Genomic DNA, 230686 nt, shown 5'->3' with positions numbered 1-230686 from the left:
AGCTAGGCGGCGACACTATATAGGGAAGCTCGTTCGGCTGATACCATGATTTAACAAAAAAATCCGTGTATTTTTAGAATATCCAGAATCGTTCACAAAATACTTTTTCAGATATTATTCAGAACTCGGACTATACATTGAGTGCACTGGGTTTGGAGAGATTGAAGTCTTGCTATTTGCCTTTGAAAATTGCAGGGCAATTTCTGAGATGGCGAGAAAGCGTAGGGTTTAGGGGATAGCTATCAGTATCTCTAAAGAGAAATGATTCGTATTTCTGCTAGTCGGTTGGTGGAGTAATATTTACTCGAACGATAAATGACTCCATAACTATCTGAATGTGGTTAAATTTTTAGGTAGGACCTTTAGGTTTTAGGAAGCTTTTAATCTTATTGTTATATCTGGTTAACTTTTATATTAGTCTACGTATTCTAAATAGAGGCGTTTCGCTACCTATCAAGCTACCGGGCTTAATAAGAGTCTCCTCGATTATTCCACTGCAAGGGCTGGGCAGCTAAATTGTGTAAGTTCCAAAATCGGCAACGAGTATCGTTTGTCCACCGTAAATTGGATAATCAACACCAACCATGACTTCTACTACCTCACCAAGTTCTTTTGGGCGGACTGAGCCGGACAAAGGTTCTTGTTTGTGCGGAATCGAATCAAAAGAGGGTGCGCGTACGATTCCATCGGATGGAAAGCGTTCTTCCTCTAGGGGTATTCTCTCACCACTTTCAATGGAACTTATACCAAGAGCACCATTTATAAAATCAAGTATGAATTTCCACATATATTTCTAGGCTGTTTAGTGTAATTGCCTATAAATTAACAGGTTATTTTAAATTATTCCCTTATCCAATGATTCAGGGCTGTTGACGGGATAAAGATCCCCGGTGGCTATAGTATTAGGATCATCATCGCGTCTCCAAGTAATATCTTTATCCAAAACGATATCTTAAGCTATTAAACTATATCTACCGTTTAATAGCTTAATTTTCAAGATTTATAGTTTTATACATGTAAATTGATCTGTAGTAGAAATTTAATCCTATTTATCTTTAAACCAAAATTCGATCTCATCGGTTTCGACATCAAATGTCGCAGAGTGTTCTACATGTGCTGGTACATGGTACCACTGTCCAATACCAATCCGTTGGGTGGCACCATTCATGGTGAGTATTAGTTCCCCCTTTGTGATAACGCCATGATTATCTGTGTCATGAGTATGGGGTGGAATGAACGTTCCAGCTGGATATGATGCGAAAAGAACATCACTGTTTTCTGCCTTAAGCTTGTAAGCATCAAAGCGACCATCATAGAGAGGTAATTCCTTAAATTTACTTGGATAACTGCCTGGCATCTCTGCTTCCTTTTTGAGTGCGTATAAATAGCTTTGGGCTAAAGTTCCTGTAGGTAGAGTAAATCACCGCCCTTATAGTTCCAAAACTGTTTTATTATTTTTGGAGTTGCATTTTTGATTTGTTCCTAGGGATCCTCTGATCAACGAAGCATTTTTCCAGAATTAAGCTGAGCTGCTTGAAAAATTCACTTTATTACGCACAAACGCGTAATTTTCGCGTAATAGTCCCCTAATTTTTCATCTGAAACCCTCAATAGGTGGGTTTCAGGCGAACCACCCCTAGGCAGCCAAGTATTTTCTCCCTATTAATAAGTTGGTAAAGCCTGCCAGTAAGCACAGCCTCTCAGTATTTTTTACCAGTCCCCGATAGCGGACCTTGTCATAACCAAATACCCGTTTGATGTAGCGGAAGGGGTGCTCGACCTTCGCTCTTATCTGCGCCTTGATCTTTTCCGCTTTACGGAGTGCATCACGCCCTGGAAGAGTTTTTAGCTTGCTCGGCTTCATTGCTATATACCAATCCGCCTCCCGCTCTTTCAACTCTTCACGTTTCTCCGCACCAATGTACCCAGAGTCTCCCCAGATTCTTTTCTCCTCCCCGTGGAGAACTCGCTCTGTGGTTGTGACATCATGCGAATTCGCTGCTGTTGTATCTATGCTATGTATTACTCCGAGCACATCATCAACCCCGATATGCATTTTCATCCCAAAATGCCACTGATTGCCTTTCTTTGTTTGATGCATTTCCGGGTCACGTTCTTTCTTTTCATTCTTAGTTGAAGTTGGCGCAGAGATAATAGTGGCATCTACAATCGTGCCTTCACGCAGTACCATCCCATTCTCAGCAAGGTGTTTGTTGATTTCATCAAAAAGAGCTGCACCTAGCTGATTGAGCTCCAGTAAGTGGCGAAAGTTAAGAATCGTTGTTTCATCGGGAATTGGGCTACTCAAAGTCAATCCAGCAAAACTACGCATGGATTCAATTTCATACAGTGCATCTTCCATAGCGGGATCACTGAGATTGTAAAATAGCTGCATGCAATGAATACGAAGCATGACACTCAATGGATATGGCTGTCGGCCACGTTTACCTTGTGGGTAACAAGGAGTGATCTGAGCTTCTAGTCGCTGCCATGGGACGAGGGTTTCCATTTGAGAAAGAAACTTCTCTCGGCGAGTTATACGACGCTTTAGCTTATATTCTGCTTCGGCAAAGGTGACTTGGTGCATGATTCATCGTAGTCTTGATGGGTAGGTGAATATTACCAAATTGACTCAGAATTATTCAGAGGTTCCCTAGATTCCCATAACAACCGACACACTTGGCAATAGCGAGGGAGGCCAGCTGGCTGTAGGCTAGTAAGCTTCCACACAAACAAGCCATGAACCTCATGGGAACCCGTACCAACCAGCTGAGCTTAAAAGAACGATACCAGAATGAGGCTCTTAACGGGCAGAGCTATTCAGCTCGAACCATTGCACAACACCTCCATAGATCCAATAAGACCATCTCTCGCGAGCTTGGTCGTTACAGCCCCTACTGTGCCGAGAGTACCTATCGTCAGGCACTGCAATGGTGGCACGGAGCTCTTAAGCACACCAAGCTCGACTTTGCCATGCAGGTACAAATCGACTTCCAGCTAAAAAAATGCAAGCCCTGAACAAATCGCTGGGCGAATGCGGCTTGAACGGTGTACTAAAGCGGTTAGCTGTTCAACAATTTACCGCTGGACCCGTCGACTTAACTGGAGGTCACGTCTGCCAAGGAAAACCAAATCCTATTGTAAACGGGCAAGTTCTGAGGCAGGCGTAAAGCTTTTTCCAGAGCGCATAGATATTTCTGATTCGCGCTGCTGACTTTAATTAATTATCAAGTATATATCCCAGTAGCCGTTGGATTGTGGACATGTCAAGACAAGTCCGCTTTTTAGGTTCACTCAAATGGTTTTAGGCGCTCCATAAGAAGATTGCGGATATCTTCCATTGATTTTTTTGCAGCATCATCAGCAGAGTTCATTGCGATTAGAAAAATTATGTTGTGCTTCGGCATGATATGTGCCTCGGTGAGCCAATAGAGGTTACTACCGGTGTGTGTAAGCAGCAATAACTCTGGATCGTAAAATGCCCCCCAGCCCAGTGCGTAATTACCATTTACGGGTGAGTGTAGTTTGCGATAAGTTTCGGACTTCAATAATTTACCGCGGCCATGTACGCCATTGAGTTGGTCTTCTGCGAAGAGTGTCCAATCTTTAAGAGAAATATTGATTGTGCCGGCAGGGCCGAGCGCTTGAGGATTATCACTTTGTATGTCAGCGGGATCGAGTGGTACGAGCTTGCCCCACCAGGTTTTTTTATGACCGCGCGGTTGGTCCAACTTGCTAGAGGATCCGGGCGCAGCAAATCCAGCATTTTTTATGCCGAGCGGAGTAAAGACCTGTTCCTTGATGAGATCCTCCCAAGTCTTGCCTGTTCGTGCCTCGGCGATGGCACCCGCTATAATGTAACCGAGATTGGAGTATTTAAATGAACCAGTTGCGGATGTAGGTTGCATTGCAAGGTAACTGCGTGCAACAGCAATACGTTGCGCCCGAATACTGGGTACTGACTCAATTAAGTCTTCAAATTGAGGAAATTCACTATCGTCGGTCAGAGATGGTAAGCCTGCGGTATGACTGAGCAATTGCGTGATCGTAATATTGCGGTAAGCGGGATCCATATTTTTTGCGAAAGCGGGAAAAGAATCAGCGAGTGTATCCTCAAATCGCATGACACCTTGCTCAACTAAGCGTGCGATCATTGTTGCCGTTAGCGCCTTGGTATTCGATCCAATATGCCAACGATCATCGATAGTGGCTGGTTCCATATGACCATGTGCACGAAAACCGTCTGCAGCTATAGCAGCGGTCTTGCCATCGATTTGAATCAGCGCGGCGACGGCTGGAAGATCGTTTTTGTTACGTGCTGTGGTAAGTGTCTGCTCGAGAAATGTCTGCAGCGCTTCGTCTGCACGTACAGCAACGGTTACTGCTAAGAGTGCGATTGTAAGAAAAATCTTTGAAATAATTTTTGTGTGCCGACTATGCATCATGATAAGCCTGTATTAAAAGTAACTTGAAAACTGAGTCAGATCTTAGTTGCCGCTAAAAGTAGTACGAAATTTCGAGGTTATTGGCGTACTACTTCGATTTCTGACTGGATCGTTTTGTTTAAGTTCCTAAAAAGTATGTAATTGTGAGGGGGAAATTCTATCCGGAAAACTATTAGGGGTAATTTATACTGTAATCATGATATTTATAACCTTCTAATACCAAGAAGCTGTTTGTACAAAGCTTGTAAAAGAAGTTGAGGGTATGAATAGGATAAAAAGCATTTGATAGAGTGTCTTTTAAAAAAATATCAAATAATTCATTTAAGTCATGCATTTATAAGATTATTGGAAATAGTAAATTGTTGATGGTCTGCTATATCTAAACCAGATAAGCCGCAGTAGTAAATACCTGCATACAACCCTAAGGGTCTTCTAGAACTTTTCATATTGATAGATTTTAAGAGTGGGGAAGCCAGCTGCCCGAAGGCAGCACTAAAAAGTAATTGCTCAGTCTAAGCCCAGTTCTTGCTCAATTTGGGCTTTGCGCCAAACGGATAGTCAGAAGGTAGTTTTGGTTCTTTGGTGTTATCAGCAATGATGGCACGTTTCATACTGGGTCAGGCTAAAACGGCCAAAATTTTCGGAGCGATCACCTGAAAGACCTTGGGCGGGCCTATCAGAATTACTTATACTGCTCTAAGGTAGTTTTCGATGAGGTTTAAACAAAATGACCTTACGATGGAGGTATTTTATCTCTCTTATTTTTAAATTTAATAAGTGGAATTAGCTTGAAGTCTTCATTCAGAGCCTGAATTTTCCTAATCCTGTCACAGCGAAATACCCGAATATCCTCACGGAGCTTGTCCCAGGCTAGGATGTACCATACGGGATAACTAAGAAAGAGGTAATGGGGTTCAATAGTTCGTAGTGTTTCTTTTCCGCTTTCGTCACAGTAGGTGATCTTTATGCGTTGAAGCATTAAGAAAGCTTGGTGGAGCTTCTCGACAGTTTTACGCTTTGGAGTTAAGAAATTTGAGAGCACAACCTCGGAAGCCGAGTTTCCGATGATGATACGTGCCTTTATACCATTCACTTTACTTTTCATGGACGATGAAAAGGAAGCCATTACCTTGTGGCGGATGCTACTTAGGTGTGCCATAAAGAGGGGGGACTTCATCTGTTCAGCAATAGCCAAACTGATCATCAGGTCAACAGCCTCTGTATAGTTTAAGTTGACACGACCAACGCCCCAGCGCTGGTCCAAACGGATTCCACCACCGCGTCCCACATCCGTTTCAATCGGCAAGCCTCGGCTTCTCAACACCTCTATATCTCGATTCAGCGTCCGAATGCTAACGCCCACTTCCTTGGCAATTTCACCAATCGTGATGGGTTCGTCCGACTTTAATCGGGCGGTGATAACTTCAAGTCTATCTATTCGTGAGAGGGTAGATGTGCGCATAGTTATCAAAATATGCCATATAGTGTCATATTTATCCATAACCTACACCTCGTTCGGTGATATTGAATGATTACAAATTGATTGGAGGTTTTGGGTATATGGCGAAGGCAACTATTGGACGGTGTATTTTAGGTATCTTAGCCCTGTTTTTTATGGGGACTGGATTGGTGCTTATGATTAGTCCATCTGTCATGCTGGCCCACACATTTATCGGGCCTATTGATTCTGTGAGTGGGCTATCGAGTATTCGCTCTCTTTGGGGTGGGACAACAATCGCAATTTGGGCAATGGTTCTTCTTGGAGCGATAAGATATAACGTGGACTATATTATGGTTGGATTTATTGCATTGATGTTGGTTCTAGTTGGCCGATTAGTAGGCTATTTTATTGATGGATCTTATCCAGAACTTATCCCTACAGTGGTCCCAACAATTGTAGCTACTGTCATTATGATAATTGCTTGCAAGCTCATGGCACATACTACGGATGCTTAAATGTCGTTATAAGTGCAATCTAACCAAATTAAAGATAACAAGTTCTAGTTTGCTTAATTTGCAATCTATTTTGGATAGGGGTACTTAAAAAACAAATTTTCATATTGAAGTGATTTGCATTGTAGGAAATACTGAGATGCGCAGGCAGAATATCTTAATAGGTATTCTGCCTGAGCCTATTTTTTACCTAACATAATCGATATAGATATTGAGGAATAGGATAGTGTAGAATAAGTTGTATTTTACATCTATATTGAAAACAAAACGGTTAACTAGGAAGTGATTGGTTAATTTAAAGAATAAATTATCTGGTTAGTACTTTATTTTTGACGCTGAAGGAATAGTAATGTCAAAAGATCCAAAGCTCATTGCTGAGCAGCTTAGAAAACCATCTGGTACATTGGCTTCAGAAACCGCGCAGCAAATGAACAAAGCGAATGAAGCAACGAATCTTACCGCTTTAACAGCCCTCAATGTGGTAGATGGTGATTCTGTTCTAGAAATTGGTCCGGGCAATGGCAAATTTGCAGTCGACGTAATTCGTAAGGGATCTTGTGTCCGCTATACCGGTATTGATTGGTCGAGCGATATGGTTGCAACCGCAAAGGGTCTAAATTTTGAATATATAGAGTCGGGGCAAATGGATTTTTTAGTTGGTAGCTCAGAAAGTCTGCCGTTTGCCGATAAACAGTTCGATAAGGTTCTAGCCGTACACACAATATACTTTTGGGACACCCTCAAAACTCATCTAGCAGAGATCTCCAGAGTACTAGCGACTAAAGGAAAGTTATGCCTGGCTTTTGGCGATAAATCTTTTATGCAAAATCTACCGTTCACTCAATATGGATTCAGGCTGTTTGATGAAAGTGATATTTGTGCCCAATTATCTGACGCTGGATTTAAAGTTGTATCCCGCGGGAAGCATAGTGAGTATGGAGAAAGTAATACAGGGCAGCTTGTGGAGAAGAAAATTAATATAATTGTGTGTGAGCTGAATCCATAAGCAATTGCCAATCTTTGAAAATTGTGTCTTTCCGAAGAACACTTTTTATTTTGACTGATTAAATAGAAGTTCTGGATTGAATTAACTCCCTATCTTCTAGTGATTACTCCCCTATCGATCGTATGTAGCTGCATATACTCAGTCATTTGTCAGAGATTACAAAACTGCGGAAGTAAACGGTTCAGGTAGCTCTAGCGTATGTTAGAGCTACTAAGAGTCCGGGGGTATAGCCTTGGCGCTTACATAGTCCTGCAACTACAACGGTGCTTCAGCCGAGGAAGCTAGGGAGCCTCTGAATAACTCCGTAATGCCTCTGCGGGCCTTGAAGGCTGCAGATGTTAGGCGCAGCTCGCCGGGAATGGCCGTAGCCCTTTGCAAGAGCTGCAACGCAGCAGCTGTGGCCTTCAAGGACCGCCCTTTGGGGCTTGCAGAGCGATTCACACTCCGCGTTGCGACTTCTTGAAAGGTCTAGACATTCCTGCGAAGCCGCGCCTTGATTGTGAACCGCTCTGCATGCCAGAGGTGTCACGGAGTTATTCAGAGGCTCCCTAGAGCTACAATGATCAAGATCTAGTTACATCAATACTAGAAAGCTCCAGCTCACTCACCGGGTACCCCTTTATGCCTATGAATCTCGCGCAGAAACTTATCCAAAGCCACCTTGTGAGTGGATCAATGGAGCCTGGCAGCCCAATAGAGATAAAGATAGATCAGACGCTAGCTCAGGATGGGACGGGAACACTTATCATGTTGGAGCTTGAGGCACTTGGTTTGTCTCAAATCAAGACCGAGCTTTCAGCACAATATGTAGACCATAACCTGTTACAGACGGACTTTAAAAACGCCGACGATCATATATTCCTGCAAAGTGCCTGTCGTAAATTTGGAATTTGGTTCTCGCGGCCCGGTAATGGTGTCAGCCATCCAGTACAGATGGCTTGTTTCGATGTGCCTGGTAAGACATTACTTGGCGCCGATAGCCATACTTGTGCAGCGGGTTCTATGGGGATGCTGGCGATTGGAGCCGGTGGCCTACAGGTAGCAATGGCTATCGCAGGCGTCCCCTTTGCACTGAAAATGCCCAAAATACTCGGTGTGAAGCTCGAAGGTGAGCTGCCGCCATGGATTAGCGCTAAGAACATCATTCTGGAAATGTTGCGTCGGCAGACCGTCAAGGGCTGTGTCAACAAGATTGTTGAGTATCACGGCCCAGGTCTAGCCCATTTGACTGCGATGGATCGCCATGTGATCGCCAACATGGGGCAGGAGATGGGTACCACTACCAGCGTCTTTCCTGCGGATGAGGCTGTGAGAGCTTTCCTTAGACAGCAGCATCGTGAAAGTGACTTTGTCGAGATGAAGGCTGATGAAGGCGCGAGTTACGACGAAGAAGATACTATTGATTTATCAACTCTCGAGCCGCTAATTGCTTGCCCATCAAGCCCAGACAAAGTTGTGACGGTCCGAGAAGTGGCGGGCCGTTCGATCTACCAGAGCTATATAGGCTCTTCTGCCAACCCTGGATTGAGAGATTTTGCGATACCGGCACGTATGGTTTCAGGTCGCCGAATAGCCGATGACGTTTCCTTTGACATTAACCCGACCTCACGTCAGTTGCTCGAAGAACTCAGTCGGAGCGGCGATCTAACAAAATTGCTTCAAGCTGGAGCTCGTTTGCATCAGACAGGATGCGGCGGCTGTATTGGCATGGGGCAGGCTCCCGCCAGTGGTGGTATCAGCCTACGTACAGTCCCTCGCAACTTCCCCGGCCGCTCCGGCACCGCAGATGACCAAGTCTATTTATGCAGCCCCGAAGTAGCCACTGCCAGTGCGTTGAGAGGGGTGATCACCGACCCTCGTGACCTGGATATGGACTACCCCAGCTTCCATGAGCCGGAATATCTACCTGATATACGTCCGTTATTACAGCCACCTCAAGAAATCCCAGTAGCAGTGGAGTTAATTAAAGGGCCAAATATCAAGCCCCTTCCTGATTTCGAAAAGCTACCGAAAATTTTAACTGGCCCATTATTGCTGAAAGCAGGGGACAATGTTTCCACAGATGAAATATTACCTGCTGGAGCAGAAATCTTACCGCTACGCTCAAATATCCCCGCCATCAGCCGCTATACATTTTCACGAATCGATGAATCATTTTACGATCGGGCAGTGAAGCTCAATGGAGACTGTTTTGTTGTCGGTGGTGAGAATTATGGACAAGGCTCCAGCCGTGAGCATGCGGCGGTATCTTCACGTTTTCTTGGGGTGAGGTGCATAATTGCAAAAAGTATGGCCCGTATACACCGGCGTAATCTTATTAACTTCGGTGTGCTGCCATTGCTATTTGAAGATTTTGATGATTACGATCGGCTTGAGCAGGGTGTAGCTCTGGAAATTGACAGCCCAATTGCACAGATAAAGTTAAGCAATTCAATTAAGTTGATTATTAAATCATCTGGAGATTGTATTAACTTACGGAGTGATCTGGCTAAGGACGAAATTGAAGTACTTGAAGCCGGAGGTATGATTAACCAGGTTCGAGAAAAATACCTAAGCTCTGATAAGTAGTATGACTTTCTGTGCCTGTAATTTGATAAAGCCAGCGCTGGTCCCGATCAGTAGCATTACTGATACCTATGGCTTCCTTGGTTGTTGACTAATATAGTAGCTATTTCTTCCAGCTCTTTATCAAAATACTCTGCATTCCTCTCTCCCGCTTTTTTTAACATCTTCAGGTTTTCTGGTGTCGCATTGTCCATGGCTGAGTCAGCAGCGTAAAGCTTTGGTTGTATCCGGTAGTAATTTGAATTCTCTACGGTAGAAGAAATTTGCTTCATATAGTAATGAACCATTTGCGAGCTTCCATTTACGGCGATATCAATGGCGGGCCTTGCCCAATTGAGTATTCCCCAATCTTTAACCTCCTTGTATTTGTATCCTGAAAGTTGCCTGCCAGTACCCAGAGATACAATAACCATATCCTTCATCCCAGAGACCCCGCTGAATTTGATGGCTTCGGAGTAGGCGCATAAAGCAGGATCACTGGCTACCATGCCGCCATCAATTAAGACATATTTATTGTTGGATGGGGGGAGTGAAAAGATGCGTGCTGGCTCAAAATAGGTTGGTACCGCGGTGCTTCCCAGTAGAAGGTCTTTAACCAGAAAGTCTTCACTCTTTACTATAGCACAATGTTGCCTAAAAATGACTTGCTCCCGCTTTTTGATATCATAGGAAACAAAGCAGCAGGGCTTTAATAGATTACTAAGTTTCATTTTCCCAAAGAATTGCGATAAAACCCTATCCAACTCCATGGAACAGTACTTTTCCTCCTTCAATATCTTTAACTTTTCTAGAAAAGGCCATGAACCTGAGCCAAATACCTTCTCGCCTTCCTTAAGGTAGAGGCTGACAGCATCCTGGGCAGAAAATTTTGGTTTTCCTTGCTTGTTAGGGCAGATGTAGGCGGCACCTAATATTGCTCCGGTACTTGTTCCGGCCATCAGGTCGAAGTACTCGCCTATCCTGGCGTCAGGATTGCCTGATTTCACCTTTAACTTGTGCTCAAGGGACACTAGTATCTGGCCTGGCAAGATCCCCCGGATTCCTCCACCATCGATAGAAAGGATTCTGATAGCCATTGCTGATGCCCTCTGGCTCCGTAGATTGTACGCGACCCTAGAAACATAGCATTTGGTAATAGGGGTAATCCTTCATATACCCTGAATACCATTAAAAAATCTCATAATATCAATAAGTTAGGCGCATCTATCACCATGCTGAGTTTATTAATATGGTTAAGGTAAAGAAACTCATATAAGGATTGACAGGCATGGGAATTAGCGGGTCTCTGAGCTGACGCCTAAAGTTCAATGGCTAGAGTGTCGTGGAGTTAATCGGAATACAAAAGTAGCTTTTTACGTAACGCTGATTACTTTTCACGGGTGCAGCCGTTTGAAGTCTCTATGGTATATTGGGCTACTCTCAAGCTATTTTTGTAAGTGATGCTTGCAATACAAACCGTATCACCTGGGTGTAGGTTCATATCGCTGCCCACATCAATCACCTTGCGATTCTTCAGCTCTACCGGATATTGGTATTTTGGTATGTGAGCGGCATTGGAACCACCAATGTAAAATTTTGATTTGATTGTACCATTTGCTTTACAACCTTCTCGGTGTTACTGGCAAGATTAATAACATGAAGTAACACCAGTAATAGAAGGAGAACTATTAGGCTAAATCCTTTCCACTCCCTAAAGTGAAATAATAGAATCTTAAGTGTTCTCATTGAGAATATATAAATTAGTCCTTAATTTTCAGAGTCAATTATATTTAGGAGAAAATTTGCAGTTCTACTAAAGTCCCTTTCCACATAGGGAGCAACACTTAGTCCATTCCAGCGCTGAACGGTCCTTTTTTGGCCTCCATAGGCAGCCTCAATATAAACGGTCTCCCCATCGAGCCCCAAAGGGCATTTATTAGGTTCGGAGGAATCTATTTTCGTTGATAATTTTGGAGGCTTGGCACAGTACAAATCAATTAATCTATCATAACTTTCTAATTTAAAGAGGTTGAGATCCTTAAATTGGGAAACCATGTCCTTGTACTGGGATAACGATAGAGGATATTTACCATTTACATCTAGTGTCCCGTCATGGCGTTGGTAAACCGTTGTTATCTTGGCTTGTCCGAATGATGGAGCAAAAACAATACGAAATCCTGCAACATACTCAGGACTTAGGCCGCATAGTAGCTGAGCATTGAATTTTTTGAGCTGATTTTTATAGCGATCTGAGTCTCCGTCGCTAGTACAATTTATACCTCCTGCAAAAACTGCTGCGGGGATAAGTGTAATCAAGAGTACCAATATACGCATAAAATCTCTAAACGGTACCATTTAGTTTTTCTAGTTTTTGACTATGGGGATTGTGAGGGAATCTTATAGATCACATACTGACGCCCACGATAGTCGATACCTTCTGAAAGGTAAAGCCATCTTGATACGGCGACTTTAACGGGGATATCCCATGCTTTATCAGATGAACCTTCGATCTTTATTTCCCCAGGAACAAGACCTCCTCCTTCAGACGTCGTTTTCTCCACTAGTCTAAAGGACACGACTACGCATACGGGTAAGTTCCTGTTAGTGCCTAGTGGACGCAGTGGTGCGACCTTTATTACTGGGTTGGCTTTAGATTCAGGAATGTTGAGATTTAATTTAGGGCAATTATTTACATCCGCTCTTGCTATAGAAGCCATAGAGAATAGGGTCAAAATTATAACTAATGAGTTCTTCATTTGTTGACGCCTTGAGCCTTACTAAGGTGTTATTAGATAGTATAAAAGCCAATAATAGACTTGTCTGTTGACTAATAGCATAGGTATTTGTTCTAAAATCACATAAGTGACTAGATGGTTATTTTGAGCGAAATTTTTTTAAGGCCACTGAACACCAGTTAGTAGCCTTGGTAGTTATTGCAGTAATAACCTATCTTCAATTGGAGTGAATTTGCTCGCCGCATTAATTAATGCTCCAGCCGTCAATTCCGGAACACCATATACTTCAACTTTCTTGCCTCTATCTAACCTGAGCTTATGGGCGAGAATGTCAAAGTCGCCATCTCCTGACACTAAAATCACTGTATCTACCGAGCTTGAATATTCCATAGCATCAATAGTTATGCCCACATCCCAGTCGCCCTTGGCTGAGCCGTCGGATCTCTGGGTGAAGGGCTTTAACTTCACTTCGAAACCAATCGACCTTAAGATGTTTTGAAATTCATACTGTTTTCTATCACCACGGTCGATTGCGTAAGCTATGGCTTTAACAACTTTTTTACCCCCTGTCACCTCCCGCCAAAACTTGTTGTAATCAAAGTTTCGTTTATAGATTTGTCGACATGTGTAATAAACATTTTGCACATCAACAAATATGGCAACCTTTTCCATTTGGGAATCCAGTTATTATAAAATTCTGAAATTGACAGTGAAGTTATGATCTGCCTGCACCAGGGTGGATGCATTAAGCCACTAGTTTTACATACTTAAGCGATGATTGTCAGCCAAATTTAGAGGTGAGGAACATCTCGGCAACAAAGCCAATTTATCAGTAGCTGATGAGTTGTATCGAGATATATAGTGTTGGGCAGTGGCCTTATGAAGTAGCATGTCTCGCTTATATGCACATGCTATCCCCAGATGGCCACTTTACAGTGGGTATCCTACCGTGAACGCCTTCTTTGCGGGATTCTGTGTGGATAATCAGAAAGGGAATTTTCTAGAGAAATGGATACTAAGTAGCGGATTGTTGTTCCAGCCAGTTTAAAATCACTTGATTGGTTTCTTCCGGTCTTTCCTGTTGAATCCAATGGCCGCAATTAAGGTTCACCTCATCTACATTGGGAACGAAATCTTTGATATCTGGAGACCTAGGTATCAAATCATGATCGCCGTAAATCATAAGGGTCGGCTTTTGGATAACTAGGTCTACATCTGCCAAGATGTGCCAATTGCGATCCAGGTTTCTATACCAATTTATGCTACTTGTAAAACCCGTTTTTTCAAATGCGGAAACGAATACAGCCAGTTCACTATCATTCAGCAAGGGGGCACCAAGCGGTGATACTGCTCTTGCGAGATTGATCATTACCATACCAGGCTCCGGCGGTGTAGGAGGTACGTTTTTACGGAGCAAATTGCGAAGGAACTGGGCAGCGTTCTTGTCTAACACTGCGTCCGCAACACCTGGCTGCCTATTGAAGTGCACAAAATAATAATCGCTCCCAAGGAGTTCCTCCATAATCTCGATCCAAGGTTTTTCTGTTCGGGCTTGATAGGGCAGTGCGAGGTTTATAATTTTATTAACACGGCTTGGATGTAATAGCGCTATTCCCCAAACGACCATTGCACCCCAATCATGACCGATGAAGGTTGCATCTTGGTATCCGTAGTGATCCAGAAGTGCAGCTAGATCGCCGGTTAATTGTTCGATGTCATAGCTGGTTACTTCCGTTGGGCAGGATGAGTTGCCATAGCCTCGCTGATTGGGAACGATAACGTGGTAGCCCGCTGCGGCGAGAGCGGGTATTTGGTGGCGCCAGGAAAAGGCATGTTCCGGCCATCCGTGACAAAGCACAACGGGGTTTCCTGTGTTCTGTTGGCCCGCTTCAAAGACCTCCAGCTCTATGCCATTCACTGAGATAAGAGTAGGTGTGGGGAAATCGGGTATTCTAGACAATTTACTTCCTCTTTTTTGGGGAGGCCTTGAGAGCTGCTGTTTACCAGCAGGCTCCGCTCTCTATCCTTAAGGGTTGTTCCAACTTCAACATCCCTTTGCTGGATCGTGAGTGCATAGGCTAGAATCTAATGGTGCCAAAAACTGTCACCATTTATTAATGTCTGTGTAAAATGAATGTACGTCTCCGACAAGACGCCATAGTGCGAAGCCTTCGGCGAAAGGGCACTTTGACGATTGCCGATTTAGCCGCTGAAGTTGGCGCATCCAGGCGCACCGTGCTGCGTGATATCAGCTCGTTGCGGGATGAGGGCTTTGTTATCCGTTCTGAACCTGGCCCTGGGGGCGGCCTGCAACTTGATCCGCAATCGGTTCAAACCACAGCTCGGCTCTCGGTCGCTGAGATTTTTGCGTTGCTTATCAGCGTTGCATCCGTGCGTGCAGCAGGGAGTTTGCCCTTTTCGGATCTTGCGGATGCCGGGCTGGCAAAAATAGAGAAGGCTTTACCCGTTGATAAGGTGCGTGATTTACGCAGGTTTATGGATTGCCTGTACATCGGTAAGCTTTCGCCGGAGGTAGACGTATCTAATGTCGGAGAGATGTCGCCCTTACTACTGCCTACATTTGAAACGGCTTTTCTTCAGCGACTATACCTGAGCTTCCAATATCGTGATGCAAAAGGGGCAGTAACTAGCCGTGTTGTTGAACCGCAAGCTATGTTGATCTTGCCACCCTTATGGTATCTGGTAGCTTGGGACCCTGCTCGCAATGACTTTCGCCATTTTCGAATGGATCGAATTAGCCAGCCGGAATACCTTCAGGATAAGAAGTTTCGAAGACGACATATAGTCTTCGAAGATGGCGTATCTCCAATTCGTGATAATCCCAAAGTTTCAAAATGATTGGGTTCTTGACGGTAAGTATGATTGCTCCCGCGAAAGGCCAATAATTGGTGGCAGTGTAACCCATTAGCTTACTCGACTCTGCCCCCAATAATTGGTCCAGATTTTCCGCTCACAGATTTTACTTGCCTATCTTCTGTTCCCCCTGGATACGGTTATAAATTTCTTCGCGGTGAACCGCTAAAGATTTGGGGGCTTTTATTCCTACTTGTACTTGATTGCCTTTAACGTTCAATACAGTGATTGAGACATTAGCCCCAATTCTGAGGTTTTGGCCAATTCGGCGAGTCAAAATCAACATATGTTATTCCCTAATGATACTCAAACCATGGGTAGCCTTTCCGCAATGGGAAAGCTGTGAAAGAAAGTTGAAGAGTGAATGCGGGGTGGGGCACGGGAACGGTAGGCATAAAAGTAGAAAAGACGGACACAACGCTGCCAGAACCTGAGTGATTGCCTCAAGTTACTGAATGTGCTCCACTTTATTGAAGACGAGCGGGTTTCTAGCGTATCATCCATACAGCCATCTTGATAGGTTGCTTATCAATTTGGTTAGCTGGCCCCTGGTGTTGGTAGCACCTTGGGTCAGCGACTTTTACTTACTTTTATGTCACGCTACCGTTCTCCTTTGAGGGAATAGGCTATTTATAAAGCTCTTCAATATTTTGCATTCGACTTGCTCACAAATAACGCTGCTTAGCAGCGATCAAAATATCGAGAAATATTCAGTTACCTTACGCAGTTTTGTTACTGAAAACAATCTGAATAAATTCCAATAAGGTCATTTCTGCGCCTATCTTTTTAGCTGTATTTGCAATTTTAAAATATGTTAGCTGCTGTTGGAGCTTGATATTGTTGGGCCATAGTCGGTCGAGATTGAATTGATCAAAACAACTTAAATCAATAGTCTAAATCATAAATGTTGCTTTTTATTCTTGTTAACACGTAGGTGTCTTAGTTCAAGGATGGTTTTTATTTTTCTGTTTTATTTGTAGGGTTTCTTATCGCAATAAATATGGTTGTGAATTAAGATTAACGAAATTTTACAAATTGAAGTGATCTAGCTCTGCGTTAGGTTACAGTGCTGCAGGATGTGGAGTAGGTGCTTCAGCTGTTGAGTTAAAAGTTATAATCTAGACAGTATTGAAACTTATAAACATTTAAAATATAGACGGTATGAGTACACAAGATATAGAAAGCCGGCTTCTGGGCATCAAACAACAACTTAAACGGCTGAGTGGTTTGGATCAGGATTGTTCTCTCTTTGGTGCAGAGCGCTGGAAATATAACTTCCGTCGGTTTTCGGAGGAAGAAGTTAACGGTATCGAGAAACAGTACAACATTTCTTTACCGCAGGAGTTTCGAGCCTTTCTTCTTGAGATTGGTTTTGGGGCTGCGGATTCTTATGGTGCTAACGTAGAGGGTCTTCCGCACTACTACCAGGATGATGAAGATGAATATCCGATGTCAGCAGGCACCATTGATATTGCAGAAATAGGCTGTGGTATTGAATTTATGTTAGTTATTAACGGTGCTCATAGGGGAGAGGTATGGGTTACTCAGAGTTACCGTGAGCCACAGTTTTGGTCTAGTAGCTATCTTAACTGGTATGAAGACTGGCTGGCTAAAAGCCTAGAGAGCTTCGAGGTACCGCAAAACCCTCCTAAAGGCTGACTACCCAAGCATTCCCCAAATACTCCTGGTAGCTAGCAGGATACACATTGTTCTACGACAACCCCTCTGCTTCTCCCTTGCATTGAGTTGAGCGGTGTAGCCTATGTACTACTCACCGGTGTTCCCTCACCTTAAGCCTTGTTAATCATTTTTTGATCAAAAAAATAGATCGCTGATCGTTTCTTATACAGTCTATGGCTTGTCCCAGCACTTTATACGACTGGGTTGCCAATACACAGGAAGTGTATATCTGCGGCTATGGCGTAAACGGTGATTACCCTCGTACCAAACTCCTTGATAACACTGGTAATTTCGCGTGCAGAAGGGCGATATGGGCGGAGTGGGCTCTGGCCTGGCGGCAATAGTGACTTGACAGTTCCTGAACCTTTTACCGTATACTGTATGCATGTACAGTATCTTGAGTGGAGGTAGCAATGGGAGCCAGAAGTATCACTATTGACGGGGAGCCGATCCGGATCTGCCGTTACCGATCGGGTTATAACAACCGGCCAATGTACGCTATCTGTATCCTTAACTATACAAAATACGTACGCAGCTTTTCGGTATCAGTAGAGATGAATCTACGCGAGGAGTTAGAGCTGACCCTGGCGCAAATGCGAGGAGTTGAGCGAAGTATAAATTGGATGGAAGTATCAGCTTAGGAATGTAAGGACTTAAGCTGTTTTTATGGATAAGGAGCAAATTATGGGAAGAAAAATCAATCGGTTCGCAATTTTTGCAGAGCGGGTTCATTTAATGAATGGTGGTGCAAAAAGCTTTAGGGATTCTGCACCCACAGAGGAATCCGCAAAGGAACTGGCAGAAGAAATTGCTAAATCTGAAAAAGCGCTGTTTTATTCCTGGCTACAAATTCTCGATATAATGACCGGAAGTTATACAGAATACTCAATCAAGAGGGGTGGGGTATTGGAAGAAAGGGAGTGCCCTGAATAATAGGAGCCTGGTAACTAAGGTAGACTTAATGAAGGAAGACAGAGGGTAGAAAAAGTAAGTAATAGTTACATGTATAGCGTGAGTAATTTAAAGTTAAGGTTAAGGCAGGTTGTGGTTTGATAATCTACCGAGTGACCAGAGCTATTTACAGGGGTAAAGTTGAATGGCTCTGGCTACGGCACAGTTAGAAAAACTCCAATCTGAAATTGATTAAAATCAATTTCTGAAAAATATCATTAAAATAAAGCCCCTTTGTACATAATCAGGCTCAGTAGTGGTAGAGTCTAGTTCTAACAGAAATAGAACGCTGGCGGTCAGTACCTAACTTATCCATCTACTCAATTTACGAATGAACCGATGGTTATTAGTAACTAACTGGATGGTAAGCACACATAGTTAACTTCACTCTCGACTTTCTTAGCCCAGGAAGTTTCAATCCAATAGTTTTCTTAAGCAGAAAAGGCATGACAGCGATAAAGTTGTGCCATTGGCAGTATTTATAGGGAGCCTCAAAATGGCAAATCGTTCTTATCTTTATAGCCTTAGTAATCAACCTAAATCCTATTCAGACCGCCCCGAGACTATCTCAGGCTTATCTGAATGGCCATATAGTATTCCCTTCACTTACCGTGTACTAATGTCCGGGAATCCCAAACTGTGCGCGTCACTAGTCTCGGATGGCTTTGAGGACGATGCACCTGATGATAAAACTCAACTTTATGCTATTAGTAGTGACTTTGAGGCAGGATTTGCGCGGTTAAAGAAATTTGTTGAAGTTCTGCGAATTATTAGCAAAGACATTACGGATCTGCCGGATTCAATGCTAAATGAAACGTTAGAATTCCTTCAAGAGCATAAGGATAGGCATCTACTGCTTGAGACTATCGAGCTGGACTGTATGGATGACTCTGAAGAGTCAGTCCTGCGTGGCTACGTTGAATCCGAAATTATCGCTTGCCGTGAAGCTGGAGCAGCTATTGATGCACTTCCTGAAGACCCAGAGGTATCGGCTGATATTGTAAAGAGTGCAGCAGAAAACAATTCAGAATCTGCTTTAAGTCCATTTTATGGGCTCCAGTTCAATGATAAATTTGACAACGTTGAGAGTGAGCCTCCGATGGGTTTGTATTGGAGTGATGTTCTTTATTACGAATTAGAGAGCAAAAAGGAATTTGAAGAGTCTCTTGAATAATTGAATATCGAAACTCTTATTTCCACTTAAAGAAATGCTGGGCTAGTTTTAGAGGCTTCTGTGTCTTCCCCAATGTATTGAATTAGTTCAGCACTTTATTTTTTTCGATATGATTTATGATGTTGGGATGATTACTTGATAGTGCTTATGAGGTGGTATCAAGAACGTACTTGCCAGTATTCCATATTAAACTCAGCCCGATTTTCATTTATGGTGTAAGTACGGTCTAATCGTGTAAGAATAAAGAAACAAATAGCGATTTCTAGCTTCCCTGCTCGAATATCATTTTCAATCTATCGGCTCCGGATCGGCTAGATATTAAAGTGGTTTTCTGTTCATCATCAATAATCACTGCCAATTTTCCGTTTAAGTAACGCTGAATTTCCGAGACTCTGTCCAGGTTAATCAGGTAGCTGCGGTGTAGGCGTAGAAATTGATCTGGGTTAAGCTTTTGCTCCAGTTGATCTAGGCCCATTTGTAAGGGTTTGATGCCTTTCACTGTATGAGCAATAATTGAACCTTGTTCAGACTTAATATAAGAAATATCGTTCAGATCAATAAAGGTCATGCGATCATCGCACTTACTTACGAGGCGCTTTAGTGCTATCGAATCACCCCCTACCCGAGTACTGTTATGAATAAGTTTGATTCGCTTCTCCGCTTTTTCGATGGCAGCTTTTAAGCGTTGCAATGGGAAGGGTTTAAGCAAGTAATCGATTGTATCGTGGTTAAAAGCATCAATAGCAAACTTAGAATACGCTGTTGTGAAAATAATATAGGGTTGGTAAGTTAGGGCATCTAGTACATCCAATCCACTAAGATGAGGCATTTCAATGTCCATCAGTAGTAGTTGTGGTTGATGCTCCTCAATCAATGTTAATGCTTCCAGTCCAGATTTTGCTTCTGCAACCAATTCAATAGAGTTAATAGTTGCCAGCTGAGCTTTTAATTTATTCCTTGCCGGTGCTTCATCTTCGGCAATAATGACCCTTAAATTCATACAGACATCTCAACTTTAACGTGGGCACCGCTTTGATTGCTTAGAGTAAGTTTTCCATTTGGTCGTAGCTCAACGCGCTGGCGCAAATTATGAATTCCAGTTCCCTGTGAGTGGATAAAACTAAGAACGCTTTCCTGAAATCCATATCCGTTATCTGCGACTTCAATAATTACCTTGTCATTCTTTAAGTAGATACGACATTGAATATGTAAGTTTTCTATTGTACGACAATGTTTGAAACAATTCTCAAAAATTGGCTGTAATAATAGGGGCGGGATAGAGATATCACTGGCTCTTGGGTCTACCGTAATCTCTACTTTCAAATTATCACCAAAACGTACTTTTTCTATTTCTAAATACTTATTAATCAGTTCAATTTCTTCTTTGATTGTAGTTTCTTCTAGCTCGCCAGTGTCGAGAGAATGTCTCAAAATATCTGCTAGTTTATGTAAAACTTCATCAGCAAGGTTTGGATCGCTATGAATATAGGAGGAGATAGCATTAAGACTGTTAAACATAAAGTGTGGATTTAGCTGATAACGTAATGTTTGTAATTTTGCTTTCTGCATGGCGAGCTTTTGCTCAGAGACTTTATGGCGGTATTCCAGCATGGCGTAAGAACAGTATAAACAGGTAGCCCACATTAGCCCATTAAAGATAATGCCCATTCCCATATTCAAGCCGCCTTCGACATTAAAGGCGTACTCTATAAACCAGCTAACGCACTGATTGCCGATAGTCATATGGACTACCAGGATCATCCACTCGATTAACAATGAATGATACCCTCTGCGTCTAAGGCGCAATACAATGAGAGCTGTGGACCAGGTGGGTAGCCAATAAAAGAAAACAAACCATATCGGAGCACCAGTGAGAGCATTGCTGACCGAGCTTATATCTCCTGATTCAAAAAAAACAAATACGCAAGCTATATCTAGTAATAGAACGACGACAAATGATTTCGCAAAGAAAGGATGCTTAAGATCTTTTAGTATTGACATAAAATATTGATGAGCAATAGCTATCATAGCTTATTCTGTATTGGTCAATTATATTGGGATTAAATAAGATAAGATAGTTTTAATTCAAGCCCGCTTGATATGTTTGCTTATTAGCTAAAGGTGAGTATCAGCACCCATAAATTACAATTTAAATGGGTGCTGACACTATGAAGTTCTTTTATATTCTATGGCCTTTCGTCTCCGATGAAGATTCACAACTAGAACCAATGGGGGGAGTGGCGTAACTCTTCTCGATAAGCTGTTTTCTCTCTACCGCCACACCTGCAAGATAGATCTTTTCTGGGTTTGTAATTGCTTGTATGTTCTCAATAGGATTTTTGTTTAGCAGAATAAAATCAGCTCGTTTTCCCTGGGATATTGACCCTATATCGTCACTTGCATTCAAAGCTTTTGCTGCAACCTGTGTTGTGGCGAGTAAGATTTGCTGGTTGGATAGGCCCGCTTTTTGCAAGGCTAATATCTCGCTTATTAAGCCCAGTCCGTGTGGCGAGTAGGGGTTGCCGGAGTCAGAGCCAGCGCCAATTTTTATTCCGGCTTTAGCTAGCTTGATCACGTTATTATATGCGATAGATCTTTTCTCCCAGGCTAGTTTTCTACTGGCCGTTGGTGCCTGGACTTCATTGAACAGGCAGTCCTTCATTTTTGGGTGTATAGGTGCCAAGTCTAACTGAGTGATAGATTGATTTTCATGTTCATCAGCCTGATTATGAAGCACTGATAGAGTGGGTATATAGGTAACCTCGTTTTGTAGCATGAGCTTTATAAATTCATTGTCCACTGGTTCAAAATTAATACCGTGGGCTAAAGCAGTAGCCCCGGCCTTGATTGCTCGTTTCCCATCTTCCAGGGTGGAGACATGAACAAAAAACGGTAAGTCGGCGCTTTGGGAGCGTTTTCCAATCTCTTTGAGTACATCATCTGAGAGTGGGGCGACAGTACCATCAAAAGTTTCTATGATGGCTTTGGTCAACTTTGGCTGGTAACTTAAATGTGCATCCCAGCTCGCACTGATTTGCTCGATACTGTCAATCTCATGAACTTTCACTCCGAATTGGGTACCGTGACCTCTGGGGTTGGTGAAGGCGGGTCCGGAGGCAAATACTTGTGGAGCCGAATCGTTCAACTGGGATATAGATTGCATCATCTCGCTCGACATCAGAAGGTCTGTGACAGCGGTAACGCCATAATAGAGTTGATTGTTTAAGTTGGTTTCTAGCGGCAGATGCTGATAATTCTTATAAGTTGACCCTGATGCACTCAAGTGCACATGTAAATCGATTAGGCCCGGTATCGCATATTTGCCCTGTGCGTCGTGGGTATTCTCGGCAGGTAGGGCTGTCCTGGTCATTGGAGTGATTCTGGCTATGCGGTCATCTTGAATGTAAATACGGCTTTTCTCGCTAAAGCCTTCCGCATCGCTGGTTAATATTTGTACATTGTCGATTCTCAAATCGTAGTCATTCTTTTTGGTTTCGAGGGCGAAGCTATTACTTGAGGCTAATAGTAAACAGGAGGCAATGGCTGTAACTTTCATAAGAGTTTCTTTTCCTATTGAGTTTTGACCTAGCTTATAGCGACAGTAATCTCGGTGTTTAAAAAAGTGACGAATCGACATATTCGTAGACGAACGAACAGTTTAAGCCTGTGAGTGGTGTGGCATTGAAGTGAGTTGTGGTGTCTGCTCCTGGCTTGTCAAGGCTAGCCTTGACTATGGAGGACAGTTCAAAGCGGTCTTTTTATTGATATAAAGGACGGCAGGCTTGTAATTGCTTGTTGTGGTATAAGTTGCCGCATCTTGGGAAATCTGCCAGCTGGCTTTTGCCGTCCCAATTGAGACGATGTCCATATCTTTTGCCCGGCCCCATATCTTTACCATCTTTATGTACACAAGCAAGTGCAGTGGCCGCTCATGAGATTTTCGCGCTGCGTGGAATAGGCTTGGTTACCCCCTATTTGGCTGGCCATTTATGCAGAGTTTGATTCAGCGTTTTACGCGGTATTAATATGGATTGTATTTTAAGCTACTACTTTTGAGGGTGCCCAGAATTGTTGGGGTGAAGGTTTGAGATGGTAGTAGTACTAGTCAGCTCAACGCTAAACTGGTTTGTAGAGCTTCCATTTTCAATTCTTGAATAATGAGTATTGGTACTATTAAGCCTGTTTACTCACTTTACACCATATATCGTAGAAGCCTACTGATTGCATATAACCTGATATTTCATATTCGAGATCAGGTAACATTTCAAGATTGCCTGCGCTGCTCATTATCTCTATTTCGTTTTCCTGGTCATCATGAATAGAATCAACAACCCGCCAAATAAAGAGAGAAAACTCTTCTGCTTCACTAGTGCTATTTACCCCTTCCTTTAGTATTTTAAGTATTGAGTCATCTTTGTATGATTTTGCATAGCAAAGCATTAAGGAGCCTCTGAATAACTCCGTGATACCTCTGGCTTTCAGAGCGGTTCACAATCAAGACGCGGCTTCGCAGGAATGTCTAGACCTTTCAAGAAGTCGCAACGCGGAGTGTGAATCGCTCTGCAAGCCCCGAAGGGCGGGCCTTGAAGGCCGCACCTGCTGCGTTGCAGCTCTTGCAAAGGGCTACGGCCATTCGCGGCGAGCTGTGCCTAACATCTGCAGCCTTCAAGACTCGCAGAGGCATTACGGAGTTATTCAGAGGCTCCTTAAGTCTTCAATGTGAGTATATCTTTTAAATTCAATCATAAATAACTGGCATTTTTTTGGTTTTAATAAAAGTATTATTAAAAAATAGACTTATGCATTTGCTCCCCCATTTGTCTGACGGATAATATGCTCATTCTAGACGCGCGCAAGATAGCTAAGATCTATTGGTGATCATTACCAATGAGCAATGATTCCACATTTTGTGAACTTGCTTCAAGAATTTTTTTGGTTGACAAAGAATCCCCTCAGAATGCTATTTTTTTCACATTTGTTAAGTACCTAGCAACGTGAACGCTACCTTATTTACTCTAAATACGTGAACTATATATGATCAGGTGCAAGATCTGCCTGCATAGGTTTTTGTAGGCTAAAAGCAGTATTCATTGAGGTAATAATTATGTTTAAACGGAGGAAGTCTTACAGCTTTCTACTGGTTATAGCTTTTATGAGCTACTTTGTTTCTCCTCCTGCGTGGTCTCATGTACGCTGGTTTGTACAAAACGATGGTAATGCAGTTGAGTTCGAGTGGAATTGGATATATGCGTTAGTTCTTTTGGGGGGCTTTCTATACTGTATGGTGAACAGATCCTTACAGTCGCTTGAAACAGTAGCTGTTCACAGAGCATCTAATAAATTTCCCTACCTCTGGTCCGACATTGGTCGTCACAAAATTTGGCATATCACGTCTGCATTGATTGGGTTAACCTTTGTTTTTAATTATTTTTCGGGTGTATTACTGGCCCCTAACCTGGAATTCTCTGCCACGCAAAGTCTTGTTAATGAGTTTCAGCTGGTAATTGGTATTGTGTTAATTTTAGATGTCAGCCTAAGAAGCTCCGGGTATCTAATCTTCGCGCTTTTGCTCTCAATAATGGCTACTTACCCATTCTCAATCTGGATTGATTACGGCTTTGAATTTTTAGGGCTTTCACTAGCATTTATATTGTACCAAAAGCCAGATCTTGGACTGCTTGCTTTACGCTGCGGGCTAGGCCTTCAGCTAATGACTCTGGCAGTTCACAATAAGTGGCTCAACCCTCATCTGGGCCTTGAGTTTCTACAGCACTATCATTGGAACTTCATGTCTAATCTGGGGTGGCATTCTTTCTCCGATTTGACCTTCGTTTTTTCTGCGGGAATGGCTGAGTTCTGCTTTGGGTTGGTTATCTTGTTGGGCTGGTCAACGCGGTTAGCAACTCTTACGGTATTAAGTTTCTTTCTATTAACTGCATCGATTCTTGGTATTCATGAGTTGATAGGGCATTTGCCAATACTTGGGGCCGGAATTCTGCTGGTTGTATTTGGTGGGGGAGATTTTGAGTTAAAATATACTAGAGTAGCGTAAAACCGGGTGCATTTAACACTAAGAAATATTCAGTGCTTGTTATTTACAAGGGGGTTTTATCCCTTTATGTGGGCGTAATTGATCTGCTAATAGAGATCTAAAGCCTCCATAGAATTGCTGGGCATCTCATCTATGAACTGGATGTTTTTCAACTGAAATTTTAAAGGTTTCTTTTTATAGATTAGTGGGGTAAGTGGAGGCTGCAGAGCGGAGCTAATTCTCCGCTCAATAAATACTGGGTACATGGTGTTCGATATTTCCTATAATCCGCGCCTGGCTGATCTACTCCTTTCGGTAGTTTGAATCTCGCTCTTTTATTCAGGATATGAATATAAATTCAGAGCATTTACTTGTAAATCAAATAGAATGAGTTACCAGATGGGGAGCTAGTTCCCTAAGTTGGATCATACTCCAAATTATGGGGTCATAAATTGTTCCTGGTAATCCAATTTATATACTAGCTGTAAATAATTTACTAACTAGATCGATCAGGCTTTATATTTTATGTCGATATAGTTAAAACTCTAATTTTGCCACATGCATATTGGTTCTAATATTGGCGCCCTTACTACCAAGGTTGTTTCCTGACTTATACTTCATATTTCTAGGGTCTGTAACAACTGAAGAGGCTCCTCCATCTTTCATTGCTTGATGTAAATCTTTCTGAGGAATTTTTGGGTTTATATTGGAGCTATATACATGGAGATTTACTTCACTATTTATACCAAAGTGCCTGCAGGCCTCCATGATAGCCTCAGTTGTTGCTCTATATAAATCTTTATTCAGCTGGACCAAGAAGTTGAGTTCAAGACCGGCTTCTCCTTCGGCATTCAGATTTTTCACATATATATTACTAAGAATATCCCTAGGCTCAATCATATAGAATTGGGAGGCTACTGTTACTGCGTCAATTATATGGTTTGAATTAGTGCCATCTATACCAAAAACCCAGATTTCATTGTCAATTAAAGCTGCCTCTTTAATGCTGGTCTTTAGGCGGGGATAGAATGGCGATACACTGACTGCATATTTGGTTTTCCAAACTGACAGTGAATCAAAAGCAGTACGAAGAACATATTGATGTTCTTGTACTCCGTTTAAAATAAGTGTTGCATCGGTTTTAAATTTTTTGTCCTGACTTCCTTCGGCTATTGTCATGGCTCCCTTTGTCACAATTAATCCTCCATTGATAGCTCTGACGAAAAACAGCCGAATGCGATCTCTCCCGTTTGGAGGGCTTCCTTATAAGATTCCTTGGTCTCAAAGTCTTCATCGGCTTCGGTTTCCCACTGCTGACTATCATATGTAGTCACGTTGGAAACCTCCTCAACTAGCATGAAGTCCTCTTCAAGTGCGGCGGTTAATCTAGCTACAGCACTTTCTTTAGATTCGTCTGGAACTATAGATCTTCCAAAGTAGAAGGTACTACCATCTTGAGGTAGCGAGCTTTGTGGTAAAACTCTTACTTTAGTATCAACCACCCAGAAAATAGACATATACATCCCTCTTGATGTTACTGGTTTGGAATTAAAAAACCAAATGGTGCTGGAATTATCTAGTGATGTTATAAATAATTCAATAACATTCACTTTCATATGAATTTCTGGAAATCAATATTTTTCTAATATGATAATGTTTCAACTATCCGGGTAGAATCTTAGAGGTTCATTAGGTAAACCAGTCCGATAACAAATGGACTTAGGTGTCTGCAGTTTAATGAGTAGTCACTACCATATAGCGCTTTATGTGAACACCAAATCTGCAAATAGGCAATCTCCTTCAGGGGTAATTACTCCTGGTAAAATCTATTTAAAGCTTCCAGTTTTTCCCAGTGTTAGCCTCGAGGCAATACCCTTGATCACTGTGAAGTAAAAGTGCTACAAGAAGTCATCTCCCTATGGCGGGAGCGTCTAATGGATATCAGCTGGTTTATGAGCTGTTCAAACGAATCTATCACTCGCCAAGCCAATGCTTAAGACTACTGTGCTGGCGTTTTGGAGGGGGGGCGTTTTAAGCCCTAAGCTTTACTTGATGTGCTTGTATGGCTTATGCAGATTTCAGCTCAATCTGTGGCAGTATCGTCAAGATGCATGAGGAGCCTGTCCACACTTCGATTCAGTCCGGTAGTCTTAGGTAATAATCCCAAAATCTGTTCCATTTGACGGTGGTGAGTATTTGAACATACCGAAAGGGGTGCTTTTCCAGCTGAATCACTATTTGGAACTGGTGGGCTGGAGCAGGCAGTATTTAAGCCCCTGAAAACGAGGCTGCATTACCGAAAACATGCCCCTATCTCTCTGGCTCAAAAAATATCCTATTTGTAGTCATTGACTAGTTGCCCATCAGATGACTCCTTGAATTGAGGGTGTTCGTCATCAATTTCGTAGAAATCAGATTTTTCGCCAGTGAAAATATGCCCCATAGTTTTCAACCCGGTTGGGCCATCCAGTGATCCTGCAATAATTCCAGTTGCATCGAGATTAAATGGTTCCCAGAATAGGCTTGAACCACATTGCTGGCAGAAGCCTCTGCGGGCTACTTCTGATGTTTTATACCACGCCAGCCCGTCATCTTTTGTTATTTTAATGTTGACCTTGCGAGCTTTGGTATGCGGGCCGAAACTTCCATGTAGTTTTTGACACATACTACAATGACAGTTAACTACGTTGCGTAGTGGCCCTTTAACCTCATATCGCACAGCTCCACACAAGCAGCCACCGGAAGTGATTTTATTCTTGCTATTCATATATTGAGCCTGTAGATGCAAAACTTTATTTAAAATAAGGATCTAAATTAAGTATGCCTTTTACCATCTATAAGATTATTTGTTTAAGTTGTAAATGCTAGTCTAATTAAGTGATGTAAACATAAATATTGACAGATTGGCTAGTTATTTATCCGTTCTTTGTCGATATAAGTTGCGAGACGGTAGTGGTTTGTTACTTAATCACTTGCCATTTTCCATACTGTTACCGTTGCACTATGTAGGCAATGGCGGATAAGCCATTTATTCGAACGGTGTTATCGCACGGGGTTGGAGTTCCAGCGCTCGACCGTGAGGATTTAGCATGGCAGCAAAGCGACTCAGTACGGCAGAGAGTGGACGCACAAGCAGAGTGGAGCCGAGAAACTCATGGGGATATTAATGAAAGTTCACTACGCAGAATTATTCAGGCTGCGGAATTGCAAAGCAGCTGTGACAACGAGTACCGGCAAGTTAAAGAGCATTCGATAGAGGAAATTGCTGGCGTAAAAATTATTGAAGCACTTGGAGCTTTACGTTTCTTATCTGCTGGTAGTCTGAACTTATCAGCGCTGGATAATCTAAATATTACAACCGCTAGTGATATTAATAATTCAGCGGGCCGCGACTTAAAGGAACAAATCGGAAATATTCGCGAATCAGTGGCCAAGGTTAGCCAAACCATCAAAGTAAAAGATGGTGGCAAGGTTTGGTTAGGTAGTGAATCTTTAAATGTGCTGAAAGTGCTAGAGGATTTAATAGGCGTAGTGTCTGCACTGGCCGCCACCCTGGCGACTCACTCACACCCAGGGAGTGGACAAAAGCCAACCCAAGAGGCGGTAATTAATGGGCACAAGAGCAGTTCAGATAGTTTGAGATCTCAGCTTAGCGCGGTGCGGGCTTAGGCTGGTAATACACTTAAAAGGAGAGAAGTTATGAATAATAGAGTAAACAGGTACGCCATTTTCGCGGAGCGGGTTCACTTGATGAATGGCGGAGCAAAAAGCTTTAGGGGTTCCGCACCTACAGAAGAGGCGGCAATGGAGCTGGCAGAAGAGGTCGCGAAATCTAAGAAAGCCGAGTTTTATTCCTGGCTGCAAATTCTTGATATTATGACCGGAACCTATACCGAGTACTCGATAAAGTGGGGTGGGATATTGGAGAGAAGAAAATCCTTGTCCTGCTAAAGTCTGGTTTCGTACTATCGCTTCCAGCTCCCATCTTTTCTTGGTTGTAAATCTTTGATAGAAAAATTGGAAAATTTATCGATTGCTCAATAAATATAGGAGGGGTATTAGAGAAAAGGGCATCTCTACTTTGGAAGCTATAGTGCCAGCATTGCTGGCGTTTTGCAGTTGATTATCAAATGAATAAAGAGGGGGTTGGCACATGTGACGATTATTGATGGACATAAGAGACGCTAGGAAAAGAATGAAAAATATCATCTGGTTAATACTTCTTTATTTCATTTTCAGCAGAACATAAAGCTCCGATATTTTCTGCTAGCCAAGAGGGTATCTTTCTACCAGATTTTTCGTGCAGCAACCTAATCATACTGATGGTATTCTTTGGTACCAAAAGGGAGTTTCTGCGAAGTAGCTTTAATGCTAGATTCCCTCTCTTGACTTTGTGGTCGCTGACTTTCGGGGTGTTCTTTAAATGGATTATGGAATTTCTCTCTGAGATAAGTTCAACAAATCTTTTTCTTGCAGTAATATGTGGCTGGATGGGGTTAATTCCAAAAATCGCTGGAATAATATTAAAAAGCTTTTCTCCTGTTGATAAGTCTTCTTCTATTCGATTTGCTGACCATCGTACTTCACCTCCCTTTTGTCTATGAAAAGTCAAAAAACCATTAATTTCAGTCTGAATTGTTTTGTTGACCCAGGATTCAACGCTATTAATTGAGGAGCTCATGCAAGACATTGCTAGCTGCATTACACGGAATGAATTTTCAGTATTGCTTCCGGAGTCTGATAATTCTTTAACTTTATCAAAGACGCCGTTTTCGTATTCAAGCCCCCTCCTTAAAATCTCAGCTTTCATTCCATCTCGTATGGCGGAGTCAAGAAGAATGCCATGGAATTCCGGAGCCCAGATCCGACATTTGAACCCTTCAAAGTTAGCTACAGACTTTACTCTAATTTCGGCGCCGTCCTTAACGGAAGATCCGAAAATTTCATGATCTCCTTTTACTTTCTGATCGTTATATTCTTTTAGGTTTTCCATCTCTATTTCGCTCTACATTATGGGTGGTTAAAGAAGTTTCTCTTCCCTAGTGTCGGATAGTTTGAAGTTTGAGCCAAAGTTTTTGATTGCTTATGGTTGCTATAAGATATGCTGGTTGGTATTTCTTTAGCTAGATCATCAAAAAGATGCTCCAAATTGCTGTTAATTTTTATAAATGTCCTGAGTGAATGTTCAGATTGTTCTTGGGGTGTTGGGGTGTCAGATAGAGGGGTAGCATGGTAGAAGTGTTTAAGGTGGTTAGGATCATGCTGTCTCCTCGCGGCCCGCAGGGTCAGGGCGAACCGTATTAAATTGTTGATTTATTTTTTGGAGACATTTTTGGGGTAGCGTGAAATAAGTTGATCGAGTGAGTCTTTCTCAATTTTATTCATTTCATCTTGTGTGGGGAGGTCAATTTTGTTGGCATTTTTATTTAAGACATTTTCTAGGATTAGTTGCGTTCTGATCACTTGATGGCGAAGTTCAATGATCTCTTTAACAATTTCAATGTCACCAATTTTCATGGGGTTTTTACTCCGTTGCGATTTGCAGCAATTAATTCTTCATTTTCTTTTGTTAAAGAGTGTATATTATTTCTCAGTTCGAAAATTTCTTTTGATAAGCTGTATTTTTCTTTTTCTAGGCGTTCTTTATCTGATTCAAGATCTTTAATCTCATCTTTAAGCATGTCTATGTGGTCATATTGAATTTCCTGCTTTCCGGCGATTTCGTAAATTTTTCCATTTAAATCCCAAACCGTTGAGATTATATATGCAAAAATTACAGATATAAGAAACCAAGCCCCTAATATGACAATAGACTTAATTTTCTGTTCAATCGACCTGTCGATGTGAGTCTGTACTCCATCGTCCAAGTTTGACTTTGGTTGAAAAATAGAAATAGCCATGAATATTTTCTCAAATCATTCCTATATGTCCCAATGGTTGGGCTGGCGTAACCTTTCAGGTTGTATTTGGCCTTTAATTTTGCGTGCTTAAATTTTAGTTGTTCCTTAACCGCTGACAGCACATGTGATGAACTTTCATCCACTAGGAGTGGATGTGGCGGAAATGCTATATTTAGTTTCTATTTAAACTCTATTCTAGGTTGAGGACACAAACTCACTCTAGGTCATAAACAAAAACCTCAATTCCTCTCGATGTAAATGAGCTCATAATTATTGGCTCCATCTCCTTCCACTGTCCGCCCGCAAGTCCACATCCAATTCTAGGCATGTGAACAGATGCCGATTTTTCAAGTGCAAAGTCTGCGACTAGTGAGAGCCCCTTCCGAATTGCATCGTAGCGAACTGGTGCGGGAGCTGTTTTGTTTCTGGGCGAGCGAACACCATGTTGGCCGATGATGTTTGCGACAGTTAGAGTTTCAGTTACTGCAACGAACTGAACATCACCAAGTTGTGGTTTTGTATTTCCATTAAACCAAGCTTTGTATTGGTGTTCAGGTCCTTTCCACCTTTTGCTAATCGCCAATACAAATCCACGCCCCCATTTCCCCAAGTCATTGCATACATGGGTAATGATAGCGTGCCCCTCAGTGCAAGGGGCGGTGGCATCACCTTTTAGATAATTTATGCTCACTTTTCTGTGGCTTCCTTCCATTTGGCTTCAAATTGCTGAGGTGTGATGGTTTTTATCTCAAACTCGGCTTGATTGGCAATTTCAGTTAAAGGGGGTACAGCTGCAATACCGAGTTTTGTTGTTTTTGATGAAGCTTTTTGGGAGGCGAAGCCTAGTGATCCATCTTTGAATATTTCTACTTTTCGAGTCTCAAAGCGATCAGTGTTGAGCTCACTGTAGAATTCTACTGGGTAGTTTTCTGGGCTGTTATGCCACTTTGAATAAATATAAGAAGACATGAGTTACCTCGATTTAATTTTTTCCATGGCCGGTCAGCCTTTCGGTAATGTCCAAAGGTTGTGAGTTTGGTATCAAGTGGACATGCTTTCGCCCATAAATAACGCCCAGCCCTTTCACATTAATATTGATGTGATGAGTGAAGCGGTGCCCAGCCCATGGGATATTAAAAAATATCATAGATAGTTGTCCTGGCCTTTTGGTGCCAGGAGTTATATCGCTTAGATATTGGCCATCACCGAAGCGGGCATCTTTTGGGTTGTTTGCCTTAAGTGAGGGGCGTATGGATTTACTTTCAAGGATTCCAGAATAACCGGCTTCATTTGTGTAGTGATAAAGGATTCTATCCATAGAAAAGACCTTAGCGTTCGTTGTAATTACTTTTGGTACGAAAGTGCCGCTACGCACGTTGAGCCGTGTTCTGGCTCAGACTCAGATATTGTGATGCTTTTTGGGAGGCTTGCGAAGCCCTTAATGGCTGAGAGTTGCTAGTTCAGGGGAGGGGGTATGTGGGGGGCAGTTTTTTTCATTTTCGTTCATTCCTGATTGGCGGAGGCGGGGAGAGCTGGGATAGCAGAATCCCATTAGAAATGGTGGATTTTCTTGTGGTATCAGCTCGCTCTGATTGTTTTTTGATCACTCAAAACGACCGCCGGTCACTCCTCCCCACGCCTGCCGATTTTGGGCGTTGTTTTGGTTGATGAAATGAGACTACCGGCCCTGGCCTGAGCTGGTGCGGGGTTTGGGTAAGAATTGGATTTCACACTTTGAAGAGTTGCGAAGAGAAGTGAAAGGATATTGCACAGCCGGATGGCTTGTGGGGTAGCAAACTGTCAACGTGATTTTGCGTTGACACTTTGGCGTTAAAGCCAACAAAGGAGTCGTTTACAAAGTTGCCTGTGCAGAAATAAAAAACCCGCGAAAGCCTACGCTATCGCGGGTTTGAGATATGGTACCAGAGGCCGGACTCGAACCGGCACGCTTTTAAGGGCGGGGGATTTTGAATCCCCTGTGTCTACCAATTTCACCACTCTGGCACTTTCGCTGCTCGACCTTGGGGTCGGTGCGAAGAGGGCGTGATTATAGCAATGCTTTCGCTTGGGTCAACCAGTGATTTCAATAACTTAGCGCATTTTCTGTCGTCCCAGTTAACAGCTCCTAAAATTTCCTATAACCTTCGCGACCTCTCCATAGTTTCTAGATTTCCAGGATTCCATGCAGCGTCAGGACTTTGACTTTCATCTGCCCGATGAGCTGATCGCCCGCGCGCCCACCGAGGAGCGCCGTGGCAGCCGTCTTTTGTGTCTGGATGGGCCCAGCGGGGCCATTGCACATCGGCAGTTCCCAGATATTCTCGATCAGGTCCAAGCTGGTGACCTGATAGTCTTTAACGATACCCGGGTGATCCCGGCGCGTTTGTTCGCGCAGAAGGAGACCGGCGGTAAGTTGGAAATCCTGGTGGAGCGGGTGCTCAACGAGACGGATATCTGGGCCCATGTGCGCTCCAGTAAGTCGCCTAAGCCCGGTTCCACCATCGTCCTTGAAGACGGCACCCGTATAGAAGTGACCGGCCGCAAGGATGCGCTGTTTGAATTGTCCTTCCCCAAAGAAGAAGGTGTGCTGGCGATTCTGGATCGCCTGGGCCATATGCCGCTGCCTCCTTATATTGATCGTGAAGACGATGCCAGCGATCGCGAGCGCTACCAAACCGTATACGGCCGCAATGCCGGTGCTGTGGCGGCGCCGACGGCGGGGCTGCACTTTGATGATGAGATGATCGGTGCATTGCGGGATAAAGGTGTCGAGGTTGTCTTTGTTACCCTGCATGTGGGCGCCGGTACTTTCCAGCCGGTGCGCGTGGACAATATTTATGAGCACCAGATGCACAGCGAAGTGCTGGATGTCTCCCAGGATGTGGTGGATGCGGTAGCCGCTTGCCGCGCTCGCAATGGCAGCGTGATTGCGGTGGGTACCACCAGCGTGCGCGCGCTGGAAAGTGCGGCGCGCAGTGGCCAGTTACAGGCCACGGTGGGGGAGACAGATATCTTCATTTATCCCGGTTATGAATTCCAGGTTGTGGATAAGTTGATCACCAACTTCCATCTGCCGGAATCCACCTTATTGATGCTGGTGAGTGCCTTCGCGGGGTACCAGCATACGATGACCGCTTATAAGGCCGCAGTTGAGGAGCGCTATCGCTTCTTTAGTTACGGCGACGCCATGTTTATTACCCGCGATCCCAATGCCAAAAAAGAAGAAGTAGCACCAGCGAAAGGAGATACCCAGTGAGCCGCGAATGTTTTATGCAGTTTGAAGTGGATACCACTGATGGCAAGGCCCGTCGCGGTCGCTTGCGTTTCCCTCGCGGTGTAGTGGAAACCCCGGCGTTTATGCCGGTGGGCACTTACGGCACCGTGAAAGGTATGTTGCCGAGGGATATCGAAGGGATCGGTGCACAGATTATTCTGGGCAACACCTTCCACCTGATGCTGCGCCCGGGTACCGAAGTGGTTAAAGCCCACGGCGATCTGCACGACTTTACTCAATGGTCCGGCCCGATTCTCACCGATTCCGGCGGTTTCCAGGTGTTTAGCCTGGGTGAGCTGCGCAAGATTACGGAAGAGGGGGTTTCTTTCCGTTCGCCTATCGATGGCAGCCCGGTATTCCTGGACCCGGAAGAATCCATGCGGGTTCAGCGGGACCTGGGTTCCGATATCGTCATGATCTTCGATGAGTGCACCCCTTATCCGGCCACCACTGACGAAGCGCGCAAATCTATGGAGTTGTCCCTGCGTTGGGCGGAGCGCTCCAAGAAGGCTCACGGCGATAGCCCGTCGGCGCTGTTCGGTATTGTGCAGGGCGGTATGTTCCCGGAGTTGCGCGATGTGTCCCTGCGCGGCCTGACTGAGATTGGTTTCGATGGCTATGCCATTGGCGGCCTGTCTGTGGGTGAGCCTAAAGATGAGATGATCAAGGTCTTGGATCACCTGGCTCACAAGATGCCGGAAGATAAGCCGCGCTACCTGATGGGCGTGGGCAAGCCGGAGGATATTGTCGAGGCGGTGCGCCGCGGTGTGGATATGTTCGACTGCGTCATGCCCACTCGCAATGCGCGCAACGGCCACCTGTTTACCTTCGAAGGTGTGGTGAAAATCCGCAACGCCAGGCACCGTCACGATACGGGGCCCTTGGAGGAAGAGTGCGATTGTTACACCTGTGAGAATTTCTCTCGCGCTTACCTGCATCACCTGGATCGCTGTGGTGAAATTCTCGGTGCGCAGCTGAATACGATTCACAATTTGCGCCACTACCAGCGCCTGATGCAAAAGCTGCGCGATGCCATTGCCGCCAATGAGTTGGAGGCTTATGTCGCGGAGTTCTACCGTGGTCTGGGCCGCGAAGTTCCAGCGCTGGAGGCCTGATCAGGCGTCGCTTTTACCCTGCCTGGGGTGCTGCCCGTCTCATTGCGGCACCCCTGTAATTTGTCCGTTCCCACGATCCCCGTATAATCAGCCCCCACTTTTATTGGGGGCGGTGTACCTTGCATTCTGCGTATACTGCCCGCATATCCAGGCAAATTGCTTAGGCAGATTGCCAAGATTTACCGGCCCTCGGGGTCACACTAGAACAATGAGAACAGCATGAATCGCTACCCGATCTGGAAGTACTTTCTGATTCTCGCGGTTGTGGCCTTTGGCCTGATGTACGCCGCGCCCAATCTCTACAAGCCGGACCCTGCCGTGCAGATTTCCGGGCAATCCAGTGCACTCACCATCGGCCCCGATGTCCTTGCGAATGCACAAAAAGCCCTGGATGAAGCGGGTATTGCTCACTTTGGCGGTGAAGTTGGGGACAAGTCAGTACTGATCCGCTTGAACTCTATAGAGGAGCAGTTGCCGGCAAAAGAGGCGATTCAAAGAGCTCTCGGTACCACCAACTATGTTGTCGCCCTGAACCTGGCTTCCACCACACCCCAGTGGATGAAAGATATCGGCGCTAGCCCGATGAAGCTCGGTCTGGATCTGGCGGGTGGTGTGCACTTCCTGATGGAAGTCGACACCGACACCATTATCAAGAACAACATGGAAAGCTACGAGCAGGAAGTGAAGAGCAAACTGCGCGAAGTTAAAGCCCGTTACCGCAATGTGGAGCTGGTGGATGATCGCGAGATTATTGCCCGCTTCCGCAACGATGAGCTGCGCGGCCTTGCGATGTCCACCCTGCGCAAGGAATTCCCGCAGCTTCAGTTGCGCGAGTCCGGCAGCGGCGAAAACCTGGAGATCCGCGCAACCCTGACTGAGCAAGAAACTAAGCAGTTGGAAGATGATGCAGTAACCCAGAACCTCTCGACTCTGCGCAACCGGGTGAACGAGCTGGGTGTTGCTGAGCCGATCGTACAGCGCCAGGGCCGCAACCGTATTGTTGTGGAGCTGCCCGGTGTACAGGACACCGCAGAGGCCAAGCGTATTATCGGTAAGACCGCCAACCTCGAATACCGTATGGAAGCTCGCCCGGATGAGCTGGTTTCCAACAAGGAATACTTCGAGTACCGCGATGAGCGTCAGGCGCAGATGTACGGTGGCGCCTGGTTGGAGCGCCAGATCATTATCAAGGGTGACAGCGTTACCAATGCCCGCGTCGGTTACGACGAGAGCGGCTTCCCGCAGGTAAATATCACCCTCGACGCCCGTGGCGGCGAGATGATGCACCGCGCTACCTGGAAGAATGTCGGTCGCCGCATGGGCACCCTGTTCATCGAGACTCGCTTTGAGCCGGTAACCGAGATCGACGAAAACGGTAACGAAGTTACCGTGCAGAAGCGCACTGAAGAGAAGAAGATTATTAATCTGGCCACGGTACAGAGTGCCCTTGGCAAGCAGTTCCGCACCACCGGCCTGGACAGCCCGGCTGAAGCCCAGGAACTGGCCCTGCTGCTGCGTGCCGGTGCCCTGGCAGCGCCCATGTACTTTGTGGAAGAGCGTGTGATCGGCCCATCTTTGGGTGCGGATAACATCAAGGTGGGTATTCAGTCGGTGGAGTACGGCTTGTTCGCGGTACTTATCTGTATGCTGATTTCCTATCGCGTATTTGGTTTGGCTGCGAACATTGCCCTGGCAGTAAACCTGATCCTGCTGGTGGCGGTCATGTCGCTGCTGGGCGCAACCCTCACGCTGCCCGGTATCGCCGGTATCGTATTGACCGTGGGTATGGCGGTGGATGCCAACGTGCTTATCTTCTCGCGAATACGGGAGGAGCTCAGGAATGGGATGCCTCCCCAGACAGCGATCAGCGCCGGTTTTGACAATGCTTACAGCACCATTGTCGATGCGAACATCACCACCCTGATTGTGGCGGTGATTCTGTATGCCATCGGCTCCGGCCCGGTACAGGGCTTCGCGGTAACCCTGTCTATCGGTATTCTCACCTCCATGTTCAGTGCCATCATGGGTACGCGAGCAATTGTTAACTTGTTCTACGGCGGTCGCCGTGTGCAGAAGCTCAGGATTTAAGGGAGACGGTCATGAGTGAGACCAAAGTGGATAACGGCAAAATTACCGAGTACATGGGCAAGCGCGTCTACGACTTTATGCGCTGGCGCAAGATCGCCGGAATTGTCTCGGTGGTGCTGGTACTTTCCTCCATCGCCGCACTGGCAATGAACGGCCTGAAGTTTGGCCTGGACTTTACCGGTGGTACCCAGGTTGAGGTGGGCTACGAGGTAACGCCTTTTATTAGCGACGTGCGCGATCAGTTGGATGCTGCAGGCTACGATGGCGCTACAGTAGTGAATTTTGGTTCTGAAAAGGATCTGCTGATCAAGTTGCCCCCTGAGGTGACCGAGGAGGAAACCCAGATCAGCGCTACCGACCAGGAAACAACGACACCGATCGGTGACAAGGTTGTCGCTCTCCTGAGAGAGGGCAGTGAGGGCGATGTTGAACTGCGCCGTGTTGAGATGGTGGGACCACAGGTAGGTGCTGAGCTGCGCGACGACGGCGGCCTGGGCATGATGCTGGCCCTGTTTATGGTGATGATCTACGTTGCCCTGCGCTTCCAGTACAAGTTCTCTTTCGGCGCGGTAGCGGCTCTGGGCCACGATGTGATTATCGTGCTGGGCTTCTTTGCGGTGATGGGATTGGACTTCGATTTAACCGTGCTGGCGGCGGTGCTGGCGGTGATCGGTTACTCCCTGAACGATACCATCGTGGTATCGGACCGTATCCGCGAGAACTTCCGCAAGGTGCGCAAGGCTGAGTCTGAGGAGATTATCAATATCTCTATCAGCCAGACCCTGGGCCGTACCTTTATGACGTCCTTCACCACCTTGCTGGTGCTGTGGGCGCTGCAGTTCTTCGGTGGCGAATTGATCCACAACTTCTCCCTGGCCTTGATCGTGGGTGTGGTTGTGGGTACTTACTCCTCTGTTTACGTTGCTGCCAACGTGCTGATGGCTTTGAATATCAACAAAGAAGATCTGATGCCGCCGGTGAAAGAGGGTGCGGAACTGGAAGAAATGCCCTGATGTGAATGAGAAGTGGCTGCGTTGACGCAGCCATATTCGAGCGGCCCCGGCCGCGCTTTGCTGCTGGTCAGCGGAGCGCCGTCGGGGTTTTTTATTGTGCGGAGTTTAGGCTCTGGGCTTTTTGCCGAGGGTGATGTGCTTGGGGCCGGAAGTGTTGGTCTGGCCGCTTACCCCTTTGGGCACCTGCTCGATCTCACCGCCACCGGCGAGGAACGCCTTTACCTGCTCCTCGATACTTTCGCTGGTCTCGAGGGGAGCGGCTTGTTTGCGATTGGAGGAAGAGGAAGGTTTCTTGGCCACGGCGCTATCCGGTTTTTATGTGTAAGCGGGCCATATTAGCACGGCTTGCACAAAAAATCACCCAAGTGGCCAGAGTCTGCACATAGCGGGTGTTTTGTCGACAGCTTTCGAATAATTCTGTCGTTTTTGGATAAATCGGGCTGCTGCGAGGCAGCCCGGAAGATAGTGCGTTATTCAGCTTCTTCTGTGGTCTCTTCGGTTTCCAGCGGCCAACCGCCCATCTCTTTCCACTTGTTCACGATGCCGCAAAACAGGGTTGCGGTTTTTTCTGCGTCGTACTCGGCGGAGTGGGCGCAGTTGTTATCAAATTCGATTCCAGCAACCTGGCAAGCTTTGGCCAGTACGGTCTGGCCGTAGGCGAGGCCAGCGAGACTGGCGGTATCGAAGCAGGAGAACGGGTGGAATGGGTTGCGCTTGATGCCGGTCCGCTCGACGGCTGCATTGACGAAGCCCAGGTCGAAGTGGGCATTGTGGGCAACCACGATGGCGCGGGTGCAGCTGTGCTTTTTCACGGCGCTGCGAATCTTGCGGAACAGCTCGGGGATGGCGATTTCTTCCGGCCAGGCGTCGCGGTCCGGGGATTCCAGGTCGATGCCAATAAAGTCGAGAGCGGATTGCTCAACATTGGCGCCCTCAAAAGGCTCCAGGTGGAAACTGTGGGTCTCCAGCGGGAAGAGGTTGCCGGAGTCATCCATGTCGAGGATAACCGCAGAAATTTCCAGCAGTGCATCGGTGCGGGCGTTAAAGCCGCCGGTTTCAAGGTCGATGACCACGGGCAGAAAGCCTCGGAATCGCTGGGCGAGAGAGCTTTTTGGTCCTGTGGGTTCTTCGGCGGGTGTCACGGTGGTTCCTTGTAAATCTTGTCTTCAGGCCAGCAGCATTTGGCGCTGGTGGGGCAGGGTATTGTATTCGAATTGCGGCGCCTGCCGGGAGTGTTCTCCCCGCAGGCGCTGTAATCAGGCCATTCGCCGATTACGCAAGTTGCCAGTTTAAGGTTTCACCGGCTGCGAGGGGAATCAGATTTTCACCACCCATATCCAGTTTTTCCGGCAGGGTCCAGGGGCTCTTGACCAGGGTGATGGTGCCCTCGTTGCGCGGCAACTCGTAGAAGTCTGGGCCGAACTCACTGGCAAAGCCTTCCAGCTTGTCCAGTTTGCCCGCGCGCTCAAATACTTCTGCGTAGAGCTCAATAGCGGAGTAGGCGGTATAGCAGCCGGCGCAACCACAGGAGTGTTCCTTCTTGTGGTGGGCGTGGGGGGCTGAATCGGTACCGAGGAAGAACTTCGGGTTACCGCTGGTGGCCGCTTCGATCAGTGCATTTTGATGGTAGCCGCGCTTGAGAATCGGCAAGCAGTAAAAATGCGGCTGGATACCACCAACCAGCATATGGTTGCGGTTGTACAGCAGGTGGTGCGCGGTAATGGTTGCAGCAACGCCTTCGCGGGCGCCTTGTACAAACTCTACTGCTTGGGCGGTGGTGATATGTTCAAACACCACTTTCAGCGTGGGGAAATCATCTACCAGGCGGGACAGGGTTTTCTCGATAAAAGCCTGCTCGCGGTCGAAGATATCGATATCGCTGGTGGTCACTTCACCGTGTACCAACAGCTTCATACCGCAGGCCTGCATCTCTTCCAGGGCCGGGTAGATGTTGGCGATATCGGTAACGCCGGAATCGGAGTTGGTGGTCGCGCCCGCTGGGTACAGTTTGGCGGCGATAACACCGGCTTCATGAGCCTTGCGAATAACGGCAGCGTCGGTCTTGTCGGTGAGGTAGATCACCATCAAGGGTTCGAAGTTGGTGTCGGCGGGAACATTGGCGTTGATACGTTCCTTATATGCCACTGCACTTTCGGCATCGGTCACAGGGGGTACCAGGTTGGGCATTACAATCACGCGGCGGAATTGTTTTGCAGCATCGGGCACGGTGCGCCCGAGAGCGGCGCCGTCGCGCAGGTGAATGTGCCAGTCGTCGGGGGCGCGCAGGGTAATTTGCTCCGTCATGGTACTCCGTAAAGCTTCTTAGCGTAGTGAGTCGTTGTGCGGCGCGAATGCTACCCGAAGCTGTACAAAATTGCGATGCACGAAAAGGTTAAAAATCAATCAATTGTGCTTACTCGCGCCTTGGCGCTAGTCGATCGCGAGCTTAGGCGCTACAATCGCGCCCCGACAAAGAGTGTGGGTATTGTTGTGCCCGCAATTTACCGATCCTGGGCATATCTCCAAGAATAACTCCCCCAGACCGACACTAGTTTCGCGTAGTGGCATTCCCCGTCTCCGCGTTTTTGTCGCGGCGGCGTATTTCCGGCAGCAGAGGACAGCAATGAGCAAAATCGAAAAGGTGGTACTGGCATACTCCGGTGGATTGGATACGTCAGTAATCGTGCGATGGTTGCAGGAGACTTACGGTTGTGAAGTGGTGACTTTCACCGCTGATATCGGCCAGGGTGAAGAGGTGGAACCGGCCCGTGCCAAGGCCGAGGCCCTCGGGGTTAAAGAGATTTATATCGACGATCTGCGCGAAGAATATGTGCGCGATTTCGTTTTCCCGATGTTCCGCGCCAATGCGATTTATGAAGGGGAGTACCTGCTGGGTACCTCTATTGCGCGCCCGCTGATCGCCAAGCGCCTGATTGAGATTGCCAACGAGACTGGCGCCGATGCCATTTCCCACGGTGCTACCGGTAAAGGTAATGACCAGGTGCGCTTCGAACTGGGCGCCTACGCGCTGAAGCCGGGCATCCAGGTTATTGCCCCCTGGCGCGAGTGGGACCTGAACTCCCGCGAAAAGCTGATGCAGTACTGCGAGCAGCACAATATTCCGGTGGACTTCTCTTCCAGCAAGAAGAAGTCCCCTTACTCCATGGATGCCAACCTGCTGCACATCTCTTACGAGGGCGGCAACCTCGAAGATCCCTGGGCGGAAGCCGAAGAGGATATGTGGCGCTGGAGTGTGAGCCCCGAGGCGGCTCCGGAAGAACCGACCTACATTACTTTGGGTTTTGAGAAGGGCGATCCCGTTTCTATCGACGGTGAGCGCTTAAGCCCTGCTACTTTGCTTGAGAAGCTGAATAAGTTGGGCGGAGCCAACGGTATCGGTCGTCTGGATATCGTGGAAAACCGCTACGTGGGAATGAAGTCCCGCGGCTGCTACGAAACACCGGGCGGCACCATTTTGATGAAGGCGCACCGCGCCATTGAGTCCATTACCCTGGATCGCGAAGTTGCGCACATGAAGGATTCCCTGATGCCGCGCTACGCCGAGCTGGTTTACAACGGTTACTGGTGGTCCCCGGAGCGCAGCATGCTGCAGGCTGCGATCGATGAGTCCCAAGATGTGGTTAACGGCGAAGTTCGCCTGAAACTGTACAAAGGCAGCGTGAGTGCTGTGGGCCGTCGCTCTGCGGACAGCCTCTTCGATGAGCGTATCGCTACCTTCGAAGACGATGCTGGCGCTTACGACCAGAAGGATGCGGAGGGCTTTATCAAGCTCAACGCCCTGCGTCTGCGCATTGCCGCAGGTAAAGGAAGAAAATTGATTTAGTTGATTTAGATCAGCAATCACCGGGCAAGGATGCGCTTAAATCCTTATCCGGCCAATAGTAACCACAGTGCCTCACACATTGTGGTTACACACCTTCTGTGGTGGGCCAGTCCCGCACAGTGGAACCGAATCTTAAAAGCAACGGAAGTAAAAACATGACGACAACGGTGGCAAAGACCGGCCCTGTGCCGGACTATGACTACAATATCGTGCGCCAGTTCACCATCATGTCCGTGGTCTGGGGCATTTTTGGTATGGGCATGGGCGTATTGATCGCAGCCCAGCTAGCCTGGCCTGAACTCAACGACTTTTGGCAGCCCTTCTCGCACTTCGGGCGCTTGAGGCCCCTGCACACCAACGCGGTAATTTTCGCCTTTGGTGGTAGTGTTCTCTTTGCCACTTCTTACTATGTGGTACAGCGTACCTGTCAGGTCCGCCTTTGGGGTGGCTGGCTGATCCCCTTCACCTTCTGGGGATGGCAGGCCGTTATCGTCGCCGCGGCAATTACTCTGCCGATGGGCTTCACTTCCACCAAGGAATACGCTGAGCTCGAGTGGCCTATCGATATCCTGATTGCCCTGGTTTGGGTTGCTTACGCGCTGGTGTTCTTCGGCACCATCATGAAGCGTAAGACTTCTCACATCTACGTGGCGAACTGGTTCTTCGGTGCTTACATCGTAACTATTGCTGTTCTCCATATCGTTAATAACCTGGAGATTCCTGTTGGCCCGTTCAAGTCCTACTCTATCTATTCGGGCACTAAGGACGCAATGATCCAGTGGTGGTATGGCCACAACGCAGTAGGGTTCTTCCTGACTGCAGCCTTCCTCGGCATCATGTACTACTTCGTACCTAAGCAAGCTGGTCGTCCGGTTTATTCTTACCAGCTGTCTATCGTTCACTTCTGGGCACTGATCTCCCTGTACGTATGGGCTGGTGGTCACCACCTGCACTACTCAGCGCTGCCCGACTGGGCTCAGAGCCTGGCGATGGTTATGTCCCTGATTCTGCTGGCACCTTCCTGGGGCGGTATGATCAACGGCATCATGACCCTGTCCGGCGCATGGCATAAGCTGCGCACTGATCCGACCCTGCGCTTCCTGGTGGTATCCCTGTCCTTCTACGGTATGTCTACCTTCGAAGGTCCGATGATGTCCATCAAGACTGTAAACGCCCTGTCTCACAACACTGACTGGACCGTTGGCCACGTACACTCCGGCGCTTTGGGCTGGGTTGCCATGATCTCTATCGGTGCTCTGTATCACCTAGTTCCGGTTCTGTGGAAACGCCGCGAAATGTACAGCTCCAAGCTGATCAACGCGCACTTCTGGCTGGCCACTGTGGGTACTGTTCTGTACATCGCCGCTATGTGGGTTAACGGTATTACCCAGGGCCTGATGTGGCGTGCATTTAACGCCGACGGCACCCTGACTTACAGCTTCGTAGAGAGTGTTGTAGCCAGCCACCCGGGCTATGTAGTTCGCTGGATCGGCGGCGCCATGTTCCTGGTAGGTATGCTGCTGATGGCTTACAACGTTTACCGCACGATTACCGAGAAGGTAAACGATGCCGAAGCCGATAACACCGTTCGAGCAGTGCCTGCGGCATAGGAGTTTAGATCGTGAAGAATCATGACCTCGTAGAAAAAAACATCGGCTGGATGATCTTTTTCACCATTATCGCCATCAGTTTCGGCGCCCTGGTTGAGATCGTTCCGCAGTTCTTTACCAAGGATAACTACACGCCGCTGCCGGGGCAGAAGCCGCTGACAGCAATGGAGCTGGAAGGTCGCGATATCTACATTCGCGAAGGCTGCCACGTTTGTCACACCCAGATGATTCGTCCTCTGCGTGCGGAAGTTGAGCGTTACGGCCACTACTCCATGGCTCAGGAATCCATTTACGAGCACCCCTTCCTGTGGGGCTCCAAGCGTACCGGTCCAGACCTGGCGCGCGTAGGTGGACGCTACTCTGATGAATGGCAGCGCGCGCACTTGTACAACCCGCGCAGCGTTGTGCCTGAGTCAATCATGCCTGCTTACCCCTGGTTGTTCGACAATGTGGTAACTGGCGAATACACCGCACGTAAGATGGAAGCGCTGCGCTTCGTCGGTGTGCCCTACACCGATGACGACATCGCCAACGCCGCTGAGCCTTTCAAAGGTGGCAAGGTCAAGGAAATTGACGCGCTGGTCGCTTACTTGCAACAGCTGGGTACCCTGGTTACCCAAAAACGCTAATAGCGAGGAAGGAAACTCGTGACTATTGAAACTTTGCGGGAAATCGGTCTGGTTCTGGGCTCTGTGGCTTTTCTGGCTATCTGCTGGTGGGCCTTCTCTCCGAAGCGCAAGAAGCGCTTCGAAGAAGATGCCAATTTGCCATTTGCCGATGAAGAGCGACAAGCCGACAAGGACAAGTCGGCCGCTCAGCAGGACGAATCCAATTCCGGGGATAAACCCGGAGCCAATCGAAAACAGGGGCAGGATAAGTAATGAGTACATTCTGGAGTGTGTGGGTAATTGTGCTCACCCTCGCCAATCTGGCGTTGATTACCTGGGTGCTGTTCGCCAACCGAAAGGTGGCGGTGGATGACCAGGCTGAACCGGAAAACAAAACCACGGGCCACGTTTACGACGGCATCGAGGAATACGACAACCCGCTGCCCAAATGGTGGTTCATGTTGTTCATTGCCACCCTGGTGTTCTCTGCGGGATATCTGGTGGTTTACCCGGGTCTGGGTAACTTCAAAGGTGTCGGCAACTGGACTTCTGTCGGTGCATTGGAAGCTTCCCAGGCCAAGGCTCAGGAGAGATTCCACGAGACCTTCGGTAAGTACGAAAATATGCCGATCGAGCAGATTGCGGAGAGCCCCGAAGCTCTCAAGATGGGTTCCCGGATCTTCGCTAACAACTGTGCGGTATGTCACGGTGCAGATGCTGGCGGTAACTTTGGCTTCCCGAACCTGACCGATAACGCCTGGCTGTACGGCGGCACCCCGGAGAAAATCCTGGAAACCCTGTACAACGGTCGTCAGGGCATGATGCCTCCTCAGGGTCCGGTGATCGGTGAAGAAGGTGTTAGAAATGCGACAGAGTATGTTCTCTCCCTGAACGGCCTGGAGCACGACACCGCCATGGCCGCCGAAGGTCAGAAGGTATTCAACACCGTGTGTATGGCTTGTCACGGTATGGATGCCAAAGGCAACCAAATGCTGGGTGCGCCGAACCTGACCGACGACATCTGGCTGTACGGTAGCAATCGCGAACAGATCCAACACACTATTCGCGGTGGTCGTACAAATATGATGCCCGCGCAAAAAGATAAACTGCGTGAAGACAAAATCCGCCTCGTAGCGGCCTATGTCTACAGCCTGTCCCAACAGGAAGAAGAAAAGCAGTAATTAACTATTGAGGCCCGGCATTTGCTGGGCCTTGTTTTTTCAAGGGACTCCGGGCGCTGCAGGGACGGAGAAAAAAGCCTCAACATAAGGGGCTACCTGGCCCACGTACAAGATGTGCCCGTGCGAGAGTGAGGTTTGTGTGAGTGATTTAATTCCAACCCGTGAGGAACAGGAAGGTGATGGCGAAGTTCGCTATCGCATGCTGTATGAGTCGGAAGACAAAGTCTACATCCGGCATATCAAGGGTGTTTTCACCCGCGTTCGCAAATATACCGGCCTGCCTTTGCTGCTGGCTTTCTTCTTCCTACCCTGGATCAATATCGACGGGCGCCAGTCGGTCTTCTTTGATCTCCCCACCCGCCAATTCCATATTTTCTGGACTACTTTCGGCCCCCAGGACGGCTTCCTTCTAGGTTGGCTGCTGATCATTGCCGCCTTCGCGCTGTTTGCGGTCACCACGTTGCTGGGCAGGGTGTGGTGTGGCTTCACCTGCCCGCAGACCGTCTGGACCATGATGTTTATCTGGGCAGAAAGGGTTTGTGAAGGCGATCGCAACAAGCGAATGAAGCTCGACAAGGCCCCCTGGAACCTGGAAAAGGTTCTGCGCAAGGGTGGCACACATACCATCTGGCTGTTGATCTCGCTGGCAACTGCACTGGCATTTGTGGGTTATTTCTACGGTGTGCGCGAGCTGGTCGTGGATCTGGCGACGTTTAACGCGCACCCGCAGGGTGTTTTCTGGGTCGCTTTCTTCACTTTTGCCACCTATATGAACGCCGGCTTCCTGCGTGAGCAGGTGTGTAAATACATGTGCCCCTATGCCCGTTTCCAGTCGGTGATGTACGACGAGGATACGCTGGCGGTTTACTACGATGCCAAGCGGGGTGAGACCCGTGGTCCGCGCAAAAAGAACGTGGACTACAAGGCGGAAGGTATGGGCGACTGTATCGACTGCTACTGGTGTGTTCAGGTGTGTCCGGTGGATATCGATATCCGCGACGGCATGCAGTATGAATGTATCAACTGTGGCCTCTGTGTCGATGCGTGTAACAGCGTGATGGACAAGATGGGCTATGAGCAGGGCTTGATTCGCTTCACCTCTGAGGACGAATTGCAGGGTGGAAAGACCCGCTTCCTGCGCCCGCGCCTATTTGGCTACGCGTTGATACTGGTTGCGATGACCGGCCTGTTTGCACAGCAAGTGATGACTCGAAGCCCTATCGAGGCAGAAATCACTCGCGACCGCGGTGCTCGTATGTTCCGTGAGTCCCAGGGACAGGTGCAAAACGTCTACACGGTAAAAATCAACAATATGGATCAGGCTCCCCACGAATTCACCATCAAGGTGGAAGGTAAGCCTGAATACGATTACTCCATTCGCAAGCCGAAGACGATTTACCTGGTGCCTGGAGAGATGTTCTCCGTCCCCATTCGGGTAAGCGTTCCCAGAGACCAGCTGAAAGATACCAAGCACGATATCGAGATTGTTGTCCAAGCAGTCGACAATCCTGAGCTGGTTGATAAGCACCGAACGGTGTTTATTGGTCCAAAGCAGTAGACGGGACGCCAATCCCGTTGCAAAGTACGGGCCCGCCCAGGCGGGCTCGACTTTTGTGCACAAACGGTAACTTTTTGGTAACGCGATGAATGAATCAACCCCAAAACCCTGGTACCGGGAACCTTGGGCGTGGATGGTACTGGCCCCACTGATTACAGTGGTGGTTGTCTCCACAATTACAGTCTCGATAGCGGTGCGCTTCGCTGACGATAAAGTCAGTGATACTTACTACAAAGACAGCCGCATGTATCACTTCAGCGCCGAGCAGGACTTGCGCGCGAAAGAGCTGGGTCTGGCCGCTTTGGTCCAGTTTCAGCCCTCTGAAAAATCGGTTGTCGTGGAGCTGAATGGCGACCTCGACTACCCCAAGGCCTTACTGCTCACATTGAGCCACCCGGTGGAGTCTGACCTCGACAAGCATATCGAGCTCTCCCAGCTCTCCGTGGGCCGCTACCAGGGCACCTTGCCTGAAGGCGTTGGGAATCGCTGGTATCTGCGCTTGATGCCGGAGCTTGATCCCGATGCGCATCAGGACGCCAACTGGCGCCTGAAAGGTGAAATCAACTTCGATCTCGGCAATGCCGCGCCACTGAACGCAGTAACTCAATGACTTCGTCTTCCTCCTCCTGTTATCACTGCGGACTCCCAGTCCCTCCCGGCAGCAACCACTCGGTGGTGATCGACGGGGCCGCCCGGGATATGTGTTGTCCAGGTTGTGAGGCGGTAGCCAGCGCTATCGTTTCCGGTGGTCTGGATGGCTTTTATCGCTTCCGGGAGAAGGAGAGCGACAGGCCGGAGGAAGCTCAACCCCAGGACCGCTGGGCGGCATACGATTTGCCGGAAGTGCAGCAGCAGTTTGTCCACGATTGGGATAACGGCAACAAGATTGCCTCGCTGTTGATTAGCGGTATTACCTGTGCGGCCTGTGTGTGGTTGATAGAAAAGCACCTGGGGCAGTTGGGCGGGATTGAGAAGGTCTCTGTCAACGCCAGTACCCAGCGTGCCCAGATCGGTTTTAATCCCGACAAGATCAAACCCAGTGAGCTGTTTGGCGAACTGGAACGGATTGGCTACCGGCCGGCCCCGGCTACTGCGGCCAACCAGGAAAGTGTGATCCAGAGCGAACACCGCGCCGCCCTGCGCCGCCTGGGTGTCGCCGGACTCGGCACCATGCAGGTGATGATGTTTGCCATCGCTCTGTATTTTGGTGCTGCAGCGGAAGAGGGTGTCGGTGAGTTTGAGCGCTACTTCCGCTGGGTTTCCCTGCTGGTGGCGACGCCAGTGGTTTTCTATGCGGCGCGCCCATTTTTCAGTGCCGCTTTGCGCAGTCTGCGCGCCCGACACCTGAGTATGGATGTGCCAGTGTCCCTGGCGATTGGTATGGCCTATGTCGCCAGCTTTTACGCCACGGTATTCGGCACCGGCGAGGTGTACTTTGAATCTATCTCCATGTTCACCTTCTTCCTGCTGTTGGGACGAACGGTGGAGATGCGCGCCCGCCACCGGGCGGGCTTAGCCAGCGGTGGTTTGGCTCAGTTGCTGCCGATGACGGCGGCCAAATATCAAGGGGACGATATTGTCCATGTACCGGTGGCCGCATTGGTCGCTGGGGATAAAGTTTTGTTGCGCCCGGGAGACACTGTCCCCGCCGATGGGGAGGTGCTGGAGGGCGTTAGTGGTGTGGATGAATCCCTGCTCAGCGGTGAATCGGCACTGCAACAGAAGTCTGCTGGCAGCCCGGTTTATGCCGGTAGTGTCAACGGCGATTCCACCCTGACTATTCGAATCACGGCAGCGGGGCAGTCGACTCGCTTGTCCGCTATTGAGCGCCTGGTAGAACGGGCGCAATTAGATAAACCCAACCAAGTGGCCCTGGCAGATCGGGTTGCGGGTATTTTTGTCGGTGTCGTTTTATTCGCGGCACTGGCGGCGTTTGTTGTCTGGTGGCAAATCGACCCCAGTCGCGCTTTTTGGGTATCCCTGTCTGTGCTGGTGGTGACTTGCCCCTGTGCACTGTCGCTGGCAACCCCTGCTGCCCTGGCCTCTGCCACCCTGCGTTTACAGCAGTTGGGACTTCTTGTGGCTGGAGGCAGCCTACTGGAAACGCTGCCGCGTATCGGCCGGGTGCTGTTCGACAAGACCGGTACCCTGACGCGCGGTGAGCCGAGAATCCTGCATATTGATTTGCTGCGGGCCAACTGGAGCGAGCAGCGGGTTAAGGATGTTGCCGCTGCCCTGGAATCCCAGACTAATCACCCCCTGGCCAGGGCCTTCCGTGCCTGGCGTGGCAATCTCATCGCCACTGATCTGAAAGTTCATACCGGGGCTGGTCTGGAAGGGCAGATCGAGGGGGACAGTTACCGACTGGGTAAGGCGAGCTTTGTCTCCAGTGAGGATGTTTCTACACCCGAAGGGGAGGGGCAGTGGCTGCTGCTCGGCGACTCCCTGGGTCCTATTGCCTGGATTGCGTTGGGGGATAAGTTACGGGACTCGGCAACCACCGCTGTTGAGGGTTTGACTGAGCAAGGTCTTTCAGTGGAACTGCTCAGTGGTGACCAGTCTGCGGAAGTTGAGCGGCTGGCGGGGCGAGCAGGTATCAGCAACTACCGCGCCGGAGCCTCGCCAGAGGACAAGCTCAGCCATATGAAGCAGCTGCAAAGCGATGGTGAGAAGGTGTTAATGGTGGGGGATGGCATCAATGATGTGCCAGTCCTCTCTGGTGCCGATGCCTCTGTGGCGATGATGTCTGCGGCAGATCTGGCCCAGTCCCGCGCCGATGCCATTTTGCTGAACGGAGATCTCGAAGTGCTGCCCAAAGCTATAGAGCTGGCGCACAAGTGCCGCCGAATTGTGCGGCAAAATCTGGCATGGGCTCTGGGCTACAACGTGATTGCCCTGCCACTGGCATTTTGCGGTCTGGTGCCGCCCTGGGCTGCGGCAATCGGTATGTCCCTGAGTTCTCTGATCGTAGTGCTAAATGCGTTGCGCCTGTCCCGTGGACAGGAAGTCGACGAAAACCCTGTGAGCGCCGCGGCTTAATCCCGTGCTCACAGAAAGAGAGGAGGTGTAACTGATGGAAAGTCTGTATTTCCTGATTCCCATTGCGGTGATTTTGGTTGGCTTTGCGGTGAAGCTCTTTTTCTGGGCCGTGAATAACGGACAGTACGATGACCTGGAAACGGAAGGTCGTCGCATTTTGTTTGATGACGATGATGTTCAGCAGGACAAATCTGACGCGGAAAGGAAGCAGGAGAAGTAAGTGGGGGACTGGGGTTTTTTAGCGGCGGCACTAGCTATCGGTTTTTTGGGTAGCAGTCACTGCATCGGTATGTGTGGGGGAATCTCCGGAGCGCTGGGTATGGCGGTACCGGGGAAAAAGACTGCTTGGGTGCAGCTGGGCTCTTACCAATTGGGTCGCCTGGGTAGCTATGCGCTGATGGGAGCGCTCGCTGGTGCCCTCGGTGCGGCGATACTGCCGGCACTAACTCCGCTGCGATTTGCTGCCGGGATCATGTTGATCCTGATGGCGCTGTATATCGGCGGTATCTGGCAGGGATTGGCTTGGATTGAAAAAGGGGGCCGCTACCTTTGGCGCTATGTGCAGCCACTATCGGCCAAATTATTACCGGTGCGCTCTGCGGGGCAGGCATTGGCATTGGGATCCCTGTGGGGCTGGTTGCCCTGTGGTTTGGTTTATAGCGCGCTGACGTTCGCCCTGGCCCAGGGCAGTGCCGAGCGGTCTGCCCTGGCGATGTTTGCTTTTGGTTTGGGCACTGTGCCCGCCATGCTGGCTACTGGTGCTGCGGCGGCACAGGTGCGTGGCATAGTGCAAAAGCCGGGGGTTCGCTATGGTTTCGCCGCAGCGATTTTGCTGTTTGGTATCTGGACCATTTGGGGGGCTATGGGCCACGGTGGACACGAAGACCACGCCAACCACGGGCAGATGAGCGGGATGGAAGCTCCCGCCGAAGACACGGAAGAGCAGGGACACCATCATCACCATCACTAAGTACAGTGATGATGGGTCTTGTGGGCGCTAGAGATCGATCCGCAGGGATAGGTCGATAGCGCGCAGGTGCTTGGTCAGGCTACCAGAAGAGATATAGTCCACTTCCAGTTCGGCTAACTGAGCGATGCGATCCCGGTCGACACTGCCGGAAAGCTCAATTTTGGCTTTGCCTTTGGCCAGTTTCAGGGCCGTTCTAGTGTCTTCATCATTGAATTCGTCGAGCATAATCACGTCCACACCGACGGCGAGCGCCTGCTCCAGCTCTTCAATATTTTCCACTTCGACTTCAATCAGGGCTTCCGGCTTGATCACTCGCGCTTGGGCGACGGCGTGTTCAATGCCTCCGGCGGCGAAGATATGGTTCTCTTTGATCAGGAAGGCGTCGTAAAGACCGATGCGGTGATTGTGGCAGCCACCGCAAAGTACGGCGTACTTCTGTGCGCTGCGCAGACCGGGAATGGTCTTGCGGGTGTCGAGAATCTTCACCTCAGTGCCTTCAGCTCGCGCGGCGAACTCCGCAGCGGTTGTGGCAGTACCGGATAAGGTTTGCAGGAAATTCAGTGCAGCGCGCTCGCCGGTGAGGATAGCGCGGGCATTGCCTTCCAGTTCAAAAATAACGGCGTTGGCGCTGATGCGGTCGCCATCCTCGAAGTGCCAGGTGAGGACGAGCTCCGGGTCCAGGGCGTGGAATACAGCCTCTACCCAGGCGCGACCACTCAGAGTGCAATCTTCGCGGGTGATTACCCGGGCCCGCGCATTGCGGTCCTCTGGGATCAGCTGGGCGGTGATATCGCCACTACCAATATCTTCTTCCAGGGCCACCTGAACTGAGCGTTGCAGGTCGGTAGTGATATTGGGAATAGCCGTGTCTTGTGGTCGCATTGGGAAACCTCGAAATTAACGCCGGCGCAGTTTACCAAAACACTCGGGGTTTTGACTGCTGAACTCAGTCACTGGCAAGTAGCAGTTGGCTCTACGAATAGCTGTGACAAGTGTCTCAAATATGTCGCAGAACTGTGTAAAACAGTCCTATAACGCGAGTAGAATGACCGAAGAGTTAGGCTTGATCGCAGCCTGAATTGTTTCAGAGCAGGGCCGGTAAACGCTGTTCTCTCGCGGTCAAAACTTGAGTGAAATCAAGAACTTCGGCAGATTTTTCGCGCATGATCGCGGCGGGATTTCAACAGTTTGGGAATGTGGTTAACGGGGAACAGAAAGCTCCCGTTTCTGCTAGGGAGACCACTTTTCCATTCACTAATTTTTGCTTTTGGCCTCAGCGCTACAAGTCAGACGGCATTCGAAGGACCTCTTGGAAATGAGTGAATCCAGAAAGGTAGTTTCCCTCTCAGAGAAAAGTGGAGCGCGAAATATTTCTGCATCAGGTAAGCCCCCTGTTCTGCCCGCCGCAGTAACAATGCTGAAGGACAAAGCGACGGCACAGCTGCTGGAGCGGATTAAAGCGCTGTTTGGCAAGGTGGATGATTCCCTGTTTGCAATGGCTGAGCGAGCTCATGGCCAGGAGGAGCAGGATGGGCTTTTCCAGGCACTGCGCCTGCTGCGCGTTGAGCGCCGCAATATTGCCGAGCACTTTATCCAGAACGTCTCCCGCGCTTTTCAGGTCCGCCAGGAAGAAAAGACGGAAAGCAGTTTCGCATCAGATAACCTGTCGCTGGTTCACAACGATGACCTGGAGCAGTTGGTCGCTGCCGACACCATGGTGGCCAATGCCAAGCGCGATTTCGCCGAGCCCCTTACCGAGCTGTGCATGAGGCTCGATACGCTCTACTCCGTCAAGGTGTACGACAAGAACAACCCTCTGGGGCCGGACGTAATCTGTGACGCCTTTGTAGAGGCGATTCAGGATCTGGACCTATTTATCCGCGCTCGCCTCACGCTGCTGAAAAAGTTCGAGCAGGTGGTCATGCTGCAGCTGCGGGATTTTTATGAATTTTGTAACCAATTACTTGTAGAACAGGGCGTACTGCCATCTCTGCGTGAGCAGCAGCGAGTAGCCAGGCAGCGCTCGGCCTACAACGGTGCTCCCCACGCCGCCAGTGCCCCCACTGGTAGTGCCGGCGATGTAGAGGCTGGCAGCCAGCCAGTACAAGGTGGAGTCGCAGCTACGGGGCACTTCCCTCCAGGATTGGTGCCCGCAGCCGCAGGTGTTACTCCAATGCCTGCAGGGGATCTGCTTTCCCACTTGGGCGCGCTGCAAAGTGGCAGCCACTATCAAGGTGGAAGTGCGGTACAGCTTTTGAATGTGGGTGAATTGCTACAGCAGCGCTTGGTGGATTCCAACCAGGCCGCTTCGCTGGCAAAAGTCGATAGCGATGTGATCAAGCTGGTAGAGATGTTGTTTTCCTTTATCCTGGAGGACCGCAGCCTTGCCACCCAAATCAAATCACTTCTGGGCCGCCTGCAACTGCCGCTGTTGAAAGTAGCCATTGCAGACAAGTCATTTTTCAGTAAAGGCGGCCATCCTGCGCGCAAATTGCTGAACGAGTTGGCCGATGCCGCTACCGGATGGCAGGCAGGGGATAACTACGAATCCGATCCCCTGTACAAAGAGATATCCGAAATTGTTGAGCGCGTGCTTAATGAGTTTGATCGGGATATCAATATCTTTGCCGTTTTGCTGGAATCCCTGCGTGAATTTATCGTCCGCGAGCGCAAGCGCGCCGAGATGTTGGAGCGCCGCGTTGTCGATGAGGCGGATGGCCGGGCTAAAACCCAAGCCGCCCGCGCACGGGTTGCCGCAGTAATGGATGCCTTGGTTGCAGAGCGAGATCTGCCACAGGTGGTGCAGGATTGGTTGAACAAAGTTTGGAACAACGTGCTGTTCCTGACCTGTGTCAAAGAGGGGACAGAGAGCGACGCCTGGAACCGCGACGTGCGCACAGCGAGAGATCTCGTGTGGAGTGTGCAGGCCCCAATGCCGGATTCCCGCAAACAGTTATTGAGCTTACTGCCTGTTTTGCAGGAGAGATTGCGCGAGGGAATTGAGGCGCTTTCCTATAACGCTTTCGAAGCGCGTACCCTTTTCACCGGCCTCAAAGAAGTTTATCGCGAGCGCTTTGCCCTGGCCCAGCAATTGGCGGAGCAGCGTGAACGTGAAGTGGCAGAGCAGGTTGCCCGCGAAGTGCGCGCAGCGAAATCTGCTGAGCCTGCGCCTGTTGTTGCTGATAATGTTGCTGACAAGCCTGTTGCCCCTGTCGTGGAGCAGGAAACTGCTGCTGATGCCGGACCCGCTGATGTTACTGAAGCTACGGTTGATGAAATTGCAGTGACTGAAGCGGTTATTGCAGAAACCGTGGTTACCCAGGAAGTGATTTCAGACACTGCCGAAGATCAACTTCCAGATGAGCCAGGTGAAGTTACTGTTGAAGCTGTCCAAGCCGAACCCCAGGAAGTGGCCGTGCCGCAGATGGAAGAGCTTGAGCAGGCAGTTGCTGAAGCAGAGGTGGCTGCACCGGAGCAGGATGGACTGGCCCCCCTTGACGAAGATGATCCCCACTGGCAGATGACCTTCCGCCTGGCACAGGGCAGTTGGTTCGAGCTGAAGCGCTCTGAGGACGAGCAGTTCCGTTGTCGTCTGGCGGCGGTAATTCGCGATATCGACCAATTTATCTTCGTTAATCGCAATGGCGCCAAAGTCGCTGAATTCGCCCGACTAGAGCTGGCCCATGCGCTGCGTTCGGCACAACTGCTGCCGCTAGATGACGGCATGTTGTTTGAGCGGGCGCTGCAGTCCGTAATTGGCAATGTGCGCAAGAAGCGCAGTGAGCAGCGCTAATTTTCAGGAATGTAACGAGCGGACGTTGAGTATTTAGCAGGGATACTCAGTGGCCAGTGGTTTTCCGCAAGTTATGTCGCGATACTGCTCCGATCAGATTGGCATATCGATCAACGCTTCCATAGAATGGTAACTGCTGAAGCCTCGGGCGATACCGGGGCTATCAATAGGTTGCAGCGGAGATCGCAGATTGAAATATCAAGTGGAGTCTGGCTGGTTGGCGGGCGCGCGCCGGGTTCCGAGTCCTCATTGCAATAGCCGCCCGGAAGACTGTGCGGTGGATCTATTGGTGATTCACAGTATCAGCTTGCCGCCCGGACAGTATGGCGGCCCCTACATTGATGCCTTTTTCCTGGGGCAGTTGGATATCGACGCGCACCCCTATTTTGCCGATATTGCTGCGTTACAGGTGTCTGCGCATATTTTGATCGACCGCGATGGCCTGGTAACTCAATACGTGCCCCTTGATCGTCGTGCCTGGCACGCGGGCAAGTCCGAATTTAAAGGTCGCACTAACTGCAATGATTTTTCCATTGGTATTGAGCTGGAAGGTTTGGATACCGATATTTACACCGACTCTCAATATCACGCACTTGCCGAGGTGAGTGCTGCGATTATGCAAGCTTATCCCGCTATTGATATCGATAGAATTGCCAGTCATTCGGATATTGCTCCCGGAAGGAAATTGGACCCGGGTCCGGGGTTTGACTGGGAGCGCTACCTCAACAAGCTGAAAGAAATCGTCTGATACCCAGTAGCGGACCATAAAAGTGGGAAGGGTTTCTGTAACAGGAGCCGCAGCACGATTTTGATAACTGAAACAGTCTCGGATTATTTATGACTCTGTTAATTGTTCTGATCACCGTTGCCCTGGTGCAAATCTGGGGCTCAGGGGCTCCGTTACATCGCGATGGTTGGTTCAGTCGCTGGAGTCAGTACTTACAGGCATTGCCCAGTATTAATGGCAATAGCGGTCTGCTGCTTGGTGTCACTATCCTGGTTCCAGTATTGATCTCTGCAATTGCGATGACGCTGGCAGAGGGCGCTGCGGGCGGTCTGGGCTACTTGCTGTTGGGGGTGCCACTGCTGCTCTATTGTCTCGGTCGCGGCAACTTCAACGATATCGTCGCAAATTACCTGCGTCACTGGTATAGCGGAGACCTGGAAGGTGCCACCAAAGCGGCGGCGCCCATTTTGCGCGAGTTACACGAAGCGCCCTCCGATGACACTTGTCTGCATGAACAGGTATTTCGCGGCGCTGCCTACTGCGCCTTTGAGAGACTCTTCGCTGTGCTGTTCTGGTTTATTTTGTTGGGTATTCCCGGGGCAGTTCTCTTCCGCTTGAGTGCTTTGTACGCAGAAAATACCCGGGGCTCCTCCGAAGAAGCGACGGCGGCGCGTTGGTTGTGGTTGTTAGAGTGGCTGCCGGTCCGTGTTATGGGGCTGAGCTTTGCCATTGTGGGTAACTTTGCAGGCTGTTACCGCGCCTGGCGCCGGGTGTTGATGTGTCGTGAGAGCCATACCGATCAGGTTCTCGAGGCCTACCTGGAAGGAGCTCTCGGCGGTATTGACGCCAGTGAGTGCAGTGGTGGCTCCGATCTGTCTCAGATGCAGCGCCAAAGTGGTGCGGAGATTGAGGGGCTTCAAGCGCTGCTATCCAGAACCTTGCTTCTGTGGATCACTGGTTTGGCCCTTCTGGTTCTGTTTATTTAAGGAGCCTCTGAATAACTCCGTAATGCCTGTACCATCGCCCCAGAGCTACTTTTGTCTTCTGGGGCGATTGTTGAATTTGTCGCCATTTTCAAAATTTTCTTTCCTTCCTATCTTGACTTATCCCCCCCTTCCTACGAAATTGCGCGCCCCAGCGGCCGGACTTCGGTGCTTTGCCATATCAATAAAGCGAAGCTAGTCATTGCCTGCGACGGCTTATACTCATTGGAGGAAGTAGGGTTTGGAATTTTCGGTATTGGAACCGCAAATGTTGTCAGATCTGGCTAGGGCAAATGATTGGAACGCAGCCACATTAGTGGCGGGCTTGCGAACCTATTTTCGCAGCGGCAGCACCACTGAATTGAGTTGGCGGCGCAAGCAACTGTCTCAGCTGCGCAAGATGATCTCCGAGAACGAGGCACATTTTGTCCAAGCCCTTCGCGATGATTTGCGCAAAGCTCCCCAGGAAAGCTACCTCACTGAAATTTCATTTCTCTACAACGATATCGATCACACCCTGAAGTCCCTGAAGAAATGGGTGCGCCCGCGCAAGGTCCAATCGCCGATGATGACCCAGCCGGCCAAGAGCTATGTGCAACCGGAGCCGCTGGGTGTTGTGCTGATTATCGGTGCCTGGAATTATCCGCTGCAATTATTGTTATCGCCGTTGGTACCGGCGATTGCCGCTGGCAATTGCGCGGTGGTAAAGCCCTCTGAATTATCGCCCGCAACCTCCCGGTTAATCGCAGAATTATTACCGCGTTATCTCGACAATGATGCCTTTGCGTGTGTCGAAGGTGGTGTGGCAGAAACCACGGCGCTGCTGGAGCAGCGCTGGGATCATATTATGTACACCGGCGGTGGCCGGGTCGGCAAAATCATAATGAGTGCGGCGGCTAAATACCTGACTCCGGTAACCCTGGAACTCGGCGGAAAGAGCCCTTGTATTGTTGCCGATGATGCCAACTTGGAAGTGGCTGCACGGCGAATTGCCTGGGGTAAATTTACCAATGCGGGGCAGACTTGTATCGCCCCGGATTATGTTCTCTGTAGTCGGCGGACAGCCGATCGGCTCACCCCCATGTTGCAGCGGGTGCTCTGGGAAATGTATGGGGAGCATCCGCGAGAATCTGCCGACTATGGGCGCATTATTAACAGCCAGCACACCCTTCGCCTGTCGGATTACCTGGGGGATGGAGAGGTGGTATTTGGCGGTGAAGTCGATGTGGATGACTGCTATATGGCGCCCACCATAATGCGCAACGTCAATCTCTCTGCGGGAGTTATGCAGGAGGAGATCTTTGGCCCGATACTCCCCATTATTGAACTGGATGATTTCTCCAAAGCGGAGGAGTTTGTCAATGAGCGAGAGAAGCCCCTGGCCCTGTATGTATTTACCCAGGATGAAGCATTGGCGGATCGGCTTCTATCCCGTTGCAGCTCCGGCAACGCCTGCGTGAATGACTGCATGATGTTTATGCTGGCCCAGGACCTGCCTTTTGGAGGCGTCGGTGCCAGCGGTATGGGGTCCTACCATGGAGAGCATGGCTTCCGCACTTTCAGTCATTACAAGGCCGTAATGCGGCGCAGAAATATCCTCGATATCGATATACGATATGCACCCTTCAACGACAGGAAAATGAAATTCCTGCGTATGCTCAGCAAATAATTCCTTATCGACAGGCGCGGTTTTCCCCTGTGCCTGCTCCGTAGAACACTGGATGTTATCGGCGGTGGATAAGCTGGATTATTCCCATGTAGTCGAAAAGGATACACAGTGTTATGCCCCTGGATTGCAACGAGATACCTGCCAGTGAGGATGTATTTAGTGCCGCACAAAATATTGCAGGCATGGTACACGAGACCCCTCTGCTCAGCTCTCGGCAGCTGAACGAGCTGACGGGCGCCAATTTGTGGTTTAAGTGTGAGCACTTGCAGAAAGTGGGTGCCTTTAAAGCGCGGGGCGCGGCTAATGCGCTTTCGCTGCTCCCGGACGGGGTCGAGGAAGTTGCCACCCATTCGTCCGGTAATCACGGTGCGGCGCTCGCCTGGGCAGCAGCCCAGCGGGGATTGGCCTGTACGGTGGTGATGCCCGAAACGGCTCCCAAGACAAAGCGCATGGCGGTTGAGGGGTACGGTGCCAAAGTGGTGACTTCGGGCCCCAGCCTGGCTGATCGCGAATCCACTTTGGCAAAGGTACTTAAGGAAACCGGTGCGCACGAAGTCCCGCCCTATGACGATAAGCGCATTATTGCTGGGCAGGGCACTGTAGCCATGGAAGTGCTCAAGCAGAGCCGCGAACAGGGCTTTGCTCCAGACGTTATTGTGGCGCCAGTGGGAGGCGGTGGACTTTTGTCTGGCGTGGGATTGGCAATGGCTGCGCTTGCCCCCGATATTCTGGTGATTGGTGCGGAACCCGCCGGAGCGGATGATGCCCAGCGTTCACTGCGCGGTGGAGTTCATATCACCACACAACAACCCGATACGATCGCCGATGGTCTGCGCACAACATTGGGCGGCAAAAATTACGCCGTTATTGAGCGCACGGTGCGGGATATTGTGACAGTCAGCGAAGCTGGTATCGTCAATGCGATGCGGCTATTGTGGACGCGAACCAAACAGCTGGTAGAACCGTCGGCTGCGGTGGGTCTCGCTGCGATCATTGAGCACAGCGCGCGCTTTCGCAATAAGAATGTCGTGGTTGTTCTGACCGGCGGAAATATGGATCTGGACAAAGTGGGCCCACTGCTGTCCAGTGAAGAAAACTAAAAGGGGAACTGGGATATGAGCCATTTATTGAAAAAGGGCGGCCGGGGTTTGGCCGGGTTGCTTTGTGCTGCTGCGCTGTCACTGACTGGAACCAACGCGATTGCTGAGAAGCTGACACTGTCATCCAGCTCCCTGCAAGCTGGAAAGAAAATGCCCATGGCTCATGTTTATGGCAGCTGCGGCGGTGAGAACCTGTCTCCCCAATTGAGCTGGAGTGGGGCACCGGAGGGCACAAAGAGTTTTGCTATTACCGCTTACGATCCCGACGCGCCTACCGGCAGCGGTTGGTGGCACTGGGTGGTATTTAATATCCCAGTGGATACTACCAATCTTCCGGAAGGGGCCGGTGACCTGAAAAACGGCCTGATTCCAGAAGCAGTGCAAGGGCGCAATGATTATGGTAATTCCGGTTACGGTGGTGCCTGCCCGCCCAAGGGGCACGGGGATCATCGCTATCGTTTTCGTGTCTATGCCTTGAAAGTGGAATCCCTGCCGCTGGATGAAAACACTTCTCCTGCTAAAGTTGGCTTCAATATCAATGCCAATAAGTTGGCCGAAGCGGAGCTGGAAGTTTTGTGGGGCCACTGAGTAAATAAATTAATCTAATCCCGCTGCACGGTGATCGCTGTTGCGGCGGCTCAGGCTCTGGAGGCCCGCGCTTGACCAACTCACAAAAACAAATGACATGGGGGCAAGCGCTGGCCGCTTATTTGAAGCCCCGTGTACTCACCATGTTTTTCCTCGGCTTTTCCGCCGGCCTCCCATTTCTGCTGGTCTTCGCTACCTTGACTGCCTGGCTGCGGGATTACGGTGTCAGCCGTACTGCCATCGGGTTTTTTGCCTGGGTGGGGATTACCTTTTCGATCAAAGTTCTCTGGGCCCCTATTGTCGATCAGCTGCGTCTGCCTTTTTTCACGGACAAATTGGGCAAGCGTCGGGGCTGGATGCTGGCATCCCAAATCGGGATAGCGATTGGCCTGATAGGTATGGCCAGTGTAAATCCCCAGCTCTCCCTGATGCAGGTAGCCTTGCTGGCCCTGTGGGTCGCTTTCTGTTCGGCCTCTCAAGATGTGGCGATTGATGCCTATCGAATTGAGGCCATGGATGACGACTATCAGGGCGCTATGGCTACCAATTATGTATTTGGCTATCGGGTGGCAATGCTGGTTGCGGGAGCGGGCGCCCTGTTTATTGCGGATATCTTTAGCTGGTCTGGTGCTTATTTTGCGATGGCTGGATTGATGGGCGTGGGCCTGATTACCACTCTGATTATTGCCGAGCCCGATCACAGCAAGGTAAACAAGGAAGCCGATGAACTGCAAAGCGAGTGGGCCCAGCGTCTGTTGGGCAAGGGGGAACACGGTCGCTTGAAGCAGTGGTTTATTCGCGCCGTGGCCTGCCCCTTTATCGAGTTTTTTCAGCGCAATGGCCGCTTCGCAATCATTCTGCTGTTATTTATCAGTATCTTCCGTTTAAGTGATCTCGCGATGAGTATGATGGCCAATCCCTTCTATTTGGATCTGGGCTTTACCAAAACGGAAATCGCTGAAATCAGTAAACTGTTTGGCTTCTTCTGTACTATTTTTGGTTCCTTTCTAGGCGGGCTGTTAGTGGTGCGATACGGTGTTGTGCGCCCGTTGATACTGGGTTCGGTTATGGTTGCCTGTACCAACCTGTTATTTGCCCAGCTCGCTGTGATCGGTCCCGATAAAGCTTGGCTAGCGCTGGTAATTAGTGCGGACAATATCAGTGGAGGAATTGCCAATGCGATACTGATCGCGTTTCTCTCCAGTCTTGCGAATAAAGCTTATACCGCCACTCAATATGCTTTGTTCAGCTCCCTGATGACCTTGCCGGGGAAATTTATCAGTGGTTTTTCCGGCATAGTGGTGGATGCTCAGGGTTATGCCTACTTCTTTATTTATGCGGCGCTTATGGGAATACCAGCCATTCTGCTGTCCATTTATTTTTGGCGCCGCGAGCAGCGCGACTGGCCGGGAGAAGAAGTTCAGCCTGGAGCGGGCACTACCTAAGGTTTACAGGGATGCTATTTCCTCTCTAAGAGTACACCCCGAATTCAGCTCTTTTCTGAATCCCTATGTCATATCAAAACTCTTCGCCGGGCATTCTGCCCGGCTTGTGTCTATGGTGGTTGTAAAGGTGAAACCCACCCCTCCATAGACTCGCCCTTATGTTCGATTGTGTGTCTGTTGCCTGTTGGGTCGGGTATCACTGGTAGATGATGCTCAGCGAATAAAAGCGACAAACTATGGCCCACGAAACCATCCGGGAGGCGGTGTTTAATCGGCGCATGCTGATTTGTATTGGCACCGGTTTCTCTTCGGGGATGCCTCTTTTTGTATTGATACAGTTGGTGCCCGCTTGGCTGCGTACCGAAGGCGTGGATCTGGCCACTATCGGTATTTTTGCATTGCTCGGATTGCCCTATACGTGGAAATTTATCTGGTCTCCATTGATGGAGCGCTACGCATTCCCGATGCTAGGCCGCCGGCGGGGCTGGATGCTGGTAATGCAGCTGTTACTGATTGTTTCCATTGGCGTCCTGGGGATGTTCAGTCCCCAGTTTGATATTTGGTCAATTGCCGCAATTTGCTTTGCCGTGGCTTTTTTTAGCGCCAGCCAGGATATAGTCCTGGATGCTTTCCGACGCGAGATTCTGCCAGACCAGGAGTTGGGCCTGGGCAATTCCTTTCACGCCAACGCCTATCGTATTTCCGGCTTGATTCCGGGATCCCTCAGCTTGATCCTGTCGGACCACCTGGCCTGGGACCAGGTGTTTATGATTACTGCGGCCTTTATGTTGATTGCCGTCTTTATGACCTTGATGGTCGCTGAGCCAGACCATCCAGCAGGTCGTCCTAAATCTTTGCGCGAGGCCATTGTTTTACCCTTCGTCGAATTCTTTAATCGCAATGGCGTAAAACAGGCGGTGCTCGTACTGGCCTTTATGTTTTTGTACAAGCTCGGCGATAGCATGGCTACGGCACTGGCGACGCCTTATTACCTGGATATGGGATATTCCAATACGGATATCGGCATAGTGGCAAAGAATGCCGGTCTGTGGCCTGCGGTAATTGGCGGTTTCTTTGGCGGCTTATTAATTGTGAAGATCGGGATTAATAAGTGCCTATGGATTTTCGGGGTGGTACAGCTGGTTTCAATTTTCGGATTTATGATTTTGTCTGAAGTGAATGGCGAGCTGGTGGGCACTCCAGATTTCAATCCGAGCCTCTGGCTATTGGCGATAGTAATTGCCTTTGAGTATCTTGGGGTGGGGTTGGGGACAGCGGTGTTTATTGCATTTATCGCCCGAACTACCAGCAAGTTGCACACCGCGACTCAATTTGCCTTGTTTACTGCCTTGACCTCGCTCCCGCGCACCTTCGCCAATGCCTCCACTGGCTATTTGGTGGAGGGAATGGGGTGGACACATTTCTTTCTCCTGTGTGCCGTTCTGGCGGTGCCTGGAATGATCCTGTTATTTTGGGTCGCGCCCTGGGGGGCTGATGAGGTAGCGTAGTTTTCTGTCTGCGATTGGGGCTAAGGTTTCCAGCGGTATTTGCCCATATCCACTCGCCCTTTCAGCAGTATGACCCCCTCTCTTTCCAGTTTTTCACGCTGGCGGCTGGCGCCGGGTTCCGGCAGGGAGATGCGCCCCTGGGCGTTAATCACCCGGTGCCAGGGTAGCTTGGTACCCCGGGGTAATTTACGCAGAGTCTGACCTGCAAGTCTCGCAGCGCGTGGGTAGCCGGCCATCTCAGCCAAGTCCCCGTAGGTGACAACCCGCCCTTTGGGGATTGCCGCCAAGGCTTGGCATATTCTTTCCAGGGAGTTCTGTTTTTCCATAAAAAGCTCTAAATATCGGCGAATCACGCCAATTGGGCGCAATTTTTTACTTTGTAATCTCCAGAAAATGAGATTTTTATTCGCCATTTATGGATACTTTACCAGCTCGCAAGGTCACAGTCCCCAGGGCGCGAAAGCCTCTGCTGTGACGGCGTGCCACATGATTCTAGTTGTGGCATCATGGTGCGATTGTTGAAGCTGTTTGCACCGTTCATACTCCTAAAAAGTCCAAGGTTTCTTAGTGGTTTTATCGACACGACTCCCCAGGTTCTTTGCTCGAACTCTCTTATTTCTTGTGCCCTTCCAGGCCTATGCCGGTGTGCTGACCCTGGAAAATGGCGATCGTATTCAGGGCGAGTTGGTGCTGGTAGAGAAGGATCAGGTCACTTGGAAGTCAGAGACTTTTGGTGAGGTTAAAGTCGACAAATCCAAAGTGGTGTCGATGGACATCGATACCGATATCAAAATTGCAGGCAGGGATGAACCCTGTACCTTAGCCGGCCACCGCCAGGAGCGTTGGGAAGTGTACTGCGCTGAAGGGCGCGGTTGGTTGATCGATTTCCCCGGTATTGAGCGGGCAGAACCCTACAGTACATTTACCACCAGTCCGGTGTTATTCAGCGGTGATGTTACCGCCGGAGGCGTATTCGAGAGCGGTAACCGTGAGCGTGAAGACCTCGATGCCAATATTAACTTGGATATCCGCCATGGAGATTTTAACCACTTGATGGGGGCGGTTTACCAGAACCAGGAAAGTGAAGAAGACGGTGACCTGGAAAAATACCAGCTCAATTATGATCTCCGCTGGATATTTGCTGAGAAGTGGTTTGCCGCGGCTAACAGTGAGTTGGAAAGGGAAGAGGCTCAGAACTTAGACCTGGGAACTACGCTCGGTCTCGGTATGGGTTATCTGTTTTACGATACCAGTAAAACCACTTTTTCCCTCGAAGGTGGTGTGAGTAGCCTGCATGAGAGTTTTATCGACGAAGAGTTGAGTGAAGGCCAGGATGAGCGCTATGTCGCCGGTCGAATTGCACTTAACTACCGCTACAAGTTTTCCCTTGGGCCGGAAATTTATTTCGACCAGGAAACCTTACAATCCTTTGATCACAGTAACGACTACGAAGCTAATGCCAAGCTGGGGGTGCGCACACCGCTGGTTGAAGGCGTGCTGATGGAGATCGGTTACGAGTGGCAGTACGACAATACGCCCTCCCTGGAAAGTGAAAAAGAAGATACCAAAGTGACCGTTGGTGTCGGTTACGAATGGTAATTCCCCCTCGAACCTGCATAGGGCAGGTTCGAAGGCAGTCATAAACGATAAATCTAAAAAACGAGCGACGACGAGGAGTTCAATATGCAAATCGCTGACAGTATTGTTGCGATTACCGGTGCGGGCCAGGGGTTGGGCCGAGCCATGGCCGAGTATCTGGCTGCGCGAGGCGCCCGCCTGGCCCTGATCGATGTTAATGAGGAAGGCCTGAAAGACAGCGTTGCAGCTTGTGAAAAGCTCGGTGCAGAGGCTCGCAGCTACTTGATCAATGTTGCCGATGAGGAAGCGGTGGACTCCGGCTTTGCGAAAATCGCAGCAGACTTTGGCGGACTCCAGGTTCTGGTTAATAACGCCGGCATTATGCGCGATGGCATGTTGCTCAAGTGTAAAGACGGCAAAGTGACAGATCGTATGTCCCTGGCACAGTGGCAGTCTGTGATCGATGTGAACCTTACCGGTGTATTCCTTTGTGGCCGTGCTGCAGCGGGCATTATGGCGGAAAGCGGCAAGGGTGGGGTGATGGTCAATATCTCCAGTTTGTCCCGTGCGGGCAATATGGGGCAGACCAACTACTCCGCCAGTAAAGCGGGTGTTGCAGCGATGACGGTATCCTGGGCACGCGAACTGGCGCGCTACGGCGTGCGTGTTGCCGGGATTGCTCCGGGTTTTATCGGCACCGATATGGTTGCGCAAATGCGCCCTGAGATTCTTGAGAGTCTGGTAAAACAAGTGCCCCTGCGCAGGTTGGGTGAGCAGGATGAGATCGCTTCGACAGTAGCGTTTATTCTGGAGAACGACTATGTCACCGGTCGAGTGATAGATATTGATGGCGGAGCGCGCTTGTAAACTTCCCTCTTTCCCAGCATAAAAAGGGTGAACTGAGTTCACCCTTTTTTGATTCTGTAATTAGTTTCTGGATCTACAGCGAATAGTGCTTTAACTCAAACGCGTAACACCATCGGCGCGGAACTTCGAATACATTAGCTGCCATAGCTGAAGTGTGCGCCCCCGGAATGCACCGGCGTAAGATAGTAGATAGTAGCGCCACATCCTGTAGAAGCGCTGGCCGTAGCGATCGGCAAAGCGCGGCCAGTTTTTCTCAAAGTTCTCATGCCAGGCCATCAGGGTTTTATCGTAGTAGTATCCAAAGTTGTGCAGGTCTTCGCACACTAGCAAGCGATCGGTCGCGTCGCCCAGCTGTCCTACGGAAGGTAGCTCACCACCTGGGAATATATATTTTTCTGTCCACAAGTCCGTAGATGCGGTGCGCTGGTTGTTACCGATCGTATGTAACATCATCAACCCATCTTTGTTCAGACAGCGCGCTGCTGTTTCCATAAATGTTCGGTAGTTCTTGCGGCCGACATGCTCAAACATCCCTACGCTGGCAATGCGGTCAAAAGGTTCTTTGAGTTCTCGATAGTCCTGAAGGCGGACAGTAATTGGCAGTTCACCATAGCGCTCTGTCACATAGGCTTTTTGCTCTCGGGAAATCGTAATTCCAACACACTCCACTTGATACTTTTGCGCGGCATAGCTAACCAGACTGCCCCAGCCACAGCCAATATCCAGCAAGCGCATCCCGGGTTTCAATTCCAGCTTGCGGCAAATCAGGTCCAGCTTGGCTTCCTGGGCTTGGTCGAGGGTTTCAGCCTCTTTCCAATAGCCGCAGCTGTACGTAAGCCGATTGTCGAGCATGGCACTATAGAATTCGTTGCCCAGGTCGTAGTGTTGCTCTCCCACATTAAACGAGCGGTTTTTGCTTTGTAGATTCACCAGATAGCTGCGTGTGGCGCGCCAAAAGTAGCGCCAGTTCTTGATACTGTGATGAATCTCAGCACTGAGTAGCCGGTGGAAGAACTGATCCAGGTCTTGGACATCCCAATCGCCGCGCATATAGGTCTCACCCAGGCCTAAGCTGTGACGGGCGATGACCTCATCAAGGGCTGCTTCCCGGTGGAGTTGCAGGTCCCAGGGTCTTTCCCCGTTAATTTGAATGTCCGCTTTCGCCAATATATCGTCCACTAAGTGGCGACTGCGTCCGATGGCTGGCACTTCTATAGCATCCTGTTGCTCGCTTGCCATTCAATCCTTCCTCTCTCCAGTTACTTTGGGGTGGAATAAGGCGCCCTTGAATAATTTGCCTCCCCACTCCATTTACTACAGCATATTGAAAAAACCGTGATCGTCCCGGCTCTCTGCGAAGCTGGTTAACTAGGAATTTCCGCAATGCGCCCATTATTACTTCTATTTATAGCCCTACCTGTACTTGAAATGTGGGTGTTGATTGCCGTAGGCAGTGAAATTGGCGCCTTGCCAACGATCGGCCTGGTCATTTTGACCGCAGTGGTAGGAGTGACACTGCTTCGCCGCCAGGGAATCTCTACCCTGATGCGGGCCCAGGAGAAGATGCAAGCTGGAAATATTCCCGCCAAAGAGATGGTTGAAGGGATATTCCTCGCGGTGGGTGGTGTGCTGTTGCTCACCCCGGGCTTTATTACTGACTTCTTTGGCTTTATCTGCCTGATTCCAGGGCTCAGGAACCTGTTGCTCGGTTTTATCCTTCGCCACGTCAAAGTGGTTCCTCCGCAGCACTTCAATCAGTCGCCAAATCACAAGCGTAGCGACGACATTATTGAGGGGGAGTATTCGAAAGATGAGAAGCGCCCCGGAGAGAGTCAACACTCCGTTGAAGATAAGCGCCCCAAGCCCTAATTGGGTTAAAAAATATACAAAATGTCAGTGATGAGAATTTGCTTTGCAGTTTTTTCACCTGATGGTGTTGAAATCCTTATTCCCGCCCATAGATAGGGTTCAACTGAGAATTAAGCCCCGCCTCTGGGGATCAGAGAGGGGTGAGGTTACCGGCCCAAAGGGCCAGTGCCGCCCATGTTGGAAACCATTAAAACGACTCAATGGAGAACTTATCCATGAAAATTCGTCCTTTACACGACCGCGTCGTAGTACGCCGTAAGGAAGAAGAAGCGATGTCAGCTGGCGGTATCGTGCTGCCAGGCGCTGCCAAAGAAAAGCCGAACCAAGGTGAAGTGGTAGCCGTGGGTGAGGGCAAGCAGCTGGACAATGGCGACGTTCGCGCACTGTCTGTGAAGGTAGGTGACACTGTTGTTTTCGGTCGCTATGCCGACAGCAATACCCTCAAGGTGGAAGGCGAAGAGCTGATCATCATGAGCGAAGGTGACATCTACGGCGTGTTGGAAGGCTAAGGCCAGCCTTTAACTTTACTCGCAAAAAGAATTTGAGGAATAAGAATCATGGCAGCTAAAGACGTAATTTTTGGTGACGACGCTCGTCAGAAAATGCTGAAAGGCGTAAACATCCTGGCAGACGCTGTAAAAACTACCCTGGGTCCTAAAGGCCGCAACGTAGTTCTGGACAAGTCCTTCGGCGCTCCTACCGTAACCAAAGACGGTGTTTCCGTAGCGAAAGAAATCGAGCTGAGCGACAAGTTCGAAAACATGGGCGCACAGATGGTTAAAGAAGTTGCTTCCAAAGCTTCTGACACCGCTGGTGACGGCACCACCACCGCTACCGTTCTGGCCCAGGCTATCGTAACTGAAGGTCTGAAATCCGTAGCCGCTGGCTTCAACCCAATGGACCTGAAGCGCGGTATCGACAAAGCGGTAACCGCAGCTGTTGACCACATTGCTGGCCTGTCCACTCCTTGTGCTGATACCAAGTCTATCGCTCAGGTAGGTACTATCTCCGCTAACAGCGACGAGAGCGTTGGTACCATCATCGCTGAAGCCATGGAAAAAGTTGGCAAAGAAGGCGTTATCACTGTTGAAGAAGGTTCCGGCCTGGAAAACGAGCTGGACGTAGTAGAAGGCATGCAGTTCGACCGCGGCTACCTGTCTCCTTACTTCATCACCAACCAAGAGAACATGACTGCCGAGCTGGACAGCCCGTTCATCCTGCTGGTAGACAAGAAAATCTCCAACATCCGCGACCTGCTGCCCCTGCTGGAGCAAGTAGCTAAAGCTTCCAAGCCGCTGCTGATTATCGCTGAAGACGTAGAAGGCGAAGCGCTGGCAACTCTGGTTGTAAACAGCATGCGCGGCATCGTTAAAGTTGCTGCTGTTAAAGCACCTGGTTTCGGCGACCGTCGTAAAGCCATGCTGCAGGACATCGCTATCCTGACTGGCGGCACCGTGATTTCTGAAGAAGTTGGCCTGGAGCTGGAAGGTACCACTCTGGAGCACCTGGGTACTGCTAAGCGCGTAACCCTGTCCAAAGAAAACACTGTAATCGTTGACGGCGCTGGCAATGTTAAAGACATCGAAGCTCGCGTTAGCCAGATCCGTGCACAGATCGAAGAGTCCTCTTCCGACTACGACAAAGAGAAGCTGCAAGAGCGCGTAGCCAAGCTGGCTGGCGGTGTTGCGGTAATCAAAGTAGGCGCCGCTACTGAAGTGGAAATGAAAGAGAAGAAAGCCCGCGTTGAAGACGCGCTGCACGCTACCCGCGCCGCAGTAGAGGAAGGCGTAGTGCCTGGCGGTGGTACCGCTCTGGTTCGCGCTACCCAGGTTATCTCTGTAACTGGCGACAACGAAGACCAGAACCACGGCATCGCTGCAGCCCTGCGCGCTATGGAAATGCCTCTGCGTCAAATCGTTTCCAACGCTGGTGACGAAGCTTCCGTAGTTGTTGACAAGATCAAGCAAGGCGAAGGCAACTTCGGTTACAACGCTGCTACTGGTGAGTACGGCGATATGCTGGAAATGGGTATCCTGGACCCAGCTAAAGTAACCCGCTCTGCTCTGCAAGCGGCAGCTTCTATCGCTGGCCTGATGATCACCACCGAAGCCATGGTTGCAGAAATTCCGGAAGACAAGCCGGCTGCTCCTGACATGAGCGGTATGGGTGGCATGGGCGGTATGGGCGGCATGATGTAAGTCGGCCTTAAGCCTATCTAAAAAGCCCCGCAATTGCGGGGCTTTTTTTTGCCTTGTGGAAAGTGGTTTACTAGGATCTGCTTTTAGTTATCAATTTTATCTTCAGGGTGTAGGCGAGTGACTGGTAGCGATAGGTTCTCTAGTATCAAGACGCTCTCAGGGATAAGTGAGTTGATTGAATACCACCGCCAATTTTCTCATGGTGAATATAAGCAATTACAGCAGGGGTTGACTGCGAGAAGTATGGATGAGAAATGGAACGGCTATTTTCATGATGGGCGTTTTTATCTTTGTCGAAGTTGGACGGGTGTTTGTATTTATGAACTTGACTTGGTGGAGACTGAAAGTGGTTGCTCTGCAGAAAATACGCGGGTTAACAGGGATCCGAGTCAATATCGAGAGACTGATAATCGCTATGATGTATTGTTGTTGGACTTCTTGATTTCAAATCTGATTCTGGGAGAGCCAAAGCCCTTCCCTAGGCGCTCAACCGATGATGTTTCTGGTGAAGTTGAACAATACTCGGTTTGAGGAGCGATAGTGGGACGTCCTGTTCATATCAGCAAGCAACGTGCTGGGGTAGCCGAAGGCTAGACATCTTTGGCTACCCGAATATACCTTCCTACGGTTTAGCCGGAGGTTTGCCAGTATTGGGTTGAGGTGGTTTTGGAGGAGTTGGTTTCTGTCCTTTGGTTGGCTGATACCCTTTTTTGATCGGTTGATATCCGTCTTGTGTGCTTATGACACCATTTCCCCAGCCTTTATCACTCATGTTAAATCTCCATATTTATTCATGTTCAAAAAACTCGATCGTTGATATTTCATCTGATATGACGAGAATTCCTGATGTATTATTTCTACTTCTCTTGAATCCTCCATTTTTATTTAAAACCCACGCTTCCTCAAGATAGATTTGCTCTTTTGCAGGCGTGCTACTTGTAAAGGAGTTCTCTGCATACTTTCCTGCAATCTTTTCTCCACTTTTCAACGTAACTATCACCCAATACCTACTGCGCTTTGAAAACACAAAATCCCATGGCTTTGAAATTGGGTGAGGCGCATTCTTTTGGAATAGTTCCACATTACGTATCATTTTCCAGAGAAAAACTAATAAAACTGGAAATATCAGCAGTACGAATACATAGAAAAGCTTGTATAAGTTTGGGTGATTAGCAGAAAAGTCGTTTGACTCGACTAGCAAAATTGGGAATAAAAGGATGGAATAGTTGATACAACTATAGGTGACTGCATCAACTAACTGCTTGGATGAGTCCTTCATTTCTGAAGGATAAAGCAACTCATAGACCTTGATTGAAATGAATCCAGGTATCACGAATGCGATAAATATTAAAATCTTATCATCTTCCCAAATGTTCACTTTTCCCCCTTGGTGGAACAACTAATTCAAAAAATACCTTTCTATATCACTGTCTGTTGTTTATCCAGTAAGATTGGGTCCTAAACGAGTTCATCACGTAAAGTTCCTCCAGCGCAGTGCTGAACTGTCCCTTTTAAGCCCCCCCCAAAAAAGAGACACCCAAACCTGAGCCACAAAAACAGCTTGCGACCACTCAAAAGAGACAGCATATAATGGGACAACCCAAACGGGACCATTAGGGATAATTATGTTTATTCGCGCCTACCTGCGAGCCTCCACCGAAGAGCAAAACGCCAACCGCGCCCGCGATAGCCTCGACGCCTTTGTCGAACCCTACGGCCAGCGCATAGCCTCTTACTATGTCGAGAATCAAAGCGGCGCCACTCTGCAGAGGCCCGAACTAAACCGCCTACTTTCAGACTGCCAACCTAATGACGTGCTGTTAGTAGAACAGATCGACCGCCTAACCCGTTTAAGCAATGACGACTGGAATGAATTGAAAAGCCAGATACAGGCAAAGAAGCTGCGCATAGTGAGCTTGGATGTGCCCACCTCCTACCTGGCGTTGGATCGCGGCCGGGCCTCCAATGGTGACCAAGTAATCGAAGCCATACTGGAAGCCATTAATAATATGCTGATTGATTTAATGGCCGCCATGGCGCGCAAGGATTATGAATCGCGACAGCACCGACAGCGTCAGGGTATTGAGGCAGCAAAGAAAGCGGGGAAGTATCAAGGCAGGCCTGCGGATAGAGAGCGGCACGAACTGGTGAAGTATTTCCGCGAGGAGAAAGGACTCAGTATTGCGGAGACGGTCAGGGCCACCGGTTACAGTAAATCACAAGTGTGCCGTATACAGGCCGAATACAGAAAGGAGGAGGCCGCCGAAAGCTAGGCGGCACTTTTACTCCCTGCGATTTACGCGTGTGAGTGAGCTTTAGGAGTGATTTCCTGGGGGTTGATAGGCTTACCTTCCTGATTAAACTCTACAGCGGTTACCTGATAACCTTGGTTGGCAATATCTGAAGCAATAGACCAAAAATAGTCCTCATTTACATCAACCTTACAGAGCCGAAGCATCTCCATACCAAGCTGAGTTATAGAGTAACTGCTAATGTGCAAGTGCTTATTGGCATCTGCATGTTTAATTAGTAAGCCCCTGTTCTCTGACTTTAATCCTGTCCTGAAACTTCCTGGAACTGTAGAAGCGTAGCGCGATGTAAGGCTTGAGGATTCCACTCCTGCCAGAATGCCAATCTCTTGTAGGTAAAGTAATTGGCCGAAATCTAGCCCAGCTTTCGCTAAGTACCCGCTCTTCTCTCTATGAATTTTTTCACCGATAACAAATGTTGCAGCACTGGAAATCAGCTCAGCTTCTTTTTTAGATAATCCTTTTAGAAACTCTAAAGTCCTCATTGAGAAAGAGCCGGGCTGCTTAACTTCCCCAGCCAAAACCCGACCCCAAAGCTCTTGCAGCTGCTCAGCAGAAACTCTGCCCGCACAATCCCTCCAGCTGTGCAACCAATCTCCATCAATATTGTTATCGGAGGGCTCCTGGGTATCCCGGCTTAAGATATCCTCGGCGACAAGAACGGCTTTAGTGGCATTGACTTCTCTGCGAATGGAGTCTGCAAGCTCAGCCGAGGCAACAGAGGCGGCCATTTTTTCAAGGTCTAACGCCGGCTCTCTCCGGGTAGGCCGGCCCTTTTCTTCGCTGGTGAGTTCTAGGCGTGCAGTGTCAGAGGTAACCTGGACAGTAACATCCCCTGCCTTTATGGCTGCTGCGTCTTTTTCAGCTTGGGCGAGAATCCGCATTTTGTCGGCCTCGGCCTCAGCCGTGCGCCTCGTTTGCCAGGGTCCCAGAAGTGCTGGGACTCCATTGTCTGCCAAACTCTCATACAACTTTAAAACCAGTTTTTCACCGGGCCAATTAAATTCCATGTTAGTCCCTTATCGACAGTATCTAAACCAGCCCCCAAATATTCTATTTGGAAACTATTAGCTAGTAGGCTCCGTTAATGGCTCAAGGTGAGACGGTTGTTCCTTTTTATTTTTGAACCAGTTAAACCACCGCCTGGGAGGGTCCATCGCAATTCCTTTGAATAACGTTTCGTGATCGCCCTTAATTTTCTCTGCAGCCTTCCACTTTTTAATTTTTTCCAGGCTAAACCCCCCCTCCTCTGATAGCTGAATGATCCGCAAAGTATCTCGAGTCAGGTCTTGGCCGAAGCCATTTGCTAAACCCAGGTTTTCTAGCACCTCCGGGCTTAACTTGTCTTCGTGCTGCTTTTTGTAAAGCTTGATAGCGTTTTGAAGCTGACCGTTTGTATTGCTAGCTCTTGCGTATAAATTCCAAGCCTCAGATCGCGAAAACTCCCTTATGCTGCGAATCTTACGACCTGTATAAACAGCATATGTAAGGCTCACGACGGTAAATACAAAGCCCGCAAGGGTTATAGAATCCTGCCAAGTCCACGATCCATCAAACATAAAGTAATTGCTTCTTGCTTCGCTATAAAACCGGCAGATTTTTCTAGGCTCTTCTGCCGAACTGGTAAACGGGCAGACCCCTGCCTTTGCTCAACGCAAAATTGTACCCGGTTGCGAGCCCTCACGGCCATATATAACGGCAATTTTTGTGGCCAATATGCAACTTTTGAGGTTGTAGAGGCAGGTAGCCGAGGAAGAGGTGTGTATTAATCCGCCAGTCCAGAGAAAGGCGTGTGGTAAGGGGACCTGGTGGAATCGCCCACAGCTTTGTCCCCAACTTCTGTGGATAATAGAAGGCGCAGGCAGAAAGGCTCCAGGTGCTCCGCTGGAATTGCTAATCCATGACACCCAATATATTCTCCGTCTTAATCGATAAGGATTTTCGATAGCTTTCAAGGAAGATAGCCATGACCGGGCACCCGCAGCTTAATCAAATCAAGTCAAAAACCGACGTTGTAACCTATGGCGGCACATTCTTTAACGTCGAAGTGAGCTACCACATTGTCTTTGGCGTGGACGGCTATGTCGTTGGCCTCAAATTCTCTGATAGAAACAACAGCACCGACGCAGCCAAAGCGGCAAAAGTGAACCCGTTCGGCCTGGGGCGGCTTGTTGCCCAGTCGGCCATCAAGATGATCTTGCCCGATCTCGACAAAATATCCATCTTTGGATTTTATTTGCTCACGGATGACCTCGACACAAGGCGGCGGCGTGGCGCAGAGTTTAAAAAGCGTGTATACACTGCTAAGGCCATCGATATACACAAGCACGTAAAACACCGCCTCAAACATATCTCGCGTATTGAAGTGGATGGCGGCATGGGGTGGGCCATGAGTACAAAAGATTTTCCCAGTTACTCACAATTTAAAGTCTTTGAAAGAGAGCTAGCCAAACAGCTGGAGGTAATACCATGCTGATTCGAATTGGAACCGGGGAACTGATAGAGATTCCCGAAGAGCTGGGCGCGCTGGTGCTTATTGACCCATTTTCTAGCAGCAGTGACCAACCGGAATTCAGTGCAGAAGAAGTAAACGCCCTGGTTCACTCCATACTCGGCACCTACTTTGACCCAGAATTAAGCCACCAGGAGAATATTAACAAGGTAAAAGAAATCTACGCTCAGTTTGAACCACCCAGCGCCGAGGCTTTAAGCATCGCCCGAAAATCTATTGAGGCTTACGTTAAGGAAATCGAACCGGCACAGGTAGGAATGGTTGATGGCGAGCTGGTCGACCTTATGTTCATAGATAACACCAAGCAGCGCCTGGGATAAGCCAGCAAAGAGGAAGCTCCGTGCCAGTTCTGGAAACTAATTTGATAGCAGAAGCCCGGCGAGGGCTTAAATATATTCAAGAAGTCCTGGCCGGTGAATATGATGAGCTTGCGGAAAGGTACGCCGAGACTGAACAAGTACCCCTCCAGCAAGCGCGCCGCTTTTTAGTGACCGCCCGCCTGAATGCCTTTTTACCTCTCGACAACCTAGCGGGGGACCCCGATTCTGGGTTGAGTGTCAACGCTCGCAAGCAAATGCAAGAGTATTCGCGCAAGGCTTACGCTTTAGCAGCGCCCTAAGGCCAATCCTTTTCAGGTGGTTGTGCCGCACCCCCTAGGTTTCTTATATCTATACGCGTTGGTGGATGCTAATGGGGGGAGGTCTTTAGCTTGCAATTTTTTTGAATTCTTTACTGAACTACAAACCTAGCTTTCTAGTTTTTTAAAAAGCAGGACTTACGGATGTCGGCTATGGATGGGCTTCGAAAAAAGATTTTGTGGGGCTGCATGGGTTTTCTTGTGACTACAGGTATTGCTCTTGGTGGTTCTCCATTTTTCTTATCCTTGTTTCCAAACTCAGTAGCAGATAGGGAATATTTTTTATATATAGACCTGGATGATATTAGAGAAGATACCATCATCTCCCTAGATTGGTCGTGGTATCGTTTAATTATTGTTAAGCCAAGAGATGAAGTTCTACAGCAACTTGATGTTTTAGTTGAACCTAAAAAACATGGAAAGCAGCCACCTAAAGCTCAGGACCGACTAGATCATGAAATAAAAGTGTTTATGCTTCAAGTGAACTCTGAGGATGGTGTACCTAGGCTAGCCGAGCGTGATTACTATCGCTCGATAATCCCATGTTCTGAATTTACGTATTTGTCAGAGGGTGTTTCTATTGAGGGGCAGGACTTAGCTGGGGCGCTACAGTGTGTTGAGAGTGAGTGGGAGAGTTGGGAGAAGTATATGATCTTTGACCTCAATGGTAGGAGTCAATCCTGGTACATTGCTGACCTAGATGTTCCCAGCTACTCCGTCGAGGACAATACCTTAATTATTGGTAAGAGGAAGTAGGGGTAAAACCTTTTTCTTTTAAATAATTTGACTCTAAGACCGACACTCTACTAATCAATGATGTCACGATTGGATAGTCACTTGGCATCATCGGATTCTTAGTTGGCGCTTTCTGATCATATACTGATTTCAAGATTAACGCTTGGGAGACAGATAGATGGAAACGGCACTTATTACTGGGGCCTCTGGTGGCATCGGCCTTGAACTGGCCAGGATACATGCATCTAAGGGTGGCAACTTGGTTCTGGTTGCCCGGTCTGAAGGGAAGCTTTCAGCACTCAAACAGCAGCTAGAGAAGGAGTTTGGTATCCAGGCAATGGTTATTGCCGAGGACCTTTCTGACCCCATGTCCGCGCAGAGAATTTTTGAGCGAACCCAAAGTGAGGGTGTGGAGATTGGCACTCTAATTAACAATGCGGGTTTTGGTGGTCATGGTCTTTTCCATCAGAGGGATTTGGAAGCTGAGCAGGGTATGATGCAGGTGAATATGGTTTCCCTTACCAATCTCACCCACCTGTATTTAAAGGGGATGGTTGGCCGCAATAGTGGACATATTCTTAATGTTTCATCTACAGCCTCTTTTATTCCCGGCCCTTTACAGGCGGTTTACTACGCAACTAAAGCCTATGTAACTTCATTTAGCCAGGCACTGGCGGAAGAGTTGAAAGGCACAGGTGTAACAGTAACGGCTTTGTGCCCCGGTGCTGTTGCAACAGGGTTTGTGGCCGCTGGTGATCTTCAGGGTGTCGATATTTGGAAAAATGCCCGTTCGGCTGAGTCTGTTGCCAGATGTGGCTATCAGGCAATGGAGCGGGGAGATCTGGTTGCTTTTAATGAGACACGGCTCAAGTTGTTTCTGAATTGGATAATGCCTTTACTGCCCCGTAAAATGGTACTGAAGTTTTCCCGTCAGACGATGGAAAAGTCTTAATTACAGGCAGGTCCGGTAATGATCAAACGTGCAGCGAAATTCCTGGTACCTCCCAGCTGGAAGTTGATATTACACGATATGAATATCGATACAGCGCTGGCTCTTGCCTATGCCGGGTTACCTGCGGATCTGTTACAGCGGGAGGCTGTGACACTCTCTCCGGTGGAATATTTCCGTTTTTGGTGTGGTATTGATCGGGCCTCTAAGGATCGGCCATTACCACTTTTACTGGCGGAGCACCTTTCGGCTGAGTCGTTTGACCCTCCCATATTTGCGAGCCTGTGCAGTGCAAATCTGAATCAAGCTCTACTGCGGATACAGCAATACAAACCACTGATCGGTCCCATGGAATTGCACTTGGATATTACTGATGAGTACACCAAGCTCAATTTAGAGTGCTATGGAAGTGATGGAAATATCCCTGAAGCTTTGGGCCTGAGCGAATTAATTTTCTATATCCGCCTTGCTCGGTTGGGAACCCGGGAGGAAATTCAACCATTGGAATTGGCACTACCGCAGCTGCCTGAAGATCAAACGCCTTATCGGGAGTTTTTTGGTTGTTCAATTAAGCAGTCAGACCGGGTGAGAATTTGTTTCTCAGCGCAAGATGCACAAAAGCCATTTCTGACTGCCAATGCCCCTATGTGGGATTTCTTTGAAGGTAAATTGAGTCAACAGCTCAAGGATCTGGATAGCGAAGCCACAATGGGAGAGCGGGTAGGTTCAGTATTGATGGAGTTACTACCGGCCGGTGAGAGTTCTGTCGAAGCGGTGTCTGAACGCTTGGCTATCAGTAAAAGGACTTTGCAGCGGAAACTGGGGGAGGAAAATCAATCCTTCCAGACAGTATTGCAGGGAGTTAGATCAAGTTTGGCTGATCACTACCTCGCCAAGTCCAGCCTTCATTTGGGTGAGATTTCTTTTATGCTGGGATTTAAAGAACCCAATTCATTTATTCGGGCCTACCGGGGCTGGAAAGGAATGACACCATTGCAATACCGGGACTCTATTCACTGAATAGATCCGTTAGTAAAAAGCCAATGTTTGCATATCACTGTAAATTTATGTGACCAATTTGACCCAGGAAGTTTGGTTTTAACACGTAAACAGCGATTAATTGGCTGGTCGGTCAGCAATAATTATTCCGTTGTCTGGATTCACTTCCAGAGCCCTCAATTCTCCTCCGTAGACCGCCTGGATTTTCCATCTTCCGCCCACAAATTCGATATGCGTGATGGGGTTGAACCCTAGACCATACAGTTTCGCTTTAATAGTGGATAAGTCCAAGGCAATGACCGAAGGTTCTGCTCCGTAAAGGTCGGGGCTGTCGTAGATGGGGGCGGGTTTATTGGGATCGAGGCCGGGGGGGATTGGGTTAGTGAGATTGCCAACTAAAGCTATGGCGGTAAGAAAAATCATCTACGGCTCCATACTGCTAACAAGCCATAGTATTAGTTTGGACTAGGGATTATCGCAGTGCCAGCGGGCTGTAGTGATTTCGGTCTTACCTGAGTGCGATTATAGCAGTGAATGGCCCGGCAACAGATATTGCCGGACCTAGGGAGCCTAGCGTGTAAGCTTTAGCATAAAATCGATAACACGAGTTGAGAGTTTGCCATAGGGAGGCCGCAGTAATTTTAATAGGTCGATTGGGCCCTGATAGAAGATGGGACGAAGTTTAGAGAAGGTCAGAAATCCCTCGTAGCCATGGTAGTGACCCATACCGCTTTCACCAACGCCGCCAAATGGAATATCGTGCTGGCCAACGTGCAGTACACAATTGTTTACCGACACGCCTCCAGACATTACCTTGTTGATATATAAATCTTGTAAGGTTTTGTCGTGAGTGTAAGGGTAAATCGCCAGGGGTCTGGGGCGAGCATTAATATAATCAATAACTTCCTCTGGCTTGGAATAAGTGATAATCGGCAATAGCGGGCCAAAAATCTCACGCTGCATTGCCAGCATCTCGCCGTCTACGTTGGTCAGGATATGCGGAGGGAATTTTCGCAGTTTATTGTCCCTATCCAATTTGCCAGCACTTAAATCTATGGCATTAGCACCCTTAGCCTTGGCGTCATCCAGGGTTGCCCAGATTCGCTGGTAAGATGTGTCGTCGATAATAGAAGTGTAATCCTGGCCATCTAAGTTGGGGTAGCGCTTCTGAACATAATGTTTTGCGTGCTCGATAAACTCTTCGAGATGCTCCTCCGGCAAGAAAAGATAATCCACGTTGACACAGATCTGCCCGGCGTTTACCAGCTTCCAGTAAATTAGTTGCTCGGCGGCTTTCTTAACCGGGTAATCCGAGCCAACAATTGCCGGTGATTTACCTCCAAGCTCCAATGTGACTGGAGTTAGGTTTTCTGCGGCGGAGCGCATTACTGCACGACCGGTATTACTGGAGCCAGTAAAGATTAAGTGATCGAATTTAAGGCTGGAAAATACCGGGCCTATTTCATCGGCATCGGGAATAAAAACCAGCTTTTCTTCCGGGAAGTATTGTTCACAGACTTTACTGAGTAATTCTGCAAGGTGCTTGGAATTGGTGGACATCTTGACCATCGCCTGATTGCCTGCGGCGAAAATATTGGTCAGTGGTGAAAAGCTTAAGTTTATTGGGAAGTTCCACGGCACTATGACGCCAATTACCCCCAGAGGTTGTGGGACCACACGATTTTTAGAGAGGGGATAGGATTTAAAATCTGTATGGCGCCCCCTGGGTTTCATCCACTTCTTTAGGCGCTTGATAGTCTCTTTAATGCCGGAGAGCGCTGGGTAGATATCGTAGAGCAGTATCTCTTCCCTGGCTCGATTGCCGTAGTCGTTACTAATTGCCTGGATAATGGATTCCTGCTGTTCACGCAGGAGCTGGGCAAGGGTTCTAAGATCCTGCACACGTTGCTGATAGCTGGGAGCCGGGTTGGCCAGGTAGGCACTGCGCTGTTTGTCCAGATAGTTTTGCAGTACCGCTTTGTCTGCATCCTGCCGGGTCAGGGTTTGTGTTGTCATTTTATTATCCTGTGGCGTTGATCTCAGAAAGACTAAACGAAATTGAATCGGAGTGATTGACCAATCCGGTAAATTCCTTTGATGATCGGAGAACAAATTTTATCCGGGGAATGGCCAAGTTTGTTTTGCCATCGCAATTTATGGCGCGGATTACATCACTATGTTCAAGCAGAATAGGTTAGGGCCGGCTTTGGCAGCCGGCCCTGTCAGGATAGCTCGGAATGAGGACAGTAATCCTTAATCGTTGTCCGGTTTTTCCGACAAAACTTCCGCAGAGTTGGGGTCTACGTGCAAGTCGTACTTTTGGTCACCCTTATAGGCTTCAATCTTCCACTTACCCTTGTCCAGATCGACCTCAACAATTGGGGTGTAGCCCTGCTGTTCCAATTTGGTCAATACGGTGGAAAGGGCCATAGCTCCGGGTGGGGGCTTTTCTTTGGCGAGTGCATAGGGTAGTGCTGTTGCGGCGATAAAGGCCAGCAACAACTTGCTGATAGGTTGCATGGTGCTATTACCTCGCTGTCTATTTGCTAAATCGCAGTATCCTATGAATCAAATCTTCCCTTAACCGAGCGATCGGTATTTCCAAACTGTAAAATAAAAACTGATACGTTTGCGTTTGGTCTCCAGGCACTTACAACGGGTTTTGTGGGCTGCCCTGGGTAAGGTGCTTCTGGATTGCCTCGCACCACTCCATTCCTCCGGGTTTGAGACCGTTGGTATTGGCTCTGCTGAGCCGGGTGATGGCTGTGAACCATTCCTCACTACCGGTAGTCGGCATACCGGACGGGTATAGTTTCGCCATATCGCCATTTTGCTGGGCAAGCACTTGCTGTTGAACCCAGGCAAACCATTCCGGGGTGCATATAGCTGCAGCTTTCTTTTCCGCTTCCGCTCCATTGCCCGGTGGGGCAATGGGCTCCTTCATGGCGCTGGTAGCCGACTCATCTGCAGGAGGGGTTGCAGGTGACTTGGAGTCCTTCGGGCCCCCACAGCTGCAGAGGACAAAGATCAGTGCTATTAAAGGGCCAAAGCGGTACATAGGACCTCTATGGGTGGCGGTATCAAGCCTAAGCATAGGAGGAAATTGACGACTTTGCCTTATCGCCTTAGGTCATATGTATTTTTATTGACATTGCCATTAAATCAAATGAGAATGTTTCTCGTTTAATCCAAGGGTGATCTACGATAATGTCTACCAGAGCTCTATTTCAAAAAGTGCTGGCTGTAGCCGGCTTGTTGGGTGCTGTGGGTGCCAGTGCGGCCGAGCAGGTAAATATCTACTCCTACCGACAGCCTTTCCTTATAGAGCCGATCTTAAAGGAGTTCACCGAGAAAACCGGTATTGAGGCCAAAGTGGTCTACGCCAGCAAAGGCTTGAACGAGCGTTTGCAAAGGGAAGGGCGCAACAGCCCCGCTGACCTGGTCCTGACTTCCAATACCAGCAGCCTGATGGATCTGCTTAATAAGCAGCTGACCCAACCGGTAAGCAGTGAAATCCTGGAAGACAATATCCCATCACAATTTCGCGATAAGGCTGGCAACTGGTTCGGCCTGACCACCCGGGCGCGTTTGATCTACTCCTCCAAAGACCGCGTTAAGCCCGGTGAAATTACTCGCTACGAAGAGTTGGTAGACCCTAAGTGGAAGGGCCGAATCTGTACTCGTAGCGGCAAGCACCCCTATACCCTGTCCCTGATCGCCTCCATGATCGCCCATCACGGTGAAGCAGAAACCAAAGAGTGGCTGCAAGGTGTGAAAGCGAATCTGGCGCGTAAGCCCCAGGGTAATGACCGCGCTCAGGTTAAAGCTATTAGCGAAGGTGTCTGCGACCTTTCCCTGGGTAACAGCTACTACTTCGGTAAAATGATTACCAATAAGGAGCAGCCGGAGCAGGTGGATTGGGCCAAGTCTGTAAACCTGGTCTTCCCTAACCAGAAAGATCGCGGTACCCATATGTTTATTTCCGGTGCGGCGCTGACTAAGCATGCCCCCAACCGTGAAAATGCCGTTAAGCTGCTGGAATTCCTCAGCGGCGCCGATGCTCAATACTCTTACGCTGAGAAAAACTTTGAGTTCCCGGTACGCCCTGGCACTGCCCGCTCTGAATTGATTAAGGAGTATATGGGTGAGTTTAAAGAAGACGATCTGAGTCTCACGGAGATCGGTTCCTACGTTCCAGCGGCTTCCCGTATGGTTGATGAAGTACGCTTTGACTTTTAGAATGGTTAACTGAATGGGAATTGCTGCCGAGTAAATTGGCAGCACTATCTCAGCCTTATTCGAACGGCCCTGTCGAGAGACCAGGGCCGTTCTTTTATAATGAGCTTTTGATTCCTTAATCCATGCTAAACCGAGCCAACTTATCAGCTTCCCGCTGGCTGCTACTGGTAGCTACTATTTCCCTACTGGTAGCTCTGCCAGTGCTATCCATTTTTTGGTTGGCATTTTTCCCTGAAGAAAATATCTGGCCGCACTTGGTGGACACGGTGTTGTTTCACTATGTGTCCTCCACTTTGATTCTGGCTGGCGGTGTCGGTTTGGTAACGCTGATAACAGGCGTGGGCAGTGCTTGGCTGGTGAGCATGTGCCAGTTCCCCGGGCGTCGTTTGTTTGAGTGGGGGCTGTTATTGCCGTTTGCTGTTCCCGCCTATGTGATTGCCTACGTTTACACGGACTTGCTGGAATATGCGGGCCCTGTGCAAAAGTCCCTGCGCACCTGGTTTGGTTGGCAGACATCCAGGGATTATTGGTTCCCAGAGATCCGTAGCATGGGTGGGGCGATAGCCATGCTGTCACTGGTGCTCTTCCCCTATGTCTATATGCTCGCGCGAGCAGCCTTTATCGAGCAGTGCGGCAGTATACGTGCCGCGAGCCGGTCATTGGGCTGTACGCCTTGGCAGAGCTTCTTGCGCGTATCCCTGCCAATGGCACGCCCAGCAATTGCGGTGGGTTTATCACTGGTATTGATGGAAACCCTGAATGATTTCGGCACAGTGGACTTCTTTGCCGTACGCACCTTGAGTGTCGGAATTTACGATACCTGGTTGAGCCACGGCAATTTAGGAGGCGCGGCGCAAATTGCCTGTAGCACTCTGATTTTTGTTGTTCTGTTAATTACGCTGGAGCGAATGGGGCGGGCGAGACAGAAGCACTTTGTACAATCGCCAAATTCCCAGCGTGAACGCTATGTATTGCGCGGCTGGCGATCCGGTGTAGCCCTATTGTTCTGCGGGTTACTGTTGGTGGCCGGTTTTATTATTCCCCTGCTGGTTCTGGGAGGTTACGCACTCAGCAACTTCTCCAGTTATTGGAGCGAAGATTTTATACAGATCGCCAGCAATAGCTTGTTACTGTCAATCGCAGCGGCACTGGTCTCTGTACTGCTGGGCCTGCTGTTGGCTTACGGTAAGCGACTGCAACCCAAAAGATCCGTACGGGTCTTGGTCGGCTTTTCCAAGCTGGGTTATGCAATGCCCGGGGCAGTACTGGCGATTGGTGTCCTGATTCCCCTGGCCGCTTTTGATAATGCGGTGGATGGTTTTTTACGTGAACACTTTGATATCTCCATAGGGCTGCTGTTAAGCGGCAGTATTTTCGCCATTATTTTTGCCTACACGGTGCGCTTCCTGGCAGTGTCCACAGGGGCCATAGAATCCAGCCTGGAGAAAGTAACCCCTTCAATGGATCGCGCTGCCCGCTCCCTGGGACGCAATAGCTGGCAAACCCTGTGGGCTGTACATCTACCTTTGGTGCGTACAGGTCTACTAACGGGTGGCTTGGTGGTCTTTGTGGATTGTATGAAAGAACTGCCGGCGACTTTGTTACTGCGCCCCTTTGGCTTTGACACCCTGGCGACTTATGTTTACCAGTTCGCTTCCGACGAGATGCTGGAACGCTCGGCCCTGGGGGCTTTATTGATTGTCCTGGTGGGATTGATACCGGTGATTTTACTAAGCCGTTCCATTGGTTGGCGCAGAGGTGAGGAGCGCACAGCCGTGGCGGACTCAGAAGCGCCCGCCCTGTCCTGATAGCTTTTATCGGGCTTGGTCAAACACCAGAGCAGAGGAAAGGTGCAGGGGAAGCTTATCACCGGGAGCCGCTTGAATATCTGCATTCAAAGCGGCCTCGACAGTTTCCCCTGCGGCTAGCTGAAAGCGATAGTTCACCTGGTTGCCGAGAAAATTCTTTTCCACAACCTGAGCCATCACAGCACTGGGATGTTCGCCTGCGGCAATATCCTCACTGCGCACAAACAGTTCGAGCTGATCTCCACTTTCGTATGCAGCTGTTGGCACCTTCACTTCCCCCAGAGGGGTACTGATCAGGCCATTGCCCACAACAGTACCGGAAATGATATTCCCTTCACTAACAATCCTTGCAACTGCCAAGTTTCTAGGTGTTTGATAAGTGTCTTGAGGGCTGTCCCACTGCTGTAATTGGCCTTGGCTGAGTACTCCCAGCTTATCTCCGGCAATAAAAGCCTCATGGCGGTCGTGGGTAACAATAATTGCAGGGATCTTCTCTTCGCGCAGTATATGGCGGACTTCGGCGGCGAGACTGCGGCGCAACTCGGTATCCAGGTTGGAGAAGGGTTCATCCAGGAGTAACAGCTTGGGGCGCGGTGCCAGTGCCCGAGCCAGAGCGACACGCTGCTGCTGACCGCCAGAGAGCTGATGTGGGTACTGTTGCCCGAAGCCTTCCAGACGCACTAACTTTAGCAAAGACTGGGTGCGGGATTGCCGCTTCGGCATTGACTGGATACCGAAGGCAATATTCTGTTCAACGGTAAGGTGTGGGAAGAGGGCGTAGTCCTGAAATACCACCCCAATATTCCGTTGCTCTGCGGGAATCTGTTTCTCACGGGAGGAAATCACTTCCCCGGATAGCTGGATACTCCCCGCTGCGACCGGCTGAAAACCAGCGATGGCGTGCAGTAGCGTTGTCTTACCACAACCGCTGGGGCCCAACAAACAGGCAATTTCTCCCGCTTGTAAAGCAAAGGAAACCGATTCGATAACTACCTGCTCACCGTAGCGGCATTGCAGGTTTTCTATAGAGAGTATAGGGAGCACGGGTCTTCCGGTAGTTTGGCCTGTAAACGATTAGGGCAGCTTTCGGGTTCATAGTTATCACTACACTAACCGGTAGCCAGTCCAGAGTGAAGTATACTTTTAGCTGTGCAGTAGTGTTGGATGTTTTTTAGACGAGTGAATTATCTAAACACTCGCCATCAACCTCGTATACTAAGGTATCCATTCTCGTGGATATTGAAATCTCGCCTGTTCCAGATTCACAGTACTCAGCTGAATAGTAACGATATTTGATTTTAAGATAAGCCGGCCCAACTCCGATTATACCATCAGCCCCCGCATTTGGTGCATGTATCGGACTATGAGTGATCTCGAGAGAAGATAACAATACATTTCTTACATTGAATTTTTCAGGGAGGGATATCTTCACGGGTCGTTCATCAATACTGAGGTCGATATAACTAACGGAATTATCATCTGGTGTGAGGGAAATTTGCAGCGAAAATTCTTTGAAGGGGCTAATTAAACTTCCGCTTACTCTTGTGTTTAGAATCTCGGCATAGAGATCTTGAGCTGTATGCGCTATAGCAGGTGAAATAGCAAAAATTAATACAGGTAGGTACTTTATCAAGTGAACTACCTAGCGCTTGCTGACAACGATATGTACTAGTGCGTTGCTTTATTGCCAAGCATTTTTGTCACTCTTGGAACTTCCTCCCAGCAATCGCCGAAAAAGCCCGGAGAAAATATCTGCAACGATATCCTCTTTGTTGATAATGTCTTTTTCTCTTAGGTTCTCGGCCTTTCTGGCTAGTTGTGTAGCCATAGAATAGTTATTGCGGGCCCTAGCTTCCTCTGCTTGAGCTTCAAGTTTGTTAGCTTTCGCGTTTCTTTCATATATGTTTGGGGTTGAGGCACACCCGGAAATAAATAAAACGGACAGTATAAAAAATAAACTCTTCATGTTCGGTAAAATAAATTCGAGTTTCATAAAATTATTACTGGTAGGTGTTGGCCTGTATAGGATTACCAGCAATATATCATAGTAGCGAGCTAAATGCTGGGCTTCTGATAATCAAAGCCCAGTGTAGTTGGCACGCGGACCGCATTTAAAATCCGTGTGCTAGCTATAATGCGACCCTATGGATTTTCTATTAGCATGGACCTTTACGCATTCTCATTGTACTTCCGCGAACCATTTCAACTTTGCTTGGGGTAACTGATAAAATTTTATGTGTCCCAACATTTGACATTATCAGCTTGTCGTCTTCAACAGACCAAGTGCCATCCTGCTTCCAAAAACTATCGACCCACTTATAGGAGCCATCTTTCTTGAAAGTAATTGTGACATTTTCAGCGGCGACATTTCCTGCTGCTTCCTGTTCGTAAAAGCACCAAGCACCATTAAGTTCATTTGCCTCGTAGGCATTGGTAACTTGTGAAGTTGAAGCAATAATAATTGCTAGTACAATTTTCTTCATTTTATATTCCTTTTAGTTTAAGGTTTCCAGTTTTCAGGTTTGATTTATATGGCCTTGAGGTAGGTTCCCCGCCTAATTATATACAGCAATAAAATTGACTAAATATTTAATGCGAAGTGACTAGGTGCTGCAATATAGCTTTCTATTATATTTTCCTTTGTCCTATCTCAAGTACATGCTCATGAGAATAGAATAAAATTTTGTTTGAATTATTGTGCAGAACTATTGCATCATCTCTGGCAGGCATAAATATATCCTGCCAAGCACCAAGGAAGATGCTGGTTGCTAGAATAAAAACTTGATTCTCGCTAAATACCACCTGAACTGTTCCCTCAGTGTTGAAATTACTCTTTAGCCAAGCGTCTGTAATGGTATTACTCTCAATCTTAAGTCTAAAAATTGATTCAACGACTTCACTATTTAGCCCATAGAAGTCGGTCGCACAGTATTTGGCTGAAAAATCGTAAGCATTTTTGGCATTCTTAGAATTAAGCCATCGAACACTTAAGTTGAGTCTTTCTATTTCAGCTTTTCGATATTTCATTTCGATGCACAAAATAGTACGAGTGCACTAATACGAGGACGTACTAACGTACAGGGCGGCAAGGAAGTGAATTGGTTGGGCATAACCCGCCTCATCAGGTATTTGATTTTGCTTTTAGAGTAAGAAAGTACCCTGCTATGAACGAAGGTACCAAAACTATATTCGATGCTATTTCATACCAAATGGGGTACTCTTTATCTAGATTCGATGGAGATTGGCCAATATAGTACATAAAACTACCATACATGGCTGCGACTAATATCGCATTTACTATATTTGGACTTCCCGATATTTGAGCCGATAAGTAAATACCAATAACAATACCAACAAATATTGTGAACAATGAATATACCAAAGGCTCAACTGAGGTCATCAGTATATCCATTGGGGCCTTATCAACAATAAGGTAAGAGAATATAAAAATACTAAAGAATGAGAGAACCATTATTGTAACTAGCGCAACAATAAATCCAACGAATATACCAACTAAACTTTTAAATGCTACTTTCAATTTATCTATCCTAGCTAAGAACATATCCATATTTGTAGCAGTAGGAGTATTCTGCTACAAAGTGGTGAAAATTATAGCCTATTTTATCTTCAAAATTCACAAACCAAATGTGACATACTCCAAAAATAAAGAGATGCCTCTTAATTTCAGATGTTTTTGCTCTCACTCAGGAGTGATTGCGTACATGAAATGTTATCGGATCACAAGGGAGAAAAAATATCTTCTTTCTGTGATAAGAAAATAAAATATTTCAAGTTCTCAGGTTGCTGAGCGGATAGATTGTCATTAGTCAATGATTTATCTCGGAACAAAGAGAAAACTAAGTTTTTGTACTCGCTACTACCAACCTTTGGGTCTCACAGAGTGTCACAAGAGTGCGATCATTGATCTCGAAGGGGCTAATTTATCTCCGATAAAAAGATTGTCCTTACGATACCACCATTATCTTAATTGCTACCTCAGGAGTAATCGCTCTGCTAAACAAAAACATTGTTTTAAAGTAATAGAGATGAATCTATCTAGCTCGGTTGTAAAGAATATAATAACTATCAGTTTGGCTGCTATCCCATTCTATATATCAAACTGTAACTCTTTCACCTTCAGATTATTTTCCCATATTCCTACGCGGACCTCTGAATAACGGCAGGGGTGACTATAGATTAATTAGCATCTGCAATCCCTGTGGAGCTATTGAAGATCTAGAGGTTAAGTATGCCAAAAGAGGATAGGGATTTGGCAGGCAGTTTGAAAATAGATAGTTGATGTTTGTCCGTTGGAATTAGTGCTAGTTTAGAGTTTGGGTGGATTACTCTCTGAGAAGAAAACTAAAATTGGTTCTTAAGTTTTCATTTATAGATATTCAACATGAATATATTCAATAATAACTGCTAACTATGGAAAAATTATATATCTCCTAATGTCGTGACTAATATTGGCTTTGTAGTGGTAATCATGAGGCTTGTTTTGTTATGTTTGCTTTATGATTATTTCGCAATAGAAAATATATCCATAAAGTTGATATTGCAGCAAAGAAACACCAGGTTGATACCCATGTTTCACGCTGGGTAAAGTAGACGATAACACCGAGTGCCATGACAAGTGCCCAAAACTTCCTAAAAATTCTATTGCTCGATAATAAAAATAAAAATCCAAGTAAAGAGTAAATAATATGTCCAGTTGTAATGGCGAATAAGCTGTAATCGGATGTGATATAGCATAAGCTATGGCCGCACAAGCTCGTTTTTATTAAGTGTCTTGGTCCTGTTTCTAATAGGATGGGTATCCAAAGATATAAGCCAAAAATAAAACCTATGATTATTAATATAATAAAGAAAGTTCTTTTCCATTTTTTTGTCTCAAGACTAAAGGCAACGGTTGGTATCCAGACAAGCCAAAAAAATAGAGCAAAAAATAAGTAAAAAATAGAAGACGCTGCAGTCAGTGACACTAAATTTTGGTTGTATCCAATCCATACTACCCCTTCACTTGCTTGCTGTAACGCAAAAAGGAGGGGGGTAACTGCGAGTAATAAATAGGTTTTATCATTTTTCATAGCATGTGTTGTACACAAGGCACCACCGACAATAAGCAGAGCCGCTGATCCGAACGATGCCGTGGCTGAAAAACACATAATGATTTTCTCTATATGTAAGATATTCTAACTTAAGCCAAAGCCATATAATTTGATATGCAACATAACAATATCCTTAGCGTAGAAAATCAGTTGATTTTGCTATTTTGTACTAAGCTTATGAATTAGTCTGTGATGACTAGGTCTACTTTAACGTTTTCAATTCACCTTATGAGTTAAGTCTATAAAATTCGCAAAGATACATTTAGTTTGCCTTTGGATATTGATGCTTACAGAAGTAAAGCCTATTTCGATAGGGCGTAACAAGCCCAGTATAATACTAATTGGATAGTTGCTGTTCTTTATTCCAATTATCAAAATTGGTCACCTATATAAGCCTTGGGTTAAGGGTTACTGGTTGAATGCTAGAGTGATGATGCTTCCACTAAATTGGGGTATTTATTCTAGTCGGTACTCTCCGGTCATTCATGTTGAACTAACTAAACGGGGATCTCCAATGACTAGGACGTAATAGAATTGCTGGACGTGTCACGACTACAATCCGATTTTTGCATGTTTATTTGAGTATTAAATACCCCCAATTCTATTAGTAGCGCTAATGCTTCTTCGACCGGAAATTATTTGTTGTCTGTTTTTACGAATTTTCTATAGCTCATCTTTAGAGTGCCAATCTATACATACTAATATACTGCGATCATGAAGCTTGTTTTTTCATCTTTGCTTTAAAATCATTTATTAATAGGAAATAAATCCATAACGTTGATATCGCAGCAAAGAAACACCAGGTTGATACCCATGTTTCACGCTGAGTAAAGTAAGTGATAACACCGAGTAGCATGACAAGTGCCCAAAATTTTCTAAATAGATGATTGCTCGATAACAAGAATAAAACACCTAGTAAAGCATAAATGCTTTCTCGAACTGTGACGGGTAGTAAACCACCTTCGGATAACTCATAACATAAACTATGTCCACATACACTTGTTTTTATTATGTGTCTTGGTCCTGTCTCAAATAGAATAGGCACCCAGAGATATAAGCCAAAAATAAATCCTATAATTATTAATATGATATAAAAATTTCTTTTCCATTTTTTTGTTTCAAGCATATAGGCTACAAGAGGTATCCAAATAAGCCAGAAAAAGAAAGCAAAAAACAGATACAAAATAGAAGCTTTTGTCGTTAGTGAAATCAAATTTTCGTGGTACCCAATCCAAACCATCCCTTCACTCACTTGCTGTAACGCAAACAAGAGAGGGGTAACTGCGAGTAATAAATAGGTTTTATCATTTTTCATAGCATGTGTTGTACACAAAGCACCACCGACAATAAGCAGAGCTGCTGATCCGAACGATGCCGTGGCTGAAAAACACATAATGATTTTCTCTATATATAAAATATTCTAATTAAAACCAAGGTCTTATAACTTGATGTACAACATAACAATACCCTTAACCAAGAAAATCAGTTGACTTCGCTAATTTGTACTAAGCTACTTAATTTATCTGCGAAGACTATATCTACTTCAATGCTTTCAATTCACCTTATGAGTTAAGCTGAAAAGACTAATAAAGCTATATTGAGCTTGCCTATATAACTCGATACCTATATAAGTAGAATCTATGCCGAAAGGGTTAAACAAGTCAGTGTAATAATACTGTGGTGGTTGCATTATCTATTCAGTTAATCAAAGTGGGTCTCAGTTTTGTCTCTTGGCTGTGGGGTTGGCTTTAACGCTTAACAGTCTTAATACGTCCGTTAAATTAAATACATTGGGGGGTATTAATCCTAGCGATACTCACCGGTCATTTACGATGAACACATTTATCATAGAGCACTATTAAATCGTTGATACCAGAGTAATTGCCTTTTACTCAAGACATCTTAGATTTCAGATGTGCGTGTCACGAATAAGCCTATCTACCGTAAACGAGAACTGACAGTCATAGGTTTTCAATTCCATAGCCCTCGGTATCCTTGCCATACTTTACGACTCACTTTGGACATTGCGGTTAGGGCTGGCAATCACGTCCATTCAACCCCCTATTTTTCCAGATGATTGGCATATAAGAATGATTAGGGTGTTTAAAATGGCGCTGTCTTGTTCGCGGTGATTGTAAATGAGGCAACCAAGGTTTAATCCAGCAGCTAGGGTGAATGGATATACCTTATTTTTTTTAATCTAAAACTCATATTCAAATCAATAGGCTTTTAACAAAGAGTATGGGTGGGGGTATTGGCGCCATGTTCAACATTAAAGGGGCAATATTTTATGATCTCTATTTGTCAAGCTTTTGAAAGTGGCCGCAGTCTTTGCACTTAACTCCATGTTGATAGAAAAATAGAGGCATACCCAAAAGTAGGAAAACCAAAAATGCAGGCTTTTTCCCCTTGGTAAACGGCTCGACATTTCGTGATGAGCAGGACTCGCATACTCTTTCTTCATCATGCCCTAATTCTTGGTCTACAAGAATGGAACGGTCTTGATTTAGTATTTTATTGGCTTCATCAAGGTCTCTTTCCGACACTTGAAGCCTGACTCCACCCATAGCATTAGAATATAGCCACTGCATATTGACTGTGTGCTCATCTGCAATGAAAGCGTGTATTCCTTCAGACTCAAGTCGTGCTTTTGCAATCTGCGCTTCATATGGAAATGAGAATCTAGCAACGGTTACTAGCAAGTGATCACCTTAGCGCTTAACGTCTTGAGCTGAGGGACGAAGTGTCTGAAAACTTAGACGTGTTATGTTTTTATAGCCCACTAAGGAAACCCCACAACTTACCCCAGCGTTCTAGCTTTTGATCAGCGCTCAATAGCCTCGGCTGAACTTGAATAGGGTTGCCAAGTTGATCTACACCTTTCAATAAGTTGAGATTTACTGCTCCACGAAGCTGGTTATTTATATTGCAGCCTACGGCTAGCAGTTGATTACAACCTTTGCAATGGTAGAAAACTGCTAGCTGATCTCCACTTTGATTAGTTGAAATTCCATCGCCAATGAAAACCGTAGACATAGTTGGGTCACTTATAATTGGGTAAGGATTGGCTTGGCAATAACTGCAATCGCAAATGCGCGGATTCAAAGCTTCGAGCGGCTTTGCTAACTGAACTTCAATATGCCAACGGTGACATTTACACGATCCCTTAAAGAGCATAAAAATTAGTTCCAATTATGATGAAGCATAATGTCTATATAATGGGCAAGTGCAGCGGCTCCAGAGCTTTATCGCACCTGCCACCGTAAGGACCGTAGCAACGAATGCCTGGTTCATTTGATTGTAATGCCGCTCAGCTTGAACAGGACACATCGTTTGCCCCCCCAACAACAATTACGAAGTTGGTGAAAAACTCACTCGCAGTGAAGTAACCATATTCCCCAGACAAATCCACACCAGAGTTCAAAGCAATTGTGTATTTGTAGCTTCCATTATTTTGCTCAATGACCGGTAAATTGTCCGGGACTCATCTGGTGCTACAGCACCAAACCTAAGTCTATTGCTTGGAAGCTGAACAACTGCCGAGTCTACCTATATTCCACTTTGGTTCTTGATCATCACATTCGGCATCACCCCAAAGAAGCCTATCTAACACCAATAATCAGCAATACAGCGGTAACTAGTAAGCAATATCTTCTCTTCAAAATCGGATACTCCACAGAACGGAATAATACCCGCCAGCAGTGGCCGCAGAGAAGTGGAATTTCCTCTGGCTGAGCTTGGATTACTGGAATGAAAGCCCCTATAGCAAGATCGCCGTTTATGGCTTCCATTAAATGCCAACTACTAACGAATGGCAACTACAAGACAGCGAGATTCTGAGGGAAATACACCCTGGAAAAGTTACGAGCTGACGAACAGAAAACGATATAAGGCTTGACCTGTAGGTGAGGTCGTCAGGGACACCAAAACTATATGATCGTGAATGCGGAGGTTGTATTATGAAATTTCATATTCTTATATAGCGAGCTACTATAAAGCTATCAGTGTGGCCGCTGACTCATAAGAGAGTAGTGTTGGAGCCGGTAGTTTGAAACTATCGGCTACCCGATTTAGGCTGGCTGTATCTTTGTATTGCGCGGATTAGAATTTGGGTCTGTGTTTTTCGATGATTTGGGCATCTACCCAATAGATATCGCCCTCAGGATCGACACCGTCTTCTCTCTTAATGGGGTTGTGATTGAAGAACAGATACTTACCGTCTGGTGACACATACGCGCTGGCCTCATTACCGGCGGTGTTTATGGTATCTCCTAGGTTTATTGCCTTACCCCAGGAACCATCTTGTTGGCGGAAACTGATGTAGAGATCTTTGTCACCGTAACCGTCGTCTTTTTCGCTGTCCCAGATGAGGTAAGAGCCATCGGCGGCAATGAAGGGGTGGGCTGTCCACTTACCAGAGTTGATATGCGGCCCCAATAATACAGGTGGCTGCCGCTTGCCGTTGCTAACGGTTGAAATACGTAGCACGTCATCGCTTTTGTAGTCGTCAAATACTATGGTGCCATCAGCTGAAGACGTCAGACGCATGATGCCCCAATCTTTGCGGTCGAACATCGTCCCCATACTGTTAATATCTGACCAGCCTGATTCGGTACGCACCATGTACTTGTTCCCCAAGTGCATGGTTTTGCCATCTGGGGCAAGTAGAGGGCGGCCGACCCTTGGGCCAACAACGGATTCGTGCCACTGGTTACCTATCTGCTTGAAACGAATGAGCAACCACTTTTCAGTGTCGACATCCATTCGGCTAAAGTAAAACTCGGTCATATCTGGTGTGAAAGAGCCGCTATAGTCACGATGCCGGGTTGCGACATAGCCCGGCGCGAATATTTTGGGTGTTAGTCCCGGTGGTGTTTGCCCAAGGTAGGGGCCTTCCAGCAGGGGAAGTGCTTCTTGGCTACAACCGTGGCTACTCACCGCAAGAAGAGAGATCAGGAGTATGATAGAACTACAAAAATGCTTCACAGCTTGTCCTTGTTTTTACATCAACGAATAAATGAACTGCGGGCAATTTAATCAGTTCGACATAAAAACACCTGAAGTACTTATGATTTTTAAATGATTTTGAGCTGACGGCGCCAAACTTTTAAACCTAAAGTGCACAAAAACCAACACACTTGGCAAAAGTAAAGACCGGCAGCTGGGCACTGTAGACTGGTCAGCTTTCAAATATCTAGGGCAGGAAGATCATGGGAATCCGTACCAATCAGCTGTCCTTGAAAGAAGGATACTAGATGGAAGCGCTTACTGGACTGAAATCTTTAGCCTGGAGCATCGCATAGTGCCTCCATCAAGGGTATAAGGTCGCCTCTCGCTGCTGTGCCGAGAGTACCCACTAAGGATTTTGCAGCGTCAGCACGAAGCTTTAAACATACCAAGCTCAACTCTGCCATATCGGTGTAAATTGACCACCATTTAAGAAATTCAGGTCTTGAGAAATCGCTAGGCGAATATGGCTTGGAGGTGTGCGAAAACGGTTAGTTGTTTAACGATTCATTACCGGGTGGCCGATATGAAGTTAGAATTTGCTGCGGCTGGAGTGTGACGTAAGCTGTCTGATCGCGATAGCAACGAACGACATTCGCTAGTTAGGCACTTGCCTTCTAAATTGGCTCATATGATGAAATTCCAATATATGAGTCATATTCCTGTTTTTCTTTTTCCGAACCAAGCTGCTCTCTTGTTATCCGCAAGGTGTAAGCACCTTTTACATGCCCGTTTTCAATCACCATCCAATCAAATACATCTTCTGGACCGAAACCAAGTCGCTCACCTACTTGATGCCACTTTGTAAGCTCTTCTGGGACTTCGAAGAATACTCCTGAAAGGAAGTTTTCTTCGATATGGAAATATACATTTGACAGCCAGAGGTATAGAAACCTGTCTTCTCCAAGCTTTTCAGATAAATCCGGATCTCTAAACCTTAGCTTTGCTGCGTAAATGGCTTTAGGACCGTATTTCACAAGATCGATGAAATCAGCAATAGTGTTCGATGCTTGAGCGAATGCTTCAAGCATTTCTTGATCTTGATTATGCGTGTTACTGAATAACGGTTCGATCATTATAGATTTTTCCTTACCTGCTAGCGCCCAGTATATCAGCGACCAAAGCAGGGCGAAGTAGTACGTAGGCAGTCCAACTCAGTGTTTCTACAGAGTGTACGAGCTATTGTTTGTTATATATTCTGTACATATTAAAACTGTCTGGCAGCAAATAAGCCCGCTATAACTATTGCAACAAGGCCGGTGGCACTACACCAAAAACCGTGACTATTGCCGTTATAACTATCTAGATAGACAGTTTGTTTTGGTGAAGGGTAGCGGCCGAGAGTGATTAGTTTACAGATGGGCCAGCCAATCCAGTAGCAGATGGTGCCGAAGAATATTTCCGCTAAGATATATCCTATACCTCGGAGAAATCCCCTGCCTATCTCCCCAATTAAATCATCCATAACTATCTTCCTTGTTGATATGTAAAATGCATTGCTAAGCGGCTCATTGGGCGGCAGCGTAGTTTTGGCTACGCTAGAAATTCCCGCCCAAAATATAGTGGACTCAAAGCATCCACTGGATTCATTTACTATAATTTCTTACTAGTACTCTCTGTATTTAACATTTGCTTTAAATGCTTCGGCTTCAATAGGGGAATCCTCATACCCATGCTCTAACACACCTAACAAATGACCAGAAAGGACGTCCTTAAAGCTAGCTCGCTCTACTTGCAAAACATGAACAAGCTCATGTGCCAACTTCGGAGTATCCATCTGGAATCCCTTTCTTATGTATATAGAATAACCAAATACCTGAGCATTATTCACAATTCCATCGCCAATAAGTCCGGTTGTCTCGCCAATAAACTTTAGAAGTGAATTCTCACGTGGAAATGGTACTTCATCCACATAAACCAGTCTTATTTTTTCAGGGTTCTTAATGCCTATCTCTTTCGCAATATCAAGGTGCTTCTGATCTAGAGGGTGACCAACTTGAAGGCCTTCAGTATCAATTTTTTCAGCCCACTCTGCATATGGGTTTACAAAGGTAAATTCAATTATTTCCTGATGAAAAACAAAAGGCAAAGCTAAAATAGCTAAACCACAAAGCAAAAATTTACTTTTCATATTTTACTACCGCTTTATAATACTCAAGGGCCAATCTACCATAAAAGCACTCATAAACCATTATAAATCATAGGGTTATGACTATCTTGTAACGATGGTGTTAGGTATGAGTGCCACCACTTTGCCTACTATCTTTTGTATATTGATTTTCCTCAAGTTCTTGGTAATACAAAATCTATTTCATACTTTTAAACCCATAAGCAAAATAACGCTTATATAGATTGGGCTAATAACTCCTTTCTGGATTTATGGTTTACTTAGCTGAGAGATCTATTGTCTACCAGGATATAACTATCTTCAGAAAAAATATTACGGATATGAGATTGCTCATTATGGCCCCAAAAGATAAACATTGGGTTGGCCGGTAGCTAGAAACTACCGGCTACCCTATTTAGAGTTCATTTTTTAATGACAATGCGACCTTTTTAATGCCATGAAGTGGGGTCCATCGTTTAAACTCTAAAAAACCGTGCTTATTATATAAGTTAATTGCAGGATCATTTACAGCAGCTGTTTCTACAATTGCTTCTGTAAATTCAAATTCATCTAGAGTGTAGCTTAGCAATTTACCTGCTATTCCTTTCCTAAAATAATCTGGGTCAACAGTTAAACTATTAATTTCTAACCGTTTATCTACTATAGCAATCTCGATAGTTGCGGCTAGACACTTATTGTCAATAAATCCATAAAACTGCGATTTAGAGTTCTTTATATCTTGCGGACTTCGCGATAGTGGAGGAAAGTCAACAATACCTATCAATTGGGCTTCGACCTTATAGGAACGTTGAAATATTGTGAAAATCTGATCTGCTATTTTTTCGTTTAAATTATCTAATTTTATTATCATGCTAAACCTAGTCTAAAAATTTGTGAGCTCTCTAACTCTTACCACAACAGCATCTAGGGAGAAGGCTGTCTTGTATTATTGGCGGAACGAACACAAAACAAGCGCTGGGATGAATGTCGGATAGCTGGTACTTGGTACACCCAGTATGAATATTACCTGAATGGGGTAAAAGCCCTCTTTAGGACGATCACCCTTCAATCGGCTCCATTAAATGCTAAGTACTGGCGAATGGCAACTAGGATTCTAACTGGATAAACTTGAGTTGGCGTGCTGCCATGATAATTAATTCAAATGAAGAGCTACTCAACACTATCGTTGGGTAGAAATTTATTAGAAATAGGGAGCCGTCTATTGCGGTTTCCTATGATGGGCGCTTTGGCGCAGTTCGCTAGAAACTACTGTCTACCCGATTTGGCGACCAGACTTTCTCCATAGAGATATATAATCTGCAATACTATAGTTTTCTAGCTCAGAGTCTTCGAGCCTGTCTGCTAGGTAAGCAAACATAACCATTAACATACCACCATTTTGTGCAAGGTCGACTTTGAAATCGTCATAACACCTTGAGTGATAATCAACCATGCAGTCACGAGAAACTATCTCATTCAATGAGCTACTGTTGTGCGAGCTTGTATTGCCAGTTATTCCTAGGTTTAATGAATTGTGTCGAATTATCGTATTATCAGTAACATTAGAATAAACACCTCTATTTAGGCAGAATATATATGAAAAAGGTGAATCACAAAGGTGGATATAAAAATTATCGTTAAAATCCGAATCTTTTATGTCATAGCAAAAAACTGAGAAAAAAGGCTCATCATAGGCAAAGTCTGGTTTTAATGGCTTTCCTAAGTGTATGTGTTCTTCTTCATCTACCCATCGATTTTTATGGATTTCAAGGACGCTTTCTTGTTTTTCTTGGCAGTTCTTATATTGCTTTTTGTCTAAAATTGATTTGACTTCAATTACACCATACACATCTTCAATTGGGATTAGATAAAGTTCGTTTGTAGGGGATATTTTGAATAGCGGACTGCTTTCTCGGAAAAGGATAATGTCACATTCTTTTGAGCAGCCCCCGCTCAAATTAATCACATAGCCTTTTGCGATACCAATATTCTTTGGTAAGAACTCTTTTAAGAAATTTAAGACAACTTCTTCTCTGGGGAAGCCTTTCTCATCTGGCCTTCCAACTAGTCGTTTGGTTCGCTCAAAATAGGATTGCATTCGGTCTGAGAGTAGTCCGAATACATCCTCGAGAGATGGTTTCCACTGGGACATATCTTGCTCTCTAACACATGTCGCACAGGCGAAGTGCATAGTGCTGGGTAGTAACCAAAGATTGCGATTGTATCACTGTTTGGTACGCCCGGTAGGGGCGTGGACTAATAGGGTGAAAGTCCCCTGTAGGGAGATCACCATTTAATGGGTTCCATTAAATGCTAACTACTGGCGAATGGCAACTGCAACACCGAGAGGTCTTGTGGAGAAGAAGCCGCCAGTAAAAAACTGTGAACTGAAGAGCAGAAACTCCTTACAACGCTTAGCTTGGAGGTGAGATGGCTAGGGGGCATCTCCAATGGGTAGATATTCATTACGGATAGGGAGCTGCCTATTGCTGACCTGCCCACCCGATGGATGATATGGGGCTGGTATCTAGAAACTATCGACCTGATTTATGAGATTCCCTCTGGATTAAAAACAAGACGAATTTTGCTAATACGACCCACTTTATAATGGAATGTTTGAGCCATTAATGTATTTCTACAATTTTTAGTGAATTTATATATGTAACATGTTGAATTCGGGTTGTGAAACTCTTCTACCATCTCATACGATACATCAACTGGAGGCGAAGCTTTCAGGGATTCTATATATTCTTTGGCCGATTTACATTTAAACAATGGCCCTTCAAAATCCAGCTTTTCATCTAGTATTAGGTCTAATGAATCAAAGTCCTTTGATTCATAGAATATGTCCATATATTTTCGAGCAAGCTCTATTTTGTTCATGTTGATTTCACATAACGAGGGTGTAGAAAAACTCAGCCCTCTTTTCGTATTGTGCTTCTACGTGAAAAATAGCCTACTCATCAGTGAAAGCTAGATCAGAATTCACGTAGAATCACGATTTATGGTTAATATTTGATCACATCTAAGGAAGCAAAGACATAAATTAGTTTTTCTACAGCCTGAACGTTTTGCTCAGCCGCCACAGAAATGGGGCCGGTTTATGTTTTCTTAGAAGGCCTTTTCTTGATATCTATCAAAGGTAGAGCTTAAGGCTTCACAACCATTGACACAATACGAAAATCAACAGTTAACCCATACCCCATCACCCAGTCTTGCCGCTCACAGATCTTTCTTGATACGACTCCAAACTATCACTGAGTCTCCCGCTGTGTAAGCAGAGTATTCCTTTATGGAGGTGGGGGAGGGATTATGAGCACCGACGCCAGTGGATTGAGATTGAAATGCAAAGGCTGGCTGTTATCTTTGCGCGGGATATCGCTGCTTATGCTGTAATGAGCAATCACTATCATGTGGTGTTCTATATTGATGCTATAAAGGCCAATACTTGGTCTGATACCGAGGTCATTCCCCGCTGGCAGGAACCATTTAAAGCTTCTAACTTGGCTCAGCGCTTCATTCATGGTGCCTCGCTGGACCGTTTTGAAGAGAGCAAACTTAAAGAGTTGATTGAGCTATGGCGAAAGCGATTAATGGATATCAGCTGGTTTATGCGCTACCTAAACGAATTAATGCCCACCAAACCAACATAGAAGATCACTAGACAGACTTCTCCTGGCAGGACCATTTCAAGTCTCAGGCGTTATTGGATGAAAGAGCCTTGGCCGCCTGTATGGTCTATGTCGATCTCAATCCTATCCGAGCTGACATTGAAAAAACTCGCTGGACTCTGATCACACTTCCATTCAGCAGCGTATTCGTGCTGCCACCTCAGGTGAGCAATCCAAAGGTCTATTTGGCCAAAGTTACGTAATTTTCAAACCTAAAGTACAATTTTTCAGCACTCTACCTTGCCCTACACCAGGCTAGGAGAAATAGTCGTTAAGACAGAAGCGCTGTACTATTTCCGCTGTCATCTTTCAATAAATGGGTGTCCCAGTGTGTAGCCTGCTCAAATGGTAGGTGTCTACTCAATGGAGGAAGGCTTCCCACCGGAAGTATTGTTACGTAGTATCCAGTAGCTTGTCCTGTTATGGTTTTAACTGCCTTGAAAAGGATAGCTAATTTTCCGTGCCGGTTTCAGCTAGCTCTGTTACGTAAACAAAAGTATTCTCTAATCCAGCTTCTTTATGTTCTAAAGCCTCCTGTGCGGCAGGGTTTAAGAAAGCATTTAAAAAGGCATCACGACTGGCGTAGCGCACAATCATAATCTTTTCCCAGTCGATAGTATCTTCAGTCAAAACAATATCAACATCCATTGAATAGGTAGGGCCGCTGTTGTAAGAAAAGAGTATTAGCCCAATAGTTTCACCATAGATGCTATTAGCTTCTTCGCCGGTTAATTCGGTTTCTCGCCCGTCAGAATATTGTGCTGTTTCATAAAAGTCGATGAGGTTCATCATAAAAAATGGGGAGGGTGAGTCGCTGACAATCATATCGATCATGACATCGATATTTGTGTAAAGCGATACCGCTTCGCCGCTATCATCCAATACGCCTGTATTGAGAAGTAGTTTAATGGCTTCGTCTTCATCAAGATTATCCAGGCTTGGGTCAGAGAAGGAACCGGAAGGTTCAAACGGAAGATTCCCAGGTATTCCTAATATCCAAGTTTGATCAGTTGAAGCTCCATACAGCGTATTTATAGCGGTTGTAAAATCTTCTGAATTAATAGCTTCTAGTAGTGCATCAATGTTTGGAAATTCGGCGATACGAATCGCACTAAATTCCCGTTCAGCGAACATAGTTGCCGCTACTGTACTCGCAAAAACAGTGCCTCCACCTACGCTAGACCATACTGATTCAATCGAGCTCTCATAGTTGCTAAATCCATAGGTATCACTCACGGCGATAAGCTGCACAAGAGCCAATGTGTTCGACGTATCCTCATATTCTAATAGCGCCTGCATTGTTCCTTTGCTAAAGCGGCCCTGAGCATCGCCAAATTGTGCCAGCAACGATTCACTTGCTGTTGTGGTATCCTTGGGTGTGTCATTGCTGTCAGAACCACTATTATCGCAGCCTAGAGCCAAACACATACACGTGAGAATGAAGCACTTTATAAGTGCCTTATTAGCTGTGTTTAAAAAACTATTTTTATAGCCCCTTTCCATAAATTAACCACCCCATGAAGTATATTATGTAGTTTTACTTAATCAAGCAATTAAGATCCTTACTAAGCTTGCTAATGAAAATAGCAAGGGCTCATAACCTAAGGCAGACTGAAGGGTATCAATGGTGTTTTTTTGCGTATGGAAGGTGATGAAGAACGTTATGCGATATCGAATAATAATTGCTTTAAGGTAATAGTGGGTAGATTCCCATTTAAATCAATCAAGCTTGCACTTAATAATTTAAGATTTATTAAAATACTTAAATTTAAAAAATTTTTTATTAATAACTAGAATAGAGATTTTTTGCGTTTTGATTGATGGCCACTGAGGCAGAGCAACCAAATATTACCTGTCCCTTTTTTTACGAAACTGAGACCACAGGGAGCCACATAAACATGCATAATATTGGGTATCCTTCGGAGACCTGTATTTGTTATACATCTAAAGTTGATCGAACCCAGAAAAAATTGCACAACGCCTCCCTCTAGGATAAAGCCATCCATGAGGGGAAGGGCCGCTAGCAAAGCTACAATCTGACGAACAGAAGCATAATATAAGACACTGTTGGCAACATCCCCCAGTCTTTGGTTGCCCCATTGTGGGCTGGTATATGTCGATTATCGTGTGAATTTAGAGCAGAGGAAATATCATTTCGCCCCTCCGCCATCTTATTCTTTATTGTATTTCTCGAAAATAAATCGTTTAAAAACTTCGATCTGCTTAGCTTTGTATTGAGATTGACGATATACAAGGCTGAGTTTCTTAGGTGGTAACTTGTTGTTTTGGAAAAGAGGTATTACCAGTCCCGATTCAATTAGCTTAATAATACTCTGATGCAACTGGAACCCAATACAGATATTCTTTAGTGCCATGGTTTGAATGGCGTGAACATCATTTATTCTATGGTGAGCATACGTCTGATTATTAAACTTGTTGTTCTTTAACCACTTTCTTACTTCTGGTGAAAGGTCCTCGAGAGGTGGCATGGCAACGCGATGGGAAGTAAGTTCAGAGATTTGAGTAGGTGTACCATGGGTCGCGAGATATTCTGTCGTTGCAAAAAATGTGGGTCGAACCTCACATAGCTCGCGGGAGATTAAACGTGTACTGTCCGCAATCTCACCAATTCTAAAAGCAAAATCAAGATCAGAATCACTAAAGTTAATAATGGATTCGGAATACTCCAGCCGATATCTAACATTTGGATAACGCTCAGAAAACTCACTTAACCAAGAAGACAAGCTTGAGTCAACTAAAGACCGGGATAACGTTATTTTGAGGTCCCCTTCGACGCGCTCGTTATCATACTGAATGCGCCTTTCTGATTCGCTGATTTGCCTTAGTATTGCAGCACTGCTTTTGTAAAAGCTTGCGCCATGCTCTGTAAGTACCATTTGCTTATTGGAGCGATCAAATAGCTGCACGCCAAGATCATACTCCAGGTTTGTAATCTGCTTACTAAGCGCTGATGGCGTCTTGTTTAGACTGTCAGCGGCAAGCCGAATACTGCCAGAATCAACAACAGCCACGAAAGACTCATACTGGGTAAACTTCGACATATCACTTTCCAAAATGGAAACTCCGATCGCATTATAGGTCACTTTTTGTCATTCAAAAAGAACAATATAGTGGGCTCGTAAATAACGAACCCGGAGTAAATAATGATTTTATTAGCGGAAGTCGCGATCACGGTTAAACGTCCGATTAACACGTTCTTTGAGTACGTCACCAACATGGAAAATTACGGAGAATGGTTCCCAGGGGTAACCTCTATTGCCTCTCACAACGAACTTCCCCATGGCATGACCGGAAAAATATATCAAGAAGTGATCGTCATGCCTGAAGGAGAAGCAACCCTTGTTATAGAAGTTAAGAAAAGCCGATTGAATCAAGATTTCTACACTGAGGGTGATCTTCTCCCTCTATTACCCGCCATGCTAATGGAGTTTAATGCTGAAACGCCGAAGTCAACCAGGTTCAACCTGAAGTACTTTTCTCGAAGTGACATTCTCGATTCTAACTCTGATGTAATAAAAGAGATGAAATTAAATTTGGGTGGGCGAATTTCAATTGCAGTCGATAATTTACAGCGGCGCTTTAGTTAGTCTGACTTGATCCAATAATTGTTCCTTAACTAAGTGGCGCCGATGCGAAGTGATGAAATAAAGAAATCCTCTCTCTATGGCGGGAGCGCCTAACGGATATCAGCTGGTTTATGCGATATTTAAATGAATCTGTCGCTCGCCAAGCTAATGCTGAAGACACTTGTACAGGTTGATTTCGGGAAGGCCGTTTCAGTCCCAAGCCTTACTGGATGAAAGAGCCCAGGCTGCTTCTATGGCTTATGTAGACCTCCTCGATCCGTGCCAATATCGCCAAGACACCTGAGAATCTGATTACACTTCAATTCAACAGCGTATCCGTGCGGCAGCCTCAAATGAGCGGCCCCAAAATCTACTCCTGGTTGTCGGCACTGAACATTTGAATATGCCGAACGGGCTACCTTTTCAGCTGGATCACTACTTGGAGCTAGTGGACTGGAGTAGCCGACATTTAGACATCGGAAAACGAGGTTATATTGCCTAAAAAATGCCTTCCGTTCTGAAGCGGCTCGGCATTTTGCCCAAACACTGGCTCTATCTCAATCGGGACCTTGAAAGTAGCTTTAAAGGCCTGGTGGGATCAGCAGAGGCTGTACGGCAGGGCTGTATTCAGCTCAATAAACACTGGGTACATGGCATAGGTGACTTCCAATGTTTCCTTTTGGTGACACACCACTATTTCCTCCCGGCTTTTCGATGCTATTCCTTTCGAGTTGGCTAATTCACGCAATTTTCCAACCTAAAGTATCTTTTTTCAGCATTTCACTTCGTCCGATCCAGACCAGGTGAAATGGCCATTAAGGAGGAAAGCCTGTACTATTTCCGGTGTCATCTTACAATCTGTGGGTGTCCTGGTGTGAACCCTCAATCAGAAACGATTCTTCGTTTTTTTCAACCTTCTGGTCTGTGTTTCGATGGTTACGGCTGACGTTAATCGGTGTTCTCGGGTTTTAATAGGACTATTTGTCTGCCTTGGGGTCGGAAGGGTAATCGCTTAGCCGCAAGTTCTGGCTATAGTATCCAATTTGGGGGAGCGCTAATCTTTTGTCCAGCCATCGACAATCATTAATAATCTCCCCGGTCTCGACTGATTTATAAAGAGCATGTTATGTCCAGAAAAATATTATCCTTAAAGGTAAAGAGAAATACGGAGCCTAAGAAGGCTGATAAAAAGCAAGAGGATACTTCTGATCCAAAGAAACGCTTCTTAAATGGAGTAGCTATTAATCCATCTGAGCCTATTCGCCTTGAGTCTGGTTCTCAGCAACTTACGGTAAGGGCGATGGATTTGATTACGCCAATTGGTAAGGGGCAGCGAGGCTTGATTGTGGCTCCACCGGGCTGTGGCAAAACCACTATCCTGAAACATATCTGCCAAGCAGTGGGGGAGGCTTACCCCGAAATAAAGCTGTACGCTTTGCTAATTGATGAAAGGCCAGAGGAGGTTACTGACTTTAAGCGAAGTGTACCGGCCGAAGTTTATGCGTCCTCTTCTGATCATAGCTATGAAGAGCATGTGAGAGTAGCTAATGAACTCCATGATAGGGCCTGTAAGGAAGCCGGTGAGGGCCAGGATGTGATGATCGTGGTTGACTCGTTGACAAGGCTTTCACGGGTACACAATGCGCAGCGGAGTGGTAGGGGACGTACGATGTCTGGCGGGATCGATGCCAGGGCTATGGAGGTACCCAGAAAGCTGTTTGGTGCTGCGAGGAAGATAGAAGGTGGTGGTTCACTTACAATTCTGGCAACGATCCTCGTGGATACCGGAAGTCGAATGGACCAGGTGATATTTGAGGAGTTTAAGGGGACGGGAAATATGGAGGTAGTATTGTCAAAGGAAGTTGCGAGACAGCGAATTTTCCCTGCCTTGGATATTGCTAAAAGCAGTACTCGCCGTGAAGAAATCCTGTTCAACTCGAAAGATATTGCAACGATAAGAGCTTTACGAAGAACGCTTGCTAGCCTAAAGCCTGTAGATGGCACTAAAAAGCTTATTGAACTCCTTGAAAAGTACCCGACTAATGCGGAGTTACTTGACCATTAATTTTTAGTTAAGTTTACGGGTAGTATTTAGCCGCTTAGCATTTTTGGAGTTAGTTACTTAGCGACTGAGTCCTTACTAGGACAGCCGTTATTTAGTCGAGGGCTTTACACTTCAATTTTCTGGTGTGTTTTAACAAGAGATTGCTCAATGAGGAGCTTAGTGGAAAATGTGGCCTTAATATACCGAAAGGGGTGCCCTTTCAGCTGGATCACTATTTGGCGTTAGTAGACTGGAGTGGCCGGCATTTAGCCCCCAAAAGCGCTCCTTATCCTTGAGCGGCTGGGCATCTCAGTAAAACACTGGCTTTATCTCAGTTAGAACTTTGAAGGCCGCTTTAAAGGTTTGGTGGGGTCAGTGGAGACGGTAAAGCAAGCTTGCATCCAACTCGATAAACGCTGGATACACCGAATAGGGATTGCCGGCGTTTCCTCTCAGCCACACCCTGCTAATCTACTTCTACCCCAAATACTCTATAACACGATTACCACTCTTTTATCCAAAATAGCATTTCCAAAAATCTGCATATCAATTCCCAGAACTTAATCTCTCTTACCTGTAAATCAAAAGGTAGGAGCCCCCAGAAAGAGAGCTTGCTCTGCAGTTCACAGTATCCTCCAGCCTTTGGATGTTCTAATGTGTGTGTGCACTAATTTGTGCAATAGGGTAATAAACAATACCCGCTGCAACCAATAAGTTTACTAAACCGGGTGCTTTCATCTAAATTTATGCATCTTCTGAAGATTCACGTATGCGCTCTTTCCGTTCCAGTTCCTCTTGCATCACCGCTTTGATTTCTTCTAGCACGGCATCGACATCGGCGCTGTCATCGTCATCATCAAACTTGCCGCTGAGTGTTGAGCTAGTCGTTAAGTTACCCTCTTCAAACAGTGCCCACATTTCCTTGGCGTATTGAGTCTGTAATAAAGAGGGGGCAAATCTGCCATAATAACGACGCATATTGTCGACGTCGCGAGTGAACATTTCTTGTGCACTGTTATTGGCAGCGGCATTAACAGCTTGGGGTAAATCGATAATCACAGGGCCGGAATCATCTACTAGCACGTTAAATTCGGATAAATCACCATGTACAATTCCCTCGTGAAGCATGAGCATGATGTAATGAATCATTAATGCATGATCTTGAATTGCTTGCTCTTCTGACATTGTCACATCGCCAAGCCGCGGTGCGACATTGCCTGCTTCGTCAGTGATTAACTCCATCAATAATACACCGTCAACACAACCAAAAGTCTTGGGAACTCGTACATGAGCGCGTGCTAAACGGGATAAAGCATCAACTTCGGCATTTTGCCAAATCTCTTCCTGCTGTTGGCGGCCATAATTCGACCGTTTTTGCATGGCACGTGCTTGACGACCACTGCGAACTTTACGCCCTTCTTGGTATTGTGCGGCCTTTTTAAAATTGCGCTTAGTTGCGTCTTTATAGACTTTGGCGCAACGAATTTCGTCACGACAACGGACAATAAATATATCGGCTTCTTTGCCGCTCATTAGGCGGCTGATAACTTCATCGATTAAGCCATCATCGATGAGAGGCTGTAGACGTTTGGGAGTTTTCACTAGATACCAGCTTCGAGTGTTCGGCAATTAATCATATATGCTATTGACATATTTCCATGTGTATTTGAGGCAAGAAATCTAATCCTGCTTATGGATAAAGAGCGATTATGGGGCCCTATAATGCTCGCGTAAAGGATGGGGGCAATAAGAATCGCACTTGACATGTTATGAACAATGCGGTGAAAGCCCCCAGTAGGAAGATCACCGTTTAATGACCTCTAACTACCAGCGAATAGCAATTGCAATACTATAAGGTTTTGTGGGGAGGAAGCCGCGAGCCAAACTATGAGTTGGCGAACAGAAACATCCTATAAGGCGTAGTCAGGAGGCCAGGGGCGCCGGAGCCACGTGATCTAATGGATAGGGTTAATGATGCAGCTGATTTGTGAACTTTTATACTCTTATCTTGGGGAATATGTGTAATTTGTTTCAGTGATTCCGCCAGCGTGGCTACTGGCTGGTAAGTGGGTCCAACCGGTTAGCATTCATGACCCGCATGATGGGTGGTGTGGGGCCGGTAGCTAAAAACTACCGGCTACTCGATTTAGCTATTTGCTTCGTGTCCACCCTTTGTTTTTAAAGCACTCAGTCGACTCTTTTTCTAGTGCTTGATATTCACTCCAATACTCTGGCTCTGCTTGACTTCCGCTTCTTATTCGCGCTAATGAATCTTCTACCACCTTGGAAATAACTTTACTTCGATCAGTATATAAGGTCCCATCCATTGTAATTCCTTTACTATATGCCTTAACTCCACAGGAATCTCTATCCGACGAGACAATCGGACTGTTCCCATCAAGCTTTCCGTATTCAGGATGTTCCCAATATGTTTTTTGGGTCGCGCATGAGATTAAAGTTAAGCTAGATATTATTGCAAAGAAATATTTCATCTCGTTGATTTCTTGTCCTTGTTGATAACTAATGCAAAGCTTTACGGACGCCGAAGCAACCCGTAGGTTTTCCGTAAGAACTTTTTGTTATTATTCTACTTTGATTAATTAACATACTCCAACCATTCATTACAAAATATACTTTCAACGGCCATTTCTAACTGAAATATCTGAGGGTCAATCAGGTCGCCTCTAAATGTTGCACCTTTATCAATCCATGCTGAGTACTCAATATATGGATAGTGGCCTATACAGTACAAGGCGTACGACAACTCTTTGCTCAAACTGCTTGAACTTTTTAGGTTTTGAAATAGTGAATGCAAATCAGACAGCAGTTGTTCTATATATTCCTTTCCTGGATCTTCACCCATTCTGGCCAATACCGGCAACCCTTTTTCACCTAATCCCGCGTTTATAATTCTTTCTTTAATCTTTTTCATATTTGGAAGTCATAACGCCCTAAGCAATACACAGGAGGTCCAGTGCATTGCATTGTCAGTTTTTTGAATCGCAGAATGATAGCTTGTTGCGTAAAACCAAATCAATAATCCCATTAGGATCTGAAGAAAGCTCGACGACTGATTGTTTGTTATCGCCGATTGGCATTCGATGACACGGATTAGACTGGATTTGATCGTTTTTCCGATAAAGAAAATACAGTTGAACTGAACCCAACTCAACAGGTATCCATGAGTCATTAAATGTAAATCGATCCCCTATTTCAAAAGAACCTTTGATTGAATTCAATACCAAAAAAGTTGAGTCGATACCTCGATTCAGATCTTGTAATCTCTCCCACGCTGGAGAGTCACGCCACTCAATAGGCTTTGAGTTATATGAGCTAATTTCATGTGTCAGATCTGCGTACGCGATGCGACCTGAGATTTTCTTGGCAATAACAATGTCAGTGGCATTATTCAAATCAAAGCTTAAATCCTTATGATCATATTCAAACGAAATGGCTCGCTGAGAATAAAGGATGATTAATAAGGTTAGATATATAACTTTCATTGATCGAAGCCTGATGGAAACTAACGTCTTTGGAACGGGCCGGAGTAAGATGGCTCTGTTTTTTTGCGACAGCTTACGGAGGTCCAGCCCAACAGCCCTACCGTTGAGTGGTCGTTGGTAAACTTGTTAACTGACATTGCATTGAGCTTCAAATTCATCTTTGTTACTACAAACAAGATTTAAGCTTGAAAGAGTATTGAATACCATAATACCCGCTCCACCCAAGAACCAAGGAGTTAATGCAGGGTGATTGAATGCTTGCAATATTACACCCCATGATTCTTGAATAAGAAGTAATATATCAGTATTTTTAATATCTGGCATATTCCCATTTGATACTATTGTGTATGCTGAAAAAGCGAAAAAAGCATACAGAAAAATAATATTGAATATTACAATAGGAATACTAGTTACTGAAAGTCCAGGCCACGACCAATTGTATTTAGCTTTATATATGATTGATGCCACAATTAAGGCTATGCCTAATGCCATTGCAAACATAGCTTGATTTAACGGGCTTTCTATAGGTCTCCCACCAAATAAAATCATCATAGCTATGTGATAAATAAAGAACAACTTAAAATCGAATGACATATTTCCAGGAGAATGTTTCTCATTCTTTGCTTTAAATTTATTTAGTAATGATTCTAACATACATCAATCTCTTGAGGGTGTTAACGAGGGTGTAGAAAAACTCACCCCTCTTTTCGTATTGTGCTTCTACGTGAAAAATAGCCTACTTATCTGTGAAAGTTAGATCAGAATTCACTTAGAATTACCATTTATGGTTAATATTCAATCACACCCAAGAAAGCAAAGACATAAATTAGTTTTTCTACAGCCTGAACGCCAAGCTCAACCGGCGCGTTAGCGATCAGTTGTAGTGCCTTGTTAACTGTTTCATTCTAAATTCGTCTGCATCCAGGCTAAAAGCTCTTCGGCTCGCCCAATTTTTTCCAGCTTTAACCAACGCGATTGCAGCGAAGGATTAGCGAGTTCTGCTACTACAGCCACAGGCTCTTCATCAGTACCGGACCGAATAACCAACTCACCAGCTCTGCAAATTTGAAACAAGGCCTTAGCAAGCGATATATCTAAATCATCGTACTCGAATGCAATACCCACCAGAGATTCATTTTCTAGAAAGTTGAGTACCCCTAATCTTAGCGTCGCGTTACTTTCTAGTGGCACATAAACATAAGTATCTTCTTCTTCAGAAGTTGCACCTAATTCTAACAAGAGCTGCTTTAGGTTACTTTTTGCCGAAGCGCTAATAGGATCATCTACAGACGCATAGGAAACCTCTTCAGTAAAGGGATTTACCATCTTGCGTGTGTTGGTTGTCAAATTGATCGTATATAGGTCCATAGAAAATTCATTTAACGCCAAGCGAATGGGCTGGCGTTATGAAGCAGTGACAGTCCAAGCCAAGGTTTCCTTGGCCGAGCATTGCGTGCTTGGTTATGTGTTGAGTTTAGCCAGTGCTGTTTGAAAAGCTTGAATACTAGCTGTACGTATTGTTTCATTTCTTTCTTCGGCTGATATCCAGCCGCCAACGTTATTGAGACAAAATTGATTGTCTGAATCTTGAGCCACTTCGCGAACTGCTTGAAAAACGCGGTGTTGGATTTCGTTGCAGTCTCTCAGTAGTCTCGGATCGGTAACACCCAACCCTTGAAATTCATAGCCACCACGAGCATGAATTGTTAACTGATGGCCGTAATTACACAACAGCTGAATCTTCTTATCATCAGAAAGCTCGTCTATTACTTTTTGTATTTGGTGTTCTTTCATTTTTTACACATAACGCCTTGCAGTAGAAGTCGGGACGTAGCGGCGGTCCTGCTGGCTGCGACTGTTATATTTCGTTTTTCTTGAGCTGGTTTTCAAGGCTCTTTAAATCACCCAGCACCCATGCATTAGAGATTCGATTACCTTCAAAGGTAAACAAGGCGCACCCATTCCAAGTTACGCGTTTATGTGATGGTAAAAAGCCCATAAACTCATCTCTATGAAATCCGGTAAAGGACATCTTCGCAAAAACCTTGTCTGCTTCTTCTACGAGATCTTCAATAATGCATTTGTAATCACCCAGCGCTTTGTGAACCATATCGACATATTCAGCGAAAGCTTTGTGACCTCGCTTTTCCTGTCCCAATGATCCTCTAAAGGAGAAGCTCTCATGCAGGATCGATGGCATTGCTTTCTTATCGTGGGCGTCCCAAAGAACCTCATAAAATCTTCGAACTTGATCTTTATGCACTAGTCATCCTCAGAAACATAACGAAGCAGAGTGTAAGCTGTCGGGCGCCAGAGGCGCGTAGTTAATTGACTTGGTATGCCCAGCATGGGCGTGAACTAATGGGGTGAAAGTCCCCTGCAGGAGGATCACCATTTAATGGGTCCATTAAATGCTAACTACTAGCGAATGGCAACTGCAACACTGTGAGGTCTTGTGGGGAGGAAGCCGCTAGTAAAACTGCGAGCAGACAAACAGAAACATCATATAAGGCTTAGCCTGGAGGCGAGGTGGCCAAGGATACCGCAGCTATGTGGCTAATGGGCTGAGCTAATGATGTAGCCGTGTATTGAAAGTTCACATTCTTATCTGGACAGATCTGTTTAGCTTGCTGCCGTCTGCGTGGCCGCTAAGTCATAATTAGGCCCAACCTGCTAGCCTCGATTCAGGAGGCCTACTTTATAGCCTATGTAGATCTCAAGCCGATCGGTACCATTTCTCAAAACGCGCCCCCTATCCTTGAGCGTCTGGGCACCTCAGTAAAACACTGGCTATCGGAACTTTGAAAGCCGCTTTAAAGGCCTGGTGGGATCAGCAGAGGCCGTACGGCAAGCCTGTATTCGGCTCAATAAATGTTGGGTACATGGTATAGGCGACTGCCAACGTTTCCTTTCTGCAACGCCCCACTAATTCCTTCCCAACCTTTCGATACTATTCCTTCCGGTTTGGCCAAAAACACGAAATTTTCAAACCTCAAGCATAATTTTTCAGTATTTCACCTTGCCCTACATCAGGCTAGGATAAATGGCCGTCAAGGTGGAAGGCCTATACTATTTCCAATGTTATCTTTCAATCTATGGGTGTCCTAGTGTTGCTCCGTGGTTTGGGGCCGGAGTGGAGCACCAGCGGAACGAAGGTCCCAGTCGAAGGCGACAACACCACCTTGTTAGGCTTATTTTTGAATACTGAATGTAACTGTTTCAACAATACCCGTGGCCCCGCCAGAATATTGGTAATTTTTTATAGCATCAATTGCCGCTTGATCAAATACACCCGCAGGACTAGAGGCATAAACCTTGTGATTAATAGTGCAACCTTTTGGGTCTGTATCAAATTTTACTTTAGCAAACCCCTCAATTCCTTTCTTTAGTGCATCCAAAGGATATATTGGCGTTTTTTTGAAGTGATAACACATTCCATTGTCTTGGCAATGATCGGGATTTAAGGCTTTTCCCGCACAGAAATCACTTTCTCTTGTAATTAAATATACGACCTCTTCAGCCCCAACCAGTTGACTGAAAAATACTGTTAATAAAAGTAGCGCTTGCTTCATGGGTACAGCCTAACTCCCGTAGCTGCGGACGCCTTGTAGCGTCGAAGGAGCGGAAATGCGTTCCGACAGCCTGCGATTGTTATAAGATTCACTGCTCAACAAAAGTAAAATCCTTAGGCGAATCAATCGGAACTGTGAGTGTATTTTTATGTGGAAAGCTGTTTGCGTAAGCGATAACGACATCTTTCTCAATTTCCACTTCACTAAAAACCTCACTGCTTTCAAGGTGTATTATCCACTGAAGATTAGTCCCTTTTTTCAAAGCGACAAAACCTTCACCTTCATATGAGCCTCCTCCTACAATAGCGACGAACTCTCCTTTCCTAACCTCTTCTTGAGCTATTGTTGTGAACCACCAATCTTCACCATTCTCAGTTACCAGCGAAGATAAGGCCTCCAAATTCCCTGGGTAGTAGCCACGCTTTGAATCAAAGTAAATTCGGTGAAATTGATCAGTAGTAAAAAATATACCTGATTCAATTCTAAAAAGCCCTTCATTGTACTTTTGTTCAATTTTGCTCACGATCTGCTCTTATAACGCTGAGCGCATGGGCCGTAATGTAGGCACGAAGTGCCGAAATGGAGGTCCAGCCGCAGGTGTTCATGGCGCGTTTTGTTATGCATTTCTTGTACTCTCTCGTACATGATTTAGACCCGAGATTACAATGCCAGATAAGGTTTCTACTTTACTTTGGTTTATGGCAGAGTACACCTTCTTTTTGAGCGATAAATCTACAATAGAACCATTGGATATTTTGATTACATTAGGGAATCCAACTTCATTTAACTGATATAGCATAAATGAAATGTAGTTTTCATTAAGGTTTGTACAAACCTTTTTACCTTCCAGTTTAACGATGTGGGTGCCCTTGGGTAGTTGCGGCAGCACAAATTCTCCGATCAGGTTTACCGAGTTACCGCGATTCGTATAACAAAATATCTCACTGCCTTCGTGTGCTAACAAGAATTTTTTATATTCCTCTTCTAGCGCCTTCTCTTGTCTTCTTGCAGATATTAGAAAAAATGGAGTGGCCAAGAGTACTATTGGCAATAGTGCAATGAGAACTAAAAAAACCAAGAATACCGAGATATCTGGAAATCTGACTCTAATTTTTTTGAACATAACTTTCCGAAAATGCATAACGAGGCTGTAGAAAAACTCAGCCCTCTTTTCGTACTGTGCTTCTACGTGAAAAATAGCCTACTCATCAGTGAAAGCTAAATCAGAATTCACATAAAATCACCATTTATGGTTAATATTTGATCACATCTAAGGAGGCAAAGACATATATTAGTTTTTCTACAGCCTGAACGCTGCCAGTAGGAGCGCAGCTTGTCTGCGACTCACTGGCTGGACTCGGTACGCCCAGCATGGGCGTGAACTAATGGGGTGAAAGTCTCCTGTAGAGAGATCACCATTTAATGAGTTCCATTAAATGCTAACTACTAGCGAATGGCAACTGCAACACTGTGAGGTCTTGTGGGGAGGAAGCCGCTAGCAAAACTACGAGCTGACGGACAGAAACATCATATAAGGCTTAGCCTGGAGGCGAGGTGGCCAAGCACACCGAAGCCATGTGATCTAACGGGTAGAGTAAATGATGCAGTTGTGTAGTGAAAGTTCACGTTCTTATCTGGGGAGATCTGTTTAGCTTGCTGCTATGAAGCTGTCAGCGTGGCCGCTGACTCATAAGTAGGTCGCCACCATCGTGGGGTAGACAAAAATGGTGGAACACAGCAGCGCTCTGCTCAGTAATGAGTAGGGTGATTAAACAGAAGTCAGCAGACGGCATAGTAGCCAACTGCCAAGATTAATATCTTGGACAGGGTGAAGGCCTGAACCCAGAATCCACGAGTTAAAAGACAGGGCTAACCTAACGATATGTTGCCAGTAGGATATAAAATTGACGTAGCGCACTGCCATGACACTCAGCTCAAATGAAGGGTTGCCCGACTCTATCGTTGGGTAGAGATTCAATATGGATAGGGAGCCGCCCATTGCGGACCCGCACGATGGATGGTGCGGGGGCCGGCAATTAGAAACTACCGGCTACCCGATTTAAATGAGTGGTTCAGATTGCTCGTAGATCTTCATTGAATTCTAACCCTGAATGGCCATTAATTAGATCTATAAAACCCTTTTGGCAATAAATTCCCATGAACCCATCATAGCTTGTTTTGAAGATAAGATCGTCAGGAGATGGATTAAAAGAAATCTCTTTCACATATGAAGATTCTTTTCCATCGATTATTTCTTTTGAACTTTTTGTTAAATCAGCTTCAATACTGTGGGTTATATTGAAAATAAACCACGTTTCTCCAGAAAGATCTATTGGCAGAAACTCACCATATCTGTCAAGATTCAAATGAAGAGCATTATATGCTTTTAAGTTAAAGCATATATTTCTTTGCCATTCTCCTAAGTCAGTTGCAATTTCTTCATTGTTAAAGAGCGACGCTGTGAATTTTTTCCAAATTTCCTCTCGAGGAGTGCCGTCAAAGACAAACTTGAAACCACCAAGTGTCTTCATCATTGTTGGCACATCTATGTTTATTCGTGGAGCTTTTTCCTGAAAGGTTACTTTGTAGACTGACACTTTTATATCCTACCAACACTTTTCCAAGGTGTACCATCCCAGAAGGGCTCTTGATACTCTGCAAGGCTAGCCCTTTTATCTCCTTTTACAAGCATTACCTTTTTAGGGAAATTAGCTGTCAGCAGCATATTTTCAATCACATTTAGTGTAGTAATAAATGTGCTTAAATCCCGTATATGCAAAAGAGATTCATTGAGCCAGTCATAGTAATTTTGACGATGTATTCTACTATGAGGAACTGCTCTTGGGTAGGGATTTTGACCTGTATCAGCCGTTCTGCGCGGAAGCCAAACACCATTATTAGGGTCGTCTATTCGTAGTTTTAACAAAGCAATTATTCCGCGTAATGCGGCAGCTTCATTATGAGATCCACTGACTATGTGATGCGCATCCCACCTATAATTTGGTTTTGGCTTTCCAGATGCTCTCATGTTTTTACCAAGTTTTGCAGAGCTTGCTTCTTCGTTCATTAATTCTTCTGCATCGAGACTTGATGCTTCAGATTGATATTTGTCCAATTGTGTTTGAAGCTTTACGATTGATTTTATATGTGATATTTCATGCCTAATATACGCATCCTTTTCAGCTTCATTCTTCCATGGCCTTTTGCCATACCCTTGAATGGCAGAATCGATAGTCCTTTGAAGTATATTTCTTGTTTTGAACACCTTGCTTTCCTTGAACTCTGATGTTGATATTTTGGGAGCATTTAACGCCTAAAGGCGGCGCGCAGCTTTAGCTGTCCGCTGCCTTTACTTGGTATGCCCAGCATGAGCGTGAACTAATGGGGTGAAAGTCTCCTCTAGAGAGATCACCATTTAATGGACTCCATTAAATGCTAACTACTAGTGAATGGCAACTGCAACACCGCGAGGTCTTGTGGGGAGGAAGTCGTTAGCAAAACTACGAGCTGACGAACAGAAACATCCTGTAAGGCTTAGCCTGGAGGCGAGGTGCCCAAGGATACCGAAGCCATGTGATCTAACTGGTGGAGAAAATTATGCAGTTGTGTAGTGAAAGTTAGCGTTCTTATCAGGGGAGATCTGTTTAGCTTGCTGCTATGAAGCTGTCAGCGTGGCCGCTGACTCATAAGTAGATCCAACCCACTAGCCACCATCGTGGGGTAGACAAAAATGGTAGGACACAGCGGCGCCTTGGTCAGTAATGATCAAGGTAATTAAAAAGACGTCAGTCGACGGCATAGTAGCCAAGTGCCAAGATTAATACCTTGGACAGGGTGAAGGCCTGAACCCAAAATCCGCGAGTTAAAAGACAGGGCTAGCCTACCGATTTGTTTCCAGTCGGATAAGTTGAGGTAGCGTGCTGCCATGACACTCAACTCAAATGAAGATCTGCTCGACGCCAAGGTTGGGTAGAGCTTCGTTACGGATAGGGAACCGCCCATTGCGGACCCGCACGATGGGTGGTGTGGGGGCCGGTAGTTAAAAGCTACCGGCTACCTGATTTAGCCATTCAATAATGGAACAACTGTGTTATTAAGGAACTTTGTTCCTTTTTCAGTATGAAGCCAAATTAAGCCACCTAAATTCAAAATGACAGTTACCCAATAAACACTTTTAAATTCTTTTTTACTCGACTTGTGACGTAACTTGTTTTGAGCAAAGTAAGCACCAGGCCAACCACCAAATGTTGAAAAAAAATGTAATGTGCTTTCTTTTGTTCTCCAACGCCCATTTTGAGCAGCGGACTTATCAATTGCGTAAGCGATAAATGTTATTAAACTCATTGCAACATACAAGCCAGCAACGATTAACGGTAATTTACCGACAACGATCGATGTCGAAAGGCCAACACAAAAAACTATTATAAAAGCTACACCAAAGTTGCCACCACCTTTAGATTTGCTTCGATTACTTGAAGCTTCAGTATCTCGAGCAAATTTGATATTTATAGCTTTAAACCGATTACTATTTTCTCTGACTAGTTCGTAGATGATGACTTCACCATTAACAGGCCTACGTGAACGAGGCTTAAAAGCTTTAATGTGAACAAAAGCACGATCGCCTCCACCATTAGGCTCAACAAAACCGAAGCCTTTATCATCATTCCAATTTACTACTTTACCTTGAAGCTTCATGCTCCCTCTCGAATCTGATGGCTAACGCCCGTAGCACGGGAAAATTTGGAGCGCAGCGGAAAATTTTTCCCGTGCCTACGCTTAGTACGCCCAGCATGGGCGTGAACTAATGGGGTGAAAGTCCCCTGTAGGAAGATCATAATGGCCTCCATTAAATGCTAACTACTAGTGAATGGCAACTACAACACCACGAGGTCTTTCAGAGAGAAGCCGCTGGCAAAACTACGAGCTGACGAACAGAAACATCATATAAGGCTTAGCCTGGAGGCGAGGTGGCCAATGACACCGAAGCCGGGTGATCTAACGGGTAAAGTAAATGATGCAGTTGTGTAGTGAAAGTTCTCGTTCTTATCTGTGGAGATCTGTTTAGCTTGCTGCTGTGAAGTTGTCAGGTGGCCGCTGATTCATAAATAGGTCCAACCCGCTAGCCACTATCGTGGGTTAAAAAATGTGGTTGAACACAGTAGTGATCATTGAGTAGAAATTCATTACAGATAGGGAGCTGCCCATTGTGGGCCTGCACGATGGGTGCTGTGGGGGCCGGTAGCTAGATACTACCGGCTACCCATTCAGAGCCTTACTCTTAATCCCACTCTTCTTCATAGCCATTACTCACTAAGTAGCCATTCAGAGAGTGAAAAATATACTCCATCCACTGCTCGATTCCTTCTTTCTCCAGCAGAGGGAATCCAGAACCTTGATCATCAGCAGCAACGTCTATCATTCCCCAATAGAATTGAGAAAGAGCTAATGCCTGCTCTCGATTAGAAACTACGCCTTTCTTAAGAATATCTAGTGCAGTTTCATTCTCCATCTTTTCAGCGTAGTGAATAAGGATCTCGCGTTCTTCTGGGTATTTATATTCAATCATAGTGCGTCTTGAGCCTCTTTAATTACTGACATCCGATCAGCAACCCAAGTTAACTTACTTACCAAGTCTTCAACCCTCATTCTCTTGGTGGCTACAATCAGGTAGAGCCTCTTATCCGGTAAGGCCTGTTTAACTTGCTGCTATGAAATTGTGTGTGGCCGCTGACTTGCAAGTAGGCCCAACCCGCTTTTCACTATCGTGGGGATAGAAGAAGTGGTGGAACACAGCAGCGCTTCTGTCAGTAATGACCAAAGTGATTAAACGGAAGTCAGCCGACGGTATAGTAGCCTAGCGCCAAGATTATTACCTTGGACATGGTGAAAGCCTGGAGCCAAACTCCATGAGTTAAAAGACAGGGCTAGCCTACCAATATGTTTCCAGTCGGGTAAAGTTGCGGTAGCGTACTGCCATAACACTCAGTTCAACTGAAGATCTGCTCAAGACTATCATTGAATAGAAAATCAGTACGGATAGGGAACCGTCCATTACGGGCCTACACGATGGGTGGTGTAGGGGCCGGTAGCTAGAAATTACCGGCTATCCGATTTAGAGTTCAATTCTCCAATTGGAGTGAAGAAACTAAATCCTCATAACTAGGATAGTTACAGTTATCGCTCCACTTATGCTTATACAATTCCGCAAGTGCTGTCGATAGAGATAATAGTTGCATGGAATGCTCTCCACTGGCATCCACTTCCTCTTCTGTTGAAGAGGGATTATCTATTATCAATTTCATTCGATATATTTCTGACTCAGTTAGCTCGATCATGAGAGACAAATGTGAAAGGCTTAGTTCCATAATTAATTCTCGAATACGATTTCTTTAGTAAGTTCATCTAAGAGTATACAAAACTTAGTGACTGGCATATCCCAATGAGGGCGGATTGAGTAATGTGTAGCCTCATAACTTCGATTATATGAATCTTTCGTTATAACTAGGCCATGAGGGATTGCAATGTTTGGTGATAGCCTATAATAATCCCAACGAGAAACCGGTACCCCCAGCACATCAAATAATGAAACACCCCCTGAAGTACAGTCTACCCACCACTCACCATTGCTCCAGTATGTGTCTATATCAGGATTTCTAATTTTTCCGTTAGAAAGCCTAAAAGACTTTAGTATAGGATACAAAACAGGCGATCCTCGATCAGCTTTACGCTGCCCTCTCCACAAATTTACGTCTAAATTAAATTCGGAGTCAAAAAGTTCACCAAGTTCCCTCTTTTTAATAAAGAACTCTTCTTCCTTCTTGCTTTTTTTCATAAATTCACTCCATTGAATATTTGAAATTGGTTTTATTTTAACGCCTTAAGTATGGATACGCAGCGTGGGCACAAAGTGCCGAGACGGAGAACCAGCCGAAGCTGAACATGCCTTAACTTGGTACGCCTAGCATGAGTGTGAACTCATGTGGTTAAAGTCTCCTACAGGAAGATCACCATTTAATGGACCCTATTAAATGTTAACTATTAGCGAATGACAATTCAAACACCATGAGGTTTTGTGGAGGGCGGTAGCTAGGAACTACCTGCTATCCGATTTAGCTATACTTCTTCAAACTCCGACTCTCCGCCAGGTGTCGGTTTGAAGTCTATATTCACGTTGTCCGCAAAAGGCCATTTAATTGAAATTTGTTGTATAAAACTGCCGATGTCACAAAAAGCGATTACACTTCCCTCAATACTCTTTTCCCAAGACACGCCGTTCCAGTTTGCGAAATCATAACATCCCGCTGCTGGTCCCATTTTAACCGCTACAAAATATAAACCTTCTAGTGAAGGATTTCCGTCCTTCCATTCGATTTCTTGCATAAAACCCTACTAAAATCTTGATCTATTCTTCCACTAATAATTTGACTCAGCGCTTCATTTAGGTCTAACTATACCGCAGTGAAAAGAACAAGCTTAAAGAGTTGATTGAGCTGTGGCGAGAGCGATTAATGGATATCAGTTGGTTTATGCGCTGCCTAAACGAATCTATTGCTCGCCAAGCCAACGCAGAAGACTGCTGTACTGGCCGCTTCTGGGAGGGCCGTCTCAATCCTATCCGTGCCGATATTGCAAAAACCCCGGAGGACTCCGATCACACGTCCATTCAGCAGCGTGTTCGCGCTGTGATCTCAGGTGAGCAGCCTAAAGAGCTACTACCGTTTGTGGGCGGCGAGCGCCTTAATATGCCGAAGGGGTTGCCCTTTCAATTGGATCACTATTTGGCGTTAGTAGACTGGAGTGGCCGGCATTTAGACCCGAAAAAACGCAGTGTCATTTCTCAAAATACTCCCCCTATCCTTGAGCGGCTGGGCATCTCAGCAAAACACTGGCTCTATCTCAATCGGAACTTCGAAAGCCGCTTTAAAGGCCTGGTGGGATCAGCAGAGGCTGTACGGCAAGCCTGTATTCAGCTCAATAAACGTTAGGTACATGGCATAGGCGACTGCCAACGTTTCCTTTCTGCAACGCCCCAATAATTCCCTCCTAACCTTTCGATACTATCCCTTCCGGATTGGCCAAAATTACGCAATTTTCAAACCTAAAGCATAATTTTTAGTATTTCACCTTATCCTACACCAGACCAGAAGAAATGGTCGTCAAGGTGGGGGCTTATACTATTTCCAAAGTCATCTTTCAGTCTGTGGGTGTCCTAGTGTTGTTCCCTTAATATGCCGAAAGGGTTGCCCTTTCAATTGGATCATTATTTGGCGTTAGTAGACTGGAGTGGCCGGCATTTAGACCCCAAAAAGCGCGGCGCCACTTCTCAAAAGACGCCCCCTATCCTTGAGCGGCTGGGCATCTCAACAAAACACTGGCTCTATCTTAATCGGAACTTTGAAAGCCGCTTTAAAGGCCTGTTGGGATCAGCAGAGGCCGTACGGCAAGCCTGTATTCAGCTCAATAAACGCTGGGTACATGGTATAGGCGACTGTCAACGTTTTCTTTTGGCAAGCCCTTCCTAATTCCCACCCCGCCTTTCGATATTATTCCTTCCGGCTTGGCCAAAATCACGCAATTTTCAAACCTCAAGCATAATTTTTCTGCATTTCTCCTTGCTCTTCACCAGACCAAGAGAAATGGCCTTCAAGGTGGAAGGCCTGTACTTTTTCCTGCGTCATATTTCAATCTGTGGGTGTCCTAGTGTTGTCCTATGGGTGGTGTGGGGCCCGTAGTTAGAAACTACCGGCTACCTGATCTAGGCAAGTTATTGGCAGTGAGCCTGGCCAAGTTTTACCCATTTGTTATTTCTAGTTAATTTTACAATGTCGATTATTTGAACCCAGACCTTCCTGCCCTTAAAACCATAATCATAGAGAACTTGGCATACATATGAGGCGTATCCATCTCGACTAGATCCATCATTGATAACGCCCACTTTAAAGATGTCTCGGGCCGTCCATACCGCATCTTTGGCGGTCTTCTCTTCGTTGCTCTGGAATAACAATTTCACCTTATCATGACTGGCAGAGTATGTTTCCGCTTTCACGGACATTACCCCAAAGCTGGCAGTTAAAATTAGTAAAATTGTGGTGAACTTAGTTTTCATCACTTTCTCCATTTTGGTTGCCTAACGCCACACTCAAGAACGACTTATTTTGATTGTATTTTTTACAAAAATAGGAGTGAAGCGACTCGTGCAAAAGGAGCACAGAGTAAGCCGTTTCTTGAAGCGTTTTGTTATGCTGCTGCAAGGTACAGTAGGTCGCCGTATCCCCATACAATTGTACCCATTACAGCCAAAACCACACATGCCTTTGAAATCCATCCAAAATATCTAGAGTATGGATTGCTTAAGTTGCCCCCTTCATATACAAACTCAGAAATTGTTTTTAGCTGGTATTGTGCTATGTACTCTAGGTAAACAGCGATAAATACAGCTACTGAGCCACTCCTCTGAAACCAAGTATCAGGTTCGTCGATTGACGGCAATAAGACACCCTGCGAACTGCAAATCATTATTGCCACTGCAAGACCTATCAATAGTACAGATCCAGCGGCCTTATTTCGCAACTTTAAGGCTATATCAGTTTGGGCATTCTGAATTGAATTTACAGCTTCCATGATTTATCTATTTCCTTTTGCATAGTGAGGGTGTAGAAAAACTCGCCTCATTTTTCATCTTATGCTTCTACGTGAAAAATAGCCTATTCACCGATGAAAACCAATTCAGAATTCACGCAGAACCACCATTCTAGGTTAATATTTGATCACATATTAACAATCATAGATACACATTAGTTTTTCTACAGCCTGAACGCCGGCCGTAGTGGCCGACAAATGTGGCACGTAATTGCGTAAGTAATTTGAGTAACACTTTTGATGGCCTGTTGCTAGCCCTTGGTACGCCCAGCTTAGGCGTGAAATAATGGGGTGAAAGCCCCTGTAGGGTGGTCGCCATTTAACGGGTTTTATTAAATCCTAACTACTAACGAATAGCAACTGCCACACCATGAGGTTTGTGGGGAGGAAGTCGCCAGCTAAACTACGAACTGACGAATAGAAATATCCTATAAAGCTTAGCCTGGAGTTGAATGGCCAAGGATGCCGAAGCCATTTGCCCTAATAGGTAGAGTAAATGACGCAGTTGTGTAACAAAAGTTCACGTTTTATTTGGGGATATCCATCTAACCTTTTCAGTTATGCTTTCAGTGTGGCCGTTCGATTTCATTACGTAATCGTTGGGTAGTGATTCATTACGAATAGAAAGTCACTCAATGGATTGTGTGGGGGCCGGTAGCTAGAAACTACCGGCTAACCGATTTAGGCGTCATCGCTCTCAAGCTCAGCAAACTTTGCCGCCATTGTTGGATTCTTTTTTGTCAATTTTTTAACTGTTAGATCGTCTGCCTTTTTGTTCGCGAGACGAAGGTTATTCTCAGAGCCAAGCAGTGCATCCTTGGTTTTCTGAAGATGAGTGATGGTCTTGTCAATTTCATCAATAGCTGTTTTAAATTTCCTGGATGCCAGATCGTAGTTCCTTGCGAAGCCTGACTTAAATGCATCAAGCTCATCTTCGAAGTTGGTGATGTCAATATTCTGAGCTCTTACTACAGCCAGCTCAGCTTTATATTTCAGTGAGTTCTGAGCAGCATTTCTCAAAAGAGTGATTATGGGAATGAAAAATTGGGGGCGGATAACATACATCTTAGGGAAACGGTGGGAGACATCGACGATACCGGAATTATAAAGCTCGCTATCTGCTTCTAACAGCGATACCAGAACTGCGTACTCGCAGCCTTTTTCATTGCGGTCTTTGTCGAGTTCTTTAAGGAAATCTTCATTCTTCTTTTTTGTTGCCGTTTCATCACGTTCATTTTTCATTTCAAACATGATGGATACTGATTCAGTGCCAGAATCATCTAAGTCTCGAAAAATGTAATCCCCTTTACTTCCTCCTTTCGCATCGTTGTCTTTTTCAAAATACGCCTTCGGAAAAGCAGTTGCTCTTATTCGGTTAAATTCAGTCTCACAATGTTGTTCAAGGGTTTCACCAATCATTTTAGTGGATAGACGGGCTTTCATATCTTTAAGGCGCTCGATTGCATCGTCCCGATCCTTAATCTGAGTCTCATACTTCTCTTTTAGAGATGTCTCCGACAGCTGTTTCTCAAGCCTCGCTTTTTCAAGTTCACTCTTGAGTTCTTCGCGTTCCTTCTCTGTTGCATGTACGGCCTCTGTAACTGCTTGCTTCTGGATTGCTTGTTGGGCACTTAAGTTTGATTCAAGCTCCTTTATTTTAAAATCTTTTCTCGCAGAAGTTTCTTTGAGTTGGGATATATGTTCAGCCTTTGCCAACTCGGAAGAGGACTCATAGTTTTTCTTGGCTTGTTGTAACTCGGAGACAAGTGAGTCTCGTTCCCTCTCAACATTTTTAAGGGCCTCTGTTACAGCTAGCTTCTGAGAGACCTCGGCAGCTTCAACCCTGGCCTTCAATTCTAGTATCTCAGTATCTTTTATTGCGGAGGCCTTCAGCATTTCATTTGTTACTTTTTCCTTCACAAGCTCTAAGGCAGCTCTCTTTTCTTTCTCCGCAAGCTCAAGCCTCTCATGCAACTCCTGATCAAATTCATTATCCCGAACTTGTTTCATTATGTCGGCATATCCGGCTTCATCAATTTTGAAAGCTTTTTGACAATGAGGGCATTTGATTTCATTCATAATTCTTTATCCTTTAGTTTTGTCACTTGTTCTCAATGATAGTACGGCCTTGCTAAACGGCTGCAGGACGCAGTGTAGGTTGTCCACTGGACGGTGCGATCTTCGCGCCCGAAATAAATTAAAGAAATTTGGTGCGCCCAGTATGGGTGTGGGCTAATGGGGTAAAGTTCCCTATGGGAATACCACCACTTAATGGTTTCTATTAAATGCTAACTACTAACGAATGGCAACTGTAATACCGTGAGATTTTGCGGGGAGGAGACCGCTAGTAAAACTATGAGCTGATAATCAGAAACATCCTATAAGGATTATCCTGGAAGCGCCGTAGTTATGGACATAGAAGCTAGCTGATCTAATGGGTAAAGTTATTAATGTAGTTGTGTAGTGAAGGTTTACGTCTTTATCTAGGGAGATCTGTTTAATTTTCTGCTATGAAACTGTCAGTTTGTCCACTGGATCATAAGTGGGTCTAACACGCTAGTGGCCATCGCGGGAATCGAATAAACGGTGGCACATAGCAATATCTTGGTTAGTAATGACTAAGGTGATAAAGCAGAAGTTAGCCGATAGCATAGTGGCTGAATGTAAAGGTTGATAGCTTCGACAAGGTGAAGACCTGTACTCAAACGCCATAAGTTAGAATACAGGGCTAGCCTACAGATAGGTTATCGAGTTGAATAAAGTTGAGGTGGCGCACTGTATGACTTCTCAACTTTATTGAAGAGTTGTTCGACACTATCGTTGGGTAGAGGTTCATTATGGAAAGAGAACGGTCTATTGCGGCTTCGCACGATGGGTGGTATGGGGCCGGTGGTTAGAAACTACCGGCTACCCGATTCACGTCATTACTTTGTAAAAGCAAACTCTACTATTTCTTTTAGAGTAGCTTCACAAGCAGGAGTTAAAGTCACACTTCCATCTATATAGTCACGGACTCTTTTCCATGAATTAAAAGGTTTATCTGATGCTTTAGCGTTCTCATTTTTACCCTGATCCCATAGGATATGCTCAAAGGTATCTTCAACCTTAAAAACCTTTTCTTCTGTTGCAACAGCTGAAATTTTTGCATTTGCCTTATATGGATGGATGTGGCTCTTCGCTTCTAATTCCTTATCTGTTAAACCCTTCCTGTCAGTATCGTGAATAATCCTGTAGTCAATTGCTAAGGCATTTAGAACCTTGGCAATAGCAGTGATGGTCCATTTTCCACCCGCAGAAACTACTGTTACGTCTTTATCTAGGCTGCCCGCAATGCTTAACTTTTCAGCAAGTTCTCCAACCATTCTAAAAACTGCGACTTCAGTATCACCTTCAACAATTACAACGCGCTTTGCAAATAGGCTTTCGCAAACCGTTGGGTGGAAATCTAGCGTAGCTCTAAGTAATAATCTTTCATCATAATCGCCATTTTTTTCAAAAACACTACTAGAAACTTGGTGTACAACTCTACGGTTACCTGCGTCTCTTTTGATTAATTTAAGTGACTCTGGTTTTTCAGCTAAATTTATTAAAAACGGAGAGTGTGTTGAGCAAATTACTTGCCACTTGGGTGATTGTGATCTTGTTTGAAGTGTATTCTTTAGGCGTCTCATTAGATGTGGGTGTATATACAGCTCTGGTTCTTCGTATAAAACTATTACAGTTCTCTGCTCTCCTGCCACCTCTGACTCTACCTCGGCATTAGCCTCCAGCATAGCAAATGCTAGGGCTCTTTGGACTCCACTCCCTTGGTATTGAAGGCTAGTCTCAATTTCTTCATCTATTAAGAATGTCGCGGCTTTCATAAATAAGGGTTCAATATCTATGTCACCAACAGCAAGTCTTACTTTGGAGTCAAAATCTAGTATTTGGTTTAATGTTCCTGAGACTTGACCTAGTGCATCATCTAAACCTTCAATTTTGCTCCCGTCTTCAGCTTGACCTTTTAACTTGCTCTGTAATTCATTTGCTCTTGCAATGTAATTTTCATATGTTGCGTCGTCTTTTATTTTAGGAAAAAGCTTATTAGTAAATAAGAAGGAGAAGGGGCTATTGTTAGTTGCTTTAAGTTCATCTTCTATTTTAAAGCTTGCAGGAACATACATTACATGAGGTACTGCTTGTTGAAGTGAGTTGGCAAATTTTTTAACATGCCAATCTTCAGAGCTTGAAACATGTTCAGAGTAATGGGTTTCGGCATACTCTTCCATTTCTTTAGCTCTATCTTTGTATTCACTTGCTTTAGTGATATCTAGGGCTTTAAAGATTGCTTTACATATTTCATTTTTTTTGGCGTTGGTGAAGCTTTCGTTAGTCCAAGGGAATGTTGTTTCGAGGTTAAAAACTGAATATTCATATGAATAATCGGTTTTGTCTGAATTCCATGCCGCCGACATTCGAATTTTGAGATTTTCACCATGCAGTAAAGTTGAAATGGCGGGTTTATTTTTTTCCCATTCCTCTAAATTGCCAAACTCACAAATAATCTCCATAACCTTGTCTGAGTGAGTTTGTTCTGGCCAATCTTCAATTTTTGGCTTTTTGTTGTCTAGAACAAGGTGGATGGCATTTAATATCGTTGACTTTCCGATGTTGTTAGGCCCAACTAAAGTGGTAAAGTTTTCGATATCTATTTCGGCAAAACCAATACCCCTAAAGTTGCTAATTTTTAATTTGAAGAGTTTCATTTATCTAGCTCCCTGATGATGAATGTTGCGAATCATGTGACGCTCTATACGGTGTAATTTTTGAGCGGATTTTCTATTGGCATAGCGGGCAGCACGAAAGGCAGAGAAGCAAGTTGTCCGATGCTGCCACCTGTTATACTAATAATCGTTTTGTTGTCCATAAATATTGCATAACCCAATCAAATAACACATGAATACTGCCTGCTAATTGATAAAGTTAAAATAAGTCCTGTGCCAGTGAGTTCAATTGTATTCTGTATTATATCTAGCTATTTGGTTCCTTTTAATCACAGGCGTAATCCTCAAAAATCAATAAATTAACCTTCATCTAATAATGAATACGTGTAGCCGCTCTTGATCTTGGGTGTTGGCAATCTAAGAAAACAATAAAAATGTATACAACAGTAAAAGTTGGTGTTACATGCGATTTTTACCCAAACCCATCTACTAAATCAAAGCGTATTATGGATGCTCTGAATCAGCACTCTCTTAAATTGGTGCTCGGGTATGGGGTATCTCGTGTCTTATAAAGGCAGTATTTCACCGAAAATATGTGATCACTAAAATCGCACATTAATAACTTTAAAGTTACAAGTTGTCCAGCTTCTTGAGAGTCCTTTTGTATTGATACAAGGAAGGAGTTTCTGGTAGCTGGATAGATGATCTATCGCTTTTGAACTCTACCGTGAAAATCGGAGAAGAATTTGATCTTAATCAGTCCTTTCTATGGTTAACTGAGATTCTTCTAGGCGATAATAAAAAAATATAGGCACAAAAATAATCTTATCAGATTTTATTAGGATTGTTTTAGTGTCAAAGCCACGTAAAATCGATAGATATTTATTGGTATTTTGGCCGCGCATAAGAAGCCATCTAAAGGCAACAATCAAAGCAGCTCGGTTCGAAGGGCCGAGAGAATCAAGAACCCAAGAATCCTCTAAAAACCAATCCCTCAAAGGAGAACTGTAGCGTGAAGTAAGAATAAGTAAAAGGCGCTGACCCAAGGTGCTGGAACACCTGGGGCCAGCTAACCAAATTGATAGAGAAAGTATCAAGATGGCTATATGCATAGTACGCTAGAAGCCCGCTCGTCTTCAATAAAGTGGAGCACAATCAGCGGCTTGGAGAGATCACCCAAGCCCTGGGGGCGTTGCGTCTGCCTTTTCTTTTTCTATGCCTACCGTTCTCGCGCACCACCTCGCAGTTACTCAAAACATTTCTATTCGAACTTCCGATTGTGGAAGGTCTACCTATGGTTTGAGTATCAGTAGGAAATAAATATGTTGATCTTAAAGCGCCGTACAGGCGAAAACTTATGGATTGGAGCGAATGTCTCAATCACAGTATTAGAAGTTAAGGGCAATCAGGTAAAGATAGGAATAATTGCTCCAAAATCCCTGCCAGTACACCGCGAGGAGATTTATGTGCGGATCAGACAGGAAGGAAATCTGGTCAGTGGGAATCGTTGAGAAGTTGATCGAGATTGTGGCGGGGTGGTGTTGCTATGAAAGCGCTAACTGCTGACAGTTAGCGCTTTCAGTCGAGTCTTTCGCTGCGGATAGAGACAGGTTAAGCTCGGAAGTGATCTGGATTAGTGATGTTTATGCTTGAATCCAGCCTCAAACTTTTCTGCTAATTTAAAGTAGTGATTCAGATCCTTGCGGGTTTTTTCTGGGCGGTTGTTTTCGGAGTTAATGTGGATGTTCTCCACAACAACGGCGATGTCTTTTGCAAGCTTCTGTCTTTCACCTTTCAGGTTCTCAGCGAAATACTCAACACTTTTTTCGAGGGTGTAGGTGATGACATGAATCTGGTGAAGTTCAGCAGGATTCAGCTTTTGCTTGCTTTTAATTTCTGCTGTTTTCTCAATGAAAATCTTCTTGGCATCCTTCATAGAAGTAACGTCCGCTACTTTGAGATGTTGGATGGGCTTTTCGTCTGATGCGGGGCTAGCTTGAGCAGTGGTAGCAAAAGTAACAGCAAAAAGTAACGCAATTAAAGTTCTCATTTTTCCTCTCTAACGCCCAAACGCTAAGGGTTGGTAAGGCATTGATCGGGCGAGGTGAATGCCTAACATTTATCGGTGATCATTTTGACCACTTTGATCGCTATCGTAAATGAGGATAACTATCATTAACATTCATGATACAGGAATTTTTAGGTGCTCAAAACACTTCGCGTAAAAATTGCTATCAAGCTGATCGAAATTTGTAAGGAATAAGAAAATTGAATCTGGAAAGGATGCGCATGGGAGGGGCAACGGAGGTTTTTAGCCGGGAAGAGGCGCCCCCGTGTTATGGAATTTGATCTGTTAACCCTCTCTTCGCGGTAGCAAAGAGAAGGTTAGTTATAGGATGAGTCGGTTAGTTCGGGTTTATTGAGACCGGCTTCACAAATTAATTGGTACGGAGGCTAGGAAATCTCTCCCAGTACATCAACCATCGCCGAAGTTAATTGGCTGAGGTCTTCTTCCGAAATCACATAGGGCGGCATGGCGTAGACCAGTTTGCCGAAGGGGCGCAGCCAAACTCCGCGTTCGATTAGGGCTTCCTGCACTTTGGCCGTATTTACCGGCTCGCGCATTTCCACCACGCCAATTGCTCCTAGGGCTCGAACATCGGTGACACCCGGTGCGGATTTTAATGGGGCTAGCTGTTCGGTCAGCTGCTGTTCGATCGCAGTTACTCGCTCCTGCCAGGGGCTGTTGAGTAACAATTGGATGCTGGCGTTAGCGACGGAACAAGCCAGGGGGTTACCCATAAAAGTGGGGCCGTGCATAAACACACCGGCTTCTCCCTGGCAAATACCTTCGGCCACTTTATCGGTACAGAGGGCGGCGGCGAGGGTCATGGTGCCGCCGGTGAGGGCTTTGCCCAGGGTGAGGATATCGGGGGTGATATCGGCGTGCTCACAGGCGAACATTTTGCCGCTGCGGCCAAAACCGGTGGCGATTTCATCGGCGATAAGCAGTACGTTATTCTCGTCGCAGAGTTCGCGCACCCGGCGCAAATAATCGGCAGAATAAAAACGCATGCCGCCAGCGCCCTGGACGATGGGCTCTAAAATAATCGCGGCCAGCTGATCGCGATTCTCTTCCACTTGCTGGCGCAGCTCGGCGATATCACTGTCACTACAGGTACTGCCAAATGGTGTTTGCGGAGCGGGTGCAAACTGGTGCTGGTTCAGATGCTCAGCAAACAAATGATGCATTCCGGTGACTGGATCACAGGTGGCCATGGCCCCGAAAGTATCACCGTGGTAACCGTTGCGCAGGGCCAGCAGGCGGTTCTTTTCGGGCTTGCCATGGGAGTGCCAGTATTGGACGGCCATCTTGATAGCCACTTCCACAGACACTGAACCGGAGTCAGCAAGAAATACCCGGTTGAGGCCGGCTGGAGTGATTTCCACTAATTTCTTGCACAGCTCGATCGCCGGTTCGTGAGTTAAACCCCCGAACATGACATGGGACATTTTGTCCATCTGATCGCGCATGGCCTGGTTTAGCTCGGGCACATTGTAGCCGTGCAGGGCGCTCCACCAGGAGGACATACCGTCGATCAGGCCGCGCCCGTCTTCCAGGTAAATACGTACCCCTTCGGCCCGCGTCACCGGGTATACCGGTGGTGGGTCGATCAGGGAGGAGTAGGGGTGCCAAATATGTTTGCGATCGAAATCCAGGTCCATAAAAACTACATCTTTATTCTCAAGAGCCGACAATCATCAATTAGGCCAGTTCGCGCAGTACTCTGAGCGGGGGCTGGCTGATCGAGCTGTAACAGGCCAGGGTACCGGCGGTGCCAACCAGTATTGCACCGGTGAGTGGTCCGGTTAGCCAAAGGACTGGGTGCAATATCACTGGCAGTTCAAAGACCCAATAAGACAGCACGGCCAAAGTGGCTTCAGCACCGATAGCCGCGAGCAAGCCGGCGGCAAAACCCAGTAGGCCAAATTCCAGTATCAGGCTTCTCAGTAACAAGCGCCTGCGGCCTCCCAGTGTGCGGATAATTGCCGCTTCCTGCAATCGCTCGGCGATACTGGCGCGCACCCCGGCAATTAATACCAGGACTCCGGCAACCAGCATCAGGGCCATGACTGATTCGATAGCAAAGGACACCTGGTTAATGGTGTCGCGGATACGCTGGATGATCTTATCCAGCTCTATCACGCTGACACTGGGGAAGGCGCGAACCAGGTCGTTAACCAGCAACTTGTCCTCCGGTGGGAGGTAAAAACTGGTGATATAGGTAGCCGGGAAATCATCGATAGTGCCCGGTGCAAATATCATATAGAAGTTGGGCCGCATGCTGTTCCAGTCCAGCGAGCGGAAGCTGGCTACCGGGGCTTCTACTTCCAGTCCGCCAATAGAGAAACGCAATTGATCTCCCAGTGACAGTTCCAGCTGGGCTGCCAGCTCCACTTCTACGGAAACACCTTCGCTGGCCTTGTCCCACCACTCGCCTTCCAAAATACGGTTATCCGGCGCCAGGGTATCGGTGTAGCTCAGGTTCAACTCCCGGCGAACGCCACCGGGACGATCTTTTTTCTCTTTAATCGAGACGCCGTTAATCGCTACCAAGCGGCCGCGCACCATGGGGTAAAACTCGGTGCTGCTTACCTCGCCCTCTGCCAGCATATTTTCCATGGTTGGAACATCGTGAGGGGCGATATTCAGGAGGAAGTGATTGGGGGCTTTTTCCGGTAATTGCATTCGCCATTCGTCCACCAGGGCGGTGCGGGCAAAGACCATGGCCAGCATGGCCAATAATCCGGTGCCAAAAGCGGCAATCAATAAGGTGTTGAATGCGGCGCGGCGTTGCAGGCTGCCCAGGGCTATTCGCCAAGCGCCTCCGAGGGAAGCCAGCTTGCCGCGCACCAGGAGTCGGTTAACCAAGGCGCTGCCCGCCACCAATAGGAGCATGCCGACAAACAGGGCGAGCGTCATGAGCAGGCTGCCGGAAAGCCACCAGATCAGAAGCAACATGGCGCTGGGGCCGAGAATCAGGCCGAGCCACTCGCGTCTGTCCGGATTGCTCCAGTCGTGCCTCAGGGTTTGCATCGGGTCTGTGCGGGCGAGGCGGAAAAGTGGCGGCAGGGCAAAGCCCAGGGCGCAGGCGAGGCCGGTAGCGAGCCCGATCAGCAATGGGCTCCAGCTGGTGGCCGGGGGCTGAACCGGGAAGAACCCTTCCATCAGGTTGACCGCCTGGCTCTGGATAAAGGTGCCCAGTGCCAGCCCGATAGCGGTGGCAATCAGGGTGAGGGCGGCCAGCTGTCCCAGGTAGATACCGAGAATTTTGTTGCGCCCGGCGCCGAGGCTTTTCATTACGGCTACGTAGGCGCCATGGCGCAGTCCGTAGCGTCTGGCTGCCAGGCCGACGGCGACGCTGGCGAGCAGTACGGCCAGGCTGGCGGCGAGGAATAAGAAGGACTCGGCTCTATCCAGGGCTGAGGCCACCCGGGGCTGGCCTTCACGCAGGTCCAAGATCCGCTGGTGTTCAGTCAGTTGAGGTTTGAGCCAGTCGAAGTAATCCTTTAGGACTTGGTCGTCGCCGGCAAACAAGTAGCGGTAGCGCACTCGGCTGCCGGGCTGGATCACACCTGCGGCGGGCAGGTCGGCGGTATTGGCTAATACTCGCGCACCCATATCAAACAGGCTGGTACCCCGGTCGGGTTCCCGCTCCAATATGGCTGTCACTTTCAATTGGGTGTCGCCGAGGGCGATAGGATCGCCGAGCTGGATTCCCATCAAAGGTAAAAGACGGGACTCCACCCAGGCTTCTCCCGGGGGAGGCCCTTGTGGAGCCACTTCACTAGGGCCTCCCTGGGACTTGCTGATTTCCAGTTGTCCCACCAATGGATAGCCTTTGTCGACAGCTTTGACCGAGACAAACTGGAACTGGTCGTTGGCGGAGATCATGGATGAAAACTGGACTATCTGGCCCTGTTCCAATCCCTTTTTGTCGGCTTCCTCCAGCCATGCGCTATCCACAGGCTTGCTGCTGCGCAGCACCCGCTCTGCGGCCAGGAAGGTGAGGGATTGCTGCTCCATGGCGCGGGTAAGGCGGTCAGTAAAATGGGCGATCGCCGTGACACAGGTAACAGCCAAAACCAGGGCCGAGGCAATTAGCGCCAACTCGCCACCGCGCCAGTCCCTGAACAGCAGTCTGAGTGGCAGCATCAGGCGGACACCTCCGACAGGTTGTCTCCGTCGATAAGCGGAGCGTAGGTATCTACGGCGCCTGCCGACATATGCAGGTGGGAGGCACAGCGCTCTGCCAGTCGCTGTTCGTGAGTCACCAGCACCAGGGTGGTGTCAGACTCTTCGTTGAGTTTAAACAGCAGGTCGATAATTTTGGCACCGTTGCCGGCGTCGAGGCTGCCGGTGGGTTCGTCGGCAAAGAGGATGGCATCTTTGCTGCTAAAGCTGGCAAAGGCCCGGGCAATGGCCACCCGCTGTTGCTCACCGCCGGATAACTGGCGCGGGTAGTGGCGCAGTCGCTGTTCCAGGCCCACCCGGGCGAGAAACTCTTCCGCCCGCTTGGCGGCGCCCCGCTCACCGCGCAATTCGCTCGGCAGCATCACATTTTCCAGGGCGGTAAGGCCGGGTAGCAGTTGGAAAGTCTGGAATACAAAGCCCACGCAGCGGGCGCGCACCGCTGCGCGTTGCTCTTCGTCCATGGCGGTGATCTCGTCGCCTGCCAGCCAGATCTTGCCCTCGGTGGGTTTGTCCAATCCCGCCAGCAGGCCGAGCAGGGTGGACTTGCCGGAACCTGAGGCCCCTGTCACAGCGAGGCTCTCGCCACGGGCGACTTTCAGGGAGATATTGTTTAATAGGGTCAGTGGCCCTTCGCTGGTGGAGACCCTGTGATAGAGGTTTTCTGCCGTGAGAATGGCGGACATACTGTATTCCCTTTGCGGATACGCGAGATTTTTGGAGAGTATGACATGACAACAGCCTTTTTTCGGCAGTTACTGACTCGGTTCGGCTTGGTGCTGATGCTGTCGGTCCCCAATCTGGCACTGAGTGCCAACAAGCCCGGCACTCTGCTCGTATTAGGGGATAGCATAAGTGCGGCCTACGGTATCGATGAGGAGCTGGGCTGGGTCAACCTGTTGCAAGAGCGCTTGCAGGAGAAGGGGCGCCCAGTGAAGGTGGTCAATGCCAGCATCAGTGGGGAGACCTCCGCAGGCGGTCTGACACGGCTACCGCGCCTGATGGAAGAGCACAATCCCCGGTGGTTGATTGTTGAATTGGGCGGCAACGATGGTTTGCGGGGCTACCCACCCCAGAGCTTGCAGAAGAACCTACAGCAGATGGTAAAACTGGCTAAAGACTCCGGGGCAGAAGTGCTGCTGTTGGGGATGCGTATCCCGCCCAACTACGGCCGCGCCTATACTGAGGCTTTTGCCGCTGTATTCCCCAAAGTGGCCAAGGCCGAAGAAGTCGCCCTGGTGCCTTTCTTGTTGGAAACCGTGGCCCTGGTGCAGGGCGCTATGCAATCCGACGGTATCCACCCCACCGCCAAGGCGCAGCCGGCCCTGCTGGATCATGTCTGGCCCTGCGTGAAGTCCCTGTTGGGGGAGAAGGCGGCTGGTGAGTCGTGTACTCCGTGATCGAAATGCGTACAATCGCGCCCCCAGGAACAGGAAAGCCTGGCTCTGGTCCCAAAGTTTAAGGTTTTGTGCCGGTACTTTGGGCCCGGTCACTGGTCGCGAATGAGTTAGAGAGACACCATGCCCGAATTGGAAAACCGCCGCGAGCGGCTCGAGTTTAATAAGCTGCAAAAGCGCCTGCGCCGCCATGTGGGCCGCGCCATCGCCGACTTCAACATGATTGAAGAGGGCGACAAGATTATGGTCTGTTTGTCCGGCGGTAAGGATTCCTATGCCATGCTGGACGTGCTGCTGAATTTGCAGAGGACAGCGCCGGTTAACTTTGAACTGGTGGCGGTCAATATGGACCAGAAGCAGCCGGGTTTCCCTGAGCATATCCTGCCGGAATACCTGCAGTCCCTGGGTGTTCCCCACCATATTGTCGAGAAGGATACCTACTCGGTCGTGAAGGAAGTGGTGCCCGAGGGCAAAACCACTTGCGGGCTCTGTTCCCGTCTGCGCCGTGGCACCCTGTATGGCTTTGCTGAAGAAATTGGCGCCACTAAGGTGGCACTGGGCCATCACAAAGACGATATCGTCGAGACCCTTTTCCTGAATATGTTTTACGGTGGTCGCCTCAAGGCGATGCCGCCCAAACTGCGCGCCGACGATGGCCGCAATATCGTGATTCGTCCGCTCGCCTATTGCCGCGAAGAGGACATCGCCCAGTACGCCGAGTACAAGCAGTTTCCGATTATTCCGTGCAACCTGTGTGGCAGCCAGGAGAATCTTCAGCGCCAGGCGATCAAGCAGATGGTGCGGGAGTGGGATAAGAAATTCCCAGGCCGCAGCGAGAATATTTTCGCCGCGATTACCCGGGTGTCCCCGTCACAATTGGCGGACAGGGACCTCTACGATTTTGAGAGTCTGGAACTGGATCGCTCTACGCCGTCGGCTGTCGAGCGTCCTGACCATTCAATCCAGCGCCAGGTGAATTCTTGGGAGCCTGAGGATGCTCAGGAAGTGGAGCCCCAGTATATCGAGGCGCTGAATCTGTAGGATCTGCACCGCTGACCAGTTGCGCGTAACTGCATTCAAAGTCCCGGGGGCTGGCACTGGGTCCATGGTGAAAATGCTGATGCCAGAGGCGCGCCATATTGGCCACGTCTGAGGTTTCCTCCTCCTGGATCTTGTGGACTTCGGCCGACCGGTAAATCAGCCAGGCAATGGCTGTGGCATAGCGCAGGTTGGTGGTCAGTTCGCTGTGGGGGTGATCGAGAAAATCCCGCTGGCTCGCCAGCCCCCGCACTTTTGAGGCGAGGCTTGGGTGATCGATCAGGTATTGATCCCAGATTTCCCGGTGGGTGTGGGGCTGGATTTGGTAAATACCCAGCCCGTGGCGCCGTCCCTGTTTGAGGTGGAAGCCCAATTGCGACTCCTGGGCAGCGGTTCCCAGAAGGAGATTCTCCATGCCCTGGCTCCAGGCTCTCAAGTGCTTGAGGGTTGGACGGATAACCTGGAGTCGGAGCTCGTCCAGACAAATGCCCATAGTGTTGTCTTTTTTTCTGTAGTTGTATCCAACATATATGTAGTTTGCTGATTGAGTCGGCGCCACCTTATGGGTAGATTTACGCGCAATAAACATAACAATTTTTATGTGGTGCTCCTTCCATAGCTCAATGCGCTGAAAAATTGAGCAGGAAAACGCAGACTATTCCCGCGCCAAGTACCACCCCACTTTGATCAGAAGGAATCCCTTATGGCCGCCGAGTGGCTGATCGCCCTTACTTTTGTCGCCTATTTGGCGTTGATTGTTGTTATCGGTATTTACGCCTACATGCGTACGAAAAATGCCAGCGACTATTTCCTCGGTGGCCGTTCCCTGCCGCCGGCTGTGGCGGCCCTGTCTGCCGGAGCCTCGGATATGAGTGGCTGGCTGCTTCTGGGTTTGCCTGGTGCGGCCTACGCAGCGGGGCTCTCTGCCGGTTGGATCGCAATTGGCCTTTTCTCCGGCATCGTTCTGAGCTGGGTGACAATGGGCCGGCGCCTGCGCATCTACACCTATGAGCTGGACGACTCCCTGACAGTGCCAGCTTATCTGGATCGTCGGTTTAAGATGGGGCACCCCTATCTGCGCACCGTCTGCGCGATATTCATTCTGTTATTTTTCCTTTTCTATGTAGCTTCGGGCCTGATTGCCGGCGGCAAATTGTTTGAAACGGTGTTTGGCTGGGATTATCGCTGGGCGGTGATTATCGGTGCGGTTGCCGTTATTTCTTACACCCTGTTTGGCGGGTTTTTGGCGGTGTCCTGGACCGATGTGTTCCAGGGGCTGCTGATGAGTGCGGCGCTGATTGCGGTGCCTCTCGTTGTTATTTCTGACCAGGGCGGTTTTTCCGCCAGCTGGACTCGCCTGCAAACGGAGATGCCACAGCTGACCCACTGGATGACTGATAACACCGGGCAAACATTAAGCCTGGTGGCGATACTCAGCTCTCTTGCCTGGGGATTGGGCTACTTCGGCCAGCCGCATATCTTGGCGCGATTTATGGCGGTGCGCAGCCCTAACGATATTCCGGTTGCGGCGACAGTAGCGGCGGTTTGGTCCCTGGCCGGTTTCTTGGGTGCAATGGCGGTAGGCCTGTTTGCCCACCTGGAAATCCAGCAGAGCCTGCCGGATGGCGAGACTGTGTTTATGGAAATGGTGCAGGTGCTGTTCCACCCGCTAGTTGCCGGTGTTCTTTTGGCGGCGATTCTATCTGCCATTATGAGTACGGCAGATTCCCAGCTGTTGGTGTCCTCGGCTGCACTGGCGGAGGATATTTACCACGTTTGGTTTGGGCGTGAGACCACCCCGGAAGCCATGGTGAAAGTGGGGCGCTGGGCTGTGGTTGCTTTATCACTGGTCGCTGTGTGGATTGCGATGGACCCGAATTCCAAGGTTCTGGATGTGGTGAGTTACGCCTGGGCTGGTCTGGGCGCTGCTTTTGGCCCGGCGTTGTTGATCAGTCTCTACTGGTCCCGTATGACCGGTAGTGGTGCTATTGCCGGTGTTATCGTTGGCGGCCTCACCGTTGTGGTGTGGGAGCAACTCTCCGGTGGCATTTTTGATGTTTATGAGCTGTTGCCGGGTTTTGTTTTCTCTTCAGCTGCTATCGTGTTAGTGAGCGCGCTGACGAAGTGCCCGGAAGCCGTTGCCTCACAGCACCGCAAGTTGCTTGGTTGAGGGGGCAGGGCAGGACTTGAGCCCGAGCGACTCGCTCGGGCCGAGACAGACCAGCCGCGCTAGGGACGCATCTCTGGCAAAGGTGCGACTGTTGTGAAGTGAAATGGATTTCCATCCGCAGCAATTATTCAAATAGCGGTTGGAGATGCTGAGTGATCAAAGTTCATCTCGGTGATATCACTCGATTGCACGTCGATGTAATCGTCAATGCTGCCAACAGCCGTCTCTTGGGAGGCGGTGGTGTCGATGGGGCCATACACCGCGCAGCGGGGCCCAATCTACTGGAGGCCTGCCGCAGTCTGGGCGGTTGTCCTGTTGGTGAAGTGCGCGCCACTGGCGCTTATTCCATTCCCGTAAAACGTATCTACCACACAGTTGGGCCGGTTTGGCGCGGCGGCAGTTTGGGTGAGCCCGAGCTGCTCTCCAGCTGTTATCGACACTGCCTGGCATTGGCTCGGCGCGAAAACATGCGCTCAATCGCTTTTCCTGCGATCAGTTGCGGTATCTACGATTATCCCCCGGAGCTGGCCGTAGAGGTGGCTGTAGAGCAGGTACAGCAATTCCAGGAGAAGGAGGGGGCACCGCAGCAGGTTGTATTCTGTTGTTTCGAAAAATCGATGGCGGATCTCTATCTATCCCAGTTGGATGCCTACGTTAGGCGCTAAAAGCCACGCTTTGTAGGCCTCGTGGTATTTTCGGCCATTGATTGATATCCATGGGTTGGGGATTATTATTGCTCTGACAATAACAATATAAGAATGAGGAGATTGTCATGCGCAGTGCCCAGCAGTGGTTTTCCGAGTATGGTGAGAGTCATCAGAATCCGATCAACAAATCCATTCATTGGATTGCTGTTCCCGTAATTTATGCAACTGTGGCCGGACTTTTGTGGGCAGTTCCGCAGCCGGACTTTATGGCGACAATTCCCTGGCTGAACTGGGCTGTCGTGGTGACAATCCCGATTCTTCTGTTTTATTTCGCGATGTCGTTTCCCATTGCCCTGGGAATGACGGGATTAACTGTTCTGTGTTTGTGGGCTTGGTCGGTATTGGAGCGGCTGGGGGTGCCTATCTGGCAGACGGCACTGGCCCTATTTGTGATCATGTGGGTGTTCCAATTTATTGGCCACCATATCGAAGGCAAGAAACCCTCTTTCTTTAAGGACTTACAATTCCTGTTGATCGGCCCCGCCTGGGTGATTGGTTTTATTTACCGGAAACTGGGCATTCAATACTGATTGCCGGTTTATGCAGATGAGTGGCTGCGGCCACTCATCGATCAATCCCGCTACCGGTTGTAGTGGACCGGTACTTCCAGTGTCTCTTTAACTTCTTCCATCACCACATAGCTGGTGCACTCCTGCACTTCCGGCAGTGTCAAAAGCGTTTCGCCGTAGAACTTGCGGTAGGCACTCATATCCGCCACCCGGGCTTTGATCAAGTAATCGAAATTCCCGGATACCAGGTAACACTCCTGCACTTCAGGCAGGGCGGCCACGGCGTTGCGAAATTCCTCAAAGGCATCCTGTGCGGATCGATTCAGTCTGATCTGCACAAAAACGACCAGGGCAGCATCGAGGTACTCCGGGTTGATCAGGGCGGTGTAGCCCTGAATGACGTTGTCACTTTCTAGGCGTTTGACCCGTTCGACGCAGGGGGTCGCGGTCAGACCTACCTGCCGGGCCAGCTCTGCATAGCTGGTTCGTCCATTCTTTTGTAGAACACGCAATATGTTCCGGTCGATAGTGCTTAGCTCTCCCGCACGTTTGCGCATAACTGCTGACTCCGAATTGGTCGACATGGTCAAAAAGTAGACTTGCCGACTGGTTGTGTAGTGGATTCCACTAGTTTTATCAAAAATCTACTAAATATCCACTTCTTATCTGTTCTTATACTGGGGAAAACATAGAAATTAGGTACTCCTATTTGATTAAGGCAGTACCGAGCGCACAGAGCGAGGAGAAGGAAAATGTTGATTGGCGTCCCTAAAGAGATTAAGAACCACGAGTATCGTATTGGCCTGACGCCGTCGAGTGTTCGCGAACTGGTTGGCCACGGCCACGAAGTGATTGTACAGAAGGATGGTGGTGCCGCTATTGGTTTCCCCGACGAGATGTACGTTCAAGCCGGCGCCAAGATTATCGATACTCCGGAAGAGATTTTTGCCACTGCCGATATGATCGTCAAGGTAAAAGAGCCCCAGCCCCACGAGTGCGAAATGCTGCGCCCTGGGCAGGTTCTGTACACCTATCTGCACCTGGCTCCAGACCCCAAACAAACTGAGCTGCTGGTGAAATCTGGCGCTACCTGCATCGCTTATGAAACTGTAACCGACCGCTTCGGTGGCCTGCCCCTGCTGGCGCCTATGTCTGAAGTTGCCGGTCGTATGTCTGTACAGTGTGGTGCCCACCACCTGGAAAAAGCCCAGGGTGGTCTCGGCGTACTGCTCGGCGGTGTTCCCGGTGTAGCTCCCGCTAAAGTCCTGATTATCGGTGGCGGTGTTGTTGGTACTAACGCAGCGAAGATGGCCCTGGGTATGGGTGCTGACGTTACTATCCTCGACCGTTCCCTGCCGCGTCTGCGTCAGTTGGACGATATTTTCGGTGGTGCGGTTCGCACTGAGTACTCCACCAACGATGCTATTGAAAAGCACGCACTGGAAGCTGACCTGGTTGTTGGTGCGGTTCTGATTCCTGGCGCGGCAGCCCCCAAACTGCTGACTCGCGACATTATCAGCCGTATGAAGAAAGGCGCAGTTGTAGCTGACGTTGCTATTGACCAGGGCGGTTGTTTCGAGACTTCCAAGGCGACTACTCACCAAGAGCCTACTTACGTAGTTGATGGTGTGGTTCACTACTGTGTTGCCAATATGCCCGGCGGTGTAGCTCGCACCTCTACTATGGCCCTGAACAATGCCACCCTGCCTTACGCGGTAGCCCTGGCAAACAAAGGCGCCAAGCAGGCATTGTTGGACGATTCCAACCTGCTGGAAGGCTTGAATGTTCACGCTGGCATGGTGACCTACCAAGCCGTAGCCGACGTACTGGGTTACGAGTTTGTAGATCCCAAATTGGCTCTGCAAAAACAAGCCGTAGCGGAAGACGCTGTAGCTTAATTGCCCCCGGTGGCCGCCTGCGGGCGGCCGCATTGTAAATAAGCGGTAACGCGCTTGTTGTTGGGAAGTTTCCCCCGGAGCGCTCTTTGCGTTCCTCTCTGTGAGACCTGGTGGCATAGCCACTAATTGATAGCCGCGTATTTACGCGGCTTTTTTATGCGCGTTATTTATGCTTTAGAAAAAGCTGGATGTGTTGTTTAAGGAAAAACTGGGGAAGCGGAGAAGGAAAAACAGAAAGGGTGCTGAGGGACTTCCTTGTCGCCTCACGAGGGAGAGGGGTTTGGGGCTAGGGTTAAATAACCCAGATTTCTACCCGGCGATTTTTTATCTTTGAGCTGGAGCTGTTGGAGGCTACCGGCAGATAGGCACCAAAGCCCTGAACCGGTGCTGTATTAATCTGGTGATCCCTTAGAGCAGAGCGAACGGTAACTGCGCGTAGTTTTGATAAAACGATTGAACGCCCCTCACTGACTTTCTCATCGCCAAACCCGATCAATAGCAGTCGCTTGTGGCTGTTCTCAGGCTTTTGCATAAAGCGGACAAGTCGCTGTATATCCTGTTTTGCCTTGTTATCTAAAGAGGCGCTGCCTTCAGAGAAACGGAAGTTAATGCTCAGGCGCTCTGCATTTTCCGTTAATTTCAGGTATTCGCTGGGCCCATCCCGGTTGGCTTCAGGTTTTACACCGATTGGCGTCTGCGCGACAAATCCAGTGGCCTTTACCAGCTCCTGCCCCTGCTCGCTCTGCACAAAGTGCAGGAACTCTTCGGCGACGGGTTTTAAACCGTAAGCAGCGGTATAGAGAAAAAGGCGGCGGGAGAGGGGGTAATCCTCGGTTGCGATTGTCAGATGCTCTGGAGCTTGCGGTTGGGTGTTCTGGTCAGATACCGATACGGCCTTGGCTCGTCGAATAGACGCCAAGCCGACAAATCCAATACTGTTGGGATTCGCCGAAACACGGTCTGACAATTGATCATTCGATTCGAAGCGTTTTGCATTAGTAATAAGGGAGTGCTTTTTCCCGAGCACCAAGCTTTTAAACGTATCCCAGGTGCCGGACTGATTATCTCTCGCCAGAACTTTGATACGACCTTTCCGCCCGCCCACTTCAGACCAGTCGGTAATTTTCCCGGAAAATATTGCTGCTATTTGTTGCAGGGTTAATTGAGTAATGGGGTTTTTAGGGTGAACAATAATGGCGAGTCCATCGATAGCAATAACATGTTCTGCACCTTGATCGCGCATATCTCCAAAGCGACTCAGGGCTGCGTGCTCAGCATCTTTTATTGGTCGCGAAGCCATGGCGATATTGGCCTGGGACCGTTCAAGGCCTTTAAATCCAGTGCTTGAACCGTGTGCCGCAATATCGACATAAATTTTATTGCCACCGAGATCCCCCTGTACTCGAACCTCATTTTCTTTCTCTAGAGGAATAACCTCCAGATTACTGCCACCTCGGGATTCCAGGTAATCACTCACCAGGTTGGGCGCCAGCTTTGCACCGACAGTATTGGAGCCGTGTAGAGTAAAAAGCAGGCCTGTTGTATCGGGAGGGAAATGGGTTTGGGCTGTAGAAGTTGCAGCAGCCAAGGACACCCCAAGAAGAAGGAAGGTAAGGGTTTGCTTTAGCCGGCTTAAGAATACGCTCATAGTAATTCGACCGTAAGGTGGTAAAACGAGGGCGCAAAATATGACTTAATTGTGACAAATTGATGAAATATTGATTGCTGAATTGTGCAAATGTCTCATCGCAAGACATAGGTAACTTTACTGGGGGTTATTTGAACAATTGAAGTATGGGTAGTTAAGCTTTCGTAAAAGCTTGCTCCACGTTTAAAAAGCAATAAGTCAGGTAAGTACTCAGAGGCTACTGTGGATATGCATCAGAGCCTCGTAAAGCCCGATAATTTAAAACGCGGGAAATAACCGGCTAATTAGCACTGGGAGTGCAGTTTCTACCCGTAAAATACGTGGCCCCAGGTGAACGGATTGAAAACCTGCTTCCTGGAGTTTCTCGACTTCATAACTGATAAAGCCGCCTTCAGGGCCAATGGCTAAAGTGGTCGGTTGCTTTATGTCCACAGGGCAAGCCGTTCCCCCTACTGGATGAGCCACCAGTTTACGGGAGTCACTGGAAAGGGAAGGGAGTTCGTCTTCGACAAACGGTTTAAAGCGTTTGCGCAACAGAATTTCCGGCATTTGCGTATCGACAGCCTGCTCTAGTCCGAGCAAACATTGCTCAAAGAGTTTGTCTTCCTGCAACCAGGGAGTTTGCCAGTAAGATTTTTCGACCCGGTAACTATTAATTAAAACCAGTTTTTTGACCCCGAGTGCTGTTAGGTGCTGGATAACCCTCTTGAGCATTTTGGGGCGAGGCAGGGCCAAAATAAGTGTGAGAGGTAATGGCTGGGGCGGATCAATTGCGAATGCCACTTCAAGCTCAACGCACTTCTCGTCGAGTTTAACAATCTCGCCACTACCTATTTGCCCGTCGAGCATTCCGACACGAAGTTGTTGTCCCGGTGCTGCTCTGTGAACCTTGGTGATATGCTCCAGCTGGCGTCCACTAAGGCGGACGCGATTGGGACTAATAAAGTCGTGCTTTTGTAAAACAATCAGGTTCAAAGTCGGGCGCCTTGGTACTTCAATTTATAATGGTGTCGATGCTATGGGGCTGGGCTAGCTGGTTTGAGCTGAAGCAATCGCGCCTTTGCCAATTCCTTCGTAGGCTCTTACGGTAATCGCTTTCCCCGGTTCTTTTGCCGCCAGGGTGTTGGCGATATATTGGGCCAACTGCTCCACCGTGGTATCACAGTCAAGAATTTCACAAACTTTGGCAGGGATGGACAGGGTGAAGTTTCCCTGTTGTGCACTGTAAGCAAAGTTATGCATTTCCTCACCGCGATCATCGGCAGTTGTTGAAACCAGATCCTCGCGAGTGCCCAGGTAGATATCTTCCCAGCGCTCAGCCCAGTACTTTTCCAGCTCTGTATCGCGTTGGCCACCCGTCATGACCTGAATACGTGAACGGTGTCCATGGGCGATACGCTGGCAGTTGCCAAGGTGTTTTTTCAGGCCATGGCTGTAGTGGTAGAAAGCATCTTCAATGACTTCACAGTGGAAGCTGAGCTTGAGCTTCTCCACGCTATCGGGGAAGTGGCTGGCCAGCTGCTGGACACACCAGACGGCGACGCTCTCAGGAGTAATTACCTCGGCGTCCACTAAGGCAAAAGCTTGTTCCGGACCTGACACTTTAATAGAGGCCCCGTTTTCCAGTAGCCAGGTCAGGTTAACCTGGTCTCCACTGTGCTCCAGGGTCAGTTGGGGTGAGCGGGTAGGTACCAGGAGGCGGTGGTCGACTTGATCATCCAGCCAATGCCTCAGGGTCTTTTTCACTATTCCAAAGTCGCAAACCATCCCCTGTTCATCCAAGGCGCCATCAAGGGCTGCGTTTGCCAGCCAGGTCTCGCCTACGATGCCTCGTTTTGAGTCGAGGTAGCTGAAGTCAACGTTGGTTAAATTATCGACAAACAAGTGCATGAGTAACTCTTTGCAGGGGGTGAGATAGTAGTCGTTCATTATAACCTGTTAATAGGGCTGGATCTTATTCGTTTATGCCTCTATAATCGCGCCCTCTTCGGATGCACTGACACCGAAGATCGTTGTGGCGGCCCTCCCGGTCCCCTCGCAATGAGCAGCTGTGAACTCCGCCAGGCCCGGAAGGGAGCAACGGTAGCAGTGGTATCATGTGCCGAGGGTGTTGCTGGTTGGGCTGCCTCCAATCTCTCCCTTCTTTGTTTCAAAAATCATCCCCTGAAATTCCCCGTTGAGAGTGTTTTGCTCGACCGTATCCTGGGTTTTTGCTCTTTTCCTCACCAAATTTTTTCCCGCAAAGACGATATAAAAGGGGATTTTGTGTCGATCTGGCTCGATCTTCGGCCTCGTCGTCGCTGATTGTGTGGGGCTTATGCTATAAACGGCGTCAACTATAAGCAGATCTAAAAATGATTCTTGAGGAGAAAATGAAAAAAGTTGCTCTCTCGATAGCGGTTGCCGTTGCACTGTCTGCCTGTGACAGTGGGCAGCAAGCGGTAAAACCGGTTGGTGTAGCCCAGGCGACTGCGGAAAGCCCAGCTGATAATTCCCAGCTGACAGTCAAAGATGCGCAAGCTTTCTTAAAAGATGCCCAGGCTCGCATGGAAAAAATGGGACAAGAGGCAAGCCATGCCGCTTGGCTTGCTTCTACCTATATCAATATTGATTCCCAATACGTAGAAGCTTTGGCTTCAGAGCGATACACCACCCTGGCCGTGGAGCTGGCTTCAGAGGCCGCCAAATTTAACGACTTGGACCTGGACCCTGATACCCGTCGCCAGTTGACCATGTTGAAGCAGGGTTTGGTTTTTCCCGCGCCGAAAGATCCGGCATTAACTTCTGAGCTGGCGCAAATTGGCTCAAAAATGCAGGGCATGTACGGTGCCGGTAAATACTGCCGCGAAGATGCTGGTGAAGAAAAGTGCTATACCCTGACCGAGATGGGGCAGGTGATGGCGACTAATCGCGATCCTGAATTGCTTAAGGATTTGTGGGTTGGTTGGCGTAAAGTTTCTCCTCCCATGAAGCCTCTATATGAGCGCCAGGTGGAGATTGGTAATGCCGGCACCAAAGAATTGGGTTATGACAACCTGAGTGTTTTCTGGCGCTCCAAATACGATATGGCTCCGGATGCCTTTGCTGCGGATATGGATACCCAGTGGGGTAAAGTGAAGCCGTTGTACGAAGCTTTGCACTGCCATGTTCGCGCCAAGTTGAATGAGCATTACGGCGATGACGTAGTGCCGGCTCAGGGTAAAATCCCTGCGCACTTGCTGGGTAATATGTGGGCCCAGGAGTGGGGTAACGTCTATGACATAGTCAAAGACGATGACATGCAGGCGCCCTATGATCTGACTCAGCTGGTGGTTGATTCCGGCATGAGTGAAAAAGACATGGTTAAAGTGGGGGAGAAGTTCTTCACCTCCCTGGGCTTTAAGCCTCTACCGGAAACTTTCTGGGAGCGCTCCCAGTTCACCCAGCCACGCGATCGCGATGTAGTTTGTCATGCCAGCGCCTGGAATATGGACGGGCAGGACGATCTCCGCATCAAGATGTGTATCAATAAAACGGGTGAAGACCTGGTTACCATCCACCACGAGTTGGGCCACAACTTCTACCAGCGCATCTATAAAGATCAACCTTTCCTCTATAAAAATGGCGCTAACGACGGTTTCCACGAAGCTGTTGGCGACACCATCGCGCTTTCCATCACGCCGAAGTACCTCAAGGAAATCGGTTTGATGAATGAGGTGCCGGATGAGAGTAAAGATATCGGTTACCTGATGCAGCAGGCACTGGATAAGATTGCCTTCCTGCCATTTGGTCTGCTCGTTGATAAATGGCGTTGGCAGGTATTTAACGGTGAGGTGAAGCCGGAAGACTACAACAAAGCCTGGTGGAAACTGCGTGAAGATTACCAGGGCATTGCCGCTCCGGTAGAGCGCTCCGAAGAGAACTTCGATCCGGGTGCCAAGTACCATATCCCCGGTAATACGCCTTACGCTCGCTACTTCCTGGCGCGTATCCAGCAGTTCCAATTCCACCGCGCGCTGTGTGAAGCCGCTGGTGAAACCGGACCGCTGCACCGCTGCTCCATCTACCAGAATGATGAGGCTGGTAAGAAGCTGCGCGCTATGTTGGCAATGGGTGCAAGCAAGCCCTGGCCGGATGCTATGGAAGCGCTCACTGGTCAGCGCGACCTGGATGCTTCCGCCATTATCGATTACTTCCAGCCGCTGATGGCGTACCTGGAAGAGCAGAACCAAGGGCGTCAGTGCGGTTGGTAGTCTGAAGAGTCTTAGCTTTATTTTTGAAGCTAAATGAAGAAGGGGGCTTTGCCCCCTTTTTTTGGCTGGCAGTCTCGTTTCTAATGTAGTTTGGTTTGTTTCTCTTCCTCTTTTAAGAAGCTTGCGGCAGCCTTGGTGAAGGCTTCCATCGGAGGACGAAGAGACCCAATTCCCGCCATATAGCGGTTCATGGTTTTGTTCGCCAAGCTGGAGTTAATGGTTGGTGTAATATTTGCCTTGATGATTTTCAGTAGATCAAAGCCCAAGGGTGGACCCCTGTCATCAATTCCTGGAGTGAGGAAGGTGTCACTCTCTGAATGGGAAAGGTTATACATCTGCAATGTGTTGTTGACCGTTTCTACACTGGAGCCGGAAATAGACCTGACGGTGCCACCCAGTCCCACTGTTTCGGTAATCGCGCTGTCTCCCATGTCCCTGTTGACATCTGCTGGGGTAACGCCCTGTACTAATTGCCCGTGTCCTACTCCTGCAATTCCAGTAAACCAAGTGTTTCCAAGACCAGAGACCTTGATCCCAAACTCTGTTCCATTGCGGGCCATTGTGGTGATGATACTGCTATGGGGAATACCACTTCCTGCGTCGGCTACAGCTTTACAGGTGGCCATAATAGGGTTTAGGGAAAAGGAGCCGTCCTGATAGATTTGAGTCGATATTTTTTCAATATCGTGTTTGTTCGTACAGTTTTTGATGATGCCCGGTAATATGATTCCGGAAAGTAGTAATGTGGCTGCATTCGTCATCAGGTGGCAGTCATCACCCATCAGTAAGCTTCTGCCGATAATGGGCAGGAAATCGATACCGCCTTGCTCTTTGATCACTTGATCGAGGACTGGAGCTATATGATTTTCTATCCAGTGAAGTTGGTCGATTGCATCTTGGTCATAGACACCGAATCGCATCGAGCTTCCCCGGTTGTCACCTCGATCGTCGCTGAGATTGGAGTAAGCTCGATACCCGGTTACCTTGTCTTCTACGATATAAACCGACATTGAGTAGGTGATAATACCCGCCATTGGTCCAACGGCACTGTGATCGTGGCAGGGCTCCAGGTCCACCCCGCCTTCGGCCATAATTTTTTCAGCCTCAGCTTTATTCTTTGCCAGCCCTTCATAAATCAGGCCGGCAATAATGGCGCCCTTTAATGGCCCGGATGCCCGCTGCCAGGTTATTGGAGGGCCGGCGTGGAGCATTAAGTTCTTGCGCATGCCAGGTATATTATCTCCGGCCTTGCCTATGCCGATTAATACCGGAGTGGCCTGCTTCATGCGCTTGACCGTTTCATCATTAGCCTGTTGATTAAGAGCTTGGAAATCAGGGTCGGCCAGTTCGTGCAAGATTTTTTCTGTGCTGGGCCTGAACTCAATGTCCGTTCTCATTGCTACTCCTGTGAATTTAACAATTCGGCGTATTGTTGAGTAATGATGTTCATATTGCGTAGCATCAGATCCGTGGTGCCGGTGATCACCTGAATTTGGCGCTTTTCAGATATTTTCATGTTTCCCTCAAACCCCCGGCTGGCATAATTTAGGTGGTCTTTTGCCTTTCGTAGGTTGCCATTGATCTCTGGTGTATTGAGGGGGCTCTCCAGTAGTTGGTTTAGTCGATTGGAATAGTCAGAAAGATCTTCTTGCAATCCGGTTTCGGCATCATCCAAGGATACTTCCCAAAGTTTAGCAGCGTAGTTCTTGGCGATTCTCTGGGAGAGCATACGCTGGCGGCCGGCGATATTAATGAGCTCGGCGCTGTTGTGATTGGCGACTTGTTGGAATTGGACCACATAGGTGTGGGCAGCAGAAAGAAGGGAGTTGCTGCGCTTAAATAATTCGCTGGCACTTTGTTTATTGACGGGTTGTGAGGCGACAGACTCAAACGCTTTCCATTCTCTTTCAACTTTAACAAGTTGAGCTCTGATCTTTTCTGCGCCATGAAAATTATTTAGTTTCTCGTGATTCTTTTTAAATTCGTGAATTGATCGGGCAAATACCTTTTCGTGGCGTTCTGCATCCGGTTGAATGCCACGCAAGATGTAAGTTTGGGTGATGCGTTGGGATAGCATTCTCTGTCGGCCAGCCGTATTGATGGCGTCTCCCATAGAGAAAGCTGCGACATCCAGGCTTAAAATTAACAAGATAAATACTGCTGACAACTTCATGATTTTACTCTTGTAGTTTGACTTACTTCACAATTTAAGTGGGTTTTATGTTTGCAATGCATGCGTGAGCCCTCTCGGTTAATGAGAGGTCGCAGAGGTATTACGGAGTTATTCAGAGGTCCTTGAGTAACAGTGATGTGAGCTTATAGGTGCTGCTTTCTGAATAAGGCGATTTTGAACAATATTGATAAGTTAAACAAATAAGCTCCGAATTCCATTGATTGAGCAAAAATAAATAATTTAAATACGTTGTTAGGAAATATGATTTTGCAAACTCATCTGGTTTTAGGATTTGACGTTCCTTATATCAAATTTAAGGATGGAGATATCTAACCCTTTTTTTCAGTGTTAACGCTTTGGTGGTATTTGGATCGGGGGTGAGGGGGAGTTTTCTGGGGAGTGGATTGTTGTGGGGTTAATAGAGGCTTAGGTGAGGAGGATAATAGCTGGAAATAAAAAAGGCCCTACAAGGGGTAGAGCCTTCTTTTCATCAGATCTAAGGTGACTTAGAACTGGTAATTCAGAGCCAAGCTGAACAGGTAAGCTTCGGTTTTGGTGGTGCCACCATCGAAGTAGGTAATCAGGGAGTCGTTAATGTTGTTAGCTTCCTGGATAACTTCGTCATCACCCCAGATGTAGGCGAAAGCGCCATCAACAGTGAGTTTGTCAGTCAGTGAGTAGGTGCCGCCAACAGTCAGCCACTGGCGATCAGTGTCGGGAATAGACAGGGTACGCCAGGTAATCGGAAGGTCTTCGCCTACCAGTTCTGAGAGTTCTTCGGTTTCATGGCGGTTCAAGCCGTCGCGGGCAGCGCCTTGATCGTAAGCGTAACCAAAGCGGAAGGTCCACTCGTCATTGCGATAGTATTCACCACCGATACTGAAACGAGAGCCGCTTTGGAAATTTTCTTCTTTCAGTAGAAGCGGGTTGTAGTCTTCACCAGCGGAGGGGATAAAGGCTTCGAGGCGCTCGAAACGGTCCCAGTTGGTCCACATGTAGCCTACTGCCACACCCCAGTTATTGTTGAAGCGGTGGTAGAAGCCCAGTTCCAGGGTGTCAGGCAGGTTCAGGGTCAGGTTGCCGGAAGTATCGTCAAATGAATCCAGCGGGCTCGGAGCGATGTCGGAGCTTACTTCACCCTTAATTTTGGGGTCGTACTTAGCGTGGTAAGAAATACCTGCGCGAGTGTTGTCGCTGATGCGCCACAGGCCGCCGATGGTCCAGCTCAGGTCCCAGGCATCCCCTTTTACGTCCAACACGGTGGCGCCGGAGGGGTTAAATCCAAAGGCGGGTGCTACAACGTCACCGATCAGGAAGTCATCGGGGAAGGTGGTGTTCAGTTCTGCATCAACGTAGAAAATATTCGCTGCCAGGCCAATGCTGAATTGATCGTTAAAATCGTAAGCAACAGATGGCTGGATGTTTACAGTCAGCAGAGAGGTTTTGTTAGCGATCGTAGTTGCGGGGAAGTTGTCCGGGAAATCAGTTTCCAGGCCAAAGTCGGTGTACATGGCCAGGCCCCAGGACCACTCATCATTGATCGGGGCGGCCAGGTAGCCGTTGGGGATTACTGCGCTGGTGGCGTAGTCTTTGGCACTCGCGGGAGTTTCGAATCCCAGGTAGCCAGTTTCCTCACTGCCGACGTAGTAGGTGACATCACCATCAACATCGATTTCGGGGTCAACGTAAGTCGCACCAAGAGAAATGGTGTAAGTATTGAATAGTGCTGAACCGGCTGGGTTGCGCGCCAGAATCGCAGCGTTGTCGCCGATAGTGTTTTCGGCAGCAAATGCGCGGCCAAGGCCTGTTGCACTGGTTTCCTGCAAGTAGAAACCTGCAGCCATAGCGCCTTGGGAAACGGAGCTGATAGCTGCGGCCAGAACTGCGTGTCGCAGGTATTTTTTATTCATGAGAACCCATCTCTAAGTCTGCTGATTACTGAAAGCCATAAACAGGTTGGAATAAACTCTGCCATGGCAGGAAGGCCTTTAGACTTATATAAGTACCTTCCACTTCCGTAGCAAATCCCTTACTAAAAAGTCTAGCAATACGTCATTGCCCTAGTGAGGGAGAGGAGTGACTTTATAAAGACAATGGGGACAAAAATCTATCCAAGTCGACGGATTTTTTTTCATCAGTCGAAAATGTGGCCATTTATTGGCTGGCAGCGACTTTTTCGCCGTTGATGGATAAATTTGTCAGGTTGATTTGATACCTTTTGCCATTTTCTTCTCTTTGGATAAGTTTCACCAAAGCGTAGTTCCATTGCGGTGCGATCCAGACAGTTGTCTCTCTTCCTGAGTCTTTATCTCTCACTCGAGCGACTTTAATTGTCTCCACCGGACCCAGAGGTGTTTTTAGGGTTTCAGTGCCAACTTGACTGAATTTGTAATCGCGAATTTTTTTGCCGTCGGCAACTTTGTATTGAAGGTCTGTTTTTCCAGCGGCGACATCGAGTGCCAGTTGGATTTGATAGCTCACCTTGTCAAGAATATTGGGTGGGGCGTCTTTGAGATCCCGCTCCGGATTATGGACGTTAAAGATCATACCTTTTGACGGTTCGAAATTAAGCACCGTGGCGCGATTTCGACCAAGGCCTTTGCGGCGATATTCGTAATGTTGGGGGGTGATATGGCCATCCTGGCTGGTAAAGCGAGAGTACTCTTTAATACTGGCAAAAAGGGCGCTGCTATCGAAGTCCAGGCGCCAGTTGCCGTCCTGTCCGGACAATTCCCGAGTGGCGGTAATGCTGATCCCATTAAATCGGGCGGCGTAGGTGGCTTTGAAAGGTTCCAGCTCAGCAGCAATTGCCTGGCCGGTAATTAAAAAAAGAAACAGAGAGGTAGCAAAAAGGCGCACTGTGATATCCCACAAAAAACTGAACCCTTTTGAATACTAGCTGGCGAGGCGCGCAAAGTACATTGAAGGACTTTTACCCCGCCAGCTATCAAGGGCTGGTTTTATGCGGAAACCTGAACCCCGTGGTGAGGTAGTAATTCACCATCCAGCTGAACTCGATCATCTGCCATTTGCAGGCGCTGTTGAGCAAACCAGGTAACTGCCATGGGGTAAATGATGTGTTCTTGAACCTGCACTCGCTTTGCCAGTAGCTCTGGAGTGTCTCCCTCCTTAATAGGAACAATGGCTTGGACGATAGGTGGTCCGCCATCGAGTTCCTCGGTGACAAAATGCACGGTTACGCCGTGTTCTTTGTCCCCGGCTTCCAGTGCCCGCTTATGGGTATGCAGGCCCTGGTACTTCGGCAGTAAGGAGGGGTGAATGTTGATCAGGCGGCCGTTGTAGTGGCGCACAAAGTCGGGTGTCAAAATACGCATAAACCCAGCCAGTACAACCAAATCTGGTTTGCACTTGTCGATCTCTTCGATCAAGGCGTGATCGAAGGTTTCTCTGCTGGAGAAATCCCGGTGATCCACCACAGAGGTGGGAACGCCTGCCTGTTCTGCGCGAGTCAGCCCATAGGCATCTGCCTTATTGCTGACAACTGCAGTCACGGAAAAAGGCGCGTCCTCTTGTGCGGCGGCATCCAGCAGAGCCTGCAGGTTGCTGCCACTACCGGAGATTAATACGGCAACTCTACAAGACATTACAGCCCCGCCAGCTCTACTGCTTCCGCCCCTTCTTTGGCATCTTCGATAGTGCCAACGACAAAGGCGTCTTCGCCCATTTGCTTGAGAGCGGATAGTGCCGACTCGGATTGCTCTGCAGGCACGCAAATAACCATGCCAACACCGCAGTTAAACGTGCGGTACATTTCGCGGCTATCGATATTGCCTGCATCACGCAGCCAATTAAATACAGGAGGCATTTCCCAGCTGGTGACATCAATACGCGCGCTGCAGCCTTCGGGCAGTACGCGGGGCAGGTTTTCCAGTAAGCCGCCGCCAGTGATATGGCTTAGCGCATTCACCTGGAAGCTCTTCATTAATTGCAGCAGGTTTTTAACGTAAATACGGGTCGGGGCCATCAACGCTTTGGCCAGGGTTTCACCGCCGATGTCCTGCTGGAGATCGGCACCGCTGACTTCTAGAACCTTGCGGATCAGGGAGTAGCCATTGGAGTGGGGGCCACTGGAGGCCAGGCCGATCAATACGTCGCCAGCTTTAACTTTGCTGCCGTCGATGATTTCAGATTTTTCTACGACACCGGTGCAGAAGCCTGCCAGGTCATAATCGTCGCCTTCGTACATGCCGGGCATTTCGGCGGTCTCGCCGCCGACCAGTGCGCAGCCTGACAGCTCACAGCCTTTGCCAATGCCGGTAACTACTTCTGCAGCAATATCGACATTGAGTTTGCCGGTTGCGTAATAGTCGAGGAAGAAGAGGGGTTCAGCTCCTGCTACGATCAGGTCATTCACACACATGGCGACAAGATCGATACCGATGCTGTCGTGAATGCCCAAGTCCATTGCCAGGCGTAACTTGGTACCTACACCGTCGGTGCCGGAAACCAAAACCGGCTCTTTATAGCCGCTTGGAAGTTCACACAGGGCGCCGAATCCGCCCAGTCCGCCCATTACCTCGGGGCGGGATGTGCGTTTGGCGACATTTTTGATGCGCTCTACCAGTGCATTACCTGCGTCGATATCGACACCGGCATCTTTATAAGAGAGGGATGTTTGCGTAGATTGCGGCTTGGAATCGCTCATGATTCTTCCTGCGGTGGGTATTCGAAGGGCGCGTATTCTATCTGGGTCTTGCCTCGGGAGCCACGCCCAGACGGCATCTCGAAGGGGGATTTCGGCATTTTCTCACCATTTGAACTGTGAAATCACTCCGATAGTGAGAACTCGGGGCTGAGAGAAACGTCTGACGCTGATACAATAGCCGCAATTTTTAGTCCGCCCTAAAATCTGGCGTCTTGCACATCGATAATAATTTCTGCAAGCTCAGGGGCGGAAAATAAGAGGTTTGGAGAGAAGTCCTATGCACAAGCTGCTCCGGCAGGGATTGGTGTTGCAGTTGCTGGCTCTGATCATCAGTGTTCTAGCCCTACCGGTCCAAGCTCGAGTCATCTCGGATTTGTACGAAGTTGTCGAGGCTGTGTCGAGTCGCGGAGCCACGGATCGTGCAGCAGCCGGAAGTCGCGGCCTGGAACGGGTGTTCGTACGTGTTACGGGAGATGCCGCTGTCGGTAGTAACCCAAATGTGCAGCCGATATTAAAAAATGCACAGCAGTTTGTTCAAGGGTATCGCTATACCCGTGAGGACAATCAGCTCTACTTGCACCTTTCCTTTGATCCCCAAGCGATCTCCCGGCAAGTTAATCAAATGAACTTGCCCATGTGGCCTAACAATCGCCCCGGCACTTTGGTGTGGCTTGCAGTAGATACCCTGCAAGAGGGCCGCAGTGCTCTGAGTGAAGAAGCGACCCCGGAGCTCTTCTCTGTACTTGAGGCAATGGCTATCGAGCGCGGTGTCCCCCTGGATTTCCCGGTAATGGATCTCAATGACCAGCGCAATATGCCTTTGGGAGCTCTCTGGGCCCAGGATGAGCAGGCAGCTGAGAAGGCGGGCTTTCGCTATAGCCCCGATGCCACTTTGATGGGCCGGGTGCTTCAAGCTTCGGGCCATCGCTGGCAGGCAGATTGGTTGCTAATTCACGGCGGTCGCAGCTATGCCTTCGATACTGCCGGAGGTTCGCTGGAAGAGGTCGCTCTGCGCGGCGTTAACCAACTGGCCAATATTCTCGCTCAGCGCTATGCGGTGTCCCCGAATGGCCAGGACAATCAGTTAGGCGCGGTGATTGTTGAGTTGTCTGGTATCGACAGTTTTGCTGATTATGCCAAGGCATCTGGTTATCTACAGGGGTTGGCACAGGTCAGCAGTGCTAACCTGCTCTCTGTTGAAGGGGACCGAATGCGCCTGGCACTGGTCACTTCGGCAGGGTTGAGCAATTTGCGTGATACCCTGGCTCTAAACCATAAATTGCGAGCACAAGCGGACGGAGACGCCATTAACCTGAATGGATACCGTTCACCCTTGGGCAGCGCTGAGAATCCGTTGCGCTATCACTGGGATTGAGATGAGTATTCCGCAACAATTGCCGCTGGGGGTATCCCTGCGGGATGACGCCACTTTTGATAACTTCTACCTGTCGGATTCAGATCCAAATCGACAGGTAGTTGCCCTGCTGCAGTCTTTTGCCAGTGGCGAGAATCCCGAGTCTGTAATTTACATTTGGGGTGAGGCGGGTAGTGGTATTAGCCACTTGCTTCAGTCTGCTTGTCAGTGCGCAGAGGCCAATGGTCGCTCTTTCCATTATCTCCCTCTCGCAGACCTAATGAATATGGACCCGGCTGTTATTCTCGACGGACTCGAACGCCTGGACCTTGTCTGTATAGATGACGTTCATTTGTTGGAGGGGCAGCCCGAGTGGCAGACCGCTATTTTCCATCTCTATAACCGAGTTAAGGATGGCGGCAGGCAATTATTAATGGGGGCTCGCAAGTCACCCCGCGGTATGGATATTGCCCTGGCTGATTTGCAGTCACGCCTGCACTGGTCCCTGGTATTCCAGCTCAAAACCCTGAATGACAGCGATAAAGTTGCCGCCCTGCGCCGTCGCAGCCGCCTGCGCGGTTTTGACCTGCCGGAAGATGTGGCCCAGTACATATTGCACCGCGCCCCGAGGGATACTCGAGCACTCTTTCTGTGTCTGGAGGAGCTGGACCGGGCTTCACTTATGGCTAAGCGTAAAATCACCATTCCTTTTGTTAAGCAGGTTTTGGATATCTGACCCCAGCACCGGGCTCTGGCCGACCTGCTTTAGTCTCCTGAGCTCATTTGGGCTCCTCTGCCTTGTGTTTTAGCGACACTAGACGCTTTTTCCGTCTATTAAGGTTGGTGTTTACTCACTCCACCTTCCCCTATCTACTCCTGCGCCATCTCCTTCACCTGTGTATTTTCGTGTGAAATCTGCTCTGCTCACGATACCAATTTGAGGCAGCGAGTGGGTTTATGGTGAGTCTTGCCCCTGTTTGCTCCCAAATGTCTCTGGTTGAGGGCAGCGTTATGCCAAACATTCATAAAATCCTGTATGTCAGCCATGCTGCTGAGGATGAAAGCAGTGGACTCATGCAGGCTTTTGCAGTGGCGCGCAATCATCAGGCGGAGATAAAGGTTTTACTGGTCTGTCCGAAGGTGCCGGAAGGGTTTGAGGAGTTTAGTCGGCTCTGTGTGAGGACAATGCTTGATAGGGTCAGGAGGGAAATTGAGTCGGCCCGCGTACATATGGAGTTATCGGCGGAAAGGACCAACTTGGAGATTGAGTCAGATTGTGGTGCCCGACCTGCCGAGCGGGTGATCCGCCGGGTATTGGCTGAGGGCTATGACCTGGTGATCAAGAATGTTGAGGGTCGCAGCCAGCTTAAGGGCTTCAAGGCAATGGATATGGATCTGCTGCGAAAGTGTCCCTGCCCGGTATGGCTGTGCCGCCCAATCAAGGAACATCGCAACAAGATTCAGGTGGCTGTAGCTCTCGACCCTGAATGCGAGGATGGCAGCACTTATGACTTGGCGATCCGGTTGTTGCGCTGGTCGCGAGTACTCGCTGACAGTTGCAGTGGGGTGTTAAATATTATTTCCTGTTGGGACTTCGATATCGATGAATACTTGCGGCGCCATTTTCCCTTGAGCGCTTCTGAGGAAGAGTTGGATGAGGCCACTGAATCAGCGCGGGCCCAGCACCGATCAAAGCTCGATGTATTGATACGTGCATCCGGAATTGAGGGGGAAACACGTATTCACCATGTGGTTGCCCATCCAGATAACTTTATTCCATTGCTGATTGATGAAGAAGGTCTCGACTTGCTGGTTATGGGCACTGTTGGACGGGCGGGTATTCCCGGTTTCATTATGGGGAATACTGCAGAGAATATATTGCAGAAGGTCAGTTGCTCCCTGCTGGCTCTGAAGCCCAGTGACTTTGTATCGCCGATAAAATAGTTGTGAATTATGGGTCTAATTCAGCTTGGCCCCTGCGCTGATCGCTCTATCGGAATTCTCTGCTGCGGGAGTTGAGGTGATCCTGATACCGGGACAAAATTACAGCTAAGAATTCGGGAGAAATATAATGATTAAGACTATTGCCAAATGGTTTGGCGGCTTATTTTTCGTGGGGGTTTTGGCAGTTTCTGCTTTTGCTATTAATGCAGTTTATTTCAAGCCTTGGTCTATAGATGTATTTTTTGAGCGTGTCTTTATAAAAATCGGCAGTAGCAGTCCGGAAATCCTTTCACAAATTAGAATTTTGGAACAATTTGGAATTGATGGACACAATGCGCATCTCGATGATTTGTCTGAAGAAGAGCAGTTGCGTGTTATTGAAATGATGAAGAGCGAGCTGGCGGTATTGCGCAGCTATGATCGCGAAAGTTTGGAAGGGCAGCAGGCCATTTCCTATGATGTGTTAGAGCATCTTCTCAGTATAAAGACGGAAGTTGAACGCTGGAGGCACCATGATTACCCGCTTAACCAAATGTCGGGTGAGCAGAATAGGTTGCCGGAGTTTCTCGCTGAAGTACATCAGATCAACAATGTAAAAGAAGCTGATTATTACTTGTCTCGTCTGGGAGAGGTCGGACGTAAGTTTGATCAATTACTGGATGGTCTGAAGATAAGGGAAGAGAAAGATATCCTGCCCCCGCGCTTTGTTGTCGATAGTGTTTTAGAGGAAATGCAGGGTTTTATCGCCGCGCCGGTAAAAGAAAATATACTTTATACCTCATTACTGGAGCGACTTAACAAAATTGAAAAGTTGGATAAACAGGAGCGGGAAGGTATTCTCAGCCAAGCTGAGTTGCTGATTGGTACAGAAGTTTACGCCGCGTATCAAGGGCTAATCGATTATTTCAGTACTCTCCGGTTAAAAGTTGGAGAGAACAATGGTGTTTGGGCATTGCCGGATGGGGATGCCTACTATGCCTATCAGGTACGCAACTTTACCAGTACAGATATTGCACCGGAGGAACTCCATCGTATTGGATTGGAAGAGGTTGCAAGAATTGAAACGGAAATGAATGAAATTTTTTCATCCGTTGGTAGAACCAGTGGCACTATTAGCGAACGTTTCTCTGCACTGAATAATGATCCCCAGTTTCTTTATGAGGATTCAGATTTAGGTCGGGAGAAAATTATTGCCGATTACCAGGTAATGATTGATGAAATTGATGCAGGCCTGGGTGACTATTTTGATTTAAAACCCAAAATGGGTGTTGAGGTGCGCCGAGTCCCAGAGTTTAAAGAGCAAGGTTCGGCGGGAGCCTACTACAACCCTCCAGCAATGGACGGGTCTCGCCCCGGGGTATTTTATGCAAACTTGCGGGATGTTCATGAAACCAAAAAGTTTGGAATGCGTACCTTGGCTTACCATGAAGCGGTACCTGGGCATCACTTCCAGTTGGCAATTGCACAAGAGCTAAAAGGTGTGCCGACTTTCCGTAAAATGGGGTTGTTTAATGCTTACTCGGAAGGGTGGGCACTGTACTCCGAGAAGCTTGCTAAAGAAGCCGGTTTCCAGGAAAACCCCTATGATGATTTGGGTCGGTTGCAGGCGGAAATGTTCCGGGCTGTGCGGTTGGTTGTGGATACTGGAATGCACTATAAGCGCTGGAGTCGCGAGCAAGCGATTGAGTATATGCTGGAAAAGACCGGTATGACTGAGTCCGAAGTCACCACCGAGATCGAGCGATATATGGTTTGGCCCGGTCAGGCACTGGCCTACAAAACCGGTATGCTGAAGATTCTTGAGTTGCGTGAACGCGCTAAAGAAGCGCTTGGTAGCCAGTTTGATATCCGCCAGTTCCACAATGTAGTTCTCACCAATGGCGCTTTGCCATTGGCAGTGTTGGAGCAGCAGGTAGATCAGTGGATAGCAACCAACAAGAGTTAGGATTCACTTTTGCAGAGTATTCGGCTATAGGATCGTCAAAAGAGTAACTTAAAAGTTTGAGTATCTTTACCGCTAGAAAGGGTGAAGGTGCTCGGATTATGTGGTTTTAGTAACTAAAAAGGGAGAAGGGAAGAATACAGCGCGCTTAGGACCCTATGAGGCATGGATGCCGATTAAGAGCTTACAGGGATGTATTCACAGCGTGTCTCGAGTGCGGTGTATTCTTTCCTTCCACCCCAGTAGTAAGAGTAGTACTTGTAAGGGGTTGGTAAGTGCCGAAGTCAAAAGCTATTACGATAGATGATGGGTTTTCTAGAGTTAAATTTCTAAAAGGAAGAACTCCCGAAACAACGGATGAGGAAGCTAAAGATGCATTTGCCTTATTGTCCGAGTATAGGGATGGTGGAATATACGTAGCCCACTATTCAGGGAATAGCGAGTGGGAAAGACACACCAATGGAGATGAGTTTGTTCAAGTTATAGGTGGGGAAACAGCTCTAATTCTTCTCGTTAACGGTGATGAGAAGCGGAACGAATTATCAGCCGGGCAAATATTGGTAATACCAAAAGGTATCTGGCACCGATTTGAAACACCTAGCGAAGTAAAAGTTATGACTATCACCCCGCAGCCAACTGAGCACAGTATCACTAAGCCATGCGATACTTAAGAAATAGGATCATTCTACATGCTGCAGCGGTTTGCAGTACAAGAGTGCGTGCTGTTAGCTGGGGCTTTCAACCTTGAGCTATAGGGTTCTAAAAATGCAGGTAAACCAAGTATATCGCTTGTCCTCGTGTATATTTGGCTCTCGAATTGTTAGGTGTTCACTAATAGCTCAAACAAAAAAGGCCACAGATAGTGGCCTTTTTTAATTCTGTTTTAACCTTTTAGTTATACTTTTGGAGTTCTGGTGTTTGCTATCCACTCGTCAATAATTTCCTCCAGGGCATCCAGTGGTACTGGGCCGTTGGCCAGAACTGCATTGTGGAATTGGCGAATATCAAACTTTTCTCCCAGTTCTTTTTTGGCTTTCTCGCGGAGCTGTAAAATTTTGAGCATGCCAATTTTGTAGGCTGTTGCCTGGCCGGGTAATACGATATAGCGCTCGACTGCTTTAATCACATCCCCCTCAGGATTAGGGGTGTTTTCCATCAGGTATTGTATGGCTTGTTCTCGGGTCCACTTCTTGGTGTGAATTCCGGTATCGACTACAAGGCGTCCTGCTCGCCACAACTCCATGGCGAGGCGCCCAAAATCTGAGTAGGGGTCTTGGTAGAGTCCCATCTCTTTTGGCACCATTTCAGAGTAAAGGCCCCAACCCTCGGTATAGGCGGTATAGTGACCATATTTGCGGAATTTAGGGATATCTTGTAATTCCTGTGTGATAGAGAGCTGCATATGGTGGCCGGGGATACCCTCGTGGTATGCCAGTGCTTCCATCTGGTAACTGGGCATATCGTCCATGTTGTAGAGGTTGGCATAGTAGATGCCTGGGCGTGATCCGTCGGCAGCAGGTTGCAGGTAAAAAGCTTTACCGGCAGATTTCTCCCGGAATGGTTCTACCGCTCTCACATCGAGGTCCGCTCTAGGTTTGGTGATAAATAACTCGTCCAGCCTACCCTTCATGGTATCGATAATGGTAGTAGCCTTCTCAAGATATGCAGCTTTCCCCTGTTCAGTGGTCGGGTAATAAAATTGCTGGTCGGTGCGCATAAATTCGAAGAAGTTTTTCAACTTACCTTCGAATTTTACTTTACGCATAATTTCCCGCATCTCATCATGGATGCGAGTCACTTCTTCAAGGCCAATCCTATGAATTTCTTCGGCTGTCATATCGGTAGAAGTGTAAAAGCCGAGACGAAAATTATAAAAGTCACTGCCATCTGCCAGTTTCCAGGCGCCATCATCAGTAGTTGCGCGTATCTCAAGCTCTTGCAGGTAGTCGATTAGGGTTTTATAGGCGGGGCCAGTGTTGTCTTTTAGTGCTGTTTTAGCTTTATCTATTAAGGACTTTTTCTGTTCTTTACTGATATCGAGGTTTTCTACTTTTCCCTTAAAGTCAGCAAATAGAGGGCTGTCCTTTTTTCTATCAAAAGGAGCACCAGTAATTAGGTTTTGTGCATCTCCAATAACATAGGGGAAAACGAATTTTGGAATAGTGGTGCCAGCTTTGGCCTTTTCTTCCAGTTGGTCTTGCAGCTGTGCGAAATACTGGGGAATTCTATTTAATCGGGAAATATAAGCTTCGGCATCCCTGATGTTATCGATACGGTGCTGGCTGATAAGTGTTGAAGCGGCGCCGGTATGGATGGCGAACATTTGGTTGACTGGGTAATTATGATTTCGCCACTTATAGGCTTCGATCTCTTGTTGCAACGTGCGTTTTGCCAGTCGAAGATTAAGTTGGGTAGGTCGATCCAGTATAGCGGGATCAATTTTATTCAGCTCGGATAATTGACGCTTATTAATTTCATGGGTTTCTTGCGCAAATTCAGGAGTTAGATCATTCCATTTGCCGTACTCCTCTTTCAGACCCAAGAATGTTTTAAATTCAGGGCTGCGGTCTAGATGCTCCTGGAAGAAATTATCGAACAGCAAATTGACCTTCTTGCTGGCCTCGCTCATTTCTTTACTGACCTTCGGGGGAGGTGGCTGATTAAGTGCACTTTCCTCTAAGGGTGCAATCTTTTGTGCATCCGCATTGTTGGTACTGTCGTTGCAGCCTGTGAGAATGAGTGAGCTTACTGCCGCTGCAATCAGAGTTATTTTTAACTTCATGAGTACAATCCTTGCGTTCAAAGAGTAGCTCTTACTTTTTTATCATTATTTTTGCAGTTAATGGACTTTTTTATGTAAAAGCATCCCATTATTTGGTTTTGTGGATATAAATTCAGCAGAAAATAAGAGCGGTGCACTTTTTTGGTATGGGGAATACTGGGTATGTTTTATTTTGGTGCTTTTATACGACAGTGGCGGCTAAGGTGAGCTGAAAATAGGGGGGGTTGAAATAAGACCCCAGTGCCAATCATGCTGGGAGCTGGTGATTGTTTAATAAGAAGTCCGGAGTGTCATTCCGGACTTCCCTGTAAAACAATAAATGCCGTATTGTAAAAACTATACAGAATTATTACTTCTGCAATGCTCTACTGACGATAAGAAAAAGACAGACAAGTAGTTATCAGGTACTTATCTGTCGCTTCTATCATTTATTGTTGGGTTTTTACTTTTGCAACCCACTCATTAACCAGTTCTTCCAGTACATCCAAGGGGACTGGGCCACTGGCCAGGATAGTGTCGTGGAAGCCGCGAACATCAAACTGATCACCCAGTTCTGTTTTGGCTTTTTCACGCAGCTCGACAATTTTCAGCATACCGATTTTGTATGCGGTTGCTTGGCCAGGCATCACGATATAGCGCTCGATCGCTTTAACCACGTCGCCTTTCGGGTTCGGGGTGTTCTCTACGAGGTAGTCGATCGCTTGCTCGCGGGTCCATTTCTTGGCGTGAAGGCCGGTGTCTACCACCAATCGGCCAGCGCGCCACAGTTCCATAGCCAGGCGTCCAAAGTCAGAGTAGGGGTCTTCATAGAAGCCCAATTCCTTGGGTACCAGCTCGGAGTAGAGACCCCAGCCTTCGGTATAAGCAGTGTAACCACCGTATTTACGGAACTTGGGAATATCCTGTAATTCCTGAGCGATAGAAAGCTGCATATGGTGGCCGGGGATACCCTCGTGGTAGGCCAGTGCTTCCATCTGGTAAGACGGCATATCTTCCATATTGTACAGGTTGGCGTAATAGATGCCGGGGCGCGAACCATCGGGAGCCGGGCGCTGGTAGAAGGCCTTACCCGCAGATTTTTCGCGGAAGGCCTCTACGGCTCTTACATCGAGATCGGCTTTGGGCTTGGTGATAAACAGTTCATCCAGGCGGCCCTTCATGGTGTCGATAATTGCGGTGGCCTTTTCCAGGTACTCCGCTTTACCTTCCTCAGTGGTGGGGTAATAGAACTGCTTGTCGGTACGCATGAATTCGAAGAATTCCTGCAAGTTACCTTCGAACTTCACCTTGCGCATAATCTCGCGCATTTCGTCGTGAATACGGGCAACTTCCTTAAGACCGGTTTGGTGGATCTCATCGGCAGTCATATCCGTAGTGGTGTAAACACCGAGGCGGAATTTATAGAAGTCTTCACCGTCTGCCAGTTTCCAGGCACCGTCGTCAGTGTTGGCTTTTTTCTCAAGTTCTTGCAGGTAGCTGATCAACTTTTCGTAAGCGGGGCCGGCGCTTTCAGTCAGGGCCTGGCTGGCTTTATCGATCAGAGATTTCTTTTGATCTTCACTGATTTCCAGCTTTTCTACTTTTTCCTTAAAGTCTGCAAACAGCGGGCTGTCTTTCTCACCGTTAAAAGGTGCACCGGTGATCAGGTTGCGGGAATCGCTAATAACGTAAGGGAATACAAATTTGGGTACGATGGTGCCGGCTGCAGCATTGGCTTTCAGTTGTTCTTCCAGCTGGGAGAAATACTTGGGCATGCCATTCAAGCGGGCGATATAGGCCTCTGCATCGCTGACATCATCAATACGGTGCTGGCTGATCAACAGTGTGGCGGCGCTGGTATGGGTGGCATACATCTGGTTAACAGGGTAGCCGTGGTTACGCCACTTGTAGCCATCAATATCCTGTTGCCAGTTGCGTTTTGCCAGGCGCAGGCTCAGGCGGGTAGCGTCATCCAAGGTGGAAGGATCAATTTTATTCAGTTCCGCCAGCTGACGCTTGTCGAGCTCCAGGGTTTCCTTGGCAAATTCTGGGGAGAGGTTATCCCACTTATCGTAGTCTTCTTTTTTACCCAGGAAAGTTTTGGTCTCAGGACTGCGGGCGAGGTGCTCTTGGAAGAAGTCCTCGAACATCTGGTTTACGCGTTTGACTGCGGCTGGGTCCACTTTTCCTGCGACTTCTTGAGTCGCCGTGCTTTCCGTGGCTGTGGCGGTTGCACTCTGCTCGGCTGTGTTCGGGGCGCCGCGGTCACAGCCGCTGATTACCAGCGCGCTTATGGCGGCTGCGATCAGGGTTGGTTTCAACTTCATGAGCATATTCCCAGTGTTCGGTTCTTCGTTGCTAATTTGTGCCACTCCAGTGGCATTCTTTAGGTTGATTGCCTAAATCCCCCACACTTTATGCGGGATGTGTAGTGCAGATCAGCAGTTATTGTGCTGACTGGAGCAGCATTTGGCCAGTAGTGGGGAGAATTTGATTGAGGGGAGGGCATTAAGGAAATAAAAAAAGCGGGCACATGGCCCGCTTTTTCTGGTGACTTCGGGATTAAGCGAAGTTCTGGTTTACAAACTCCCAGTTCACCAGGGCCCAGAAAGCTTCCATGTACTTCGGGCGCAGGTTGCGGTAGTCGATATAGTAAGCGTGTTCCCAAACATCGCAGGTCAGCAGGGGAGTAACGCCTTCTTCAGTCAGCGGGGTTGCTGCGTTGGAAGTGTTTACAATGGCGACTGAGCCGTCAGCATTTTTTACCAGCCAAGTCCAGCCGGAGCCGAAGTTGTTTACAGCACTGGTGGTAAATGCTTCTTTGAACTGGTCGAAGCTACCGAAGGCTGCGTTGATAGCCTCGGCAATCGCGCCAGTGGCTTCGCCGCCACCGTTAGGGCTCAGGCAGTTCCAGTAGAAAGTGTGGTTCCAAACCTGGGCTGCGTTGTTGAACACACCACCGGAAGAGGACTTGATCACGTCTTCCAGAGATTTGTCAGCGTCAGCAGTGCCTTCCAGCAGGCCGTTCAGCTTGTCTACGTAAGTTTTATGATGTTTGCCGTAGTGGTACTCCAAAGTCTCTTCGGAGATATGCGGTGCCAGGGCGTTCTTAGCGTAGGGGAGTTCAGGCAATTCGAAAGCCATGGTGTTTTCCTTCCTTTGTCTGAGGGTTATTGGTGAGGGCATTCTACACGTGCCGCATCTCAGAATTAAGCCGGCGCGATGGATTAGGGAAGTTTGGGACGATTTCCTCAAACACAAGGGGGGAAGCTTTTGCTGTCAGCTCTATTCGACTGTCGTCTATTATTACTGACGACCGCTTACTTTTTCGTCAATTTTTGGTATAACTGCCGCAGAATTCGACGAATCTGAATGGATTCTATTGTCATATATTTCTGAAAATACGGTACCGGAAAGAGCAGCATAGAACTGGCGGGTACCGGACTCATCAGCACAGTTATCGGGTGTATCGAACCATGCAACGCAAAGAGCCCACACTGGGCGGCAGCGCCGCTCTTGAACCATCACTGGATCTCACTACCAGCGAAGAAAGGAGTGATTCACCAGAGCCCCAGGTGATCGTGGAGGAGCGCCGAGGTGGTTTCTCTTTCTTGGGTCTATGTGCCCTGATTATGGCGATGGGTGGCCTGGGTGCCTCGGGTTTCCTGTACCAGCAATGGCAGGACAGCCGGACCCTGTTGAGTGATGCAGAGACTCGTATTGCCGATGCGGAAAACCGTATTGCTGAACTGGAGAAGCGCTTTAGTCTCTCCGATGAGGAATCTACGGCATCGGTTGAAGTGCTGAATGCAAAAGCCAAGGAAAACTCCTCAGAGATCCGCAAATTGTGGGGTGTTGCCTATGACACCAACCGCAAGAGTATCTCGGCAAATAAAACAGCAGTCGCAGCTAACAAAAAGCAAGTTGCCGCTCTCAGCACCAAGCTCAGCGGCCTCGAGTCCAGCGTGAAGAAAATCGCTGCTGTAGAGGCTTCGCTGGCAGAGTTGCGCAAGGGCAATACAGATTCCCAGCGTGAGATGACCGACAAGCTTGCACGCCTGGAGCGCCAGCTGGCTTCAGTGCGCAGTGACCTGACTATGCGTGTCGGTGCGAATGAAGAGGCTGTAGAGTCTATTGATGCTTACCGCCGTTCGGTGAATAAGGATCTGGTGCAGCTTCGCGATGCGATTCGCTCTCTGCAATCCAGCGGTGACTCCACCGCTTCATCCATGTAATTTTCCGGTTGAGTTAAAAAAAGCGGACCTGGTGTCCGCCTTTTTTTATTCCGTTTTCCCTTAAGGTGAATGGGATTTCTGGGAATATCTGGGTCAATAACCCTACATTTCGTGTAGAATCGCCGGCCTCGAGACGTTAATCGGAGTTGGCAATGACCACTATCCGCCAGGATGATCTGATCGGCAGCGTGGCCGATGCGCTGCAATTTATTTCTTACTACCACCCACAGGACTTCATTCAGGCCCTGAACAAGGCTTATGAGAAAGAGGTCAACCCGGCGGCCAAGGACGCCATGGCCCAGATCCTGATCAACTCACGCATGTGTGCCGAGGGCCACCGCCCAATCTGTCAGGATACCGGCATTGTCACCGTGAAGTTGAAAGTGGGCATGAATGTGCGTTGGGAAGCGGACATGAGCGTTACCGATATGGTTAACGAAGGTGTGCGCCGGGCCTATCAAAATGCCAGCAACGTGCTGCGTGCCTCTATTCTGGAAGATCCAGATGGTGCTCGTAAGAATACCGGAGACAATACTCCGGCGGTGATTCACTATGAAATCGTTCCCGGTGATACCGTAGAAGTTTATGTGGCAGCTAAAGGCGGCGGCAGTGAAGCCAAAACCAAGTTTGCCATGCTGAATCCATCTGACTCGGTGGTTGACTGGGTGCTGAAGATGGTTCCGCAGATGGGTGCCGGCTGGTGTCCGCCCGGCATGTTGGGTATTGGTATTGGCGGTACCGCTGAGAAAGCGATGCTGTTGGCCAAAGAATCCCTGCTAGACCCCATCGACATTCAGGAGCTGCAAGAGCGCGGAGCCTCTAACCGCGCTGAAGAGCTGCGTCTGGAACTCTATGATTCCGTCAACAAACTGGGCATCGGTGCCCAGGGCCTGGGCGGACTGACCACTGTGTTGGATGTGAAGATCAAGGATTATCCTACCCACGCTGCCAATAAGGCTGTGGCGATTATCCCCAACTGTGCAGCTACCCGTCACACCCACTTTACCCTGGATGGCTCCGGGCCCGCGCGCCAGACTCCGCCTAAGTTGGAAGACTGGCCGGAAATTACCCGCGAAGCGGGCAGCAATACCCGTCGGGTAAACCTGAATACCATTACTGCAGAAGATATCCAAAGCTGGCAGCCCGGTGAGACCCTGCTGCTGAACGGCAAGATGCTGACTGGTCGCGATGCGGCGCACAAGAAAATGGTAGATATCCTCGCTAAAGGCGAGAAGTTGCCTGTGGATCTCACCGGCCGCTTTATCTACTACGTAGGCCCGGTAGATCCGGTGCGCGATGAGGTTGTTGGTCCCGCTGGTCCAACCACCGCTACCCGTATGGATAAATTCACTCGCACTATGCTGGAAGAAACTGGCTTGGCGGGGATGATCGGTAAGGCGGAGCGCGGCCCCATGGCAATTGAGGCGATCCGCGATAATAAAGCGGTATACCTTATGGCCGTCGGTGGCGCTGCTTATCTGGTTGCCCAGGCGATTAAAGGCTCCGAAGTTATCGCCTTCCCTGAGCTGGGAATGGAAGCGATTTACGAGTTCGAAGTAGAAGATATGCCGGTAACTGTGGCTGTCGATAGTCAGGGTGAGTCAGTACACACTACTGGCCCGTTGATCTGGAAAGCCAAGATTGCCGAAGGTGAGGTGTAACGCTTCCGCCATTTAAAGAAAAGGCCCCAACAGGGGCCTTTTTTATTGGAATTTATTGCCTTGCTTGGCTAAGTCCGCCAGCATCAGTTCGCGAATAATTGGTATAGGTGCACTGCCATAGCTCAGGAACATCTCGTGGAACCCCTTGAGGCTAAAGTTGTTGCCCATTTTCTTTTTGATTTCCTCGCGCAGGGCCAAAATATCTGTAAAGCCAGCAAAATAGCTGGTGAGCTGCACTTGGCTTAAGGTCGCCCTGCGCCATTTACCCTCTGCTTCAGCCTGTTGTTGAAAGGCATCCCTGACCATTAACTTCATCGCCTCTGCTTGGCTGATACCCTTTACCTGTACCTCATAATCCAAAATGGTATTAGTGATAGTGCGCAAGTTCCACTTGTAGTACATCAGCCACAGCTCGGGGGAAAAATTACCGTAACCCGCATCCAGCATCATGCGTTCCGCATAGACGGCCCAGCCTTCGATCATGGCAGTATTGCCGAGAATAGTTTTCAGGATACTGGGGGACTGGTTGGCGTAAACCAGTTGAGTGTAGTGCCCGGGGATCGCTTCATGGATATTGAGTATCTGCAGGATATAGTCATTGTATTCTCGCAGTAAGCTCTCCGCCCGTTGATCGGAGTAGGTCTCTATGGGCATCACGTTATAATAGGTATTTGCATTTTTATGGTAGGGGCCAGGTGCATTAATGGAAGCTACAGCAAAGCCTTGCAGATAGGCTGGAGTTGTTCGAACTACCAGTGGCTTTTCCTTGTCCAGGCTTAACAGTTTTTTTTCGGTCACAAACTCTGCCAGCTCCGGGATCTGTTGCTCTACTTTTTTCTTGAAAGTTTCTTTGGTGGCATGATATTGGGAAAGCTTGTTCAGCAGCTTTTCAATTTTTATCAGTGGCTCGTTGGGTGGGGAGTCAGAAGGAAAGTATTTTGGCCAGAGTTGATCGGCAAGCTTGGTCATTTTATCGTGGGTTAGCTGCTTCTCTATGATGGCGCGCTGGTATAGTTCAGCAGCGCTCATTCCAATATTGATATCAAACTGGAATTTTTCTTCGTAGAGTTTTTCACCGATACGAAAATCACGGAATTTTCCGGATTTAGTCAACTTCTTTTGCAGGTTTTGTAGGAAGTGGATATAGCTTTGTATCGCTAAGCGAGAATCGTGCATTCGCCGTAGGAAAATCTCCTTTGCGTCCGCAGGCATCTGACTTTCTTTAACCGTTTTTTCCAGCTCTTCGCCAAAGACTTCCAGTGAGCCTGTACTCTGTTGAATTGCTAATTCAAGCTGTGGCGCTGCCGGACGATAGATAGCTGCCTTAGCGGCCTGATAGTACTCGGGCACTTGCAGCATACGAGTGCTAACGGTATGTAGGCGCTTTAGAAGTGGCGCATAGTCGGTGTTTAGGATCAGGGCAAAAGAATGGGAAACATTATATATGGATGGGTCCCATTGGTATGACTTAAAGCGGGTATATTGCCATTGCAGTCGATGCAGAAAATTTTCTATAAGAGCGAGATTACTGCGTGAATTGATATTGAGCTGGCTTTTATCCAAGGCTGCAAATTTGCGTTCATAGATTTGAGCAAAGTCCAATACAAATTCACGATAACTCTTATCGGGCACCTGAAGCTCTTTGGCTACTTCATAGTAGCCTTCACTGAGCGCCCAGGATGGGAATAGATTCCATAGGCCGTGTATAAATTGCTGACAGAGCTGCTCGAATGCCAGGTTTGTCTCGGAGCGCATTTCCTCCAGGATAACCTTCTCTGGTGGAGGAAGGCGCTCTCTATCCACTTGCTGGCGCTCACAGGCCCCTAGAGATACTAGAAGTAGTAATAGACTGAGGTGTGCTTTCATGACAATCCTCACGTTAATCTGCCGATGTCGACCCAAGGCTGCGGTGGCTATAGATCGTCCAATATTTTTAGCATGCGGTTCCATTTTGTGATGGTAAAACCGGATAAAATGCGTTTTTGAGCCCTGTACTTGTTTCGTTAAGGGGGGGCGGGTAGAGTGAGGCCGGCCCAATTGAGCCGATAATAAACAAGGTTTTGAGGACCGATTCATGACCGAACTAGCTCAACAACAATGTGAAGCCTGTCGTGCCGATGCGCCGCTGGTGAGTGATGACGAACTGCCAGGACTGCTGCGGCAGATCCCTGACTGGACGCCGATGACCCGTGACGGAATCATGCAGCTGGAACGCGTGTTTAAGTTTCGTAACTTCAAGCAGGCTCTGGCGTTTACCAACCGTGTCGGCGCGATTGCTGAAGAGGTGGGGCATCACCCCGCACTGCTGACTGAATGGGGTAAGGTTACGGTTACCTGGTGGAGTCACGAGGCTAAGGGCCTGCACAAAAATGACTTTATCATGGCTGCTCGCACCGATGAGCAGGTGGATGCCGCTTAACTAGTATTTCTTGTGGCGCCTATATCCGGCTTCGGGAGGCGATGGACCATTTGAAATAGCACTCACCGGTTCTTGGTAATCTTAGGGCTGGTGAGCATCCCAATTTAGCCCCTTTTCCCCAAGACTAGGGGTGTCGTCTAAAGGGAGATAAGTCTTGTCAGAGTATACTTCAACGGTGACCTGGAAACGCGACGAGCAGATTTTCACCGATAATCAATACAGTCGCGCCCACACCTGGCAATTTGATGGTGGGGCATCTATCCCAGCCTCCTCTTCCCCCCATGTTGTACCCATTCCCTATTCAGTAGTTGAAAACGTTGATCCAGAAGAAGCTTTTGTAGCGGCTCTGTCCAGCTGCCATATGTTGTTTTTTCTATCGATTGCAGCCAAGCGAGGGTTTGTGGTTGATGAATATTGCGATGAAGCTATAGGAATTATGGGGGCCGATAAGGATGGTCGAATTGCTATGACTAAAGTTACCCTGCGTCCTTCAGTGCGCTTCTCCGGTGAAAAACAACCCAGTCGCGAGCAGTTAGAAAAAATACATCACCTTTCCCACAAACAGTGTTTTATTGCGAACTCTGTGAAAGCTGAAGTGGTGACAGAGATCCGGGAAGTTCCAATTTAAGGAGCCTATAGCGGTTTGGTTGTCGCTGGGTACTAGATAGGCTTGGCGGCACTATTAATTTGTTTATTTTTTTCGGTAATATATGTACACAATTATTGAGAAAGTAGCTTCTACCGAGGATTTCCTCAAACTGCGAGAGATAACAGGCTTAACCCCCAGAAGCCGTGAAGCAGCGGAAAAAGGCCTTCCAAATAGCTTGTACGGTATCCATATAAAAAGACAATCTGAAACTGTCGCTATGGGGCGGGTAGTGGGGGATGGCGCACTTAATTTTGAGATAGTGGATGTTGCTGTCGATCCCAAATTCCAAGGTGTTGGCCTGGGGCGTCAGATCATGGAGCACATTATGGCTTACCTGGATCGAGAAGCCCTTCCTTCAGCATATATTACGTTGATGGCAGATGTTCCCGAGCTTTATAGAAAATTTGGATTTGAATTGAGCCGTCCAGACACTGAAGGGATGTATCTTATCAAATAATGGCACAGAGCTATTATTGTGGATTCGAAGTTGGCTTTACATCAATGAACGAATGATTGATTCAGTGTTGGCTATATCGTTTATGGTATTGAAATTAGGTGTTGAATAGGTTGCTTGTGTTTCATCATACAGTTGATTCCTTTAATTGCGTTACTTTGGATCTCGAGAATTTTTCTGGTACGGAAAATGAGTTCTTGGTTGAACTGGTAGCCATTATAGAAGTATCCAGAGTTAACAGCCGAAAGTTGATATGGATAGATCTCCGAGATGCACTTACCCGGTTTATCCCGATATGCCTAAAGCATGGTTTTACATTTCATAGCTGTCGGGATTCTGCTACAAGGCTGGTTCTTAAGCTTCAGGAAGATGCATATGTTCCCTTCTACCCAACCCATACGGTGGGAGTTGGGGGATTCGTACTTCTTGATGGGCAACTGCTCTGTGTCCAGGGCCACAGTGCAGCATCGAGCCCGAAGCTGCCTGGAGGAACCGTTGATCTGGGTGAAAAGATAGCCGATGCGGTGATTCGTGAGGTTTATGAGGAGACCGGTGTGTCCTGCGAGTTTTCCTCAGTACTCGGATTTGCTACCCGATTTCCTACGAATTTAGGCTATACGGATATCTACTTCGTATGTGAATTGAGTGCCTTAAATCGGGATATTGTAATAACAGATACGGAAGAAATTAAGCATGCTTCCTGGGTAGATATTGACCACTATTTAAATGGAGGGCATATCTCAGCATTTAATAGACATGTAGCTGAAATGTCCATGCAAAGGCTTGGTTTAACCCAGGTCAGCCAGGATTCTTACAAGGATCCCTTCGCAAAGCAGGAAATATTTTGGACTAATGCCTAAAAGGTCCAAATGATTGGTTGAGTATATATCGCAGTTTAACCACTTACTTTTGAGGCAGGGGGAAAGACTAAGCTGCATTCTAAACACATTGTGAATTCTTCATTCTCATTGAGCCCAGAACGCGGCGTTTGCTTTTCTTTCTCTTATGATTATTAAATTATTAGTGGGTTAAATGGTTAGTTGGTGGAAAGATGGAGTGTTCCTATGAAAGGCAAATTTATAGCAATTTTAATTGCCGCAGTTTGGAGTTTGACTGCTCAATCCAATGAGTTAACTATTGGTGAGCGCAAGGTCATTGTCTCGCAAATTCTCGAAGAGAGAAGGGAGTATTGGATTTCTCTTCCCGCATCCTTTAAAGAAGGTGGATATAAAGATTATCCGGTTCTTTATTTACTTGATGCAGATTTTAATAGTTTCTTTCATGTCTTCACAGGTATGGTTCGGCAGCTGAGCTCTGATGCCACCCCAGTAATTCCTGAAATGATTGTCGTAGGTATCGTAAGCCAAGAACGTGTTAGAGATAGCTCACCTACTAGTTCGCTAATTGAATATGGCGGGCGTAAAAATTAGGCGCTTTCCAATACAGGGGGCGCTGATCAATTCCTTGAGTTCTTAATAGAGGAGCTTATCCCAGAGATAAACGCAGAATATCCGACATCCGGGTATCAAATTCTTGCAGGTTACTCATTTACAGGTCTACCTGTTATCCACAGCTTATATTCGGCGCCTGAAGCTTTTAATGCGTATATCGCTATTGATCCAAGTATGTGGTGGGATGAGCAGATTATGATAAAGCGATATTCTGAATTCCTACAAGGTAAATCAACTGAGAAGCGCAGGCTGTTTATCGCTACTTCAGAGAGAGTGGAAGGTGTATATCCTGATGAAAACTATGTTGCAGAATTTATTAGGCTGTTAAATGAGAAGCCCAAGAAAGGGCTGTACGTAGATTCAGTAACCTATGGGACAGAAGAAAATCATCATACAATGCCCGTTATTAGCTTTTATAGAGGGCTTCGATCAATTTTTGATGGTTATATGATCGATGATCAAGCTAGATTTCGCCCCGCAGTGAATGTTAAAAATCACTTCGAACAGTTTTCAAGAAAGCTCGGAGGAACGTTCATGTTGAGGGAAGATGTTATTAGTTTCTTTGGCTATGATCGTCTCTATAATGATCAGTTTGGCATAGATGTTGATAAGGCAATAGAGTTTTTCGAATTGAATACACAGTCTTATCCGGGTTCATATAAGACCTGGGACAGCTTGGCTGAAGCTTACATGGTAAAGGGGAAGAAAGAGCTTGCTATAGATTGCTTTAGAAAATCATTGTTAATTAATCCTGATAATGAAACAGCAAGAAATAGAATGGCTCAACTTGAGGTCGATTAGATTTATTTTCAGTAGTTATGCTTAACTTGGTGATCTGAAGTGCTGCCGTTGCCCTAAAGTCAGATCGCCAAGTTATTTTATGCTGTATTTTTCTGATTTCTATTGCGTTTGATCTAGTTATCTAAAATTAAGTTGTTCTCTGGATTGTAGTAGCAGTAATCGTAGTCCAAGTTCTTGCGAAAACAGTAGGGGTCTATAGCATCAGTGTTCGACCACAACCCAAGACCGTAGTAGTAAGCAAATTCCTGCTCGAGTTCAAACTCGCTGCCGCAATAGTATTCATAATTCCAGGCAGCTCCCCGTATTACCATTTCTTGATTGATATTGTACCCATTCACATGCAGATACCCAGTTTCCCGACCATAGATGTCTTTCCCTGTAGATTCAAAATCAACTGAACCAAATGACAATAGGTCGCTTAGGGTTTGAGTGGCTTCGGGGCCGTACGTTTGGGTGCTGGGGTTGGTCTCAGGGGCATCAATGCAGTTCAAGCGTATTTTTACATACTCATTGTCGACGTAACCGTGAACTGTATCGCCATCAATAACTTGATAGTTTGTTAGCGGAGCTGCCTGACTAGAAGTGGATAGGACCGCCATGATAAGTAATTTTTTCATTATGTTTATCCTCGATAGAGTTACATGGCGCAGCATAGGTGTGGGTTGTTACGGGGCTATGTAGGAATGGTGATGGAAATATAAAGCTCTTAAATTTCTGATAAGGCGTTTTTTGATTTTTTGTTTTTGCTAAGAAGTGCATAGCGAAGGGGGTGACATTGGTTGGCAAATAACGTGGCTTTTTTGGCTGAATATACCTCGAGCTTAAAATATATTTGAATGAGATCGAGGGAGATGTGGTGGTTATAGAGAAAATTTTAATTCTAAAGTATGAATATCATGTGGGTTAAGTAAATATTATTTCACTTTCTTTTTTCTACTAGGCATTATTATTTTGGTTGCATAACATAACGAAGCGTATTCAAGGAAGCTCTATGAAGAAGTTAAAATATGCCTGGGTTATTCTCTGTGTTTTTATTGGTTTGCCGGCTAAGGCTTATGATCAGGAATTTGATTATTTTATAGAGGTATCTAATGCTGAGCTGCTTAGGCGAGATCCTGAGTTGGCATTGATTCATCAAGTGCATGAAGAAATAGGGCTTTTATCACCTGGCATTACACCAATATCTCTACAGTATAAAGCTAAAACACTTGCGTTATATGTCAAAGTGCTGGCTAAGTTAAAGTCATTTGATAGACGGAAGTTGAGTGAGGTGCAGAAGGTTGATTATGACTATTATTTATGGTTTTTAAAGAATTACTTGTCGGTTGAGGGGCAGCCTCAATTTAGAGTTAATGCATTTACTGCGATTAGTGCTTGGTATGTCTTCCAGAGCTTTAATCTTGATGATGTTAGTGGTGTTGAAAACTATTTAGCACAAATGAAACGCTTGCCTTCATATTATTCTTCAATAAATAGTTGGCTGTCTGTTAGGGCACGATTGGGAATAATTGATGATAAAGAAACAGTGATATGGGTTAGTGATACACTTGAATTTTGGAATGAAGTTCCTGAGCAAGACAACATCTATCTGTTATTTGAGTCAGCCGTAAATGAAATGGCCGTTTCTGACTTGCAAAAAGAAGAGTGGTTGCTCCAGTGTAAAGATATCTTAGCAAATCAGATAGCACCAGCCCGTGCAAAAGTATCTAGTAAGCTCTTGAAGTTGCTACCAAACGCACCCGAAAACCCTGGGTTTTCCCAGTACCCGGGAGGAAATGAATTTTACAATAGGCTGTTAAGTAGGTTTGTCGGTCTTCCACAAGATGCCCATGAAGCACATCAAATTGGGATTTCTGCTCTGAAAGATATTCACACTGAAATATATTCTGAGTTTGAATCACTTGGTTACGATGTCTCAAATGATTTGCCGACGCTATATGAGATGGCTCGCCGGGATTCACCGCAAATTGCCAGGGAAGATGTTCTGAGTGTATTTAAGACGTTGTTAGATGAGGCAGCAGGGAAAAGTGCTGGTCTGTTTCCTGATTTTCAGTACCCTGAATTGGAGTTCATAGAATCGCTTGGCTATGGGTACCGTCAGGCTAGCGGAGGAGAAAGTGCAGTGATCTTTGTAGATACTTCTGTAGATACCACCTTATTGGAATTGCCCGGATTTGTTTACCATGAGGGAATACCTGGCCACCATGCGCAATTTTCATTTACGGGTAATCTAGACCTGCCCCTATTTAGGAGTATTACCAATATTTCAGGTTTCTCTGAAGGTTGGGGGTTGTACGCAGAGCGTTTAGCCTTTGAGCAGGGTTGGCATGACAACAATCCGTATGGAAACTTAGGAAGATTACAAGCAGAGGCCCGCAGGGCAGCCCGCTTAGTGGTAGATACGGGTATAAATGCAAAAGGATGGGATCTAACTGAGGCCGAAGAATATTTTTCTCAAGCTACAGGGCTGGTAGAGTGGGAGGTTTTTAAAGATCTTAATCGCTTTGTTTTTCATCCCGGCCAGGCAAGCTCATATCATATTGGTTTTACACATATTCTTCAGTTGCGTCAGAAAGAGCAGGAGAAGGTCAATTTTGATATCAAAGAATTTCATGGAAAAATTTTGAAAAATGGCGTTATACCACTCAGCTTGCTATCCGATCAGTTTAGTGGTTCACAATAGGTTCTATTAGTTTTATTTATGGTGAGGGGGCTTTATTGAGGTCCCTCGCTTACTATTTTATATCTCTTAAATGTCTCATATTAATACAGCATTGGCAGGTGTTACCATAGATAAAATTCTCAGTTTCCATCTCTGTCTTTTTTTGGTCTGCTAATATACTCATTTGCTTCAAATTCCAAATCTTCGCATAAAGCCCTAATGCGCTTGCGCACCTCCGGGAAGTATTTGGCAGTCAGCATCCGTAAAATAGAACTTTATTTGGTTTTGATTTAGGCGCCTTCATCAAAGCGGATAAAGCTCACATTCTAACTAATGGTAGAGTTGTTGCTTGGCCAGTCATATAGTTCAGATTGATATTTCTGTAACTGAGGATCTAGTTGTTATGGCTCACAAGAAGCAAGTGCAGCGCCGCCGTACTGGTGAGAGTTAAGTTATCCCCTCGGATTAAGTCGCCCTCCTTCACCTGCTCTGTGGTGTATCCTGAGGTTACTTTTGCACTTCCACTAATCACATAGATTAAGTGAGTTTCATTTAAAGATAATTGTTCACCTGTTTTTAAGTGTGCAATGTCCATTAAAGTGCTGCTATCAAAAGTACTGCCTTTCTCGTCAATACCTCCATAAATACGAGTGGCGCCATCTAATGCCGGTTTGTAGGTTTTATACCCCGCAGGCTGGCCAGCTTTCTCTGGTAGCGCCCAGATTTGTAGCATTCTGTTTTGTTGTCTGTCTGGATTAATTTCATTGTGAGAGAAGCCCTCTCCCCCTGCACGTTGTACCTGAACTTCACCTGCGGCTAAATCCTTGCCGTGTTCTAAAGATCCCTCATGGCTGACCCGACCCTCGACAATGATAGAGATAACATCGATTTCACTGTGCGGATGCATACCCGAAGAGCCCTGGGGTAAATAGCGTGCATCAGCTAAATACACCATGTTGCCCAGTCCTTCAAAAGCCTCTGCTTTTTTGCGAGCACCAAATACGCGGCTATCAGTCACCAGTCGATGTTCAGTAATACCTGCGAAGCCGCCTAACTCCAGTGTGTCTCGGGCTAAAATTTCCATTTTTTTCTCCGGGTGGTTTGTCTGTTGCTGTAGTCGATGGAGTCATTCTAGATATCCCTTTTTGTTTGATATATGGTTATTTTTCGTAATCATTATTCCATTTTTAACAACAATAAAGCTTTGCAGGTTTCATAGGATGGGCCGTAACGTTGATTTGAACGACATGCTGCTTTTTATGGCAGTAGTGGATGCAGGTAGTTTTACCTCAGCTGCGGAACGGCATAATTTGCCTAAGGCAAATCTCAGCCGGAAAATTGCCAAGCTGGAACATGCTCTAGGAGTCACTCTGCTAGAGCGAACCACCCGCACACAAAGCTTGACCGAAGCCGGCAGTACCTACTTGCAACATTGCCGTCGAATACAGCATGAAGTCGATCTAGCAGAAAGCAAAGTCGGCAGTTTAGTGAGCAAGGCGTGCGGTAAGCTGCGGGTGGGCGTCTCTGTTGGTGTAGGCCATGCGATATTGAAAGATGTGCTGGGTGAGTTTCTACAGGCCCACCCTGATATTGAATTGGAGTTAACTCTATCTAACAAAAGAGTGGATTTGATTGAGGAGGGCTACGATCTGGTTATCCGTGTGGGAGAGTTGGTTGATTCTCGATTGATAGCCAAGAAATTAGGGAAAATTCGGCGCCGTTTATACACTAGCCCAAATTACATAGAGCGTCAGAATCTGAATGCCGAGTTAGAATCTTTGGCCGATTGCGAGTTTCTAATTATGAGCAGTGCACAGTATGGCGGCAGGTTGAATTTAACGAATGGAACTGATGTTCGAGAGATAATGATCGAGCCGAGAGTGAGAGTCGATGACTTCTTGATGCTAAAGCAGATGCTGGTTGATGGTTGTGGAATCGCAATTCTCCCCGACTATATGTGCCAACAAGAAGTAGCTGCGGATTTATTGGTGCCAGTATTTCCTGAGTGGGAGATGCCACCGGTGGATCTGTATGCGCTCTACCCACAACATCGACAAAAATTGCCAAAGGTGAGCTCTTTTTTGGCCTTTGTTCAGCAGGTGTGTATGAATCGACTGGGCTGAACGCGTTAAAAAACCTTTTCAAGATGCATATCAAGCTAACTAAATATGTATTTAAATATTAACTCGGTAGATAGCCCTTATTCGTTAGGGCTATCGAAACTTTAGCAAAGGTTTTTTCTGTAAGGTTTAATTCACCTGAAGAAATTCAGGTTAGCGTGGATACCGAGTGGCCCAAAGTAAAAACTCCCGGTTGCCATCGCCGCCCTTTATTGGACTGTCAATATACTCTTTCACCTCAAGTCCCAAGTCTTCGCATAAGGCAGTGATGCGCTCGTGCACCTCCGGGTAGTATTTGGCATCACGCACCAGACCACCCTTGCCAATCCCCTCCGGGCCCACTTCAAATTGCGGTTTAACCAGACTTAAGAGTTGTCCCGAAGGTTTAAGCAAGGCCGGTAACTGCGGCAGAATGAGTGCTTGGGAAATAAAAGAGACATCCATAACGATGGCATCAAAACCTGCGTCTCCGTGGGGGGCGATTTGGGAGGCTTCCAGGTGGCGTGCATTTACCCCTTCAAATAGGTACATACGGGGGTCATCCAGTAACTTCTGCGCCAACTGATCTCGCCCAACATCAACACCGACAACTGATGCTGCTCCCCGTTGAAGTAGGCAGTCGCTAAAACCGCCAGTAGAGCAGCCAACATCCAGTGCGTGCCACCCAGAGGGGTTTAGTCCTGTCTGGTCGAGGATGGCGGCCAATTTCAGGCCCGCTCGGGAAACATACTGGTCTTCCGGTAGGGGGGTGACTTCAAGGGCGCAATCTTCCGGAATGCTCTGCCCGGCTTTGCGCGCGGGCTGGAGGGTACCGCCATCGGATACCATGACCCTTCCGGCATCAATCAGTTTCTTTGCATGGGTGCGGGAGTTTGCCAGCTCTCTCTGTACAAGCAGTTGATCCAATCGGGTCATGTTTCGCGGTGCAATCCTGTTTACATAATTGAGAATACAGGGCCCATGCTAACCTCTGGCTCCAGCAGGTAGAAGTGCGGCTCCGCAAATTGTGGGACTAATCTTTAGTAAGGAGGATGTTAGCTGATGGCAAAAAGCGTTCTGGATAAGTTCAAAATTCGCAAGGGAAAGGTCTTTGAGGCGCCACTTGAGGGCGCCTTTGGGCGCCTGGTTACTCCCTTTGAAGAATTTATCCATCGCCAAAGCAGCAGTGGTATTTTGTTGATGCTATCTGCTCTGGCGGCGTTGGTTATTGCCAACTCCCCTTTGCAGGAGGCATACAAGCACCTGTTGCATATGCCCATCAGCCTCAGCGCTGGAAACTGGGAATTCTCTCTCTCCTTACACCACTGGATCAACGATGGCTTGATGGCGATCTTTTTCTTTCTGGTGGGATTGGAATTAAAGCGCGAATTTATGGTGGGAGAGCTGTCCGACCTTCGCCAGGCTGTACTTCCGGTGATGGCGGCAGTTGGCGGAATGGTGGTGCCGGCACTTATTTACGCTTCTTTTAATGCGGATAGTGGCGCAGAACGCGGCTGGGGCATTCCCATGGCCACGGATATAGCATTCGCTGTCGGCTGTATTGCCCTTTTGGGGAATCGGGTGCCTCGTGCGGTAGTTACTTTCCTGGTTGCGTTAGCCATTGTGGATGACTTGGGCGCAATTTTAGTGATTGCAATCTGGTATACCGAACAGGTGAATATCACCGCGCTGATTGCGGCGGGTTGCCTGGTAGTGATTATGTGGCTGCTAAAAGCGGCGGGGGTTCGCAGTTCTCCGGCCTATGTATTTGTCGGTGTGCTGCTCTGGTATGAGTTCTACCTGGCGGGGGTACATGCGACTATTGCGGGGGTGATTACGGCAATGGCACTGCCGGCCAAACCCAAATATGACCCGGTGGCCTTTAGTACCTTTGTAAAGGATATTATTCGCAGCTTTGACCGCTGTTTCCGTCCAGGCGATAAGATTATTGCTAACGATGCGTTGCGCGCCCGAGTGATGGCGCTGGGAAATGGCGTCAACCTGGCGCAATCGCCGCTACAGCGTATGGAAACCCGCCTGCACACACCGGTGGGTTTCGTAATAATCCCTATTTTTGCATTGGCTAACGCCGGTATTCCCTTTAGTAGTTTTACCAGTTCTTCGGCGGTGATAAACCCTGTCACCCTTGGGGTCATTTCCGGCTTGGTTGTGGGCAAGCTGGTGGGTATCGTTGGCGCCACCTGGATTGGCTGGAAGCTTGGCTGGGGCAAGTTGCCTAAGTCCGCCAATTTCCAACATATTGTCGGTGTTGCACTCCTTGGCGGGATTGGCTTCACTATGTCGATCTTCATTGCCGAGCTGGCCTTTAGCTCTGAATATGAGCTGTTGATCCAAGCTAAAGCGGGTATCCTACTGGCATCAGTAATTGCTGGAGTGGCGGGGTTCCTGGTATTGCGCAAAGCTCCGGTGGCCGATGAGTTTGAAGTTCATGGGGAGGGGGAGCCCCTGGATGAAGGTGGCAGCGATAGCCTTGGGGAAGGGGAGGACGTAGAACAGCAGCCCAGCCGCCAGGGTTAAGTTGTTTTAGCGTTCCTGATGTCACTGCGTCTCGGTCCTGGAGGGGCCTGATTCCATAAGTTTCCATCTCCCATTGTTAATGTACGTGAGAGAAATAAGAATTATGTATTTGAGAACACTGGCACAGGCGCTACCAGTGCTGGCTATTTCCCTTCTGCTCGGGGCTTGTGATGGCCAAACTACAGCTAATAAAAAAGCCGATTCTGAAGTCGGGGTTGATAATCAATCGACTACAACCAATCCCAAGTCCGATAATGGAGTTAGTGCGATGGATAGTCTGGCCCAGGCTTATGTCCTTCTAGTACTTGAACTGGGAAATCATGACGACAGCTATGTCGATGCCTATTACGGTCCGGCTGAATTGCGTGAAACTGCCACCAAGAGTAAGGTGAGCGCTGCAGATATCGCCCGGCGTGGTGAGTCTTTACTGGCAGAGCTGCCAGCGGTAATCGACGGCGATGGGTCTATCGAAAACCTGCGCATGCATTACCTGAAGACACAGTTGCGGGCCCTGGTGTTCCATGCTCGTAGTCTGGCAGGAGAGAGCCCGAGAAGCTTCACCAATGAAGCTCGAACCCTCTACGACACCGAGCCCCCGCAGCAGGATTTGGAAAGTTTTGAACCCATGCTGGAGGAGTTGGAAGCATTACTCCCAGGTGAGCAGCCCTTGAGTGAGAGGGTAGCCAGCTTCCGCAAAGCTTATGAAATTCCTGCCGATCGCCTTCAGGCCGTATTTGATGCCGCCATTAAAGAATGCCGCGCGCGCACTAAGCAGTATGTTTCACTCCCAGCGGATGAGAGTTTTGTTCTGGAGTATGTCAGCGACAAACCCTGGAGTGGCTACAACTGGTATAAGGGGCGTTCGCACAGTCTTATACAGGTGAACAATGGCCTGCCAATTACGATAGATAGGGCTATTGACCTGGGCTGTCACGAAGGGTATCCGGGGCATCACACCTATAACGCGCTGTTGGAGCAAACTCTGGTCAAGGAACGGGGTTGGGCAGAGTACAGCGTTTACCCGCTTTTCAGTCCACAGTCACTGATTGCCGAGGGAAGTGCAAACTACGGGATAGAGCTGACTTTCCCTGGTGAGGAGAAAACCCGTTTTGAAATGGAGGTTCTCTACCCCTTAGCTGGCCTGGATCCGAAAACAGCGGAAAAGTATGAGCAGGTAATGGCCCTGGTAGATAAGTTGGGTTTTGCCGGCAATGAGATTGCCCGCCAGTATATCGACGGGGAAATTGAGGGCGCGCAGGTACCTGCGTTGTTTGAGAAATATACCTTGATGAGCCCCGCCAAGGCGGCACAGCGGAAGGATTTTGTAGATGCCTACGGCGCCTACGTAATTAATTACAATTGGGGTAAGACACTGGTTGCTGATTATGTAGAGCAGGGCAGTCAAAATAATGAAGAGCGCTGGCAGCGCTTTACCCGTTTATTATCCTCGCCGCGCCTGCCGTCATCCCTGGATTGGTAATCATGCAAAAAGGCACTTTGAGAGAGTATTTACTATCGCGACCGGAAGCTATCGAGGATTTTCCTTTTGGCCCGGATGTGGCGGTATTTAAGATTAAGGGGCGTATGTTTGCTACCTTAAGCTGTTACCGCGGGGTGGACGCTAGTAATCTCAAGTGCGATCCCGATGAAGCCCAGGCGTTAAGGGACATCTTTTCCGGTGTTATCCCGGGTTACCATATGAACAAGAAACACTGGAATACGGTGTTGTTGGATGGCACAGTGCCCGATTATGAGATTGAGCGAATGGTAGATCGCTCATATGGCCTGGTGGTTAAGGGGCTTCGCAAGCTTGAGCGGGATTCCCTGGAACTGGCCTATGGAGCGGAGCTGCTCTACCGCTAGAGGCCCCTGAGAATAGAAATACCCAGATTTAGTCTAGGAGAGGATGTGAACGAATTTATTGTCGATGTAACGGCAGAGAACGCCCAGCAAATTCTGATTGAAGAGTCCATGAAGCGCCCGGTAGTGGTGGACTTTTGGGCCGATTGGTGTGAGCCGTGCAAGCAGTTGATGCCGGTGTTGGAAAAACTGGCCAATGAGTATAGCGGTCAGTTTTTATTGGCCAAGGTCAATGCAGATACCGAGCAAATGCTGGCGGGTCAGCTGGGTGTACGCAGTTTGCCCACGGTAATGGTTTTAAAAGATGGCCAGCCGGTAGATGGCTTTGCCGGTGTGCAGCCAGAGACACAGATTCGTGAGATGCTGGATAAGTATCTGCCAAAACCCTGGGACATAAAGTTGCAGCAGGCACAGGCGTTAATCGGTGAAGATAAAGTGGCGGAAGCTCTGCCTCTGTTGCGTCAGGCTTATACGGAATCGTCTGAACGCACTGATATCGCCAAACAACTGGCTGCTATCCTGCTCGACCAAAACCGTGCCCAGGAAGCGGAGACTGTGCTCAGTAAAATTCTGCTGGCAGATCAGGACGCGGAATACCAGCAGCTGATGGCTCAATTGGAGCTGAAGCAACAGGCAGCAGAAACTCCAGAAATTCAGGCTCTGCAAAAGGCGCTGGAAGAAAATCCTGCGGATAGCGATTCTGCTTATCAATTGGCCGTACAGTACAGTCAGGCCAACCGCCATGAAGAAGCATTGGAATTATTGCTGGATATTTTGCGTAAAGACATGGGCTTTGCCGATGGTGCTGCCAAGCAGACGTTCCTGGATATTGTAAAAAGTTTGGGTGCTGGCGACCCTGTTGCCACTCAGTTCCAGCGCAAGTTAATGACTATGATGTTTTAAAAAATACTTTACCGGTAAACAAAGGGGCCCAAGAGGCCTCTTTGTTTTTGGGGGAGAGAAGGACGATTATTAATGTATAAGCTCTGTGTTTATATTCCCGAGTCTCACTTGGAAGCGGTAAAGCAAGCGCTATTTTCCGTGGGTGCAGGACGTATTGGCGACTACGATAGTTGTTGTTGGCAAGTTCTGGGAGAGGGACAGTTCAGGCCGCTGGATGGGAGTCAGCCATTTATTGGTCAGTCGGGCCAGGTCGAGACTGTGATGGAATACCGTGTGGAGATGGTCTGTGCTGATGAGCTGGTGGATGCTGCTCTCGATGCAATGCGAGCAGCCCACCCCTATGAAGAACCGGCGTTTGACCTCTGGCGATTGGATGATCGCTGCAGTAGTGCCGGCTTAAATAAAGCAGAGGTCTCTTAAAGGCTATCGAGTACCTTTTGTCGTTCGTGGCTTTTTTGCTCGATCGCTTTCGCATCTTCCAGTAATTTTGAAACGCTGGTGTGATGGGTCGGCAGTTTATTTTCGGCGGGGCTACTGTCTTCAACGATCGAGTCGGATCTCAAGTCAATTGGGTCATTGGCAGTGACTGTATTTAGAGGCTTGACGCGGTGAATACGCACGTGTGAATCCAACCCCTCCGGCACGGTGTCTGAGAAGTGCCAGTTCCCATCTTTATCTTTCCAGGTAAAAACCTCAGATGTTTGCTTGTCAGAATCCCCTTGAGATACGAGCCCGCTGGAAGTTGCCAACTCTTCAATTTTTGATACTGATTCCTGGGTGGTTTCGCGCACACTTTGCATAGCTCGCTCACCGGTTTCGCGAATCGCTGAAATATCCGGTTTTTGAGGCAGCCAGTCGGAGGGTGACATGATGGGTTTGCCATCTGGGCCCGGTAAGATCATAGGCAGGACAATGCCTACCAGTAACAAGGCACCGAGCATTGGAAAGTATTTCATGCAAACATCCTTTTAATGCAGGGTCATTAACTCATTAAGTAAAGTGGTTTACAGCTTGCGATTGATGACACCGCGGTGTAACTGGTATTGCCCGATACGGGTATCTTCGAAATAGTGCTCCAAAGTGCGGTGCATAATGGGAAATGCAATCTCCTTCCAGGGAATTTCGTCTTCGCGAAATAGCTCAACTTCGAGCGATTCAGGCCCGGGTCCGAAATTCATATCGGTCAATTCACCCCGGTACATCATGTAGACCTGATTGATATGGGGAATATCGTAGACGGAGTAGAGCTCGTCCACGCGGATACTGGCCCGGGCTTCCTCCCAGGACTCCCGTAAAGCGCCCTCTTCGCTAGTTTCGCCACTCTCCATAAACCCGGCAGGCAGAGTCCAGAGCCCCAGGCGCGGCTGTATGGCGCGCTTGCACAGCATCACCTTGTCGCCAACGTAAGGGACAACTCCGACAATAACACGGGGGTTGATGTAGTAAATGGCGCCGCAACTGCCACAGATGTGGCGGGGGCGGTCATCGCCCTTGGGAATGGAAAGTGTTACGGCGTTACTGCCGCATTGGCTGCAAAATTTCATGGCGTCAGTATACCCATGCGAGATTTGAGCGCCAGCTTCCGGACCGGTTGACGCCTATAGTTGTTAGTGATGTTGAAGTATAAAGGCGGTATCTACCCTGCGATGGCGCGTTTTTTTCTGCTCGGACTAGCGCTCCTTGCCCTTTGCGCCTGTGGTGGTAAAGGCGAAGAGGAAAAGGCGCCACCTCCCCCGCCAGTAGAAGTACTGGTTGTTAGGGAGGAGCCTGTTATCCCCCGCTTTGAATTCGTCGGACGGGTAGAGGCAACTGATGAATATCAAGTCCGCCCACGAGTACAAGGGTATATCCAGAGCCGCAATTTTACCGAGGGGGAAACCGTCCAGAAAGGGCAGTTACTGTTTGAAATTGACCCACGCCCTTTTATTGCCGAACTGGCGAATCAGCGCGCCACTCTGGAACAATCCCAAGCCTCCCTGAGAGTTGCTGAACGGAACTTCCAGCGTGGCCGACGCTTGGTGGCCACTGGGGCTATCAGCCAGGTACAGATGGATGAGCTTGAAGGTAATTTTGAGGAAGCGGAATCCCAAGTCGATGCCAATCGCGCCAAAGTTCAAAGTGCTGAGCTGGATCTTTCTTATACCAAAGTTTACGCGCCACTCACTGGAAGAATCGGGCGTACAGAATTTCCAGTGGGTTCCCTGGTAGGGCCAAGCACCGATCCCCTGGCCACGATAGTAAAAATGGATCCCATTTATGTGCTCTTTGAAGTGCCAGAAGAGCAACTTTATGCGGTGCAGGTGGATTCCCAGCGGCGGCAGCGAGAGGGTTTAAGTCCCACTCGCCTGGATGTCCGCATTGAGTTACCCGACGGCAATTACTACCCCCATAAGGGCAAAATCGTATTTATCGATAATCAGATCGATCCCAATACCGGATCGGTAGCGGTGCGCTCCCTGTTTCCCAATCCAGGCCAACTATTAGTACAGGGCCAGTTTGCCCGAGTTTCCATAAGCGTCTACACCGGCAATGACGCCCTGAGGCCGCTGGTACCCCAGTCAGCGGTCATGGAGGATATGCAGGGCCGTTATGTCTTTGTTTTGGGCAAAGATAATATTGCGGAGAAGCGCTACCTGACCTTGGGGCAGAGGGAAGGGGAGTTGTGGGCTGTAGATCGCGGGCTTGTCGCCGGTGAATCTGTAATCGTTAATGGTTTGCAGAGGGTTGTCGCAGGAAAGCCGGTGACGCCGCAAAACACCCCTAGAAACCCCTACGATGTTGAAGCACCACCAGCCCCTCCCGCCGAGCAAAGTAGTAGTTCTGCGGCGAAATCTGGCTCTACAGACAGTCAAGGGGAGAGAGAGCTACGGGTAATTGATGGGGAAGCGGCACCAGCAAGCCCTGAATCTGAGGGGCATGACGATGACTACAAATAGCTGTCGCTGCCCATGATTAGCGCCTTTTGTATCCGGCGGCCACGATTCGCCTTTGTTATTTCCATATTGATCACCCTCGCTGGGATACTCTCCTTGCCACAATTACCGGTGTCGCAATTCCCTGAAATAACGCCACCGACCATCAATGTCGCCGCCACGTTTGCCGGTGCCAGCGCTGAAGTAGTGCGCGATAGTGTGGCTGTGCCGATTGAGTCGCAAGTTAATGGTGTGGAGGGCATGGATTATATGTCTTCCACCAGTGGCAATGATGGCTCCTACAGTCTCACAGTGACATTCAAGCCTGGCTACGACGATGACATCGCCCAGGTTAATGTTCAGAACCGGGTGGAGCAGGCCACTCCCCAGCTGCCTGAGGATGTGAAAAGAGATGGGGTGGTAGTTTCCAAGCAGAGCACCACGCTGTTACTAGTAGTCAATTTGTTCTCCCCAGATGAAAAGTTTGATGAATTATTTCTGGCAAATTACGCCGAGATTTATTTAAAAGATGAATTGGCGCGGGTACTGGGGGTGAGCAGTGTTGTTATTTTTGGCTCGCGCAATTACGCCATGCGCCTTTGGCTCGACCCCAACCGGATGGCCTCGTTAGATGTCACCGCCCAGGATGTTATCTCTGCTGTGCAGGCACAGAATGTAGAGGTAGCTGCCGGTCAGATCGGGGCGCCACCGATCCGCCAAGATCAGCAGTTCCAATACAATATTTTGGTGCAGGGGCGCTTGGTATCTCCCAGCGAATTTGAGGACATCACCATCCGCGCCAAGCCCGATGGCGCCATGGTAAAAGTCAAAGATGTGGCGAGGGTGGAGCTGGGAAGTGAATCTTATTCTTCCTATGGGCAATTGGATAACCAGGCTTCAGCAGTGATTGGGGTGTACCAGCTGCCGGAGGCAAATGCGATCGAGGTGGCCGATGGCATAAAGGCCAAGGTTGCTGAGTTGTCGAAGCGTTTTCCCGATGGATTGGAAGCGGAGATTCTCTACGACACCACATTATTTGTAGAGGCCTCAATTAAAGAGGTTGTGGAAACACTGATTATTGCCCTGATACTGGTAATACTGGTGGTTTTTTTGTTTCTACAGGATTGGCGCTCTACGCTGGTACCAGCCATTGCCATTCCCGTATCCCTGATAGGCACCTTTGCCTTAATGCTGGCATTTGGGATGACGATTAACACCATCACATTGTTTGCCTTAATCCTGGCGATAGGCATAGTGGTAGATGATGCGATTATCGTGGTGGAAAACACCCAGCGGTTAATGGCTGATGGCCTCCCGCCAAAGGAAGCCGCGCTGGAATCCATGCGTGAAGTTACCGGCCCCGTTATTGCTACTACCCTTGTTTTGTTTGCAGTTTTTGTCCCGGTAATGTTGATGCCGGGAATTACGGGGAAAATGTATCAGCAGTTTGCTGTCACCATTTCAATGGCGGTGGCCATTTCCTCCCTGAATGCACTTACATTAAGTCCGGCCCTCTGTGCCAGTTTGTTAAAGCCGAATAAAGACGGGGAAGTAGCTGGTATTAAAGAGACCGGTATTTTTGGTTTCTTTAATAAAGCTCTGCATATTTCTACAGGTTTTTATGTGGGAATGGTGAGGGCTTGTATAAAAATACCGCTTATCGGTATTGCCTCAATTATTCTGATTTTATTATTCTGTTATTTGCTCTTTACCCGAATCCCCACCGGTTTTATTCCCGATGAAGATCAGGGCACGTTTATGTTGCACGTGCAGTTGCCTGATGGATCTTCCCTGGAGCGAACCGGACCCATTGTCAATCAAGTGACCGATGTTCTAATGGAAGAGCCAGGTATGGCTCATGTGGTTGGTGTGCCCGGTTACAACCTGCTTACCAGCAGTGTTTCTTCCAACACGGCAATGATGTTTGCTGTGCTAAAACCCTGGGATGACCGCACGAATAGGGAAGATAGCCAGTTTGCCATTATGGATCGGGTACAGAAAAAATTATCTGCAATTCCCGATGCGCAAGTGCTGCCGTTTGTCATTCCACCACTTCCAGGTATTGGCACTGTTGGTGGATTTGAATTTGTACTCGAAGATCTACAGGGGCGCAGTATTACTGAATTGTCACAGGTCTTGTTTGACCTGCTGGGCAATGCCAATCAGCGCAGTGAAATCTCCCAGGCCTTTACCAGTTTTCAGGCCGCTACACCGCAGCTTGAATTAAAAGTAGATAAAGAAAAATCGCATGTGCTTGGGGTCCCCCTGCCGGATGTGTATTTAACGTTGCAAACCTTTTTGGGTGGCTATTACATCAATGACTTTAACCTATATGGAAAGGTCTTTCGTGTAATCGCTCAGGCCGATGCTCAATTTCGCGATAAAGAGGAAAATCTGGCTGGCTTTTATGTTCGTGCCAATAGTGGCGGTTTGGTACCGCTGACTTCTATCTCAACTATTACCCCGGTGGTCGCGCCACAAACAATAACCCGTTACAACTTATATAACAGCGTCACTATCAATGGATCACCGGCACCGGGGTATTCCAGTGGCCAGGCGATGGATGCTATGGAAGACTTGGCATCAAAGTTGCCAGAAGGTTATGGATACGAATGGACGGGCATCAGCTTACAGGAGGTGACCGCGGGTAATCTGGCCCCAATCCTGTTCTCTTTGGCCGTTATATTTGTCTACTTGTTTTTGGTCGCCCAATATGAGAGCTGGACTATCCCCTTTGCAGTGATGTTGTGCGTCCCCATTGCGATTGGTGGCGCTATGTTTACGGTATTTATCGCGGGGTCCATCAACAATCTCTATACGCAGATCGGCTTGGTATTACTGATTGGGATGGCAGCAAAGAGTGCGATTCTGATAGTAGAGTTTGCCTGCGTGGAACGCGATAAGGGGCGGTCTATTGCGGATGCGGCTCTATCGGCTACGCGCCTGCGATTCCGCGCGGTATTAATGACGGCCATGTCCTTTATTTTAGGGGTAATTCCACTACTGGTCGCCACCGGTGCTGGCGCAGTGAGCCGGGTTTCCCTGGGGCTGGTGGTCTTTGGCGGTATGTTGGCTGCGAGTCTCTTCGCCACTTTGCTAGTGCCTGTGTATTACGCCTTGGTGCAAACGGTGCGGGAAAAGCTGAAAGGGGGCTATACCCCCAAAATTAATGAGGATAAGACCGCGAATGGTGGGTCTGAATCCACCTGAGCCAATCTGTTGATTGTGTGGTAGGGTGGTAAGTCACAAATGGATATTGTGGCATATCGCTCAGTGTTACCGCTGAAAAACGGTATGATGAATGTTATGGAGCCCCCGCAGCGATCGGGGCAGGGCACAGATTTATGCTAGAGATTATTGAACAGAAAATCGTAGGGCAAATTGAGGACTTGGAAGCAAGGGTTCCGGCAGGACCTGACCTGCAAGGCCATGCCGCAGTACTGATTGCCCTGACAGAAGAGCCGGACCCACAAGTAATTCTAACTAAGCGCTCTGCAAATCTCTCTACACATTCCGGTGAAGTTTCTCTCCCTGGGGGGCGCTGGGATGCCACGGACCCATCGCTTCAATTTACCGCCTTGCGTGAGGCGGAAGAAGAAGTCAGCCTACCTATGGATGACGTACGCGTACTCGGCCCCCTTTGGCCGCGGACTACCCGCTGGCAGGTACATGTGACCCCTTGGGTAGGGATAATTTCACCGGATATCCAATTATTCCCAAACCCAGGAGAATTGGATGCAGTATTTCGAGTCCCCCTGTCTTTCTTTCTTGCAGACCCGCGTATTCGCACTGATCGTATTATTATTGATAACCAGGAAATATACCTTCCGGCGTATATGTATGAAGACTTCGAAATTTGGGGCTTTACTGCAGGGGTATTAACCGAATTTTTAGTAAAAATATTAGGGGCATCAATAGGGCGCCGCGATGATGTGCCGCTGCGTGCACTTAATTAGCTCGGCTTACTAATTAGAATTTTTTTATTTTTTGGGAAGCCCTGGTATCGGCTCACCTAAGTCATCCCAAGCATCGATTAGTATTTTCATTATTTTTCCGGCATCGGGATCGGCGCTGAGGATTGGGAAATCAGGGGCTTCAGGAAGTTTAACTTCTTCTCCTCGTCGACATTCGATTAACCAGTTGTCATCGACTTTAACGAGTTTGTCCCGGTACTCTCCAACAGCAGAAATGCGATAGCCGGATCGTGTTGCTATGATTTCTACGGTCGTTGCTTTCCCTGAGGCGGATTGCCCATCTTCAGAAATAAAATGTAGGGGGGAGCTTGTAATATGCCGGCTTCCCAACTTGCTGTGAACCGCTGCGTAGCGCTCCAGTTTTTCTCTTCCCCGAATCATAATATTGCCATGCTCAAATCGGCCATTGGGTGTAAATAATGAGGCCCAGCCTCGGGCATCATTGCTGTCGATAGTTAATGTATAACGGGCGAGTAGATCACTAATCGCTAGTCGATCTTTTAGCTGTTGAATCTCATCCATTTCTTCACCTTGACCTTTATCGCCAGTAGCTATTGAAGAGGATAGTTTCTAGTGATGGTTTTTGGGGGCGCACCTAGGATATTAATTGAGTATTAATCAAAACCTGTTATCTAACCCGGAATCCTGTAAGTAACCTTGAGAGAATTATTAATAAAATTGGGAAGTGTTTGTTTGTGTAAAGTGAAGCAATACCAAGCCCTAAAATCCTTTGTCGTTTGGTGACTATTTCACGGTTTTAGCTAATGGTGGGATTTATTTGAGACGTAAGTACTAGATATACTGTAAGGTTCTTATATCCTTAATTTTTCTTATTATATACGTTATTGGATTGCTTGAATGAGATCTCTCTCTTTTTTCTGTGTGTTGCTGGGAATCGGATTAATCCAGGCTTGTGCAATGTCCACTGTACCTCCTAAGTATCAGGGACAATGGGCTGGAACCGAGGAATCCTGTAACGCTTCTTCATCGGCCGACTCGATGACACTGGCGGATAGTCGTATTCAATTTACGGAGTCTTCAGGCCAGTTGATGTCTGCTAGCCAGAGTGATGGCAATCTTCATCTGGTTTTCAATATGCAGGGTGAAGGAGAAGCTTGGAAGTCAGAGGAGGTGTACTCTCTGATATCTGGCGGAAAGGTACTGGTGCGTTATACCCAGGATTCTACGTTTAAGTACTTTCGCTGCAATTGATTGGAATTGAAGCCTGCGGAAAATAGTTGAAAAATAATAAGAAAAAAATCATAGAGCCCTCCACTCCTCAAGCTTACAGTACAGAGTATGAAATCTGAGGGCGTGGAGGCTGGGCTAGCATTGAGAATAGAACTCAGTCGTTTAAATGACTGGAGCTTGCAGCTCTGGTCATTTAAATGTGGATTTGCTTGGTAAAATAACTATTCGGTCCAAGCGTCAATTTTGCCTTGCATTTCTTTGTGAAATGGATAAGCCCCTCCTTGTACCTATTGAGTTAGTAGGCTATCTGTAGCTCCCTGTAAAATGACAGGTTCGTCATTGCTAAAGTTTAAAATGGAAGTCTATTCGGATGGCTGTAAGGTTAGCTTGATGCTTTTAAATAGACGAAGCCTGTTTCTACCATTAATTTTTACTACAGGTTTGTAATTGGGATTTAATAGCCTTAATAAAAGTCTGTACTTTTGTTGGCGGCCTTTTGGAAAACAGATGCATATAATGGATGGGTGCAGCGGCAACAGATGTTATAGGGCAAAGTGTGCCGGTATCCACTTTTTTTCGAGCGATAATATCGGGCAACCTGGCAATCCCAATTCCGGCTTCGGTTAACTGTACTATATCGTGTAAGGAGTTACAGCGAACCTTAGGCGTGGCTTTTACCTGAATCCCACTATTCAATTCATACTTTAATGGCATGCCCTGCCAATCATTAGCGATATGCGGCCAATTTTGTAGTTCAGCAAGGTCTGAGGGAATGCCACATAGCTTTTCAATAAGCTGCGGGCTGGCGTAGAGACTTTCTCCTAACAATCCTAACTTTGAAACTTTTGCCGATTGAAGTGCAAGACTGCCTACTCGAATGGCCAGGTCTACCTGCGATTCAATCAAATCCATGGGGGAGTCATTGGCTAACAGCCTGATTCTCAGTTGCGGGTGCTGCTCGGCCAACTTAATGATTGCAGGAATAATTACTGGTTCGCACAGTGCGTGAGGCGCTGTTACTGATAGGGAGCCCGCCAATTTGTCACCGCTATTCCTAAGCCCCGCTATTGCTGAGTTATAAATATCTTTGATCTCCCGGCAATGGGCGTAAAACTCTGAGCCGGCCTCGGTGAGAGATAGGGAGCGGGTACTGCGGTAAAGCAAGCGGGTGCCGATATCAGACTCCAGCCGGGTAACTGCTTGGCTTACTGCCGATTTGGTGCGCTCCAGGCGGTCGGCTGCCAGTGTGAAGCTGCGCGCCTCTACAACGGCTAGGAATACCTGCATATCCTCCAGGCTTGGCTTCATTGTTTAATTTTCCTAAACACTAATATCAATTAATGGATGTTTATCACAACCATGGCCATGGGGCAATCTATAGGCACAAGGTCGTTACCTATTACAGAAGAGGATTTTGATATGAGCGACATTCTGATTGAGAAAACAAAAGCTGCCAGTGAACAGTGGAAGTCTTACTTCAATAGTGGCAATGCAGCTGGGTGTGCATCCATGTATGAAGAGCAGGCTCAAATGACTGCCAAACCCTTTGGCCTGTTCGAAGGTCGAAAGAATATACAAGCTTTCTGGCAAAATCTGATAGATCAGGGTTTTGCGGATGTGGCCTATATTGGAGCAAAAATTGAAGTAGTTGATGAAGCCTCAACCGTGCTCTCAAGTAATTGGAAAATGAACAACGCAGAAGGTGTCATTACTCGTGAACTCTGGGTCCTACAGGAGGACGGTTCTATGCTACTGCGTGATGACCAGTTCGAAGCTATAAATCCTAGCGAAAAGTAAGGGTGCTAGACGTGAGTGAATTTTGGAATAGCTTTACCCGTGAGAAAACGGACGAGCAATATAACCCTACGTTGTGGACCCGCCGTCTTCCAACTGATCTTCTGCTGCCTTCTCATGCTGAGTTTACTGGCAGTCGTAGCTTGGCATATCGCAACGCGATTAAGGACGGTTTACAAACTGTCAATTTTGGGGAAGGTGATTTAGCTGGCTCGATGGATGTTTTCAGGTCAGACGAAGTTGCTGAGGATGCACCGGTCGTAATTTATATTCACGGTGGCTGGTGGCAGTGGTTTTCAAAAGAGCAGTTTTCTTTTCTGGCCGAGCCTTTTAATAAAGAGGGGTTTGCGATCTATATGCCGGGTTACCGTATGGCCCCGGATTGGGAAAATGATACTCCAATGGAGTCTATTGTCTCGCAGGTACAGTGGGCAGTGGCGAGCGTGCTGAAAGAGGCCGAGGAAAAAGGGGCTCCATCTGTCTACATCGTGGGGCATTCGGCAGGTGGCCAACTGGTAGCACTGTTACATCAGACGGATTGGAGTCAATTTGGCGTACCGGCGTCTGCTCAAAGTAAGTTTAAAGGTGCATTTTCCCTGGCGGGACTATTTGACATTCGCCCACTGGTCAATAGTTTTGTCAATGACATCATTAATATGTCGATGGAATCCGCCGAAAAGGTGAGCCCCCAGCTGTTAGAGCCTGGTATAGACAAAACTGAATGCCCGCTACATTTAATTGTGCCTGAATTTGATACACCAGAGTTTTTTCGGCAGACGAAAGAGTATCAGGAGAAAATGCTAAAAATGGATAATCCCTGTTATTTCAAGTTAGCGAATAATCGGGATCATCTTGACTTGATAGAAAACCTAGTTAACGATCAAGATGAAGTTATGAATTACATGATCAGTAATATGCAAGAGAAATTTTAAGAGGTTGTTTTTAATTCTGCTGCTGAAATTAAATTAATTGAATTTATTTGATTCCCTCTGTTGGTTGGGTAGGCCTCAGCTTTGTCGGTTGAGGCTCTATTCGACATAAATAGTGCCATATGCTTTGCCCGTCGACGGGATGGCGTGATTCTTTTGGTTTCTAGTGTAATAAATTGTTAGTAGGTCTCGACATATCCGTAGATTTTTTTCATGCCGGTAAATATCTATCAGGTTGATATATTTTTTTTAATGGTTCTTTGCTGGGGCTAAGCATAAAGTTGTTTTCGTTGTCTAGGAAGAAGGTTGTTTGATTCAAAATAAATCTGTTTTCGGGTTTGCTAAGTGATAAATGACAGGTCTTTAGTTTTCATGTTTTTACACGAGGTTTGATTTTAATAAATTAAGGAGGATTTAATATGCCAATGGTCAATTTCTCTACATTGGTAGTGCCCCGGGGGTTGAATGTACCAACGGAACAGGATTTTGAGGATGCAGTTGAAGGGTATATTGATGTTGAGGCTTTGGGGGCGTTAATTCCCCTGGGTACTCAGGATGTTTATGTTCCTGGCCCCAGAACATTTGCTGGATTCAAGTACGAGTGGAGCTGCACTGCCTTCAGGTGGTCTGTCTGGGGGCATGGCCCAGATTCGAGAGCAAATCCTAACCATTTAGCTGCGCAAGAGTGGACGCTAAGGGTTAAAAAAGGTAACCGATTTCTAACTTATGCTGAGGTTGGTCTTGGACCAGGTAGAGCTATCTTTCCCGGAACTCGTTGGGTTAGGGGGAATAATGCACAATATTCGCATATTCCCCTTATGTTAACTTGATAAGATGAATAAAAAGTTACTTATATAGTGGCCCGCCGACTTAACTGACGTTGCTTAAAGATTGGTTCAGATATGCTGTTTTTTACAAGTTAAGAAAGGCGGGCTTAAATAACTCTTCTTGTTAAAGAAATAGACGAAGAATCTCATTCTATATGTTTAGAGGTTGATAATTCAGTATTGTTAATTCCCAGTGTATGAGAATGTCACCGTTAAACTACCCTAATAGATAAACAGTTCTGGGCGAGCAGGAAAAAATAATAAATAGCTACCTTGCAAGGGAATTGCACACGAGTTTTATTGTAAGGTTTAGCTATAACCGGGCCGTAATTTTATTGGGCAAACTTCAGGGTTTATAAGGTTTCGCCAATTGGGGTTTTTCTGAAGCAATATGATTAAGTCTGGCGGCTTACTGTGTCTTTATGAGTTTAGAAGGTAGATCCTATAAGGAAATACATCTCTTCCCCATTTGAGAGTAAGCGTCTATATAAATCTAATCTACGAATTATAATGGGCGCTTGTTTCCTCCTCCTGGATAGATTATGCCGAGACCCAAATCCACTGTCTCTTTGGATGAGGTGCACTGGGGTGCACTCAAAACCCTCTTCCCCTACTTATTGGAGTTCCGCCGCGCCGTAGTCTTGGCGATCCTCTGCCTGATTGGCGCCAAGGTTGCGGGCGTTACCCTGCCATTTTTGCTCAAACATATTGTCGATGACCTGGATAGTGCTGGGGGTATGGCCCAGGCAGTGGCATTACCTTTGGGGCTGCTGTTGGCCTATGGGGCTGTGCGCCTTTCCAGCACTCTGTTTGGCGAACTGCGAGACACGATTTTTGGCCGTGTCACTGAGCGGGCCCAGCGCCGGGTCGGGTTGGAAGTGTTCCAGCATTTGCACAAACTGGACCTGGATTTTCACCTGAACCGCCGTACCGGCGGGCTCTCTCGGGATATCGAGCGGGGCAATAGCGGCATCGGGTTCCTGATGCGGTTTATGGTCTTCAATATCGTACCCACGCTGGTAGAGATAGCTATGGTGGCGGGGTTGCTCTGGTGGAATTACAGCGGGTTATTTGCGCTATTAGTGCTGGCCGCAGTGATTATTTATATCGGCTTTTCTGTGGTAGCCACTGAATGGCGTACGCGCTTTGTCAGGGAGTTGAATGAGGCGGAGTCACAGGCCAGTAGCCGTGCAGTTGATAGTCTGCTCAACTATGAGACCGTTAAATACTTTGCCAATGAGCGACATGAATCCGGTCACTATGACCGGGAGCTGGCCAGTTGGGAGAAGGCCCGGCGTAAGAACAGGCTGTCCTTGTTTGGCCTAAATAGTGGCCAGGCGCTGATTATTGCCAGCGCTATGTGTGCAGCAATGGTTCTTGCCGCGGTAGGAGTCACCAAAGGCACTATGACCATCGGTGACTTCGTATTGGTGAATGCCTTTATGATGCAGATCTTTATACCGCTAAATTTCCTCGGCTTTGTGTACCGGGAGATGAAAGGGGCACTGGCAAATATTGAGAAAATGTTCTCTTTACTGGCGGTAAAACCTGCTGTGGAAGATCTTCCCCAGGCGGCCCCCCTCACCGTGATGGAGGGCCGAATTGAGTTTGATAACGTCCAGTTTGGCTACAAAGATAATCGCCAGATCCTCAAAGGTATCAGCTTTGCTGTGGAGCCACGGCAAAAAGTGGCAATTGTTGGCGCTAGCGGTGCAGGTAAATCCACCCTCTTTAAGCTCCTGTTTCGTTTTTATGACGCTAACAGCGGTTCCATTTCCATTGATGGCCAGGATATTCGCAGTGTTTCCCAGGAGTCGCTGCGCAGGGCTATTGGTGTTGTGCCTCAGGATGCAGTGTTGTTCAACCAGTCGATTCGGGACAACGTGCGGTACGGACGTGTAGATGCCTCAGATACTGAGGTGGATGAGGCGATCCGTCACGCCCAGCTGGAAGGCTTTGTTCAGCAACTGCCAGAGGGGGCCGATACCCTGGTGGGGGAGCGGGGTCTCAAATTGTCCGGAGGGGAAAAGCAGCGGGTTGCTATCGCTCGGGCCCTGCTGAAAAAGCCTCCGATTATGATCTTTGACGAAGCGACCTCATCTCTCGATAGCCACTCAGAGCAGGGCATAGTGGCATCCCTGCAGGAGATCGCCCGCGAGCAGACATCGTTAGTGATCGCTCACCGCCTCTCCACAATTGTGGATGCAGACTGCATTCTGGTAATGGATCAGGGCGGAATAGTCGAGCAGGGAGCTCATCGGGAATTGATGCAGGCTGACGGACACTACGCGGCCCTCTGGCGTATGCAGCAACAGGAGCGTGGAACTGAGACCCAAGCGGCCGAGGTGCCTACGCCATGACGGTTGATAAATCCCTACAGCCAGACTAATGTGGCGCCGATACAAAAAAATGATAGGCAGAGCGATATGACCATTCCTTTTCAGGCTACCAAGATAGCGGCAGCAGTGTTGGCACTGGCCCTTGTTGGCGCTTGTTCCAAAAAAGAGCAGCAGCCCGAAGAAGTTGCCAAAGCGGAAGCTGAGGCTCAGATTGTAGAGTCCAAGACGGTACCTGTGCCCTCAGGCCAAAAGGTAGAAGATGCGGATAAGCGTTTTGATATCTATGTACCGGTTGAGCTCACTGCAAATCTAAGCGGTCTCTCCGACAACCAGCGCAAAATGATTGGCCTGCTGATTGATGCCAGCCAGATTATGGATCGCCTGTTCTGGTTGCAATCCTACGGCCCAGCTGAGGAATTGCTGCCGGATATTGAAGACAACCGCGCTCGTAAGTTTGCCGATATCAACTATGGCCCCTGGGATCGCCTTAACGACAATAAGCCGTTTATTGTTGGTTATGGAGATAAGCCCCTGGGTGCTAACTTCTACCCAGCGGATATGACCCGCGAAGAGTTCGAGAAATGGGACCAGGCAGGAAAAGACGGCTTGTACTCCTTGGTACGCCGCAATGAGTCTGGCAGTCTCGAACTGGTGCCTTACAACGAAGCCTACAATGCGGACCTGAATAAGGCGGCCAGCATTCTGCGCCAGGCAGCCGAACTGGCTGAGAGCAAGGAATTTTCTAACTACCTCACCATGCGTGCCGATGCACTTCTCTCCGATAATTTCCGCCCCAGCGATATGGCCTGGATGGATATGAAGGAGAATGATATCGATGTGGTTATTGGTCCTATTGAAAACTATGAAGACCAGCTGTTTGCCTATCGTACCGCTTATGAGTCCTACGTCCTGCTGAAAGACAAAGAGTGGAGTCAAAAACTGGCCAAGTTTGCCGCTCTGCTGCCCGAGTTGCAGAGAGGTTTGCCGGTTGAGGAAAAATACAAATCTGAAGAGCCCGGTACTGATTCAGACTTGAATGCCTACGATGTACTCTTCTACGCCGGCCACAGTAACGCGGGCTCCAAGACTATTGCCATTAACCTTCCCAATGATGAGGAAGTACAGCTGGCCAAAGGCACTCGCCGTTTGCAGCTGAAGAATGCAATGCAGGCCAAGTTTGACAAGATTCTGGTGCCGATCAGCGATGTATTGATTGCAGAAGATCAGCGCAAGAATATTACCTTCCCGGCTTTCTTTGCCAACACCATGTTCCACGAAGTGGCCCACGGTTTGGGAATTAAAAAGACCGTAGAAGGCGGAAATAATGTTCGCCAGGCTTTGAAGGAAACCTCTTCCGCCCTGGAAGAAGGTAAGGCTGATATCCTCGGTCTGTACATGGTTACCCGCTTGCATGAAAAAGGTGAGCTGGAAGAAGGCCAGTTGATGGATAACTATGTCACCTTCCTGGCGGGTATTTTCCGCAGCGTACGTTTTGGTGCGGCCAGTGCCCACGGTAAAGCCAACATGATGCGCTTTAACTACTTTAAGGAGCAGGGTGCCTTCACTCGCGATCCCAAGACTGGTCAATACAGTGTTGATTTTGAAAAGATGCAACAGGCGATGACCAACTTGTCTCGTTTAATCATTACTATTCAGGGTGATGGCGATTACGAGAAAGCCAAATCATTGCTGGAGACCAAAGGCGTAATTGGCCCTGAACTGCAGGCTGATTTGGATCGCTTGGCTGAGGCCAGTATTCCGGTTGACGTTACCTTTATCCAGGGTAAAGAAGTACTTGGCTTGAAGTAATATCCTTATCTTTTGTTAAAAAAACCCGGCACCGGCCGGGTTTTTTTGTGCCCCTAATTTTTACCCCCCCCTTCGATTTGCTGTTTCCCCGCTGATTGCAGCTTAGTACTTTAGGTACTTTTTCTTATGGCGGAATTAATAGTCAGGTCCAAACTAAGGAGGCAGTCTGTATCCCAGGCCAGGAAATCCAATTCATATTTAAAATTGACAGAGGTTCTACATGGATATTAAACAGTCAGTTATTAAGTTATTAATATTAAGCGTAATGGGGCTATTTACAGCGTCATACTCTTTTGTAGCATCAGCTCAGGTATCCTGTGGTGATGTTATTACAACCGCCGAAGTGCTTACACAGGATTTATCCTGTGACCTTACTGCTGCTGATCCAGATGCCCTGACTATAGTTGGCCCTGAAGGTAGCTTGAGTATGGAAGGCTTCTCTGTGACCTGTGCTACAGGCGCGGGATTTGGTGGTGCTGGAATACGTATCCAGGGGCAAGGCGCGGTGCTGATTGGCGGTACCATTGATGGATGTTTTGACAATATCTTTATAGAGGGTGTGGGTTATCACACGGTCATAGGAACTGAACTTATTAATAGTGTTGACGATGGTATTGATATTGACAGTATCTTTAACATTATTAATGGATGCATAATTACCAACAGTGGTCGGGTGGGTGTTGATATGGATGATGATTTCAATACTTTCTCTTCTTGCATCGTCACCGGCAGTTTCTCTGATGGGATTCAGATAGATGATAGCTTTTCAAGTGTATTTAATAATATATCCACCAATAATGGTGGGGCAGGAATTTTAATCGAAGGCTCATCCAGTAATGTAATCTCCCAAAATATAACAACAGATAATGGAGATGGAGATACTGCTGATGGTGGTATCGTACTGGAATCCACCAATTCAACTAATAATATCATAACTGGGAATATCTCTTCAGGTAATGATCCCTTTGATTTGAATGATACGGTTGACCCTACTTGTAGTGGCACCAACACCTGGTACGCTAATGATGCCATTACTAAAAACCCGAGCTGCCTAGATTGAATTTTTAAGCTATTTGAGAAACTTAAGTTGTACTTCTTTGGCGATTCAATTGAATAGAGAGAGTTAGCTTTAACTTGAGTCGCCATTTAATCTCCTCCAAGTTTGTGAAGGGATTCAAAAAAATAGCTGTTTGTGCTGATTCATTGATGACCATGAATGGCAGTACAGTTAATGCGCAATAAATTTGATGCTATATTCTAATTGTTTAGCTGTTGAACGGTATAATTGAAGCTATAAATTGATCAATATAATTCAACTATAACAATGGATTAATTATGTCTCGTGTTCTGTACTCGGGTACTAAAAATGCATCCACTTGGGCTTTTAGGGCTTGGCTGGCACTGCGTGAACAGGAAGTTCAGTTTGAGGAAGTGGTTGTAGATATTCGTCGGCCACAGCGATTCGAGAACTTACAGCGTATAGGAGAGTTATCCCCTGCGAGATCAGTACCCGTACTGGAAGAGGGAGATATGATTATTTTTGACTCCTTGGCCATTATGGAATATGCCAATGACATAGGCTCTGGTGAACTGTTACCTCAAGATCCATTGATGCGGGCGCGAGCACGGGCCATGCTTAGCTGGCAACATTCTGGGTTGTCCGGGTTGTGTCCACGTCTGTCCTTTGAAAGTGCATTTTATCCAGATAAACGTTTAATGACCCCTGAAGAAGAGATGGATGCGGAGCGCTTATTTGCCGCCTGGGAAGGAGAGCTTGAGCAAAATGGTGGCCCTTACTTGATGGGCGCTTTGTCCCTGGCAGATTTAGCCTTTGTGCCAACCGTGATAAGAATTTTCTCCCACGCCCCAAATTTGCAGCCCTGGCCGCTTACTAAACTATGGATAGACCGGTTGCTGGCGCGTGACAGCGTAAAAGAGTGGATGTCAGAGGCCGCTGAACTGCCGCCGGTAGTACTGTCGGATTATCGGTAGGGACTAACTTCCGCAAAGATCAGGATTTTTTTAATTACTAAACCCGTTAGGTGAAGCTGTAACAGCTTCACCTTTTTTACTATTAGTGGCGTAAATTAATCGGAAAAAGAAGCAGGGTACGTATTTTTTATCGTAAGAAAGTTTCAAGCGCAATCACTGGCTAATAGTGATGCCAATGAGGTCTAAACTGTGCTGGGTTAACCAGTGCGCCAGTTGATGTTTGAGGCGATCAATTTATCAAATATTAAGGATAATATTTAGATCAATGAAAAGATTAGCCTTTAGTCTATGTTTCTTGTTGAGTAGTGGGGTACAGGCATCGTGCCACTTGGAAGAATATGAACGCTTTATCAATACTCAAAGCTTGGTAATGCTTGAAGCATCCGTGAAACTATTTGAGGAGGATAAGGAGAAGTTTAAAATTATTAAACCGTTTGTAAAATTGGAAGTGCGCAATAACAAGCTTAAGGTTTATGTGGCGAAGAAGTTGAGTGAGAAGGAATCCACCGTTCTTAACTTTGACGGCCCTATTGCGAATTACGTTCCCAGCGTATCGGTACAAATTATGCCGGATGGCTCCATACGGGATAAAGTTGATTTGGCGATGTCTGATGATGTTTTTTATCGCACAGAGAAAACTGCCATGGCACCACTGCAAAGCTTATATATGTTTAACGAGGGAATGAATGCAGCGGAAAAGAGAAAATTCACACGTGCAAGAAACTCCCTGAGTAAGCATATGGAGACCATTGAACAATTTTCATATATGAAAAGAGCCTTCACAATGCGTCTTGAAAATGTTTGTCCGGTAAATAGCTAAACACCTAGACGTTCATGCTACTGTTTGAAATAAAAACTATAGCTTTGTTCCTGGCTACGGCGCTTGCAGAGATAATAGGCTGCTACACGGCTTACTTGTGGTTAAAGCAGGACAAGAGTATTTGGCTTCTAGTACCTGGCGGTATAAGTTTGGCGATATTTGCTTGGTTATTGACGTTGCATCCGGCTCCAGCGGGCCGGGTGTATGCCGCCTATGGGGGAATTTATATTTTTTCCTCAATAATGTGGTTATGGCTGGTTAACGGTGTTAAACCCACTGTTTGGGATGTGAGTGGTGCCGCTGTAGCAATGCTGGGTATGGCTATCATTATGTTTTCACCGAGGCAGATGATCAATTAGATTTGATAAATCTATGCGCTTATTTAAGGGTGACTTTGTGATTTATCCTTAAAGCTGAGAAATTCTTGGATCGCGTAAATATCTTACAGTTTATTAAGCCAGCTGATAATTGCTTCGTGTTCAATATTTCCAATGGTCGATATGCTTGGGTGGCTTCTATTGGGAATTTTCACCAAATTAATATTTGATTGATCTAAAGCTATATAATTACCATAGGGTGCAATTAGATCCGAGGGGGAAGATATTAGCAGTATGGGGAGCTTGGAAGAATAGAGAAGGGGAAGTATATTGGTATCACTCGGTTCAATACCAGACTGCTCCAGAGCCAGATTTGCTCCTTTTCGAATTTTATTTTCGGGTATAACCCGGCTAAGTATGGGATGATTGAGCCTACCGTAGTTATACACGGCTTGATCAAAAGGGACCATTGGGGCAAGTAAAATAATTCCATTTAAGTCAGATCTCATGGCTGAGATATAGAGAGCCGTTAAGGCTCCCATAGAGTTTCCTACGATATATAAGGGCTTGTCCTTGATGTCCCCTTTACTGATGAGTGCATCAATAAGTTTATTGATGATTTCACTATCTCCTACACCATATTTTTTGGTGCTATTCGATTCCCCGTGACCAAGGAGGTCCGGAGCTACAACTTGAAATCCAAGAAAGCGAAAGTATTGAGCAGAAAATAACATGAACTCTTTTGATGATCGGAACCCATGTAATAAAATCACTGTTCCAGAATATTTTTCTTTCAGTGCATCTTTTGGTAAATCAAGTTTAACGGTGCTTTCTTTGCCGTCGGTGTCATATTTGACTGAGTAATGAATGCCGTCTTTAGATGAAGCAGGAGCGTGATAATACCTGATGTATTCTTTGCTTTTTTCTATATCATAGCTGCCTTTTTTAAACCCTAAGTCTTTAATTTGTTCTTGGGTTATTGTCTCATTGAAAGGAAAGCTTTCAGATTTTTCAATAAGTTTGGCAATTCTCTGAGAGAAGCTAGACATGCTAAAGCATGTGCTAATGACAGCAAATATCGTATTTAGTTTAATTGCATTTTTCACTGGCCGTTGATATCCAATGGACCTAATCGTATAGAGAAGGATATCTTGTTGCGATTAGGTTTGGCTGGAATTGGTGCCAATATAGCCAGTTCCTGAAAATGGTAACTTATTTAGAGAGGCTAGGCGAAATCCCTCTAATGCTGGCAGGAGAGAACACCTTGTTTCTTTAGAGCTTGTTCGATCGTGCCAAATAAATGCTCGCCGAGTGTACTTTTTGTCTTAAATCAACAAGAGTGACGGCAAAATCAAAATTTGAGAAATTAGATTTTAATCTCTGTGGGCTGCGTGATACTTTATGCGCCACTATAGCTACATAGATGCGATTGCTGTATTTATGTACAGTATTGAGCTGTATAAGGCAAGAGATGAATATTTCCCTAGAGGTTGTGCAAGAACTGGCCCCAGACCAGGCTTCTTTAAACGCAGCCAAAAAACTGTTGAAGCCGGCTAAATGGCCTTTGCGCGGTAAAGCGGCTTCTGTAAATTGTATATGGGGGCAATGCCAAGGGTCGGGGGCCAATCCCTATTACACCATGGCAGATACAGTAGATCACGGTTACAAGTGTACCTGCCCCTCACGTAAGTTTCCCTGCAAGCATGTTCTAGCCCTTTTGTGGCAATTCGCCGACGGCCCGGATGACTTTATTGAGGCTGAAACACCGGAGTGGGTAGTGGAGTGGTTGGGGCGGCGGCGTAAGAGTAAGCCTGAAGCCCAAGCTGAGACAAAAGTTTCTACCAATAAAAACATTCACGGTATTTCTGAGGAAACCTCGGAAAGTAAAGAGGAGCAAGAAAAAAAGGAAGCGGCCAGGGCTAAGCGGGCAGCGCAGACACGCGCTAAAACCAACAAGAGTATCGCCACCGGGCTAGGTGAATTCCAGCAGTGGGTTGAGGATCAATTGCGTACTGGCATGGTGGGATTTCTCAAGGAACTTCGCCAGCGCTGCCGCTATATCTCTGCGCGCTTGGTAGACGCCAAAGCTGCCGGCTTGGCATCCAGGGTTGATGAGCTTCCAGCCAAGGCCCTGGGGCTTGCACCACAGAAGCAGGCGGAAGTGGTATTCAAGGAGCTGGGGCAATTAATGTTACTCAGCAGTGCTTGGCTAACCGATGAGGAAGATGTGGATGCTCGTAGAGCTATTGCCGTTGCCGAGAACCGTGACCAGGTCTTGGAAAACCCAGCCAGCCTCAGGCAAAGGGGCATTTGGCAGAATGTAGGAGAGAAAGTGAGCACCCGCCGCGATGGTTTGGTGAGCCACGCTTCCTGGTTGCTCAAGCTTGATAGTGACACCCCAGTATTTGCCCTGTTGTTGGATCACTATCCGGCTTCTGCGGGGCGCCGGGAGGTGGGCATTGGTATCGGCGCCAGTGTAGAAGGGGAGTTGGTTTTTTATCCCGGTCGCATGCCCCTGAGAGCTTTCCCTGTGGAGTTTAAAGTCGTGCAGGATGGTGTGAATCAGAGATGGCCAGCCCAGCAAGAGAGCGTGTTCTCCCACTACCAAAAGCAGCTGTCTCAGCAACCCTGGATAGAGCAGGTACCGCACCTTCTTGAAGGGGGGCGTCTACTGCGCTGTGCCAACGGCCATTACTGGTGGCGCTGCTCGAGTGGTCAGCAAACGCTACCGCTCAACAATGAACAGATTCCTTCTCTATTACTGGGTTCAAAATTACAGGCGGCGTTTATTTTGTGGGATGGAAGCAGTGCTGAACTGCACAGCGCGCGGACAGATGAGTGGGGGACAATCGCATGCTAACGCCTGAGAAAATCCAGGAAGAGCAGTTGTTGGTAGAGCGCCTACAGCAGCGTTGGATGGTGGGCAGTGATTTGCCCTTAGAGCTCGACGCCCTACCTGAGTCCTGGCGTCCATTGTTTGAAGGCCTGGAAGAGGAGCGCTTGGCATCAGCGGAGGTAGCGCTTCTCAGCCAGCATCAAAGCGCACTCTACCAGCCCCAGGCTCCAGCAGAATTACGCGAATTTCCCTTGTTGCCCGAGTTGAATAAGCCCGTGCTTCCCTACCCAATGCGGGCCCATTTTCGTCGTGTCACTGAAAGCGTTCAGTCCCGCTCTATGGAGCAAACCGGATTGCTCCTGAAGTTGCTGTTACAGCGGGGATTTATTGCCCATCCTGCGGACTGGCTTCCCTCAAGTAATGATGAAGGCTTGCCGGAAGTATATCTTCCCTGGTCACAATGGGCCGCGAATGAGCGGGGTAGTATTGATAATACTGAAGTGTTAACTGAGGAAAACTGGGATGATTGGTATCCTGCCAGTCGCCTGGCAAAGCTCAGGGAGTTGCGCTTCAGTAAACCCGCCGCCGCTTTAAATTTGATCCAGACCTGCGCCGGGCGTGAACCCGCTGATAAACGTTTAAGGATCGTGCGAGTTCTTGCTATCCGGCTGAGTGAGTCCGATGGGGAATATTTACAGTCCCTGCTTAAAGATCGTTCACAAAAGGTGGCGCGTCTTGCCAATCAGTATTTATCCCGATTGGGATTGTCATCGGAACTTGAATCCAATACTCAGGAAGAGTCTTCTGCGCAGGAATTGGCTGAGTTTTACGAATTAAAAAAAGTGGGCTTGGTAAAGAAGCAGTTGCAACTATTGCCCCGCAAGCTCAAGAGCAAAAAACAGCAAGCCATTCGCTCGGAATTTTTGCAGAAGGTATCTCTACAAAGCCTTGCGGAAGCACTGGGTATCACCGTGACTGACTTAGCTGGGGCTTGGCAGCTCGATAAAAATCGTGATTATGATAACCACAGTTTTGTTACCAATGCGGTAGATACTTTGCCAGATAAGGCTATTGCCCTGTTGGTCACAAATATTGAGAGCTACCTGGATACCGGTGAGGCCGGTATGTCTCTCCTGCACAGTTTATTGCCGCGCCTGGAACAGTCCCGCCGTGCCGAATTGATGTTTGGACTTTTGCGTAATAAAAAGGCCAAGGTTGATTTTCAGGGTCTACTCAAGTTTTTGCCCGAACCGTTAACGGAGCTTTCCTGGGATGATTTGAAAAAAACGTCACCCTGGAAGGCGCTGTTAAAGCTCGTTGTCGAGGAATTAAGTGAGAGTGGTTATTTGCAGTCTATTTATCTACAGAGGGAGTTGACTGCGTTGGGCTTGATGTTACCCAGAGAGACCGCTCGACAGTTACTGGAAGCGCTTTTTGAGCAGGGCGTGCTACGGGCAGACCCCGCAACTGACTGTCTTCGATTTAATAGCGAGCTTGCCGGCGTGGATGGCCTTTAGTCCATACACACCCAACACAGATTTAATTTTAAGACCGATCGTTGCCCGGCAAAATTCATAAAATAAGCAGTGAATTTCCGGGCAGGTAAAACAAAAGGATTCCCCATGAGTGACGTACTTCGTCAACCCGCTGAAATTACCTACCAATCAGAACTGGATGCCTTAAAAGCAGAAGACACCGGAAAAAAACCAGAGAATTGGAGTCTGTCTCCGCAGGCAGTCGTGAAATACTTGATGGGCGGCACAACGGCTGAAGGTGCTGAGATAAGTGCAAAATATATCGGCAACCGCCGCCTGATTGAAACTGCTGTTGCCACCCTCGCCACCGATCGAGCACTGCTGTTACTCGGTGTGCCGGGCACGGCAAAGTCCTGGGTATCTGAACACTTGTCTGCGGCGATCTGTGGCAACAGTACCCGTGTGATCCAGTGTACGGCGGGCACCGACGAAAACCAGATTCGCTATGGCTGGAACTACGCTCAGCTACTGGCAAAGGGCCCCAGCAAAGAAGCCCTGGTGCCAACGCCTTTATATCGCGCTATGGAGCAGGGTACCTTGTGTCGCTTGGAAGAGCTGACTCGTATGGGTTCTGATGTTCAGGATACATTGATTACCGTGCTGTCAGAGAAAATGCTGCCGATCCCCGAGTTGAATGATGCGGTTTATGCGCAGCGCGGTTTTAATGTAATCGCAACAGCCAATAACCGCGATAAGGGCGTTAATGAATTATCCTCCGCACTAAAACGACGTTTCAATGTTGTGGTATTGCCGTTGCCCGATGATATGAATGAAGAGGTCAGCATTATTTCTCGCCGCGTGGCAGAGATGGGTGAGAGCCTGGAGTTGCCAGTACCGGCAAATGCCGGCGAAGAGATCGAGAAAATAGTGACCATTTTCCGCGAGCTACGCGGCGGTGAAACACTCGATGGAAAAATAACTCTGAAAACACCGTCCGGTAACTTGTCTACGGCTGAGGCAATTGCGGTAATGGTGGGTGGATTGAGCCAGGCGAACTGGTTTGGCGATGGTAAATTCAGTGCAGAAGAGCTTTCCAGTAATTTGGTGGGTGCCATTGTCAAAGATCCAGTGCAGGATAAAGCTGTATTGGAAGAGTACTTGGAAACGGTCCTGAAAAAGCGCCGAGACTTTGCCGGTTACTACCACACCATGAACGAAGTACTGTAAGGGATATCCCGTGTCCAAGGTGGATTGTCATTATTTTGGTATTCGGCACCACGGGCCCGGTTCTGCGCGGCGCCTTGTCGCCGCGTTGGATCAGCTGAAGCCAAAAAAAGTATTGATAGAGGGCCCCGCTGATTGCAGTGAATTACTGCCTCTGCTGGCTAGCGCACAGATGCAGCCGCCGGTAGCGCTACTCGGCTATGCTGCAGAGTCGCCCGGCTCCAGCCTTTACTACCCGTTTGTGGAATACTCCCCTGAGTACCAGGCCTGCCTATGGGCTGTACAACAGGGGGTAGAAGTTAAATTCATTGATCTGCCCATTAATATCCAGCTGGCGCAGTTACTCCAATCTGAAGCCCAGGACCCTGAAGCGGAGCAAAACGGCGGAGAGTCTGATTCCCCTGCGGTGGCAGGCGAGCCAGAGCCACCATCTGATACCTCTGATCCTATCGGCCTTTTGGCGAAGCTGGCGGGTTATGAAGATGGTGAGGCCTGGTGGAATGACCTGATCGAGCAGAATAACGATGACAGTGCGGAGATATTTGCCCGGGTAGAGTCGGCGATGACCGTGCTGCGCGGAGAAATAACTGAAACCGCGCCGTTATCGCAAAGGGATTTACTGCGCGAAGCCTATATGCGCCTGGAAATTGCCAAAGAAAAGAAAGGGGTGGAAGGTGAGGTTGCTGTAGTCTGTGGGGCCTGGCACTTACCGGCATTTCGTGAAAAGCACACAGCAAAAGATGACCGCGCACTGATTAAACAGCTGCCGGCGAAATTGCCCAAGAGCAAAGTGAAAACCACCTGGATTCCCTGGACATCGCCGCGATTGGCGATGGCCTCCGGTTACGGGGCTGGGGTTGCTGCACCTATGTGGTACCAGCATATTTGGCGCGAGGGCACCGGCGAGCAGTGGCTGGAGCTTTGGTTTGGGCGGCTGGTGCGCGCATTGCGCGAAAGTGGGCAAGTGGTCTCTACGGCTTCGGTTATTGAAGCCGTGCGCCTGAGCCGCAGTTTGGCAGCCGTTAGAAATCGTCCAGCTCCGGGGTTTGAAGAAATTATTGAAGCCGCTGTGGCCTGCCTCTGTTTTGGCGAGCGCCTTATTTGGCAGCAGGTAGAGAGAGAGTTGCTTCTGGGGGAGCAAGTTGGGGCTATCCCCGAGGATGCCCCACTGGTGCCCCTGCTGGAGGATCTACAGCGCTGGCAGAAAAAGACCAAGCTAAAGCCCACCGCTCTGGATAAAGAAGTTTCCCTGGATTTACGCAGTGATATCGGCCTGAATAAATCTACGTTACTGCACCGTCTTGCTGTGCTGGAAGTGCCTTGGGGTAAACCCTCCCATACCGGAAAAAGTCGCGGTACTTTCCGGGAAAACTGGGTGCTCAGCTGGCAGCCGGAGTATGCGGTAAAATTGGTGGAAAACTTAGTTTACGGTTCCACCATTGAGCAAGCGGCTAACAATAAACTTATCGAGGCGATCTCGGCTGAGAGTCATTTGGGCAAGTTAGCAGAAGTGGTTTTGCTGTCCCTCGAATCTCAGTTGCACCGGGCTTCTGAAGCGGGCCTGAAGCGATTGGCCGAGAGAGCGGCTTTGGCCAGTGACGGTATCGAGCTTCTCGACAGCTTGCCGGCGTTAATTCAGGTACAGCGCTATGGTACCGCGCGAGAATTAGCATTGGAGCAAGTTGCCGGCCTGGTAGAACGCTTAGCCATGCAATCTGCCCTGGCCCTGCCGTACGCCTGTCGCAATCTTAACGATGAAGAGTCCCTACGGCTGCGAAACAGTATTCACAGCGCTCATCAGGCACTGCAATTGGCAGAGTTGGGTGATGAAATCATGGAGGACTGGTGGCAAGCCTTCGAGCAACTGGTAGACAGCTCTCTTTCCAGTTTACAGGTCAGCGGCCTTTGTGCGCGTCTTTTGTATCAAGCTGAAAGATTTGATGGATATCGCTTACAGCAATTGCTGGAAAAATCCCTGTCTCCAGCGGTAGCTGCCGCCGATGCAGCACGATTTTTTGAGGGCTTTTTTGCCGAAGCGGTTGAGCGCCTGCTGTACGACCCGGTATTGATGGGAGCGGTACAGCGCTGGTTGCTGCATCTGGACGAAGAAGTATTTATCGAGTACTTGCCCTTGTTCCGGCGCGTATTTTCCAGTCTCGATGCGATGGAGCGTCGGCGCATGATGGAGCTGGTACTCGGTGCCCGATCTAACCACTCTGTATCCAAAGCCATTAATCCCGAAGTTTTGCCGCTGTGGTCAGAGCATCTATTGCGTATCGGCAAATTAATCCAGAAGGACAAGACATGGGCGCAGTAAACGAAGTGTCTGAAGGGCAACAACCCGATGAGATAACGGTCGATAAAGACCAGCAAAAGGAACGCCGTTGGCGCCTGGTGCTAGGGGCTGATGAAGGTGAGTCCGGGCTTTCTGAGCGGGATATGCGTTTGTCCCAAGCGTTAAGTGCGCTTTATGGCAGCGGAGACTCAGAGTCTGGTAAAAAAGGTCGAGGCGGGTTGTCCCGCTCGTCGCCACAAGTTTCCCGTTGGCTGGGTGATATCCGCGAGTTCTTTCCGACTTCTGTGGTACAAGTTGTCCAGCGTGATGCGTTTGAACGCCTTGGCCTCAAGCAGATGCTCATGGAGCCTGAGTTTTTGTCAGCGATTGAAGCGGATGTTCACCTGGTCGCTGACTTGGTTAGTCTTCGTTCAGTGATGCCCGAGAAGACTATTGAGACTGCTCGCCAGGTCATCAAGAAAGTGGTCGATGAGCTGATGGAGCGTTTGGAGCGAAAGACCACAGAAGCGGTTAGGGGAGCTGTCAATAAATCAAAACGCAGCTTTAGGCCGCGTTTTGCCGATATCGACTGGCATAGAACTATTCAGCAAAATCTCAGGCACTACCAACATGACTACCACACAGTGGTGCCTGAGAAATTGATTGGTTTTATGCGACAAAGTCGCCGACTTGCGGACCTGGATGAAGTTATTCTATGTGTCGATCAGTCCGGCTCCATGGCGACATCGGTGGTGTACAGCTCAATCTTTGCAGCGGTAATGGCTTCAATACCGGCAGTGAAAACCAAACTGGTCTGCTTTGATACCGCAATAGTAGATCTTACTGAGGACCTGGAAGACCCAGTCAGCGTTTTGTTTGGCGTGCAACTGGGCGGTGGCACAGACATTAACCAGGCGGTGGCTTATTGTGAGGATAAAATTGAGCGGCCTGGCAAGACGCATTTAATCCTGATTACCGACCTGTATGAAGGGGGAAATGAAGAGGAGTTAAAAGCACGGGTTGCTAACCTTGTTCGCCAGGATGTAAATGTGATTACCTTGCTGGCACTCAGTGATGATGGGCGTCCATCTTATGACCAGTCGCTGGCGGAAGAGTTTGCTGCGATAGGCTCTCCGGTTTTTGCCTGTACACCGGATCAATTCCCGGACCTGATGGCAACGGCGCTGCGTCGCGAAGACGTCCTTAACTGGGCTGCAGATCAGGATATTAAAGCCGTTCGGCCAAAGACTTAATATCTTGTTAGTTAAGTGATGGAGTGAGTGTGGGCACTTACTCCATATCTGATACTTTTTCTATTCTCTCAGATTATTAAAACCATAGTTTTTTAATCATTAGATAGTTATCTAACATATTTTTTAAATGAAATTGTTTATAGCGATTTGTTATTGCTCAATTCGACATCGGTTTAATAGCTGAATGTATGATCCTGGGAAGTTCGTATGGGTTACAACCCCAAAGATGCGTTTAATGAAGCTTTCTCGAAAAGTCCTGGCCGTCAATTTGGCCGAATTATAGAGTATTTAAAAATTTCCATGTCTCAGTCAGTCATTACTGTAGAGGTTGAACTCTATAGCGGCATATGGTGCAATCGGCATGATAGCCTAGTTAATATTTTGATCTATTCACATCTTTACTTAAATACCTAAGTTGTTAGTAGTAAATGTTTGTGTTTATAGAGGGTAAAAGTTAGCCAGAGAAAGTGTAGGTAAATAAAGGGAGGATTTATACGAATATTTTGTTGAGTGGTGTGGCAATATTTTACTGTTTTTTTTCAAAAGGAAAGTTATCTCATTTTTCTAGTGCTTTTCTCCTATTGTGTATCCGCTATTCATGGATATATTGATCATTATGTTGGGTAGAGGTGGCCGGGGTCTTAAATTTGTGTGAGTACACTAGTTTAGGCTGAAGGGGCATTTGGATTCTAGTGGTATTCCTTGAATACTAGAGAGCTTCAGATAAGTGATGGTTGATGATTTAGGTTATATAAGATTAACTCTACTGAGGATATAAGCATGAAAAACTATACTTCAATTTTAGTAATTCCCTTGATGGCATCTTGTGTTCAAGCACAGGCAGATTCAAGTGCGGCAATAATTGAGCAGTTAAGTAATAATAATAATGCGCAAATCACCCAGATGATAAGCATGAATGATAGTTCTACCCTGAAACAGGTAGGGGATTTCAATTCTATTATTTCAGAGCAGAGAGAAAGTTTGCAAGGTGCAATCATGATCACTCAGGTGGGGGATAATAATTTCGTTTCCGCCGTCCAATTTTCGATGTCAGCTAATAATGTAGCTAATAGTAATGTAGCTATAGGGAGCCAACAAGGGGATGGTAATATGTTTTTCATATCCCAAACAGATAGTTTTAATAGCGCCACCATTAATCAGCAGGTGGAAATGAACCAGGCAACAACTATTCATGCTGGTATGTTTAATAGTTCAGTTACCAATCAGATTGGTACAAGTAACATAGGTACAACAATACAGTCTGGAGTATCACATTTGGCTTCAGTCTCACAGACAGGGGATATAAATATGTATACCGTAAGTCAAGGTCTTCAAGTTAGACAGACAGCGGTTATTAATCAGTTGGGTAGTAATCAGAGTGCAATTATTCTGCAATAAGAATTCCGGTTTTTCTGTTTCAATTGATTTGATTATTTAATTAGTGGTTTCATAGGATTATTATTTTAGCTCAAAATTTTAGAGGTTATATATAACTTCACGTAAATATTATTGCAAATTGTATTTGTATATTGTTTATTTGGGTTTGAGTAAACAATATGGCTAAATATTTTTCAGCTTATAAGGTTGTCTAATTTTTGGGGCGAAAAGTTGCTATGTTACCGTATGCGATTAGATAGTCGGTTTTTTAATTTTTATGATAATTCATCGTAGATTCAGTAGTAATTTCTCATGGTTCTTTTTGTTTGTTGGATCAAAATTTCTAGCGTAGTGGGAAGTTTTTAATCATGTACGTAACTCCAGCAGGAAAATATGAACATATTTAAATCTATTGTTAATAGAGTCGTCACGATCATATTGATAAGTGGGGCTAATCTATCCATCCCTGAGATAGCACTGGCTGATGATGTTGAATGTGGGGATACGATTACCACATCCGTTACTTTGGATGAGGACCTCACTTGTGATGTCAGCCCCGCTTTAACTGTCATAGGCCCAGATGGACGCTTGAATATGACCGGGTACGAGGTTCAATGTGATGGTAGTGAAGTTGGAGTGCTGTTAGAGGGGCGTGCAGCGCTACTTCGAGGAGGGCAGGTTGCAGATTGTGAGGTGGGTGTTTTAGCGAATGGAGATGGATTCCATAATATTCAAGCGGTATCGACCACTGCAAATGCCAGTGCCGGATTTGAATTAGTGAGCAATAGCAACTATATGACAGCCTGTACCGCTCAAACAAATACGGGGGTTGGACTAATTGTTACTGGAGAGAGGAATAACGTCTTCCAGAATACCTTTGAAGAAAATACCCTGAGTGGTATCCAGATAGATGGTGATCGGTCATATATAACAGAGAATTTCTGTTTTGAGAATATGGGCTCAGGAATAGAGATTAATGATTCCAGTAATAGCTGGATCGTTGAAAATGCATCGGAAAATAATGGCACTTCAGGTGCGGGAACGGCAGGAATCTTAATGAATGATTTTGATCAGCAATATAACTTGATCATTTTAAATGTGGGGATTCTCAATGAAGATTTCGATGCGCAAGATTTAAACAGTGATCCCTGCAATGGTACAAATTTATGGCGAAATAATACTTTTGATACTGTAGATCCTAGCTGCCTGGATTGAAATATACGGATATAAAAAGATAGTGCCACTATGGTGGCTTCGGTAGTGGTGTTATCTTTTACAATTTATATTCCTGTAGCTTGTATATCAATATGCTCCATTCCCCGCTTAAACTATTTTACTAAATTTTGCGGACAAATTTCCCATGGCTGTTACCAGTTTTTGACTCAAAATCAGCATGACATATCTTTTCTGTATTTGAGCTTTATTTGGGAGGACTCTCGTGAGCTTTATATCTCGATCTGTGATAAGCAAGGCATTGATAACTTCTTTGGCGGCTTCTTTATTGTCTGCATCTTTGTGTTCACTAGCAAATGGTGCTGTTGAGTGCGGAGACACCATAACCAGTCCGGTAATACTGGATCAAGATTTGCTCTGCAATGTTACCCCGGCTTTGACTGTAACTGGGCCGACCGGATATCTGGATTTGAATGGTTATACGCTGAGTTGTGATGGAACTACAGTGGGAATTTTGGTCGATGGTTTTGCGGCCATAATATCGGGCGGGGTGTTACAGGATGGGTTTGTATCTAATTGCAATACAGGTATTTCTGTGGAAGGTTCCGGTATTCATAATTTGTTCGGCCTGAACACCTCTGGTAATACTTCTTCTGGTATTGAGTTTGTTAGTAGTAATAATACGCTAGCCATATCAAATATATCGGATAATGCAGGTACAGGTATTATAATCGCGGGGGGAACAAATAATCTGTTTTCTAATGACATAAGTCGAAATGAAATAACGGGTATACAGGTAGATGGTAGCAGTTCAATAATATCGTCAAATACAGTATCGGATAATACTTTAACTGGAATACAAATTAATAGCGCCAGTAGCTGTCTTATCAGCCAGAATACGGTGGAGAATAATGGCACTCAAGGGTCAAATACTGCAGGAATCTTAATGGAGCTATTTGGCCAGACTGGAAACAATATCGTAGGCAATACTGTCTCTGGCAATGTGGATTTTGACTTGCAAGATGATAATTCTGCCCCCTGTGAGAATAACTGGGTAGGAAATTCACCTGACGCTACTACCTCCGGAGATTGTGTAACGTCAAATTAATAGCGTTTTACGATAAGTTGATAGGCTTGCAGGCAGTTTAATGGTGTCGCCACAGTATTGCGGACACTGCAGCTAGTGTAATTGCTGAAAGCCTGATTTCCCTTTAGATTTTCGTTTTCATATTTATTCCTGAGGGATATCCAGTCGGCCAGTGTGGATTGATGTAGTGAGAGGAGAGTTTGGTTTGCTAGGCTGGTTCAGTTATAGAGAGATATTCTCAGAAGTAAGATATAGATAAGCGTTAATTGTTTTTATGCGGGATTCAAAGGCTAGAAGTTTAATGCCTTGAATCCCGCAATTATTTTTAAGCTAGTTAATGCAGGCGTCATTTGATGAGCTGAAAATATTACCGTACCATGTGGTTCCTACACAGGCAGGAGTATTATCATCAAATAGGTCATCTATATCATTAGATTCAGCAGTATTTCCTGTTACGAAATTCCCTACTTGCCCAAAATTACTTACTGAAATACCGTATTCGTTATTACTTGATGTAGTGTTTAGTATAATGTTGGTGTAGTTTGCATCTTGGATTGCTATTCCAGAAAAAGTATTATTTCTGGCGGTGCTTTGGAAAACTTGATTGTTATCTCCTGAGATAATAATGCCACCTTCCCCATTGCTGGTGGCGCTTACTTCAAAAAAACTATTCCAGTCGCCGAGAACGATAATGCCATTACCAAAATTAAAGTCATTGATTGAGCCGCTGACAATATTGCGACTGCTACTGACTGACATTCCCAAAGATCCATTTTCTTGCGTTGTAACGCCGATGACATTGTGAAGGCCGCTGCCTTCTACAGATACGCCTATATCACATGATGTAATGATGCCACTGGATGCTTGGCTATTAATAAGTACAGCTGTAGTTCCTTCCAGTAGAATTCCTGTGCCAGCCAGGCCATCACAGGATAATGAAAATCCATTGAGATCGAGACTACCGGTAGGGCCCATTATTGTGATGGCAGGAGAAATCGCACAATTAGATATATCCGCATCCAATACTTCGGCAGTAGAGATTATATCACCACAACTTACGGCTAAAGCAATGCCCGGTGCACTTATTAAGCAGCAGCTTGCTGCTGAGATTATTGATGTTTTAATATTTAAAATCGCCTTCATTGATATATTCCTATTGTGATTGTCTGATATTTGAAGTGGTTGATAGGGTGTAAATATCTCGAATTTTGGTCTTTGTTTGGTTGGTGACAATAGGAAGTTGTTCTCATATTTATGGAGAATAATTCCTATTGATTAACTATGTTGATGGGATATGTGCTGGAGGAGTTGGGTTTTTATTATTTGGTGTTTTATAGATGAGTTTAAAGGTTGGCTTTTCGGTTCAAATATGCGTAGTGTTTCCATAATTGTTCTTTGGTGGCGTGTCAATTAGTGAGGGCGTGATTTTCTAGAGTGGTTTGTGGCCTGGTTGATATTAAGAGAGGGTATGTTTGAGAGGTTTCGTTGTATGTGTGTAGTGATGGCGTTAAAAATAATGGATTCGCCTACAGTATGGCTGTTTTCCTAAATAGGGGGGGAACTTTCTTCCTATATTTTCCGCACTATTCTCCTATTGCTGAAAGTGCCATCGGAGATAAGACTCAACACAGCATCAAGCATAGATTCCTGAAGGAAGCTGGGGATTGAGTCCTTGAGAAGCAAGAGTTTATAAGCATAAATGCTGAAGTTCCGGTATTTGTTTTAGCAAAATTAAGCGCAGCTGATCGTAAATCGCTTTCTCTTAATGTTGTTGCATATGGTGCTAATTAACTTCGTGTGTTGATGCAGTATAAGAATCTTAATTTTGCGACATTTCATATTCTAAGGAGATAAATATGAAAAGGTGTGCCCCGTTGGCGGCTGCGGTCCTGCTTGCTGTTGCAAGTCAGGGTGTTTTTGCCTCCGACAATGTTGCGGTTCAGAACCAAAGTGGAATAGGTAATACCGCGACAGCGGATCAAAGTGATCCATCCGTTACATTTAACTTTATCAGCCAAACCCAGACTGGAGACACTAATACAGCCACTGCTACTCAGGTAAACGGAAATACCGGAAGCACAGTTAATCAGATACAAACAGGGAATTTAAATTCTTCCACGGTTGCTCAGAATTCATCTGATACTGTGGCTGCCGTTATTACTCAAAATGGGAATACTAATGTTGGCGTAATTAATCAGGTGGCGTCTACAACCAGTACTGCAACTATTAATCAGTTTAATCTGGTTAACTTTGCCACTGTTACACAGTCAAGTAGTACTACTGATACAGCAGTTATTAATCAAGTGGGTGACAACAACACCGGTACGGTTGTTCAAACCAATAGCACGACGAGCTCGGCGGTAACTGCCCAGCAAGGGAATTTGAATGTGGCTACTGTGTCGCAGTTTAACTCTGACACGAATACTTCCACATTGAGTCAGCTGGGAAATAGTAATAATGCTACAGTGAATCAAACAGATAATAATAATACCAGTGCCATTAGTCAGCAAAATGAATTTAACACCATTATCCACGCTCAATCAGGTAGCTTCAATTTAGCAAGTACTACTCAGATCGGTTTGAACAATACGGGTTCTACGATCCAAAGCGGAACCTTTGGTGTTGCTACGGCATTACAGCAGGGTAACTTAAATATGTTTACCGTTAGCCAGGTTAACGATTTTCAAAATGCTAATGTTTCCCAGATTGGAAACAGCAATATGGTAATAATTGTGCAGTAGGGCGAGGCTTAGGACGATATCGGAATTCCGGTCCCTGTGTGAGATAAACTCAACTAGGGGCCGGATTTTTAGCTGTTGGTAAAGGAGCTAATTAGAAGTGGTAGGTAGCGGATACACCAAAATTACGTGGGTCAATAATTGCAGCGTAGCCGTCTGGGTAGCTGCGGCCAGCTGGCTCTCTATTTGTATAGGCTTCTTCATCCAGGGCATTGTTAATAAACGCTGCAATGTTCCAATCTTCACCTTCGTAGTTCACGTTCAATCGGGCCAGAGTATAGTCACCGGCGACTCTTTCTTCAGTGTTGGCGAAATCACCATAGTACTCAGCTACATAATTGGCTGAAATACCTACACTAAGTGCATCATTAAACCAATACTTTGTACCCAAGTTTGCGGTGACATTGGGGGCAGAGTTGAGTTCATTGCCATTCGCATCTGTATAATCCGTACCGGCATCGGTAATTTCACTCTCTAGCAGGCCTAGACCTGCACGGAGTTCCCACTGCGGGGTTAGCATAGCAATAGCTTCAACTTCCGCACCGTAAGTCTCGACGCTATCCATATTGACGATTCTACGGGCAGAGCTGAGAGCTTGATAGCCGGAGTATTCGTTGTAGAAGAGGTTGCCAGTTATGTTGATGGTGCCGTCTGCTAGGGAGCTGCGCAGAGCCAGCTCGTAGGTATTAACGGTCTCTTCATCGTAATAATAATAGTTGTACTCGAATGTTTCCGAGTCAAAAGTGAGGGCGCCACCAGCTGAGTTGTATCCTTTTCGAGCGCTAGCAGAGATGACAGTGTTTTCGGTAAGATCATATTGCAGTGCAATTTTTGGAAGAACGATTGTCTCGTCGGTATCAAGAGAGTCGTCCTTGGGTTCGCCGAAGAATAGCAAGCTAAAGTAACGGTCCTGTTCCTCCTGCTCTACGCGTAGACCACTGATTAAATTCAGCCTATCAGTCAGTGCATAAGTGACTTCGCCATAAAAAGCAGTAGAGGTACTTTCATCATCACCGAAATAGATGGTACTACCAGTGCTGTCAAATTCTTGCTCTCTTTCAAAGTGAGCAAAGCCGATAAATCCGTGCAAGCTATCACTGTTGAGGCCAAAGTTCAGTTTTGCGTCGAGCGTGATGTTCTGTTCGTCCATACGAACATACTGTTGGTCAGTAGCTTCCTCTTCATAGGAGTCAAAGCCCCACTGATAATCCATATAGGCCGCGAGGACTTCGATGGAGGTATCATCGTTGATCTGGTAATCCACTTTGACGCTAGTCGTGGTGGATTCAGTATCCATATTGCGATAGAAAGCAGGCTTATATTCGTAGGGATCGTCCAGGGTATAGTAGATACGCCCCGTATTACCTTCTTCGCTATTGGTAGATACAGCCACGAGCGCTTTCAGTTTTTCTGTGGGAGTCCACAGCAGCTTGCCTTTTAGTCGCTGGGTTTCCAATTCATTTAGGTCGAAATCAGCAGGATTATTTTCATATTCTTCAGCATTAGACAGTGTGTCGCCGGTGAGCTGTTGAGCAGTTATCCGAAATGCGAGGGTATCATCAACAATTGGGCCGGAAATCATGCCAGAAGTATCGATGTAGCCGTCCTGGTCGCGGTAACCTACGCGAGCTGCACCTTCCCAGTCGAAGCTGGGATCTTTGGTTTTGATAAATACAGAGCCGGCAATGCTGTTACGGCCATTGCTGGTGGACTGGGGTCCACGAAATACTTCAATTTGTTCTACATCCCAAATACCGGAATCACCCGTGAGGTCTGCAACAAATGGCTCGGCGACACCATCAATTAACGTGGAGACACGGGCTTTGGCACCACCGGTAAAGGAGTTAAAGCCGGTGGCTGAACCGTTACCGGACACACCGCGAATATCTGGAGTAGCGCCGGAAAGTACCACCACGTTAGAGATATTAGACACCGCATCGGTGATGCTCAGGTGTTGCATGCTATTTAAGGTTTCTTCGGTAATCACGGATACCGAAGAGGTGGTTTCCTTGAGGGAGCGCTCTGTTTTCTCGCCAATAACAATGACATTTTCCATTGCCTGCGGCGCATACTCTTCTTTCTTCTCATCTGCGGCGATTGCAGTCGCTCCAATCGAAGCAAGAATAGTGAGTGAAACGGCTTTGCTGAGCAGGTGGCGTTTATACATAGCGTAATCCCTAGCAAGGTAAAGAAGTCAGGACGACAAGGAAGATCGGCAGCGAATATAATGCTAATCATTCTTATTTGCAAATAGGGGATTGCCGCAATAAACTCTCACTATTATTTCGTCTGGCAACGGCTTAGCTGCACCGATTGATCAGTGCCTGGCAAACAATTTTCTACCACTTTAGTGGTAGTGCTTCTAACCCTTAAGTGAAACTAGAAATGTATTCCTCAGTTTTAACGGGACTCGGCCTATTGAGTTGTCTCCTTGCGTCTTCTGTCTTTTATTTAGGCTGTCCCAATCAGCAGTGGCGTGAGCAGAGACCAATCCAGTTTTACCCCGCTCTTCTCATCAGTTTTGCGCTCCTTGTCATTTCCTGGGCACTTTTCCACCAAAATTTTTCGGCAACGTCAGCTTCCTTTACGCTTCTTAGCACTTTTATGTTAGCGCTGGGATTGCTGCCTTTTAGCGGTGTATTGGACAAGCCGGGCAAAGTCTTGGCAAAGAAAAAGAAGCGAATTCAAAAAGGGCTGGAAGGCTACAAACCCCACTGGTGGATTAAAAGCCTGTGTGCAGTTTTCTTCGGATTGCCCATCGCAATTGCCATTGCTGGATTGATTGCTCTGTGGGGCCCCGGTGATGTAGTGGTCGACGATAAAAGCCAATTTGTGATGTGGCTGATCACTCCTGTCTGGCTCACTTTGGTAAGTCTGGTTTACCTGTTTATTAGTGTCAGGCGTATGTTGTCTCTCTACCTGGGGCTAAATTTGGTGCTGTTTACCCTGTTGTGGGTAGCGAAATTCGGAGGCTAAAAATATGCGCGTTGAATTGATTAAAACTTATAAAAGCGTGCATACCTGGACCGGTATTCTTGCGGGCTTGTTTCTGTATATCGCTTTTGTCGCTGGCGCTCTGACCATGTTTAAAGGGCCCCTCAATCAATGGGCTCTGCAGCCTGAGACCACCCTGCCAAGTATTTCTGTCGATCAGTATGACAGCCTTATTTCCGAAGTTTTGCAGGCGCATCCGGAAGCAGCAAAACAGATGACTGTCGAATTGCCGCTGGCGGGGCAGCAGGCTGCACCAGTGAGTTGGGAAATAGAGGACGAAGAAACCCGTGACCACACCCTCTGGTATGCCAGCTTCGATGAAAAAGGGCAGCTGATTACTCAGAGCTTTACAGTTTCCGCCATTGGTGAATTTGTCGACCATTTACATCGCACCGCCGGTATTCCCGGTGGTGAGGGCCATGATGCTTTTGGTACTTATGTATTGGGTGTTGTGGCGGCACTGTATTTTGTGGCGCTGATTTCGGGCCTGATTATTTTCCTGCCCACATGGTTCAAGGACTTATTGGTACTCAGAAAGGGTAAGAACCGCAAGCGCTACTGGCTGGATTTTCACAATGTACTGGGTATCACCTCTCTGCCGTTTCACCTGGTTATCGCTTTTACCGCCTTCGTGTTTGCCTTTCATGATCCACTTTATGGTGCTCTGCGCGTGGCGGTATACGGAGATTCCCCCATGTTCACTCGCCCGGCGCCAACAGAGGTGAAGAGCTTCACTGAGTTGGTGCCGGTCGCAGAGTTGGAAGCTGCGATTCAGGAGGGGGAGCCCAAATTCCAGATGGCGGAAATTCTCTATTTGAATCTGGATACCCGCGCTCCACGTATGCGTGTAGGTGGAATCATGCATGGTGAGGTGGTGCGAGGTGCTGAGTATGCTTATGTGCTAGGCAACCCTTACTTGAGCGAAGTTCCCTATAGCAGCATTCTGCCCAATAATTTCAATGGCTATAGTGGCACGGTATTAAGCATTTTTTCCCTGCATTTTGGAAGTTTTGGTGGAAATGCCGTGCGCTGGGTCTACTTCATTCTCGGCATTATGGGAGCACTGATCTTCTTCACCGGCAATCTACTGTGGATTGAAAGCCGGCGCAAAAAACGCAGGGGGCAGGGGACATTACCGGTACAAACAACCTCATCAATGGTAATGGCAAAGCTCACAGTGGGGGTTGGGCTGGGCACTATCTTGGGGGTCGCCGCTAGTATGCTGGCAGTTAAATGGCTGCCCCATGCGCAGGTGGATATTGAGTTTTGGCAGAAAGCCGCTTATTACACAGGGTTCTTATTTGCGCTGATCTGGGCATTTATACGTCGTCCCATGGCTGCTGCTCGACAGCTTCTTGCCTTCTGTATTGCCACTATTTTCCTGATACCAATTAGCTCACTTATCAAAGGTGAGTTGTTAGGAGCTGCCACTCCGGTATGGGCGGTTGACGTTGTTGCGCTACTGATAGGTGCATCATTTGTTTTACTTTTGATTCATCTTCGCAAGCGGCAGGCAAAAATCGAAGCGGACAGTGTCTGGTCTGAGCTTGTGGAGAAGCCCTTGGTAGAGAGTAGTATTCAAAATCCTTTACCTGATACCCATCCACAGGCATCAGGATAATAAAAAGGGGCTCTATTTAGAGCCCCTTTTTTGATGATATATGGGTACTATTGGAATGATTATTTTACCTTTAGTTCATGCCTGATGCCTCTATAGGTATTGCTAAATAGGCTGACTCCAATTCTTGTGCTTATGCGCTTATGAATAAGTTGAATAGCCTGCCCATTCCTTTTTTATTAGATTTTGATCCTGAGTAGACAGAGAGCGTTTAAAAGCTAATAGGCTTTGCATAGCTACTTGCTAAATAGAAGGCGTTAATTTAAATGAAGACATTACGTCGTTTGATGTGCTTGGGTTTTATTAGGTCCTAGGCCGAAAGTATTATTCAGTGTCAATTTGTTTTAATTTCAAAATTTAAGGTATGAGAAAATTTTCTTATCGTTAAGTTAATAACCGTAGCTAGACTAAAAAATGCTTCGCCTCCGTTAAAAGTAAAATCTTCGGATGCGAACTTTATTAATTGTTTTTTTATAGACTTAAAGGTATAGCATATGAAACTAATGGATGTGAAGCTTCTAGTGTCAGCAATATTGGCTCTTCCCTTTGTGTCAGTGGCTGCGGTGGAGTGTGGAGATACTATTACAACCGCAGAGATTCTCACTGAAGATCTATTAAATTGTAGTAGTACGCCGGCACTAACGATTGAAGGGCCAACTGGAAGTTTAGATATGAATGGATTCACCTTGGAGTGTGGCGGTGGATCTACTAGGGGGATTGACGTCTTGGGTATCGCGGCCGTTCTTTCAAATGGAGTGGTGGATGGGTGTGCCACAGGTATTCTTGTGGATGGGGATGGATTTCATAGTATTCAAACGATGACTGTGCAAAATGGTATTGAAACAGGAATCTGGTTGATAAGCGAGAATAATATCGTAAGCGGATCTACTGCTACTGGTTTTTTTACTCGAGGGATGGAGCTTGATGGTGCTAATAATAGTGCGGTTAGAAATTTCCTAATAGATAATCAAGGAGGGGCATCTCGTGGGTTATATATTGGTGGTGATAACGCGTTCGTTGCTCAAAACTTCTGCGACAGTAATAATGAAGGCGGAATAGTAATTGGGCCTTCATCAGGCGGGTTAGTTGTTCAAAACATAGTGACAAATAATGGGCAGACTGGAATATCAATGGAGGGAGGGGGTCAAAGTGATTATTTGATTACCGGAAACATAGCAACAGGAAATCCGGATGGTGATTTGGTTGATTCAAATCCGGATGCCTGTATGTCTACAAATTTATGGTATGGAAATATTTTTGATACGGCTGATCCGAGTTGTTTAGATTAAATAATAATCTATGGAGTAGTCGAATTGTATGGCTGCTCCTTCATTTATTAGTAAGAAATACTCACTCTCTGGTTGCTCGCCTGTGTAAACAGGATACTTTCTTCCCACTAGCATACAACTAATCTCTCATAGAAAAACCTCTGTTTCTTATCAATACTGAATTCAGCATCGTTTTATTACTCAAGAAGTATCGCAATATTGATGTTTGTATGCGAAGTAGTATGAGTTTGACTTATGAAGCTAGTCATTCAACTGTCACCGCCCGCCCCTAAGTGGCCCATGCAGTGCGCCACGACCTCAATATTTGTTCTACTCAATGATGCTGCTTTCTTGAAAACATCGTCGTAAAAGCTTTCGAGCTGGACCTGTCATCTTTAAGGAGTATTAGATGAGCATGTACAGACCTGTTGCAGCAACTGTTTTACTTTCAATGATTGGAACTGCCGCTTTTGCAGCAGATAACACCTATGATGTCCTCCAGGTAGGCTCGGGTAATACGGCCAATTCAGACCAAAGTGATCCCTCCGCAATTGGCAATACAGTTATTCAAATCCAGGTGGGCGATGACAATGAGGTGAATGCAACCCAGAATCTTTTTACTTCTTTCAGTTTGATTCAGCAATCCCAAATTGGTGATAGCAACTATATAGAATCAACTCAGAGCGGCTCAGTGTTATCAAGCACCTTTGTGGAGCAGGTTGGTAGTAATAACTCGACAGGTACTCTACAGCAATTTGCTGAACTCAGTACTTTACTGGTAGTTCAAATTGGTGAGAATCATGACACATCCCTAATTCAATCTGGGACTCTTGGCGAATTTGTCAGTGTCATACAATTAGGCGATTCAAGTAACATAACTGTTATTCAAAATGGAACTGCCGGGAATACAGTCTCATCCCTTCAGGAGGGTAGTGATCAGGGTGCGATAATTGTGCAAAATTTGAGCGTCGGGAATAGTGTCACTACAGAACAATTTGGAAGCTCTCACGATTTAGATGTGAGTCAAACCCTTGCCTTTGATTCTACTGTTATTATTTCCCAGGCTGGGAGTAATAACCAAGCAGAGACTTCCCAGCAATCGATTGGGAATTACAGTGAAATACGACAGGCAGGAGAAGGGCTGTTCGCTAGACATTCTCAGGCTGGTGTCTCTAATGAAGCCTATTCCCTACAGTTTGGTAATTCAAATAGTGCCGAGCTCTTGCAGGCAGGTGACTTTAGCGTATCCCAGAGTGAACAATTCGGCAGCTCTAATACTGCCGAAACTGCACAGACTGGTGGTTTTAATGATGCAGGTATTTTGCAGCTAGGAGGGTCCGGAAACTCTTCAGTGATAGCTCAGCTTGCTAGTTTCAATACAGGAACTACTTCCCAGCTAGGCAATTCTAATCAGGTCACTTTAAGCCAGACGACGATCAACAATACTGCATCTGCCACCCAGGTAGGTGATAGTAATATTGTCTTAGGATTACAGTAAATCCTGATATAAATATTTTTTAATTATTTAATGTTCAAGGTTGAATATTTGTTTATACAGATATTTAGCAGTTGGCTACTCTGTAGCCGGCTGCTTAAAAGGAGTTAGTGATGAATGTGATGAAGCCTATTTCACTCGGCGTGTTTGTTGCGATGGCCAGTGCAGTCGCTTTTTCTGCCGATAACACTTATCAGGTTACACAGATTGGAAGTGGAAATTCTGCAACTGGTGAACAGAGTGACCCAACAGTAAATGGTAGTACGATTATACAATTGCAGATTGGTGAGAGTAACCAAGCTGTTGCTATGCAGGAATCATCGACAGAATTTAGCACGATTATCCAGAGGCAAGTCGGTAGTAACCTCTCTGCAAATGCTGTGCAAATGGATTCCGTCTTGTCAACATCAATACAAAATCAGTTTGGAGAGGGGAGTTCTGCAAACTCGCTTCAGGCAGATACGGAAGGTGATTATTCCTACGTTTTTCAGGCTGGATCAAATCATGATATTTCTGTGATACAGGCTGATAGTGTGAATGATTCTGGCAGTATTACTCAATTAGGCAGATCCAATACAGGTTTTCTATCTCAAACTAATGGTTTTGGTAATATGGCAACTATGGTTCAGGTCGGTGAAAGCCTGAATTTCCTTATGAGTCAGGATTCAGGTGTAGAAAATAATGCATTGGGTTTTCAGGCGGGAAACTCAATGATAGTGAGTATTACGCAAAACTCAGCGTCATTCTCCAACTCTGTAGCTCTGCAGGGAGGCAATACTAATTTAATTGACAATACTCAGCAGGGGGTTGGTCACGATAGTTTTGCTGTTCAAAATGGCACCAGTCTTGAAATTATTCACTTGCAAATTGGTGCTTTTAATACGGCATTAACGGAGCAGTTTGGTGGATTAAATTCTGCAGAGACCGTACAGAGTAATGGATTTAACTTTGCAGAAACACTGCAGTTTAGTGGTTTGCTCAATACCTCGCTAATAGTACAGCTGGAGAGTTTTAATACCGCTGTTGCAGTGCAAACCGGTGATACTAACCAGTTGACGCTTAGTCAAACAACACTTAACAATCTAGCTACCGCAAGCCAGCTGGGGGATAATAATGTAGTGCTGGGTCTACAATAGTGTTATTTCATCTTTGAATATATGTGAAATAGAGCTTCCCAGTTTAGGAAGCTCTATTTGTAGGTTGCTATCAGGTATAGGTTACCAGGTCTTTTTTTCAAGTTGAATTTATGGGTTCTTATTTTAAGTTTTTCTTATCTTCTGAATTTTTAGCTCTAAAACTTATATGGGAGAATATTTAAAATTTATTAACTCTTAGAAATGCTGTGAGGCTACCAGTGAAGAAAAAGATAAGTGATTCCCTGGGCACAATATATTTTCTTTAATTTCGATCATGGCCAGGCTTCTATGCAACGAATTGAGAAGGTTGTTTATCTAGTTGTGCAGGAAATTTTATATTCCTAGTGAAATGGTGGAGTGTTGGGTCCAAGTGCTAGTAGTGAGCTACTTTAAGTATACTTCTCAAATCTAATGGAAGTTATATCCCTTGGCGTTGTATGGGGTCGGTGTGAATAGCGGTAAGAATAATATTCACTTATAAGGAAGTCTCTTAAGAAACAGGTAAGTGTCAGATCGCGTCTGTGCTAGCCCGGTAAAATTGATTGCATAATCATGGGTTAGTTTGTGTTTGGTGTCTATGCAAACTTAGTTTTATATTCATAGAGCCTCTCGTTATTTTTCTTTTTCCAGTGCGTGTTGAGGTCCGTTCTTTACTTGCTCTTTGGTCTTTTTTGTATTGCCACCATGTTTTCGCCAATTTTTCCCAACTACTTCATTACTTCGGTGTGTTGATAAAGGCAGTATCATGGACTTACCTTTTTAGATTTATATTTTCCTAAGCTTTAAGTTGAAATCCTCACAGGAAATTTTAGGACTTTGCGTTGAGCCTTCTTGCCTACATCGCCAATTGTTCCATCCTTGCTTGAGATTTATCCGGTCAATCGGTAGGCCCGTAAAACTAACGATAATATAATGATCAATGGGTTTCTGTGTAAGAGGTGATATGAGTTTATTGAAGTTCTGGCTAGTTCGCTGCCCATACAAGTTCTTGTAGTTATCAATGGCTGAAAATCATAGATACGCTAAAGTGTTTTTTCACCTAAAAATGTCACCAATTGCCTCCCCCTAATGTAGTTACAGGTAGCACCTACCGATTCTTCTTTATTCTTATATTTAAATAAACTAGCTGTCATCACTTTGGGCTAGTGTTATTCCAACTCATAGGGACATTTAAGAAGGCGATCATGGAGAGAAAACAGTCTGATGGCACTTCAAATCCGTCACCGACTAAAAATGCCCAGTTGAGCGAACACCGTTCTGCAGACTATTACATTGATGAAACCCCTGTTTGGCGTGATGGAACCTCTATTCCCCAAAATATTTTTACGTCAATGCAGTGGCGAATCTGGTGGCTTGCTACAGCTGGTAAATTCTTTGAGGGTATGATCGTCTTTATGACCGGGGTATCTCATACTCTGATCGCTAAAGAATTTGGTTTATCTGCCTTTAGTGTTGGCTTTGTGACATCGGCGACATTGTTTGGCATTCTGGTTGGGGCGATAATCCTGGGAGGGCTGAGCGATTTCTATGGCCGGCGGAAAATGTTCATTGTAGAGATGATCATGTTTATCTTTTTCCTTGTGATATTGACCTTCGCACAGTCTTATCTCGTGATTGTTTTTTCCTTGTTTGGCCTGGGGTTGGCGCTTGGATGTGATTATCCCACGGCTCACATGATGATCTCTGAAAGCATGCCATCGCGCTTGCGGGGTAGGCTGGTGCTCGGAGCCTTCAGTTTTCAGGCCGTTGGGATGTTAGTAGGAACTGGTCTCGCATTTTTGGTCCTCTCTTGGTATCCCTCACTGGAAGCTTGGCGGTATATGTATGCTGCGGCGATTATTCCAGCGATTTTGATCATGGTTGGTCGTTTCTACATTCCCGAGAGTGCGATGTGGCTTCTGGCTAAAGGTCGTATGCCAGAGGCGGAGAAATCTATTAGCCAACTTTTGAAAAGAGATCCGCCATACCCGTCCAGATTCTTATTGAAGAATGTTGCCACAGCGGAGACGAATGAGAAAAAGATAGGTGAACTATCGAGTATTAAGCATTTACTTCAGGATAAGAATTCTCGAAAAGCAATCAAACTCTCCTCTATTCCCTGGTTTTTGCAGGATTTGGGAACCTATGGCGTTGGTATCTTCACGCCAGTAATTTTAGCGAATGTGTTGGGATATGCGTCACCCCATGCCCGCTCCATTTCGGAATTAATCCATAACAAAGTCGAGGCGGCGAAAGGGGCAGCATTAATCGATGTAATGCTGGTAGTTGGCGTTATTCTAGCAATTATATTTGTGGATAGGGTGGGGCGTATCCGATTGCAAGTTCTTGGCTTCCTTGGTTGTGCACTCGGCCTTCTTATTGCCGCCTATGGAGAGTCTTTAAACACTAGCCAGCAGTTACCATTCATTTTCGGGGGGCTTATGTTGTTCAACTTGATGAATAATCTGGGGCCAAATTCTCAGACTTATCTAATCGCTGGGGAGGTATTCCCGACCCGCTATCGTGGTGCTGGTGCGGGATTGGCCGCATCTATCTCAAAGTTCGGGGGTGTTGCAATCGCATTTTTTTTTCCAATTTTACTTAGCGACATTGGCGCAAGTATGTTGCTTAGTGCACTAGCGGTGACTTCCTTGATTGGCGCAATGATAACCTGGAAGTACCGGATAGAAATGACGGGGAAGTCACTTGATGACGTTGGCTAATCATTAAAAAAAGCCATGGAGTTCCTCGTCAAGTACTTCACCTTCGAATGTACAGATACATCTGCATGTTATTGATAATGGCAAGCCCATATTTTTTCTAAAGTCTAATTGCAGCTGGAATGGTTTCTGAGAGGCGTTCGAGTGACTATAAGTTTAATTGTCAACTATGCTAAAAAATAAGCCGGCCAATATATAGTTAACTTACTGGTCAGTAATTATAAGGCGCTCCGCTGTCAATTTGATCAGGCCTATCTTGCATGTTTAAAAAAGTTTTATTTTTTAGGATTTTTGATTTTTTAATTTTTGGTGTGTGGGCATTAGGTGAGTGGTAAATAAGTTCTTTGGTTTGCGTTCTTTATTGTTTTAAAGGTTGGAATTAGTTTTCCTTATGTGCTTTATTCCTTTCAATTTGATTGTATATAAAAAGCCCCGGCGTACCGGGGCTTTTTATTTCTTCTTTTAGTTATGGCTGGCCCACAGCTTTTGAGCAGGCCAGGTAAACATCCAGTTGATTATTGGTAAAGCTCAATCCTTCCAGCGTTAATTTCACCTGATCAAAGTCGCTATTGGTGGTGACTAATAGCAGGCGGTGATTGCGAGCACCGTTGACTTTAAATGGGGCCAGACGATACCCGCTGGTGGACTCTCCAGTAGCTACTCCATCCAAGTATGTACTGATTGTGATGGTGTTGAGGTAGATGATATCCAGCAGTGGTGTGGTGTGCTCTACCAGGAAACCGACCACATGGCGTCCCTCTTTAACCGAGTGGTGGTTGATTTGAATATGGGTAGAGCCGCCCGCACCGCTGACAACTTCCATTCTGGCTGCATCAGATAGGACGCCGTTAAATACCCTTTCTACTGCAGTAATAGAACATCCATCACAGGGCTGTTCAATTCCGTAAGTCAGGTCTGCATCTACACCGTTAACGATCTCCAAGTCTTCAAACGCTGCACAGGACAGGCCTGATTCGAGGTCGCAGGCATCGCCGATACCATCGTTATCAGAGTCCTCCTGCTCGGGATTGTGAGTCTGGGGACAGTTATCGAGATCGTTTTCTACTCCGTCCCCATCCAGGTCTGCATCGCAAACATCTCCCACTCCATCACCATCAGTATCGGTTTGGTTTGGATTTGGAATCGCGGGGCAGTTGTCGACGGTATCATCCAGCCCGTCATCGTCACGGTCGTTATCGCAGACGTCTCCGGCACCGTCGTTATCGCCGTCTTCTTGCCCTGGATTCGGAATCATTGGGCAGTTGTCGACGTCATCATTAACGCCGTCACCATCCAGGTCTTCGTCACAGGCATCCCCAAGACCGTCACCGTCAGTATCGGTTTGGTCGTTTGGCGTTAGTGGACAATTGTCATCGGTGTTGTCCGTGCCATCACCATCGGCATCGCTATCACACTCATCGCCGACACCGTCACCATCCGTGTCCGTTTGATTCGGATTGGGGATGGCTGGGCAATTGTCTTCACCGTCATCGTGGCCATCATTGTCGGTATCACTGTCATCGTCACAAACATCACCGATGCCGTCACCGTCCTGATCGGCTTGATCATCATTTGGAATAGCCGGGCAGTTGTCGGAAGTGTCCGGGACTGTGTCACCATCCCGGTCGCTGTCACAGACATCGCCAACGCCATCCTGATC

Annotated in this window: 215 protein-coding genes, 1 tRNA gene, 1 other RNA gene and 1 pseudogene (1 of these 218 cut by a window edge); 111 read left to right on the top strand and 107 right to left on the bottom strand. The window is 47.2% G+C overall.

The features are described 5' to 3' along the window. Positions 1 to 511: 511 nt before the first annotated feature. The 3 genes from ACJJIS_RS16520 to ACJJIS_RS16510 form a co-directional block, all read right to left on the bottom strand. Positions 512 to 787, bottom strand: coding sequence for a hypothetical protein (locus ACJJIS_RS16520; protein ID WP_475708586.1), 276 nt, complete (start codon positions 785 to 787; stop codon positions 512 to 514). Positions 788 to 1045: 258 nt separating this feature from the next. Next, entirely contained in the window at positions 1046 to 1357 is a 312-nt protein-coding gene (locus ACJJIS_RS16515) for a cupin domain-containing protein (protein WP_475708585.1), read from the bottom strand. Positions 1358 to 1636: 279 nt separating this feature from the next. After that, entirely contained in the window at positions 1637 to 2587 is a 951-nt protein-coding gene (locus ACJJIS_RS16510) for an IS5 family transposase (protein ID WP_444959510.1), read from the bottom strand. Between the two features lie 152 nt (positions 2588 to 2739). Between ACJJIS_RS16510 and ACJJIS_RS16505 the strand changes: the two genes are divergently transcribed. Then, a complete protein-coding gene (locus ACJJIS_RS16505; RefSeq protein WP_475708584.1) occupies positions 2740 to 3018 on the top strand; it encodes a helix-turn-helix domain-containing protein in 279 nt (92 codons plus the stop codon). Positions 3019 to 3290: 272 nt separating this feature from the next. Here the strand turns inward: ACJJIS_RS16505 and ACJJIS_RS16500 are convergent, their stop codons facing one another. Continuing rightward, positions 3291 to 4445, bottom strand: a complete 1155-nt coding sequence (locus tag ACJJIS_RS16500; protein WP_475708583.1) for a serine hydrolase domain-containing protein — start codon at positions 4443 to 4445, stop codon at positions 3291 to 3293. A 733-nt stretch (positions 4446 to 5178) separates the two neighbouring features. Continuing rightward, positions 5179 to 5946: a helix-turn-helix transcriptional regulator gene (locus ACJJIS_RS16495; protein ID WP_475708582.1), complete on the bottom strand. Its 768-nt coding sequence runs from the start codon at positions 5944 to 5946 to the stop codon at positions 5179 to 5181. A 59-nt stretch (positions 5947 to 6005) separates the two neighbouring features. Between ACJJIS_RS16495 and ACJJIS_RS16490 the strand changes: the two genes are divergently transcribed. The 3 genes from ACJJIS_RS16490 (at position 6006) to ACJJIS_RS16480 (ending at position 9972) form a co-directional block, all read left to right on the top strand. Further along, positions 6006 to 6401 carry a DUF4345 family protein gene (locus ACJJIS_RS16490; protein WP_445363467.1) on the top strand — a complete coding sequence of 132 codons (396 nt, stop codon included), beginning with the start codon at positions 6006 to 6008 and terminating at the stop codon, positions 6399 to 6401. A gap of 346 nt (positions 6402 to 6747) precedes the next feature. Further along, on the top strand, positions 6748 to 7404 hold the full coding sequence (locus ACJJIS_RS16485; protein ID WP_475708581.1) for a class I SAM-dependent methyltransferase: 657 nt from the start codon (positions 6748 to 6750) through the stop codon (positions 7402 to 7404). A gap of 621 nt (positions 7405 to 8025) precedes the next feature. Next, positions 8026 to 9972 (top strand): aconitate hydratase, encoded by a 1947-nt coding sequence (locus ACJJIS_RS16480; RefSeq protein ID WP_444935114.1) that lies wholly within the window; start codon positions 8026 to 8028, stop codon positions 9970 to 9972. A gap of 56 nt (positions 9973 to 10028) precedes the next feature. On the opposite strand, the gene ACJJIS_RS16475 is transcribed toward ACJJIS_RS16480, so the two are convergent. From ACJJIS_RS16475 to ACJJIS_RS16460, 4 genes are all read right to left on the bottom strand, one after another. Continuing rightward, the gene (locus tag ACJJIS_RS16475; RefSeq protein WP_475708580.1) at positions 10029 to 11045 is read right to left on the bottom strand and encodes a patatin-like phospholipase family protein; all 1017 of its coding nucleotides are present in this window, start codon (positions 11043 to 11045) and stop codon (positions 10029 to 10031) included. A gap of 670 nt (positions 11046 to 11715) precedes the next feature. Next, on the bottom strand, positions 11716 to 12282 hold the full coding sequence (locus ACJJIS_RS16470; RefSeq protein WP_444935116.1) for a hypothetical protein: 567 nt from the start codon (positions 12280 to 12282) through the stop codon (positions 11716 to 11718). Between the two features lie 596 nt (positions 12283 to 12878). Further along, on the bottom strand, positions 12879 to 13355 hold the full coding sequence (locus tag ACJJIS_RS16465) for a LabA-like NYN domain-containing protein (protein WP_475708579.1): 477 nt from the start codon (positions 13353 to 13355) through the stop codon (positions 12879 to 12881). Between the two features lie 343 nt (positions 13356 to 13698). Continuing rightward, positions 13699 to 14643: an alpha/beta fold hydrolase gene (locus tag ACJJIS_RS16460; RefSeq protein WP_475708578.1), complete on the bottom strand. Its 945-nt coding sequence runs from the start codon at positions 14641 to 14643 to the stop codon at positions 13699 to 13701. Between the two features lie 170 nt (positions 14644 to 14813). On the opposite strand from ACJJIS_RS16460, the gene ACJJIS_RS16455 reads away from it, so the two are divergent. Then, positions 14814 to 15542 carry a helix-turn-helix transcriptional regulator gene (locus ACJJIS_RS16455; RefSeq protein ID WP_444935119.1) on the top strand — a complete coding sequence of 243 codons (729 nt, stop codon included), beginning with the start codon at positions 14814 to 14816 and terminating at the stop codon, positions 15540 to 15542. Positions 15543 to 15663: 121 nt separating this feature from the next. Here ACJJIS_RS16455 and csrA (ACJJIS_RS16450) read toward each other — a convergent pair whose 3' ends face one another. Continuing rightward, positions 15664 to 15843: a carbon storage regulator CsrA gene (gene csrA, locus ACJJIS_RS16450; protein WP_475708577.1), complete on the bottom strand. Its 180-nt coding sequence runs from the start codon at positions 15841 to 15843 to the stop codon at positions 15664 to 15666. Positions 15844 to 16718: 875 nt separating this feature from the next. On the opposite strand from csrA (ACJJIS_RS16450), the gene ACJJIS_RS16445 reads away from it, so the two are divergent. The 4 genes from ACJJIS_RS16445 (at position 16719) to ACJJIS_RS16430 (ending at position 19362) form a co-directional block, all read left to right on the top strand. Further along, a complete protein-coding gene (locus ACJJIS_RS16445) occupies positions 16719 to 17216 on the top strand; it encodes an SMI1/KNR4 family protein (protein ID WP_475708576.1) in 498 nt (165 codons plus the stop codon). A 434-nt stretch (positions 17217 to 17650) separates the two neighbouring features. Then, the gene (locus ACJJIS_RS16440) at positions 17651 to 17878 is read left to right on the top strand and encodes a hypothetical protein (RefSeq protein WP_413664682.1); all 228 of its coding nucleotides are present in this window, start codon (positions 17651 to 17653) and stop codon (positions 17876 to 17878) included. Positions 17879 to 17921: 43 nt separating this feature from the next. Then, positions 17922 to 18170: a hypothetical protein gene (locus ACJJIS_RS16435; protein WP_475708575.1), complete on the top strand. Its 249-nt coding sequence runs from the start codon at positions 17922 to 17924 to the stop codon at positions 18168 to 18170. 514 nt (positions 18171 to 18684) lie between these two features. Next, complete coding sequence (locus ACJJIS_RS16430) at positions 18685 to 19362, top strand: DUF7822 domain-containing protein (protein ID WP_475708574.1); 678 nt, start codon at positions 18685 to 18687, stop codon at positions 19360 to 19362. A 262-nt stretch (positions 19363 to 19624) separates the two neighbouring features. Here ACJJIS_RS16430 and ACJJIS_RS16425 read toward each other — a convergent pair whose 3' ends face one another. From ACJJIS_RS16425 to ACJJIS_RS16410, 4 genes are all read right to left on the bottom strand, one after another. Then, positions 19625 to 20362, bottom strand: coding sequence for a LytR/AlgR family response regulator transcription factor (locus ACJJIS_RS16425; protein WP_444916312.1), 738 nt, complete (start codon positions 20360 to 20362; stop codon positions 19625 to 19627). Further along, positions 20359 to 21390: a sensor histidine kinase gene (locus tag ACJJIS_RS16420; protein ID WP_444914490.1), complete on the bottom strand. Its 1032-nt coding sequence runs from the start codon at positions 21388 to 21390 to the stop codon at positions 20359 to 20361. Before ACJJIS_RS16420 ends, ACJJIS_RS16425 begins: the two co-directional genes overlap by 4 nt. A 151-nt stretch (positions 21391 to 21541) precedes the next feature. Further along, the gene (locus ACJJIS_RS16415) at positions 21542 to 22918 is read right to left on the bottom strand and encodes an amidohydrolase family protein (protein WP_475708573.1); all 1377 of its coding nucleotides are present in this window, start codon (positions 22916 to 22918) and stop codon (positions 21542 to 21544) included. 617 nt (positions 22919 to 23535) lie between these two features. Continuing rightward, on the bottom strand, positions 23536 to 23802 hold the full coding sequence (locus ACJJIS_RS16410; protein WP_475708572.1) for a hypothetical protein: 267 nt from the start codon (positions 23800 to 23802) through the stop codon (positions 23536 to 23538). A 712-nt stretch (positions 23803 to 24514) separates the two neighbouring features. Between ACJJIS_RS16410 and ACJJIS_RS16405 the strand changes: the two genes are divergently transcribed. Beyond that, on the top strand, positions 24515 to 25414 hold the full coding sequence (locus tag ACJJIS_RS16405) for a hypothetical protein (RefSeq protein ID WP_475708571.1): 900 nt from the start codon (positions 24515 to 24517) through the stop codon (positions 25412 to 25414). 516 nt (positions 25415 to 25930) lie between these two features. Here the strand turns inward: ACJJIS_RS16405 and ACJJIS_RS16400 are convergent. The 3 genes from ACJJIS_RS16400 to ACJJIS_RS16390 all read right to left on the bottom strand — a co-directional run bounded on the left by ACJJIS_RS16400 (position 25931) and on the right by ACJJIS_RS16390 (position 28160). Continuing rightward, positions 25931 to 26587, bottom strand: coding sequence for a hypothetical protein (locus ACJJIS_RS16400; protein WP_444894947.1), 657 nt, complete (start codon positions 26585 to 26587; stop codon positions 25931 to 25933). A gap of 2 nt (positions 26588 to 26589) precedes the next feature. Next, the gene (locus tag ACJJIS_RS16395) at positions 26590 to 27009 is read right to left on the bottom strand and encodes a hypothetical protein (RefSeq protein WP_475708570.1); all 420 of its coding nucleotides are present in this window, start codon (positions 27007 to 27009) and stop codon (positions 26590 to 26592) included. Between the two features lie 719 nt (positions 27010 to 27728). After that, on the bottom strand, positions 27729 to 28160 hold the full coding sequence (locus ACJJIS_RS16390) for a GFA family protein (protein ID WP_444912281.1): 432 nt from the start codon (positions 28158 to 28160) through the stop codon (positions 27729 to 27731). A 245-nt stretch (positions 28161 to 28405) separates the two neighbouring features. Here ACJJIS_RS16390 and ACJJIS_RS16385 point away from each other — a divergent pair, with 245 nt between their 5' ends. Together ACJJIS_RS16385 and ACJJIS_RS16380 are read left to right on the top strand one after the other, a co-directional pair. Continuing rightward, complete coding sequence (locus ACJJIS_RS16385) at positions 28406 to 29062, top strand: hypothetical protein (protein ID WP_475708569.1); 657 nt, start codon at positions 28406 to 28408, stop codon at positions 29060 to 29062. A 30-nt stretch (positions 29063 to 29092) separates the two neighbouring features. Next, the gene (locus ACJJIS_RS16380) at positions 29093 to 29344 is read left to right on the top strand and encodes a hypothetical protein (RefSeq protein WP_475708568.1); all 252 of its coding nucleotides are present in this window, start codon (positions 29093 to 29095) and stop codon (positions 29342 to 29344) included. A 262-nt stretch (positions 29345 to 29606) separates the two neighbouring features. Here the strand turns inward: ACJJIS_RS16380 and ACJJIS_RS16375 are convergent, their stop codons facing one another. From ACJJIS_RS16375 to ACJJIS_RS16345, 7 genes are all read right to left on the bottom strand, one after another. Further along, positions 29607 to 30386, bottom strand: a complete 780-nt coding sequence (locus tag ACJJIS_RS16375) for a hypothetical protein (RefSeq protein ID WP_475708567.1) — start codon at positions 30384 to 30386, stop codon at positions 29607 to 29609. Positions 30387 to 30706: 320 nt separating this feature from the next. Continuing rightward, positions 30707 to 30910, bottom strand: a complete 204-nt coding sequence (locus ACJJIS_RS16370; RefSeq protein WP_475708566.1) for a hypothetical protein — start codon at positions 30908 to 30910, stop codon at positions 30707 to 30709. Beyond that, the gene (locus tag ACJJIS_RS16365; RefSeq protein ID WP_475708565.1) at positions 30907 to 31293 is read right to left on the bottom strand and encodes a hypothetical protein; all 387 of its coding nucleotides are present in this window, start codon (positions 31291 to 31293) and stop codon (positions 30907 to 30909) included. The genes ACJJIS_RS16370 and ACJJIS_RS16365 overlap by 4 nt, the downstream gene beginning before the upstream one ends. 214 nt (positions 31294 to 31507) lie before the next feature. Then, complete coding sequence (locus ACJJIS_RS16360; RefSeq protein WP_475708564.1) at positions 31508 to 31984, bottom strand: macro domain-containing protein; 477 nt, start codon at positions 31982 to 31984, stop codon at positions 31508 to 31510. Then, entirely contained in the window at positions 31981 to 32262 is a 282-nt protein-coding gene (locus tag ACJJIS_RS16355) for a DUF6881 domain-containing protein (RefSeq protein WP_475708563.1), read from the bottom strand. The genes ACJJIS_RS16360 and ACJJIS_RS16355 overlap by 4 nt, the downstream gene beginning before the upstream one ends. A gap of 13 nt (positions 32263 to 32275) precedes the next feature. Beyond that, on the bottom strand, positions 32276 to 32611 hold the full coding sequence (locus tag ACJJIS_RS16350; RefSeq protein WP_475708562.1) for an HYD1 signature containing ADP-ribosyltransferase family protein: 336 nt from the start codon (positions 32609 to 32611) through the stop codon (positions 32276 to 32278). Positions 32612 to 33210: 599 nt separating this feature from the next. After that, positions 33211 to 33297, bottom strand: a tRNA-Leu gene (locus ACJJIS_RS16345). Positions 33298 to 33475: 178 nt separating this feature from the next. On the opposite strand from ACJJIS_RS16345, the gene queA reads away from it, so the two are divergent. The 4 genes from queA (at position 33476) to secF (ending at position 38783) form a co-directional block, all read left to right on the top strand. Beyond that, positions 33476 to 34549 carry a tRNA preQ1(34) S-adenosylmethionine ribosyltransferase-isomerase QueA gene (queA, locus tag ACJJIS_RS16340; RefSeq protein WP_475708561.1) on the top strand — a complete coding sequence of 358 codons (1074 nt, stop codon included), beginning with the start codon at positions 33476 to 33478 and terminating at the stop codon, positions 34547 to 34549. 14 nt (positions 34550 to 34563) lie between these two features. Next, on the top strand, positions 34564 to 35682 hold the full coding sequence (gene tgt / locus ACJJIS_RS16335) for a tRNA guanosine(34) transglycosylase Tgt (RefSeq protein ID WP_444898252.1): 1119 nt from the start codon (positions 34564 to 34566) through the stop codon (positions 35680 to 35682). A 219-nt stretch (positions 35683 to 35901) separates the two neighbouring features. Further along, positions 35902 to 37770 carry a protein translocase subunit SecD gene (secD, locus tag ACJJIS_RS16330; protein ID WP_475708560.1) on the top strand — a complete coding sequence of 623 codons (1869 nt, stop codon included), beginning with the start codon at positions 35902 to 35904 and terminating at the stop codon, positions 37768 to 37770. A gap of 11 nt (positions 37771 to 37781) precedes the next feature. Then, positions 37782 to 38783 carry a protein translocase subunit SecF gene (secF, locus tag ACJJIS_RS16325; protein WP_444956940.1) on the top strand — a complete coding sequence of 334 codons (1002 nt, stop codon included), beginning with the start codon at positions 37782 to 37784 and terminating at the stop codon, positions 38781 to 38783. Positions 38784 to 38888: 105 nt separating this feature from the next. Here the strand turns inward: secF and ACJJIS_RS16320 are convergent, their stop codons facing one another. The 3 genes from ACJJIS_RS16320 to pyrC all read right to left on the bottom strand — a co-directional run bounded on the left by ACJJIS_RS16320 (position 38889) and on the right by pyrC (position 41087). After that, entirely contained in the window at positions 38889 to 39083 is a 195-nt protein-coding gene (locus ACJJIS_RS16320) for a PFL_1563 family small protein (protein WP_413664697.1), read from the bottom strand. A gap of 170 nt (positions 39084 to 39253) precedes the next feature. After that, on the bottom strand, positions 39254 to 39925 hold the full coding sequence (gene rnt / locus ACJJIS_RS16315) for a ribonuclease T (protein ID WP_282931564.1): 672 nt from the start codon (positions 39923 to 39925) through the stop codon (positions 39254 to 39256). Positions 39926 to 40055: 130 nt separating this feature from the next. Further along, a complete protein-coding gene (pyrC, locus tag ACJJIS_RS16310; RefSeq protein ID WP_413664698.1) occupies positions 40056 to 41087 on the bottom strand; it encodes a dihydroorotase in 1032 nt (343 codons plus the stop codon). A 319-nt stretch (positions 41088 to 41406) separates the two neighbouring features. On the opposite strand from pyrC, the gene ACJJIS_RS16305 reads away from it, so the two are divergent. From ACJJIS_RS16305 to ACJJIS_RS16260, 10 genes are all read left to right on the top strand, one after another. Next, positions 41407 to 42627, top strand: coding sequence for an argininosuccinate synthase (locus ACJJIS_RS16305; protein WP_413664699.1), 1221 nt, complete (start codon positions 41407 to 41409; stop codon positions 42625 to 42627). 155 nt (positions 42628 to 42782) lie between these two features. After that, on the top strand, positions 42783 to 44237 hold the full coding sequence (gene ccoN, locus ACJJIS_RS16300) for a cytochrome-c oxidase, cbb3-type subunit I (protein WP_475708559.1): 1455 nt from the start codon (positions 42783 to 42785) through the stop codon (positions 44235 to 44237). 11 nt (positions 44238 to 44248) lie between these two features. Next, positions 44249 to 44866: a cytochrome-c oxidase, cbb3-type subunit II gene (gene ccoO, locus ACJJIS_RS16295; RefSeq protein WP_413664701.1), complete on the top strand. Its 618-nt coding sequence runs from the start codon at positions 44249 to 44251 to the stop codon at positions 44864 to 44866. An 18-nt stretch (positions 44867 to 44884) separates the two neighbouring features. Then, positions 44885 to 45118 carry a cbb3-type cytochrome oxidase subunit 3 gene (locus ACJJIS_RS16290; RefSeq protein WP_413664702.1) on the top strand — a complete coding sequence of 78 codons (234 nt, stop codon included), beginning with the start codon at positions 44885 to 44887 and terminating at the stop codon, positions 45116 to 45118. Beyond that, on the top strand, positions 45118 to 46026 hold the full coding sequence (ccoP, locus tag ACJJIS_RS16285) for a cytochrome-c oxidase, cbb3-type subunit III (RefSeq protein ID WP_475708558.1): 909 nt from the start codon (positions 45118 to 45120) through the stop codon (positions 46024 to 46026). The genes ACJJIS_RS16290 and ccoP overlap by 1 nt, the downstream gene beginning before the upstream one ends. Positions 46027 to 46165: 139 nt before the next feature. Further along, positions 46166 to 47584 (top strand): cytochrome c oxidase accessory protein CcoG, encoded by a 1419-nt coding sequence (ccoG, locus tag ACJJIS_RS16280; protein WP_413664704.1) that lies wholly within the window; start codon positions 46166 to 46168, stop codon positions 47582 to 47584. An 85-nt stretch (positions 47585 to 47669) separates the two neighbouring features. Continuing rightward, positions 47670 to 48194, top strand: a complete 525-nt coding sequence (locus ACJJIS_RS16275) for a FixH family protein (RefSeq protein ID WP_413664705.1) — start codon at positions 47670 to 47672, stop codon at positions 48192 to 48194. After that, the gene (locus ACJJIS_RS16270) at positions 48191 to 50623 is read left to right on the top strand and encodes a heavy metal translocating P-type ATPase (protein WP_475708557.1); all 2433 of its coding nucleotides are present in this window, start codon (positions 48191 to 48193) and stop codon (positions 50621 to 50623) included. Before ACJJIS_RS16275 ends, ACJJIS_RS16270 begins: the two co-directional genes overlap by 4 nt. A 34-nt stretch (positions 50624 to 50657) precedes the next feature. Beyond that, positions 50658 to 50843 (top strand): cbb3-type cytochrome oxidase assembly protein CcoS, encoded by a 186-nt coding sequence (gene ccoS, locus ACJJIS_RS16265; RefSeq protein ID WP_108732140.1) that lies wholly within the window; start codon positions 50658 to 50660, stop codon positions 50841 to 50843. Further along, entirely contained in the window at positions 50844 to 51593 is a 750-nt protein-coding gene (locus tag ACJJIS_RS16260) for a sulfite exporter TauE/SafE family protein (protein ID WP_475708556.1), read from the top strand. It begins immediately after the preceding gene. A 27-nt stretch (positions 51594 to 51620) separates the two neighbouring features. Here ACJJIS_RS16260 and nadC read toward each other — a convergent pair whose 3' ends face one another. Further along, positions 51621 to 52475, bottom strand: coding sequence for a carboxylating nicotinate-nucleotide diphosphorylase (gene nadC, locus ACJJIS_RS16255; RefSeq protein WP_444906135.1), 855 nt, complete (start codon positions 52473 to 52475; stop codon positions 51621 to 51623). A gap of 433 nt (positions 52476 to 52908) precedes the next feature. On the opposite strand from nadC, the gene ACJJIS_RS16250 reads away from it, so the two are divergent. The 8 genes from ACJJIS_RS16250 to ACJJIS_RS16215 all read left to right on the top strand — a co-directional run bounded on the left by ACJJIS_RS16250 (position 52909) and on the right by ACJJIS_RS16215 (position 63406). Further along, positions 52909 to 55386 carry a DUF1631 domain-containing protein gene (locus ACJJIS_RS16250; protein ID WP_475708555.1) on the top strand — a complete coding sequence of 826 codons (2478 nt, stop codon included), beginning with the start codon at positions 52909 to 52911 and terminating at the stop codon, positions 55384 to 55386. Between the two features lie 190 nt (positions 55387 to 55576). Next, the gene (gene ampD, locus ACJJIS_RS16245; protein ID WP_413664710.1) at positions 55577 to 56134 is read left to right on the top strand and encodes a 1,6-anhydro-N-acetylmuramyl-L-alanine amidase AmpD; all 558 of its coding nucleotides are present in this window, start codon (positions 55577 to 55579) and stop codon (positions 56132 to 56134) included. An 89-nt stretch (positions 56135 to 56223) separates the two neighbouring features. After that, entirely contained in the window at positions 56224 to 57099 is an 876-nt protein-coding gene (gene ampE / locus ACJJIS_RS16240; RefSeq protein WP_444914474.1) for a regulatory signaling modulator protein AmpE, read from the top strand. Positions 57100 to 57337: 238 nt separating this feature from the next. After that, positions 57338 to 58765 carry an aldehyde dehydrogenase family protein gene (locus ACJJIS_RS16235; RefSeq protein WP_475708554.1) on the top strand — a complete coding sequence of 476 codons (1428 nt, stop codon included), beginning with the start codon at positions 57338 to 57340 and terminating at the stop codon, positions 58763 to 58765. 113 nt (positions 58766 to 58878) lie between these two features. After that, a complete protein-coding gene (locus ACJJIS_RS16230) occupies positions 58879 to 59865 on the top strand; it encodes a threonine ammonia-lyase (protein WP_475708553.1) in 987 nt (328 codons plus the stop codon). A gap of 15 nt (positions 59866 to 59880) precedes the next feature. Continuing rightward, positions 59881 to 60453 (top strand): YbhB/YbcL family Raf kinase inhibitor-like protein, encoded by a 573-nt coding sequence (locus ACJJIS_RS16225; RefSeq protein WP_413664714.1) that lies wholly within the window; start codon positions 59881 to 59883, stop codon positions 60451 to 60453. A 71-nt stretch (positions 60454 to 60524) separates the two neighbouring features. Then, a complete protein-coding gene (locus tag ACJJIS_RS16220; protein ID WP_475708552.1) occupies positions 60525 to 61898 on the top strand; it encodes an AmpG family muropeptide MFS transporter in 1374 nt (457 codons plus the stop codon). A 236-nt stretch (positions 61899 to 62134) separates the two neighbouring features. Then, positions 62135 to 63406 (top strand): AmpG family muropeptide MFS transporter, encoded by a 1272-nt coding sequence (locus ACJJIS_RS16215; RefSeq protein ID WP_413664716.1) that lies wholly within the window; start codon positions 62135 to 62137, stop codon positions 63404 to 63406. Between the two features lie 20 nt (positions 63407 to 63426). Here ACJJIS_RS16215 and ACJJIS_RS16210 read toward each other — a convergent pair whose 3' ends face one another. Then, the gene (locus ACJJIS_RS16210) at positions 63427 to 63732 is read right to left on the bottom strand and encodes an MGMT family protein (protein WP_444912299.1); all 306 of its coding nucleotides are present in this window, start codon (positions 63730 to 63732) and stop codon (positions 63427 to 63429) included. A 241-nt stretch (positions 63733 to 63973) separates the two neighbouring features. On the opposite strand from ACJJIS_RS16210, the gene ACJJIS_RS16205 reads away from it, so the two are divergent. After that, the gene (locus ACJJIS_RS16205) at positions 63974 to 65005 is read left to right on the top strand and encodes a DUF481 domain-containing protein (RefSeq protein WP_475708551.1); all 1032 of its coding nucleotides are present in this window, start codon (positions 63974 to 63976) and stop codon (positions 65003 to 65005) included. Positions 65006 to 65089: 84 nt separating this feature from the next. Beyond that, a complete protein-coding gene (locus tag ACJJIS_RS16200) occupies positions 65090 to 65851 on the top strand; it encodes an SDR family oxidoreductase (RefSeq protein ID WP_413664719.1) in 762 nt (253 codons plus the stop codon). A gap of 90 nt (positions 65852 to 65941) precedes the next feature. Here ACJJIS_RS16200 and cfa read toward each other — a convergent pair whose 3' ends face one another. Continuing rightward, the gene (gene cfa, locus ACJJIS_RS16195; protein WP_444906127.1) at positions 65942 to 67090 is read right to left on the bottom strand and encodes a cyclopropane fatty acyl phospholipid synthase; all 1149 of its coding nucleotides are present in this window, start codon (positions 67088 to 67090) and stop codon (positions 65942 to 65944) included. Positions 67091 to 67234: 144 nt separating this feature from the next. On the opposite strand from cfa, the gene ACJJIS_RS16190 reads away from it, so the two are divergent. The 4 genes from ACJJIS_RS16190 (at position 67235) to ACJJIS_RS16175 (ending at position 70449) form a co-directional block, all read left to right on the top strand. Further along, complete coding sequence (locus ACJJIS_RS16190) at positions 67235 to 67720, top strand: FxsA family protein (protein ID WP_445354910.1); 486 nt, start codon at positions 67235 to 67237, stop codon at positions 67718 to 67720. A gap of 215 nt (positions 67721 to 67935) precedes the next feature. Beyond that, a complete protein-coding gene (locus ACJJIS_RS16185; protein WP_020412315.1) occupies positions 67936 to 68229 on the top strand; it encodes a co-chaperone GroES in 294 nt (97 codons plus the stop codon). A 48-nt stretch (positions 68230 to 68277) separates the two neighbouring features. Beyond that, entirely contained in the window at positions 68278 to 69918 is a 1641-nt protein-coding gene (groL, locus tag ACJJIS_RS16180) for a chaperonin GroEL (RefSeq protein WP_282931589.1), read from the top strand. Positions 69919 to 70035: 117 nt separating this feature from the next. Then, on the top strand, positions 70036 to 70449 hold the full coding sequence (locus ACJJIS_RS16175; RefSeq protein ID WP_475708550.1) for a hypothetical protein: 414 nt from the start codon (positions 70036 to 70038) through the stop codon (positions 70447 to 70449). Between the two features lie 91 nt (positions 70450 to 70540). On the opposite strand, the gene ACJJIS_RS16170 is transcribed toward ACJJIS_RS16175, so the two are convergent. Then, a complete protein-coding gene (locus ACJJIS_RS16170; RefSeq protein WP_475708549.1) occupies positions 70541 to 70690 on the bottom strand; it encodes a hypothetical protein in 150 nt (49 codons plus the stop codon). A gap of 15 nt (positions 70691 to 70705) precedes the next feature. Next, entirely contained in the window at positions 70706 to 71296 is a 591-nt protein-coding gene (locus ACJJIS_RS16165) for a DUF6338 family protein (protein WP_445360235.1), read from the bottom strand. 247 nt (positions 71297 to 71543) lie between these two features. Between ACJJIS_RS16165 and ACJJIS_RS16160 the strand changes: the two genes are divergently transcribed. Continuing rightward, on the top strand, positions 71544 to 72191 hold the full coding sequence (locus ACJJIS_RS16160) for a recombinase family protein (RefSeq protein ID WP_445360234.1): 648 nt from the start codon (positions 71544 to 71546) through the stop codon (positions 72189 to 72191). A 23-nt stretch (positions 72192 to 72214) separates the two neighbouring features. Here the strand turns inward: ACJJIS_RS16160 and ACJJIS_RS16155 are convergent, their stop codons facing one another. Beyond that, entirely contained in the window at positions 72215 to 73237 is a 1023-nt protein-coding gene (locus ACJJIS_RS16155) for a DUF2806 domain-containing protein (protein ID WP_445360233.1), read from the bottom strand. A gap of 57 nt (positions 73238 to 73294) precedes the next feature. Then, entirely contained in the window at positions 73295 to 73786 is a 492-nt protein-coding gene (locus ACJJIS_RS16150; protein WP_445360232.1) for a hypothetical protein, read from the bottom strand. A 407-nt stretch (positions 73787 to 74193) separates the two neighbouring features. Between ACJJIS_RS16150 and ACJJIS_RS16145 the strand changes: the two genes are divergently transcribed. The 6 genes from ACJJIS_RS16145 (at position 74194) to ACJJIS_RS16120 (ending at position 78080) form a co-directional block, all read left to right on the top strand. Beyond that, positions 74194 to 74703: a hypothetical protein gene (locus tag ACJJIS_RS16145; protein ID WP_445360231.1), complete on the top strand. Its 510-nt coding sequence runs from the start codon at positions 74194 to 74196 to the stop codon at positions 74701 to 74703. After that, on the top strand, positions 74697 to 75059 hold the full coding sequence (locus ACJJIS_RS16140; RefSeq protein ID WP_445360230.1) for a hypothetical protein: 363 nt from the start codon (positions 74697 to 74699) through the stop codon (positions 75057 to 75059). Before ACJJIS_RS16145 ends, ACJJIS_RS16140 begins: the two co-directional genes overlap by 7 nt. A 20-nt stretch (positions 75060 to 75079) precedes the next feature. Continuing rightward, on the top strand, positions 75080 to 75358 hold the full coding sequence (locus tag ACJJIS_RS16135) for a hypothetical protein (protein WP_445360229.1): 279 nt from the start codon (positions 75080 to 75082) through the stop codon (positions 75356 to 75358). Between the two features lie 162 nt (positions 75359 to 75520). Beyond that, entirely contained in the window at positions 75521 to 76132 is a 612-nt protein-coding gene (locus tag ACJJIS_RS16130; protein WP_445360228.1) for a hypothetical protein, read from the top strand. Between the two features lie 157 nt (positions 76133 to 76289). After that, positions 76290 to 77063, top strand: coding sequence for an SDR family NAD(P)-dependent oxidoreductase (locus ACJJIS_RS16125; protein WP_444894871.1), 774 nt, complete (start codon positions 76290 to 76292; stop codon positions 77061 to 77063). 18 nt (positions 77064 to 77081) lie between these two features. After that, a complete protein-coding gene (locus tag ACJJIS_RS16120) occupies positions 77082 to 78080 on the top strand; it encodes an AraC family transcriptional regulator (RefSeq protein WP_444906122.1) in 999 nt (332 codons plus the stop codon). 96 nt (positions 78081 to 78176) lie between these two features. On the opposite strand, the gene ACJJIS_RS16115 is transcribed toward ACJJIS_RS16120, so the two are convergent. The 4 genes from ACJJIS_RS16115 to ACJJIS_RS16100 form a co-directional block, all read right to left on the bottom strand. Beyond that, entirely contained in the window at positions 78177 to 78482 is a 306-nt protein-coding gene (locus ACJJIS_RS16115) for a hypothetical protein (RefSeq protein ID WP_444932482.1), read from the bottom strand. 147 nt (positions 78483 to 78629) lie between these two features. Continuing rightward, positions 78630 to 80075 (bottom strand): coniferyl aldehyde dehydrogenase, encoded by a 1446-nt coding sequence (locus ACJJIS_RS16110; protein WP_445360227.1) that lies wholly within the window; start codon positions 80073 to 80075, stop codon positions 78630 to 78632. A gap of 237 nt (positions 80076 to 80312) precedes the next feature. Continuing rightward, positions 80313 to 80579, bottom strand: a complete 267-nt coding sequence (locus ACJJIS_RS16105; protein WP_282931601.1) for a PepSY domain-containing protein — start codon at positions 80577 to 80579, stop codon at positions 80313 to 80315. A 130-nt stretch (positions 80580 to 80709) separates the two neighbouring features. Continuing rightward, positions 80710 to 81117, bottom strand: a complete 408-nt coding sequence (locus ACJJIS_RS16100) for a hypothetical protein (RefSeq protein WP_413664730.1) — start codon at positions 81115 to 81117, stop codon at positions 80710 to 80712. 149 nt (positions 81118 to 81266) lie between these two features. On the opposite strand from ACJJIS_RS16100, the gene ACJJIS_RS16095 reads away from it, so the two are divergent. Further along, positions 81267 to 82298, top strand: a complete 1032-nt coding sequence (locus ACJJIS_RS16095; protein ID WP_413664731.1) for a Fe(3+) ABC transporter substrate-binding protein — start codon at positions 81267 to 81269, stop codon at positions 82296 to 82298. A 122-nt stretch (positions 82299 to 82420) separates the two neighbouring features. Next, a complete protein-coding gene (locus ACJJIS_RS16090; protein WP_475708548.1) occupies positions 82421 to 84106 on the top strand; it encodes an ABC transporter permease in 1686 nt (561 codons plus the stop codon). Positions 84107 to 84112: 6 nt separating this feature from the next. Here the strand turns inward: ACJJIS_RS16090 and ACJJIS_RS16085 are convergent, their stop codons facing one another. The 17 genes from ACJJIS_RS16085 to ACJJIS_RS16005 form a co-directional block, all read right to left on the bottom strand. After that, positions 84113 to 85150, bottom strand: a complete 1038-nt coding sequence (locus tag ACJJIS_RS16085) for an ABC transporter ATP-binding protein (protein WP_475708547.1) — start codon at positions 85148 to 85150, stop codon at positions 84113 to 84115. Between the two features lie 127 nt (positions 85151 to 85277). Then, on the bottom strand, positions 85278 to 85739 hold the full coding sequence (locus tag ACJJIS_RS16080) for a hypothetical protein (RefSeq protein WP_475708546.1): 462 nt from the start codon (positions 85737 to 85739) through the stop codon (positions 85278 to 85280). 48 nt (positions 85740 to 85787) lie between these two features. Then, on the bottom strand, positions 85788 to 86099 hold the full coding sequence (locus ACJJIS_RS16075; RefSeq protein WP_475708545.1) for an outer membrane protein assembly factor BamD: 312 nt from the start codon (positions 86097 to 86099) through the stop codon (positions 85788 to 85790). Positions 86100 to 86262: 163 nt separating this feature from the next. Further along, the gene (locus tag ACJJIS_RS16070) at positions 86263 to 86589 is read right to left on the bottom strand and encodes a hypothetical protein (RefSeq protein ID WP_475708544.1); all 327 of its coding nucleotides are present in this window, start codon (positions 86587 to 86589) and stop codon (positions 86263 to 86265) included. Between the two features lie 145 nt (positions 86590 to 86734). Continuing rightward, positions 86735 to 87133, bottom strand: coding sequence for a hypothetical protein (locus ACJJIS_RS16065; RefSeq protein ID WP_475708543.1), 399 nt, complete (start codon positions 87131 to 87133; stop codon positions 86735 to 86737). 94 nt (positions 87134 to 87227) lie between these two features. Continuing rightward, positions 87228 to 87644 (bottom strand): hypothetical protein, encoded by a 417-nt coding sequence (locus tag ACJJIS_RS16060; protein WP_444912315.1) that lies wholly within the window; start codon positions 87642 to 87644, stop codon positions 87228 to 87230. Positions 87645 to 88593: 949 nt separating this feature from the next. Continuing rightward, on the bottom strand, positions 88594 to 89274 hold the full coding sequence (locus tag ACJJIS_RS16055; protein WP_475708542.1) for a DUF6629 family protein: 681 nt from the start codon (positions 89272 to 89274) through the stop codon (positions 88594 to 88596). A 655-nt stretch (positions 89275 to 89929) separates the two neighbouring features. Then, positions 89930 to 90610: a DUF6629 family protein gene (locus ACJJIS_RS16050; protein WP_475708541.1), complete on the bottom strand. Its 681-nt coding sequence runs from the start codon at positions 90608 to 90610 to the stop codon at positions 89930 to 89932. A gap of 904 nt (positions 90611 to 91514) precedes the next feature. Next, positions 91515 to 91919 (bottom strand): putative signal transducing protein, encoded by a 405-nt coding sequence (locus ACJJIS_RS16045; RefSeq protein ID WP_475708540.1) that lies wholly within the window; start codon positions 91917 to 91919, stop codon positions 91515 to 91517. A gap of 70 nt (positions 91920 to 91989) precedes the next feature. After that, the gene (locus ACJJIS_RS16040) at positions 91990 to 92253 is read right to left on the bottom strand and encodes a hypothetical protein (protein ID WP_475708539.1); all 264 of its coding nucleotides are present in this window, start codon (positions 92251 to 92253) and stop codon (positions 91990 to 91992) included. Between the two features lie 1065 nt (positions 92254 to 93318). Beyond that, positions 93319 to 94203, bottom strand: a complete 885-nt coding sequence (locus tag ACJJIS_RS16035) for a TolB-like translocation protein (protein ID WP_475708538.1) — start codon at positions 94201 to 94203, stop codon at positions 93319 to 93321. A 638-nt stretch (positions 94204 to 94841) separates the two neighbouring features. Further along, entirely contained in the window at positions 94842 to 95300 is a 459-nt protein-coding gene (locus ACJJIS_RS16030) for a DUF2314 domain-containing protein (RefSeq protein WP_475708537.1), read from the bottom strand. 131 nt (positions 95301 to 95431) lie between these two features. After that, positions 95432 to 95689 (bottom strand): hypothetical protein, encoded by a 258-nt coding sequence (locus ACJJIS_RS16025; RefSeq protein WP_445354893.1) that lies wholly within the window; start codon positions 95687 to 95689, stop codon positions 95432 to 95434. Between the two features lie 141 nt (positions 95690 to 95830). Further along, positions 95831 to 96355, bottom strand: coding sequence for a hypothetical protein (locus ACJJIS_RS16020; RefSeq protein ID WP_475708536.1), 525 nt, complete (start codon positions 96353 to 96355; stop codon positions 95831 to 95833). A 391-nt stretch (positions 96356 to 96746) separates the two neighbouring features. Further along, positions 96747 to 97202 (bottom strand): GNAT family N-acetyltransferase, encoded by a 456-nt coding sequence (locus tag ACJJIS_RS16015; protein WP_475708535.1) that lies wholly within the window; start codon positions 97200 to 97202, stop codon positions 96747 to 96749. A 402-nt stretch (positions 97203 to 97604) separates the two neighbouring features. Beyond that, positions 97605 to 98483, bottom strand: coding sequence for a DUF6602 domain-containing protein (locus ACJJIS_RS16010; RefSeq protein WP_445360215.1), 879 nt, complete (start codon positions 98481 to 98483; stop codon positions 97605 to 97607). Positions 98484 to 98878: 395 nt separating this feature from the next. Next, the gene (locus ACJJIS_RS16005) at positions 98879 to 99214 is read right to left on the bottom strand and encodes a hypothetical protein (RefSeq protein WP_475708534.1); all 336 of its coding nucleotides are present in this window, start codon (positions 99212 to 99214) and stop codon (positions 98879 to 98881) included. Between the two features lie 461 nt (positions 99215 to 99675). On the opposite strand from ACJJIS_RS16005, the gene ACJJIS_RS16000 reads away from it, so the two are divergent. Further along, positions 99676 to 99984, top strand: coding sequence for a hypothetical protein (locus tag ACJJIS_RS16000; protein ID WP_445360213.1), 309 nt, complete (start codon positions 99676 to 99678; stop codon positions 99982 to 99984). Between the two features lie 468 nt (positions 99985 to 100452). Here ACJJIS_RS16000 and ACJJIS_RS15995 read toward each other — a convergent pair whose 3' ends face one another. After that, positions 100453 to 101505, bottom strand: a complete 1053-nt coding sequence (locus ACJJIS_RS15995) for a hypothetical protein (RefSeq protein ID WP_445360212.1) — start codon at positions 101503 to 101505, stop codon at positions 100453 to 100455. A gap of 668 nt (positions 101506 to 102173) precedes the next feature. Beyond that, positions 102174 to 103064, bottom strand: coding sequence for a LysR family transcriptional regulator (locus tag ACJJIS_RS15990; protein WP_413664753.1), 891 nt, complete (start codon positions 103062 to 103064; stop codon positions 102174 to 102176). 102 nt (positions 103065 to 103166) lie between these two features. Between ACJJIS_RS15990 and ACJJIS_RS15985 the strand changes: the two genes are divergently transcribed. Beyond that, positions 103167 to 103610 (top strand): SRPBCC family protein, encoded by a 444-nt coding sequence (locus ACJJIS_RS15985; RefSeq protein WP_475708533.1) that lies wholly within the window; start codon positions 103167 to 103169, stop codon positions 103608 to 103610. 1105 nt (positions 103611 to 104715) lie between these two features. Beyond that, complete coding sequence (gene rho, locus ACJJIS_RS15980; protein ID WP_444916353.1) at positions 104716 to 105654, top strand: transcription termination factor Rho; 939 nt, start codon at positions 104716 to 104718, stop codon at positions 105652 to 105654. A gap of 723 nt (positions 105655 to 106377) precedes the next feature. Here rho and ACJJIS_RS15975 read toward each other — a convergent pair. The 16 genes from ACJJIS_RS15975 to ACJJIS_RS15900 all read right to left on the bottom strand — a co-directional run bounded on the left by ACJJIS_RS15975 (position 106378) and on the right by ACJJIS_RS15900 (position 120088). Beyond that, positions 106378 to 107235 carry a PA4780 family RIO1-like protein kinase gene (locus tag ACJJIS_RS15975; RefSeq protein WP_475708532.1) on the bottom strand — a complete coding sequence of 286 codons (858 nt, stop codon included), beginning with the start codon at positions 107233 to 107235 and terminating at the stop codon, positions 106378 to 106380. A 994-nt stretch (positions 107236 to 108229) separates the two neighbouring features. Continuing rightward, positions 108230 to 108565 (bottom strand): hypothetical protein, encoded by a 336-nt coding sequence (locus ACJJIS_RS15970; protein ID WP_475708531.1) that lies wholly within the window; start codon positions 108563 to 108565, stop codon positions 108230 to 108232. Positions 108566 to 108620: 55 nt separating this feature from the next. Further along, complete coding sequence (locus tag ACJJIS_RS15965; protein WP_475708530.1) at positions 108621 to 109136, bottom strand: hypothetical protein; 516 nt, start codon at positions 109134 to 109136, stop codon at positions 108621 to 108623. Positions 109137 to 109262: 126 nt separating this feature from the next. Next, positions 109263 to 109790: a hypothetical protein gene (locus ACJJIS_RS15960; RefSeq protein ID WP_475708529.1), complete on the bottom strand. Its 528-nt coding sequence runs from the start codon at positions 109788 to 109790 to the stop codon at positions 109263 to 109265. Between the two features lie 246 nt (positions 109791 to 110036). Then, positions 110037 to 110504: a hypothetical protein gene (locus ACJJIS_RS15955; RefSeq protein WP_475708528.1), complete on the bottom strand. Its 468-nt coding sequence runs from the start codon at positions 110502 to 110504 to the stop codon at positions 110037 to 110039. 93 nt (positions 110505 to 110597) lie between these two features. Further along, positions 110598 to 110930, bottom strand: coding sequence for a hypothetical protein (locus tag ACJJIS_RS15950; RefSeq protein WP_475708527.1), 333 nt, complete (start codon positions 110928 to 110930; stop codon positions 110598 to 110600). 64 nt (positions 110931 to 110994) lie between these two features. After that, positions 110995 to 111399 (bottom strand): ester cyclase, encoded by a 405-nt coding sequence (locus ACJJIS_RS15945; RefSeq protein WP_475708526.1) that lies wholly within the window; start codon positions 111397 to 111399, stop codon positions 110995 to 110997. 928 nt (positions 111400 to 112327) lie between these two features. Then, positions 112328 to 112708: an energy transducer TonB gene (locus tag ACJJIS_RS15940; protein ID WP_475708525.1), complete on the bottom strand. Its 381-nt coding sequence runs from the start codon at positions 112706 to 112708 to the stop codon at positions 112328 to 112330. A gap of 88 nt (positions 112709 to 112796) precedes the next feature. After that, on the bottom strand, positions 112797 to 113231 hold the full coding sequence (locus ACJJIS_RS15935; RefSeq protein WP_475708524.1) for a hypothetical protein: 435 nt from the start codon (positions 113229 to 113231) through the stop codon (positions 112797 to 112799). 93 nt (positions 113232 to 113324) lie between these two features. Next, complete coding sequence (locus ACJJIS_RS15930) at positions 113325 to 113831, bottom strand: hypothetical protein (RefSeq protein WP_475708523.1); 507 nt, start codon at positions 113829 to 113831, stop codon at positions 113325 to 113327. 949 nt (positions 113832 to 114780) lie between these two features. Next, complete coding sequence (locus ACJJIS_RS15925; RefSeq protein WP_475708522.1) at positions 114781 to 115305, bottom strand: hypothetical protein; 525 nt, start codon at positions 115303 to 115305, stop codon at positions 114781 to 114783. 2 nt (positions 115306 to 115307) lie between these two features. Continuing rightward, positions 115308 to 115973 (bottom strand): AHH domain-containing protein, encoded by a 666-nt coding sequence (locus ACJJIS_RS15920; RefSeq protein WP_444915791.1) that lies wholly within the window; start codon positions 115971 to 115973, stop codon positions 115308 to 115310. A gap of 797 nt (positions 115974 to 116770) precedes the next feature. Further along, positions 116771 to 117403, bottom strand: a complete 633-nt coding sequence (locus ACJJIS_RS15915) for a DUF1294 domain-containing protein (protein ID WP_475708521.1) — start codon at positions 117401 to 117403, stop codon at positions 116771 to 116773. A gap of 583 nt (positions 117404 to 117986) precedes the next feature. Beyond that, positions 117987 to 118274, bottom strand: coding sequence for a hypothetical protein (locus tag ACJJIS_RS15910; protein WP_475708520.1), 288 nt, complete (start codon positions 118272 to 118274; stop codon positions 117987 to 117989). An 801-nt stretch (positions 118275 to 119075) separates the two neighbouring features. After that, positions 119076 to 119540 carry a Tse2 family ADP-ribosyltransferase toxin gene (locus ACJJIS_RS15905; protein ID WP_444916366.1) on the bottom strand — a complete coding sequence of 155 codons (465 nt, stop codon included), beginning with the start codon at positions 119538 to 119540 and terminating at the stop codon, positions 119076 to 119078. Between the two features lie 281 nt (positions 119541 to 119821). Continuing rightward, positions 119822 to 120088 carry a hypothetical protein gene (locus ACJJIS_RS15900; RefSeq protein WP_444916367.1) on the bottom strand — a complete coding sequence of 89 codons (267 nt, stop codon included), beginning with the start codon at positions 120086 to 120088 and terminating at the stop codon, positions 119822 to 119824. Positions 120089 to 120216: 128 nt separating this feature from the next. On the opposite strand from ACJJIS_RS15900, the gene ACJJIS_RS15895 reads away from it, so the two are divergent. Continuing rightward, entirely contained in the window at positions 120217 to 120693 is a 477-nt protein-coding gene (locus ACJJIS_RS15895) for a hypothetical protein (RefSeq protein WP_444916368.1), read from the top strand. A gap of 779 nt (positions 120694 to 121472) precedes the next feature. Here ACJJIS_RS15895 and ACJJIS_RS15890 read toward each other — a convergent pair. From ACJJIS_RS15890 to ACJJIS_RS15875, 4 genes are all read right to left on the bottom strand, one after another. Beyond that, complete coding sequence (locus ACJJIS_RS15890; protein ID WP_475708519.1) at positions 121473 to 121814, bottom strand: hypothetical protein; 342 nt, start codon at positions 121812 to 121814, stop codon at positions 121473 to 121475. Between the two features lie 131 nt (positions 121815 to 121945). After that, positions 121946 to 122329: a hypothetical protein gene (locus ACJJIS_RS15885; RefSeq protein WP_475708518.1), complete on the bottom strand. Its 384-nt coding sequence runs from the start codon at positions 122327 to 122329 to the stop codon at positions 121946 to 121948. 699 nt (positions 122330 to 123028) lie between these two features. Continuing rightward, on the bottom strand, positions 123029 to 124426 hold the full coding sequence (locus ACJJIS_RS15880) for a DUF2130 domain-containing protein (protein WP_475708517.1): 1398 nt from the start codon (positions 124424 to 124426) through the stop codon (positions 123029 to 123031). A gap of 845 nt (positions 124427 to 125271) precedes the next feature. Continuing rightward, entirely contained in the window at positions 125272 to 127092 is a 1821-nt protein-coding gene (locus ACJJIS_RS15875; RefSeq protein ID WP_475708516.1) for an AAA family ATPase, read from the bottom strand. Between the two features lie 1280 nt (positions 127093 to 128372). Between ACJJIS_RS15875 and csrA (ACJJIS_RS15870) the strand changes: the two genes are divergently transcribed. Next, entirely contained in the window at positions 128373 to 128561 is a 189-nt protein-coding gene (gene csrA, locus ACJJIS_RS15870; protein ID WP_444894824.1) for a carbon storage regulator CsrA, read from the top strand. A gap of 122 nt (positions 128562 to 128683) precedes the next feature. On the opposite strand, the gene ACJJIS_RS15865 is transcribed toward csrA (ACJJIS_RS15870), so the two are convergent. From ACJJIS_RS15865 to ACJJIS_RS15850, 4 genes are all read right to left on the bottom strand, one after another. After that, positions 128684 to 129100, bottom strand: coding sequence for a DUF6746 family protein (locus ACJJIS_RS15865; protein WP_413664776.1), 417 nt, complete (start codon positions 129098 to 129100; stop codon positions 128684 to 128686). 404 nt (positions 129101 to 129504) lie between these two features. Beyond that, positions 129505 to 130776: an adenosylmethionine--8-amino-7-oxononanoate transaminase gene (gene bioA, locus ACJJIS_RS15860; protein WP_475708515.1), complete on the bottom strand. Its 1272-nt coding sequence runs from the start codon at positions 130774 to 130776 to the stop codon at positions 129505 to 129507. Between the two features lie 40 nt (positions 130777 to 130816). Beyond that, positions 130817 to 133267, bottom strand: a complete 2451-nt coding sequence (locus ACJJIS_RS15855) for an ABC transporter permease (protein ID WP_475708514.1) — start codon at positions 133265 to 133267, stop codon at positions 130817 to 130819. Then, positions 133267 to 133989 carry an ABC transporter ATP-binding protein gene (locus ACJJIS_RS15850; protein WP_444894675.1) on the bottom strand — a complete coding sequence of 241 codons (723 nt, stop codon included), beginning with the start codon at positions 133987 to 133989 and terminating at the stop codon, positions 133267 to 133269. Before ACJJIS_RS15850 ends, ACJJIS_RS15855 begins: the two co-directional genes overlap by 1 nt. Positions 133990 to 134034: 45 nt before the next feature. Here ACJJIS_RS15850 and ACJJIS_RS15845 point away from each other — a divergent pair, with 45 nt between their 5' ends. Beyond that, the gene (locus ACJJIS_RS15845) at positions 134035 to 134703 is read left to right on the top strand and encodes an arylesterase (RefSeq protein WP_475708513.1); all 669 of its coding nucleotides are present in this window, start codon (positions 134035 to 134037) and stop codon (positions 134701 to 134703) included. A 120-nt stretch (positions 134704 to 134823) separates the two neighbouring features. Further along, positions 134824 to 135741: a tRNA 2-thiocytidine(32) synthetase TtcA gene (gene ttcA / locus ACJJIS_RS15840; protein ID WP_444912358.1), complete on the top strand. Its 918-nt coding sequence runs from the start codon at positions 134824 to 134826 to the stop codon at positions 135739 to 135741. On the opposite strand, the gene ACJJIS_RS15835 is transcribed toward ttcA, so the two are convergent. After that, positions 135626 to 136231, bottom strand: coding sequence for a hypothetical protein (locus ACJJIS_RS15835; RefSeq protein ID WP_475708512.1), 606 nt, complete (start codon positions 136229 to 136231; stop codon positions 135626 to 135628). The genes ttcA and ACJJIS_RS15835 overlap by 116 nt on opposite strands. 210 nt (positions 136232 to 136441) lie before the next feature. Between ACJJIS_RS15835 and putP the strand changes: the two genes are divergently transcribed. The 3 genes from putP to ACJJIS_RS15820 all read left to right on the top strand — a co-directional run bounded on the left by putP (position 136442) and on the right by ACJJIS_RS15820 (position 139145). Next, a complete protein-coding gene (gene putP / locus ACJJIS_RS15830; RefSeq protein ID WP_444916373.1) occupies positions 136442 to 137908 on the top strand; it encodes a sodium/proline symporter PutP in 1467 nt (488 codons plus the stop codon). 152 nt (positions 137909 to 138060) lie between these two features. Then, positions 138061 to 138573, top strand: a complete 513-nt coding sequence (locus ACJJIS_RS15825; RefSeq protein WP_444894670.1) for an O-acetyl-ADP-ribose deacetylase — start codon at positions 138061 to 138063, stop codon at positions 138571 to 138573. Between the two features lie 107 nt (positions 138574 to 138680). Further along, complete coding sequence (locus tag ACJJIS_RS15820) at positions 138681 to 139145, top strand: Mpo1 family 2-hydroxy fatty acid dioxygenase (protein WP_444894669.1); 465 nt, start codon at positions 138681 to 138683, stop codon at positions 139143 to 139145. A gap of 50 nt (positions 139146 to 139195) precedes the next feature. On the opposite strand, the gene ACJJIS_RS15815 is transcribed toward ACJJIS_RS15820, so the two are convergent. Beyond that, positions 139196 to 139681, bottom strand: a complete 486-nt coding sequence (locus tag ACJJIS_RS15815) for an Lrp/AsnC ligand binding domain-containing protein (protein ID WP_282931670.1) — start codon at positions 139679 to 139681, stop codon at positions 139196 to 139198. Positions 139682 to 139876: 195 nt separating this feature from the next. Here ACJJIS_RS15815 and ald point away from each other — a divergent pair, with 195 nt between their 5' ends. Continuing rightward, positions 139877 to 141022 (top strand): alanine dehydrogenase, encoded by a 1146-nt coding sequence (gene ald / locus ACJJIS_RS15810; protein WP_282931671.1) that lies wholly within the window; start codon positions 139877 to 139879, stop codon positions 141020 to 141022. A gap of 292 nt (positions 141023 to 141314) precedes the next feature. Here the strand turns inward: ald and ACJJIS_RS15805 are convergent, their stop codons facing one another. The 3 genes from ACJJIS_RS15805 to ACJJIS_RS15795 all read right to left on the bottom strand — a co-directional run bounded on the left by ACJJIS_RS15805 (position 141315) and on the right by ACJJIS_RS15795 (position 144560). After that, entirely contained in the window at positions 141315 to 142670 is a 1356-nt protein-coding gene (locus ACJJIS_RS15805) for a substrate-binding domain-containing protein (protein WP_475708511.1), read from the bottom strand. A gap of 258 nt (positions 142671 to 142928) precedes the next feature. Beyond that, positions 142929 to 143645, bottom strand: coding sequence for a 16S rRNA (uracil(1498)-N(3))-methyltransferase (locus ACJJIS_RS15800; RefSeq protein WP_445354860.1), 717 nt, complete (start codon positions 143643 to 143645; stop codon positions 142929 to 142931). Positions 143646 to 143699: 54 nt separating this feature from the next. Next, positions 143700 to 144560, bottom strand: coding sequence for a 6-carboxytetrahydropterin synthase (locus tag ACJJIS_RS15795; RefSeq protein ID WP_475710364.1), 861 nt, complete (start codon positions 144558 to 144560; stop codon positions 143700 to 143702). A 134-nt stretch (positions 144561 to 144694) separates the two neighbouring features. Here ACJJIS_RS15795 and ffs point away from each other — a divergent pair. Then, positions 144695 to 144792, top strand: an RNA gene (gene ffs, locus ACJJIS_RS15790) — signal recognition particle sRNA small type. Between the two features lie 250 nt (positions 144793 to 145042). Continuing rightward, positions 145043 to 146902 (top strand): M2 family metallopeptidase, encoded by a 1860-nt coding sequence (locus tag ACJJIS_RS15785; protein WP_444906087.1) that lies wholly within the window; start codon positions 145043 to 145045, stop codon positions 146900 to 146902. A gap of 80 nt (positions 146903 to 146982) precedes the next feature. On the opposite strand, the gene ACJJIS_RS15780 is transcribed toward ACJJIS_RS15785, so the two are convergent. From ACJJIS_RS15780 to purM, 6 genes are all read right to left on the bottom strand, one after another. Further along, on the bottom strand, positions 146983 to 148299 hold the full coding sequence (locus ACJJIS_RS15780; protein ID WP_444906086.1) for a YlbE family protein: 1317 nt from the start codon (positions 148297 to 148299) through the stop codon (positions 146983 to 146985). A gap of 2 nt (positions 148300 to 148301) precedes the next feature. Beyond that, positions 148302 to 149075, bottom strand: coding sequence for a type IV pili methyl-accepting chemotaxis transducer N-terminal domain-containing protein (locus ACJJIS_RS15775; RefSeq protein ID WP_475708509.1), 774 nt, complete (start codon positions 149073 to 149075; stop codon positions 148302 to 148304). Positions 149076 to 149581: 506 nt separating this feature from the next. Further along, positions 149582 to 150985, bottom strand: coding sequence for an outer membrane protein transport protein (locus ACJJIS_RS15770; protein ID WP_413664789.1), 1404 nt, complete (start codon positions 150983 to 150985; stop codon positions 149582 to 149584). A 244-nt stretch (positions 150986 to 151229) separates the two neighbouring features. Further along, positions 151230 to 151934, bottom strand: a complete 705-nt coding sequence (locus ACJJIS_RS15765; protein ID WP_282931679.1) for a DUF3108 domain-containing protein — start codon at positions 151932 to 151934, stop codon at positions 151230 to 151232. A 101-nt stretch (positions 151935 to 152035) separates the two neighbouring features. Next, entirely contained in the window at positions 152036 to 152680 is a 645-nt protein-coding gene (purN, locus tag ACJJIS_RS15760; protein WP_444906083.1) for a phosphoribosylglycinamide formyltransferase, read from the bottom strand. After that, entirely contained in the window at positions 152680 to 153741 is a 1062-nt protein-coding gene (gene purM / locus ACJJIS_RS15755) for a phosphoribosylformylglycinamidine cyclo-ligase (protein WP_444906082.1), read from the bottom strand. Before purM ends, purN begins: the two co-directional genes overlap by 1 nt. Positions 153742 to 154018: 277 nt before the next feature. Between purM and ACJJIS_RS15750 the strand changes: the two genes are divergently transcribed. The 5 genes from ACJJIS_RS15750 to ACJJIS_RS15730 all read left to right on the top strand — a co-directional run bounded on the left by ACJJIS_RS15750 (position 154019) and on the right by ACJJIS_RS15730 (position 159652). Next, positions 154019 to 155116 (top strand): DUF2066 domain-containing protein, encoded by a 1098-nt coding sequence (locus tag ACJJIS_RS15750; RefSeq protein WP_282931682.1) that lies wholly within the window; start codon positions 154019 to 154021, stop codon positions 155114 to 155116. 1 nt (position 155117) lies between these two features. Next, positions 155118 to 155831 (top strand): DnaA regulatory inactivator Hda, encoded by a 714-nt coding sequence (gene hda / locus ACJJIS_RS15745; RefSeq protein WP_282931683.1) that lies wholly within the window; start codon positions 155118 to 155120, stop codon positions 155829 to 155831. Between the two features lie 275 nt (positions 155832 to 156106). Further along, positions 156107 to 157039 (top strand): universal stress protein, encoded by a 933-nt coding sequence (locus ACJJIS_RS15740; RefSeq protein WP_444915818.1) that lies wholly within the window; start codon positions 156107 to 156109, stop codon positions 157037 to 157039. A 127-nt stretch (positions 157040 to 157166) separates the two neighbouring features. After that, complete coding sequence (locus ACJJIS_RS15735; protein ID WP_475708508.1) at positions 157167 to 158984, top strand: DUF885 domain-containing protein; 1818 nt, start codon at positions 157167 to 157169, stop codon at positions 158982 to 158984. A gap of 272 nt (positions 158985 to 159256) precedes the next feature. After that, complete coding sequence (locus ACJJIS_RS15730; protein ID WP_282931686.1) at positions 159257 to 159652, top strand: cupin domain-containing protein; 396 nt, start codon at positions 159257 to 159259, stop codon at positions 159650 to 159652. 224 nt (positions 159653 to 159876) lie between these two features. On the opposite strand, the gene ACJJIS_RS15725 is transcribed toward ACJJIS_RS15730, so the two are convergent. The 3 genes from ACJJIS_RS15725 to sodB form a co-directional block, all read right to left on the bottom strand. Continuing rightward, entirely contained in the window at positions 159877 to 161763 is a 1887-nt protein-coding gene (locus ACJJIS_RS15725; RefSeq protein WP_444906079.1) for a DUF885 domain-containing protein, read from the bottom strand. Between the two features lie 428 nt (positions 161764 to 162191). After that, entirely contained in the window at positions 162192 to 164069 is a 1878-nt protein-coding gene (locus ACJJIS_RS15720; RefSeq protein ID WP_475708507.1) for a DUF885 domain-containing protein, read from the bottom strand. A 235-nt stretch (positions 164070 to 164304) separates the two neighbouring features. Then, on the bottom strand, positions 164305 to 164886 hold the full coding sequence (gene sodB / locus ACJJIS_RS15715) for a superoxide dismutase [Fe] (protein WP_108732228.1): 582 nt from the start codon (positions 164884 to 164886) through the stop codon (positions 164305 to 164307). Positions 164887 to 165218: 332 nt separating this feature from the next. Between sodB and ACJJIS_RS15710 the strand changes: the two genes are divergently transcribed. Beyond that, positions 165219 to 165977 carry a coiled-coil domain-containing protein gene (locus ACJJIS_RS15710; protein ID WP_282931689.1) on the top strand — a complete coding sequence of 253 codons (759 nt, stop codon included), beginning with the start codon at positions 165219 to 165221 and terminating at the stop codon, positions 165975 to 165977. A gap of 152 nt (positions 165978 to 166129) precedes the next feature. Next, positions 166130 to 167638, top strand: a complete 1509-nt coding sequence (locus ACJJIS_RS15705) for a fumarate hydratase (protein ID WP_413664798.1) — start codon at positions 166130 to 166132, stop codon at positions 167636 to 167638. A 42-nt stretch (positions 167639 to 167680) separates the two neighbouring features. Here the strand turns inward: ACJJIS_RS15705 and ACJJIS_RS15700 are convergent, their stop codons facing one another. After that, the gene (locus ACJJIS_RS15700) at positions 167681 to 169504 is read right to left on the bottom strand and encodes a DUF885 domain-containing protein (RefSeq protein ID WP_475708506.1); all 1824 of its coding nucleotides are present in this window, start codon (positions 169502 to 169504) and stop codon (positions 167681 to 167683) included. Between the two features lie 208 nt (positions 169505 to 169712). Here ACJJIS_RS15700 and ACJJIS_RS15695 point away from each other — a divergent pair, with 208 nt between their 5' ends. The 7 genes and pseudogenes from ACJJIS_RS15695 (at position 169713) to ACJJIS_RS15665 (ending at position 173412) form a co-directional block, all read left to right on the top strand. After that, entirely contained in the window at positions 169713 to 170057 is a 345-nt protein-coding gene (locus ACJJIS_RS15695; RefSeq protein ID WP_108732232.1) for a 4a-hydroxytetrahydrobiopterin dehydratase, read from the top strand. 154 nt (positions 170058 to 170211) lie between these two features. Then, positions 170212 to 170685, top strand: a complete 474-nt coding sequence (locus tag ACJJIS_RS15690; RefSeq protein ID WP_444932518.1) for an OsmC family protein — start codon at positions 170212 to 170214, stop codon at positions 170683 to 170685. An 82-nt stretch (positions 170686 to 170767) separates the two neighbouring features. Next, positions 170768 to 171163, top strand: a complete 396-nt coding sequence (locus ACJJIS_RS15685; RefSeq protein ID WP_413664801.1) for a GNAT family N-acetyltransferase — start codon at positions 170768 to 170770, stop codon at positions 171161 to 171163. Positions 171164 to 171279: 116 nt separating this feature from the next. Continuing rightward, positions 171280 to 172020 carry an NUDIX domain-containing protein gene (locus tag ACJJIS_RS15680; protein WP_475708505.1) on the top strand — a complete coding sequence of 247 codons (741 nt, stop codon included), beginning with the start codon at positions 171280 to 171282 and terminating at the stop codon, positions 172018 to 172020. A 204-nt stretch (positions 172021 to 172224) separates the two neighbouring features. Continuing rightward, positions 172225 to 172590, top strand: a complete 366-nt coding sequence (locus ACJJIS_RS15675; protein ID WP_475708504.1) for an alpha/beta hydrolase — start codon at positions 172225 to 172227, stop codon at positions 172588 to 172590. Positions 172591 to 172611: 21 nt separating this feature from the next. Beyond that, positions 172612 to 172824 (top strand): annotated as a pseudogene (locus ACJJIS_RS15670) (alpha/beta hydrolase-fold protein); the annotation flags it as partial. Further along, a complete protein-coding gene (locus ACJJIS_RS15665) occupies positions 172807 to 173412 on the top strand; it encodes a tetratricopeptide repeat protein (protein ID WP_475710363.1) in 606 nt (201 codons plus the stop codon). The pseudogene ACJJIS_RS15670 and the gene ACJJIS_RS15665, both read left to right, overlap by 18 nt. 113 nt (positions 173413 to 173525) lie before the next feature. Here ACJJIS_RS15665 and ACJJIS_RS15660 read toward each other — a convergent pair whose 3' ends face one another. Continuing rightward, the gene (locus tag ACJJIS_RS15660) at positions 173526 to 174029 is read right to left on the bottom strand and encodes a thermonuclease family protein (RefSeq protein WP_444906071.1); all 504 of its coding nucleotides are present in this window, start codon (positions 174027 to 174029) and stop codon (positions 173526 to 173528) included. A 374-nt stretch (positions 174030 to 174403) separates the two neighbouring features. On the opposite strand from ACJJIS_RS15660, the gene ACJJIS_RS15655 reads away from it, so the two are divergent. Further along, on the top strand, positions 174404 to 176095 hold the full coding sequence (locus ACJJIS_RS15655) for a DUF885 domain-containing protein (RefSeq protein ID WP_475708503.1): 1692 nt from the start codon (positions 174404 to 174406) through the stop codon (positions 176093 to 176095). 373 nt (positions 176096 to 176468) lie between these two features. Here the strand turns inward: ACJJIS_RS15655 and ACJJIS_RS15650 are convergent, their stop codons facing one another. Then, entirely contained in the window at positions 176469 to 177158 is a 690-nt protein-coding gene (locus ACJJIS_RS15650; RefSeq protein ID WP_475708502.1) for a pirin family protein, read from the bottom strand. A 136-nt stretch (positions 177159 to 177294) separates the two neighbouring features. Between ACJJIS_RS15650 and ACJJIS_RS15645 the strand changes: the two genes are divergently transcribed. Next, on the top strand, positions 177295 to 178197 hold the full coding sequence (locus ACJJIS_RS15645; RefSeq protein ID WP_475708501.1) for a LysR family transcriptional regulator: 903 nt from the start codon (positions 177295 to 177297) through the stop codon (positions 178195 to 178197). Between the two features lie 150 nt (positions 178198 to 178347). Here the strand turns inward: ACJJIS_RS15645 and ACJJIS_RS15640 are convergent, their stop codons facing one another. Beyond that, complete coding sequence (locus ACJJIS_RS15640; protein ID WP_475708500.1) at positions 178348 to 179109, bottom strand: TlyA family RNA methyltransferase; 762 nt, start codon at positions 179107 to 179109, stop codon at positions 178348 to 178350. Between the two features lie 126 nt (positions 179110 to 179235). Here ACJJIS_RS15640 and nhaA point away from each other — a divergent pair, with 126 nt between their 5' ends. From nhaA to ACJJIS_RS15615, 5 genes are all read left to right on the top strand, one after another. Further along, a complete protein-coding gene (gene nhaA / locus ACJJIS_RS15635) occupies positions 179236 to 180711 on the top strand; it encodes a Na+/H+ antiporter NhaA (RefSeq protein ID WP_475708499.1) in 1476 nt (491 codons plus the stop codon). A 103-nt stretch (positions 180712 to 180814) separates the two neighbouring features. Continuing rightward, positions 180815 to 182191, top strand: a complete 1377-nt coding sequence (locus ACJJIS_RS15630) for a hypothetical protein (protein WP_475708498.1) — start codon at positions 180815 to 180817, stop codon at positions 182189 to 182191. Between the two features lie 2 nt (positions 182192 to 182193). Beyond that, on the top strand, positions 182194 to 182574 hold the full coding sequence (locus ACJJIS_RS15625) for an MmcQ/YjbR family DNA-binding protein (protein WP_444932526.1): 381 nt from the start codon (positions 182194 to 182196) through the stop codon (positions 182572 to 182574). A 45-nt stretch (positions 182575 to 182619) separates the two neighbouring features. Continuing rightward, complete coding sequence (trxA, locus tag ACJJIS_RS15620; RefSeq protein WP_445354843.1) at positions 182620 to 183474, top strand: thioredoxin; 855 nt, start codon at positions 182620 to 182622, stop codon at positions 183472 to 183474. A 72-nt stretch (positions 183475 to 183546) separates the two neighbouring features. Beyond that, entirely contained in the window at positions 183547 to 183894 is a 348-nt protein-coding gene (locus ACJJIS_RS15615) for a YqfO family protein (protein ID WP_444898215.1), read from the top strand. Here the strand turns inward: ACJJIS_RS15615 and ACJJIS_RS15610 are convergent. After that, positions 183891 to 184430: a DUF4124 domain-containing protein gene (locus ACJJIS_RS15610; protein ID WP_444898214.1), complete on the bottom strand. Its 540-nt coding sequence runs from the start codon at positions 184428 to 184430 to the stop codon at positions 183891 to 183893. The genes ACJJIS_RS15615 and ACJJIS_RS15610 overlap by 4 nt on opposite strands. A gap of 48 nt (positions 184431 to 184478) precedes the next feature. Then, positions 184479 to 185018: an NUDIX hydrolase gene (locus tag ACJJIS_RS15605; RefSeq protein WP_444898213.1), complete on the bottom strand. Its 540-nt coding sequence runs from the start codon at positions 185016 to 185018 to the stop codon at positions 184479 to 184481. A 69-nt stretch (positions 185019 to 185087) separates the two neighbouring features. Here ACJJIS_RS15605 and ACJJIS_RS15600 point away from each other — a divergent pair, with 69 nt between their 5' ends. The 3 genes from ACJJIS_RS15600 to ACJJIS_RS15590 all read left to right on the top strand — a co-directional run bounded on the left by ACJJIS_RS15600 (position 185088) and on the right by ACJJIS_RS15590 (position 190342). Beyond that, positions 185088 to 186410, top strand: a complete 1323-nt coding sequence (locus tag ACJJIS_RS15600; RefSeq protein ID WP_444957022.1) for an efflux RND transporter periplasmic adaptor subunit — start codon at positions 185088 to 185090, stop codon at positions 186408 to 186410. 12 nt (positions 186411 to 186422) lie between these two features. Beyond that, the gene (locus tag ACJJIS_RS15595; RefSeq protein ID WP_475708497.1) at positions 186423 to 189596 is read left to right on the top strand and encodes an efflux RND transporter permease subunit; all 3174 of its coding nucleotides are present in this window, start codon (positions 186423 to 186425) and stop codon (positions 189594 to 189596) included. Between the two features lie 134 nt (positions 189597 to 189730). Continuing rightward, on the top strand, positions 189731 to 190342 hold the full coding sequence (locus ACJJIS_RS15590; protein ID WP_444915835.1) for an NUDIX hydrolase: 612 nt from the start codon (positions 189731 to 189733) through the stop codon (positions 190340 to 190342). Between the two features lie 24 nt (positions 190343 to 190366). On the opposite strand, the gene ACJJIS_RS15585 is transcribed toward ACJJIS_RS15590, so the two are convergent. Beyond that, entirely contained in the window at positions 190367 to 190882 is a 516-nt protein-coding gene (locus ACJJIS_RS15585; RefSeq protein WP_444915836.1) for a nuclear transport factor 2 family protein, read from the bottom strand. A gap of 396 nt (positions 190883 to 191278) precedes the next feature. On the opposite strand from ACJJIS_RS15585, the gene ACJJIS_RS15580 reads away from it, so the two are divergent. Next, positions 191279 to 191572, top strand: coding sequence for a hypothetical protein (locus ACJJIS_RS15580; RefSeq protein WP_475708496.1), 294 nt, complete (start codon positions 191279 to 191281; stop codon positions 191570 to 191572). A gap of 402 nt (positions 191573 to 191974) precedes the next feature. On the opposite strand, the gene ACJJIS_RS15575 is transcribed toward ACJJIS_RS15580, so the two are convergent. Continuing rightward, on the bottom strand, positions 191975 to 192859 hold the full coding sequence (locus tag ACJJIS_RS15575) for a LysR family transcriptional regulator (protein WP_475708495.1): 885 nt from the start codon (positions 192857 to 192859) through the stop codon (positions 191975 to 191977). A 111-nt stretch (positions 192860 to 192970) separates the two neighbouring features. On the opposite strand from ACJJIS_RS15575, the gene ACJJIS_RS15570 reads away from it, so the two are divergent. From ACJJIS_RS15570 to ACJJIS_RS15530, 9 genes are all read left to right on the top strand, one after another. Further along, the gene (locus tag ACJJIS_RS15570) at positions 192971 to 193348 is read left to right on the top strand and encodes a Cif family virulence factor (RefSeq protein WP_475708494.1); all 378 of its coding nucleotides are present in this window, start codon (positions 192971 to 192973) and stop codon (positions 193346 to 193348) included. A gap of 11 nt (positions 193349 to 193359) precedes the next feature. After that, the gene (locus tag ACJJIS_RS15565; protein WP_475708493.1) at positions 193360 to 194277 is read left to right on the top strand and encodes an alpha/beta hydrolase; all 918 of its coding nucleotides are present in this window, start codon (positions 193360 to 193362) and stop codon (positions 194275 to 194277) included. 416 nt (positions 194278 to 194693) lie between these two features. Next, positions 194694 to 195104, top strand: coding sequence for a hypothetical protein (locus ACJJIS_RS15560; RefSeq protein ID WP_444916409.1), 411 nt, complete (start codon positions 194694 to 194696; stop codon positions 195102 to 195104). Between the two features lie 539 nt (positions 195105 to 195643). Beyond that, positions 195644 to 197461 carry an ABCB family ABC transporter ATP-binding protein/permease gene (locus ACJJIS_RS15555; protein WP_475708492.1) on the top strand — a complete coding sequence of 606 codons (1818 nt, stop codon included), beginning with the start codon at positions 195644 to 195646 and terminating at the stop codon, positions 197459 to 197461. A gap of 66 nt (positions 197462 to 197527) precedes the next feature. After that, positions 197528 to 199249, top strand: coding sequence for a DUF8614 domain-containing protein (locus ACJJIS_RS15550; RefSeq protein WP_475708491.1), 1722 nt, complete (start codon positions 197528 to 197530; stop codon positions 199247 to 199249). Positions 199250 to 199469: 220 nt separating this feature from the next. After that, entirely contained in the window at positions 199470 to 200309 is an 840-nt protein-coding gene (locus ACJJIS_RS15545) for a right-handed parallel beta-helix repeat-containing protein (RefSeq protein ID WP_444906057.1), read from the top strand. A gap of 275 nt (positions 200310 to 200584) precedes the next feature. Continuing rightward, positions 200585 to 201241 carry a glutathione S-transferase family protein gene (locus tag ACJJIS_RS15540; RefSeq protein ID WP_444906056.1) on the top strand — a complete coding sequence of 219 codons (657 nt, stop codon included), beginning with the start codon at positions 200585 to 200587 and terminating at the stop codon, positions 201239 to 201241. 328 nt (positions 201242 to 201569) lie between these two features. After that, positions 201570 to 202061, top strand: a complete 492-nt coding sequence (locus tag ACJJIS_RS15535) for a hypothetical protein (RefSeq protein ID WP_444906055.1) — start codon at positions 201570 to 201572, stop codon at positions 202059 to 202061. 20 nt (positions 202062 to 202081) lie between these two features. Continuing rightward, positions 202082 to 202420 carry a YnfA family protein gene (locus ACJJIS_RS15530; RefSeq protein WP_444898250.1) on the top strand — a complete coding sequence of 113 codons (339 nt, stop codon included), beginning with the start codon at positions 202082 to 202084 and terminating at the stop codon, positions 202418 to 202420. An 83-nt stretch (positions 202421 to 202503) separates the two neighbouring features. Here the strand turns inward: ACJJIS_RS15530 and ACJJIS_RS15525 are convergent, their stop codons facing one another. Next, on the bottom strand, positions 202504 to 203484 hold the full coding sequence (locus ACJJIS_RS15525; RefSeq protein WP_444898203.1) for an alpha/beta hydrolase family protein: 981 nt from the start codon (positions 203482 to 203484) through the stop codon (positions 202504 to 202506). A 365-nt stretch (positions 203485 to 203849) separates the two neighbouring features. On the opposite strand from ACJJIS_RS15525, the gene ACJJIS_RS15520 reads away from it, so the two are divergent. The 8 genes from ACJJIS_RS15520 to ACJJIS_RS15485 all read left to right on the top strand — a co-directional run bounded on the left by ACJJIS_RS15520 (position 203850) and on the right by ACJJIS_RS15485 (position 215099). Further along, positions 203850 to 205238, top strand: coding sequence for an SWIM zinc finger family protein (locus ACJJIS_RS15520; protein WP_475708490.1), 1389 nt, complete (start codon positions 203850 to 203852; stop codon positions 205236 to 205238). Then, the gene (locus tag ACJJIS_RS15515) at positions 205232 to 206731 is read left to right on the top strand and encodes a DUF5691 domain-containing protein (RefSeq protein ID WP_475708489.1); all 1500 of its coding nucleotides are present in this window, start codon (positions 205232 to 205234) and stop codon (positions 206729 to 206731) included. Before ACJJIS_RS15520 ends, ACJJIS_RS15515 begins: the two co-directional genes overlap by 7 nt. 105 nt (positions 206732 to 206836) lie before the next feature. Next, on the top strand, positions 206837 to 207916 hold the full coding sequence (locus tag ACJJIS_RS15510; RefSeq protein WP_444898200.1) for an ATP-binding protein: 1080 nt from the start codon (positions 206837 to 206839) through the stop codon (positions 207914 to 207916). A gap of 10 nt (positions 207917 to 207926) precedes the next feature. After that, a complete protein-coding gene (locus tag ACJJIS_RS15505; protein WP_445360158.1) occupies positions 207927 to 210230 on the top strand; it encodes a DUF5682 family protein in 2304 nt (767 codons plus the stop codon). Continuing rightward, the gene (locus ACJJIS_RS15500) at positions 210218 to 211441 is read left to right on the top strand and encodes a VWA domain-containing protein (protein WP_475708488.1); all 1224 of its coding nucleotides are present in this window, start codon (positions 210218 to 210220) and stop codon (positions 211439 to 211441) included. The genes ACJJIS_RS15505 and ACJJIS_RS15500 overlap by 13 nt, the downstream gene beginning before the upstream one ends. A gap of 780 nt (positions 211442 to 212221) precedes the next feature. Beyond that, the gene (locus ACJJIS_RS15495) at positions 212222 to 212839 is read left to right on the top strand and encodes a hypothetical protein (protein ID WP_444906049.1); all 618 of its coding nucleotides are present in this window, start codon (positions 212222 to 212224) and stop codon (positions 212837 to 212839) included. A 372-nt stretch (positions 212840 to 213211) separates the two neighbouring features. Beyond that, positions 213212 to 214033, top strand: coding sequence for a right-handed parallel beta-helix repeat-containing protein (locus tag ACJJIS_RS15490; protein ID WP_444906048.1), 822 nt, complete (start codon positions 213212 to 213214; stop codon positions 214031 to 214033). A 223-nt stretch (positions 214034 to 214256) separates the two neighbouring features. After that, positions 214257 to 215099, top strand: a complete 843-nt coding sequence (locus tag ACJJIS_RS15485; protein ID WP_475708487.1) for a right-handed parallel beta-helix repeat-containing protein — start codon at positions 214257 to 214259, stop codon at positions 215097 to 215099. A gap of 309 nt (positions 215100 to 215408) precedes the next feature. Here ACJJIS_RS15485 and ACJJIS_RS15480 read toward each other — a convergent pair whose 3' ends face one another. Continuing rightward, the gene (locus tag ACJJIS_RS15480) at positions 215409 to 216221 is read right to left on the bottom strand and encodes a right-handed parallel beta-helix repeat-containing protein (RefSeq protein WP_475708486.1); all 813 of its coding nucleotides are present in this window, start codon (positions 216219 to 216221) and stop codon (positions 215409 to 215411) included. A gap of 713 nt (positions 216222 to 216934) precedes the next feature. Here ACJJIS_RS15480 and ACJJIS_RS15475 point away from each other — a divergent pair. Beyond that, on the top strand, positions 216935 to 217819 hold the full coding sequence (locus ACJJIS_RS15475) for a hypothetical protein (RefSeq protein ID WP_445359628.1): 885 nt from the start codon (positions 216935 to 216937) through the stop codon (positions 217817 to 217819). Between the two features lie 91 nt (positions 217820 to 217910). On the opposite strand, the gene ACJJIS_RS15470 is transcribed toward ACJJIS_RS15475, so the two are convergent. After that, a complete protein-coding gene (locus ACJJIS_RS15470) occupies positions 217911 to 219983 on the bottom strand; it encodes a TonB-dependent receptor (protein WP_475708485.1) in 2073 nt (690 codons plus the stop codon). Positions 219984 to 220420: 437 nt separating this feature from the next. Between ACJJIS_RS15470 and ACJJIS_RS15465 the strand changes: the two genes are divergently transcribed. The 6 genes from ACJJIS_RS15465 to ACJJIS_RS15440 all read left to right on the top strand — a co-directional run bounded on the left by ACJJIS_RS15465 (position 220421) and on the right by ACJJIS_RS15440 (position 229029). Beyond that, on the top strand, positions 220421 to 220792 hold the full coding sequence (locus tag ACJJIS_RS15465; protein ID WP_475708484.1) for a hypothetical protein: 372 nt from the start codon (positions 220421 to 220423) through the stop codon (positions 220790 to 220792). Between the two features lie 4 nt (positions 220793 to 220796). After that, positions 220797 to 222431: a PepSY-associated TM helix domain-containing protein gene (locus ACJJIS_RS15460; RefSeq protein WP_475708483.1), complete on the top strand. Its 1635-nt coding sequence runs from the start codon at positions 220797 to 220799 to the stop codon at positions 222429 to 222431. A gap of 491 nt (positions 222432 to 222922) precedes the next feature. Then, positions 222923 to 223717 (top strand): right-handed parallel beta-helix repeat-containing protein, encoded by a 795-nt coding sequence (locus ACJJIS_RS15455; protein ID WP_475708482.1) that lies wholly within the window; start codon positions 222923 to 222925, stop codon positions 223715 to 223717. 388 nt (positions 223718 to 224105) lie between these two features. Beyond that, complete coding sequence (locus ACJJIS_RS15450; RefSeq protein WP_475708481.1) at positions 224106 to 225194, top strand: hypothetical protein; 1089 nt, start codon at positions 224106 to 224108, stop codon at positions 225192 to 225194. A gap of 110 nt (positions 225195 to 225304) precedes the next feature. Then, positions 225305 to 226327: a hypothetical protein gene (locus ACJJIS_RS15445; RefSeq protein WP_475708480.1), complete on the top strand. Its 1023-nt coding sequence runs from the start codon at positions 225305 to 225307 to the stop codon at positions 226325 to 226327. 1184 nt (positions 226328 to 227511) lie between these two features. Beyond that, positions 227512 to 229029: an MFS transporter gene (locus tag ACJJIS_RS15440; RefSeq protein ID WP_475708479.1), complete on the top strand. Its 1518-nt coding sequence runs from the start codon at positions 227512 to 227514 to the stop codon at positions 229027 to 229029. A 463-nt stretch (positions 229030 to 229492) separates the two neighbouring features. Here ACJJIS_RS15440 and ACJJIS_RS15435 read toward each other — a convergent pair whose 3' ends face one another. Further along, positions 229493 to 230686, bottom strand: partial view of a thrombospondin type 3 repeat-containing protein gene (locus tag ACJJIS_RS15435; protein WP_475708478.1) — the end only. 1851 nt of this gene lie beyond the right edge of the window; only the last 1194 of its 3045 coding nucleotides appear in the window; its start codon lies beyond the right edge, outside the window — the gene reads right to left on this strand; it ends in the stop codon at positions 229493 to 229495.

The organism is Microbulbifer maximicatervae (SeqCode) (assembly GCF_056231245.1).
This window is presented reverse-complemented; position numbering and strand designations above follow the sequence as displayed.

Coding starts and splice junctions, on each gene's coding strand:
- ACJJIS_RS16520 (WP_475708586.1), bottom strand. CDS start 787: ATGTGGAAATTCATACTTGATTTTATAAATGGTGCTCTTGGTATAAGT.
- ACJJIS_RS16515 (WP_475708585.1), bottom strand. CDS start 1,357: ATGCCAGGCAGTTATCCAAGTAAATTTAAGGAATTACCTCTCTATGAT.
- ACJJIS_RS16510 (WP_444959510.1), bottom strand. CDS start 2,587: ATGCACCAAGTCACCTTTGCCGAAGCAGAATATAAGCTAAAGCGTCGT.
- ACJJIS_RS16505 (WP_475708584.1), top strand. CDS start 2,740: ATGAACCTCATGGGAACCCGTACCAACCAGCTGAGCTTAAAAGAACGA.
- ACJJIS_RS16500 (WP_475708583.1), bottom strand. CDS start 4,445: ATGATGCATAGTCGGCACACAAAAATTATTTCAAAGATTTTTCTTACA.
- ACJJIS_RS16495 (WP_475708582.1), bottom strand. CDS start 5,946: ATGGATAAATATGACACTATATGGCATATTTTGATAACTATGCGCACA.
- ACJJIS_RS16490 (WP_445363467.1), top strand. CDS start 6,006: ATGGCGAAGGCAACTATTGGACGGTGTATTTTAGGTATCTTAGCCCTG.
- ACJJIS_RS16485 (WP_475708581.1), top strand. CDS start 6,748: ATGTCAAAAGATCCAAAGCTCATTGCTGAGCAGCTTAGAAAACCATCT.
- ACJJIS_RS16480 (WP_444935114.1), top strand. CDS start 8,026: ATGCCTATGAATCTCGCGCAGAAACTTATCCAAAGCCACCTTGTGAGT.
- ACJJIS_RS16475 (WP_475708580.1), bottom strand. CDS start 11,045: ATGGCTATCAGAATCCTTTCTATCGATGGTGGAGGAATCCGGGGGATC.
- ACJJIS_RS16470 (WP_444935116.1), bottom strand. CDS start 12,282: ATGCGTATATTGGTACTCTTGATTACACTTATCCCCGCAGCAGTTTTT.
- ACJJIS_RS16465 (WP_475708579.1), bottom strand. CDS start 13,355: ATGGAAAAGGTTGCCATATTTGTTGATGTGCAAAATGTTTATTACACA.
- ACJJIS_RS16455 (WP_444935119.1), top strand. CDS start 14,814: ATGAATGTACGTCTCCGACAAGACGCCATAGTGCGAAGCCTTCGGCGA.
- csrA (WP_475708577.1), bottom strand. CDS start 15,843: ATGTTGATTTTGACTCGCCGAATTGGCCAAAACCTCAGAATTGGGGCT.
- ACJJIS_RS16445 (WP_475708576.1), top strand. CDS start 16,719: ATGAGTACACAAGATATAGAAAGCCGGCTTCTGGGCATCAAACAACAA.
- ACJJIS_RS16440 (WP_413664682.1), top strand. CDS start 17,651: ATGGGAGCCAGAAGTATCACTATTGACGGGGAGCCGATCCGGATCTGC.
- ACJJIS_RS16435 (WP_475708575.1), top strand. CDS start 17,922: ATGGGAAGAAAAATCAATCGGTTCGCAATTTTTGCAGAGCGGGTTCAT.
- ACJJIS_RS16430 (WP_475708574.1), top strand. CDS start 18,685: ATGGCAAATCGTTCTTATCTTTATAGCCTTAGTAATCAACCTAAATCC.
- ACJJIS_RS16425 (WP_444916312.1), bottom strand. CDS start 20,362: ATGAATTTAAGGGTCATTATTGCCGAAGATGAAGCACCGGCAAGGAAT.
- ACJJIS_RS16420 (WP_444914490.1), bottom strand. CDS start 21,390: ATGATAGCTATTGCTCATCAATATTTTATGTCAATACTAAAAGATCTT.
- ACJJIS_RS16415 (WP_475708573.1), bottom strand. CDS start 22,918: ATGAAAGTTACAGCCATTGCCTCCTGTTTACTATTAGCCTCAAGTAAT.
- ACJJIS_RS16410 (WP_475708572.1), bottom strand. CDS start 23,802: ATGCTTTGCTATGCAAAATCATACAAAGATGACTCAATACTTAAAATA.
- ACJJIS_RS16405 (WP_475708571.1), top strand. CDS start 24,515: ATGAGCTACTTTGTTTCTCCTCCTGCGTGGTCTCATGTACGCTGGTTT.
- ACJJIS_RS16395 (WP_475708570.1), bottom strand. CDS start 27,009: ATGAAAGTGAATGTTATTGAATTATTTATAACATCACTAGATAATTCC.
- ACJJIS_RS16390 (WP_444912281.1), bottom strand. CDS start 28,160: ATGAATAGCAAGAATAAAATCACTTCCGGTGGCTGCTTGTGTGGAGCT.
- ACJJIS_RS16385 (WP_475708569.1), top strand. CDS start 28,406: ATGGCGGATAAGCCATTTATTCGAACGGTGTTATCGCACGGGGTTGGA.
- ACJJIS_RS16380 (WP_475708568.1), top strand. CDS start 29,093: ATGAATAATAGAGTAAACAGGTACGCCATTTTCGCGGAGCGGGTTCAC.
- ACJJIS_RS16375 (WP_475708567.1), bottom strand. CDS start 30,386: ATGGAAAACCTAAAAGAATATAACGATCAGAAAGTAAAAGGAGATCAT.
- ACJJIS_RS16370 (WP_475708566.1), bottom strand. CDS start 30,910: ATGAAAATTGGTGACATTGAAATTGTTAAAGAGATCATTGAACTTCGC.
- ACJJIS_RS16365 (WP_475708565.1), bottom strand. CDS start 31,293: ATGGCTATTTCTATTTTTCAACCAAAGTCAAACTTGGACGATGGAGTA.
- ACJJIS_RS16355 (WP_475708563.1), bottom strand. CDS start 32,262: ATGTCTTCTTATATTTATTCAAAGTGGCATAACAGCCCAGAAAACTAC.
- ACJJIS_RS16350 (WP_475708562.1), bottom strand. CDS start 32,611: ATGGATAGAATCCTTTATCACTACACAAATGAAGCCGGTTATTCTGGA.
- queA (WP_475708561.1), top strand. CDS start 33,476: ATGCAGCGTCAGGACTTTGACTTTCATCTGCCCGATGAGCTGATCGCC.
- tgt (WP_444898252.1), top strand. CDS start 34,564: ATGCAGTTTGAAGTGGATACCACTGATGGCAAGGCCCGTCGCGGTCGC.
- secD (WP_475708560.1), top strand. CDS start 35,902: ATGAATCGCTACCCGATCTGGAAGTACTTTCTGATTCTCGCGGTTGTG.
- secF (WP_444956940.1), top strand. CDS start 37,782: ATGAGTGAGACCAAAGTGGATAACGGCAAAATTACCGAGTACATGGGC.
- pyrC (WP_413664698.1), bottom strand. CDS start 41,087: ATGACGGAGCAAATTACCCTGCGCGCCCCCGACGACTGGCACATTCAC.
- ACJJIS_RS16305 (WP_413664699.1), top strand. CDS start 41,407: ATGAGCAAAATCGAAAAGGTGGTACTGGCATACTCCGGTGGATTGGAT.
- ccoN (WP_475708559.1), top strand. CDS start 42,783: ATGACGACAACGGTGGCAAAGACCGGCCCTGTGCCGGACTATGACTAC.
- ccoP (WP_475708558.1), top strand. CDS start 45,118: ATGAGTACATTCTGGAGTGTGTGGGTAATTGTGCTCACCCTCGCCAAT.
- ACJJIS_RS16275 (WP_413664705.1), top strand. CDS start 47,670: ATGAATGAATCAACCCCAAAACCCTGGTACCGGGAACCTTGGGCGTGG.
- ACJJIS_RS16270 (WP_475708557.1), top strand. CDS start 48,191: ATGACTTCGTCTTCCTCCTCCTGTTATCACTGCGGACTCCCAGTCCCT.
- ccoS (WP_108732140.1), top strand. CDS start 50,658: ATGGAAAGTCTGTATTTCCTGATTCCCATTGCGGTGATTTTGGTTGGC.
- nadC (WP_444906135.1), bottom strand. CDS start 52,475: ATGCGACCACAAGACACGGCTATTCCCAATATCACTACCGACCTGCAA.
- ACJJIS_RS16250 (WP_475708555.1), top strand. CDS start 52,909: ATGAGTGAATCCAGAAAGGTAGTTTCCCTCTCAGAGAAAAGTGGAGCG.
- ampE (WP_444914474.1), top strand. CDS start 56,224: ATGACTCTGTTAATTGTTCTGATCACCGTTGCCCTGGTGCAAATCTGG.
- ACJJIS_RS16230 (WP_475708553.1), top strand. CDS start 58,879: ATGCCCCTGGATTGCAACGAGATACCTGCCAGTGAGGATGTATTTAGT.
- ACJJIS_RS16225 (WP_413664714.1), top strand. CDS start 59,881: ATGAGCCATTTATTGAAAAAGGGCGGCCGGGGTTTGGCCGGGTTGCTT.
- ACJJIS_RS16215 (WP_413664716.1), top strand. CDS start 62,135: ATGGCCCACGAAACCATCCGGGAGGCGGTGTTTAATCGGCGCATGCTG.
- ACJJIS_RS16210 (WP_444912299.1), bottom strand. CDS start 63,732: ATGGAAAAACAGAACTCCCTGGAAAGAATATGCCAAGCCTTGGCGGCA.
- ACJJIS_RS16200 (WP_413664719.1), top strand. CDS start 65,090: ATGCAAATCGCTGACAGTATTGTTGCGATTACCGGTGCGGGCCAGGGG.
- cfa (WP_444906127.1), bottom strand. CDS start 67,090: ATGGCAAGCGAGCAACAGGATGCTATAGAAGTGCCAGCCATCGGACGC.
- ACJJIS_RS16190 (WP_445354910.1), top strand. CDS start 67,235: ATGCGCCCATTATTACTTCTATTTATAGCCCTACCTGTACTTGAAATG.
- ACJJIS_RS16185 (WP_020412315.1), top strand. CDS start 67,936: ATGAAAATTCGTCCTTTACACGACCGCGTCGTAGTACGCCGTAAGGAA.
- groL (WP_282931589.1), top strand. CDS start 68,278: ATGGCAGCTAAAGACGTAATTTTTGGTGACGACGCTCGTCAGAAAATG.
- ACJJIS_RS16170 (WP_475708549.1), bottom strand. CDS start 70,690: ATGAGTGATAAAGGCTGGGGAAATGGTGTCATAAGCACACAAGACGGA.
- ACJJIS_RS16160 (WP_445360234.1), top strand. CDS start 71,544: ATGTTTATTCGCGCCTACCTGCGAGCCTCCACCGAAGAGCAAAACGCC.
- ACJJIS_RS16155 (WP_445360233.1), bottom strand. CDS start 73,237: ATGGAATTTAATTGGCCCGGTGAAAAACTGGTTTTAAAGTTGTATGAG.
- ACJJIS_RS16150 (WP_445360232.1), bottom strand. CDS start 73,786: ATGTTTGATGGATCGTGGACTTGGCAGGATTCTATAACCCTTGCGGGC.
- ACJJIS_RS16145 (WP_445360231.1), top strand. CDS start 74,194: ATGACCGGGCACCCGCAGCTTAATCAAATCAAGTCAAAAACCGACGTT.
- ACJJIS_RS16140 (WP_445360230.1), top strand. CDS start 74,697: ATGCTGATTCGAATTGGAACCGGGGAACTGATAGAGATTCCCGAAGAG.
- ACJJIS_RS16130 (WP_445360228.1), top strand. CDS start 75,521: ATGTCGGCTATGGATGGGCTTCGAAAAAAGATTTTGTGGGGCTGCATG.
- ACJJIS_RS16125 (WP_444894871.1), top strand. CDS start 76,290: ATGGAAACGGCACTTATTACTGGGGCCTCTGGTGGCATCGGCCTTGAA.
- ACJJIS_RS16120 (WP_444906122.1), top strand. CDS start 77,082: ATGATCAAACGTGCAGCGAAATTCCTGGTACCTCCCAGCTGGAAGTTG.
- ACJJIS_RS16115 (WP_444932482.1), bottom strand. CDS start 78,482: ATGATTTTTCTTACCGCCATAGCTTTAGTTGGCAATCTCACTAACCCA.
- ACJJIS_RS16110 (WP_445360227.1), bottom strand. CDS start 80,075: ATGACAACACAAACCCTGACCCGGCAGGATGCAGACAAAGCGGTACTG.
- ACJJIS_RS16105 (WP_282931601.1), bottom strand. CDS start 80,579: ATGCAACCTATCAGCAAGTTGTTGCTGGCCTTTATCGCCGCAACAGCA.
- ACJJIS_RS16100 (WP_413664730.1), bottom strand. CDS start 81,117: ATGTACCGCTTTGGCCCTTTAATAGCACTGATCTTTGTCCTCTGCAGC.
- ACJJIS_RS16095 (WP_413664731.1), top strand. CDS start 81,267: ATGTCTACCAGAGCTCTATTTCAAAAAGTGCTGGCTGTAGCCGGCTTG.
- ACJJIS_RS16090 (WP_475708548.1), top strand. CDS start 82,421: ATGCTAAACCGAGCCAACTTATCAGCTTCCCGCTGGCTGCTACTGGTA.
- ACJJIS_RS16075 (WP_475708545.1), bottom strand. CDS start 86,099: ATGAAACTCGAATTTATTTTACCGAACATGAAGAGTTTATTTTTTATA.
- ACJJIS_RS16070 (WP_475708544.1), bottom strand. CDS start 86,589: ATGAAGAAAATTGTACTAGCAATTATTATTGCTTCAACTTCACAAGTT.
- ACJJIS_RS16065 (WP_475708543.1), bottom strand. CDS start 87,133: ATGAAATATCGAAAAGCTGAAATAGAAAGACTCAACTTAAGTGTTCGA.
- ACJJIS_RS16055 (WP_475708542.1), bottom strand. CDS start 89,274: ATGTGTTTTTCAGCCACGGCATCGTTCGGATCAGCGGCTCTGCTTATT.
- ACJJIS_RS16050 (WP_475708541.1), bottom strand. CDS start 90,610: ATGTGTTTTTCAGCCACGGCATCGTTCGGATCAGCAGCTCTGCTTATT.
- ACJJIS_RS16040 (WP_475708539.1), bottom strand. CDS start 92,253: ATGTCTACGGTTTTCATTGGCGATGGAATTTCAACTAATCAAAGTGGA.
- ACJJIS_RS16030 (WP_475708537.1), bottom strand. CDS start 95,300: ATGATCGAACCGTTATTCAGTAACACGCATAATCAAGATCAAGAAATG.
- ACJJIS_RS16025 (WP_445354893.1), bottom strand. CDS start 95,689: ATGGATGATTTAATTGGGGAGATAGGCAGGGGATTTCTCCGAGGTATA.
- ACJJIS_RS16020 (WP_475708536.1), bottom strand. CDS start 96,355: ATGAAAAGTAAATTTTTGCTTTGTGGTTTAGCTATTTTAGCTTTGCCT.
- ACJJIS_RS16015 (WP_475708535.1), bottom strand. CDS start 97,202: ATGATAATAAAATTAGATAATTTAAACGAAAAAATAGCAGATCAGATT.
- ACJJIS_RS16010 (WP_445360215.1), bottom strand. CDS start 98,483: ATGTCCCAGTGGAAACCATCTCTCGAGGATGTATTCGGACTACTCTCA.
- ACJJIS_RS16005 (WP_475708534.1), bottom strand. CDS start 99,214: ATGAACAAAATAGAGCTTGCTCGAAAATATATGGACATATTCTATGAA.
- ACJJIS_RS16000 (WP_445360213.1), top strand. CDS start 99,676: ATGCAAAGGCTGGCTGTTATCTTTGCGCGGGATATCGCTGCTTATGCT.
- ACJJIS_RS15995 (WP_445360212.1), bottom strand. CDS start 101,505: ATGGAAAGGGGCTATAAAAATAGTTTTTTAAACACAGCTAATAAGGCA.
- ACJJIS_RS15990 (WP_413664753.1), bottom strand. CDS start 103,064: ATGTCGAAGTTTACCCAGTATGAGTCTTTCGTGGCTGTTGTTGATTCT.
- ACJJIS_RS15985 (WP_475708533.1), top strand. CDS start 103,167: ATGATTTTATTAGCGGAAGTCGCGATCACGGTTAAACGTCCGATTAAC.
- rho (WP_444916353.1), top strand. CDS start 104,716: ATGTCCAGAAAAATATTATCCTTAAAGGTAAAGAGAAATACGGAGCCT.
- ACJJIS_RS15970 (WP_475708531.1), bottom strand. CDS start 108,565: ATGAAAAAGATTAAAGAAAGAATTATAAACGCGGGATTAGGTGAAAAA.
- ACJJIS_RS15965 (WP_475708530.1), bottom strand. CDS start 109,136: ATGAAAGTTATATATCTAACCTTATTAATCATCCTTTATTCTCAGCGA.
- ACJJIS_RS15960 (WP_475708529.1), bottom strand. CDS start 109,790: ATGTTAGAATCATTACTAAATAAATTTAAAGCAAAGAATGAGAAACAT.
- ACJJIS_RS15955 (WP_475708528.1), bottom strand. CDS start 110,504: ATGGACCTATATACGATCAATTTGACAACCAACACACGCAAGATGGTA.
- ACJJIS_RS15950 (WP_475708527.1), bottom strand. CDS start 110,930: ATGAAAGAACACCAAATACAAAAAGTAATAGACGAGCTTTCTGATGAT.
- ACJJIS_RS15940 (WP_475708525.1), bottom strand. CDS start 112,708: ATGAAGCAAGCGCTACTTTTATTAACAGTATTTTTCAGTCAACTGGTT.
- ACJJIS_RS15930 (WP_475708523.1), bottom strand. CDS start 113,831: ATGTTCAAAAAAATTAGAGTCAGATTTCCAGATATCTCGGTATTCTTG.
- ACJJIS_RS15915 (WP_475708521.1), bottom strand. CDS start 117,403: ATGAAGCTTCAAGGTAAAGTAGTAAATTGGAATGATGATAAAGGCTTC.
- ACJJIS_RS15910 (WP_475708520.1), bottom strand. CDS start 118,274: ATGATTGAATATAAATACCCAGAAGAACGCGAGATCCTTATTCACTAC.
- ACJJIS_RS15905 (WP_444916366.1), bottom strand. CDS start 119,540: ATGAAAAAAAGCAAGAAGGAAGAAGAGTTCTTTATTAAAAAGAGGGAA.
- ACJJIS_RS15900 (WP_444916367.1), bottom strand. CDS start 120,088: ATGCAAGAAATCGAATGGAAGGACGGAAATCCTTCACTAGAAGGTTTA.
- ACJJIS_RS15895 (WP_444916368.1), top strand. CDS start 120,217: ATGGATATCAGTTGGTTTATGCGCTGCCTAAACGAATCTATTGCTCGC.
- ACJJIS_RS15890 (WP_475708519.1), bottom strand. CDS start 121,814: ATGAAAACTAAGTTCACCACAATTTTACTAATTTTAACTGCCAGCTTT.
- ACJJIS_RS15885 (WP_475708518.1), bottom strand. CDS start 122,329: ATGGAAGCTGTAAATTCAATTCAGAATGCCCAAACTGATATAGCCTTA.
- ACJJIS_RS15880 (WP_475708517.1), bottom strand. CDS start 124,426: ATGAATGAAATCAAATGCCCTCATTGTCAAAAAGCTTTCAAAATTGAT.
- ACJJIS_RS15875 (WP_475708516.1), bottom strand. CDS start 127,092: ATGAAACTCTTCAAATTAAAAATTAGCAACTTTAGGGGTATTGGTTTT.
- csrA (WP_444894824.1), top strand. CDS start 128,373: ATGTTGATCTTAAAGCGCCGTACAGGCGAAAACTTATGGATTGGAGCG.
- ACJJIS_RS15865 (WP_413664776.1), bottom strand. CDS start 129,100: ATGAGAACTTTAATTGCGTTACTTTTTGCTGTTACTTTTGCTACCACT.
- bioA (WP_475708515.1), bottom strand. CDS start 130,776: ATGGACCTGGATTTCGATCGCAAACATATTTGGCACCCCTACTCCTCC.
- ACJJIS_RS15855 (WP_475708514.1), bottom strand. CDS start 133,267: ATGCTGCCACTCAGACTGCTGTTCAGGGACTGGCGCGGTGGCGAGTTG.
- ACJJIS_RS15850 (WP_444894675.1), bottom strand. CDS start 133,989: ATGTCCGCCATTCTCACGGCAGAAAACCTCTATCACAGGGTCTCCACC.
- ACJJIS_RS15845 (WP_475708513.1), top strand. CDS start 134,035: ATGACAACAGCCTTTTTTCGGCAGTTACTGACTCGGTTCGGCTTGGTG.
- ttcA (WP_444912358.1), top strand. CDS start 134,824: ATGCCCGAATTGGAAAACCGCCGCGAGCGGCTCGAGTTTAATAAGCTG.
- ACJJIS_RS15835 (WP_475708512.1), bottom strand. CDS start 136,231: ATGGGCATTTGTCTGGACGAGCTCCGACTCCAGGTTATCCGTCCAACC.
- putP (WP_444916373.1), top strand. CDS start 136,442: ATGGCCGCCGAGTGGCTGATCGCCCTTACTTTTGTCGCCTATTTGGCG.
- ACJJIS_RS15820 (WP_444894669.1), top strand. CDS start 138,681: ATGCGCAGTGCCCAGCAGTGGTTTTCCGAGTATGGTGAGAGTCATCAG.
- ACJJIS_RS15815 (WP_282931670.1), bottom strand. CDS start 139,681: ATGCGCAAACGTGCGGGAGAGCTAAGCACTATCGACCGGAACATATTG.
- ald (WP_282931671.1), top strand. CDS start 139,877: ATGTTGATTGGCGTCCCTAAAGAGATTAAGAACCACGAGTATCGTATT.
- ACJJIS_RS15805 (WP_475708511.1), bottom strand. CDS start 142,670: ATGAGCGTATTCTTAAGCCGGCTAAAGCAAACCCTTACCTTCCTTCTT.
- ACJJIS_RS15795 (WP_475710364.1), bottom strand. CDS start 144,560: ATGCACTTGTTTGTCGATAATTTAACCAACGTTGACTTCAGCTACCTC.
- ACJJIS_RS15785 (WP_444906087.1), top strand. CDS start 145,043: ATGAAAAAAGTTGCTCTCTCGATAGCGGTTGCCGTTGCACTGTCTGCC.
- ACJJIS_RS15780 (WP_444906086.1), bottom strand. CDS start 148,299: ATGAGAACGGACATTGAGTTCAGGCCCAGCACAGAAAAAATCTTGCAC.
- ACJJIS_RS15775 (WP_475708509.1), bottom strand. CDS start 149,075: ATGAAGTTGTCAGCAGTATTTATCTTGTTAATTTTAAGCCTGGATGTC.
- ACJJIS_RS15770 (WP_413664789.1), bottom strand. CDS start 150,985: ATGAATAAAAAATACCTGCGACACGCAGTTCTGGCCGCAGCTATCAGC.
- purN (WP_444906083.1), bottom strand. CDS start 152,680: ATGTCTTGTAGAGTTGCCGTATTAATCTCCGGTAGTGGCAGCAACCTG.
- purM (WP_444906082.1), bottom strand. CDS start 153,741: ATGAGCGATTCCAAGCCGCAATCTACGCAAACATCCCTCTCTTATAAA.
- ACJJIS_RS15750 (WP_282931682.1), top strand. CDS start 154,019: ATGCACAAGCTGCTCCGGCAGGGATTGGTGTTGCAGTTGCTGGCTCTG.
- hda (WP_282931683.1), top strand. CDS start 155,118: ATGAGTATTCCGCAACAATTGCCGCTGGGGGTATCCCTGCGGGATGAC.
- ACJJIS_RS15740 (WP_444915818.1), top strand. CDS start 156,107: ATGCCAAACATTCATAAAATCCTGTATGTCAGCCATGCTGCTGAGGAT.
- ACJJIS_RS15735 (WP_475708508.1), top strand. CDS start 157,167: ATGATTAAGACTATTGCCAAATGGTTTGGCGGCTTATTTTTCGTGGGG.
- ACJJIS_RS15725 (WP_444906079.1), bottom strand. CDS start 161,763: ATGAAGTTAAAAATAACTCTGATTGCAGCGGCAGTAAGCTCACTCATT.
- ACJJIS_RS15720 (WP_475708507.1), bottom strand. CDS start 164,069: ATGAAGTTGAAACCAACCCTGATCGCAGCCGCCATAAGCGCGCTGGTA.
- sodB (WP_108732228.1), bottom strand. CDS start 164,886: ATGGCTTTCGAATTGCCTGAACTCCCCTACGCTAAGAACGCCCTGGCA.
- ACJJIS_RS15710 (WP_282931689.1), top strand. CDS start 165,219: ATGCAACGCAAAGAGCCCACACTGGGCGGCAGCGCCGCTCTTGAACCA.
- ACJJIS_RS15705 (WP_413664798.1), top strand. CDS start 166,130: ATGACCACTATCCGCCAGGATGATCTGATCGGCAGCGTGGCCGATGCG.
- ACJJIS_RS15700 (WP_475708506.1), bottom strand. CDS start 169,504: ATGAAAGCACACCTCAGTCTATTACTACTTCTAGTATCTCTAGGGGCC.
- ACJJIS_RS15695 (WP_108732232.1), top strand. CDS start 169,713: ATGACCGAACTAGCTCAACAACAATGTGAAGCCTGTCGTGCCGATGCG.
- ACJJIS_RS15685 (WP_413664801.1), top strand. CDS start 170,768: ATGTACACAATTATTGAGAAAGTAGCTTCTACCGAGGATTTCCTCAAA.
- ACJJIS_RS15675 (WP_475708504.1), top strand. CDS start 172,225: ATGAAAGGCAAATTTATAGCAATTTTAATTGCCGCAGTTTGGAGTTTG.
- ACJJIS_RS15665 (WP_475710363.1), top strand. CDS start 172,807: ATGATAAAGCGATATTCTGAATTCCTACAAGGTAAATCAACTGAGAAG.
- ACJJIS_RS15660 (WP_444906071.1), bottom strand. CDS start 174,029: ATGAAAAAATTACTTATCATGGCGGTCCTATCCACTTCTAGTCAGGCA.
- ACJJIS_RS15655 (WP_475708503.1), top strand. CDS start 174,404: ATGAAGAAGTTAAAATATGCCTGGGTTATTCTCTGTGTTTTTATTGGT.
- ACJJIS_RS15650 (WP_475708502.1), bottom strand. CDS start 177,158: ATGGAAATTTTAGCCCGAGACACACTGGAGTTAGGCGGCTTCGCAGGT.
- ACJJIS_RS15645 (WP_475708501.1), top strand. CDS start 177,295: ATGGGCCGTAACGTTGATTTGAACGACATGCTGCTTTTTATGGCAGTA.
- ACJJIS_RS15640 (WP_475708500.1), bottom strand. CDS start 179,109: ATGACCCGATTGGATCAACTGCTTGTACAGAGAGAGCTGGCAAACTCC.
- nhaA (WP_475708499.1), top strand. CDS start 179,236: ATGGCAAAAAGCGTTCTGGATAAGTTCAAAATTCGCAAGGGAAAGGTC.
- ACJJIS_RS15630 (WP_475708498.1), top strand. CDS start 180,815: ATGTATTTGAGAACACTGGCACAGGCGCTACCAGTGCTGGCTATTTCC.
- ACJJIS_RS15625 (WP_444932526.1), top strand. CDS start 182,194: ATGCAAAAAGGCACTTTGAGAGAGTATTTACTATCGCGACCGGAAGCT.
- ACJJIS_RS15615 (WP_444898215.1), top strand. CDS start 183,547: ATGTATAAGCTCTGTGTTTATATTCCCGAGTCTCACTTGGAAGCGGTA.
- ACJJIS_RS15610 (WP_444898214.1), bottom strand. CDS start 184,430: ATGAAATACTTTCCAATGCTCGGTGCCTTGTTACTGGTAGGCATTGTC.
- ACJJIS_RS15605 (WP_444898213.1), bottom strand. CDS start 185,018: ATGAAATTTTGCAGCCAATGCGGCAGTAACGCCGTAACACTTTCCATT.
- ACJJIS_RS15600 (WP_444957022.1), top strand. CDS start 185,088: ATGTTGAAGTATAAAGGCGGTATCTACCCTGCGATGGCGCGTTTTTTT.
- ACJJIS_RS15595 (WP_475708497.1), top strand. CDS start 186,423: ATGATTAGCGCCTTTTGTATCCGGCGGCCACGATTCGCCTTTGTTATT.
- ACJJIS_RS15590 (WP_444915835.1), top strand. CDS start 189,731: ATGCTAGAGATTATTGAACAGAAAATCGTAGGGCAAATTGAGGACTTG.
- ACJJIS_RS15585 (WP_444915836.1), bottom strand. CDS start 190,882: ATGGATGAGATTCAACAGCTAAAAGATCGACTAGCGATTAGTGATCTA.
- ACJJIS_RS15580 (WP_475708496.1), top strand. CDS start 191,279: ATGTCCACTGTACCTCCTAAGTATCAGGGACAATGGGCTGGAACCGAG.
- ACJJIS_RS15575 (WP_475708495.1), bottom strand. CDS start 192,859: ATGAAGCCAAGCCTGGAGGATATGCAGGTATTCCTAGCCGTTGTAGAG.
- ACJJIS_RS15570 (WP_475708494.1), top strand. CDS start 192,971: ATGAGCGACATTCTGATTGAGAAAACAAAAGCTGCCAGTGAACAGTGG.
- ACJJIS_RS15560 (WP_444916409.1), top strand. CDS start 194,694: ATGCCAATGGTCAATTTCTCTACATTGGTAGTGCCCCGGGGGTTGAAT.
- ACJJIS_RS15555 (WP_475708492.1), top strand. CDS start 195,644: ATGCCGAGACCCAAATCCACTGTCTCTTTGGATGAGGTGCACTGGGGT.
- ACJJIS_RS15550 (WP_475708491.1), top strand. CDS start 197,528: ATGACCATTCCTTTTCAGGCTACCAAGATAGCGGCAGCAGTGTTGGCA.
- ACJJIS_RS15545 (WP_444906057.1), top strand. CDS start 199,470: ATGGATATTAAACAGTCAGTTATTAAGTTATTAATATTAAGCGTAATG.
- ACJJIS_RS15540 (WP_444906056.1), top strand. CDS start 200,585: ATGTCTCGTGTTCTGTACTCGGGTACTAAAAATGCATCCACTTGGGCT.
- ACJJIS_RS15520 (WP_475708490.1), top strand. CDS start 203,850: ATGAATATTTCCCTAGAGGTTGTGCAAGAACTGGCCCCAGACCAGGCT.
- ACJJIS_RS15515 (WP_475708489.1), top strand. CDS start 205,232: ATGCTAACGCCTGAGAAAATCCAGGAAGAGCAGTTGTTGGTAGAGCGC.
- ACJJIS_RS15510 (WP_444898200.1), top strand. CDS start 206,837: ATGAGTGACGTACTTCGTCAACCCGCTGAAATTACCTACCAATCAGAA.
- ACJJIS_RS15500 (WP_475708488.1), top strand. CDS start 210,218: ATGGGCGCAGTAAACGAAGTGTCTGAAGGGCAACAACCCGATGAGATA.
- ACJJIS_RS15495 (WP_444906049.1), top strand. CDS start 212,222: ATGAAAAACTATACTTCAATTTTAGTAATTCCCTTGATGGCATCTTGT.
- ACJJIS_RS15490 (WP_444906048.1), top strand. CDS start 213,212: ATGAACATATTTAAATCTATTGTTAATAGAGTCGTCACGATCATATTG.
- ACJJIS_RS15480 (WP_475708486.1), bottom strand. CDS start 216,221: ATGAAGGCGATTTTAAATATTAAAACATCAATAATCTCAGCAGCAAGC.
- ACJJIS_RS15475 (WP_445359628.1), top strand. CDS start 216,935: ATGAAAAGGTGTGCCCCGTTGGCGGCTGCGGTCCTGCTTGCTGTTGCA.
- ACJJIS_RS15470 (WP_475708485.1), bottom strand. CDS start 219,983: ATGTATAAACGCCACCTGCTCAGCAAAGCCGTTTCACTCACTATTCTT.
- ACJJIS_RS15465 (WP_475708484.1), top strand. CDS start 220,421: ATGTTAGCGCTGGGATTGCTGCCTTTTAGCGGTGTATTGGACAAGCCG.
- ACJJIS_RS15460 (WP_475708483.1), top strand. CDS start 220,797: ATGCGCGTTGAATTGATTAAAACTTATAAAAGCGTGCATACCTGGACC.
- ACJJIS_RS15455 (WP_475708482.1), top strand. CDS start 222,923: ATGAAACTAATGGATGTGAAGCTTCTAGTGTCAGCAATATTGGCTCTT.
- ACJJIS_RS15450 (WP_475708481.1), top strand. CDS start 224,106: ATGAGCATGTACAGACCTGTTGCAGCAACTGTTTTACTTTCAATGATT.
- ACJJIS_RS15445 (WP_475708480.1), top strand. CDS start 225,305: ATGAATGTGATGAAGCCTATTTCACTCGGCGTGTTTGTTGCGATGGCC.
- ACJJIS_RS15440 (WP_475708479.1), top strand. CDS start 227,512: ATGGAGAGAAAACAGTCTGATGGCACTTCAAATCCGTCACCGACTAAA.